Here is a 212,000-nt window from a genome sequence, read left to right as displayed (position 1 = left end):
GCCCCGCCGCGGGGCCGGGCTCCCCGCCCCCCCCGCCCCCGCCGCGGCGGGGGGGGGCCCCCCCGGGGCCCCCCCCGGGGGGGGGGGGGCCCCCCCCCCGGGCCCCCCCCCCGCCCGTCCGGATGTCCCGCTGCCCCGCTGCCCCGATCCCGGGGGTCGCCTGCGCCGGTCACAGCTCCCAGGACCGCGGGCGCTCCAGCGCCTCCCACTCGGCGCGCAGCAGGGACAGCACGGCCAGGTCGTGCCGGCGTCCCCGGTGCAGGCACGACGAGCGCCGCACGCCCTCCCGGAGGAAGCCGGACCGCTCCAGGACGCCGAGCGCGGCACCGTTGGTCGTGTGGGTGACCGCCTGCAGCCGGTGCATCGGCAGCTCGCCGAAGGCCAGGTCGGCCAGCGCGTCGACGACGTCGCCCCCGTACCCCCGGCGGCGGTGGGCCGGGTCCAGCAGCAGCTGGAGGTCGGCCGTCCCGTCGACCATGTCCTGGTCGGAGAGGACGGCGTGGCCGATCGGCGTGCCGTCGGGGAGCAGGACGAGGAAGTCGTCGCGGTCCTGGTCCTCGCCGTACCGTTCGATGCGCTCCCGCAGCGCGGACAGCGGCCGCGGCCAGAGCCCCATCTCGTGGGCGGCCACCGGGTCGGAGCGCCAGGAGTGCAGCACCTCGGCGTCGTCGACGTCGAGCGGGGCGAACCCGACCCGCCGCCCGCGCCAGCAGACCTCGCGGTCGCCCTCCTGCGGTCCGCAGCCCACCGCGTTCCCCGCACTGTCGTCCATGGCGCGGACGCTACGGGCCGGCGCCCGGCCGGACCAGTGGTTTTCCGCGGGCCGGCGGGCCTGCCGGACCGGTCAGAAGAACACCGAACGCCGCTGGACCAGCAGCTTGTACAGGGTGTGCTGGATGGTCTCCCGGACCCGGTCGGTGAGGTCGAAGACCAGCATCGGGTCGTCCGCCGCCTCCTTCGGGTAGCCGTCGGTCGGGATCGGCTCGCCGAACTGGATGGTCCACTTGGTCGGCAGCGGGACGGCACCGAGCGGGCCGAGCCAGGGGAAGGTCGGCGTGATCGGCAGGTACGGCAGGCCGAGCAGCCGGGCCAGCGTCTTGAAGTTGCCGATCATCGGGTAGGTCTCCTCCGCCCCGACGATCGAGCACGGCACGATCGGCACCTGGGCCCGCAGCGCGGAGGCCACGAACCCGCCCCGGCCGAAGCGCTGCAGCTTGTACCGGTCCGCGAACGGCTTGCCGATGCCCTTGAAGCCCTCCGGCCAGACCCCGACCACCTCGCCGCGCTCCAGCAGGGCCTGGGCGTCCTCGTTGCAGGCCAGCGTGTGCCCGGCCTTGCGGGCGAGCTCGCCGACCACCGGCAGGACGAAGACCAGGTCGGCCGCGAGCATCCGCAGGTGACGCCGGGCCGGGTGGTGGTCGTGCACGGCGACCTGGGTCATCAGCGCGTCCAGCGGCACCGTCCCCGAGTGGTTGGCGACGATCAGGACGCCGCCCTCGGCCGGGATGTTCTCGACGCCCCGGACCTCGATCCGGAAGTACTTCTCGGCCAGCGGGCGCAGCAGTGAGAGGAAGACCTCCTCGGTCAGCTCCTGGTCGAAGCCGAAGTCGTCCACCTCGTAGTCGCCGGTGATCCGGCGGCGCAGGAAGGACAGGCCGTCGGCGGCGCGCGCCTCCCAGCCCTTGCCGAGCACCCTGGTCGCGGTGTCGCCGAGCCGTCCGGCGAGCGCGCCGCCGACGGCCCCGGCGAGCCGGTCGGCGAGGTCGCCCTGCTTGCCCTGCCAGCTGGGGGCGGACTCGATCGGGATGACCTTGGCCTCGCCCACGGCATGGTCCCTGGCGGCAGTCATCGCGGCATCGGCTCCTCGGTGTGGTGACCGGTGGTGGGGTGGTGGCCGTCCGGGCCGAGCAGGCCGGCCAGCCGGTCGGTGACGGCGGTCAGCCGCTCGGGCGGGAGCAGGCCGGCGGACTGGGCGGCGGCGAAGTCGGCGAAGGCCTGGAGGGTGGTGTACCGGGGGGTGAAGCCGAACGTCTCGCGCAGCCGGGAGGTGTCGACCACCCGGCCGTGGCTGAGCAGCTGGATCTGCTCGGGCGACATGTCGGCGAGCCGGGTCTGCCGGACCAGCCCGGCCACCAGGTTGAGCGCGGGCAGCAGCAGCGGCACGGTCGGCCGGCCGAGCCGGCGGGCGCACTGGGAGAGCAGCAGCACGCCGTCGCCGGCGACGTTGAAGGTGCCGGTGTTGGTGGTGCCGGCCGCGGGCTCCTCGGAGGCCAGCCGGAGCACCTCGACCGCGTCGTCCTCGTGGACGAACTGCAGCCGGGGGTCGCGGCCGAGCACGGTGGGCAGCAGCGGCAGGGCGAAGTAGGCGCTGAGCGGGGTGTCGCCGGCCGGGCCGACGATGTTGGCGAACCGCAGCACGGTGACGGCGACGTCGGGGCGGCGCCGGGAGAAGCCGCGGACGTAGCCCTCGACCTCGGCGGCGTCCTTGGCGAAGCCGCCCGGCGGGAGCGCCTTGGGCTGCATCCGCTCGGCGAAGACGGCGGGGTCGCGGGGGGCGGAGCCGTACACGGCGGTGGTGGACTTCACCACCAGCCGGCGCAGGCCCGGAGCCTTCTGGCAGGCACCGAGCAGCTGCATGGTGCCGATGACGTTGGTCTCCTTGACGGCGCTGCGGCCGCCGGAGCCGGTGGCGCTGACGTTGAGGTGGACGACCGTGTCGACCTCGTGCTCGGCGATCACCCGGGCGACGGCCGGGCGGCGCAGGTCGACCCGGGTGAAGGAGACCTCCGGCGGGAGATCATCGGGCGGCGGCTGGACGTCGACCCCGATCACCCGGTCGATGCCGGGCCTGGCGGCGATCTCGGCGGCGAACCGGGCGCCCAGGTGGCGGGCCACCCCGGTGACGAGCACGACCTTGCCCACGTGTCCGTGTCCTCCTCAGTCCCGTCCCTGCCTGAACCGTACCGCGCGGGCATTTCCGCGACGCAAACACGCCGAGGGGTGGAAAGCCGGGGCCGGAGAGTCGCCGCGGAGCCGGGACGGAAACCCGGGTGGAAACCGGTGGACCGGGGGTGGAAACCGGGCGGGAACCGGGTGGGAACCCCGGGGTGGAAACACGACTGCCCGCCCCGGCGGAATGCCGGGACGGGCAGTGCGCACACCTGGTACGCGAGAGCGACCGTGGGCGGGCTGACTCCCGCGCGAAACGGGGCAAGCGCCAGCCGAGGTGTTACTTCTTGTTGCGACGCTGAACGCGAGTCCTCTTCAGAAGCTTGCGGTGCTTCTTCTTGGCCATACGCTTGCGACGCTTCTTGATGACAGAGCCCACGGAACAACCCTCGCTCACTCGGACCCACGCCCGTGAGAGACGGGAGTCCATACGACTGACGGAGGGCCTAGCCTACCCCCCGCTTCGCGTAAGCCGTAATCGGCCCCGACCGGGCGCTTCGCCGTGTCCGTCCTAGGCGCTCTGCAGCCGCACGTAGGACTCCTTGAGATAGTCGTGGACCTCCTTCTCGGGGACCCGGAAGGAGCGGCCGACCCTGATGGCCGGAAGTTCTCCACTGTGCACCAGGCGGTACACCGTCATCTTCGAGACCCGCATGACCGAGGCGACCTCGGCCACGGTCAGGAAGACGACATCCTGGAGGGGGCGTTCGCCGGAACTCATGACCTCACCCGACCCTTACCCGTGTGCAAGGCACCGGCTTCCCCTCCGGTGACTCCACCGGCACACGTGTATCCCCAGAGTAGTTATGGGTGGTACCAGTGGGAAGAGGGAGAAGCTCACTCCTTGTACGGTGCGAGATCCGCCCGTTGCAGTACGTAGTCGCTCAGCGGTCTGTAGCACCCGGGGGGAGAGCCGTCGTCCACCGGAACCACGACGGCGACCTCGCCCTCCGCCTCCCCGACGAACGGCGCCGGGTCGTTGGAGTCGGCGATCCCGCCGGCCGGAACGCCCAGCCGTCCGGCGCCGCAGAGCCAGCCGTGGTCGCCCAGCACCAGGCCCGGCAAGGGCTGTCCGGTCCCGGTGAGCCCGGCCAGGGCGAGGCGGACCGGCTGGGCGGAGTGCGTGTGCAGGAGGTCCCCGGAGCCGCGGTCGAGTCTGCCACCACGCGCCGCTCCCCCGTCAAGGGCCCGGACGACGGCGACCGGACCGCGGTAGTCCAGCGTGCAGTTGCGTTCTCCGTCGGGGGTGGGCTCACGGAAGCGCGTCCCGCGCGCGGGGGTGAGCAGGGTGCACCCCGCTGCTTCGAGCGCCCTGGCGAGGGAGGTGTGAAACTCCGTCAGCCGGGTCGGGTGCCCGGTGCCGGCCAGCACGGTGGCGCGCCGGCGGGCGGTGGCGCGCAGCAGGTCGGCCAGCCGGTCCAGGGCGTCCAGGGTGCGCTCGGGGTCGATGGTGTCGGTGCCCTCGGCGCGGCCGAAGTCGGGGTCGACGCCGACCCGGTCGGCCATCAGGTCGAGGACGGCGCCCGGGCCCCAGCGGCCGCGCGGGGCCAGGCCCATCAGGGCCTTCTGATCGCCCTGTCCGAACAGGCGGTAGCTGCGGAGGTTGCGCTGACGGGTGGTCGGGATGTCCGGCCCGGCCAGCCGGCGGCGGACCAGGTGCTCGCGCAGGGCGGCGCGGTCGGCGGTCACGGCAGGAGTCCGTGGTGCGGGAAGACCGCCCGGCGGGCCGCCAGGATCGCCTGGTCGAGGCGGTCCCCCGGGTCGTAGCCGTGGTCGTGGAAGTCGCGCCAGCCGGGCTCGACGCCGTCGGTCATCCGCAGCGGGGCCTGCTGTCTGGTGCGCCGGTAGACCTCGGCGCGCCACTCGGCGGGGGTCTCGGCGGTGGGGTCGACCGGGTGGCCGGCGGCGGTGGCCACCAGGTGCGTCCAGGCCCGGGGGACCACGTCGACCACCGCGTACCCGCCGCCGCCGAGCGCCAGCCAGCGGCCGTCGGCGTGCTCGTGGGCCAGTGCGTGCATCGCCTCGGTGACCGCCCGCTGGGCGTCCAGCGAGACCGCGAGGTGGGCCAGCGGGTCCTCGACGTGGGTGTCCGCGCCGTGCTGGCTGACCAGGACCTGCGGGCGGAAGGCGGCCAGCAGCTCGGGCACCAGGGCGTGGAAGGCGCGCAGCCAGCCCGCGTCACCGGTCCCGGCCGGCAGGGGGAGGTTGGCGGCGGACCCGGGGGCGTCCGGGCCGCCGGTCTCGGTGGACCAGCCGGTCTGCGGGAAGAGCGTCGCCGGGGACTCGTGCAGCGACACGGTCAGCACCCGGGGGTCGTTCCAGAAGGCCTCCTGGACACCGTCGCCGTGGTGCACGTCGACGTCCACGTACGCGACCCGCTCGGCGCCCAGCTCCAGCAGGCGCGCGATGGCGAGGGCCGGGTCGTTGTACACGCAGAACCCGGCCGCCTTGGCGGGCATCGCGTGGTGCAGGCCGCCGGCGAAGTTGACCGCGTGCCGGGCCTCGCCGCGCCACAGCGCCTCGGCGGCGGCCACCGACTGTCCGGCGATCAGCGCGGACGCCGAGTGCAGGCCCGGGAAGGCCCAGTTGTCGTCGGTGCCCAGGCCGTGCCGGGCGTCAGTGGACGCCGGGTCGGCGGCCACCCGGCGGACCGCCCGCAGGTACTCGGCGGTGTGCACCAGGCGCAGCGTGGAGTCCCCGGCGGGCGGGGCGGCGCGGACGGTGACACCCGGCGCGGAGGCCAGTCCGAAGGACTCGACCAGCCGCATGGTGAGGGCGAGGCGGGTGGGGTCCATCGGGTGTCCGGGGCCGAAGTCGTAGCCGGTCTCGGCCTCGTCCCAGTACAACTGCAGGCCGCAGGGGCGCTCGCGCTCGGCTTCGGGCATGGCTCCCACGGTAGTGGGTGCGGCTCGGGCCGCCGGACCGGGGCCACGCCGGACGGCGGCCACGCCGGACCGACCCGGGTCGGGGCCGGCCCGTGCCGGACGGCGGCCGGGACCTAGCCGGCGTGCGGCTTCAGCGGATCCGGGGCGAAGTGGCCGGAGAGCGGGATGATCAGCAGCACCAGGGCCATCGGCGCGAGCAGCGCCCAGCGGTACGAGCTGGCGTCCGCGATCGCGCCGACCAGCGGGGAGCCGATCAGGAAACCGACGTAGTTGAACAGGTTGAGCCGGGCCACCGCCGCGTCCGAGTCGTCCGGGAACAGCCGCCCGCCGGCCGCGAAGACCTGCGGAATGATCGCGCAGATGCCGAAGCCCAGCACGGTGAACCCGGCGATCGCCGCCCAGGGCCCGGGCGAGACGGCCGCCAGCAGGAAGCCGAGCGCGGCCAGCGCGGCCCCCGCCCGGACCACCGCGACGGCACCCCAGTGCTGCACGGCCCGGTCGCCCAGGGTGCGGCCGACCAGCATCGCGACCATGTAGCCGAGGTAGGAGAGCTTGGCGACGTCGTTCGGGCTGTCCAGACCGTCGGTGAGGTACTTGACGCTGTAGTTGGAGACCGAGGCGTCGGCGATGTAGGCGACGGCCATGGCCAGGCAGAGCGGCAGCAGCGGCTTCCACGGGATCGAACGGGCGGCGGCCTCGGCGGCCTCCCGGACGGCGTCGCCGAGCTCGTCCCGCCCCGCGGCACGGGTGCCGGCCAGCAGCGCGAGCGGGACCAGCACCAGCGCCGCGCCGCCGAACAGCACCGGCAGCCCCAGGTCGTCGTGCGCCCCGAGGGCCGCGACCGCGGCGCCGACGATGCCGCCGAGGCTGAACGCCGCATGGAAGCCGATCATGATGCTGCGCCCGTACCGGTGCTGGAGTCCGACGCCGAGCATGTTCATCGAGGCGTCGAGCGCACCGACCAGCAGACCGAACGCGCCGAGTGCGAGGGCGAGTTCCCACAGGCTGTCGCCGAAGCCGGTCAGACCGAGGGTCAGGCAGACGGCGGGCTGCACCACCCGCAGGACGGCCCGCGCGCTGGTCCGCTTGACCAGCCACTCCGAGGTGATCGAACCGACCCCGGCCAGGACCGGCACCGCCGCCAGGAAGACCGGCAGCAGGCTGTCGCTCAGCCCGTACCTGTCCTGGATCTCCGGGATGGAGGTCACCAGCAGGGCGAAGGTCACCCCCTGGATCAGGAAGCCGGCCGCGAGCGCCGCGCGGGCCTGCCTCAGCCGCTCGGTGACGACCGCTCCGGTGGTGCCCGCTTCCCGCATCTGCCGACCTCGCTCAGCTCCGGCGCTACCGGCCGGTACGACGGTGTTGGCGTGAGCGTAGGGGCTGTGGAGGCTTTGCGGGAGAGGGGAGGAGGGAACGGTTAGGCCAAGAGATCCAGCACCTCGTCCAGGTCGGTGAGCAGCCCGGTCGCCCCGGCGGCGGTCAGCCGGGCGGGGTCGGTGAGCGCCGCGTAGCCGTACACGTCCATGCCGGCCGCGCGGGCGGCGAGCACGCCGTTCGGGCTGTCCTCGATCACCAGGCAGCGGCCCGGGGCGACGCCGAGGGTGCGGGCGGCGTGCAGGAAGAGGTCCGGGGCGGGCTTGCCGACGCCGACGTCCTGGGCGCTGAAGATCCGCTCCTCCTCGTGCAGGCCGCGCAGGCCGGTGAGGTCGAGCGCGGTCCGGATCCAGGAGTGGTGGGCGGAGGAGGCCAGGCAGTACGGCACGCCGCGCTGCTGAAGGGACTTCAGCAGCCGCTCGGCGCCGCGGACCGGGGCCAGCTCCTCGGCGAACGCGGCGAACACCCGGGCGTGGAACAGGTCGTCGAAGCCCTCGGGCAGGGTCGCGCCGTGCCGCTCGCCGATCACGTCGTGCACCTTGTGCGCGGCGCAGCCCATGTAGTCCCGGTAGGAGTCCTCGATCGTGGTGGGGAAGCCGAGCCCGGTCAGGTACTCGGCCAGCACCCGGTTGGAGATCGGCTCGCTGTCCACGAGGACGCCGTCGTTGTCGAAGATCACCAGGTCGTAGCTCACCCGGCCGAGCCTACTTGCCGCCGCCGGCCAGCTCGCGGGAGCGGTCCCGGGCCGCCTCCAGGGCACCGAGCATGGCCGCCCTGACCCCGTGGTTCTCCAGCTCGCGGATGGCCGCGATGGTGGTGCCGGCCGGCGAGGTGACGGCCTCGCGCAGCTTCACCGGGTGCTCGCCGGAGTCCCGCAGCATGATCGAGGCGCCGATCGCGGACTGCACGATCAGGTCGTGCGCCACCGTCCGGGGCAGGCCGAGCAGGATGCCGGCGTCGATCATCGCCTCGACCAGGAAGTAGAAGTAGGCCGGCCCCGACCCGGAGAGCGCCGTCGCCGCGTCCTGCTGGGACTCCGGCACCCGCAGCGCCTTGCCGACCGAGCGGAAGATCTCCTCGGTGCGGACCAGGTGCGCCTCGGTGGCGTGCGAGCCGCCCGAGATCACGCTCATCCCCTCGTCCACCAGGACCGGCGTGTTGGGCATCACCCGGACCACCGGCGTCCCCGCGGCCAGCCGGTCCTCGAACCAGGTGGTCGGGATGCCGGCGGCCGCCGAGACGACCAGCCGGTCGGTGGCGACGTGCGGGGCCAGGTCGTGCAGCAGGACACCCATGTCCTGCGGCTTCACGGCCAGGATCAGGGTGTCGGCCAGCTTGGCGGCGTCCGCGTTGGAAACGGCGGTGACGCCGTAGCGCGAGGCCAACTCCTCGGCGCGCTCCGGCCGGCGGGCGGTCACCAGGACGTCCGCCGGGTCCTTGCCGGCCCGCAACAGGCCGGAGAGCAGAGCCTCCCCGATCTTTCCGGTGCCGAGGAAGGCGATCTTCTGTCCGGTCGCGCTGCTGGTCATGGCCGCTGCTCCTTCGTACGGTGCTGCGGCCCATCCTCGCACCGGCACGGGCGGGCCCGCGGGAGCCGTCCACGGTACGGGCGGCGTCGGACGCCGGGCAGCGTCAGACGCAGGGCGGCGGCCCGTGCCGGCGGCGGCTCATGTGGACGAAGGCGGGCTCATCGGGCTCCTCCCGGTGCACGGCCAGGTGCTCGTCCCGCCACCGCACGGCCGCCACCTCGTCCGCGGCCATCCCGGAGACCGCACCACACGCCAGGCAGCAGAACCCGTGCAGGACCAGCAGCCCGCTCACACCGCCTCCCCGGGCCGGACGTCCCACTCACACCCGCCGCCCGGCGGCCGCAACCACCACCGGCCGTCCTCCGCCCCCATGAACTCGCCCACCCGGTAGGCCGTCTCGTCCAGCACCAGCTCACCGACGGCCGGCACCCCGGGCGGCCCCGAACGCCGGATCACCTTGGCCAGCCGCCAGGCCACCCCCGGCCCCACCCCGCCCAGTTCGACCACCACCGCACCGGACTGCGCCGCGGAACGCCAGTCGACGGAGAGCGACGGCAGGAGCAGACCGACGGCGTCCAGCGCGGCGGCCAGTTCGGTCCGGGCCCGGGCGGCCACTCTGCGGCGCTCGGCCGTCAACTGCGAGAGCAGGGAAGGCGAATGGGATTCCACAGGGACCTCCGAGGATCGTCACTGGCTGCACCCAGAGCGTCGCTCACCGCCGCTACGCTGGGAAGTGGGGGCGTGTTCCACAGTTGCCTTGGGAACGGAGTACATCCAGATGGGCTTCAGGCCGCGCGATCTACGCCCCGACCGATCCGCCCGCGACTTCTACGGAGCAGAGATCCGCAGGCATCGAGAACTGGCTGATGGGATGTCACTGACGAGCCTGGCGGGGATCCTCAAGTTCTCGAAGGCGCACCTGTCCCGTATCGAGACAGCCGAGGCACCGCCACCGCCGGGCCTGTCCGAGAAGCTGGACATCGCCTTCGGAACGGACGGAACGTTCAGCCGCCTCTACCAACTGGCGCGGAACGAGGTGTTCCCGGACAGATACCGCCGGTTCATGGGCCTCGCAGATCAAGCGATCGTCTACGAGAGCTACACCGTGACCGTCCACGGCCTGCTCCAGACGCCGACTGTCGCCGAGGCGGTCCTGCGCGCCGGGGATCCCTTCGCGACGGAGGACGAGATCTCGCACAGGCTGACAGCTCGACTGGCGCGCCAGGACCGTCTCCACGGCCCCACCCCGCCACGATTCTGGTTCATCCTGGACGAATCCGCCCTGCGCCGACCGGTCGGCGGGGTACGTGCGATACGGGAGCAGATCAACGTGCTGCTGACTGTCGGCAGGCTCCCGCACGTCACGATTCAGGTGTTGCCGTACGCAGCCCAGGAGCACTCCGAAATGGGAGGGTCGCTGACGCTGCTGACCCTCCCGGGCCGGTCGGTCCTGGCCTACGAAGAAGGCAGCAGGTCAGGCTCCCTGATCGAGGGACAGGAAGACGTCAGCAGGCGCCGGGCGCTCTACGATCTCCTCAGGGCGCAGGCCCTGTCGCCCCGAGACTCTGCGGCGATGATGAACGCGACAATGGAGGGCTTCGATCATGCGACCTGACGAGCGACCCGCCGAGTGGCGGAAGAGCAGCTACAGCAACGGGGACGGCGGCGAGTGCGTCGAGGTGGACGACGCCGCGCCCGGTACCGTCCGCGACTCCAAGGACCCCGACGGCCCGCGCCTCGCCTTCACCCCCGCCGCCTGGCAGGCCTTCGTCACCGCCACCGCCCGGGGCGAGTTCGGCGACGCCTGACCTCAGGCTGCCGTCACGGTCGGCCGCAGGGCGCTGACGCCGTGGGAGTCGGCGAGCAGCACCAGGCCGTCCGGGGTGGTGTCGGCGCCGCCGAGCGGCCCGGGTGAGACGAACACGGCGGCCTGGCGGCCGTCCGCCTCCCAGATCCGCACGTAGTCGCCGCCGACACTCAGCCGCAGCGGGCAGGCCGCACGCTGCTCCTGCGACGGGCGGAGGAACTCGGCGGCCTCCGCCTCCAGCAGCGCACCGGTGCGGGCGTCGTACGCGACGAGCCGTGGATCCTCCTCCTGGATCCGGGCGACCAGCGCCGGGGTGCCGTCCGGAGCGACGGCGGCCGCGACCGAACCGACTCCGGGCAGCGGGTGCGCCCAGAGCGTCTGCCACGGCAGGTCGATGCCGAACTCCGGTGCGGGCAGAGCGTCCTGGTGGCAGGCGTGCTCCAGCAGGGCGGCCCGCAGCGCCGGGTCGGCCTCGGTGCGGGTGAACAGGGGCGCGAGGCGCAGCCAGGTCCGGGCGAGTGCCGGCAGGTCGGTGCCGGTGGCGGCCAGGTGTTCGACGGCCGCCCGCAGGGGCACCTGCTCGGCGTGCAGCAGGAAGCCCGGCTCCGCCAGCAGCTCCGGGAGCAGCCCGCCCTCCAGCGCGTGCCCGACCAGCTGGGCGCGCGTGTACGGGGAGGCGGCCGCCCAGCGGTCCGGGGCGGCCGGAAGGCCGGCCGTCAGGGCGGTGGCGATGCGACGCTGCGTCTCGCGGACGGCGCCGCCGAACCGTTCGCGCAACTCGTCGGCGATCGCCGGATGTGCGAGCCGTACGGCCGGTTCCGCACCGCTCCCGCCCGGTTCGACCACGTCGAAGAACGGAGTCAGCAGGTGTTGCGCCCGGGCGAACGTCCAGGACAGGTCCTTCCCCGCGATCGCCGAGGCGAGCGGTTCCCAGAGGGAGAACGGCAGCTCGGCGCCCTCCCCCGCGAGGGCGAGCGGCGCCAGGAGCCTGCGCAGCGTCAGCTCGTCCGCCCCGCAGCGTTCGGCGTGCAGGTCGAGGATCTCGCCGACGGTCGTCGGCGCCGGCTCCAACACGCCCTCCGGTACCGCCAGCAGCGACCGGGCGACGAGCTGCACCACCAGCGGGCTGTCCGCGTGCCGGGCCGTCTCGGCGGCCAGATCCGGATTCTCGACGGTGGCCCGGGCCTGGAGCAGCAACGCGGCCGGGTCGGCCCAGGGCTCCTGGTCGAGGTCCAGGATCAGCACGTCATCGGGGGACAGCCGCTCGGCCAGCCACCGAGCCTGCTCCTGCGGTACGTCGGCCAGCAGCCGTATGCCGGGTGCCTGGGCGAGCGGCAGCAGCACCTCGGCCGACACCCGCGCCCGCTCGTCGAGCGAGCGCAGCACGCCGGCCCGGTCCACGTCGGCAACCACGACCGGAACGGGCTGTTCCTGCGGATGCGCCAGCAGCGTGTAGACGTCCTGCGACCGGGTGGCCCCCAGCCCCAGCTCGTCGGCCACCAGCCACAGCAGCTGGGCCGCCGTCAGGCCGGCGGCACCGAACACCGGTGGGGGCGGCAGCTCGGCGGGCGGCACGGTGGCCGGGTCAAGCACGGTGAGATCGATCCGGGCGCGGTGCTCCGGGTCGCACAGCATCAGGAACCCGGTGAGCACGTGGGATCGGCCGCTGCCCGGACGACCGGTCAGGAGCACTGTTCCGGGTGCGTCCACCGCTCCCGAGCGCCAGGCGGCCAGGGCCCTGAGGACGTCTGTCCGACCGCCCAGGTAGGGGTGCGGCTGATGGGCTGGCTGGGATGTCATCTCTCAAGGCTCCTGTGAGCTGGACGGTCGGCTGCTGGATCGTGGGACCGGGCGCTACTCGTCCCAGCCTTCCCGGGCCTCGATCAGCGACGGGACGAAGAAGCGGTGTTCCCAGAAGCCGCTCTCGGTGGCCGGGGGGTCGACGGCCGCGAGCCAGCGTTCGACGTCGGCCTCCAGGTCGTCCGCGTCGTACGGCCCGAGCAGCACCGGCGCGGTCAGCGCGGCGTGGTGCAGCAGTACGATCCGCAGGAACCGCGCGAGGCTGCCCGCCATCACCGGGCCGGGCCCGCCGTCCGGGTCCGGATCGCCGTACCGGACCTCACCGGTCCGCCCGTCGAGCAGGACCGGTACGCCCCAGAGCTCGCCGAGGCCCTCCAGCAGGCCCGACCCGTCCGGTGCCGGGGAGAGCCCGTCCACCGACAGGTCGGCCGTCGAGAGCCCCTGGAGGTCCTCCGTCACCGGCCATCCGACCTGTTCCAGGAAGGCCCGGGAAGCCGGGTCCCGCAGCTCGGCGGGGAGACGCCCGGGAGCCTGCGGCCGGCACGCCCCGGCGCCGAAGGCCCAGTCCTGCTCCAGTTCCTCCCGGGTGGCCTCGCCGGTGAGCGACAGGGCCGGCGGCGGCCACGCGGCCTTCGGGGTCACGCCGTGCCCGACCCACCCGCGCGGCACCTGCGGCAGCGCCGTCACCGCGCGGTCGTCCACCACGGCGGCGAACAGACCGCAGGTGCCGAGGAGGACCCAGAGCGTGCCGTCCGGGCCTCCGGACGGCGAGCACTGCACGGCGCGTTCCACGGCCTCGACCACCCAGGGCAGTTCGGGCACCGGCCGGCTCTCGCGGCTCGAGGCGTTGGTGCTCCAGGCCCCCTGGACGTGCATGGCCGTCCGTCCGGTCAGGTCGTCGGAGGTCACCGACACCTCGTCCTGGAGCGACGTGCTCTCGGCGCTGAGCAGTTCGCCCGTGCCGAGGTCCCAGACCTGTTCCAGCAGGACGTCGTAGTCGCCCTCGTCCTCCCGGCGGGTGGCGACCGCGAGAGTGTCCTGCCACCTCACCGCGCGCAGGTCCTCACCGAGCAGTTCCCCGGCGGTCCTGGGCGCCAGACCGCTCGGCCACTGCCAGCGCGACCACACCGTCCGCCAGGGCAGCCGGACCCGGGACGCGACCGCCTCCGCCGCGTCCGTGAGCCCACGGGAGACCAACGAGTGGTGCACCCAGCTCAGCCACTCCTCGTGGCTCGCCGGCGCCGCTACGCCCTGCAGCAACAGACAGTGGAGATCACCGGCCGGTCCACCGAGCGGCACCCCGTCCGGGAAGGCCAGGGCGAGCCCGACACCGAGCCCGTACCAGTCCGACTCCACCAGGAAGTCCGGGTCCGTCAGCCAGCGCTCCAACTCGCCCGCGAGCGCGGCGTGCACCGGCCGTGCCGCCCGGCGGTAGGCCGCCACCGTCCCCTCCGGCCGCAGCTCCAGCAGCTCCCGGTGCACCGCGACCTGCTGGCCGGCCGTCAGCGGAAACCGATCCCTGACCTCCCGCCGGGCCCCGCGGCTCACGAAGCCCAGGCCTTCGGCGTCGAGCAGGAGGTCCGGCCGGGCTCCGGCGAACCGCGTCAGCTCCTCCGCCGTCACCGGCGCCGCCGTCAGGGCCTGCGCGAAGGCGCGCCACACCTCCAGCGGTGAACGCTCAAGCTCCAGCGCGCCGGCTGCGGCGAGGAACAGCGACTCGCGGGAGCCCGGGATTTCCGGGCCGCCCCGTACGTCGTCGGAAGGCCCGCCGGCACCTGCGGCCGTGCGGGTCAGCACCGGCCGGCCGACGACACCGGCGGCAGCCCGCTGCGCCCACGCGACGACCCGCCCGTGGTCCGTGGAGCTGGCGAGCGGCCCCGCCAGGTCGACCCTGTCCAGCAGCAGCGGTGCGCGTCCGGGTGCCGCCGTGGCCGCCGCCCGGACGGCCGCTCCGATCACCGCCTCCAGGCTCAGGCCCACGCAGTCGACGACGATCGAGGGCTCGCCCGGGTGCAGTTCGTCGCTGGTCACGTCGTCATCCTAAGTATCGGCCTGGCCGTCGGCGCGGATTCCCATCCGCATCCAGAGCACCTCGATGTTCCGCATGTACCAACGGGCGTCGGCCTTCTGTCCGGCCACGGCGTCCGTGCGCGGCAGCGGCCCGGAGGGCCCCTCCGCCATCTTCCCGGCCCGGAAGCCGATGCCGTAACTCACCTCGACGCCCGCGAGGGAGGGCGAGGTCCGGATGTAGTTGGAGCAGTTGTTCTGGCCCTTCACGCCGCCTCTCCGATTGCCTCCGGACGCAGGCCCGCAGGGCTCGCGCTCGGTGTAAAGGTGAACCGGTACGAGTTCGTCCAGACCCGCTTTCACCCGGGCCTTGTTGACCTCGTCGAAGTACTTGCCGACGTGCGGCTCCGAGTGGTCCTCGTGCTGCTTGGCGCTGGGAGCGGCGGAGCTGTCCACCACGTACTGGATATCGCCGGTCTTCGGGTCCTTGACCTCCAGCACCGCGAAGTTCCGGCCGCTCATGTCGAGGGCCTCGTCCGTGCCGGTGGTCGCCTTCCGTAGATGGGTCGCCCAGGACGTGCCCTGGCTCCGCTCCCCGTATCCGGCCGCCATCTCGTCGAAAATGTTCCGCACCGGCGTGCCCGCCGATCCGTTCATGTCGAACCGCTGGTGGAAGTGGACACCCCAGGATCGGCCCTCAGGCGGGCGGGGAGCGCTCGGAGGGGACCACTCGTAACCGTCCGCGCGTCCGCCGAGGGCGTAGCCGACGGAGTTGCCCCGATGGAATCCGACGTTCATCCGCGCCAGGACCGCGACGACGGCACCCCGCCGACTGGAGTCCATCTCCGCGAACCCGGGCAGGGCGAGCGACAGTTCCTTGTGCGTGAACCCCCTCGGGACATTCCCGCCCGCCAGGCTGTTCCGTTGCGCGGCGTCGTCGAACAGCCGGCGGATGTCGCCGTCGCGCTCCCACTTCTCCAAGGCGTCGAAGGCCTTGTTGGGGTTCGTCTGCAGGACGGGCTGGTCGGTCCGCAGCTCGCGCTGCGAGTCGTCCGGCAGTCTTCCGTGGTGCTGGTGCTTCTCGTCCTGGGCGTTGTCGAACTTGGTCGTGCCTTCGACCTCGTCCCGATGGGTGATCTCCGGCATCCCCGGACCGTCCGGGTCCAACGGCGCGCCCGCCGCCTCCTCGGGGGCGCGTCGGTCGTGGGCGGGGGTGCGGGTGGGGCCGGCGGACGGGGTGGGGGTGGCGGGGTTGCGGTCGGGGGTGAGGGGGATGGCGAAGACGCCGTGGTCGCCGTTGTGGAGGGGCTGGTTGCTGCGGCGGCCGGTCTGGGCGTCGATGTAGGTGATCTTGCCGTTGTGGTTGACGGCGTTCCAGGCGTGGGCGCGGCCGTCCGCGTCCCGGGTGATGATGACGGCCTGGGAGCCGTGGCCGTTCCGGCGGAGGGTGTCCTCCAGGCGGTGGTAGGCCTGCGGGCCGTCACCGAGGTCGGAGAACCTGGCGCCGAGGGCGTTCTCGATCCGGTCCCGGCCACCGCGCTCGCCCCGGTCCGAGGGGCGGCCGTCGGCGTCGTGGTCGGGGGTGCGGGAGGCGGCGGCGGTGGGGTCGCCGTTGTAGGTGTCGACGGTGGCGAGGGCCACGTCGACACAGTTGTTGTTGCGGCCCGGGGCGCCCGGGTCGTCGCCGTTGATGGCGCGCGGCCAGTCGCCGTCCTCCGGGTCGGGGTGCCGCTGCGGCTTGCCGTCGGCGTCCCGCGGCACGGCGTTCTCGACCCTCGCCCGGTCGCGCGCGGAGGGCTCGTCCAGGCCGCCGGGCGGCCCGGTCGGGCGGTCGGCGGTGGCGGGGCGGCGCTGGGTGCCGTCGGGGTCGGGGCTGTGGTCGGCGTTGGGGGTGCCGTCGGTGCCGGGGGTGCCGTCGGCGGACGGACGGTGGGTGCTGTCCGGCGGGTTGGGGTGCGTGTGGTCCTGTGCCGGGGCCGGCTTCGGGGGCTGGTGGTCCGGGGTGGGACGGGCGGTGGCGTCCGGTGTCGCGGACGCCGGCCGGGCGGTGCGCGGGTCGGTGCGCGGGGCATCGGTGCGCGGGGCGTCCGTGGTGCGGTTGGACGGCACCCGGCCGAGCGCGACCGGGGCGTCCGGACGGCCTGCGGGCGTGTCGTTGCGGACCGTCCCGTTCTGGGCGGGCACCGAGGCGCGGGCCGGGGACGAGGGGTCGACGGCGACCGGGCCCGGGCGGTGCGTGCCCGGGGTACTGCCGCCCGCACCGGGGTTTCCGGCCGCCATGCCGCCCGGCGCGGCGGGGCCGGTGGCAGCCGGGGTGGCGGCCTGCTGCTGGGCGGGTTGGGCCTGCTCCGGAGCGGGCCGCTGGTCGGGCACGTGCTGGGTGGGCGACGGCGCGAGCCCGGCGGTGTCGAGGGTGCTCGGCCGCGGGTCGGCCTCCGAGGGCCGGGCGGGCGCCGGTTCCGCGCCGACGCGAGGATCGGCCCGCGGCCCGGCCTCGGACTCGGACGGGCGGTGGCCGGTGGCGGGTGCGGACGGCTCCGGGGTCGGTCCGGCGGCGGGCGTCCGGCGGTCGGCTGCGACGGGGGTCGGCTGCGAGTCCGTCCGGTCGGCGCCGGGCGTGGTCCGGTCCCGCGGGGAGTCCGTGCCGGGCGACGGCGAGGCGTCCGGCGCGGTGGGCTCCGAACCGCGCACCGGGCCGTAGGAGGGAGCCTGGGTGCTGCCGTCCGGGGTTCTGCCGTCAGCAGTTCGTCCGTCCGGGGTCCGTCCGTCCGGGGTCGGCGACTGCGCGGTGGAGTCCGGACGGGTCCCACCGTCCCCGGCGCGGACCGGTCCGTACGTGTCGGGGCTCGGCGTCGACCGGCTGTCACCGGTGGGCTGGGCCGGGGCGGTGCCCGAGTCGTGGGCCGGCGTCGGCCGGCTGTCGGGGGCCGCCGTCGTGTGGTCGGGAGTTCGCGTCGCCGGCTGTTCGCCCCCGCGCTGGGGCGACTCCCCGTCCCGAGCCGGCGCGGGTCCCGCGTCGGGGGACGTTGACGGCCCGTCCGACCGGGCGGGAGCCGGGGTCGTCGGGGTCACGGCCGCAGCGCCATCGGGAGTGAGCCGGGTACCGAACGGGTCCAGCGGAGTGCTCTGGCGGCTGCCGTCGCCGGACGGCGCGGGCGTGGCCGCGGAGGGCCGGGCCGACCCGGACGGGCTGTCTCCCGAGGCCGACTCGGTGCCGGAGAGCGCCCCTGCGGATTCGGTGCCGGAGTGCGCCGGGTCGGTGCTGGTGGGCGAGGGTCCACGGGTGCCGCCACCGGTGGGATCCGGCGCCGAACGTGTGCTGCCGCCCCCTGGCGTGGTGCTGCCGCCCGCCGAGCCCGACGAACTCCCCGAGGAACCGGAGTCACCCGAACCGGAACCCGAGTCGGAGTCCGAACCCGAGTCCGAGTCCGAGTCCGAGTCCGCGCTTGAACCTTCTCCCCCGTTGCGGTGGTTCTCGATGGCGTTGTCCGCGTGGCGACGTGCCGCCCCGCCGGCCCGCGAGCCGGCGCCGTCGCGCAGGGCCTCGGTGAAGGTCTGGCCGGAGTTCTTGGCGGCGTCCTTGAAGTCCTCGGCGCCGCGCTTGGCGGTGCGGCCGAGGTCGTAGCCGTCCTGGGCGCCGAACCCCTGGTTGACGGTCTGCGAGATCAGGTCGCTGATCATGCCCTGGACGGCGGAGACGACCGGCTCCTTCAGCGTCTCCACGACGGCCTCGACCAGGGCCTCGCGCAGTTCCTTCAGCAGGCGCCGCACGATCAGCCGGGTCGCCTGCGTCGCGCCCAGTGCGCCCAGCTCGGAGAGGCCGAAGGTGAACGGCGCGGCGGCCTGCGCGGCGATCAGTTCTGCGGCCATGATCGCGAGTTGGGCGATCACTGCGATCTTGCCGGTGACCACGATGACGGCCGCCGCGTCGAACGCGGCGGCGATCAGGCGGGCGGCTGCGGCGGCGTCCGCCAGATAGCCGCTGCTGCCGCCGGCCGAGAACTTCTCGAAGGCCTTGCCGAACGCGTCGACCGAGTCGCCGCTGTTCGCCGACCGCACGGTGTTCGCCGCGCTCAGGGCCCGGTAGTTCAGCTCGTCGACCTGGTCCGCGAAGTCCCGCCAGACCTGCCCGCACTCGCGGAGCTTGTCCTCGTCCGCCTTGGGCCAGTCGAACCCGAGCATCTCCAGGCACCATTCGAGGGCCCCCGGCAACATGAGCGACACAGCGTCAATCCCCCTCGCGGCGAGCCGCACTCGTTCCGGCGCTCGGCGGCGCGGTGGGCTGTTCAGCCCGCCCCGACCACCGTCCGCCCTCCCCCGAACCCGAACCCGTGCCCGACCACCTGTGCCCGACCACTTGCGCCCCGGCCACCAGCCACATAAGTCGGCTGATAGTACCGATCAGACCCGACAGGATGTCGGCGCCGACCCATCACTTCGACCTGCCACCACCCGGCGACGGCGAACGCGCGAGAGCCCTCCCCCTCGCCCACAAGATTCCTACATATGATCGAACGGGCCCGGCCGGCCCACGGCCCCGGGCACGGTAGCCTCGCCCGAGTTCGACACCACCGAGGAGCCTTCGTGATCACCCAGGAGCAGGCGCTCGCCACCGCCGACGGCTGGCTGAACGGCAGCGCGTCCGCCGGGCAGCACCGCGAGGTGCGCCACCGCGAGTTCGCCCTGGGCTGGGTGGTCTGGGCCGCCCCCGCGCCACTGGAGCGCGATCCGGTCACCGGCGAGCGGCGCCCGCCCGCCGATCTCGGCGACGCGTGCGGGGTGGTCGACCGCGGCACCGGCGAGCTGACCGTGTGGCCCTCCGTCCCGGTGGACGAGGTGATCCGGCAGTACACCGGGAAGCACGCCCCCGCGTCCCCGCTCGCGACCGGTCCCGGCAACACCGCCGTCGCCACCTATCGCGACCCGGCCGGCTCCGACGAGGTGCTGGTCTACCGCAACGCCGGACCCGGCCTGCCCCCGGTCGAGCACCAGCTGGCCGAGGAGCTGGACCGGCTCGGCGTGCCCGCGGGCGACGTCGTGGCCGTGCACACCGACCTGCGCCCGGCCACCCTCCCCGGCGGCTACCCGGCCGTCCTCCTGGAGCGCTACCCCAACGCCGAACTGTCCTGCTCCCACACCTACGGGATCTTCGCCGACGAGCGCGCCGAAGGCGCCGCCGCCCTCGCCGAGCACGCGGAACGCGTCGCCCGGCTGGCCGGCCAGGCGCCACCGCCCCGCCCGCGCCGGGCGCCCGCCCCTCAGCCCGGCGACGTCACCCCGGCCGAGCCGGTCCGGGACGTCGCCCTCGGCCGCCGGCTGTCGCAGACCTTCGGCGAGCTGATCCGCCACGACGCCGACGACCTGGCCGCCTGCGCGCTCCCCGAGGCCGCGCGCTCGACGCTCACCTGGGCCGGACTCCCCGCGGACCTTCCGCTGTTCTTCTCCGCCGACCGCCCCGACTCCCCGCCCGCCGGCGGAATCCTCACCGACCTGCGCACCCACCTGCGCGCCGCCGGGACCGGGATCGAGGAGCCGGTCCTCGACGTCCTCGCGGGCTGGACCAGGATCGGCACGGACGGCTTCTGCGTGATCGCCGTCCGGTGCACCGGCGACGAGCGCGGCCTCGGCTCGGTGTGGGCCGTCCATCCGCGCACCGGCAGCGGACGGTACGTCAACGGCTCGGTCTCGGCGTTCCTGCGCAGCCTGGAGCTGCTCTCCACCAGCCGCGCGGCCATGCCCGGCATGGACCCGCTCGCCGCCGGCGCAGCCGTCGCCGCCCTGCAGAACGGGCTCGCCGAGATCGACCCCGACGCCTTCCACAAGGAATCCACCTGGTGGAACGTCATCGTCGACCAGATGTGGCACGGCCTGTTCTGACGGCTCCGGCCCACCGCCCCGCCCGCCGGACGTCCACCCCGGACGGGTCCGCCGGGGCCCATTTCCAAGTGATGCTTTCGAACATCTCACCGCTCCTTATGGCCCGATTTCACTCCTTCGAGTGAGTTTGGCGGAGCCCGCCCGCAACGCTGCGTACCGGAACCAATCGGGGACGATCGAACACGCCCACGGCGGCGCAATCCTCCCGCAACAATCTCCGTGAAGCCCCGGCCCGAGAACACATCTCGCCGTCGCGGCAGGCTATTTGACGTGTCATCAGATCTCTTGACCCATTCACGGACAAGGACGCGCCATGACCACCGAGACCGTTCCGCAGAACCAGCGGAGCCTCAGCACCTCCGCCGCCAGGAACCTGGCCACCACCACCAAGACCGCGCCGCAGATGCTCGGCATCACCCCGCGCTACCTGCTGCGGGTGCTGCCCTGGGTGGATCTGGAGGCCGGCGTCTACCGGGTCAACCGGCGGCGGGGGTTCATCCTCGGCGACGGGCTGATCGGCACCTTCACCGACGGCGGCGGCGAGGCCCGGGTGATCGCCGAGGACCTGCGCGAGATCGCCTTCCTCCGCGAGCTGGACGGCTCGATGCTGAGCACCCTCGCCAACGGCTTCGTGCAGCAGGAGGTCGAGCCCGGCGAGCTCATCGCCGGCGCCGACACCCCGCCGGGACGGCTGCACATCATCACCTTCGGCCGCGCCGAGAAGCGCGCCACCGGCCAGTACGGCGAGGACGCCCTGCTCTCCGTCCTCGGCGACGGCGACTACTTCGACGACGGCGCCTGGGTGCGCGGCGAGCCGACGCCGTACCAGGTCCGGGCCGTCACCCCGTGCACCGTGCTCTCCCTCGACCACCGGATGCTCGCCGAACTGGCCGACCGGGAACCCGCGTTGCGCGCCCGACTGGACGCGTACGCCGCCAACGGGCAGGGCGCGGGCGACCGCGAGCACCCGATCGACCTGACCTCGGGGCACAACGGCGAGCCCGAGCTGCCGCAGACCTTCGTGGACTACGAGGAGGCCCCGCGCGAGTACGAGCTGAGCATCGCCCAGACCGTGCTGAAGGTGCACACCCGGGTCTCGGACATCTACAACTCCTCGATCGACCAGGTCCAGGCACAGCTGCGGCTGACCACCGAGGCGCTGCGCGAGCGCCAGGAGTGGGAGATGCTCAACCACCCCGAGTACGGCCTGCTCAACAACGTGGTGCCGAGCCAGCGGGTGCACACCCGCAAGGGCTCGCCGACCCCGGACGACATGGACGAGCTGCTCGCCCGGGTCTGGAAGCAGCCCGCGTTCTTCCTGGCGCACCCCCGGGCGATCGCCGCGTTCGGGCGCGAGTGCACCCGGCGCGGGGTGCCGCCGCAGATCGTCGAGCTGTTCGGCAGCCCGTTCCTGACCTGGCGCGGGGTACCGCTGCTGCCCTCCGACAAGCTGGACCTCAAGGGCTCCAGCAACTCGGCGCCCGGCACCACCAACATCCTGCTGATGCGGGTCGGCGAGGCCGAGCAGGGCGTGGTGGGTCTGCGGCCGTCGAGCGTCCCGGACGAGGTGGAGCCGGGCCTGTCGGTGCGGGCCATGGGCGTCGACCGCCGGGCCATCACCTCGTACCTGGTGACCAGCTACTTCTCGACGGCCGCGCTGGTGGACGACGCCGTCGCGGTGCTCCAGAACGTCGAGGTGTCGAACTACTATGACTACTCCTGACGGCCTCGACGCCGCCGCCGTGACCGCCCAACCGCCGTGGGGATTGCCGCAGTCGGGCGCGTTCCCGGCCTTCCCGGCGTCCCCGACGCCGCCGCAGCCTCCCCCGCTGCCGACGGCGCTGGCCCACCTGGCCGGCGGCTCCCGGTACTGGCTGCCGCAACAGCCCCAACAACCGCCGCAGCCACCGCAGCCGCAGGAGGCGGCGTCCGGCTCGGCGCCGACCGTCGTCCCGCCCACGGCGCCGCCGACCTCGCCGCCGAGCGGCTTCGACGTGGAGGCCGTCCGGCGGGACTTCCCCCAGCTGCACCGGGAGGTCAACGGCCGCCCGCTGGTCTGGCTCGACAACGGCGCCACCACGCTCAAGCCCCGCCAGGTGGTCGAGGCCGTCGGCGAGCACTACGCGATGGGCACCTCCAACGTCCACCGCGGCGCGCACACCCTCGCCAAGCAGGCCACCCAGGTCTACGAGGAGGGGCGGCAGGCCGCGGCGGACCTGCTCGGCACCCCGGACCAGGGCGAGATCGTCTTCGTCCGGGGCACCACCGAGGCCGTCAACCTGGTGGCGCAGAGCTGGGGCCGGGCCAACCTGGGCGTCGGTGACGAGATCCTGGTCTCCGCCGCCGAGCACCACTCCAACCTGGTGCCCTGGCAGCTGATCGCCGCCGAGCGCCGGGCCAGGATCCGCCCGATCCCGCTGCTCCCCGACGGGCAGCTGGACCAGGACGCCTACCGGGACCTGCTCGGCTCCCGCACCAGGATGGTCGCGCTCACCCACGCCTCCAACGTGCTGGGCACCGTCCCGCCGGTGGCCGAGATGACCGCGCTCGCCCACCGGTACGGCGCGAAGGTCCTGGTGGACGGCGCCCAGGCGGTCAGCCACTTCCCGGTCGACGTCACCGAGCTGGACGCCGACTTCTACGCCTTCTCGGGGCACAAGATCTTCGCCCCGACCGGCATCGGCGTGCTCTTCGGCAAGCGCGAGCTGCTGGAGGCCATGCCCCCGTGGCAGGGCGGCGGCAACATGATCGACTCGGTCGGGTTCGAGGGGAGCACGTACGCCCCCGTCCCGCACCGGCTCGAAGCCGGCACCGGCCACATCGCCGGCGTGGCCGGGCTGCGGGCCGCCCTGCAGTACCTCGCGGCACTGGACCGCGAGGCCGCCACCGCGTACGAGGAACAGCTCACCGCGTACGCGACGGCGGCGCTGGCCACCGTCCCCGGCCTGCGGCTGATCGGCAGCGCCCCGGGGAAGATCGGCGTGCTGACCTTCCTGCTCGCCGGGGCGGACCCGATGGCCCTCGCCGGGGCCCTCGACCAGCAGGGCATCGCGGTGCGCGCCGGCCACCACTGCGCCCAGCCGGCGCTGGCCGCCTTCGGCCTGCAGGCGGCGGTGCGGGCCTCCCTGGCCCTCTACAACACCGTCGAGGACGTGGACACCCTGGTGGCGGCCCTCCAGGAGGTCCAGGCCCGCCCGGCCCCGCCCGCCGGCTAGCGGCCCGCCGACCGCCGACCGCTGACCGCCACCCGCTGACCGCCCGCCGTCCGACGCCCCCGTGCCGGACGGCGGGCGGTCGGCACGGGCCCGGCGGCGATTGTCGCTTGCCGACCCCCCGTGGCCCGCCGCCATACTCCGGCATGAGCAGAATCGCGCAGGTCATCGTGTTGGCGGCGTTCGCGGACGAGGTGATGGAGCCCCTCACCCGGCCCGACGACTCCCGCAGCTGGCGGGGCGAGTTCACCTCGCTCGGCCTGTTCTCCGGGGGCTGGGTCATCGAGTTCCACCGGGAGCGGACGCGCTCCGGCCTGCTGGCGCACCTGGGGTCGCTGGCCTGGCCGCGTCCGGAGAGCGTGCAGGTACTGATCCACGACGAGGAGGACGACTGCTTCGGCCTGTGGATGATGCGCGACGGCGCGCTGACCGAGGTCCCGCTGCCCCGCCACCAGCGGTTCCACCTTCCGGCACCGGAAACCGACGAGTACCCGCCGAGGCCGGGGTTCCTGTGGCTGGTCGACCCGGAATCCGCCGTCCAGCGGGAGCTCTCGACCGAACGTCAGGACCCCCGCCCGCCTTGGTAGACGGGCGGTCCCGGGCCGCAGGGACGCCCGGGCCGCAGGGGTCGGGGCCGTCCGGTCCCGGGCGGCGGGGCCGTGGCAGACTGGCGGGCCTTGCTCCCCGCCGTTCGGGGCGGGGGCACGTGGGGAGGACGAGACGTGGCGCTCTTCGGCAACGCGCACAAGGTGGACCCGGCGGCGGCTCAGAAGGAGTTCGCCAGGCTGTTCGGGAACGGCGAGCAGGTGCACGCGGCGTACCAGCTGATCCGCGACACGTTCATGTTCACCGACCGCCGGCTGATCCTGATCGACAAGCAGGGCATCACCGGCAAGAAGACCGAGTACCACTCGATCCCGTACAAGAGCATCACGCACTTCGCGGTCGAGACGGCCGGCAACTTCGACCTCGACGCGGAGCTGAAGATCTGGGTGTCCGGTAACCCGCTGCCGATCCAGAAGACCTTCACCAAGGGCGTCGACATCTACGAGGTGCAGGCCGTCCTGACCCAGTACGTGGCGGTACGGTAGCCCGCCGGGGTCGGTCAGCCGCGCTGCAGCGTGGTGTTGAGCGCGCCCCAGGCGAGGCCGTCGGCGAGGGCCGTGGTGGTGCCGTCGGTGAGGAGTTCGCGGGCGGCGCGGGCGACCAGGGCGTAGGCGGCCTCGGCGATCGCGGATCCGGCGCTGACCCGGGCGACGCCGAGGGCGGCCAGGGTGGCGACCGGGAGGGCGCCGGGGCCGGTCAGCAGGTTGAGCGGGACGGGCACGGCGGCGACCAGGGCGGCCACGGTCCGCTCGTCGAAGGCGCCGAGCACGAAGGCGCCGTCCGCGCCCGCCTCGGCGTAGGTGCGGGCCCGGGCCACGGTCTCGGCCAGCCGGGCGGCCGGGTCGAGGCCGGGCAGGCGGTGGGTGTCGATCCGGGCGTTGACGAACAGCGGCACCCCGGCTGCGTCCGCCGCCGCCCGTACCGCCGCGATCCGTTCGGCCTGGGCGGCGGCCGTGCGCAGGGGCTCGGGCCCGGTCCGGAGCGAGTCCTCCAGGTTGATCCCGGCGGCCCCGGCGGCGAGCACCCCGCGGACGGTGTCGGCCAGCTGCTCGGTGGTGTCGGCGTACCCGCCCTCGACGTCGGCGGTGACCGACACCCGCACGGCGGCCGCGATCCTGGCGACGGCTCCCAACGCCCGTTCACGGCCGAGGAGTTCACCGTCCGCGCAACCCAGGGACCAGGAGACGCCGGCGCTGGTGGTGGCGACCGCCGCCGCGCCGGCGTCCTCCACGAGGCGGGCGCCGGCGACGTCCCACGCGTTCGGCAGCACCAACGGGTCGCCGGGGACGTGCAGGGCCCGCAGCCGCAGGGCACGCTCGCGCAGCCGGGCCGCCGCGGCCGTCATCTCGGGCACGTCGCCTCCACGGCTCCGCCGTCCAGCAGGGGACTTGATGGTACGTCGCCGCGGTCCGGCGCCCGCCCGCACAGCCCACTACCGTGGGCGGATGACCGCGACCTGGGAGCCGACCGCCGCCGGGGTGCTGCTGCTGCCCTCCGGGCGGCTGGTGCGGGGGCGGGCGCTGCGCCGGCCGCTGCCGCCGGGCCCGGTGCCGGAGTTCACCGTGCACCTGCTGGGCCGGCCGCCGGCCGCCGTGCCCTGGGAGGCACGGTGGCTGCGCTGGCCGGACTTCCGGCTGCCCGCCGACCGGGCGGCCGCCCGGGCCGTGCTCGGCGAGGCCTGGGCGCGGGCCGGGACGGAGCGGGTCGAGGTGGCCTGCGGCGGCGGCCGGGGCCGGACGGGCACGGCACTGGCGTGCCTGGCCGTGCTGGACGGGGTGCCCGCCGCCGAGGCGGTGGCGTACGTCCGGCGGCACTACGACGCCCGGGCGGTCGAGACGCCGTGGCAGCGGCGGTACGTCCGGCGCTTCGGGGACGAGGACGGCCGGCCCGTCCCGTAGGGGGAAACTCAGGGGCCGCCCCTATGGCGTCCGGGCGGTCCCAGGAGCACCGTGGGGTCATGGGACACGAGGAATTGTCGCGGCGGGAGAGCCGCCAGGTCGCTGTAGCCTCGGCGACGCTCGGACCATGGCGGACGGCCTCGGCCGTCGGCGTGGTGGTCGCCGGTGGGGCGCTCGCGGTGGACGTGATCACCGGGAGCTGGTCGATGGACATCCTGGCCGGTCCGGTCGGGTTGGGCCTGTTCTTCTTCTTCCTGGTCGGCACCGTGGGCGGCAAGCTGCGGCGCGACACCGGCGACCGGCGGCTGCGCCGCTGGGCGGACGAGCACCCGTGGCGGTCCGCGCTGCCGGCGGCGGGTGCGCTGCTGGTGCTGAACACGCTGGCGCTGACGCTGCTGGGCAGTGCGGGCCTGTTCGGCGCGCTGTTCACCTCGCTGCTGCCGGCCGGGCTGCTGCTGGTGGTGGCGGGCGTGGTCGGGTCGGTGAAGCAGGCCCGCAAGCGCGGCTGACGCCCCGGCACCCGGCCCCGGCACCCGCGCACCCCGGGGGCCGCCGGGCCGCCGGGGCCGCCGGGGCCGCCGGGCTGCGCGAAACGGTGGAAACCGGCACCGAACGATCACCGTTCCCCCGGATCGCCCCACCCCCACGCACAAGTGTCCGAGGGCGTCGGCATACTGACCGCGTGCCGATAGCCGAAGACCCCGCTCCCCGTCCCCCCGACGACTCCCCCGACGACCCGTTCGACGGTCTGGTGCTCGACGACGACTTCGTCAGGGGAGCCACCGTGAAGGAGGCTTCGGGCCGCGCGCGGATGCTCGGCGCGAAGTGGAAGCAGGAACCGCCCGAGGCCGTCCCGTGGCGGGCCGAGGCGGACCGGGTGCCGCAGATCCGGCGCCGCAGGTTCGGCCGCCGGGCCGTCGCGGTGGACTCCCGGGGCCGACCGAACGGGCGCTCCCGCGGCTGGCAGGCACCGCTGTTCGTCGCCCTGGCCGCCGCCGTGACGCTGGCGGCGCTCAACGTCGACCGGCTGCGCGAGTGGTACCAGGACCACCGGGACGGCGCGGCGGCCGCCGCCCCGCTGCCCACCGTGCCCCCGGAGACCGCCGCGCCCACCACCGCGCCCCCGGCCGTCGACCCCGACACGCCGACCGTCGAACATCCCTGGGCGGGCTCCCCGGCCGCCCAGTGGCCGGTCGGCGCGGCGGCGTTCGTGCTGCCCGAGCCGGCCGCGGTGGGGGCCTTCAGCGCCAAGCAGGTGGGCACCCAACTGGAGCAGGTGCGCAGCTACCTGACCCTCAGCGACCTGGATCCGAAGGTACTGGCCGGTGGCCGGCCGGACGAGGCCCTCGCCATGCTGAACTCGGAGGGCCGGAGCAGGGCGGAGGAGCAGCTGGCCCACCCGACCCAGGACGAGAGCCCGGCCTGGCAGTTCCACCGCTTCGACCCGCAGAGCGCGGTACTGGCCACCGAGGAGGTGCGGGTCCAGGGCCGGATCTCCGTCGAGGGCGACGGGGAGAACGGCGTCCTGGTCCACACCGACTTCACGTTCGTGTACGCGCTGCGCCCCGGCCCGCACCCGGAGAAGGGCGTCGGCCAGCAGGTGGGCGGCACCGCCCGGCCGGTCTCCTGGCAGGCCTCGCCGGCCGACGCCCCGCCCGCCGCCGGTCCGGTAGCCCGGACGATCATCCGGAGCGCGGTCGACTTCCGGTTCCCCGACCCCAAGCGGTTCCGGGTCGAGTCGGGCAAGCTCTACCTCACCCGTTCCAGCGGCCAGGGCGGCAACAACGGCTGCGACCAGTCGGACGGCTACTTCCACCCGACGTTCCCGGTGCTGCGCAACGACGCCGGGTCGTCCCCGTCGCCGGGCGCCCCGACGGTGGACCCGTACGACCGGAGCAGGCCGCTGGACGACGGCGACGGCCGGTGCGGGCACTCCTCACGGACCTGATCCCGGTCGGGCGCCCGTCCCGGGCGGGGTCAGCGCCGCTTGCGGCCGGGCTTCGGGCCGGGGCGCCCGGCCCGGGCCTCGCGGCCGCGGGCGTACCGGGCGACGGCCCGCTCGTGGGCGGCTCGCCGGACGCCCTCGCCCGGCGCCTCGACCAGGCTGCGGAAGAAGTACGCGACCAGCGCGCCGACGCCACCGATGAACCAGACCGCGCCGAGGGACTTGTCCTCGGCCATCCAGCCGGTCAGCGAGTCGCGGCCCTCGGTCAGTACCTTCCAGGTGCGGATCGCGGCCAAGCAGGAGCAGATCGCGATCGCGCCGAGGAGCAGGACGTTCACGAAGCCGCCGGCCTCGGACATGGTCACCCCGGCGACCGCGAAGCGCAGCAGCAGGGCGCCGGCCGCGGCGGCGGCCAGCGCGCCGATCGCCACCAGGACCCGGCGGGCCCAGTAGCCGGGGCCGCGCTCGACCCAGCTGGTGCCGAACCAGCGGATCGGTTCGGGCCGGGGGCCGTCGGTGCCTGGGGTGCGCTGCTCGTCGTCCACGGATCCGATTATGGCCCGACCGCCGGCCCGGACCACGAACGGAGCCGCCCCCGGTGCGGGGGCGGCTCCGTCGCGTCGCACGGCGTGCGGGTCAGCCGAGCCGGCTGATGTCCCGGACGGCGCCCTTGTCGGCCGAGGTCGCCATCGCGGCGTACGCCTTCAGGGCGGCGCTGACCGGGCGGACCCGGCTCTTCGGGCGGTAGCCGCCGTCGGCCTCCAGCCTGAGCCGGCGCTCGTGCAGCTCCTCGAAGGAGACCTTGAGCTCGACCGAGCGGCCGGGGATGTCGATGGCGATGACGTCACCGTCCTCGACCAGCGCGATGGTGCCGCCGGAGGCCGCCTCGGGGGAGGCGTGGCCGATGGACAGGCCCGAGGTGCCGCCGGAGAACCGGCCGTCGGTGATCAGCGCGCAGGCCTTGCCCAGGCCCCGGCCCTTGAGGAAGGAGGTCGGGTAGAGCATCTCCTGCATGCCGGGGCCGCCCTTGGGGCCCTCGTAGCGGATGACGACCACGTCGCCCTCCTTGACCCGCTTGCTGAGGATCGCGTCGACCGCGTCCTCCTGCGACTCCAGCACCACGGCCGGCCCGCTGAAGGTCCAGATCGACTCGTCGACACCGGCGGTCTTCACGATGCAGCCGTCCTCGGCGAGGTTGCCGTACAGCACGGCCAGGCCGCCCTCGACCGAGTAGGCGTGCTCGACGCTGCGGATGCAGCCGCCGGCGGCGTCGGTGTCGAGGGTGTCCCAGCGCTCGGACTGCGAGAAGGCGGTGGCCGAGCGGACGCAGCCGGGGGCGGCGTGGAACAGCTCGACGGCGGTCGGGGACGGCGAGCCGCCGCGGATGTCCCAGGTCTTCAGCCAGTCGGCGAGCGAGGCGGAGTGGACGGTGTGGACGTCCTCGTTGAGCAGGCCGCCGCGGTACAGCTCGCCGAGGATGGCGGGGATGCCGCCGGCCCGGTGGACGTCCTCCATGTAGTACTTGCCGTTCGGCGCGACCTTGGACAGGCACGGCACCCGGCGCGAGATCGCGTCGATGTCCCGCATGTCGAAGTCCAGCTCGGCCTCCTGGGCGGCGGCGAGCAGGTGCAGGATCGTGTTGGTGGAGCCGCCCATCGCGATGTCCAGCGCCATCGCGTTCTCGAACGCGGGGCGGGTGGCGATGTTGCGCGGCAGGACGGAGTAGTCGTCCTCGTGGTAGTGCCGCTTGGTGATGTCGACGACGGTCCGGCCGGCGTCCTCGTACAGCGCCTTGCGGGCGGTGTGGGTGGCCAGCACCGAGCCGTTGCCGGGCAGGGCCAGGCCGATCGCCTCGGCGAGGCAGTTCATCGAGTTGGCGGTGAACATGCCGGAGCAGGACCCGCAGGTCGGGCAGGCGTTCTCCTCGATGATCGCGATGTCCTCGTCCGACACGTTCTCGTTCACGGCGTCGGAGATCGCGTTGACCAGGTCGAGCTTGCGCACCGTGCCGTCGACCAGGACGGCCTGGCCGGCCTCCATCGGGCCGCCGGAGACGAAGACCGTCGGGATGTTGAGGCGCAGCGCGGCCATCAGCATGCCGGGGGTGATCTTGTCGCAGTTGGAGATGCAGATCAGCGCGTCGGCGCAGTGCGCGCTGACCATGTACTCGACCGAGTCGGCGATCAGGTCGCGCGAGGGCAGCGAGTAGAGCATGCCGTGGTGGCCCATGGCGATGCCGTCGTCGACCGCGATGGTGTTGAACTCGCGGGGGATGCCGCCGGCCTCCTTGATCGCCTCGGAGACGATCCGGCCGACCGGCTGGAGGTGGGTGTGGCCCGGGACGAACTCGGTGAAGGAGTTGGCCACCGCGATGATCGGCTTCCCGAAGTCCTCGCGGGCTACGCCGGCCGCCCGGAGGAGCGCCCGGGCGCCTGCCATGTTGCGACCGTGGGTGACCGTACGGGACTTCAGCTCGGGCACTGTGCTCCACTCCTTCGGAGGCTGCTGGCGGCCGCTGCGCTGGTGGGAGGGTGCAGGACCGCTGTGGCTATCGAGCCTACGCCCCGGGTCCAGCCGCCGGACGGACCGTCCGCGATCCGGTCAGTCGGCGCTCACGCCCACCGAGAGGTCGAGCCGCCAGGGTTGCAGGACCGATCCGTCCGGGAACTCGGCGAGCAGCGCGGTGCGCTCGGCGGCCAGCACCCCGGCGCGGACGTCGGCCGGCAGCACCGCGAGGTGGGAGCGGGAGCCGAGCTCGGCGATCAGGCCGTCGACGGTGGTCCGGCGCTCCCAGGCCAGTTCGACGTCGGTGACCCGCAGGCCGTACCCGGCCAGCGAGTCGGCGGTGGAGTCCGACCGGACGTTCGGGTGGTACGGGGTGAGCGCGGCCACCAGCCGGTCGCGCGAGGCCGCCAGCCACGGGACGGTGCTGTCCGGGCGGTTCCACCAGACGGCCAGCGCGCCGCCGGGGCGCAGGACCCGGACCGCCTCCGGGACCGAACGGGCGGGGTCGGTCCAGTGGAACGCCTGGGCGTAGGTGACCAGGTCCACGGTGGAGTCGTGGAACGGCAGCTCCTCGCCGCCCGCCTTGACGACCGTCGTCCCCGGGCAGGACAGCAGCAGTTGCCGCGCCATCCCCTCGCTCGGTTCGACGGCCGTCACCCGGGCCCCACGGGCCCGCAGCAGCCGGGTCGCGATCCCGGTGCCGGCGCCCACGTCCAGCACCTCGGCGTCCCGCAGCGGGCGCCCGGCCAGCCGCTCCACGCTGTCCAACAGCTCCGGCGGGTACGAGGGCCGGGCGGCCTCGTACTGGGCCGCCACCGGGCCGAACGACATGGCGTAGTCGTGGTGTTGAAGATCGGTCATGGATGTCCCCCTCCGTGTGCGACCAGGCTACGCCGGTGGGCGCCGGGCCGACGGGGAACGGCGGCGGGAGCGGTGTGAACAGCGCGCGACCGGGCGGGACCGGCGGCGGTCAGGGCAGCAGCCGGGCCGGGGTCGCCAGGTGGAGGCGGGTGAAGGCGAGGGCCTCGGCGAGGTCGGCCTCGCGCTCGGCAGGGGAGGCGGAGCGGCGGGTGTTGACCTCCAGCACCACGTGGCCGTCGAAGCCGTTCCGGGCGAGCTGTTCCAGCAGCTCCGCGCAGGGCTGCTTGCCGCGTCCGGGGATGAGGTGCTCGTCCTTGCCGGATCCGGCACCGTCGGCCAGGTGGACGTGGGCGAGCCGGTCGCCCATCCGGGCCGCCATCCCGAGGGCGTCGATCCGGGAGGTCGCGGCGTGCGAGAGGTCGATGGTGAAGTGCCGGTACTCCTCCTCCGTGACGTCCCAGCCGGGGGCGTAGGCGAGCATCTCGCGGTCGCGGTAGCGCCACGGGTACATGTTCTCGACGGCGAACCGGACGTGGGTCTCGCCCGCCATCCGGTCGATGCCCGCGACGAACTCCCGGGCGTACTGCCGCTGCCAGCGGAACGGCGGGTGCACCACCACGGTGTCCGCGCCGAGCTTCTCGGCGGCCGCGCGGGCCCGCACCAGCTTGGTCCAGGGGTCGGAGGTCCACACCCGCTGGGTGATCAGCAGGCAGGGCGCGTGCACGGCCAGGATGGGCAGCCGGTGGGCGTCGGAGAGGCGGCGCAGCGCCTCGACGTCCTGGCTGATCGGGTCGTTCCAGACCATCACCTCGACCCCGTCGTAGCCGAGCTTGGCGGCCAGCTCGAAGGCGGTGGCGGTGTTGGCGGGGTAGACCGAGGCGGTGGACAGGGCCACCTTGGTGTCCGGGATGTGCAGGCCGGGGTGCGGCGGGAGGACCAGGCGGTCGGTGGTGCGCAGCAGCGGGGCCCGGCGGGCGGCCTTCGCGGCCCGGGCCGCCTTGACGGCCTTGGTGGCCTTGGCCACCTGGGCGGCCTTCGCGACCTTGACCGCCTTGACGGCCTTCGCGGCCCGGGCGGCCCTGGCCCGGGAGTCCCCGGGCCCTTCGGCGGCGCTCCCGCCGCCGGTGCGGGGGGTGCGGCGGCGTTCGGGGACCGGTTCGGCGGCGGCCCTCGCGCGGCGCGGACGGCCCGGCCCCGGCTGCCGCTCTCCGGCAGCGCGGTCCGGCCGGGCCCCGTCCTGGTCCGCTGGTTCCGCCACGGGCAACAGCGTAAGCGGCCGGGCGACGGAATGGGGGGTGCCGGCGTCCCGCCGTGGTGGGCGTCACGGTCGCGGGGCGCGGCCCCGGGGTCACGCCGTGAGTGCGGCCCTGCGGTAGCCGGAGCCGTCCATGGCGTCCAGACGGCGCAGGATGATGCCCTCCCGCAGGGCCCACGGACAGATGTCCAGCGCGTCCAGGCCGAAGAGGTCCATCGCGGCGTCGGCGACCAGGGCGCCGGCCAGCAGCTGTCTGGCCCGGCCCTCGGAGACGCCGGGGATCTGGGCCCGTTCGGCGACGGTCATGGCGGCGAGCCGGGGCAGCCAGGCCGACAGGCCGGCCCGGGTGAGCCGCCGGGGTACCCGGGCGCCGGCGTCCGCGGGGGCGGCGCCGGTCATCCGGGCGAGCTGCTTGAAGGTCTTGGAGGTGGCGACGGCGTGGTCCGGTGAGCCGATCCTGGCGAACTCGCCGACCACCCGGGCGACCTCGGTGCGGATGTGGCGGCGCAGCTCCCGCAGGTCGTCCGGGTCGGCGACGTCCCCGGGCAGCCGGGCGGTGAGCCGGCCGGCGCCGAGCGGCAGCGAGCAGGCGACGTCCGGCTGCTCGTCGATGCCGCAGGCGATCTCCAGCGAGCCGCCGCCGATGTCCAGGTTGAGCAGTCGGCCGGAGGACCAGCCGAACCAGCGGCGGACGGCCAGGAAGGTCAGCCGGGCCTCGTCCTGCCCGGACAGCACCTGCAGCTCGACGCCGGTCTCGGCGGCGACCCGGGCCAGCACGGCCTCGCCGTTGGCGGCCTCGCGGACGGCGGAGGTGGCGAACGGCAGCAGGTCCACCACGCCCTTGTCCTCGGCCACCGCGAGCGAGGAGGCGACCATCGAGGTCAGCCGCTCGACGCCGGCCTCGCTGATCGCCCCGTCCGCGTCCAGCAGCTCGGCCAGCCGCAGCTCGGCCTTGTGCGAGTAAGCGGGCAGCGGGGCAGCACCGGGGTGGGCGTCCACCACGAGGAAGTGGACGGTGTTGGAACCTACGTCGAGCACACCGAGTCGCATAACGCTCCACGCTACGCGATCCGGCCCGTTCACCTGCCCGATTGTGCGGGCCGATTGTGCGGAGCGGGCCAGGACCGGGCCCGGAAACGATGGTTGACCGGCATCCGGACGGGGATGAATTCCCATCGGACGGGGACCTCATCTCTGCTCGGAGGACGACCATATGACGATCAGTCACCGACTCATCGGCACCGGTGAACACCGGGTCGTGGTGCTGCACGACTGGTTCGGTACCACGCTCGGCTGGGGGCCGTTCCTCGACTACCTGGACGGCGACACCTTCAGCTACGCGCTGCTCGACTACCGCGGCTACGGCGAGCGGGCCGACGTGCCCGGCGACTACACCCTCGCCGAGATCGCCCAGGACGTGCTGGCCCTCGCGGACGGGCTCGGCTGGGAGCGGTTCTCGCTGGTCGGCCACTCGATGGGCGCCAAGGCCGCCCAGCGGGTCCTGGTGGAGGCCCCGCACCGGATCCGCCGGCTCGCCGGGGTCGCCCCCGTCCCGGCCTCCGCCTACCCGCTGGACGCCGACGCCCACGCCCTCTTCCACGGCGCGGCCGAACGGCCCGCCAACCGCCGCGCCATCATCGACCTGGTCACCGGGCGGCGGGCCAACGGCGCCTGGCTGGACGGGATGACCGCCCGGTCCGTCGCCCAGTCCCGCCCGGAGGCCGTCGAGGCCTACCTGACCGACTGGACCACCCAGGACTTCGCCGCCAAGATCGCCGGCAGCCGGCTCCCGGTCAGGGTCTTCATCGGCGAGCACGACCTGGCCCTCACCGAGCCGGTCATGCAGGCCACCTGGCTGAGCCACTACCCGGACTCCTCCCTGGAGGTGCTGCCCAACTCCGGCCACTACCCCATGTACGAGCTCCCGGTCGCCTTCGCCACCGCCCTGGAGGACTTCCTGCGCGACTGAACGCGAGCGGGCCGGGACGAGCGGGCCGGGACGAGCGGGCCGGGGCCGGGCCCCCGACGCCGGGCCGGGGGCGCGCCGGCCCGGCGGCGAGTGCGCTGGGACGATCGGATGACGGCCCGACCGGGTCGGCCTGTCGCGCCCGGGCCCGGCCGCGCCCGCGGCCAGGATGCGGCCATGATCCGCATTCGCCATGCCGGCGCGGTCGCCCTCGCCGCCGGAACCGCACTGCTCCTGTCCCTGGTCCCCGCCCACGCCCGGCCCCCGGGCGGGGCACCGGAGGACCGCGTCTCCGCCTACCTGGACAGCATCCGGGACCGGCCCGCCGAACTCCGCGCCTTCTTCCGGGCCCTGCCCAAGGGCGGCGACCTGCACAACCACCTGGCCGGCGCCGCCTCCACCGAACTCCTGCTGCGGATCGCCGTCGAGGACGGCCTGTGCATCGACCGCACCACCCTGGCCGCCGGCGCCCCGGCGCCCTGCCCGGACGGCAGCCGGCCGGCCGCCGACTCCACCACCGACGACGACTTCCGGCAGCAGATCATCCGGGCCTGGTCCATGCAGGACTTCGTGCCCGGCGCCGAGTCCGGCCACGACCACTTCTTCGCCACCTTCGGCAAGTTCGGGCCCACCACCTGGTACCACCAGGGCCGGCTGCTCGCCGAGGTCGCCGACACGGCCGCGGCCCAGCAGCAGTCGTACCTGGAGACCATGCTCACCCCGGCCTCGGACGCGGCCGCCGCGCTGGCCGCCGAGGTCGGCTTCGACAGCGACCTGGCCGCCCTGCGGGACAAGCTGCTCGCCGGCGGCCGGATGGCCGGGCTGGTGCGGACCGCCCGCGCCGAGGCGGACCAGGTCGAGGCCGACTTCCGCGCCACCTCGCACTGCGACGGCGCCGACCCGGCCCCCGGCTGCGCGCTGACCGTCCGCTTCATCTCCCAGGCCTCCCGGGCCTCCACGCCCGCCCGGGTGTTCACCCAGCTGGTGCTCGGCATGGAACTCGCCGAGCAGGACCCGCGGTTCCTCGCCGTCAACCTGGTCCAGCCCGAGGACGCCCCCGCCGCCCTGGAGAACTACCGCCTCCAGATGCAGATGCTGGACTACCTGCACGGCGTCTACCCCGCGGCCCACATCACCCTGCACGCGGGCGAGCTGGTGCCCGGCCTGGTCAAGCCCGAGGACCTCCGCTTCCACATCCGCGAGGCCGTCCTGACCGGCCACGCCGAGCGGATCGGCCACGGCGTCGACCTGGCGTACGAGGACGACCCCCAGGGCCTGCTGCGCACCCTCGCCGCGCGGCACGTGGCCATCGAGGTCCCGCTGACCAGCAACGCCCAGATCCTCGGCGTCAGCGGGCCGGACCACCCGTTCCCCCGCTACCGCGCCGCGGGCGTGCCGGTGGCCCTGGCCACCGACGACCCCGGTGTCTCCCGCAGCGACATCACCGCGGAGTACCAGCGGGCGGCGCTCACCTACGACCTGGACTACCGCGCGCTGCGCGACCTGGCCCGGGCCTCCCTGGAGTACGCCTTCCTCCCCGGCCGCAGCCTGTGGGCCGACCGGGACGGCTACCGGCCGGTCGCCGAGTGCGCGGGCCGGCGTCCCGGCGGCGACCACCCGTCGGCCGCCTGCGCGGCCCTGCTGGCCGCCAACCCCAAGGCGGAGCTGGAGTGGAAGCAGGAGTGCGCCTTCGACACCTTCGAGGCGGCCGTGCTGCGGCGGCACTGACGCCTGACGCCGCCCGGGCCGGCACCGCCCTGCACCGAGCCCCCTGACCGACGCGCCGCCGGGCCCCGGCGGCGCGTCAGAGCTGTCCGTACCAGAGCTGCTCGACGATGACCGCCCACCAGTTCTCGGGGTCGTTGAAGACGGTGCGGTCGAGGGTGGCCAGCGCCCACTGGAACTCGGCGACGACCGGCCCTGCGCTCTGCGGGTCGAGGCCGCGCAGCCGCGGCAGACGGTCGGCGAGCAGCGCGAGGCAGCGGGTGAAGGCCGTCAGGTCGGCGTTGCAGTACCGGCTCCCGGCGTGGTCCGGGTCAACCGCCCGGACCCGGCCCTGGGCGGTGTCGACGGTGAGCAGGGCCCAGCCGTCGGTGCCGATCAGGACCTGTCCGAGCAGGGCCTGCCGGGCCGCGGCGGTCGCCCGCCCGCCACGGCCGAGCCCGGCCAGGTGGCCGGCCAGGTCGGGGAGCACGGGACCGGCCGGGGCGCCGTCGGCGATGCCGTCCGACTCCGGGTGGTGGACGGTGAAGAAGCCCTCGACCACCCGCGGGAGGCCGACCTCCCGCAGCGGGCGGGCCACCGCCTGCGGCAGGTCGGCGTCGGCGACGGCCGCGGCGTCGAAGCGGCGCACGCCCTCCGGCCCGAACAGCGCCGCCAGCCGGGCCGCCAGGTCCGCCTCCGACTCGGGCTGAGCCGGCGGCACGGCCACCGGGAAGGGCACCCGGTTCAGCCGGGGACCGCCCGCCCGGGCGCGCTCGTCGGCCACCGCCCGCGCGGCGTCCGCCCGGTGGTCGAACCAGGGACCGTCCGCGTGGTCCCAGCCGATCGGGGTGTCCGGCAGCTGAGCCCGCAGGACGTACGCCCAGTAGCCGCCCGGGAGCATGCCGGGCCGCCGGTCGGTGTGGAGCGAGACCAGGTCAGCGGCCCGCACCCCCTGGCTCCGGAGCTGCTGCCAGCCCCGCAGCAGCGGGTGCGGCAGCCCGGGGGCGGAGTCGACGACCAGGGTGTGCCGCTCGCCCGCTTCGTCGCGGTGCACCAGCGTCGCGCGGACGCCGGGGCCGGTGACCGGCGGCAGGACCGGGTCGTAGCTGCCCGCGCCGAGCCGGTCCCGGTAGCGCCGGACCACGGTGGGCACCGGGACGGACGGCCAGACGGTCAGCTCGCCGGTCACCCGGTCGACCACCGCGCAGGCGGCCCCGACCTCCTCGGGGGCCCGGCGGGCGCCGGTCAGCGGGTCGACCTGGACGGGCGAGGGCTCCGGCCACACCACCCAGCCGAGCTCGAACTCGTGCGAGCGGACGCCGCGCGCGGCGTCCTGCGGGAGCTCGCCGTTGATCCAGCGGTGAGCCGTGTCGACGGCCTGCTCACGGGTGATCATCGGCGGCTGCTCCTCGGGCCCGCGGCGGGGCGGTGGTGGGCGGTGAGCCGCGAGCGCGGCGGCGCGGGTGCCGGTGCCGGCTCGGGCGTCGGTTCCGGGACCTGCGCGGGTGCGGGCTCCGGAGCGGGCGCGGGGACCGGCGCGGGGACGGGCGCGGGCGCGGGCTCCGGCTCGGGTACGGGGACCGGCTTGAGCTCCTGGGCGGGCGCCGGGGCGGCCTCCGGGACGGCCACCGTGGCGACCGGCTGGACCTCCGCGAGGTCGATCGGCCGGCACCGGGCGTCCAGGGCGATCGCCCACAGCCCGTGCTCGACCGGGTGCAGCGGCTCGGCGGACCGACGGGCCTCCTGGTGGTCCAGGTAGAGCACCGTGCCGCCGTGGTTGACGGCGTTCCAGGTGTGCGAGCGGCCGAAGCCGTCCAGGGTGAGCAGCACGGCCTGGGCCCCCGGCCCCGCCGCGAGCAGGGCCTGCGCCAGCCGGGCCGCCGCGTCCGGCCCGTCGCCCAGGTCGTGGAAGCGGGTGCCGAGCTCGCGCTCGGCGCGGTCCCGGCCGCCGCGTTCACCGGCCGGGCCGTCGGGCAGCCGGGGCGCGGCGCAGGTCGGCCGGCCGAGGTAGGTGTCGGCCGCGGAGAGCGCCACGTCCACGCAGTTGTTGGCCCGGCCCGGCTCGCGCGGGCCGCCGGCGTTGAGGACCTCCGTCCAGTCGCCGGCAGGGTCGAGCGAACCGTCCTCGGGCACGGCGGTGCGGCGCTCGGCCTCCGCCTGGTGGGCCGGGTCGACCGGCCCGAGCCCGCCGGTGACCCCGTACGGGCGGCTGTCCGCGATGGTCCGCTCGTGGACCGGCCGGGCCACCGGGGCCTGCGCCGCCGGGCGGCGGGCGAACTGCGAGAGCAGGTACGCGGCACCGACCTGACCGGCCAGCAGCGGCGCCGTCGAGGGCTGGGACGGCTGCCCGCCCTCCGCCGTGTCCTCGGCCCGGCGGCGCAGCTCGTAGCCGCCCTCCGGGCCGATCCGGACCGGCGCCGAGGCGCCCGGTGCGCCGGGCTGGCCCGCCGAGCCGCCGGGCACCGCGGCACCGGGGGCGGCGGACGCGCTGCCACTGCCGACGGCGGCGCCCGGGAGCGGCGCCCCGGCCGGCGGCCGGGCACCGGCCGCGCCCTGCACCGGCCCGCCGCCGACCACCGCGGCCCCCGCGCCCGGCTGTCCCGCGGCACCGGGCTGTCCTGCGGCACCGGCCTGCCCGGCCACCGGGGCGGCGCCGAGCGGGCCCGCGCCGACCGGGCCCGCGCCGACCGGGCCCGGCGCACCGGCGCCGATCGCACCGCCGACGGGAGCCGCCACCGGCCCCGCGCCGCCGACGGGTGCGGCACCCACCGGACCACCGCCCACCGGACCGCCGCCGAGCATGCCGCCGCCGGAGCCGCCACCGGCCGGGCCACCGCCGACCGGCCCGAGCTGGAAGCCGCCCGAGCCGCCGACCGGTGACGGCGCGGCCTGCGGCACCTCGGCCGCGCGCCAGCCGCCGCCGGAGACCGACGCCGAGACGTCGCCACCTGCCGGGGCGACCTGCGACGGGGCCACCGCGACCGAGTCGGTGTGCACCGAGGCCGGCCCGTGGTGCACCGGCGCCGCGGGCGTCAGGTCGTAGCTGTCGGGTTCGTCGAGGTCGACCGGCACGGCCGGCTGGTGGCGCGGCCCGGCGGAGGCACCGCGCAGCGGCACCGGGTCGTCCCCGCGGGCGGCGGCGGCCACCGCGCCGCCCGCGGAGGCCGTCCCGGCGGCGAGCGAGCCGCCGTCGGTGGCGGAGAGCGTGCTGAGCGGGTCCTGCGGAGTGCGGCCGGAGGCGGTGTCGCCCGTGAGCAGGGGCTCGCCGTCGGTGCCGAGGGCGACGCCGTGGGAGTCGACGGTGAGCAGCGGCCTGCCGTCCGGCCCGAGGCGGGCGCCGTGGGTGTCGGCGCGGGGGTCGGGGGTGCGGCCGTCCTGGTCGGCGGCCACGGTGTGGCCCTCGGCGTCGGTCAGCAGTCGGCCGTCGGTGTCGGTGGCGAGCGCACTGACGGGCTTGCCGTCGGGGCCGACGACCACGGGGTGCCCGTCGGCGTCCAGCACCGGTCGGCCGTGCGCGTCCACGGCCATGGTCAGCCCGCTGGCGCCGAGGCTGCCGTCGGCGGCGACGGTCAGCGGACGGCCCTCGGCGTCGGTCAGCGGACGCCCGTCGGCGCCGGTGACCAGACCGGTGACCGGCTTGCCGTCGGCGCCGAGCAGCACCGGCCGGCCGTCCTCGCCGAGCACCGGTCGGCCGTCCTCGCCGACGGCCACCGACACGCCCTCGACCCCGCGGACCGGTCGGCCCTCGGCGTCCACCAGCACCGGGTTGCCGGCCTTGTCGGTGAGCACCTGGCCGTCCGGGCCGACCGCCGCCTTGAGCGTGCGCACCCCGGCCACCGCCGCCGCACCGCCCACCGCACCGCCGACGGCGCCGGTGAACTGGCCCGCGTCCCGGGCCGCGCTGTGCTCGCGGCGCTCGCCGTGCAGGCCACGGCCGTCGGTCTGGGCGATCCGCTCCAGCGCCGTGACGGCGGGCTCCCGCAGCGCCGCCTGCAGCCCTTCGCGCATCTGGCGGCCGAGCTCCTCCAGCAGCCCGGCGATGCGCAGGCCCGCGCTCTCCACCGCCGCCTCCTCGCCGGCCTCGGCGATCGCGCCCCGGACCGCGCCGACCACCTTGCCGACCACGCCCACCAGGCCCGGCCCCGCCTCCGCCGCCGCCTCGGCGGCCTTGGCCTCGGCCGCGTCGGCCTGCGCGATCTGCGCGGCCAGGTCGGTCAGCACGGCGATCAGCTCGGCCTTGCAGTGCTCGGCGGCACCGGCCGCCCGGTCGAGCGCGCCGGCCAGCGCCTCGGCTGCCGCGTGCGCGTCGTCCAGGTGCCCGCGGCCGCCGCCGCTGAAGGCGCGCCAGTGCTCGGCGAAGGCGTCGACCGCGCTGCCCTCGTTCTCCCCCGTGACCCGGTGCACCGAGTCGGCGCCCCGGCGGCCGAGCCGCGCGGACTCGGTGCCGAAGTCCCGCCACAGGCCCGCCGCGCGGCGCAGCCCGTCCTCGTCGGCCTCGGGCCAGCGGTGGCCGGTCCTCGCCAGTACCGGGGCGAGTTCCTCCGGGAGCTTCCTGGACACGCGTGGTCCCCCTCTGCGGTGGTGTCTACGGTCGGCGGCCGGGCGGTCGGCAGCCGGGCGGTGCGGGCTCAGACCGCGCGCGGGCCGGCCGCGGTCGCGGGGCCGGTGAAGTCCGCCCGGACGTCGGCCTCGTTGCGGTCGGCGTTGTCCGCCATGGCGTGCAGCCCGCCGCCGATCCGGCCGAGCCGCTCCGCGAGCCCCTGGAACCCGGCCAGGACGCCCTCGCGCGCCTCGCCGTAGCAGGCGGCGAACCCGCTGCCCGGCTCGTCGGTGCCCCACGGCGTGCCGAGACCGGCCAGGCCGTTCTCCAACTCGGTGGCGGCCTGCGCGAAGTCACCCGAGATCGCCTCGAACTCCCGCCCCTCGCCGTGCACTTCCCACGGCTTGATCAACACCCTGTCCGTCATCGGACCGTCTCCCCCGTCCCCGTGCGCCGTTCCCCCGGCGGCGCCATCCTAGGCCCCGGATCGGGGGGCACCGCAGGCCCGGTGCGGCGTTTTCACACCGGTTTCACGACTCCGGGAGCGCCGGGCCGTCGCGCCCGCACGGCCGAAACGCGGCAAATGCCCTCGCCACGGCGGCCGGGCGGCCCGGCGGGAGGGCCTACCCTTGCAGCGTGGCAGCTGAGACGGTGAAGAGCGAGAAGACCGACAAGAAGGCCAAGAAGGCGAAGAAGGACAAGGCCGCGACCGGTCGGGTCCCGGTCGACCTGGCCGCACCGACGGTCCGGCCCGAGGTGCCGCTCGACTTCGCGCGCGCCTGGGTCGAGTTCGCCGATCCCGCCGACGAGGAGCAGGTCTTCCGCTGCGACCTGACCTGGCTCACCTCCCGCTGGGGCTGCATCTTCGGCAAGGGCTGCCACGGCATCCGGCCCGGGCGCGGTGCCTCGGACGGCTGCTGCACGCTCGGCGCGCACTACTCCGACGAGGACGACGAGCAGCGGGTGATCGGCCACGCCTCCCGGCTCACCCCCGAGACCTGGGAGAACTTCGAGCACGGCACCGACGAGCAGGGCCGGCTCAGGGTCGACGGCGGCATCACCATGTACGACGAGGACGGCGACCGGCAGACCCGCCGGGTCAACGGCGCCTGCCTGTTCCTCAACGGCCCCGGCTTCCCCGGCGGAGCGGGCTGCGCGCTGCACACCCTGGCCCTCAAGGAGGGCAGGGAGCCGCTGGAGACCAAGCCGGACGTCTGCTGGCAGCTGCCGGTCCGCCGCACCTACGACTGGATCGACCGCCCGGACGACACCCGCTACCTCCAGGTCACCATCAGCGAGTACGACCGCCGCGGCTGGGGGCCGGGCGGCCACGACCTGCACTGGTGGTGCACCGGCAGCCCGGAGGCCCACAACGCCCCCGACCCGGTCTACGTCAGCTACCGTCCCGAGCTCACCGAGCTGATGGGCCCCGAGGGTTACGCCGTCCTGGCCGGTCTCTGCGCCCGGCGGATCGCCGACGGCGCCGACCGCAGCCTCGCCCCGCACCCGGCGGACGAGCAGGCCTGAGCCCGCCCGCGGCCGAGGACGCGGGGCCGGGCCGGGCCGGGCTACTTGTCGATGTCGCCGACGACGAAGAACATCGAGCCCAGGATCGCCACCATGTCGGCCACCAGCGTGCCGGGCAGCAGTTCGGTGAGGGCCTGGATGTTGTTGTACGAGGCGGAGCGGAGCTTGAGCCGGTACGGCGTCTTGTCCCCGCGGGAGACCAGGTAGTAGCCGTTGATGCCGAGCGGGTTCTCGGTCCAGGCGTAGGTCTCGCCCTCGGGCGCCTTGAGCACCTTGGGCAGCCGGAGGTTGACCGGGCCGGCCGGCAGCTCGGCGAGCCGGTCGAGGCAGGCGTCGGCGAGGTCGAGCGAGTTGGCGGTCTGCTCCAGCAGGCACTCGAACCGGGCCAGGCAGTCGCCCTCCTCCCGGGTGACCACCGTCAGGACGTCCCGCAGCTCCCCGTAGGCGAGGTACGGCTCGTCGCGCCGCAGGTCGAAGTCGACCCCGCTGGCCCGCGCGATCGGGCCGCTGACCCCGTACGCGTGGACGTGCTCGGCCGACAGCACGCCGACGCCGGCGGTGCGGCCGCGGAAGATCTCGTTGCCGAGGACCAGGTCCTCGAAGACCGGCAGCTGCGAGCGGACGGCGGAGACGGCGGCCCGGACCCGGCCGAGCCAGCCGGCCGGGACGTCCTCCTTGAGGCCGCCGACCCGGTTGAACATGTAGTGCATCCGGCCGCCGGAGGCCTCCTCCAGCACGTGCTGGAGCTCCTCGCGGCTGTGGAAGGCGTGGAACACCGGGGTGATGCCGCCCAGCTCCAGCGGGTACGAGCCGAGGAACATGAGGTGGTTGAGCACCCGGTTGAGCTCGGCCAGCATGGTCCGGATCCAGACCGCGCGCTCGGGGACCTCCATGCCGAGCATCCGCTCGACGGCGAGCGCCACGCCGAGTTCGTTGGCGAAGGCGGAGAGCCAGTCGTGCCGGTTGGCCAGCATGATGATCTGCCGGTAGTCCCGGGCCTCGAAGAGCTTCTCCGCGCCCCGGTGCATGTACCCGATGACCGGCTCGGCGGCGACGATCCGCTCGCCGTCCAGGACCAGCTTCAGCCGCAGGACGCCGTGCGTGGACGGGTGCTGCGGGCCGATGTTCAGCACCATGTCGCTGGTGCCCAGCTCGCTGGTGAGCTCTTGCGCGCCTGCGCCGATGCCGACCGTGGTCTCCCTCATGGCTACAGAGTCTGCCACCCCGCCAGGGCGCCCAGGGCCGCCGGTACCGGCATGCGGACAGCCTGCAGCAGCCAGCCGAAACCGCCGAGCCCCGCCGGGTCGGTCAGCTCGGCGGCCTCGCCGGCGCCGCCGAGGGCGCGCAGGTACGCCGCCGGATCGCTGGTGGCCAGCGCGAGCGGGGGGCGCGCGCCGTGCACGCCCAGCGCGTGGAGTGCGTCCCGCTGGGTTGTCCACAGGCTGTGGACACCGGGGACCGCCACCGAGTCCAGCGCCACGTGCGCGGTCACGTCGCAGCTGCCGTCGGGCACCGGCGTCACCTCGCGGCCCCCGCGGAACCCGGCCAGCGAGCCGAACGGCGGCCGGCCGGCCGCCGTGTGCGCGTAGTCGACGGCCACCGCGAGCCCGCGCTCCAGCCCGGCGACCGCCCGCGCCCACGCCTCGTCCCGCGGCCCGCCCAGCTCCACCCGCTCGCCCCGGGGCCACCAGCGGGCCGCCCACCGCCCGTCGGCCGCCGACAGCTCGCCGCCCGGCCGTTCCTCGCCGTCCGGCGCGACCTCGACGTAGCGCAGCACGCCGTCCCCGTCGCGCTCGGCGACGTCCAGCGGGACGTTGTCCAACCACTCGTTGGCGAACAGCAGTCCCCGGACGCCCTCGGGCACCCGGTCCGTCCACACCACCCGCTCCGGCAGGCCCTGTGGACGGGCCGCCAGCTCGACCGCGTACGGGCGCAGCCGGGCGGCGAGCCCGGGGTCGACGGCGGCCAGCACCCCGGCGGTCAGCTCGCCGCGGCCGGCGCCGACGTCGACGAAGGCGAGCTCCGGCGGCCGGCCGAGCGCCTCGTCCACCCCCGCCAGCAGGCGGGCCACCGCCCCGGCGTACCGGGTCGATGCGTGCACGGAGGTCCTGAAGTGGCCCGCCGGCCCCTCGGGCCTGCGGTAGAAGCCCTCCGTCCCGTACAGGGCCTGCTCCATGGCGGTCCGCCAGCGCATCCACTCCATGGCGGTGGACATTATCGAAGTCGGGGGCGTCTCCACCCTGCGGAGTAGAGCGGATCGCCCTCCCGGCGGACCTGGAGCGCCTCCGGGACTCCCTAGGCTGGAATCGTGCATCGACTCAACGCCTGGCTCCGCAGACACCCCATGGTGGTGGACTCCGCCTGGGCGCTGCTGGTCCTCTTCTTCGGCGTGCTGGCGGCGGTCGAGCAGGACGGGCAGCGCCAGTTCCTGGGCGGGCTGGCCGTCGCGCTCGCCATCCCGGCGCTGATGGTGTTCCGCCGGCGCAACCCGAACGCCACCACGGTCACCGCGGTGGCCCTCGGGCTCGGCCAGCTCGCGCTGAACGTGGACCCGAGCCTGTCCAGCGTCGGCTACCTGGTCTTCGCGTACACCGGCGCGGCGTTCGGCGCACCCTGGGTCTCCCGGCTGGTGGTGGCGGCGGGGCTGGTGGCCGGACCGCTGACGCTCTGGCGCACCGAGTCCAACACCTCCCCGCCCGACGGCACCTCGGACGGCGACGTGGCGCGGCTGATCTTCTCGGCCGTGCTGATGACCACCCCGTTCATCCTCTGCTGGGCCTGGGGCCGGCTCACCCGGGTCCGCCGGGCCTACCTGATCGAGCTGGAGGACCGCGCCGCCCGGCTGGAGCGGGAGCGGGACGCGCAGTCCAAGGTCGCGGTCGCGGCCGAGCGGGCCCGGATCGCCCGGGAGCTGCACGACGTGGTCGCGCACAACGTCTCGGTGATGATCGTCCAGGCCGACGGCGCGGCGTACGTGCTGGACAACTCCCCCCAGCAGGCCAAGGAGGCGCTCGGCACGATCGCCTCCACCGGCCGGCAGGCCCTGGTCGAGATGCGCCGCCTGCTGGGCGTACTGCGCACCGCCGGCACCGCCGAGGAGTACGTGCCGCAGCCCGGTGTGGAGGAGCTCCCCGAGCTGCTGGAGCAGGTCCGGGTGGCCGGGCTGCCGGTGGACTTCGCCTCCACCGGGGACGTCCGGGAGCTGCCGCGCGGTCTGGAGCTGACGGTCTACCGGATCGTCCAGGAGGCGCTGACCAACGTCCGCAAGCACGGCGGCCCCGGCGTCCGGGCCAAGGTGGCGGTCGACTTCCGCGAGCGCGACCTGGAGGTGCTGGTCGAGGACGACGGCCGCGGCTCCACCAGCGAGCAGCTGGTCGGTGGTGCGGACGGCCACGGCCATGGTCTGATCGGCATGCGCGAGCGGGTCGGCATGGTCAGCGGCAGCCTCGACATCGGACCGAGGCCCGGCGGCGGTTTCCGGATCCGGGCGGTACTCCCCCTCAAGGCAGCGAAGTAGAAGGAGTCTCACGTGACCATCCGGGTGATGCTGGTCGACGATCAGGAGCTGCTGCGCACGGGCTTTCGGATGGTCCTCCAGTCGCAGGGCGACATCGAGATCGCCGCCGAGGCGGGCGACGGGGCGCAGGCCCTGGACCTGCTGCGGACGACCCAGGTGGACGTGATCCTGATGGACGTCCGGATGCCCCGCCTGGACGGCGTCCAGGCCACCCGGCGGATCTGCCTGGGCGAGGACGGCGCACCGCTCCCGGGCGCACCGCACGTGCTCATCCTGACCACCTTCGACCTGGACGAGTACGCCTTCGCGGCGCTCAAGGCGGGCGCCAGCGGTTTCCTGCTCAAGGACGTGCCGCCGACCGAGCTGGTCGCCGCGATCCGCTCGGTGCACGCGGGCGACGCCGTGGTCGCCCCGACCACCACCCGCCGCATGATCGACCGCTTCGCCGAGGTGCTGCCCACCCCGGCCTCGGCCCCCGGCCCCACCACCCTGAGCCCGCTGACCGAGCGCGAGCGCGAGGTCTTCCTGCTGGTCGCCCAGGGCCTGTCCAACGGCGAGATCGCCGCCCGCCTGGTGCTCTCCGAGGCCACCGTGAAGACGCACGTCGGCCGCATCCTCGCCAAGCTCAACCTGCGCGACCGCGTCCAGGCCGTGGTGCTCGCCTACGAGGCCGGCCTGATCCGCGCGGGCGCCGGCGACTGAGGCCCGGACGGCCGCGCCGGCCCGGACGGGCGGGACGCGGCCCGGCCGTAGAATGGCGGTTCGTCCGGTACCTGCAGAGGACCGGAACGGAAGTGAGGACGAAGGCCGAGCCGTGAGCACGTCCGACCACGCAGACTTCTCCACGCCGGCCGATCCCTTCGGCGACCCCCTGGACCCGGTGAACCGGCCCGCCCGCCTCAGCGTCGGCGTGGTCGGGGCGGGCCGGGTCGGCCCCGCGCTCGGGGCGGCGCTGCAGCTGGCGGGCCACCGGGTGGTGGCCGCCTCCGGGGTGTCCGCGACCTCCCGGCGGCGGGCCGACGCCCTGCTGCCGGGCGTCCGGCTGGTCACCCCGCCGCAGGTGCTGGCCGCCGCCGACCTGGTCCTGCTGACCGTGCCGGACGACGCGCTCGCCGACCTGGTGACGGGCCTCGCCACCACCGGTGCGGTGCGGCCCGGGCAGATCGTGGTGCACACCTCCGGCGCGCACGGCGTGGCCGTGCTGGAACCGGCCACCCGGGCCGGCGCCCTGCCGCTCGCCCTGCACCCGGCGATGACCTTCACCGGCACCTCGGTGGACGTGGCCCGGCTGGCCGGCTGCCCGTTCGGCGTGACCGCCCCCGAGGAGCTGCGGCCGGTGGCCGAGGCCCTGGTGGTGGAGATGGGCGGCGAGCCGGAGTGGGTGCCGGAGGGCGTCCGAGCGCTCTACCACACGGCCCTGGCGCACGGTGCGAACCACCTGGTCACCCTGGTCGCCCAGGCGATGGAGCTGCTGCGGACGGCCGGCGTGGCCGAGCCGGGACAACTGCTGGGCCCGCTGCTCGGCGCGGCCCTGGACAACACCCTGCGCTCCGGCGACGCCGCGCTGACCGGCCCGGTCGCCCGCGGTGACGTGGGGACGGTGCGCAGGCACCTGGACCAGCTCGCTACGGTTGCCCCGGACATCGGGCAGGCGTACCGCGCGATGGCCCGGGCCACGGCTCAACGGGCGGTCCGGGGCGGATCGCTCACGGCAGAGCCGGCCGCGGCCCTGCTCGACGTACTGAACGAGGAGAACCCCTGATGGCGGGCAAGAACCAGCGCGGCGGCAAGCAGGCGGCAGCCGAGGCCCACAAGGCCGAGCTCACCCACACCGTGGCGGACTTCGAGGCGGCCTTCTGGCCGGACGAGCAGCCCGTGGACAACGCGGTGGTGATGACCATGGGCGCCCTGCACGCCGGCCACGCCGCGCTGATCCGGGCCGCCCGCAAGCAGGTCGGCCGGGACGGCCGGGTCGCGGTGACGGTCTTCGTCAACCCGCTCCAGTTCGGCACCGGCGAGGACCTGGACCGCTACCCGCGCAACCTGGCCGCCGACCTGCGGCTGGCCGAGGAGGCCGGTGCGGACGTCGTGTTCGCGCCGACCACCGAGGAGATGTACCCGAACGGCGAGCCGCTGGTGCGCCTGAGCGCCGGCCCGATGGGCGAACGGTTCGAGGGCGCCGCCCGCCCCGGGCACTTCGACGGCATGCTGACGGTGGTCGCCAAGCTGCTCCACATCACCGACCCGGACTTCGCCTTCTTCGGCGAGAAGGACGCCCAGCAGCTGGCGATCGTCCAGCGGATGGTGGCCGACCTGGACTTCGACGTGGAGATCGTCGGCGTCGGGACCGTCCGCGAGGAGGACGGCCTGGCGCTGTCCTCCCGCAACCGCTTCCTGTCCGGGACCGAGCGCGAGCAGGCGCTGGCGTTGTCGCGCGCGCTGTTCGCCGGCCGGGACGCCGGTGCGCAGGGTCCGAAGGCCGTCCGCGAGGCCGCGGCCGCCGCCCTCGACGCCGCCGACGGCGTCACCCCCGACTACCTCGCCCTGATCGACCCGGACTCCTTCACCGAGGCGCCGGACGACTTCCGGGGCGAGGCGGTGCTGGCCGTGGCCGCGAAGGTGGGCTCCACCCGCCTGATCGACAACGTCCGCATCATCGTCCGGTAGGACCGCCGGTCCGACCACCCTCACCACTCAGCCGAAGTAGGCATGCACTCACCACAGGAGGCGTGACCAGATGCTCCGCACCATGCTCAAGTCCAAGATCCACCGGGCCACCGTGACCCAGGCCGACCTGCACTACGTCGGCTCGGTCACGGTGGACGAGGACCTGCTCGACGCGGCCGACCTGCTGCCCGGCGAGCTCGTCCACATCGTCGACATAGACAACGGCGCCCGCCTGGAGACCTACACCATCGCCGGGCCGCGCGGCACCGGCGTGATCGGGATCAACGGCGCCGCCGCCCGGCTGGTCCACCCCGGCGACCTGGTGATCCTGATCGCCTACGGACAGATGGAGACCGCCGAGGCCAAGGCCTACCTGCCGAAGGTGGTCTTCGTCGACGGTGCCAACCGGATCACCTCGATCGGCCCGGACGCCGCCGAGGCCCCGGAGGGCAGCGGCCTGCTCCGGGGCGACCGGGTGGCGGCCTCCCCGCAGGGCCGGGAAGCGTACCGTGATGCCGACGGCGCGGCCCCGACCGCCGCGCACTGAAGGAGCCACTGAAACCATGTCGTCGTACCGCCTGACCGCTCCCGCCCCCGGCTGGACCACGACCACCGACGTGGTCGTGGTCGGCTCCGGCGTGGCCGGCCTCACCGTCGCGCTCAACGCCCGCAAGGCCGGCCTGCGGGCCATGGTGGTCACCAAGGCGATGCTGGACGACGGCTCCACCCGCTGGGCCCAGGGCGGCATCGCCGCCGCCCTGGGGCCCGGCGACACCCCCGAGCAGCACCTCGCCGACACCCTGGTCGCGGGGGCCGGGCTGTGCGACGAGGAGGCCGTGCGCACCCTGGTCACCGAGGGCCCGGACGCCGTCCGGCACCTGATCGCCACCGGCGCGGCCTTCGACCAGGACGCCGACGGCGAGATCCTGCTGACCCGCGAGGGCGGCCACCACCGGCGCCGGATCGCGCACGCGGGCGGCGACGCCACCGGCGCCGAGATATCGCGGGCGCTGGTCGAGGCGGTCCGCTCCGACCCGGGCGTCGAGCTGATCGAGCACGCGCTCGTCCTCGACCTGCTGACCGACGCCGACGGCCACGCGGCCGGCCTCACCCTGCACGTGATGGGCGAGGGCCAGCGCGACGGCGTCGGCGCGATCCGCTCCCGCGCGGTGGTGCTCGCCACCGGCGGCATGGGCCAGGTCTTCTCCGCCACCACCAACCCCGCGGTCTCCACCGGCGACGGCGTGGCGCTGGCCCTGCGGGCCGGGGCCGAGGTCACGGACCTGGAGTTCGTGCAGTTCCACCCGACGGTCCTGTGGCTGGGCCCGGACGCCGAGGGCCAGCAGCCGCTGGTCTCCGAGGCCGTCCGCGGCGAGGGCGCGTACCTGGTGGACGCCGACGGCGTCCGCTTCATGGTCGGGCAGCACGAGCTGGCCGAGCTGGCGCCCCGGGACATCGTCGCCAAGGCGATCACGCGGCGGATGGAGCAGCGCGGCACCGAGCACATGTACCTGGACGGGCGGCACTTCGGCGCCGCGATGTGGGCCGAGCGCTTCCCCACCATCCTCGCCTCCTGCCGCTCGCACGGCATCGACCCGGTCACCGAACTGATCCCGGTCGCCCCGGCCGCGCACTACGCCTCCGGCGGCATCCGCACCGACCTGTCCGGCCGCACCACCGTCCCGGGCCTGTACGCCTGCGGCGAGGTGGCCTGCACCGGGGTGCACGGCGCCAACCGGCTGGCCTCCAACTCGCTGCTGGAGGGGCTGGTCTTCGCCGAGCGGATCGCCGCCGACCTGGCCGCCCGCAGCCGGGCCGGCGACCTGCCCGAACGGACCGTCGACGTGGCCGGGGCCCGCGCCGCGCACGCCGTACCGCTGCTCGCCCCCGAGTCCCGCGCCGACGTCCAGCGGCTGATGTCGCGCGGCGCCGGGGTGCTGCGTTCGGCCGCCTCGATGGCCGCCACCGCGGCCGGGCTGGCCGGCCTGGCCGCCGACGCCCGCACGCACGCCACCGAGGAGAAGCCCGCCGACCCGCGGGTGGAGACCTGGGAGGCCACCAACCTGCACCTGGTCGCCACCGCCCTGGTGGCCGCCGCCGCCCTGCGGGCGGAGACCCGCGGCTGCCACTGGCGCGAGGACTTCCCGGAGCGCGACGACGCCCACTGGCGGCGCCACGTGGTCACCACCCTGGCCGCGGACGGCACCCCGGTCGGCACCGTCGAACCCCAGTAACCCCCCGATGCCTCCCCCGGCCGCCGCCGGGGACCCCCTCGCAAGGAGCTGTGCATGAGCCACGACCACGACGAACTCCCGCTGGCCGACCAGGACGGCTGCGGCGACGGCTGCGCCTGCGGCGACGGCGAGGCGTACGAGAGCGGCCTGGACCCGGCGCTCGCCGAGCTGCTGGAGCAGGCCGGCCTGGACCCGGTCGAGGTCGAGGACATCGCCTCGCTGGCGCTGGCCGAGGACCTGGCCGGCGGCGAGGACGTCACCTCGGTCGCCACCGTCCCGGCCGACGCCGTCGCCACCGCCGACTTCACGGCCCGTCAGGCGGGCGTCGTGGCGGGCCTGCGGATCGCCGAGGCCGTGGTCTCGCTGGTCTGCGAGGAGGAGTTCGAGGTCGAGCGGCACGTCGAGGACGGCGCCCGGGTCGAGGCCGGCCAGGTGCTGCTGTCGGTGCGCAGCCGCACCCGCGACCTGCTCACCGCCGAGCGGTCCGCGCTGAACCTACTCTGCCACCTCTCCGGCATCGCCACCGCGACCCGCGCCTGGGCGGACGCCCTGGAGGGCACCTCGGCCGTCGTCCGGGACACCCGCAAGACCACCCCGGGCCTGCGCGCGCTGGAGAAGTACGCGGTGCGCTGCGGCGGCGGCGCCAACCACCGGATGGCGCTGTCCGACGCGGCCCTGGTGAAGGACAACCACGTGGTCGCGGCCGGCGGCGTCGCCGAGGCCTTCAAGGCCGTCAAGGCGCTGTACCCGGAGCTGCCGGTCGAGGTCGAGGTCGACACCGTCGAGCAGATCCAGCCGGTGCTGGACGCCGGCGCGGACCTCATCCTGCTGGACAACTTCACCGTGCCGCAGCTCGTCCGGGCCGTCGAGCTGGTGGCCGGCAGGGCCCGGCTGGAGGCCTCCGGCGGCCTGACCCTGGCCACCGCGCGCGAGGTCGCCGACACTGGTGTGGACTACCTCGCCGTCGGGGCCCTCACCCACTCCTCGCCGATCCTCGACATCGGCCTGGACCTTCGCGCCTGACCCCGCCCTCCTGACCCGCCAACCCCCAGGAGGGGCCCACCTCACCCGCAGAAAGCAGCCCATGCTCCTCACGATCGACGTCGGCAACACCCAGACCACGCTCGGCCTGTTCGACGGCGAGGAGATCGTCGAGCACTGGCGGATCTCCACCGATCCGCGCCGCACGGCGGACGAACTGGCGGTGCTGCTCCAGGGTCTGATGGGTTCCCACCCGATCGTCTCGGCCGACGACCGGGTGGCCGGGCTGGCGATCTGTTCCTCGGTGCCCGCCGTGCTCCACGAGCTCCGCGAGGTGACCCGCCGCTACTACGGCGACGTCCCCGCGGTGATCGTGGAGCCGGGGGTGAAGACCGGGGTGCACGTCCTGATGGACAACCCCAAGGAGGTCGGCGCCGACCGGATCGTGAACGCGCTGGCCGCCAACCACCTCTACGGCGGGCCGTGCATCGTGGTCGACTTCGGCACCGCCACCACCTTCGACGCGGTCAACGAGCGCGGCGACTACGTGGGCGGCGCGATCGCCCCCGGCATCGAGATCTCGGTCGAGGCGCTCGGCGTCCGCGGCGCCCAGCTGCGCAAGATCGAGCTGGCCCGCCCCCGCAACGTGATCGGCAAGAACACCGTCGAGGGCATGCAGTCGGGCATCCTCTACGGCTTCGCCGGGCAGGTCGACGGCCTGGTCAACCGGATGGCCCGGGAGCTGTCCAAGGACCCGGACGACGTCCAGGTGATCGCCACCGGCGGGCTCGCCACGCTGGTGCTCGGCGAGGCCGAGACCATCGACGTGCACGAGCCCTGGCTCACCCTGATCGGCCTGCGCCTGATCTTCGAGCGCAACCGCCCGGCCACCGCGGCCTGACCCGGCGTCACCCCCGTTCCCCCGCCCACCGATCGGATCAACCCACCATCGGCCAATCGGCACAAATACGGCGACAATCGCCATAAATCGGACGTACGCCACGTACTGTCGACCCATGCCTACGCCTCACGGATCGCGCGGCGGCATGGCTTTCAGCGCCGACGAAGTCCGCGTGCTGCGCCGCGCCCTCGCCCAAGCACTCCACCCGGCCATGCCCGACCGGCTCCGGCCGCCCGGGCCGATCCCCGAACTCTGGGCCGAGGACGTCCAGGAGTCCCTGCGGCTCACCGAGGCAATCGAGGAGGCCGTCGCGGAGGGCGGCCGGCTACGCGCCTTCCTCCTGGCCGACCTGGGCCGCTACCGGGCCGCCCTGCCCGGCGGCGCGGGCGGCTACCTGGAGCGCCTGGAGGAGGCCGTCACCGACGGCTACCTGCCGACCCCCGAGGACCTCGCCGCGCTCCGCTCGCTCATCCGCCGGCCCTGCGGCCCCGTCGAACGCTCGCGCCGCTCCCGGCTCGCCGGACGCTGCCACGCGCTCGCCGAGGCCGCGGTCCGCGAACGCCTCTCGCTCGGATCCGGAACGCGCCACCTGACGGCGGTGCCCGACCCGGCCACCGAACCCACCTTCACCGCGACCCCGAACACCGCGGCCACCCCAGTTGGAGGACGGATCCCGATGAGCAACCCCGCAGGCACCCCCAAGACGCCCGCCCCCGCCCGTCCCCAGCCGTCCCCGCAGTCCCCGCAGCAGTCCCGGCAGCCGCAGCCGCACCGGATGCCCACCCCCGCCGAGCTGTTCGGCCGCCGCACCCGCACGGCCGCCCAGGGCGCCGCGGAGGAGGGGACCGAGCTCGCCACCGGCACCGGCTGACCGGCCCACCCGCAGCGCCCCGCGGCGCGTCCGGCGGCCCCGGCAGGAGTCCGAGCGACTCCCGCCGGGGCCGCCGCCGCATCCCGCGGCGGTCCGGGCCGTTCGGCTGGCTACCCTTGTGGAGTGAGCGATCAGAGCACCGTCCCCACGACCGACGACCTTCCCGAGCAGATGCGCGTCCGGCGCGAGAAGCTGGACCGGCTCCGGGCGGCCGGCGTCGACCCGTACCCGGTCGGCTTCCCCCGGACCACCACCATCGCCGACCTGCGCGCCAAGCACCCCGACCTGGAGCCGGACACCGCCACCGGCGAGCGGGCCGGCGTGACCGGCCGGGTCATCCTGGCCCGCACCGGCGGCAAGCTCTGCTTCGCCACCCTGCGCGACGGCTCGGGCGACCTCCAGGTGATGTTCTCCCTGGACAAGCTGGGCCCCGAGCGGCTGGCGGCCTGGAAGTCCGACATCGACCTCGGCGACCAGGTGGGCGTCGAGGGCGAGGTGATCACCTCCAAGCGCGGCGAGCTGTCCGTGATGGTCGACCGCTGGGAGCTCACCGCCAAGTGCCTGCGCCCGCTGCCCGACAAGCACAAGGGCCTGACCGACCCGGAGGCCCGGGTCCGCCAGCGATACGTGGACCTGATCGTCAACCCCGAGGCCCGCGAGATCCTCTACCTGCGCAGCAAGGTGGTCCGCTCGATCCGCCGCACCTACGAGGAGCGCGGCTACATCGAGGTCGAGACCCCGATGCTGCAGCCGGTGCACGGCGGCGCCAACGCCCGCCCGTTCACCACCCACATCAACGCCTACGACATCGACCTCTTCCTGCGGATCGCCCCGGAGCTGTACCTCAAGCGCCTGGTGGTCGGCGGCGCGGAGAAGGTCTTCGAGATCAACCGCAACTTCCGCAACGAGGGCGCGGACTCGACCCACAACCCCGAGTTCACCTCGCTGGAGTCGTACGAGGCGTACGGCGACTACGACACCCAGGCCGAGCTGATCCGGGCCACCATCGTCAACGCCGCCCGGGACGCGCTGGGCACCACCGTCGTGCGCGGCATCGGCCCGGACGGCGCGGAGCACGAGATCGACCTGGCCGAGCCGTGGGCCGAGGTCAGCGTCTACCCCGGCATCTCGGCCCACCTCGGCACCGAGATCACCCCCGAGACCCCGGTCGAGGAGCTGCGCAAGCTCGCCGACGAGGCCGGCGTGCCCTACGAGAAGGAGTGGGGCCACGGCCAGATCGTCCTGGAGATGATCGAGCGGCTGCTGGAGCACAACGCGATCAAGCCGACCTTCATCCGGGACTACCCGACCGAGGTCTCCCCGCTGACCCGCCAGCACCGCTCGGTCCCGGGCGTGGCCGAGAAGTGGGACCTGGTCATCTTCGGTACCGAGATCGGCACCGCCTACTCCGAGCTGGTCGACCCGGTCGAGCAGCGGGCCCGCCTCACCGCCCAGTCGCTGCTGGCGGCCGGCGGCGACGTCGAGGCGATGCAGGTGGACGAGGACTTCCTGCGCGCCCTGGAGTACGCGATGCCCCCCACCGGCGGCCTCGGCCTCGGTGTCGACCGCCTGATCATGCTGCTCACCGGCAAGAACATCCGGGAGACGGTGCTGTTCCCGATCGTGAAGCCCGACCAGCGCGGCGCCGAGGCCAAGCCGGCCGCCGGCGCCGACGCCGACCAGACCGAGGAGTGACCTGATGGACTACGTCAGCGCGATCGTGCCGCCGCTCGTCATGGCGATCGGCTTCGGATTCCTGGTGCGGGCGATCATCCGCAGCCAGGGCGGGGCCCAGCGGGCCAAGGAGGACGCCGCCGCCGACGCGATGGCGGCCCGCACCACGGCGGGCGAATAGCGACACCGGCCGGCGCGCCGTCACCCCTGCGGGTGGCGGCGCGCCGGTGGCGTTTCCGGCACCGGCGATTCTGTCCGAAACGGCCCTATCCTGGCCGGACTATGGTGCGGCAACTCGGAGAACTCGAGAACGACATCATGACCAGGGTGTGGCAGTGGAACCGCCCGGTCACCGTTCGCGAGGTTCTGCTGGATCTGCAGTCGGAACGCGAAATCGCGTACACGACGGTGATGACCGTGCTCGACAAGCTGTACCGAAAGGGCTGGCTGCGCCGGGAGCAGGCGGGCCGGGCGTATCGATATGAGCCGGTCTCCTCACGCGAGGCATACACCGCGGCCCTGATGAACGACGCATGGGCGACCAGCGACAATCCGGCCGCCGCCCTGGTGCACTTCTTCGGCCTGATGTCGCCGGAGCAGCGGGACGCCCTTCGGGACGCCCTGCGGGTGGCCGGTCCGTTCCCGGCCGAACCCGAAACGCCTCGGTCCGATAGCGCGCGCACGTATGCTCCGCAGGGCGATACGGGGGAGACCGGGGAGCCGTCCGCACGATAACGTCCGGCCATGGAGGTCACCATCCGCCGGGCGCGGACCACCGACGTGCGGGCCGTGCGAGGGCTCATCGACGCGTACTCGCGGGACGGCATTCTGCTGGACAAGCCCACCGTCACATTGTTCGAATCGGTGCAGGAGTTCTGGGTCGCCGAGCGCGACGACACCGGTGCGGTGGTCGCCTGCGGCGCGCTGCACGTGATGTGGGAGGACCTCGCCGAAGTCCGCACCCTGGCCGTGGACCCGTCCTGCCGGGGCCACGGCCTCGGGCACCAGGTCCTGGACAAGCTGCTGCAGACCGCGCGCTGGCTGGGAGTCCGTCGGATTTTCTGCTTGACGTTCGAGGTCGACTTCTTCGAGAAACACGGTTTCGTCGAGATCGGCGAAACCGACGATCGTACGTCAGACCCGGCCGCCGTCGCCACGGAAGTCTATGAAGAACTCCTGCGCTCGTACGATGAAGGTGTCGCGGAGTTCCTTGACCTGGAGCGGGTGAAGCCGAACACCCTGGGCAACTCCCGGATGCTGCTGCGACTCTACTGAGTGCGGACCGGTCGCCGCACTGCCTTCCGGGCGCATGTCGGCACGCCTGCGGAGCGGGCGGGGGTTTGTGTTTTCCGGGAAAAGGCGGTTTCCTTTCTCCAGGCAATGAGTCGTTAACACGGAAAGGGAAGCCCGTGGCACAGAGGGTTCAGGTCATTCTGGAAGACGATCTCGACGGCGGCTCGGCGGACGAGACGGTCACGTTCGCGCTGGACGGTGTTGCCTACGAGATCGATCTGAAGAGCGACAACGCGGAGAAGCTGCGCAGCCTGCTGGCGCCGTACGTCGAGAAGGGCCGCAAGCAGAGCGGCCGGCTGAGCGCGCCCCGCCGCAGCACCGGCCGGGCCTCGGGCCGGGCCTCGACGGGCCAGCCGGACACCGCCAAGATCCGGAACTGGGCGAAGGAGAACGGCTACCAGGTCAACGACCGCGGCCGGGTGCCCAGCAACGTGCGCGAGGACTACGAGAAGGCGCACGCCTCCTGACCCCCGTGGGTCTCCAGGACGCCGGCGCCGGGCCCGTGGGGCCGCGTGCGCAGGCGTCCACCGGGCGTTCCGGGGGTGTTCGGGGGGCGTCCCGGCCGGCGTTCCGGCCCGGCGCCGGGCCGCCACGAGCGGCGGGACGGCCGGTGGCTGTGCAACGCTGTAAGGGCGAAGCGGTCACGCGCGACACCTGATCGGGTGTCGGCGCCGCCGCCCCGGGCCGTCGGCGGCTCGGGTGCGGCTCGTGGCCCGGTCGAGCCACCGTCAGCCCGGTGGCCGAGCCGGGCGGATCGACCACCGGACTTCTCGCCAGGCGAACACCGCCACCCGGGAAACTGCGCGAAACTCGTCGGAATACCGGGTATGAATGCAGGCGGGAGGGGTCGGACGGCCCCGACCGGAGCAGGACGCGAGACCGGCCGCCCCGTCCTCGGCAGTGCTTGTTCGCCGATGGCGTAGCGGTATCGGGTGCATCAGGCCCAGCTGTGGGAACACCGTCTCCCAGCATCAGGTTGGGACTGGTGTCGGCTGGTCGCGCTGCATGATTCCCCACGCGAGTGGGGTTGACTCTTCTCGTCCGGCGACGGGCGGGAGAGGCCCATGGCCGCGCCGCTGAGCGGGACTAGCATGCGGAAGGACAGGGCGGGGACGGACCCCGAACTGACCGACCGCTCTGAGGAGCGATTAACGATGTTCGAGAGGTTCACCGACCGCGCGCGGCGGGTTGTCGTCCTGGCTCAGGAAGAAGCCCGGATGCTCAACCACAACTACATCGGCACCGAGCACATTCTCCTGGGCCTGATCCACGAGGGCGAGGGTGTCGCCGCCAAGGCGCTGGAGAGCCTCGGGATCTCGCTCGAGGCGGTCCGCCAGCAGGTCGAGGAGATCATCGGCCAGGGCCAGCAGGCCCCGTCCGGTCACATCCCCTTCACCCCCCGGGCGAAGAAGGTCCTGGAGCTGTCGCTCCGCGAGGCCCTCCAGCTCGGCCACAACTACATCGGCACCGAGCACATCCTGCTCGGTCTGATCCGCGAGGGCGAGGGCGTCGCCGCCCAGGTCCTGGTGAAGCTGGGCGCCGATCTCAACCGGGTGCGCCAGCAGGTCATCCAGCTGCTCTCGGGCTACCAGGGCAGCAAGGAGTCGGCCCCGGCCGGCGGCCCCGCCGAGGGCACCCCCTCCACCTCGCTGGTCCTGGACCAGTTCGGGCGCAACCTCACCCAGGCCGCCCGCGAGGCCAAGCTCGACCCGGTCATCGGGCGCGAGAAGGAGATCGAGCGGGTCATGCAGGTGCTGTCCCGCCGCACCAAGAACAACCCCGTGCTGATCGGCGAGCCCGGCGTCGGCAAGACCGCCGTGGTCGAGGGCCTGGCCCAGGCGATCGTCAAGGGCGAGGTCCCCGAGACGCTCAAGGACAAGCAGCTCTACACGCTGGACCTGGGCGCACTGGTGGCCGGTTCCCGGTACCGCGGTGACTTCGAGGAGCGCCTGAAGAAGGTCCTCAAGGAGATCCGCACCCGCGGCGACATCATCCTGTTCATCGACGAGCTGCACACCCTGGTCGGCGCGGGCGCCGCCGAGGGTGCGATCGACGCCGCCTCGATCCTGAAGCCGATGCTGGCCCGCGGTGAGCTGCAGACCATCGGCGCCACCACGCTCGACGAGTACCGCAAGCACCTGGAGAAGGACGCCGCGCTGGAGCGCCGCTTCCAGCCGATCCAGGTCGCGGAGCCGTCGCTGCCGCACACCATCGAGATCCTCAAGGGCCTGCGGGACCGCTACGAGGCGCACCACCGGGTGTCCATCACGGACGCCGCGCTGGTCGCCGCCGCGACCCTGGCCGACCGGTACATCTCGGACCGCTTCCTCCCGGACAAGGCGATCGACCTGATCGACGAGGCCGGCTCCCGGATGCGCATCCGCCGGATGACCGCGCCGCCGGACCTCCGCGAGTTCGACGAGAAGATCGCCGACGTGCGCCGCGAGAAGGAGAGCGCGATCGACGCGCAGGACTTCGAGAAGGCCGCGTCCCTGCGCGACAACGAGAAGCAGCTCCTGCAGGCCAAGGCCAAGCGGGAGAAGGAGTGGAAGGCCGGCGACATGGACGTCGTCGCCGAGGTGGACGAGGAGCTGATCGCCGAGGTGCTGGCGACGGCCACCGGCATCCCGGTCTTCAAGCTCACCGAGGAGGAGTCCTCCCGGCTGCTGCGCATGGAGGACGAGCTGCACAAGCGCGTCATCGGCCAGAAGGACGCCATCAAGGCGCTCTCGCAGGCCATCCGGCGCACCCGTGCGGGCCTCAAGGACCCGAAGCGCCCCGGTGGCTCGTTCATCTTCGCCGGCCCGTCCGGCGTCGGTAAGACCGAGCTGTCCAAGACGCTGGCGGAGTTCCTCTTCGGCGACGAGGACGCGCTGATCGCGCTCGACATGTCCGAGTTCTCCGAGAAGCACACGGTCTCCCGGCTGTTCGGCTCCCCGCCCGGCTACGTGGGCTACGAGGAGGGCGGCCAGCTGACCGAGAAGGTCCGCCGGAAGCCGTTCTCGGTGGTCCTGTTCGACGAGGTCGAGAAGGCCCACCCGGACATCTTCAACTCGCTGCTGCAGATCCTGGAGGACGGTCGCCTGACCGACTCGCAGGGCCGCGTGGTCGACTTCAAGAACACGGTCATCATCATGACCACCAACCTCGGCACCCGGGACATCTCCAAGGGCTTCAACCTGGGCTTCGCGGCCACGGGTGACGCCGCCAGCGGGTACGAGCGGATGAAGGCCAAGGTCGGCGAGGAGCTCAAGCAGCACTTCCGCCCCGAGTTCCTGAACCGTGTCGACGACATCGTGGTCTTCCACCAGCTGTCCGAGGACGACATCATCCAGATCGTCGACCTGATGATCGACAAGGTGGACGGCCGGCTGAAGGACCGCGACATGGGCCTGGAGCTCAGCGTCGAGGCCAAGAAGCTGCTGGCCAAGCGCGGCTACGACCCGCTGCTGGGCGCCCGTCCGCTGCGTCGTACGATCCAGCGCGAGATCGAGGACCACCTCTCCGAGAAGATCCTCTTCGGCGAGCTGCGGGCCGGTCAGATCGTGGTCGTCGGCGTGGAGGGTGAGGGCAAGGACGCCAAGTTCACCTTCCGCGGCGAGGAGAAGTCCGCGGTGGCGGACACCCCGGCCGCGGTGAGCACCGCGGGTCCGGATCTCACCAAGTAACAGCCGTACCAAGAAAAGGCCGCGGTCCCGACTTCAGGTCGGGACCGCGGCCTTTTCAGTTGCAAAACTGTTTACGTTTCCAAATGCTGTGAAAATTCAGACTTACCACCCTGCGGGCGTCTCCGGGGCGGCCGTGCGGACACGACGGGCCCGCGAACCACGGTGCATTGCAGCCGATTTGACGGACTATCAGCCCATCCGCAGGGTCCGGAGGATAGCGCCGTGACCATGTCATGGTCAAGGTCTTTCTTTTTTACAAGCTCTTGGATCAAATGTCGTCCACCTGTCTTTCATTGGTTCACCGGCGGGCCAAGAGCTATGCCGGTAAGGGGAGGACGTCACCACGTTGAAGATATCCAGGAAGGCCGCCTCGGCCGCCGCTGCCGTCGCGGCCGTCGCCGCGCTCGGTGCGGGGATGCTCCCGGGGACGGCCTTCGCCGCCCCGGCCGCGGCTCCGCGTGACCCGGCGGACGCAGCTCTGACCACCAAGCTCGACGACTCGCTGCCCGGCCCGCTCTCCGGGAAGGTCGAGGCCGAGCAGAAGGCCGCGGTCGACCAGCTGGTGAACGGCACCGCGCAGATCGAGTCGCACGGTGGCGGCACCAGCATCAAGCTCGGTCGTGACAAGTACGTGGAGCTCGCACGCGAGCGCACGGACAAGATTTTCACGATTCTGGTCGACTTCAGCGACCAGGTGGACAACACCACCAAGCTGCCCGACGGCACCGTCAAGTACGGCGGCGACCCGGGCCCCGCGCACAACAAGATCGCCCAGCCGGACCGGAGCACCAACAACTCCACCGCCTGGCAGGCCGATTACAACCAGAAGCACTACCAGGACCTGTACTTCTCGAAGACCGGCGACTCGCTCAAGACCTTCTACGAGCGCCAGTCCTCGGGCCGGTACTCGGTCGACGGCCAGGTCACCGACTGGGTCAAGGTGCCGTGGAACGAGGCCCGTTACGGCTCGGACTACTGCGGCCAGCACGTCTGCAACAACGCGCAGGACCTGATCCGCGACGGCATCAACGCCTGGGTCGCCGACCAGAAGGCCAAGGGCCAGACGGACGCGCAGATCAAGGCCGTGATCGCCGGCTACGACCAGTGGGACCGGTACGACTACGACCACGACGGCAACTTCAACGAGCCCGACGGTTACATCGACCACTTCCAGATCGTGCACGCCGGTGAGGACCAGTCCGCCGGCGGCGGTGCCCAGGGCACCAACGCGCTGTGGGCCCACCGCTCCTACGCCTACGGTGCGCTGTCCGGCCAGGCCGGCCCCGACGGCAACAAGCTCGGTGGCACCCCGGTCGGCACCAGCGGCATCTGGGTCGGCGACTACACCATGCAGCCCGAGAACGGCGGCCTGGGCGTCTTCGCGCACGAGTACGGCCACGACCTCGGTCTGCCGGACCTCTACGACACCTCGGGCTCCGGCAACGACAACTCGGTCGGCTTCTGGTCGCTGATGTCGTCCGGCTCCTGGCTGGGCACCGGCAAGAACGAGATCGGCGACAAGCCGAACGACCTCGACGTCTGGAGCAAGCTGCAGCTCGGCTGGCTCAAGTTCGACAAGGCGCAGGCCGGCAAGGACTCGCTGCACTGGCTCGGCCCGGTGGAGTACAACACCAAGCGGCCGCAGGCCATCGTGGTGGACCTCCCCAAGAAGACCGTCACCACCGAGATCAACACCCCGTTCGCGGGTGCCAACGAGTGGTGGAGCGGTAGCGCGGACGACCTGAACGTCTCGCTGGCCCGCACCATCGACCTCACCGGCAAGACCTCGGCCAGCCTGTCGGCCAAGGCCTGGTACGAGCTGGAGACCGACTACGACTACGCCTACGGCGAGGTCTCGACCGACGGTGGCAAGAACTGGGCCGCCGTCGCCGGTACCTTCAACGGCGCGGCGCTGCCGGTCGACGGTGCGAACCACCCGGCGATCAACGGCACCACCAACAACACCTGGGGCGACCTGGTCTTCCCGCTCGACGCCTACGCGGGCAAGAGCATCCAGTTCCGCTTCCACAACGTCACCGACGGCGGCGTCCACCTCAAGGGCCTGGCCGTCGACGACATCAAGGTGACCGCCGACAACGCGGCCGTCTTCACCGACGGTGCCGAGAACGGCGACAACGGCTGGACCGCGACCGGCTTCTCCCGCATCTCGGGCAAGTTCTCCAAGGACTACGCCCAGCACTACCTGGTGGAGAACCGTCAGTACGTGTCCTACGACACCACGCTGAAGACCGGCCCGTACGTGTTCGGTTCGGCCGCGAAGCCGAACACCGTCGAGCACTACGCCAACCAGAACGGCGTTCTGATCTGGCTGTGGGACGAGTCGCAGTCCGACAACAACGTCACCAACCACCCGGGCCAGGGCCTGATCATCCCGATCGACGCCCACCCGGCCCCGCTGAAGTGGGCCGACGGCACCTACATGCGTCCGCGCATCCAGGGCTACGACTCCACCTTCGGCTTCGAGCGCACCGACGGTCTGAAGCTCCACAAGGCCGACGTGCTCACCCAGATCCCGTCCTCCAAGGCCGTGCGGGTCTTCAACGACCACACGACCAAGTACTGGGACGAGGCCACCAAGTACAGCAGCGTCAAGGTTCCGGACACCCACACCAGCATCGAGGTGCTGTGGGAGAGCTGGAACAACCTGGAGACCATCATCCGGGTCCACCCGGTGAAGTGACCTCGGGTCAGCTGAAGCACTGAACGACTGCGGTCCCGGCGGGTTCTCCCGCCGGGGCCGCGGCGCGTCCGGAAGTCGCGGCGCCGGGTCCCGTCCGGCCGGGGCCTAGTCCTCGACGAACTCCAGGAAGAGCGCCACCGCCTCGCTGACCTCACGGGGCGTCCAGTCCAGCGCGGCGGCGGAGGCGGTCACCTCGGTCATCGAGAACCCGGGCAGCGGGCCCGGCTCGTCCCAGGTGCCGAACAGGCCGACGCCCTGCTCCTCGGCGAGCCGCACGGTCGCCCGGTTCAGAGCCTGGGCCGGGTACGGGAGCCAGAACCGGAACTGGTGGGTGTGCGGCGGATCCGGGTTGACCCGGGCCCCGGGCACCTCGGCCAGGGCCGCGGCCACCGCCTTCGCGTTGGCCACGTACGAGTCCAGGCGCGGCAGTTCGCGCTCCAGCCCGGCCAGCGCCGTGAGGACGGCGGGCCACTGCTGGAACAGCCGGCCGCCGTACCGGTGGCGCCAGATCCGCACCCCCCGGGCGAACTCCGCGTCCCCCGCGACCAGCGCCCCGCTGGTCCCGCCGAGCGTCTTGTAGCAGGAGACGTAGACCGAGTCGGCCAGCCCCGCGATCTCGGGCAGCGACCGCCCGAAGTGCGGACCGGACTCCCAGAGCCGGGCGCCGTCCAGGTGCACGAACGCGCCCTGCCGGCGGGCCTCGTCGACCACCGCGGTCAGCTCGGCCCAGGTGGGCAGCACGAAACCGGCGTCCCGGAGCGGCAGCTCGATCATCAGCGTGGTGAACGCCTCGCCGACCGACCGCAGCTCGGCGGCGGTCGGCAGACGGGGCGCGCCGGTCGGCCAGACCGTCCGCAGGCCGCTGAGCACCGAGTAGGCCCGCTGCTCGTGCACCTCGGGGTGGGCCAGCGGATGCATGGCGACCGTCCGGCCGGCGCCGTCCGCCCAGTACTGCAGGGCGGCCTGCTGGGCCATCGTGCCGGTCGGGAAGTAGACCGCCTCCGGCAGGCCCAGCAGGCCCGCCACCCGCCGCTCCAGCGCCCGGACGATCCCGTCGCCGTAGAAGTCCGGCCCCTCGTCCAGGTCGTACAGCTCCTCCGCGCCCTCGGACAGCGCGGCGAGGCGCTCCCGGAGGGTCCGCGGACGGGCGCCGGACAGGATCCGGTCACAGCCGCGCAGCGCGGCGAACCGGCGGGCGGGGTCCGTGGGCGGGGGCACCTCGTCGGGGCGGTGTGCGGCTGCGGTCATTCCCCGATCATCGCCGATCCACCGGCCCGGGCCGGTGAGGACGCAGTTCTTCTGCCCGGGAGGACACCGCGTTCCGTCCTCCCCGGCTCGTTCCCGGGGGCCGGACTCCGCGGCGGAGAGGGAGGAGGAGGCGGGGGTTTCCGGGGGAGATCCGATGGTTTCGGGTGGTTTGCGGGGCCCCTGCCGGTGGTACTGCTCACAGGGCGTGACACCGGTACGAGGGTGGGTAGTAGTGCGGGCCCGGGAGTGAGCACCCGGTGACGCCCGGGCCGCAGCGGCCAGTCCGCGGAGCGGATCGACGCCGGATTCCCGGGCCGGGCGGAAGATCGTCGCCCCGTCCGGCCGACGCTCCGCCGGGCGCCGGACACTAGCCGCCGTAGTACGTCACACGGTTTCGGGTTGCCCACGGTGACGGTTACACCTGAGTGGTCCCCCCCAGTGCTTCGAGCCGAGCGGCTCCACGACGCACTGACCCCCGACCGCGAGGTTGTCACCGATGCTTTCTCTCCCCCGCACCGGCCGCAGGCTGCTCACCGCGGTCGGGTCCGCCCCGGCCCTGCGCGGCATCCCCGCCCTGGCACACCTCCAGGGCGCGAACGGCGGCGCCGTGCTGGGCCGACTGCAGGACCGTCGCGCCACCGTCGCCTGGGGCGGCGCGGCCGTGCTGGCCGTCAGCGCCATGCTGATCCCCGCCTCGGCCGCCCACGCGCAGACCGTGCACCCGACCACCCCGGGCAGCTCGGCGTTCACCGCCGCCGCCCCGGCCGCCCCGGCCGCCGTGGTCCAGATCGCGGCCCCGGCCGACTACAAGCTGCCGAAGTCGGTCTCCTCGCAGGACGCCGTGGCGGTGGCGAGCAACCTCGACGCCAGCCCGGCCCCGGCCCCGGCCCCGGCCGCCGAGCAGGCGCCGGCCCCCGCGGCCGAGGCCGCTCCGGCTCCCGCCCCTGCTCCGGCGCCCGCCCCCGCTCCTGCTCCGGCTCCCGCCCCGGCGCCGGCCCCGGCGCCCGAGTGGTCGACCCCGGTCGCGGGTGCGGTGCACAGCAACCCGTTCGGCAAGATCAACCACTCCTACGCGGCCGGCTACCACACCGGTGAGGACTACGCCGTCAAGGTCGGTACGCCGCTGCTCGCGGTGGGCAACGCCACCGTCGTCTCGGCCGCCCCCGACGGCGCGTACGGCAACGAGATCGTGCTGAAGCTGGCGGACGGCAAGTTCGCCCAGTACGCCCACATGTCCAAGCTCGCCGTGCACGCCGGCCAGAAGGTGTCCGCGGGCCAGCAGATCGGCCTGTCCGGCAACACCGGCAACTCGACCGGCCCGCACCTGCACTTCGAGATCCGCACCGCGAACAAGTACGGCGCCGTGATCGACCCGGTGTCGTACCTGAAGTCGCACGGCGCCACCGGGGTCTGATCCCCGCTCCGGCCCGCCGGAACCGATCCGCCCCTCCGGACCCGTTCCGCCCCCGCCGGAACCGCCTGCCCGTCGGAACCGCTCTGCCCGTCGGAACCGACCGTTCTGCCCCTGCGGCCGCCCCGCCCGGGCTCGGACCTGCCCGAGCTCAGGACCGGGCGGCCGTCGGCGTGATCCGACCGGAGATCTCCAGGGCCACTTCGAGCGCGGCCGCCATGGCCTCCTCCAGGGTGCCCGCCCGCGGTCCGCCGGCGTGCGGTCCGCAGCTCTCGCCGTCGTCGTGCTTGAGCAGGAACAGCGCCGAGTTGATCGAGAACAGCGCCATGGTGGCGCGCAGCCGGTCGTGGAAGGTGGCGTCCGGGCCGTGCACCAGCCGGATCATCGCGACCATCCGGTCCTTGAACTCCAGCCCGGCCTCCGACTCCCGGAGGGCGGGCTGGTTCTCGTGGAAGAACCGCAGCAGGGGCGCCCGCTCGGCCATCCCGGCGGCGAAGCGGCGGACCATCTCGTCCCGCAGCTCGGGCGACCAGGGCTTGCCCTCGCCGTACGCGATGGCCTCGTCGATCGGCGCCGCCATGCTGCGCACGATGCCGCGGACGATGTCGTCCTTGGTCTTGAAGTGGTAGTAGAGCGCGGCCTTGGTGACGCCGAGGCGGTCGGCGATCTCACGCAGCGAGGTCTTCTCGTACCCCTGGGCCGCAAAGAGCTCCAACGCCACGTCGAGGATCCGCGCGCGGGTGTCGCTGCGGGGGCTCTGGGTCGTGCTCATGACTGGCGGCCTGCCTCGTGACGGCGACGGTGGGCGGCGCGATCGGCTGTTCGAAGCGCGCCTCGGGGTGCATTCTCCCTGCCCACGGGGCTCACGCCGAAACTGGCTTGACGCCCGGCTAGTGGACAACTTACCGTGCGAGCCGACGATTCACTAGCCGGTCGTCAAGTAAGTGAGCCGCGGAGGACGCGGCCGAGCCGCTCTTCCGGGGAGAAGCACCATGTCACAACAGCAGGCCGAGGCCGCGGCCGACCAACCGCCGGCCGCCGGACCGACCGAGCCCGAGCCGAAGTCGCCGCGCGAGATCCGCCTGGTGATGATCGGGCTGGTCATCGCGATGCTGCTGGCGATGCTCGACAACCTGATCATCGGCACCGCGATGCCGACCATCGTCGGCGAGCTGCACGGCTCCGAACACATCGCCTGGGTCGTCACCGCGTACACCCTGGCCACCGCCGTCTCCACCCCGATCTGGGGCAAGCTCGGCGACCTGTACGGCCGCAAGGGCGTCTTCCTGATCTCCATCGTGATCTTCCTGGTCGGCTCGGCCCTGTGCGGCCTGTCCGACTCGATGACCCAGCTGATCGCCTTCCGCGCGCTCCAGGGCCTGGGCGCCGGCGGTCTGATGGTCGGCGTGATGTCGATCATGGGCGCGCTGGTCCCGCCGCGGGACCGCGCCAAGTACCAGGGCATGTTCGCCGCGGTGATGGCCCTGGCCACCGTCGGCGGGCCGCTGATCGGCGGCTTCCTCACCGACCACCTCAGCTGGCGCTGGACGTTCTACGTCAACCTGCCGCTCGGCGCGGTGGCACTGGCGTTCATCGTGATCACCCTGCACCTGCCGAAGATGCGGTCGACCGCGAAGATCGACTACCTCGGTGCGCTGCTGCTCACCTCGGGCATCACCTCGATGGTCCTGATCACCACCTGGGGCGGCCAGGAGTACGCCTGGGGCTCGAAGCAGATCCTCGGCCTGGCCGCGCTGGGCGTCGCCTCGCTGATCGGCTTCTGCTACGTCGAGCAGCGCGCCGAGGAGCCGGTGATCCCGCTCGGCCTGTTCAAGATCCGCAACTTCACGATGGTCTCGATCATCGGCTTCATCGTCGGCTTCGCGATGTTCGGCGCGGTCGCCTACCTGCCGCTGTACCAGCAGATCGTGCAGGGCGCCTCGGCCACCAACTCCGGCCTGCTGCTGATGCCGATGATGTTCGGCATGCTGGCCGTCTCGCTGGTGGTCGGCCAGATCGTCTCCAAGACCGGCAAGTACCGGATCTTCCCGATCATCGGCACCGCGGTGATGGCGGGCGGCTCGCTGCTGCTCTCCACCCTCGGCACCGACACCGGCCGCTTCGCCTCCTCCTGCTACATGGTGGTGCTCGGCGCCGGCATGGGCTTCCTGATGCAGATCACCATGCTGGTCGCCCAGAACAGCGTGGAGCTCAAGGACATGGGCGTGGCCAGCTCCTCCGCCACCCTGTTCCGGACCATCGGCGGCTCGTTCGGTGTGGCGCTGTTCGGCGCGCTGTTCAACAACCAGGTCAAGGAGACCCTCAGCGGTGGCAGCAGTGGCGGCGGTGGCGGGCAGGGCGGGCAGCAGGCCCTCGACCCGACCGGCCTGAAGAAGGCGCCCGCGGCCGTCCAGGACCTGGCCCACCACGCCGTCTCCAACGGCATGCACACCGTCTTCCTGTGGGGCGCCGTGATCAGCCTGATCGCGGTCACCGCGGCGGTCTTCCTCCGGGAGATCCCGCTGCGCGGTGCCGGGCAGAAGCCCGAGCCTGCGGTCGAGGCGGTCTGACCCACCCCCGCGGTCATACAGCACCGAAGGGCCCGTCCGGATGCGCTCCGGACGGGCCCTTCGGGCTTCGCGGGTTGCTGCGGGCTTCGCGGGTTGCTGCGGGCGGTGGGGGGTGGGCGGTGTTGCTGCGGGTGGCGTGCTGGGTGTGGCTGGTGCGGTGGGGTTGGGCGGTGCGGTGGGGGTGGCTACTGTGGGAGCCGGTAGACCCCCGGCGCCACGGGCTCGACCAGGCCGTCCGCGACCAGCCCGTCCAGCGCCCGGGCCCGCTGCACCGGCTCGGGCCAGACCTCGTCCAGCCGGGCCTGCGACACCTCGCCGTGCGCCTCGCGCAGTACGGCCAGCAACTTGCCCCGGACCTGGCGGTCGGTGCCCTCGTACGTCTGACCGCGCCGGGCCGGGCCCTCGTACGGCGGTCGGCCGGCCCGCTGCCAGGCGCACTGCCGCAGCAACGGGCAGCCGGCGCACTCCGGGCTGCGGGCGGTGCAGACCAGCGCGCCGAGTTCCATGACCGCGACGGCCCAGGTGGCGGCCGTCTCCGCGGTGGCCGGCAGCAGTTCGGCGGCCGTCCGGCGCTCGGCCGCGGTGGTCGCCTGCGCTGGGTACTCGACACCGGTCACCGCCCGCGCGAAGACCCGGCGGACGTTGGTGTCCAGCACCGCGTGCCGCTGCCGGAACGCGAACGAGGCCACCGCGGCGGCGGTGTACTCCCCCACCCCGGGCAGCGCCAGCAGGGCGGCGTGATCCTCGGGCACCCGGCCCGCGTGCTCCTCGGTGATCGCGACGGCGGCGGCGTGCAGGCGGAGCGCCCGGCGCGGGTAACCGAGCCGGCCCCACATCCGGACGGCCTCGCCCGGAGCGTCCGCGGCCAGGTCGGCGGGCGTCGGCCAGCGTTCCAGCCAGGCGGCGTACGCGGGCAGGACCCGCTTGACCGGGGTCTGCTGGAGCATGAACTCGCTGACCATGACGGCCCACGGGGAGGCGTCCGGAGTGCGCCAGGGCAGGTCGCGGGCGTTGGCCTCGTACCAGTCGATGACGGTCGTGTGGAGCAGCGGAGCCGGGGTGACGGCGGTGATGGCAACCATGGCCCTTCGATCCTCCCACGGCGGGGAGGGGCGTCGGGACGGGACCGGTGGAGCCGCCGGGTCCATCGGACGGGACGGCTCAGAGCCCGAGGTCGTCGAGCTCCTTGAGCAGCGCCGCGCGGGGGCTGGGGGTGGTGGCGGACCCGGTTGCGGCGGCGGCCCCGGGGCCTTCGCCGGTGGTGCCGGTGGTGCTGGTGACACTGGTGGTGCTGCGGGCACTGCGGTCGCGGAAGATCCACGCGCCGGCCAGGCCGCCCACCAGCCCGCCGAGATGGCCGAGCCAGCTCACGCCGGGCGTACCGGGAACGGCGCTGGTGAGCATGTACGCGAAGGACGCGCCCATCACCAGGCCGATCAGGCTGTCGACCAGGTTGCGGTCGAAGAAGCCACGCAGCACCACGTAGCCGAAGTAGCCGTAGATCAGCCCGCTGGCGCCCACGGTCACCGTGTGGTCCTGCTCGAAGAACCAGACCGCAGCGCCGTCGGTGAGCGTGATCAGCGCGGTCAGGCCGAGGAACTTCTTGACGCCCCGGTAGGCGGCGAGGAACCCGAAGATGAAGAGGGCACCCGAATTGGCCTCCAGGTGCTGCCAGTTCACATGCAGGAACTCCGAGGTGAGGACGGTGCCCAGCCGGCCGGTGTCACGGGGGACAAGGCCGTAGTCGCGCACCAGCTCGCCGTCGCCCGCCCAGTTGGCGATCTGGACCACCCAGAGCACGACCAGGAAGGCGAACATCACGAAGAAGGCGCGTCGCGCCTCGGCGATCATGCGAGCCGGGTCGAGGGCGGGGCGTGGGTCCGTGGCCATGGGCCGACTATAGGACGAGCGCCCGGCGGCCGTCCGCCCCCTCTCGCCGACGGTTGGCATTCGCTCGACCGGAGCAAATGGCGGATCATGTGAAGGAAGTGACCCCGGTGCAGTGTTGATGCATCAACGGGTGCACACAGTCTCGTAGAGTTTGCCCGTGCCCTCTCTGCGTCAACCCGTGGGACCGCTGCCGGCCTCGATCTACTGGCGGCGGCGAGTCGTCGTGTTCGCCGCACTGCTCGCCGCGCTCGTGCTGATCGTCTGGATGACGTCCGGATCGGACGGCGGCAGGAAACCCCCGCACGGCGCGCAGCCCGCGCCGGCGCAGTCGATCACCCCCGGGGCGTCCCCGACCGGCTCCGCGATCACCACCCGCCCCGGTGGCACGGGTGGTTCGGGCAACGGCGGCGGTGCGGGCACCGGCGGCTCGGGGAGCGTCTCCGGCGGCGGTGGCGGCGACGTCAGCCTGACCAGCGGCGGCACCGGCAGCGGTGACGGTACGGGCACGACGACCGGCGCGGGCGGCACGGGAACCGGAACCGGCGCCGGCGGCACGGGCGGTGGCGCCTCCGGTGCGACCGGCACGACCGGCGGCCCGCAGGTCAACACCCCCGAGATCCTCGCGCTGCCGGTCTGCACCGCCGCGCAGATCACTCTGGAACTCGCCAGCGCACAGCCCGCGTACCAGCCCAAGGACAAGCCGCGGGTGACCCTGACGGTCCGCAACACCGCCGGCCCGAACTGCAGGGTCGACCTCGGCCGGACCGCCTCGACCATCACCCTGACCGCCAGCAACGGCGAGCGGTTCTGGTCCTCCGGCGACTGCCCGACCGACCGTCAGAACACCTGGGTCCAGGTGTCCGCCGGCAGCGGGCTGACCGAGACCTTCAGCTGGGACCGCAGCCGCAGCAAGCCGCAGTGCGCGTCCGCGGACGGCAGCACGGCCGCCCCGGACACCTACCGCGTCCAGGCCGAGCTCACCGGCCCGTCCGGCGGCCCCCTGGTCGCCCGCACCTCCATCCGCCTGGACGCCTGAGGCCCGGCCGCCGGGGCCGGAGGCGTCCGGGGAGCCGGGGGCGTCCGGGGAGCCGGGGGCCGGATCCCCGGGGTCAGAGGGTCAGAGGGCCAGAGGGACAGAGGGTCAGAGGGTCAGAGGGTCAGAGGGTCAGCACGAGCTTCCCCCGGACCCGGCCCGCCGCGCTGATCCGGTGCGCCTCGGCCGCCCGGTCCAGCGGCAGCACCTGCTCGACCTCCACCCGGACCCGGCCGGCCTCGATCAGCCCGCCGATCCGGGTCAGCGCCTCCCCGTCCGGGGCGACCACGATCCGGCGGGCGTCGACGCCCGGCCGCCGGTACGCCTCGTCCAGCGGCTCAGGCAGGGTGATCAGCATGCCCCCGGGCCGCAGCAGCGCCCAGGAGTCGTGCTGCACCTGACCGCCCACCGCGTCGATCACCACGTCGACCGGTTCGCCGCGGTACGGGCCTCCGGCGCCGCGGTCGAGGGGTTCGTCCGCCCCCAGCCCGCGCAGGAAGTCCTGGTTGCGCGCCGAAGCCGTGGCGAGCACGTACGCCCCGCGGGCCTTGGCCAGTTGGACGGCGAAGTGACCGACGCCGCCGGCCCCGCCCTGCACCAGCACCCGTTCGCCGCCCTTGACCCCCGCGGCGTCGAGCGCCTGCCAGGCCGTCAGCGCGGCCAGCGGCACCGCCGCCGCCCGCTCGAAGTCCAGCCCGTCGGGCAGGGGCGCCAGGACCGCCGCGGGCACCGCCGTGAACTCCTGGTACGCGGCGCCGTACGGGAGCGGCAGCATGCCGTACACCTCGGCACCGACCGGCGGGCCGCCGGCCGCCGCGGACTCCACCACCACCCCCGCCACGTCCCAGCCCAGGCCCAGCGGGAACGGCCGGTCGGTGCCGACGTACCCCTCCCGCATCTTCCAGTCGACCGGGTTGACCCCGGCCGCCCGGACCCGCAGCAGCACCTCACCCGCCGCCGGGCGCGGCCCGGGCAGCTCGACCAGCTCCAGCACGCTCTCGTCGCCGTACCGGGAGAAGACCACCGCTCGCATCGCCAACGCTCCTGAGTTTCAGAGGAGTCCGGCCGCCGCGGCCGGACAGTTCCGCCACCCTCGTCCGAGCCGGGCCCGTCAGCCATCACCCTGCCGGTACCAGGTTCCGGACGGCCGGACCCGGCCCGGGCGACCCGCCCCGCCCCGGGGCGGCCAGAGGGGTACCCGCAGGGACAGGCGGCGAAGCGACGGCCCGGCCATACTCGGCTCCCATGGACGCCACCCGTGAACTCGGCGAGTTCCTCCGCTCCCGCCGGGCCCGCCTGACGCCGCAGGACCTCGACCTGCCCGAGTACGGACCGCGGCGGGTGCCGGGCCTGCGCCGCGAGGAGGTCGCCGCCCTGGCCGGAGTCAGCGCCGTCTACTACACCCGGCTCGAACAGGGCCGGGCCGCCAACCCGTCCACAGCCGTGCTGAACGCCCTCGCCAGGGTGCTCCGGTTGGACCCGACCGAGCGCACCCACCTGCGCGACCTGGCCCGGCTCCCGAGCCGCGGGCGGGCCCGCGCGGACGGTACGGGGACCGGCATCGTGGCGCCGGGCAGTGGGGGTGCGGGTACGGCCGGGGTCGGGGCCGAGGGTGGGGCCGGGGTCGGGGTCGGGGCCGGGGGCGCTGGAGGGGTGGCGGGCGCGGGCGCGGGCGCCGGTACGACGGTGGGGGCCGTGCGCGTACGGCCCGGGCTACGGCGGCTGCTGGACGCGGTCGGCGCCGTGCCCGCGTACGTCCTCGGCCCGGACATGACGGTCCTGGCCGCCAACCGGCTGGCGGGCGCGCTGGTCCTGGACCCGGTCGGTGCGAGTGTCGAGGGCCTCAACCTGGCCCGCCACATCCTGCTGGACCCCGCCGCCCGCGAGCTCTACCCGCAGTGGGCCGACGTGGCCCGGCAGACCGTGGGCTTCCTTCGGTTCTCCGCCGGCCGGTACGGCGGGCAGCCCGGGTTCGCCGCGCTGATCGCCGAACTGTCCGCCGGAAGCACGGAGTTCCCGGCCCTCTGGGCGGCCCACGAGGTGCGCGAGAAGACCTGGGGCAGCAAGCGGTTCCGCCACCGCGTGGTCGGCGAGTTCGAGCTGCACTACGAGACCATCGGCCTGCCCGGGGACGAGGGCTGCTCCCTCGTCATCCTCAGCCCGGACCCGGACAGTGCGGACGACACCGCACTGCGGCTGCTGGGCAGTTGGAGCGCCGAGGCACCGGCGCGGCGGCCCGCGGGGCGGTGAGGCGGCCCGGCCGTCCAGGTCGGGCCTGCGGGGTCGGTGGGGCCTGCATGGCCTGCGGGGTCGGTGGGGCCTGCAGGGCCTGCGGGGTCGGTGGGGCCTGCAGGGCCTGCGGGGTCGGTGGCCGGTGGGGCCGGGAAGCCGGGTGGGTGGGCCTACCGGCCGGGGTCAGGCCGGCCACTGCGCGGAGCGCAGGGCCCGGCTGAGGGTCGGCGGCACCAGGGCGACAGCCAGCAGGACGGCGAACAGCCGCAGGGTGGTCCCGGGTTCGAGGTGGTCCAGCAGCAGGCCCGCCCCGAACGTCCCCGCCGGTATGCCCAGCATGAAGACCGTCATGGTCGCCGCGATCACCCGGCCCCGCAGGTCCTCCGGAACCTGCTGGAAGATCAGCACGTCCACCATCACCCGCAACGCCGGCACCCCGAGCATCATCGCCGCCAGCGTCACGAAGACCGCGACCGGACCACCCGCCAGTGTCGGCACCAGGAACAGCGGCACGGTCACCCAGGCCACCGTGACCAGCAGCCGTCCCGGGAGCATCAGCCGGTGCAGCCGGCGCACCACCAGCGCACCGAGCAGGCCACCGACCGCCTCCCCCGCGAGCGCGAGCCCGATCCCGCCGCTGGAGGTGCCCCCGTCGCGCAGCAGCACCATCACCGGCAGCAGCATCGCGGACCCGGCCAGGTTGAGCAGGAACGGCACCAGCAGCGTGACCCGCAGCCGGGCGTCGGCCAGCAGGTACCGCAGCCCCGCCGTCGCCCCGCCGGAGCGGCCGCCCTCCCCGGCAGCAGCGTTCGGGCGGCTCTCGAAGCGGACGGCCCACGCCGCGAGGACGGCCAGCAACGAGGCCACGACCGTGCCCAGGAACGGGACCGCCCGGCCCATGCCGAGCAGCAACCCGGCCAGCGGCGGACCGACCAGCGACGCGCCGCTGACCCGCACCTCGTCCTGGGCCAACGCCTGGCGCAGCTGCTCGGGCGGGACGACGGAACGCAGCACCAGCATCCGGACCGGGCCCGAGTACGCCATGGTGGCGCCGAGCACCGCGCCGACCAGCAGGGTGTGCGCGACCGTCAGGCAGTGCAGGGAGAGCGCGACCGGGATGCTGAGCGCGGCCAGCAGCCGCGACGAGTCGGCGATCAACAGGATCCGGCGGCGGTCGTGTCGGTCGGCGACCGCACCACCGTGGATGCCGAGCAGCAGCGAGACGGTGAACTGGACGGCGCCGAAGGCCCCGGCCAGCGACGGCGAGCCGGTCATCGCCAGCAGCATGAGCGGGTACGCGGTGTCGGCGATGCAGGTGCCGAGCATGGCGGAGGCGGCGCCGCCCCAGAGCAGCTGGAACCGCCAGTTGCGGTGCAACGGGACGAGCGTGGGGGTCGGCGCGACGGTGAAGTCGGACGTGGGGGCTGGTGTGGGCGCGGCGGCGAGGTCGGGCGTGGGGGCGGGGCCCGGCTCGGCGTCGGGCGCCGGGTGGGTCCTACCGGTGGACGTGCCGGTGATGCCGTCATCTGCCGTGACGCCGCTGGTCTCCGTGGTGCTCGTGTCCGTCGACCGCGCCGCGTCTGCTGCCCTGGCCATGCCCCCGCCTTTCACCCGAACGTAGATGCTCACGCATCTGCAACCATTCACGATTGCGTGAATGGTTGCAGATGCGTGATTGATTGCGCAAGCGTTGACGTTCTGAGAAAGTGTCAACGTGTCTGATCAGGTGAAAGAGCGCGAGATCAAGGACGTTGCGACCCTGAAGGCCCTCGCGGACCCCGTCCGGCTGGCGATCCTCAACGCCCTCTACAAGCGCGAGCCGTCGCCGCTGTCCGTCAAGGAGATCGCGGCCGAACTCGGCGACACCCCGACCAAGCTGTACCGGCACATCAAGCAGCTGGAGCAGGTCGGTCTGATCATGGTCGCCGAGACCCGGCTGGTCTCGGGCATCGTGGAGAGCCGCTACCGCAACGCGCAGAAGTCACTGCGCCTCGCCCCAGAAGTCTTCGCCGACGACACCTCGAAGCACCCCGAGGTGCTCGGCGCCCTGCTGGCCGCGATGGACCTGGTCCGCTCCGACTTCGAGCTCAAGTACCTCACCGACCGGCTGGAGCTGCCCGCCGGGCCGGACGGCAGGCCCCGGGCGTCCTCCCAGTTCAGCCACTTCTCCATGCGGCTCCGCCCCGAGCGGGTGATCAAGCTGCGCAACCAGCTCGGCGTGATCCTCGACGAGTTGGCGGAGGAGGGCGACAGCGCGGACGAGGACGCCATCGACGTCACCCTGTTCACCCTGCTCTACGCGACGAAGTCCGCGCCCCCGCCGGCCCGGCCCGGCCACGCCGACGTCACCTGACGTCACCCCTGACGGCACCTGCCGGGGTCTGCCGGCATCCGGCGGCGTCTGACCGACTCTGACGGCACCTGTCGGCACCTGCGGCACGGTCAGCCCACGCCTCGCCCCGACCCCGCTCCGGCTCCGGCTTCGCAGGCCCGTCCGGTCGGACGGTCAGACGTAGCGCTCCAGGATGGACGATTCTGCGAGCCTCGACAGTCCCTCCCGTACCGAGCGGGCCCGGGTCTCGCCGACGCCCTCGACGGTCTGCAGGTCGTCGATGCTGGCCGCGAGGAGCTTCTGCAGCCCGCCGAAGTGCTCGACCAGCCGCTCGATGACGGTGTTCGGCAGCCGCGGCACCTTGGCCAGCAGCCGGTACCCGCGCGGTGAGACCGCGGAGTCCAGGGACTCCGGCGTGCCGGTGTACCCGAGCGCCTTCGCCACCGTCTGCAGGTCGAGCAGCTCGGCGTGGGTGAGCGCCTCCAGGTCGGCGAGCACCTCGGTGACGGTACGGCCCTTCTTGGCGGCGCGCTCCGGGAAGTAGTCGCGGGCGACGAGTTCGCGCTCCGGCTCGACGCCGGCGATCAGCTCGTCGAGCTGGAGCGAGAGCAGTCGCCCGTCGGTGCCCAGCTCCAGCACGTACCCGGCGATCTCGGCGGCGATCAGCCGGACCATCTCCAGCCGCTGGACGACGGCGGAGACGTCCCGGACGGTGACGAGGTCCTCGATCTCCAGCGCGGAGAGCGTGCCGGCGACCTCGTCCAGCCGCAGCTTGTACCGCTCCAGGGTGGCCAGCGCCTGGTTGGCGCGGGAGAGCACGGTGGTGGAGTCCTCCAGCACCCGGCGGCTGCCGTTGACGTACATGGCGATCAGCCGCATCGAGTGCGAGACGGCCACCACCGGGTACCCGGTCTGGCGGTTGACCCGCTCGGCGGTCCGGTGACGGGTGCCCGTCTCGTCGGTGGGGATGTTCGCGTCGGGCATCAGGTGCACCCCAGCCCGCACGATCTTGGTGCTGTCCTTGTCGAGGATCACCGCGCCGTCGAGCTTGCACAGCTCGCGCAGCCTGGTGGCGGTGAACTCGACGTCGAGCACGAAGCCGCCGGTACTGAGCGACTCGACGCTCTTGTCGAAGCCCAGCACGACCAGCCCGCCGGTGTTGGCGCGCAGCACCCGCTCCAGCCCGTCCCGCAGCGCCGTTCCCGGCGCGATGGCACTGAGGGAGGCCCGCAGCAGGGCCTCCTCGCGGGAGGACTTGTCCGCCCGGTCGCTGCCTGCCACGTGACTCCTCCGGTCGCCCCGGACCGTGTGGCACGGCGCCCGACGGTCTGTCGCTTGGTCTTCGCTGGTCTGTCTGTGTCGCTCGGTGATTCTGGAAATAGGCGCAGTACTGCACTTATTGCCAATTAGACAGGGCAAAGTCTAACTGCGTGCGGCATTAACGGGGCATGAGTCAGCGCAGTTCGTCGGAGTCGACCGGCTCCCAGCCCTCCATCAGCTCCTCCGGGATGGCCGGAACGGCCGCCGGGACAACGGCCGGACGGGCCGCGCGGGCGCCCGCTGCCGGGGCTCCGGCGGCCTCGCCGCGGGGCTTGGCCGGGCCGCGTCGGCGGCCCGGGATGGCGCGCAGGGCCTCCCCGATGTCGGCGACCTCGACCACCGTCATGCCCGCGGGGACCTTGCCCGGGTCCGGCGGGACGAGGGCGTGGGTGAAGCCGAGCCGGTGCGCCTCCGCGAGGCGGCGCTGCACACCGGTGACCCGCCGGACCTCGCCGGCCAGGCCGACCTCGCCGATCGCCACCAGGTTGCTGGGCAGCGGGGTGTCGGACGAGGAGCTGGCGACCGCCAGGGCGATGGCCAGGTCGGCGGACGGCTCGGTGAGCTTCACCCCGCCGACCGTCGCCGTGTAGATGTCCTGCTTGCCGAGCTTCACGCCGCCGTGCCGCTCGACCACGGCGAGGATCATCGCGATCCGGGGGGACTCCAGGCCGGAGGTGGTCCGGCGGGGCGAGGGGATCTGGGAGTCCACCATCAGCGCCTGGACCTCGGCGACCAGTGGCCGGCGGCCCTCCAGGGTGACGGTCAGGCAGGTGCCGGGCACGGGCTTGTCACGCCTGGTCAGGAACAGGCCGGACGGGTCGGCGAGGCCCGCGATGCCCTCGTCGTGCAGTTCGAAGCAGCCGACCTCGTCGGTGGCGCCGTAGCGGTTCTTGACGCCGCGGATGATCCGCAGCCGGGCGTGCCGGTCGCCCTCGAAGCTGAGCACCACGTCGACCAGGTGCTCCAGCAGCCGCGGGCCGGCGATCTGACCGTCCTTGGTGACGTGCCCGACCAGCAGGGTGGCCATGCCGCGATCCTTGGAGGCGCGGATCAGCGCGCCCGCCACCTCGCGGACCTGGGCCGGGCCGCCGGGGGCGCCGTCCAGCTCGGCGGAGGCGATGGTCTGCACCGAGTCCAGGATCAGCAGCCCGGGGTTGACCGCCTCGATGTGGCCGAGCACCGCGCCGAGGTCGGACTCGGCGGCCAGGTACAGGTGGTCGGAGAGGGCGTTGATCCGGTCGGCGCGTAGCCGGACCTGACCGGCCGACTCCTCGCCGGTGACGTAGAGGGTGCGGTGCTGCGCGCTCGCCGCCTTGGCGGCCACGTCCAGCAGCAGTGTCGACTTGCCGACACCCGGCTCGCCGGCGAGCAGCACCACGGCGCCCGGGACGATGCCGCCGCCGAGCACCCGGTCCAGCTCCGGCACGCCGGTGGTGCGGGCGGTGGCAACCTGCCCGTCCACCTGGCCGATCGGCTTGGCCGGGGAGCTGACCGGCCCGGCCGCCGTGGTCCTGATCGGGACGGCGCCGTACTCCTCGACGGTGCCCCAGGCGTTGCACTCGGGGCAGCGGCCGACCCACTTCGGCAGTTGGTTGCCGCACTCGGTGCAGCGGTACGCCGGGCGGGGCTTGGCGGTGGTCTTGGTGCGGGCAGCCATGCGGCCAACCGTAGCGGGTGGGTACGACAGCGGGGGCCGGCCGGCCGCGGCGTGAGCACGACAGCCGCCCGGACGCGGCCGCCGGCTGTCCGGAACACCACGGTGCTGTTACCCGAAAGAAGTACAAGCGCGGGGATTCCCGGGGGCGCGACGCCCCGGCTCCCTACCGTCGGAGGGTGACCACCAGGCTTGCCTCCCCCGCCTCCCCCGCCTCCGCCGGTTCCCCCGTCCTGCGGGCGTACGACCGCTGCGTCGACGGGCTCTTCACCTACTGCCTCTCCGTCCTGTGCGAGCACGACGCGGCCGTCGCGGCCCTCTGCGAGGTGCGCGACCTCGCGCTGCGGCACGGCGACCGGCCCGCCGACCCGGCGCTCGGGCGGGCCTGGCTGTACGCGCTGGCGCGGCACTGCTGCCTGGAACGGCTGGAGCGCGGCACCGGCGCGCCCGCCGAACCGCCCCCCGGCCCGGCGCAGGCCGACCGCCGCCGCGCGGAGCTGGCCTCGTTGGCCTGGCCGGAGGCCGCGGGCACCGACCCGGAGCAGCGCGAGGCGCTGGAGCTGGCGGTCCGCCACCGGCTGTCGGCCACCGAGGTGGCCGCGGTGCTCGGCCGCTCCGACGGCGATGTGCAGGAGCTGCTCTCCGCGGCCGGTGCCGAGGTGGGCCGGACCAGGTCGGCGCTGCTGGTGCTCGGGGTGGGCAGCTGTCCGGTGCTGGCCCGGCTCGGCGGGGTCGGCGCGGAGAGCTGGCGCGGCTGGGTGCTCGGCCCGGCGCTCCGGCGCGAGCTGGTGCAGCACGTGGTGGACTGCCCGACCTGCCGGGGCACCGCGGAGCGGGTCGGCGGCGAGCTGGGAACCGGCCTGGCCGGGCTGCCGGGGCTGCCGCTGCTGGCGGCGCCGGTCCCGGTCCGGCTCGGCGGCACCGCGGCGCAGCTGCCGGACGGGGCGGCCGGGGCGGCCTTCCTGGCGGGGGCGGCGGCCGGGCGCCGGGCGACCGCACCGGCCGCCTGGTCGGGCGGGGAACCGTCCGAGCCGCGGTTCGACCAGCGCGGGTTCCCCCGGCACCGGGCGCCGTCCGCCGGGCGGTCGCTGGTGGTCCGTCAGCGGGTGGTGACCACCGGGGTGCTCGCGGCGGTGCTGACCGCGCCCATGGTGGCGCTGTGGGCGGCACAGCGGGACGGCGGTGGGACGGACGCGTCGGCGGCGGTGTCCTCCGTCCGGGTGGCGCCCGGCCCGGTGAAGGGCCCTCCGAAGGTCCCGGCGCAGCCGGCCGCGGCGCCGGTCGTCCCGGTGGTCCCGCTGGTGCAGGCCGGGTCGGCGGGGTCGGGTGACGTTCGGCTGGTCGGCGCCGTGACTGCAGAAACGTCTTTCCCGGCGGTTCGCGGGGCGGTACTGCCGGTCCTGGCCGTCCCCGTCCCTCCCCGGGTACCCGTCCCCGGACCGTCCGTTCCCGGCACCGGCGACTCCGCCGCGGCCGGCTGGCTGACCGTCGAGGCGCAGGAGTACGGCAGCCGCACCGTGATCACGCTCACCAACGCGGGAGGCACGGCGATCGCCTGGCACGCCGTGGTGGACGCCGACTGGCTCCGGCTCAGCCGGGACTACGGCACGCTGGCCCCGGGCCAGCGGATCACCGTCACCGTCACGGTCGACGACACCCGGGTGCCGCCCGGAACGTGGACGGCGCGGATCGCCCTGCCGCCCTCCGAGGCGGTGGTCACCCTGGAGGGCGGCCCCCGGAACCGCGGCGGCGAGGAACCGACCGATGCGCCCACCCCCATGGACCCGTCACCGGCCACCCCGACGGACGGTCCCGCGCCGAGCTCCCCCGATCCGGCCTCCGGCACGCCGTCCACCCCGCCGTCGCCGGAGCCGTCGACCCCCTCGCCGCCCTCCTCCCCGTCCTCCCCGTCCCCCGCACCGACCGGGCAGGCGAGCGGGCAGCCGGCGGACCCGGCCCCGCAGCCGGCTCCCGCCACCGGCGCGGGCGCGGGCGGCGGGACTCCCGGCCCCTGAGCCGCATCGCCCCGCCTCCCGGGGCCCGCCGGTGGGCCGTCAGCCGGACAGGCCGGAGAGGGCGTCGCCGACGTACGTCGCGCCGAGGACGACCAGCAGCACCGTCACGATCGCGCTGTTGTGGGTGGACATCCAGGCCTTCCACTCGCCGAGCAGCTTCGCCGAGTCGCTGCCCGCGCCCGCGCCCGAGCCCGCGCTCCCGCTCCCGCTCCCGAGGAGGTGGACGCCGAGCGGGACCAGGGTGCACAGCGATCCCACCAGCACCATCAGCACGGCCGCCGCCGTCTTCCCGGCGGGCGACGCGTCACTGGTGGCGATCGACACGCCGCCGGCGACCGTCAGCAGCAGGTTCTTCGGGTTCGCCGCCACCAGCATCGTCGCCAGACCGGCCGCCCTGGCCGGGGTGAACCGGTCGACCGCCCGCATCCACGCGGGCGGCGCGATGACGTGGCCCTCGCGCGGCCGGCCCCGCCACTGCCTGGCCCCGATCAGCAGGAACAGCACGCCGACCGCCAGCTTCACCCACCAGGACCAGGTGGGCCTCGGGCCACCGGTGTCCAGCTCCGAACCGGCCACCACCACGAGGGTGGTAAGGGCCGCCAGCGCCACCACCCAGCCGACCGTGAAGGCCGTGCCGTTCACCGGACCCCGGGGAGTGGCCAGCATCAGGATCACGGCGATCAGCGCGAGCGGACTGATCGCGACGCCGACGGCGGGGGCCAGCACCTGCCCGATCGCGTCGCCCATGGAACTCCCTCCGTACGTCGGGGGCACCCCCGACCGGTCCGGCCGGTCGGGCGGGTCCGGCAGGTCCGGCGGCCGGCGCGCGCCCGCCGCTGCCCGCCCTGGCCCGCCGTCGCCCGCCACTCGCCTACCTCGGGTGGATCGGCGGCAGCCGGTACGAGCCGTCCAGCACCGCGGCACCCGGCTGGTACATCCGGATCATCGGCCGGAACTCCCCCGCCGGGGTGGGCAGCCAGTTCGCGGCCTCGTCCGGGTCGGTGGGCCGCTCGTGCTGGAGCACCAGGGTGAGCGAGCCGTCCGCGCCGCGGACCAGCCCGCCCGTACGGTCACCGACCGAGTAGCGGTCGATCGGGTTGGCGACCAGGAAGTAGTCGGGGACGTCGTACATGGTGATCGACCAGAACGCGTCCACCGGCGGCTCCTCGTCGAAGCGCAGCGTGTACGAGTGGGCGCCGGTCAGCAGCCGGCCCTCGGAGTCGTGGTAGACGCTGGAGTACGCGGCCTCGTAGGCGTGGTTGCCCCACAGGCCCACCCGGGCCGCGACGGCGCGGGTGAGGTAGGCGGCCCGCCGGTCGGGGATCCGCCACTGCGGGTCGTCGAGGGTGCCGGGGCCGAAGTGGTCGAGGTTGTAGTCGAACAGGTGCAGGTTGCCGGTCCACTCGCCGGCGTTCAGGCCCTCGGGCGGGCGACTGGCCGCCTCGATCCGTTCCCGGCCCGCCGTGAGGCCCTTGGCCAGGGCATGCGTCCAGTCCGGTGCGGCGTCCAGGTACGGGGAGCGGCCCTCGTCCAGCAGCCCGAGCGGGGCGAACCGGCGCTGGTAGCCGGCGTCCGGCGCGGCGGGAGGGAAGGCCGCCATCCACAGCCGCAGCTGTTCGAAGAAGCGCATCTCCTCCGGGACGGCCGGGTCCGGCTGCGGGATGCCCGCGTACACCCCGCCGGGCTCCAGCGGAGTCAGCGTCAGCTCCCGCTGGAGATCCCGCACCCGGGGCAGGTCCGCCGGACCGGCGCAGGCGAAGCGCCCGACGACCGTGGAGACCGTGCTCGGACAGACCACCACCCGGACGCCCTCCGGAGGGGTGCCGTGCCACCCGGGCGGGGCGATCAGCCAGCGCTGCTCGGCCGTGCCGGTGGCCCGGCGGCCCAGGTAGGCGAAGTTGTTGGTCCAGGCGTCGACGAACTGCAGCACGTAGTACGCGCCGGCGGCGTCCGGCACGTGCAGCAGCAGCGGGCCGCCGGACAGGTCCAGCTGGGCCACCGAGTAGACGGTGTCGTTGTTGACCGAGGCGAAGTCGTCCCCGGCCCGGGCGAGTTGCCGCGCGTGCCCGAACAGGTTGAAGTCGGCGGCGGGCATGGAGGCGACGCCCCCGGTCCGGAGGTCGTCGACCTTGCCGAGGTCGTACACCAGCGGATAGCCGTAGATGTAGGCGTCGGCGGCCAGGGTCTCCAGGTCGGGCTGGGACATGTCGCTCCCTCGGGTTCGGGGTGGCTCGGGATGCGGGCCGGTCGGGCCCGGGTTCAGCGCCGCACGGTCGGCTGCGGGCGCTCCCGGTGACCGTCCCGCGCCACCGGGCCGGACGGCACCGGGCCGTCCTCGCGGCTCATCGGGCACGCCCGGGCGTGGCGGCGGCGGCCCCCGAACCGGCCGGCGAGCCCCGGGCCCGCCTGCACGGTCTCCGGGTCGGCGAGCGCCGGGCTGCCCATGGTGAGGACTCCTCTGGATGACTGACCGAATCAGACAATCAAGACATACCAGTACGGACGGGATGCTGGGCGGCACCCGCCGGTCCGGCATGTCGGCACCCCGGCAGAGTCACCGGCAGGGGCGGCAGCAGCCCGGCAGGGCCGGCGGCTACCCGCCCGGCGGTCCGGGAGTTCGCTCTCCGCGTGGTCCGCCACGAGTGAACGGAAGCGTTGCCGGGCCCCGGCCCGGAGAGGCTGGGGGCATGAAGATCCTCATTCTCGGCGGCTCGCAGTTCCTCGGCCGGGCCTACGTCTCGCAGGCACTGGCCCGCGGGCACGAGGTCACCACCTTCAACCGCGGGATCAGCGGCGCCGACCTGCCCGGCGTCGAGGCCGTGCACGGCGACCGGACCGACCCGGCCGATCTGGCGCGCCTGGTGGCCGGGCGCCACTGGGACGCCGTCGTCGACACGGCCGGCCAGCAGCCCCACGACGTGGCCCGGTCGGCCCGACTGCTGCGCGACCACACCGACCACTACACCTTCGTCTCCTCCGTCCACGCCTTCGCCGACTGGCCCGCCGCGGTCGTCGACGAGTCCTCGCCCACGCACCCCTGCCCCGCCGACACCCCGCCCGACCAACCGCCGGGCAACGCGCTCAAGGCCGGCTGCGAACGCGCCCTGCTGGAGAACTTCGGCGAGCGGTCGCTGATCCTCAACTGCGGACTGCTGATCGGCCCGCACGAGCCGGTCGGCCGGCTGCCCTGGTGGCTGGAGCGGATGGCCCTCGGCGGGCGGGTGCTCGCGCCCGGCGACCCCGGCCGCACCGTGCAGCTGATCGACGCCCGCGACTTCGCCGACTTCGGCCTCGACCTCCTGGAACGCGGGGAGACCGGGCGGTACGTCACCACCGCGCCGGCCAGCCGGACCACCTACGGCGAGTTCCTGGAGCACTGCGTCCGGGCCACCGGCTCCGACGCGGAGCTGGTCTGGGCGGACGACACCGCTCTGCTCGCGGCCGGCGTCCAGCCCTGGGTCGAACTGCCGCTCTGGGCGCCCGACCTCCCGGACTGGCACGGCACCTGGCGACCCGACGCGTCACGGGCCGCCGCGGCCGGGCTCCGCAACCGGCCGCTCGCGGACACCGTCCGCGACACCTGGACCTGGCTGCAGGAACGCGGTCCGTCCACCCGGCCGTGGGCGCAGGGTGACCTTCCGCTCGGCATCGACCCGGAGAAGGAGCGCCGGATCCTCGACCGGGACGCCTCCTGAGGTGGACCGGCCGAACCCGGGCAAGGCCACCGGGCCACTGCCGGTGGGGAAGCGGCCGGCAGACGTGGGCCGGCCGGGCCCTGGCGGGACCACCCCCGCCCGGACCCGGCCGCCGGCCCGGCTCGCCCGGTTCACCCGGCTCGCCCGCCGCGTCAGTGCGTCCGGCGGGTGACCAGCTCCGCCAGTGCGAGCAGTTCGTCGGCGGCCGAGGGCGCCGACACCGCCGCCGCGAGGTGGGCGATCGCCGCCGCCATCCGCTCGCAGGACTCGCCCTGGGCCCAGCTGCGCCCGCCGGCCCGCTCCACCGCTTGGGCGGCCCGCTCCAGCTCCCGGGCGCTCAACGGCCGGTCGAGGGCGTACAGCTCCGCCAGATCGGCGCCGGCCGCCGTCCCCGAGCCGAGGGCGAAGACCACCGGCAGGGACTTCTTCCGGGCGGCCAGGTCGGCCCCGACCGGCTTGCCGGTGACCGCCGGGTCGCCCCAGATGCCGATCAGGTCGTCGATCAGCTGGAAGGCCAGGCCGATCTCCCGGCCGAAGGCGTCCATCGCCTCGACCGCGGACGGCTCGGCGCCCGCGTAGAGCGCACCCAGCGCGCAGGCGCAGCCCAGCAGCGCACCGGTCTTGGCCTCGGCCATCGTCAGGCACTCGGCCAGCGAAACGTCACTGCGCTGCTCGAAGGCGCAGTCGGCCTGCTGGCCCGCGCAGAGCTCGACCACGCAGTCTGCGAGGCGGCGGACCGCACCCGGCGCCGCCGGGTGGCCGTCCTCGGCGAGGATCCGCAGGGCCAGCGAGTGCATGGCGTCCCCGGCGAGGATGGCCTCGGTGGTGCCGAACACCCGCCAGGCGGTCGGCCGGTGACGGCGGGTCTGGTCCCGGTCGATGACGTCGTCGTGGAGCAGGGTGAAGTTGTGCACCATCTCCACCGCGGCGGCGGCCCGGACCGCCGGGTCGGGCCCGCCGCCGACGGCCTGGGTGGCCGCCAGCACCAGGGCCGGCCTGATCGCCTTGCCCGAGCCGGTGGTGGTGGCCGGTGTACCGTCCGCCTCCCACCAGCCCAAGTGGTAGCCGGCGACCAGTCGCATCGACTCCGGCAGGGTGCCGACGGCCGCCCTGAGGGCCGGGTCGACCGCGACCTTCGCCCGGGCCAGCACCTCGGCGGCCTCGTTGCCCTCCCGATGATCACGCTCCAACGCGAAGATCCCCATCTGGTCCCTCCCCCACTCTGGCCGGCCACCTGCGGCGGGGCCGGCGACTGTGCCGGACCGCCGCACCGGCCGCCGTACGGTCGGCCCGGGCACGGGCCGACTCCGCTCCGGTCGGGACGCTCGCCCGCCGGGATTCGCTTGCCGTCCGCTGCACGGTGTGGTGTCCCGGGCCGGTGCGCCGGACGGAGCGCACCGGCCCGGCCCCGGGTCGGTCGTGGGGCGGGGCCGATCACGCCCCGGTGGTCGCCGCCAGGGCCCGTACGCCTGCGGGGCCCGGGCAGGACGGCTGCTGCGCCGGCAGCGGCCCAGCCCGCGCGGGAATGCCGATATCCGTCCCGGTCGACATCGAAGGAGCCCTCCCCGTGAAAGCATTCGGAGCACGTGACGCAATGAGCATCCCGTTGCACCACTCATGCTGAGGCCATTCGAGTGAGATCCGCAATCACTCATACGAGTGATCAATAGGTCAGGATAAATAGGACGACAAGCACATTCGGCCGATTGTCATTCGGTCATTCGCTCGAATCCCGCCGCGCCCCGACTCGACGGATCGCACCCCGCCCCGGCGACCGCGCGCGACGTGTCCGCACCCCGACCGCACCCCGACCGCGCCCCGCCGGACCGCGCCCCCACGGCGCCCGCACCGACCTCCGCTCCGGCGCCGGCGCGCCACCCCCGCGCAGGCCGCCCGATGTTCACACGGCCGCAACCTTCGAGCCGCGCCGTAACACGGCCGAAGCACATCACCAACAGCCTTTCAACCGACGGGAGTTGAGGATCCGTCCGGACGCGTCCCGGCCCGGCCGCGGGCCCCGGACCCGCAGCCCGCGCCTGGCGCCCGGAACAACCGCCGACCCCCCGTTCACCGGGGCCCCGGCGACCGCTAAGGTGCCACCTCAAGGGCGTGGCAGAGGCGATGGCCGGCCGCGGCCCTGGCCCTCCCCACTGCTGTGCCCATGTCCTGGGAGACCCCCGTGAGCGCCCCCGTACGCGTCTGGCTGAACCGCACCTACTCCGAGAACGTCTTCTTCATCGATCAGCTGCGCGCCGCCCCGCGCCCGGTCGAGATCCATGCCACGCATACGGACCCGGACTCGCCGGTCCTCGCCGCCGCCGACTTCGGCTCACTCGAACCCGATCGACTGAGCCCCGAGGCCTATGTGGAATTCGCACTGGAATTCTGCGCCCGCCGACAGATCGACGTCTTCGTCCCCCGAGTCGGCCAGCTCGCCGTCGCCGTGCGCCGCCGGGACTTCGAGGCCGTCGGCACGGCCCTGGTCTGCCCCTCCGCCGCCGCCATCGCCGTGTTCGAGTCCAAGACCGACGGCTACGCGGCGATGGACACCATCGGCCTGCCCACCCCGCTCTGGCGGCACGTCCGCACCGCCGAGGAGCTGCTCGCCGCCGTCGAGGAGATCGAGGCCGACGGCGGCCGCCCCTGCCTGAAGCCCGCCACCGGTGCCGGCGGCGAGGGGTTCCGGATACTGACCCGGGAGCCCTTCGGCCTGCGCCGGCTGGCCGGCGCGCCCGACGCCACCGTCCAGCTCGATCAGGTCGCGGCCGCGCTCGCCGCCTCGGGCGGGTCCGCCGACCTGCTGGTGATGCCGTACCTCGACGGGCCCGAGGTCTCGGTCGACTGCCTCGCCACCGCGGACGGCCGCCTGCTCACCGCCGTCGGCCGGGCCAAGCGGGGCCGCCGGCGGCACTTCACCACCGACCCCGCGTACCTGGAGCCGACCCGTCGGCTGATCGAGGCCTTCGGCGTCTCGTACCTCTCCAACGTGCAGTTCCGCCACCACCGCGGCCGTCCGGTGGTGCTGGACGTCAACACCCGGCCGTCCGGCGGCCTGCACCAGCTCCGGCTGTGCGGCCTGAACCTGCCCTGGGCGGCGGTGCAGCTGGCCCTCGGCGAGGCGCCGGCGCAGCTGCCCGAGGTGGAGTTCCTCGGCGCCGACTACACGCTGGTGTCCGGCGTCCAGCCGGTGCTGCCGCGGCAGACCCTGCTGCCCCGCCAGGCACCCGCACCCGCCTGCGAGCGGACGGCCGCGCCGGTGCCCGCGTTCGAGCAGGTCGCTCCGGTGCTCGGCCTGGTCTGACCCGCGCCGGGACGGACCGGCCGGGCGTTCAGTCCCCGGTCGGCCCGTTCCAGTCGAGGGTCGGCGGCAGCACGCCCTCCAGGGTGAGCAGCCAGCGCTTGACCTCGATGCCGGCCGGCCCGCCGCCGAAACCGCCGATGCCGTCCGCCGCCACCACCCGGTGGCACGGCACGAGCAGCGGCAGCGGATTGGCGCCCATCATCTGGCCGACCGTCCTGGCCGCCAGTCCGGGCTCCACCACGTCCTCGAACACCCCGCTGCGGGCGGCGAGTTCGCCGTACGTCACGGTCCGGCCGTACCCGGTGTCGGCCAACAGCCGCTCCAGCACCCTCCGGTGCGGCCCGGAGGCGAACCGCCAGTCGATCGGCAGCCCCAACTCCCTTCGCCGACCGGCGAAGTACTCGGCCAGCCGGCCGCGCACGGCCCGGATCCTCTGCTCGTCGGTGCACCGCGGCACCCCGATCGGCAGCCCGGCCGTCGACTCGCCCACGTAGGAGGACAGGGCCACCCCGAGCGGTGTCACCGCCAGCTGCATCGGGCCGCTCGGCAGCGGTGTGTCGACCGCGACCCAGGAGATGTCCATACCGGCAAACTACCGCGCCGGTCCGACAGTCCGGGCGGAACGCCGACGGCCGGGGCAGCGGTCCCGCCGCCCCAGCCGTCCGGCCCCGCGGGCGCGCACGCGTCCAGCGGGTGCGTCCTGCCGAAGGGGTGCTACAGGTGCGTCCTGAGGTGCTCCGACAGACCGCGGCACCACTCCACGAGCTCGCCGCGGTGGTGCGGCTGCCCCTCGCAGAGCGCCCTCACCTGCGCGTCGGAGAGCTGATCCGGGCCGGGCTGCTCCAGCATCGACGACATCTGCCGCAGCACCGTCGCCAACCGCTCGGCATCCGTGTGGCTCAGCACCACCAGTGCCTCGGCGTGACCGATCGTGACAGAACCAGGCATCGCGACCTCCTCCTAGGGGCCCCCGGTCCACCGTACGACCGCCCCCGCCCGCACGCCCACCGGCGGCCGGACCGCGGCCGGACCGCAGCCGGGCGCGTGCGGTGCAGGCGGGCGCGTCCGGTTCGGGCGCGCGGGGCGTCGGGCGCCGAGGAGTCAGGCGCGCGGGCCGCGGGGCTGCTCGGCGCGCTCCGCGTTCCGCTCCTTGATCCGCACCGCTTCCTTGCGGACCTCGGCCTGGGTGGCACGCTCCCGCTGAAGCCACTCGGGGCCGTCCGCCTTCAGCGCCTCGATCTGCTCGGTGGTGAGGGCCTCCGTGACGCCGCCGCGGGCGAGGCCGGCGATGGAGACGCCGAGCTTCGCCGCGACCACGGGTCGGGGGTGCGGACCGTTGCGTCGCAGTTCGAGCAGCCACTCGGGCGGGTCGGCCTGCAGCGCACTCAGCTCGGTGCGCGAGACGACACCCTCCTGGAACTCGGCGGGGGTGGCTTCGAGGTACACACCCAGCTTCTTCGCCGCGGTGGCGGGCTTCATCGTCTGGGGGGTTTTGTGCGGCGTCATGCTGCAAGGGTATCGAGCGCGTGCGCTACCCCCGACCACGGCGGGTAACCTGGCGGAGTGACTGGCTCGGATGCATCCCCTTCGTTCCGCCTCGCGTACGTCCCCGGGGTGACGCCCACGAAGTGGGTGCGGATCTGGAACGAGCGGCTGCCCGGGATCCCGCTGAACCTCGTGGCGGTGACCGCCGCCGAGGCGTACGGCGCACTGCGCGGCGGCGACGCCGACGCGGGCTTCGTCCGGCTGCCGGTCGACGGCGCGGACCTCAGCGCCATCCCCCTGTACACCGAGACGACGGTGGTCGTCGTCCCCAAGGACCATGTGGTGGCCGCGGTCGACGAGGTGTCCACCGAGGACCTCGCCGACGAGCTCGTCCTGCACCCCCTCGACGACACCCTCGCCTGGGAACGGCTGCCGGGACGCCCCGCGAACGAGCGCCCGGCCACGACGGCCGACGCGATCGAACTGGTGGCGGCGGGCATCGGCGTCCTCGTCGTGCCGCAGTCCCTCGCCCGCCTGCACCACCGCCGGGACCTCACCTACCGGCCGGTGTCGAACGCCCCGGAGTCGCAGATCGCGCTGTCCTGGCCGCAGGACGCGACCACCGACCTGGTCGAGCAGTTCATCGGCATCGTCCGCGGGCGGACCGTCAACAGCTCCCGCACCCAGCCGACGCCGCCGGCCGATCCGAAGCAGCGCAAGCGGCCCGAGGCCGGCCGGTCCGGCGGCGCGAAGACGGGCACGGCCAAGTCCGGTGCCGCGAAGTCGGGCGGCCGGACGGGCGGGGGCAAGGCGGCCGGAGGGTCGTCCGGCCGGACCGCGCGCGGCGGCTCCGGCGGCGCCAAGCCCAAGGCCCCGGCCCGCGGCAAGCCCCGCCGCCGGGCCTAGGGCTGCCGGGCCCCCTCAGCGGCCGGGCGACAGCTGCCCGCGGCCGGCGATCTGCTCGAAGATCAGGTTGGTCCGGGTCTGCGCCACCGCCGGGTGGGTGGTGAGGTGGTCCACCACGAAGTCGCGCAGCGCGCCCGGGTGGGCCAGCGCGACGTGCAGCAGGTAGTCGTCGGAACCGGCCATGTGGAACACCGCCACCACACCGGGCATGTCGGGAGCGGAGTCGCGGAAGCTCTCGTTCTGCTCCCGGGTGTGCGCCCGCAACCGGACCGAGATCATCGCCTGCAGCGGCAGCCCGATCGCCTCCGGGGCGATCTCGGCCCGGAACGCACGGATGACCCCCGCGTCGCGCAGCGCCCGCACCCGCGCCAGACAGGTCGAGGGCGCGATGCCCACCGCCTCCGCGAGCGCGTTGTTCGGTGTGCGGGCGTTGTCGGCGAGGATGCGCAGGATCGCCCGGTCCACGTCGTCCAGGGGCGCCCGCCGGGCTTGAGGAATGTTCGGCACGGGGCTCAGGGTCCCTCCCCGTACCGATGATTCGCAAGGTCTTCCGCCAGGATTCCGAATGTTCTTCGGATTGCTTCCCCCGTGGGCGTCACACGTTCCATCCTGGCCGTCGATCGGATCGGCCCTCGCCACCCCACCGGACCTGCCGGCGGATCGTCCGACCCAGCGACCCGGGAGTGCTGCGCCATGATCCGAACCGACACCCTGACCGTGCCCGCCGGCCACGACCGGCCCGAGCGGCTCGACGTCGGCATGTCGCCGCTGGACGTGGCCGACCTGCTCGGTGGCCCGGCGGGCCCGGCCGAGGAACCGGACGCCGCCGACTTCGCGCTCCCGGCCGAGGGCCTCGGCAACGAGCGGCGGCTGCGCGCCCTCGACGTGATGGACGGGTACCTCACCCGCAAGCGCCGGTCGCTGCTGGGCTACCAGGCCACCCAGGAGATGGGCGACTGCGCCTTCGACCTCGGCCGGTTCATGCAGCACAACATCAACAACCTCGGCGACCCGTTCCAGAGCGGCGGCTACAAGCCGAACACCAAGGTCGTCGAACGCGCGGTGCTCGACTACTACGCCGCCCTGTGGAACGCCCAGCGGCCGTACGACGCGGCCGACCCGGAGTCGTACTGGGGGTACGTGCTGTCCATGGGGTCGACCGAGGGCAACATGTACGCGCTCTGGAACGCCCGGGACTACCTGAGCGGCAAGGCGCTGATCCAGCCGCCGGCCGGACCGACCGGCGCGCTGCGCTACGTCCAGGCGCCGCTCGAACCCGACAACCCCAACGCCCGCCGCCCGGTGGCGTTCTACTCCGAGGACACCCACTACTCGTTCGCCAAGGCGGTCCGCGTCCTGGGCGTCGAGACCTTCCACGCCGTGGGGACGGAGAAGTACCCGGACGAGTGCCCGCTGCCCGGCACCGGTGCGGGGCCCCACGAATGGCCCGTCGAGGTGCCCTCCCGCAGCGGCCCCTCCGGCCACTCCGGGGACGGCACCGGCGAGATCGACGTCGAGGCGCTCGCCGTCCTGGTGGAGTTCTTCGCCGCCAAGGGACACCCGATCTTCATCAGCCTCAACCTCGGCAGCACCTTCAAGGGCGCCCACGACGACGTCCGCCGGGTCTGCGAGCGCCTGCTGCCGATCTTCGAGGAGCACCGGCTGATCCAGGGCGCGGTGACGTACGGCAAGGACCCGGCCACCGGCGAACCGCTGGTCGACCTGCGGCGACGGTTCTGGATCCACGTGGACGGCGCCCTCGGTGCCGGGTACGCGCCGTTCCTGCGGATGGCCGCCGCGGAGCCGGAGCGGTTCGGCTGGACCCCCGACACGGACCTCCCCGAGTTCGACTTCGGCATCACCCTGCCCACCCGCGAGTTCGGCGACCTCGACATGGTGTCCTCGATCGCCATGAGCGGCCACAAGTGGCCCGGCGCACCGTGGCCGTGCGGCATCTACATGACCAAGGTCAAGTACCAGATCTCCCCGCCGTCCCAGCCGGAGTACATCGGCGCGCCCGACACCACGTTCGCCGGCTCGCGCAACGGCTTCTCCCCGCTGGTGCTCTGGGACCACCTCTCCCGCCACTCCTACCAGGACCAGGTCGACCGGATCCGCAAGGCCCAGGACCTGGCCGCCTACCTGGAGCAGCAACTCCACCGCCTGGAGAAGGAACGCGGCATCGACCTCTGGCCGGCCCGCACCCCGGGTGCCATCACCGTACGGTTCCGCAAGCCCAGCCCCGCACTGGTCGCCAAGTGGTCGCTCTCCAGCCAGGACGTCCTGCCCGACCCCCACGACGAGTCCACCCGCCGCAGCTACGTCCACGTCTTCCTGATGTCCTCGGTCGACCGCTTCAAGCTGGACGCCCTCCTCGCCGACCTGGCCGAGGACCCCGCCATCCTCGGCACCACCCAACAGGTGACCACCCGATGATCGGGCGTCAGACATACGTCGCCGCGACGCGCACCGGCACGGGTGTCACAGCAGCGCCGTAACCTCACGCCGTGCCCAGTGACGCCGACTCCCCCGCCCACCCCTGGCGAGAACTGCTCCAGCGCTGGAGCGTCGAGTGGCTCGACCCGGTTCTCCACGAGCAGGAGCGGCGCGAGCCCTTCCCCGCGGCCGTCCGTACTGCCCGCTGGCTGGGCGGAGCAGGCGCCACTGCCGGGGACATCGCGGCCCTGGAAGCTCGGCTGGACGCCACGCTCCCGCCGAGCTACCGCCAGTTCCTCCAGGTCAGCAACGGGTGGCTCGACACCACCAGCTGGATCGAGCGACTCCTCCGCACCACAGAGGTCGGCTGGGCCCGCGACGTGGACCCGGCCCTGATCGGCCCGTGGATCGAGTCCGGCTCCGAACTCCCGGTCCCGGACGAGGAGTACTTCGTCTACGGGGACGGGCAGGACTGCGCCTCGATCCGGACGGAGTACCTCCCCCACATGCTGAAGATCAGCCACACGCCGAACGCGACCGACGCCTACCTGCTCAACCCCTGCGTCGTCACCCCGGAAGGCGAGTGGGAAGCCTGGTACCTGGCCCACTGGCTCCCCGGAGCGACCCGCTACCGCTCCTTCTGGGACCTCATGAACGACGAGTACGAGACCTTCCGCGGAGAGGGGTAGCACCAGCTGGGGCACTGCCCGACCAACGACGAAGGGCCGGCCTCCGAGGATCATCCTCGTGGGCCGGCCCTTCTCGTATGTCCGGAAACGAGCCCCCTGTCGGGTTCGAACCGACGACCCCCGCTTTACAAGAGCGGTGCTCTGGCCAGCTGAGCTAAGGAGGCGCGGTAGCCGTCCGCGGCGGGCCACGGCGGTACCACGGGCAGTGTACCGGGACGGGGCCGGGCGGTGCCGCTGGATATCGGGTGCGGCGGGGGTTCGGGTGATCTGTCCGGGTTGTGATCGGACTGATGCCTAATTCGGCCACCTGTGGGGGCTGACAACCGGATGAACGGACGGGTACCGTCACGAGGAGCCGACTCGCACAAGTGGTACAGACCACTGCGGGCGGGCGGCGCGACAACCCAACCTTTACTCGGATCGTCCGGCACGTTCCTGCCGGTGAAGGAGACACAGTCATGGCTTCTGTCACGTTCGACAAGGCGACCCGGCTCTACCCGGGCGGCAACAAGCCCGCCGTGGACGCGCTGGACCTGCACGTCGAGGACGGCGAGTTCCTCGTCCTGGTCGGCCCCTCCGGCTGCGGCAAGTCCACCAGCCTGCGCATGCTCGCCGGCCTGGAGGACGTCAACGGCGGCGCCATCCGGATCGGTGACCGCGACGTCACGCACCTGCCGCCCAAGGACCGGGACATCGCGATGGTGTTCCAGAACTACGCGCTCTACCCGCACATGACCGTCGCGGACAACATGGGCTTCGCGCTCAAGATCGCCGGCGTCAACAAGGCCGAGATCCGCACCAAGGTCGAGGAGGCGGCGAAGATCCTCGACCTCACCGACTACCTGGACCGCAAGCCGAAGGCGCTCTCCGGCGGCCAGCGCCAGCGTGTCGCGATGGGCCGGGCGATCGTCCGCCAGCCGCAGGTCTTCCTGATGGACGAGCCGCTGTCCAACCTGGACGCCAAGCTCCGCGTGTCGACCCGCACCCAGATCGCCGGTCTGCAGCGCCGTCTCGGCATCACCACGGTCTACGTGACGCACGACCAGACCGAGGCCATGACGATGGGTGACCGCGTCGCGGTCCTCAAGGACGGTCTGCTCCAGCAGGTCGACACCCCGCGCAACATGTACGACCGCCCCGCCAACCTCTTCGTGGCCGGCTTCATCGGCTCGCCCGCGATGAACCTCATCGAGGTGCCGCTGGTCGACGGCGGCGTGAAGTTCGGCGGCTCGGTCATCAACATCTCCCGCGAGGACCTGGCCGGTGTCGGCACCGACAAGACCGTGACGGTGGGCATCCGCCCGGAGCACTTCGAGATCGTCCCCGCGGGCGGCATCGAGGGCGTCGCGGTCACCGTCAACGTGGTCGAGGAGCTCGGCGCGGACGGCTTCGTCTACGGCACCACCAAGGTCGCCGGCGAGGACAAGGACATCGTCGTGCGCGTGCACGGCCGCCAGATCCCGGCCAAGGGCGCGACCATCAACGTGGTCCCGAACGGCGGCGAGCCGCACGTCTTCTCGACCAGCACGGGTGCCCGCCTCAGCTCCTGACCCGTCCGCACCACCAGCGCAACGGCCCACCAGCGCAACGGCGCAACAGCCCGCCGGCCCACCGCCCGAGCCCCGACCGGATCCCCTTCCGGCCGGGGCTCGGACGTTCTCCCCGCCCCCGCCCACCCCCGCACCGCCAACCGGCGTCCACCCGCGCCCCCTTGCGTCAACACAACGGTGGAACGAATCGGGACACGTGTCACTCATTGGGGTAACGGGCTGCGTATGTACCACCACCCACCGCTACGCTCCTGTGCGTGAAACAGCTCGTTCGCCGCATCGGCCAGACCGTCGCCCTCACGCTCCCGGTGGTCCTGGTGACCACCGGCACTCTCGCCGTCACCCGGGTTCCGTGGGCACCACCGACCGCGCTCGACCAGCAGGTGGTCGCGGCGTCCAGCGGCGACGGCACCATCGGCCGCGCCGCCACCTCCCCCAGCACCCAGGGCATGGCCCCCCAGGACGCGCTGCGCGCCGACCTGATGGAGGAGCTCCGCAGCCACAACCCGGGCACCGCGCTCGACCTGCTGGAGCGCACCATGCGGGAGAAGCCCTCCCTCACCCCGTTCTGCAGCACGCTGTCGGCCGAGCTCGGCCGGGCGGCCGTCCGCAAGTACCAGGGCGACGTCCAGCGGGCGCGTTCCTTCGCCCGCCCGGTCTGCGACGGCTCGTTCGCCTCCGGCGTGGTGGGCTGACCGAGCGGGGCTGACCGAGCGGGGCTGACCGAACGGGCCGACCGAACGGGCCGACCGATCACCACCCGCAGTCCGCTCCGGCGGACCGCGACGGGCAGTGGGGTCCGCGCCGCGCGGACCCTATTGTGTCCGCTATGACCGCAGAACCAACCCGCCCCAGCCCGCACGCCCCCGCCGTCACCCAGGCCGTGATCCTGGCCGGCGGTCAGGGCTCCCGGCTCCGCCCGTACACCGACGACCGCCCGAAGCCGCTGGTCGAGATCCCCGGCACGGGCACCCCGATCGTCGGCCACCAGCTCGCCTGGCTGGCCTCGGAGGGCGTGACGGACGCGGTGATCTCCTGCGGCCACCTCGCCGAGGTGCTGCAGGAGTGGCTGGACAACGCCGACCTGCCGCTCAACGTCACCACCGTGGTCGAGACCGAACCGCTGGGCCGCGGCGGCGGGTTGAAGTACGCCTCGCAGGCGCTCCCCCGCCCCGACCAGCCCTGGTTCGCCACCAACGGCGACATCTGGACCCGCTTCAGCCTGCGCGAGATGGCCGCCTTCCACCACGAGCGGGACGCCATGGCGACCCTGGCCCTCGCCCGCCCGCGGATCCCCTGGGGCGCGGTGGAGACCGACCAGTTCGGCAACGTGCTGGACTTCATCGAGGCGCCGCCCTCCCCGTTCCTGATCAACGCGGGCCTGTACGTCTTCGCGCCCGGCTTCCGCGAGCTGCTGCCGGACATCGGTGACCACGAGCGCACCACCTTCCCGCAGCTGGCCCGCAGCAAGCAGCTTGCCGGCTATCAGCTCCCGCAGGGCTGCTACTGGCGGGCCATCGACACCGCCAAGGACCTCACCGAGGCCGCCAAGGAGCTGGCCGCGGCCCGCAGCCACGCGTAGGGCCCGTCGGCCGGCTCCCCACGGCAGGAGGCCCCCTCCGGACCACGTCCCGGAGGGGGCCTTCCGCCTGTCGGCCGGTCAGGGCCGGTCCGTCAGGGCCGGCCGGTCAGCGCCGGTCGGTCAGACCACCTGCTGCTCCGTCTGCCGTTCCAGCCCGAGCTTGGGCAGCTCCACCGGCCCGCTGCCGAGGACGCCGCCGATCAGGCCGGGCGCGGTCGGCGAGGTGCTCCTGGGCGAGGAGCCGCCCGAGCCGCTGCCGGAGGTGCCGCGGCCGTTACCGCTGCCGCTGCCGCCGGCCGCGCCGGTGGGCGCGTGGCCGGTGCCGCCGGTGCTCGGCGAGGGCTTGGCCTTGCCGCTGCTCTTGCCCGGGGAGGGCGAGGCGGGCGGCGGGGAGCTCGCCGGCCGCGAGGGGGTGGGGGACGGGGTGGGGCTGGGCGAGGGCTTGGCCGGCGCGCTGTTGCCGGGCCACATCGGCGAGCCGAAGTCGGTCGGCGGCCTGACCGGGGTCTGCTGCCTGCCGGTGCGGACGGCCGCGCCGAGCATCGAGCCGATCAGCAGGGTGAGGCCGACGACCACCGCGGTGACGACCGCGCCGCGCCGCAGCACCCGGCGGCGCAGCGCCTCGGGTGCCGCGGTGCCGTAGCGGCGCCAGGCGTTCAGGGCGATCCGGCCGTCGAGTGAGCCGAACGGGGCGCCGGCGATCAGCAGCGGGCTCCATGCGGCGAGGAAGATCAGGTCGGGGGCGTCGTAGACCGGGACCGCCCGCCAGCTGACGGTGAACAGCAGCGCCGCGGAGAGCAGCATCCCCAGGCCGGCCGCGAGCCGCTGCCACAGGCCGAGGATGGTCAGCACGCCGACCACGATCTCGGTGAACGCCACCGCGAGGCCCGAGCCGACCGGGTGCGCCATCGCGAAGTCCAGCAGCGGGGAGGCGGCCTTCCACGGGTGCAGGGCGGAGAGCCAGCGCATCATCGAGCCGCGGTCGCCGCCGTCGAAGTACACCGGGTCGCAGAGCTTGCTGAAGCCGGCGTAGACGGACAGCGAGCCGAGTACCGCGCGCAGCGGCAGCAGGACCAGCCCGAGGTCGACCCGGCGGCCGGGCTCCCTCAGGTGCCTGGCCTCGGCGGCCGTGGTGGCGGACACGTCCGGCAGCTCGCCGTGCGGGGTCCAGGAGGCGTTGCCGGGCCGGCGAGCGGCCGCGGTGCCGGGGTGCCCGGTGGTGCCGGGTGCTCCGGACTGACGGGGCACCGCGTGCCCGTACGGCGGGATCGGCGGCAGCTGCTGGGTGTCGTCGACGGCGAGCTCCCCGGCGGGTGCCGGGACGGTGCTGAGCCGGACGGCGTCGAGCAGCTGAGTGGCCGCCAGGTCGCCGGGGGCGGCCTGGCCGCTCCAGGTGACGGCGGTGACCCGTCCCTTGCGCCGGGGGGTGCCGCCGATGCCGGCCATCGCCGGCACCTCGGTGCTCGGCAGGACGACCTGGGGGGTGACCATGGGCCGGGTGCCGAGGCCGGCCGCCCGGTACGGGTTGGCGTACGGGTTGCCGCCGCTGCGCATGCCGTACGGGTCGCCGAAGGCCGCGCCGGCGGGGGCGTCGATGAGCGGATCCACCGGGGTGACCAGCCTGACCCGGAAGCTGGCCTGGGTGCTGCTGAGCTTCGCCGGGTCGGACGGCACCTTGACCGTGTTGAGGGCGGGCCCGGAGTCTATTCCTGCCGTGCCGCCCTGCCCGGGGCGCCGAGGTGTTCTGGTGTCCACACCCCTCTAACCGGGTGACGGCCCCTAAGGACACTCTCCCGGGTGGATTCCGGGCCGGGATTTGAAGTGATCATGAGAAAACCGACCGGGCCCGAAAGGACCCGGTCGGTTCCGTTCCGAACAGCCGTCAGAGACGGTCAGCGGAGGCGATCGGCGCGGTCGGCCGGACCCGGCCGGGCGAGCCGGTCAGGCGTTCTTGGCCCGCAGCCGGGCGGCCTCGTAGAGCACGATGCCCGCCGCGACACCGGCGTTCAGCGACTCGGTGGCACCCGGCATCGGGATCCGCACCCGGATGTCGCAGGTCTCCGCGACCAGGCGGGACAGGCCCTTGCCCTCGGAGCCGGCGACGACCACCACGGGACCGGTCAGCAGCTCCAGGTCGCCGATCTCGGCCTCGCCGTCGGCGGCCAGGCCGACCACCATCAGGCCGGCCTTCTGGTAGGCCTCCAGCGCGCGGGTCAGGTTGGTCGCGCGGGCGACGGGCAGCCGGGCGGCGGCGCCGGAGGAGGTCTTCCAGGCGCCGGCCGTCATGCCGGCCGCGCGGCGCTCGGGGATGACCACGCCGTGGGCGCCGAAGGCGGCGGCGGAGCGGACCACGGCGCCGAGGTTGCGCGAGTCGGTGACGCCGTCCAGGGCCATGATCAGCGCCGGCTCGGCGTTGTCCGCGGCGTCCGCGAGCAGGTCGTCCGGGTGCGCGTACTCGTACGGCGGGACCTGGAGCACCAGGCCCTGGTGGTTGAGGCCACCGGTCATCTGGTCCAGCTGCGGGCGCGGGGCCTCCATCAGCGGGACGCCGCGGTCGTTGGCGGCCTGGAAGGCCTCGCGGACCCGGTCGTCGGTCTCGATGAACTGCATCACGTAGAGCGCGGTGGCGGGCACCCCGCCCTTGAGCGCCTCGACCACCGAGTTGCGGCCGACCACCAGCTCCGCCGCGCCGGCGCCGCCGCGCCCGCCGCGGGCACCGGCACCGGCCCGGCGCATGCCGGCCCGGGACTTGGCGTCGCGCTCGCGCTTGAGGGCCGCGTTGGCGGCACGCTGCTTCGGGTGACCCTTGCGGGCCTCACCGGGCGGCGTCGGGCCCTTGCCCTGGAGTGCCTTCCGGCTGTGGCCGCCGGTACCGACACTCGCGCCCTTCTTGGAAGTGGGGTTGCGGCGGTTCCTGCGCTGGCTGTTGCCGGCCATGGCTGTACTTCCTGTCTCTTCTGCGTCATACGGCGGGCCGCACCGGCGCCGGTGCGGCCCACCCTCACCCCGACGAGTACGGGGTTACTGGTTGTTGATGGTCCAGCGCGAGCCGGACGGAGTGTCCTCGATCACCAGACCGGCCTTGCCGAGCTGGTCCCGGATGGCGTCCGAGGTGGCGAAGTCCTTACGGGCGCGGGCCGCCTGGCGCTGTTCCAGCACCAGCTGGACCAGCGAGTCGACCACCCCGCGGAGGTCGTCGCCGTGGTCCGCACCGGCCCACTGCTCGTCGAGCGGGTCCAGACCCAGTACTCCGAGCATCGCACGGACCTCGGCGAGCCGCGCCACCGCGCTCTCCTTGTCCCCCGCGGTGAGCGCGCTGTTGCCCTGCCGGACGGCGGTGTGCACCACGGCCAGGGCCTGCGGGACGCCCAGGTCGTCGTCCATCGCCTCGGCGAAGGAGAGCGGCACCTCCGGCGCGGCGTCGACCGGGCCGCAGCCCTCGATCACCCGCTGGATGAAGCCCTCGATCCGGGCGAAGCCGGTCTCGGCCTCGCGGACCGACTCCTCGCTGTACTCGATCATCGAGCGGTAGTGCGGTCCCGCCAGGTAGTAGCGGAGCACGATCGGCCGCCAGCGCTGCACCATCTCGGAGATCAGCACCGAGTTGCCGAGCGACTTGCTCATCTTCTCGCCGGCCATGGTGACCCAGGCGTTGTGCACCCAGAAGTTGGCGAAGTCGTCGCCGAACGCCTTGGACTGGGCGATCTCGTTCTCGTGGTGCGGGAAGATCAGGTCCAGCCCGCCGCCGTGGATGTCGAAGGCCCGGCCCAGGTACTTGTGCGCCATCGCCGAGCACTCCAGGTGCCAGCCCGGCCGGCCCCGGCCCCAGGGGGTGGCCCAGCTGGGCTCGCCCTCCTTGGCCCGCTTCCACATGGCGAAGTCGCGCGGGTCGCGCTTGCCGGTCTCGCCCGCGCTCTCCGGCTGGCGGAGGTGCTCCAGCTCCTGGTTGGAGAGCGCCAGGTAGTCCGGGTAGGTGGTGACGGCGAAGTAGACGTTGCCGCCGGACTCGTAGGCGTGGCCCCGGGCGATGAGCTCCTGCATCATCTCGATCATCTCGGGGACGTGCCCGGTGGCCCGCGGCTCCACCGACGGCGGCAGGCAGCCGAGCGCCGAGTAACCGTCGTTGAAGGCGCGCTCGTTGGTGTAGGCGATCTCCCACCAGGGAGTGCCGAGCTGGCGCTCCTTCTCGATCACCTTGTCGTCGATGTCGGTGACGTTGCGCACGAACGTGACCTGGTAGCCGCGGTAACCGAACCAACGGCGCATCACGTCGAAGTTGAGGTTGGACCGGATGTGTCCGATGTGCGGGGCAGCCTGGACGGTCGCGCCGCACAGGTACATGGAGACACAGCCCGGTACAAGCGGGACGAAGTCGCGTACCTGGCGGGTGCTGGTGTCGTACAGGCGAAGGCTCACAGCGTCAAGCGTAGTGGGCCGCGGGGGGTGCCCCGCCACCTTTCCGGCGCGCTGGGGACGGCTCCGCACCGGATCGCGGTGCCCGCACTGCGGGACGTGGCGCAGCTGTGTGTAGCGATACGGACACAAACCGGTTTGTCGACCTTCTGGCATCCCCGACGAATCCGCAGGTCAGTGCGGGTGAACCGGGTCACCGGCGCCCCGCCGGCCACCGCGGACGCGCCCGGGGACGCCGCTGCCGGGAGATCCCGGCGACGGCGCCCCCGGGGGACGGGTACGCGTCAGATGTTGCCGACGACCTTCCGGGGGACCAGCCGGACGACCACCCGGACGTCGTCGGGACCGTCGAAGCCGTAGTCCTCGCCCCGGTACTTGCGGGAGAGCTCGTCGATCAGCTCCCGGCCGCCCTCGGCCGTCATCACGACCTCGCCGCGCACCTCGGCGTAGGTGTAGGGGCTGTCCGGCGGGTTGACCACCAGGCTGATCCGCGGGTCCCTGACCATGTTGAGGTGCTTGCGGCGGCCCTGGACGGTGGAGAACAGGACGTCGTCGCCGTCCCGCCGGACCCAGACCACCGACGACTGCGGACTGCCGTCGGGCTGGGTGGTGGCGACCACGGCGAAGGTCTTGCCGTCGAGCAGTTCCTTGAGCCGGTCGGGCAGTGCGGCAGCCATCTGGACCTCTTCTCGGGACGGACGGTCCGGCACCCGGACCGGTGCGCGGACTGGTACGGGCCCAAGCTACCCACCCCGCACCGGACCGCACCGCCGGACACCCGACCGGGACCGGATCCGGTCAACCCACCCGGTACACCAGGGCGGTGGCCAGCGCCGCGAGCCCCTCGGCCCGGCCGGTCAGGCCCAGCCCGTCGGTGGTGGTGCCGGAGACCGACACCGGCGCGCCGACCGCGGCCGAGAGCACGGCCTGCGCCTCGGCGCGCCGCTTGCCGATCTTCGGACGGACGCCGACCACCTGGATCGCCACGTTCCCGATCTCGAAGCCGGCCGCCCGGACGATCCGCGCCGCCTCGGCCAGCAGGGTCACCCCGGCCGCTCCGGCCCACTCGGGCCGGTCGGTGCCGAAGTGCGCGCCCAGGTCCCCCAGGCCCGCGGCGGAGAACAGCGCGTCGCAGGCGGCGTGCGCGGCGACGTCGGCGTCCGAGTGCCCGGCCAGGCCGTACTCGGAGTCCGGCCAGTCCAGGCCGGCCACCCGCAGCGGGCGGCCCGCCTCGAAGGCGTGCACGTCGGTGCCGATGCCGACCAGCGGGATGACGGGGGCGGTCGGCTCAGAAGCCATCGGAGGCCCTCCTGCGGGCGAGTACGGCCTCGGCCAGGACGAGGTCCAGCGGACGGGTCACCTTGAAGGCCTCCTCGTGCCCGGGCACCACGACGACCCGGCCGCCGAAGCGCTCGACCAGCCCGGCGTCGTCGGTGACCGGCGGCAGGCCGCCCCCGGCCTCCTCGGCCAGGGCCTTCTCGTGCACGCGGTGCAGGGTCGTGCGCAGGAAGCCCTGCGGAGTCTGCACCGCGCGCAGGGCGGCCCGGTCCGGGGTCTCCAGCACCGGTTCCGGCCCGCCGTCGGCCCGCGGGTCCACCCGTTTCACGGTGTCGGCCAGCGGGACGGCCGGCACCACGGCCTCGGCCCCGGCCCGGACGGCCGCGGCCACCGCGTCCACCACCTCGACCGGCACCAGCGGACGGGCGGCGTCGTGCACCAGCACGATCCCGACCTCCGCCGGGATGGCCGCCAGGCCGAGCCGGACCGACTCCTGCCGGGTCGCGCCGCCGGCGACCACCCGGACGTCCTTGCCGTCCAGGCCGTGGCTGTCCAGCAGCGCGACCACCTCGGCGACGCCGTCGGGCGGAGCGGCGACCACCACCAGGCCGACCGCCCGGCTGCGCGCCAGCGCCCGTACGGCGTGGACCAGCAGCGGCACTCCGCCGAGTTCCCGCAGGGCCTTCGGGGCCCCCGGGCCGAGCCGTTCGCCCCGGCCCGCGGCGGGGACGACCGCCGCCGCCGCGAGTTGTGCTGTGGCGTTCAGGTTTCGCTCCTCAGTCGCAGTGGGTATGGCCCTGCCGTGCGCATCGGGCGCCCGGCACGACCCCCTTCCGGCTGCACGTTAGTGGATGGCCCCCGCAGTGGTGGCCGTCCGCGGACATGCCGAAGCGCCCGAGGTGCTGTTGCACCACCGGGGACGACTGCGCGTCCTGGGTGGCACACCGGCATCGGGCGCCGTGGCATGCAGAGTGCTGCGACTACGAGGCGAGGACCTCGTCGAGCAGCGTCTCCGCCTTGTCCTCGTTGGTGTTCTCGGCCAGCGCGAGCTCGCTGACCAGGATCTGGCGCGCCTTGGCGAGCATCCGCTTCTCGCCGGCCGACAGGCCGCGCTCGCGCTCGCGGCGCCACAGGTCGCGCACGACCTCGGCGACCTTGATGACATCGCCCGAGGCGAGCTTCTCGAGGTTCGCCTTGTAGCGGCGGGACCAGTTCGTGGGCTCCTCGGTGTACGGTGCACGAAGCACCTCGAAGACCCGGTCGAGACCTTCCTGACCGACTACGTCACGCACACCGACGAACTCTGCGTTCTCGGCGGGCACGCGCAGCGTCAGATCTCCCTGCTGCACCTTCAGCACCAGGTAGGTCTTGTCCACACCTTTGATCTGGCGAGTTTCGATGGCCTCGATCAGCGCAGCCCCGTGATGGGGGTAGACCACCGTGTCGCCAACCTTGAACGTCATGTGACAGGACCCCTTCCGTGGCTTTCCAGAATAACACGCTTTTCTGCCGACCCGAAGGGCGTTTTCGCAGGTCAGGGCGGGTCTCGGGGCTTGACAATCACCCCCATCACATGCTGCGACCGGTGTTCGAGGAGAGCTTCCCGCAGGTCGGAGGCGGTCCGAGAGCTCGACGAAACCCTTGGCAACACTCCCGAAACCGTGGTTTGATCTTGAGTTTTTGCCGCGACTCGCGCGGCGCCCCGGCAGTGACCTGCGCCACGTCCCCGGTCGACGGCGGGGACGGCCCCGCGGGCTCGGCCCGGAACCGGCCCGCCGACCCGACGGAGAACCGCCCGCGGAGCCCGCGCCGGAGCCGGCCCCGACCGGGGCCTCCCGGTGACCGGCCCGCGACACGGGGCCACCCCGTGAGAACCGGATAACTGCGGTGGGTAGTCTGAGCGCTGACCACAGACCGTGATCCACATCCGTGATCACATCCACCGTGATCCCACCCAAGGAGAAGTCGCCGCCGTGAGCCGGAGCCTTCGACGCGGCGCCATCGCCGCCCTCGTCCTCGCCGCGATCGTCCCGCTGTCGGCCTGTGCCGCCGGGAACACGCCGGACACCCTGGAGGTCAAGCCGGACAACGCGGCGACCTCGCTCGGTAACAACCTGCGGCTGAACAACATCGTCGTGGTGACCCCGGCGCGGTCCGCCGCCGGTGCGGGCGAGTCCACCACCGGTCCCGCCAACGTCACGGTGAACATCAGCAACACCGGCCAGGCGCCGACGCTGCTGAAGTCGGTCACCGTCGGCGGCGTCGCCGCCACCTTCACCGACGCCAAGGGCGCCCCGGTCGACGCGATCGACATCCCGGCCGGCGGGGCCGTGCTGATCGGCGGCCCGGACCAGCCCGGCGCCCACGTGGCCGCGGCCAAGCTGGCCACCGGCGGGTTCGTCACCACCAACTTCGCCTTCGCGGGCCCCGGCGAGGTCAGCGCCGAGGCCGCGGTCCAGCCGGCCGTCGGCCTTTACGCGGGCTTCGGCCCCAAGGCGGAGGCCCTGCCGTCCGCCTCCGCCGTGGCGCCGGCCCCCTCCCCCAGCGGGTCCGCCTCGGCCTCCGCGTCGGCCACCGCCCCGGTCCCGCCGTCCGGCTCGGCCTCCGCATCGGCCACCGGCTCCGCGACCGCGACCGGTACGCCGGCCGGTACCGCGTCGAGCAGCGCCGCCGCCGGTCACTGACCCGTGTGACGCCCGAGAGGGCCCCCGCTGCTGAGCGGGGGCCCTCTCGGCGTGCGCGCGGCCGGGGCGGCCGCCGGCCCGGCTACGGCTCGAACTTGTAGCCCAGGCCGCGGACGGTGACCAGGTAGCGGGGTGCGCCCGGGTCGGGCTCGATCTTCGCCCGCAGGCGCTTCACGTGGACGTCCAGGGTCTTGGTGTCACCGACGTAGTCGGCGCCCCAGACCCGGTCGATCAGCTGCATCCGGGTGAGCACCCGGCCGGCGTTGCGGAGCAGCATCTCCAGCAGGTCGAACTCCTTCAGCGGGAGGTCGACCTTGGCGCCGTCGACCGTCACCACGTGCCGGTCGACGTCCATCCGGACCGGACCGGCCTCCAGCGCCCCGGGCGTGGCGCCGCCGCCGTCGCCGTTGCCGTCCTCCCCGCGGCGGCGCAGCACGGCGCGGATCCGGGCGACCAGCTCGCGGGTGGAGTAGGGCTTGGTCACGTAGTCGTCGGCCCCTATCTCCAGGCCGACCACCTTGTCGATCTCGCTGTCCTTGGCGGTGACCATGATCACCGGGACGTTGGAGCGAACCCTCAGCTGACGGCAGACCTCGGTGCCGGGCAGGCCGGGGAGCATCAGGTCGAGCAGCACCAGGTCGGCGCCGTTGCGCTCGAACTGCTCCAGCGCGTCCGGGCCGGTGGCGGCCACGGCCACCTCGAAGCCCTCCTTGCGGAGCATGTACGAGAGGGCGTCGCTGAACGACTCCTCGTCCTCGACCACCAGTACTCGGGTCACGATCGGGCCTCCGGGGCAGGAAGGGGGTTCGACGCGGTCGCGTCGGAACGGGTGATGGGTGAGGTCGGGCGGTCCGGGGCCTGGCCGGCCGGGAGCCGCAGGGTGAAGGTCGAACCCTGGCCCTCGACGCTCCAGACCGACACGGTGCCGCGGTGCGAGGCGGCCACGTGTTTGACGATCGAGAGGCCTAGACCGGTTCCCCCGGTCGCCCGGGAGCGGGCGGGGTCGACCCGGTAGAAGCGTTCGAAGATCCGCTCGCGGTCCTTCTCCGAGATGCCGATGCCCTGGTCGGTCACCGAGATCTCGATCAGCTCGCCGTCCGCCTCGCCCAGCGCGGCGGCGCTGGAGATCCGGCGGGTGGCGATCGCGACGCGGGTGCGCGGCGGACTGTAGTTGACGGCGTTCTCGACCAGGTTGCCGAGGGCCGCGGCCAGCTGGCCGCGGTTGCCGTCCAGGTAGAGGTCGCCGATGCCGCCGGCCGCGATCAGGATCTGCTTGGCGGCGGCGGGCTGCCGGCAGCGGTCGATCGCCTCGGCGATCAGCTCGTCCACCGGCACCGGCTCGGGGTCGGGGAGCAGCCGGTCGTCCTGGACCCGGGAGAGGTCGATGATCTCCTGGACCAGGCTGGCCAGCCGGGTCGCCTCGATCTGCATCCGGCCGGCGAACCGCTGGACGGCCTCGGGGTCGTCGGAGGCGTCCGCGACCGCCTCGGAGAGCAGCGAGAGCGCGCCCACCGGGGTCTTCAGCTCGTGCGAGACGTTGGCGACGAAGTCCCGGCGGATCGCCTCGATCCGCCGGCGCTCGGTGAGGTCCTCGACCAGGACGAGGACCAGCCGGGAGCCGAGCGGGGCGACCCGGACGGAGACCGCCAGCGCCTCGGCCGCGCGGGCCGCGCCGGGGCGGGGCACCTCCAGCTCCACCTGGCGGATCTCACCGTCCCGGCGGGTGGCGCGGGCCAGCGAGAGCATCTGGTCGACGGCCATCGCTCCGCCCCTGACCAGTCCCATCGCGTAGGCGGCGGAGCTGGCCTTGACCACCTCGTCGCCTTCGCCGAGCACGATGGCGCAGGAGCGGAGCACCGAGAGCACGGTGTCCACGCCCGGGGGTAGTGCGGGTTCCTGGGCCGGCGGCCCGGTGGTGCCCGTCCTGCTGCTGGTCCTGCCGCTCCTGCTGCCCTTCGCCTGCTCGCGCTCACTCCAACGGAAGGCGATGGCGGCCGTGAGGCCGACGCCGAGCCCGGCTATGGCGCAGGCTGCGGCGGCGGCCACATTCACGTCCATACGGCCAGCGTAAGCGCATGCCGGCCGGGTCCCGTACGGGTGCGATCAAGGCATCGGCCTCACGTTGCCGAGAATTCACCTTCAAGCTGCCGCCGATTCACCGGACCGGCCGTGGGAGGTCGCCCGAACGGATCAGTCTGGGTGATGCAAGCCCGTGTGGGCGGTGACGCGGCTACCATTCGCGCCACCAGCAGCGGCCGTTCCGGGCCGATCCGAGGGTACGGGTGATCCGGAACGTCCGGTCGGCACCGCCACCGACACAGCTACTGATGGACCGATCGACCCCCGCGTCGGCGTCCAGGAGGAGAGAGCATGCGCGACGCGTACCACGAGGAACTCGACTCGATCAGCGACGGCCTGGTCGAGATGGCCCGGCTGGTCGGCTCGGCCATGGGCCGGGCCACCACGGCGCTGCTCGACGCGGACCTGGCCCTGGCGGAGAGCGTGATCGCCGCGGACGACAAGGTCAACGGTCTGCACCACGAACTGGAGAACCGGGCCATCGACCTGCTGGCCCGCCAGCAGCCGGTCGCCACCGACCTGCGGATCGTGGTCACCTCGCTGCGGATGAGCGCCGACCTGGAGCGCTGCGGCGACCTCGCCCGTCACGTCGCCAAGGTCGCCCGGCTGCGCTACCCCGAGACCGCGGTACCGGCCGACCTGCACCCGATCGTGCTGGAGATGGGTCAGCTGGCGCAGCGCCTGGTCGCCAAGGCCGGCCAGGTCATCGCCACCAAGGACGTCGACAAGGCGCTGGAGCTGGAGCGGGACGACGACGCGATCGACGCCCTGCACCGCGAGCTCTTCTCGCACCTGCTGGACGACCGCTGGCAGCACGGCATCGAGACGGCCGTGGACGTCACCCTGGTCGGCCGGTACTACGAGCGGTTCGCCGACCACGCGGTGTCGGTGGCCAAGCGCGTGGTGTTCCTGGTGACCGGTGAGCACGTCACCGAGTTCGTCGCGGCTTCCGAGGCGGCCGCCCAGGCCGACTGACCGGCCGACGGGCGAGGCTCGGCCGGGACTCGGGCGGGACTCGGGTGGGGGCGCACATGATGGGTGCGCCCCCACTTCCATGCGCCCGTTGACGCTCCGACCCGCCGCGGGTTCACTCGGAGGGCAGGCACGTGCCACGTGCCCTGACGAGGAGGGCTCCAGCGCCATGAAGGCAACCGCCACCCCGACCACTCCGCCCAAGAGCGCCACCGAGCCGCCCGTCGCCGGTCTGCTGCCCGTCCTCGCGGCCGGCTGCGGCTGCGGCCCGGGCTGCGGCTGCGGCTGCCAGTCCGGCGCCCCCTGCCAGTGCGGCGGCGTCAGCGGCGGGTGCTGCGGCCACTGATCCCGGCCGGGCCGACGGCGGCCCGGGCACGAGCAGCCGACCGACGTGGGCCCGAGGACGAGCCGGCCCGGCGTCGGCGTCGGCCCGAGCACGACGAAGCCCCCCACCGGCGGGATGCGCGCCGGTGGGGGGCCTGATCGTTTCTTCGCCTGCCAGCGGACCTGTTCCGAGGGCTACTTCTTGCCCTACTTCTTGCCCTGGTTCTTGACCGCCTCGATGGCGGCCGCGGCGGCCTCCGGGTCGAGGTAGCGGCCGCCGGGGGTGACCGGCTTGAAGTCGGCGTCCAGCTCGTAGGCGAGCGGGATGCCGGTCGGGATGTTCAGGCCGGCGATGGCCTCGTCCGAGACGCCGTCCAGGTGCTTGACCAGCGCGCGCATGCTGTTGCCGTGCGCGGTGACCAGGACGGTCTTGCCCGCGGCCAGGTCCGGCACGATCGCGTCGTACCAGTAGGGCAGCATCCGCTCGACGACGTCCTTGAGGCACTCGGTGCGCGGGCGCAGCTCGCTCGGGATGTCGGCGTAGCGGGCGTCACCGGCCTGCGAGTACTCGTTGTCGTCGGCGAGCACCGGCGGCGGGGTGTCGTACGAGCGGCGCCAGAGCTGGAACTGCTCCTCGCCGAACTCGGCCAGGGTCTGGGCCTTGTCCTTGCCCTGCAGCGCGCCGTAGTGGCGCTCGTTCAGGCGCCAGCTGCGGCGGACCGGGATCCAGTGCCGGTCGGCCTTGTCCAGGGCGATCTGCGAGGTGCGGATGGCACGCCGGAGCAGGGACGTGTGGACCACGTCCGGGAAGTAGCCCTCGGCGGTGAGCAGCTCGCCGCCGCGCGCGGCCTCCTTCTCACCCTTCTCGTTGAGGTCGACGTCGACCCAGCCGGTGAAGAGGTTCTTCTGGTTCCACTGGCTCTCGCCGTGGCGGAGCAGGATCAGTCGGTAGGTCGTGTCAGCCATGGCCCACAGCTTAGTGGAGGCCGAAAACGGCTGGTCGGCCCGGAGGGCCTCTGGGTAATGTGTGCCTGCCATCAGAGCCACTTACTGAACGTCCTCTGCCCGCTGAGCGGTTCACCGTGTTCCGCCAGGTCGGCAGCCTGCCGACCTGGAGTACCCGTTGCCCGCACCCCGCCGCCTGCGCGCCACCCTCGCGGAAGCCGTGGGCGGTCTGCCCCCCGCCTTCTGGTGGTTGTGGGTCTCCACTCTGGTGAACCGGCTCGGCGGGTTCGTGGTCACCTACCTGGCGCTCTACCTGACCGTCGAGTGCGGCTACCCCGCCTCGTACGCGGGCCTGGTGGCGGGCCTGTTCGGGCTCGGCTCGGCGATCTCCTCGCTCGGCGGCGGCGTCCTCGCGGACCGGCTCGGGCGGCGCCCGACCCTGGTCGCGGCGCAGGTCACGACCGCGGCCTGCACGGCGGCGCTCGGCTTCGCCGACGGGCCGGTGACCATCGCCGTGGTCGCGTTCCTGGTCGGCCTGGCCGCAAACGCCTCACGGCCCGCCATCGCGGCGATGATCGCCGACCTGGTGCCGCCCGGGGACCGGGTGCGGGCGTACGCGCTGAACTACTGGGCGATCAACATCGGCTTCGGCGTCTCCGCGGCGGTCGCCGGGCTGATCGCCACCCACGGCTACCTCACGCTCTTCCTGCTGGACGCGCTCTCCACGCTGCTGTGCGCCGCGGTGGTGTTCGTCCGCGTTCCCGAGACCCGGCCGGAGACCGGCGACGGGAGCGGGGCCGGGCACACCGACCGGGCCGAACCGCGGGTGGGGCTGGGCACGGTGTTCCGGGACGGCCGGTTCATGGCGCTGGTCGGGGTCAACCTGCTGCTCGCCCTGGTCGTCCAGCAGGGCTCCACCACCCTGGCCGTCGACATGGGCCGGGCCGGCATCTCGACCACCCAGTACGGACTGGTCATCGGCCTGAACGGGCTGCTGATCGTGCTGCTCCAGCTGCCGGTGGGGCGGCTGATGGAGGGCCGCGACCGGACGGCGCTACTGGTCGTGAGCGCGCTGCTGACCGGCTGGGGCTTCGGACTGACCGCCCTGGCCGGCTCGTCCGCGGGCTTCTTCGCCTTCACCGTGGCGGTCTGGACGATCGGCGAGATCGTGGCCGCGCCGACCATGATGGGTCTGGTCTCCGAGCTCTCGCCGGCCCGGGCCCGCGGGCGCTACCAGGGCGTCCACTCGCTGTCCTGGTCGCTGGCCTCCTTCCTGGGGCCGGCGGCCGGCGGCTACCTGCTCGACCACGCGGGCAGCACGGTGGTCTGGACGGCCTGCGGCGTGTGCGGGACGGTCGCGGCGGCCGCGTTCCTGCTGGTCGGACGGCCGCCCGCGGCGGAGGCGGAGCCGGCGGCGACGACGGTGCCGGCTGTGACGGCTGTGACGGCTGTGACGGCGACGGTCGTGGAGAGCACGGACGCGGTGGCGCCGGCCGCGCCCTGATCGCGGCCGGCGGCACGGCCCGGGTCACTCCGAGGCGGCGTCGGCGGCCCGCGGCGGGGCCGCCAGGTGCGCGAAGGCCTCCAGGTTGCGGGTGGACTCGCCGCGCTTGGTGCGCCACTCCCACTCGCGCCGGATCGCCGTCGCGAAGCCGAGTTCCAGCAGCGTGTTGAAGGGCTCGTCGGCGTTCTGCAGGACGGTGCCGAGCAGGCGGTCCACCGCGTCCGGCGTCAGCGCCTCCAGCGGCAGCCGGCCGGTCAGGTAGACGTCGCCGAGCGCGTCGACCCCGTACGCCACGCCGTACAGCCGGGCGTTGCGCTCCAGCAGCCACCGGTAGACGGCCTCGTGGTTCTCGTCGGGTCGGCGGACCACGAAGGCGTTGACCGACAGCGTGTGGTCACCGACCCGCAGCGCACAGGTGGTGGACAGCTTCCGGTTGCCCGGGAGGGTGGCCACCAGCGTGTACGGGTCGGTGACGGCCGGTTCCCAGGCCACGCCGGCCTCGTCGAGCGCGGTGCGCAGGAGGGTGAGCGACTCGTCCTTGGTGCGGATTGCCATGGGACTGACGTTACTCGGCGGTAGAGGTGGTGCGCAGCCGGACCCGGCGCGGGCCCGGCTCACGGCTCCCGGCTCCTGGCTCCCGGCTCCCGGCTCCTGGCTCACAGCTCACGGTGTGGGGCTCACGGTGTGGGGCTCACGGCTAGGCGAAACGCAGCCGCCCACCGGTGCGGACGTCCGGACGGGCCAGCGCGCCCGCGTACACCTCGGCCGTGCCCGCGGCGGCCGCACCCCAGCCGAAGCCGGCCGCGTGACGGGCCGCGGCCTGCCCCTGCCGGGCCGTCAGCTCGGGCTCCGTGACGTACGGACGCAGGGCCCGGGCCCAGTCCTGCGGGTCGTGGCCGTCCACCAGCGTGCCGGTGACACCATCCCGGACGGCGACCGGGAGGCCGCCGACGGCCGCCGCCACCACCGGGGTGCCGCAGGCCTGCGCCTCCAGCGCGACCAGGCCGAAGGACTCGCTGTAGGAGGGCATCACCAGCGCGGTGGCCGCGCGGTACCAGTCCGCGAGCTGCGCCTGGCCGACCGGCGGACAGAACCGGACCACGTCCGAGATGCCGAGCTGGGCGGCGAGCTTGTGCAGGCTCTCCGGACGCGCCAGACCCGTGCCCGAGGGGCCGCCGACGACCGGCACCACCAGCCGCTCGCGCAGCTGCGGCTCGCGCTCCAGCAGGACGCCGACCGCGCGCAGCAGCACGTCGGGCGCCTTCAGCGGCTGTATCCGGCCGGCGAACAGCAGCACCGAGGCGTCCTGCGGCAGTCCCAGGGCCGCCCTGGCCTCGGCCCGGCCCCGGACGCCGGGCGCCGGGCCGGAGCCGGCGGGCCGGAACACGTCCAGGTTGACGCCGGGGTGGACGACGGCGAGCTGGGACGGGCGGGCACCGTAGTGGTGGGACAGCTCGGCGGCCTCCTCGGCCGTGTTGGCGATCAGCCGGTCGGCGGCCTCGACCACCTGCGTCTCGCCGATCACCCGGGCCGGTGGCTCCGGGGTGTCGCCCTCGGCGAGCGCCGCGTTCTTCACCTTCGCCATGGTGTGCATGGTGTGCACCAGCGGCACGCCCCAGCGCTCGGCGGCCAGCCAGCCGACCTGCCCGGACAACCAGTAGTGCGAGTGGACCAGGTCGTAGTGCCCCGGGCGGTGGCCGGCCTCGGTGCGCAGCACGCCGTGGGTGAAGGCGCACAGCTGCGCGGGCAGGTCCTCCTTGATCAGGCCCTCATACGGGCCCGCCGTGACGTGCCGGACCAGCACGCCGGGAGCGAGCTGGACGGTGGGCGCGTCATCGGAGCTGACCGCCCGGGTGAACACCTCGACCTCGATGTTCAGCTCGGCGAGGCGCTTGGCGAGCTCGACGATGTAGACGTTCATACCGCCCGCGTCGCCGGTGCCGGGCTGGTGCAGCGGGGAGGTGTGCACGCTGAGCATCGCGATCCGCCGGGGGCGGCGGCCTCGGCCGCCCACCAGCGACTGGAGCCGGCCTCGGGTCGACGGCAGCGTGAGCCTGTCGCGTCGGGCCGCGGCCCGTGCGGGGTGCTGGGTCACCTGGCTGATGCCTCCTCGTGCTCCCCGGTCGGTACTGGCTGGTGCGCATGCCGGTGAGCGGCGGCCGCGCTCCGTTGCACGGTCCGTCGCACGCGAACGCCCGGGGCCGGTGGCTCCGGGCGGGCACACGTCGAGGGTGACAACCGTGGCGTCGGTGACGGCTATTCCCGTTCGGGGCGCCGAGATCGCTCGGGCCTTCACAGGGCACCGCGGGGCTGTGCGGGGGATTGGCAGGCCGAGGCGGGGCGCGGCCATGGATCCGGGGGCGGGTGGGTGTCCGGCGGGGTGCCGCCGGACGGCCGGTGACTCGCGGGGGCGCGGTCGACGCCTGCGGGGCGCGGAGGCGGGCGGAAGGGGTGTCCGGGCGGGGCACGGGGGCAGGCGGGCGCCGCGTAGGCTGCGGGGATGGCCGCCTCGTCCGACTCGCCCGCCGCCCGCGGGGCACGCTCCGCCCGCCCGGTCGGGACGGTCACCCGCGGCACCACCAACACCAACCGGCTCCGCCGCATGGACCGCTGGATCGCCCACACCCTCGGCCGGACGCTCCGCGCGGCCGACCGGCCGCCGGTCGCCGTCGACCTCGGCTACGGCGCCGCCCCCTGGACGGCCGTCGAACTGTCCGCACGGCTCCGGGCGGTCCGCCCCGACGCCCGCGTGGTCGGCATCGAGATCGAGCCCGAACGCGTGGCCGCGGCGCTCCCGTACGCCGCGCCCCCGCTGCTCACCTTCCAGCGCGGCGGCTTCGAGGTGCCGCTGGACGGCGGCTCCGCGGAGCTGATCAGGGCCGCCAACGTGCTGCGGCAGTACGAGGAGCGCGAGGTGGCCGCCGTGTGGGAACGGCTGTGCGGGCGGCTCACGCCGGACGGGCTTCTGGTCGAGGGCACCTGCGACGAGATCGGGCGGCGGCACGTCTGGGTGGCGCTCGGCCCCGAAGGCCCCAGGACGGTGACCTTCGCGGCCCGGCTGGCCACCCTGGAGCACCCGTCCGACCTCGCCGAACGGCTCCCCAAGGCGCTGATCCACCACAACGTGCCGGGGCGGCCCGTGCACGCCTTCCTCACGGACTTCGACCGGGCCTGGGCGGCCGCGGCACCGTACGGCGCGTTCGGCGCGCGGCAGCGGTGGGTGGCGGCGTGCCGGTCGCTGGCCGGCAACTGGCCGCTGGTCGACGCCCGGGGACGCTGGCGGCAGGGCGAGGTCACGGTGGAGTGGTCGGCGCTGGCGCCGTAGCGCGGGGCGCCGCAGTGCCTGGGCGCCGCAGTGCCGGGGCCTCGATTCACTCGAACGAGTTATCGAATTCCTCTGGCGTGTTGACGGTCCGTCACGCCACCATGGGGGCAGTCGCAAGAGCCCGCCGCACCGGAGGTCGAGTCACCGTCGGCCGCGTCCGGCTCCTCTGCTGCTACCGACTCATGCCGCACTCACGCTGCTCCGCTTCCGCACGACCCCCCGCGCCGCATCCCGCCGCTCACCACCACATCCCGCCGCTTCACAGCGATTCCCGCCGCACCCGCTCGAAGACCTCGTACGCCTCCGCACCGAAGAGCACGAACCGCACCTCGGCCGGCCCGGCCTCCCCCGCAGCCTCCGCACACTCGGTCACCGCTGCGAGGGCGATCCGCGCCGCGTCCTCCATCGGCCACCGGTACACCCCGGTCGAGATCGCCGGGAAGGCCACCGTCCGCGCGCCCAGTTCCGCTGCCAGCCGCAGCGACTCCCGATAGCAGGAGGCCAGCAGCTCGGCCCGCTGCTCGTACGCAGCCGGGTAGTAGACCGGTCCCACCGTGTGCACCACCCAGCGGGCAGGCAGTCGGCCCGCGGCGGTCACCACGGCCCTGCCGGCGTCGAGGCCCCGACCGTAGTGCGAGTCACGCAGCTTGCGGCACTCGGCCAGGATCTCCGGTCCGCCCTTGCGGTGGATCGCCCCGTCCACTCCCCCGCCGCCCAGCAGGGAGGAGTTGGCCGCGTTGACGACCACGTCCACCTGCTGCTCCGTGATGTCACCCTGCACCAGCGTGATGCGCACCACCCGACCAGACCTTCCCTCAGCCCCGGCCCCCGGGCCCACACGGTATCCCCCGACACCACTCCAGAGCGTGGCAATAACCACAGCGTCGGCGCTCGGTCAGAGAAATCCCCGGAGATCACGTTATGGTCGCGAGAAGCTCCCCGACCGGCGGTGCCAGGCGGGCACTGCGCACGGACCTCAGCCGTTGGCCAGTCGGGGAAAGGGAGGACCGACCAATGCCCGCAACGGGAGACGGGCGGGCGTCCGCCGCCGGCGGCGCCGCCGGTACTGCCGAGGATGCCGCCACCACCGCACACCGGCCGGGCTCCGCAGCCACCACCGCACCCGCGCTCGACCGCTCCGGGAAGCGGACGACAGCCGTGCACGCGTACCGCGACCACGTCCCCGAGCCTGGCACCGGCACGCCGATACCGCACCCCCGGGCCCGCGCGGACTCCTCCCGTCCGCCCGGCGTCCCCACCCCCTCCCCCGCGGCGAACCGTCGCGCGGAGGCTAACGCCGAGGCACCGGCCCACCTGCTGGTGATCGAGGACGGCCCCTCCGACATCGAACTGATCAGGACGCTGGTGGCCGAGAGCGGGGCCAACGTCCAACTGCACTGGGCCCGCGGGGTCGAGCAGGCCGCGGCCATGCTCTCCTCGACGCCCACGGCAGCCCGACGCGGCGCCCAGCGCCAGGGCGAGCGACTGCCCCTCGGCGGGTTCACCTGCGTCCTGCTCGACCTGGCCGCACCGGGCTGCCCCGGCCCCGGTCACCGCGGCACCCCCGGTCACCCGACGACCGTCGAGCGGGCCGACGGCTCCGAGGCCGGCTCCGCGCCCGGTCCAGCAGGCGACTCCGCGAACGGCTCCGCGAACGGCTCCGCGGACGGCTCCGACGGCTTGGACGGGCTGCGCGAACTGCTGCGCCGCGCCCCGCACACCGCCGTGGTGGTGCTGACCGACGCGGCCGGCGCCGAACTGGGCGCCGCCGCGGTGGCCGCGGGCGCCCAGGACTTCCTGATCAAGCACGAGACGGACGGTCCGCTGCTGGCCCGTGCCCTGCGCTACGCCGTCGAACGCAAGCGGGCCGACGAATCGCAGCGCCGCCTGGTGGAGGCCGAACTCCGCGGCCAGGAGAACGCCCGCCTCCAGCGCCACCTGCTCCCCACCCCGCTGCTCGACGGGGCCGGGCTGGCCTTCACCCGCCGCTACCGGCCCGGCCGCCGCCGCGCCCTGCTCGGTGGGGACTTCTACGACGCGGTCCGGACGGACGACGGCACCGTGCACGTGGTGATCGGCGACGTCTGCGGGCACGGTCCGGACGAAGCCGCCCTGGGCGTCGCCCTGCGGATAGCGTGGCGGACGCTGGTCTTCGCCGGCCTCACCGGGCAGGCCCTGCTCACCACCCTGCAGCACGTCCTCGAACACGAGCGGCGCAGCGACGAGATCTTCGCGACCCTCTGCATGCTGGTGCTGTCTCCCCCGGCGCACACCGAGACCGATCCGGACCGGCCCGAGCGGCCCGAGCCCGGCGATCGCGCCCGGCTGTTCCTGGCCGGGCACCCGGCGCCGCTGCTGCTCGGCCCGGGGCAGCGTCCCGCGCTCCTCCCGGCGGACCAGGCCGGCCCGGCGCTCGGCCTCCTGCCCTGCACCGACGGCGAGTCGGTGTGGCCCGCTCAGGAGCTGGAGCTGCACGCCGGGTGGCGACTGCTGCTCTACACCGACGGGCTGGTCGAGGGGCGGGTCGGCGCCGGCTCGCGCAGGCTCGGCCAGGACGGCCTGATCGATCTGATCGCCGACCACCAGGCGGCCGGTCTGAGCCGGGGCCGCCTGGTCGACAGCGCCATCGCCGAGGTCGAGGAGCTCAACGGCGGGGCCCTCACCGACGACGTCGCGGTGCTGCTGCTGGAGCGCAACCCGATCCCGGTGATCATGGGCTGAACGCACCGCCGCCGCAAGCGCAACGACCCGCAACGACAAGGAGGGCGGCAGCCCGTCGGCTGCCACCCTCCTCACGTCCCACGTCCCACGTCCCACGTCCCGCAGCCCGCGTCCGACCACCCGCGTCGTCCGGTGCGCCGCTCCCCGCGCCGGTTACCAGGGGCCGTACGGGCCGGTGTTCCGCCGGCCGCCACCCCGGCCGTCGGTCAGCTCCTTGATCGCGGGGCGGACGTCGACCATGTAGACGATCGAGGCCACCAGGCCGATCAGGGTGATGAAGCCGGTGATCACGTTGGCGCCGAGCAGCAGGTCGAGACCGAGCGACAGACCGAGCACGACCAGCCAGAACGGCTTGGTCTTCTTGTCCGCGGCCCGGTAGGCGTCCTCACGCCTGATCGCGGCGTCGACCAGCGCGTACAGCTTGAAGCCGATGATCACGACGGCAAGCCACCAGAACGGGTTCAGGACGTCGAAGAGCAGAATCTGCTGCACTGCGGGTCTCCTCACTGCCAGATCGGCTCGGGCCTCGCCCGGGTACGGCCGACACCGGCGGCCCTCTCCATCGTGGCACGACGGCCCGGCTCATCGATGTCAACGGACCGGGACGGCCGGATGTGCCCACCCGGTCCGGCGGCACCCGCCCGCTCGCACCCGTCCGGTCCCGACGGCCGGGCCACGACGGTCGGGCCACCACGACCTGGCCACCACGACCCGGTCGCGGTTACTTGTCGGTGCCGGCCTTCCGGGCGCGGCCCGGCTTCTTCGACGGGGTGGTGTTCAGCTCGGCGGCCGTCTCGTCCACCAGCTCGCCGTCGACGGTCTCCTCGGCCGTGGCACCGGCCGCGACGTCCACCACGACCTCGGTCACCTCGGCCGGACGGCCGTTCTCCTCGCCCCCGCCGGAGCGGCCCTTCTCCACGACCGACTTGCCGCGGACGGCCAGCTCCTCGTACGCCTCCATGGCCTTGACCGCGAGCTCGGCGGCCCGGCCGACCTGCTGGAGTGCGAAGGTCTGCGCCTTCTCCTGGAGACCCTTGAGGTCGGTCGGCAGGGTGTTGACCGTCTCGGTCACCTTCGCCTGGGCGCCCGCCAGCGCGGCCTGCGCCTCCTGGAGCCGCGCGGCGGCCTTCTCCTGCGTGGCCTTGCGGTCGGCGGTCAGCTCCTCGACCCGGCCGGGCACTTCGCGCAGCTTCTCGTAGGCGAGGTCACCGGCGCCGGCCAGCGCGTAGAGCGGGGTCGGGTCGGTGAGGGTCTTCTTGATCTCGTCGGTGATGGGCATGTCCGGTCCTCCTGTGTGCGTGGACGGCCCGGCGGGGCCGGTGAAAGGTCTGTGGCGAGGGGGTGCGGTCAGCCGCCGGTCTCGGCGGCGGTGTCCGCGGCCGGCTCGGCAGTCTCGCGGTTCTCCTTGAGGAAGGCCTCGTAGACCGCCAGCAGCGCCTGCTTCTGCCGCTCGTTGATCAGCGGGTCCGCCAGGATCGCGACCCGCAGCCCGGGGGCGTCCCCGTGCCGCTCCTCCAGGATCCCGGCCTGCACGTACAGCGTCTCGGCCGAGATCCGCAGCGCCTTCGCGATCTGCTGCAGGATCTCCGCGCTCGGCTTGCGCAGCCCGCGCTCGATCTGGCTGAGGTACGGGTTGGACACCCCGGCGGCATCGGCGAGCTGGCGCAGCGAGTACTGCGCGTTGCGCCGCTGCTCCCGGATGTACTCGCCGAGCGAGCCGACGTTGAGTGAGGCCATGTCCGCAGTCTGCACCCGAGCGCTTGCAATTGCAAGCAAGGTGCTAGCAACAGCAATCGGGCGGGCCGCACCGGCCGCCTGTCACATCGGTGCGCCGGCGCGCGTCAAAGGGGTGCGGGAACGTCCAGACCGCGGCCGGGGCGGGGTGCCCCGGCGAACGTCCGACAGGAGTGCTGCCGATGTCCGTCACCCATGTTGTCGTCACCGTCCTGGCCGCTGCCATGGCGGGGTTCTCGGCCGGGTCCGTCTTCGCGCGGGCGCCGTGGGTCGTCCAGCCGATGGCCGAGTACGGCGTGCCCGGGTCGTGGCTGCCGGGGCTCGGCACGGCGAAGGCCTCGGGGGCGGTGGGCCTGCTGGTGGGCCTGTTCGTGCCGGCCGTCGGGGTCGCGGCGGGGATCGGGCTGGTGCTGTACTTCGCCGGCGCCGTCGTGACCGTGGCCCGGGCCCGCCGGTACGCCCACATTCCGTTCCCGCTGCTGTACGCGGCTCCGGTGGTGGGGGCGCTGGCGCTCGGCGCCGCCTGACGCGGGACGCGGGACGCCTGACCCGGCCGCCCGGGCCCCGCTCCGAACTCCGCCCCCGGAGACGCGCCGCGTCGGGCGTCCTGCGTCGGACGTGCTGCGTCAGACGTACTGGGTCAGACGTACTGGGTGAGGTCGATGGCGTGGACGCGGAGCGCGAGGCCGTACTCGGGGTGGGTGGTCTCGCGCTCCAGCTCCATGCCGAGCTTGCGGCAGACGTTCTCGGAGGCGGTGTCGCCCGCCCGGGTGATGCTGACGACCCGGTCGAGGCCGCGGTCCTCCAGGGCGAACTCCAGGGCGGCATGGGCGGCCTCGGAGGCGTACCCCTGGCCCCAGAACTGCCGGCCGAGGCACCAGCCGATCGCCACGGCGGGCATGATCTCCGGCAGGTACTCGGGGACGGTCAGGCCCGCGAAGCCGATCAGCTCACCGGAGCCCAGCAGCTCGACGGCGAACAGGCCGAAGCCCTCCTCGTCCCACTCCTCCTCCCAGCGTTCGATGGCCTCGGCCGTCCGGTCGAGGTCGTCCACCGAGCCGTCGCCGACCCAGCGCATGACCTCAGGGTCCGCGTTGATCTCCGCCATGGGGGCGAGGTCGTAGTCGTTCCAGCGGCGGAGGAGCAGGCGGGGCGTGTGGATTTCGGTCATACGGCCATCCTGGTCGAACGCGCGGCTCCGGCGGTAATCAGCGCGTGGTGGCCTCGCCGGCGGGCGGGCCGAAGCGGCGCCGGTAGTCGCTGGGGCCGAGGCCGGTGCGGCGGCGCAGCTGGGCGCGCAGGTTGGCGGTGCTGCCCAGGCCGCTGAGCCGAGCCACCCGTTCCAGCCGCAGTTCGCCCTGCTCGATCATCCGGCAGGCGAGGGCGACCCGTTCGGCGGTCAGCCAGGCCAGCGGTGTGGTGCCGAGCTCGCTGCGGAACCGGCGGTGCAGGGTGGCCGCGCTGACGGCGGCCCGGTCCGCGAGGTCGGCGACGGTGAGGGGCCGGTCGATCCGTTGCCGGGCCCAGTCGAGCAGGGGGCCGAGCGAGGCGTCCGGCACCGGCGGGACGGGGTGTTCGACGAACTGCCGCTGCCCGCCGTCCCGGTGGGCGGCGAACACCAGCCGGCGGCTCACCGTGTTCGCCACCTCGGCGCCGTGGTCGCGCCGGATCAGGTGGAGTCCGAGGTCGAGGGCGGCCGCGCTGCCCGCGGCGGTGAGGACGTCGCCGTCGTCGACGAAGAGCACATCGGGCTCCAGACGGACCTGCGGGTGCATCTCGGCGAACAGCGGAGCCCAGCGCCAGTGGGTGGTGGCGCGGCGGCCGTCCAGCACGCCGGCGGCGGCCAGGGTGAACGTGCCGGTGCAGAAACTCACCAGCCGGGCACCCCGGTCGGCCGCTCGACGGACCGCCTCGACCACGGCCCCGGACGGCGGCACCTGCGGGTCCGGCCGGTTGGGGACGATCACGGTGTCGGCGGCGTCGACGGCGGAGAGGTCCGCCACTGCCGACAGGGTGAAGAACCCGCCGTGCATCACCACGTCGGGCCGGGCCGCGCAGAGGGTGAACCCGTACCAGGGCCGGTCGAGTTCGGGTCGGCGCAGGCCGAACAGCTCGGTGGCGACGCCCAGCTCGAAGGGGTTCGAGCCCTCGTCGACGACGACCGCCACCCGGTGCGAGGATTCGTGCGTCATGTGCGATTCCTAGCACTCGCCACCACCGGCGGGCACCAGCAGGATGGCGGCATGAGCGAACCGATCGACCTGCGCACCGCACTCGCCTCCTTCGACGCGCTGTGGAGCCCGCGCATCGCCGCCCGGGTGAACGACTACGACGTCCGGATCGCGAAGGTGGCGGGCGAGCACGTCTGGCACGTCCACGCCGACACCGACGAGTTCTTCCTCGTCCTGGACGGCGAACTGCGGATCGCCCTGCGGGAGGCGGCGGGCGAGCGGGAGGTGGTGCTGCCGACGGGGTCGGTCTTCGTGGTCCCGCGGGGGGTGGAGCACCGGCCGTCGTCGGACGGCGGCGCCTCGATCCTGATGTTCGAGCCGACCGGCACCCCGACGGTCGGGGACCGCCACGACCCCGTCCCCGGCCACGTCGACGCGACCACCGGCCACCCCCTGGGCTGAGCCCCGCGCGCCCGCCGTCCGCGCGCCCGCCGCGCAGGGCCGCTCCGTCCACAGGCTGGGGACAACCTTCCGGTTGATCGCACCGAGCGGCCCGGCGAATACTGCTGAGCCATGGCGTTCTTCAGCTCCCACGACGGCACCCGGCTCTGGTACGACACCCTGGGCGGCGGTCCCGCCGTGGTCGCCCTGCCCGGCGGGCCCGGCCTGGACGCCGGGTACCTCGGGGACCTCGGCGGGCTGGACGCGCACCACACCCTGGTCCTGCTCCACCCCCGCGCCACCGGGCGGTCCGGAACGCCCACCGACCGCACCGGCTGTTCGTTCGCCGATCAGGCCCGGGACGTGGAGGCGCTGCGGAGGCACCTCGGGCTCGACGCACTGGACCTGCTGGGGCACTCGGCGGGCTCGCTGACCGCGCAGCGGTACGCCGCGGAGCACCCGGACCGGGTCGGGCGGCTGGTCCTGGTCACCCCGGTCGGGCGCGCCGCGCGGGAGCCGGACGAGGTGGAGCTCGCGGCCCTGCGGGCGGCCCGGGCGGACGAGCCCTGGTACCCGGACGCGGCGGCCGCCGAGGCCGAACTCCGGCTCGGTGTCGGCGATCCGGCCGAGCTGACCAGGCGGATCACCCCGTTCTTCTGGGGCCGGTGGACCGAGCGGACCAGGCGGGCCGCGTTCGCGCCCGCCCTCGCGCCCGCACCGCCCTGGCTGCGCGGGGCGTTCTACGCGAGCACCGGCGCCGCGCGTCCGGTCGGGGTGCCGGTGCTGGCCGTGGCGGGCGGCCGGGACGGGCTGATCGGCACGACGCCGGCCCGGCTGGTCGCGGCGTGCCATCCGCGGGCCCGGCTGGTGGTGATGGCGGAGGCGGGCCACCGCCCGTGGGTGGAGGAGCCGGAGGAGTTCCGGTCGATCGTCGCGGGTTTCCTCACCGAACCGTCGTGACGGTTCGTCAGTCGCCGGTGAAGCGGCGGTAGGCGGGCGCCAGCAGGTCGGCGAGGTCCCGACCGCGCAGGGTGATGCCGGACGGACCGAGGCCGTCCAGCACCGGGCCGTCCAGCGCCGGGCCACCCGGGGACGCGCCGCCCCGGGACGCGCCCGGCCGCACCCCGGTCCCGTCGTCCGGCGCCCGCAGAGTGAACCCGCTCCGCCAGAAGTCGTCCAGGCAGTCGGCCAGCGGCCGTTCCCCGGGCGGGGTTGCGCTCATGGTCGTTCTCCGATCGCGTCGGCCGACAGGGTCAGCAGGTCGCGCAGCTGCTCGGCGGGGAGTTCGGTCAGCCACTGCTCGCCCTCGCCGACCACCGTGCGGGCCAGGGTCCGCTTGGTCTCGACGAGTTCGGCGATGCGCTCCTCGACCGTGCCCACGCAGACCAGCCGGCGGACCTGGACGTCGCGGTGCTGGCCGATCCGGAAGGCCCGGTCGGTGGCCTGGTCCTCGACGGCGGGGTTCCACCAGCGGTCCAGGTGGATCACCTGGTTGGCGGCGGTGAGGTTGAGGCCGGTCCCGCCCGCCTTGAGCGAGAGCAGGAACACCGGCGGCCCGCCGGGCGATTGGAAGCGGGCGACCAGCTCGTCGCGCCGCCGCTTGGGGACGCCCCCGTGCAGGTACAGCACCTCCCGGCCGAGCCGGCCCGCCAGGTACGGCTGGAGGCGGGTGCCGAACTCGGCGTACTGGGTGAAGACCAGCGCCCGGTCCCCCTCGGCGAGGGCCTCGGTGAGCAGCGCCTCCAGCCGCTCCAGCTTGCCCGAGCGGCCGGGCAGCGCCGAGCCGTCGCGCAGCAGCTGGGCGGGGTGGTTGCAGACCTGCTTCAGCCGGCCGATCGCGGCCAGGACCGCGCCCTTGCGCTCGACGCCGCGGACGCCCGCGAGGCGGGCCAGCAGGTCGGCCACCACCGCCTGGTAGAGGCCGGCCTGTTCGGCGGTGAGGCTGCACCGCACGGTGAACTCCTGCTTGGCGGGCAGGTCCACGGCCACCACCGGGTCGCTCTTGTGCCGGCGGAGCACGAAGGGGCCGGTGAGGCGCTGGAGCCGGGCGGCGGCGTCGAGGTTCCCGGACTGCTCGACCGGGATGGCGAACCGCTCCTTGAACGACTCGGTGCTGCCGAACAGGCCCGGGTTGGCGAAGTCCAGGACGGCGTGCAGCTCGGCCAGCCGGTTCTCCACCGGGGTGCCGGTCAGCGCGATCCGCGGCCCGGAGCGCAGCGAGCGGATCGCCCGGGACTGGCCGGCACCGCTGTTCTTGATGTGCTGGGCCTCGTCGGCGACGATCCGCCGCCAGTGGGTGGTGCGCAGGGCGGCCAGGTCGCGCTGGACCAGTCCGTAGGTGGTGATGACCAGGTCGGCGGTGGTGTCGGGCCGTTCGCGGTCCGCTCCGTGGTGGACGTGCACCCGCAGCGCGGGGGCGAACCGGGCGGTCTCCCGCTGCCAGTTGCCGACCAGCGACATCGGGCAGACCAGCAGGGTCGGACCGGTCGCACCGCGGGCCTTCTCGACGGCGAGCAGGGCGAGGGTCTGCACGGTCTTGCCGAGCCCCATGTCGTCGGCGAGCACGGCGCCGAGGCCGAGTCGGCCGAGGGCGTCCAGCCAGGCGAGTCCGCGTTCCTGGTACGGGCGCAGGACGGCCGTGAACCCGTCGGGCGGCTCCGGCGCGGGGGCGTCGACGACGGCCCGCCCGGCCAGCAGGTCGCCGATCGGGCCGTCGGCGTGCACGGCGGTCACCGGCAGTCCGGGCACCGGGGTGGTGTCGGCGAGGGCGAGGCGCAGCAGTTCGGCGGTGTCGAGGACGCCCGCGCCGTGGCGGGTGAGGAAGTCCAGGGCGGCGGCGATCTGGCCGGCGTCGACCTCCACCCACTGGCCGCGCAGGCGGACCAGGCCCTGCTGGGCGGCCGCGAGTTCGGTGAGTTCCTGCTGGGTGAGGGCGAGTTCGCCGACGGCGAGCTGCCACCGGAAGTCCAGGACGTCGTCCCGGTCGATCCTGCCGCGGTGCTGGACGGCTCCCGGTGTCGGGGTGCGGGCGGTCAGCAGGAGGCCGAGCCGCGGACGGCGCCGCCACCAGGCGGGGAGCAGCACGCCGAAACCGGCGTCGGCGAGCACCGGGGCGGCCTCGCGCAGGAAGTCGAGGGCCCCGGCGCGGTCGAGGCCGAGCCCGGTGGGCCGGGAGGAGCGCAGGGCGGGGCGCAGTTCGGGGCGGTGCAGGGCGGCGCGTTCGAGTTCGGCGCGGTACAGCTCCGCGGGGTCGGGCGCGACGGGGGCACCGGCGTCGGAGGCGGTGGGCCCGTCCGGCGCGGCGACCGCGACGGTGAGCGCCGCGGTGAGTGCGGCGGCGGCCGGGCCGTCGGCCCACAGGTCGGCGGCGGTGACCAGCAGGGACGGGCGGTCGACGGGCTGGAGCAGGAAGTCGAGGCGCCAGTCGTCGACCACGGGCAGGCCGTCGGGGTCGTCGTCGGCCGGGCCGAGCGGTTCGGACAGGCGCAGGCACAGCCGCAGCGGCCGGTGCTCGGGACGCTCGCCGTACCAGGCGGCGAGCCGTTCGCGCAGTCCGGCGGGGGCGGGGGCGAGGCGCCCGTCGGCGGTGACCAGACGCCCGTCGGCGGTGGCGAGGGCGGCCAGCCAGCGTTCCGCGGGCCCGTCGCCCGCGGGCCGGCCGGTGTCCGCGAGGGCGGCCCTGGCCTCCTGGTCGACCAGGGCGTCGAGCAGGGCGTCCAGCAGGCCGCGGCCGCCGGGTTCGCCGCCGGGGAGGTCCTCGGCGCGGCAGATCGGCGGGCAACCGGCCGCGAGAGCGGCGGCCTCCTCACGGCCGGCGTCGTCCGGGGCGGCCTGCCAGCGGGCGTACGCGGCGCCGTCCTCCTCCCGGAGCACGGGGAGCACCCGACCCCGGCCGAGCAGGCGCCAGGCGAGGTCGTGGACGGCGGTCAGCCAGCGCAGCGAGGCGCCGTAGGCGACCTCGACCGGGCCGGTGCCGGGGAGTTCGGCGGTGGCGCCGGCCCAGTGCGGGTCGTACAGGCCGCCGAGCAGCTGGGCGGCCTCGGCGGGGTCGAAGAGCAGGCCGGGGACGCGCCAGGAGGCCAGTTCGACGCCGCCGGTGGTGGCGCCGACGGGCAGGTCCGGGGAGGGTGCGGGGCGGCCGCCGAGGGTGGGCAGGCGCAGGCCGGTCCAACGTTCGGCGCCCTGCTCGGCGAGCCAGCCGAGGCCCGGACCGATGCCGCCGAGCAGCCGGGCCACCGTGGCGGCGGGACAGGCGTAGGGGTGGGCGCGGCTGCCGGGCTCGGCCCGTGCGGTGCGGAAGGCGTGCGCGTCCTCGGCCCACAGCGCGAGGCGGCCGTCTGAGCGCCAGATCGCGTGCAGGGCGTACATCCGGGGCCTTCCGTCGGGGGCGGTCCGTTTCACCTTAGGGCGTCGGTCGCCGCGCTATCGAGGACCGGACCTGTCCGCATTCGTCGATAGCGTCGGTACCACCGGAAGCGTGGGGCGGCCGACCGGGCCGCCTGCCGACCGGTCATCCCGGAGCCGACGAGAGGCGATCGAACATGCCCACCCTGGTGAACGCCGAGACCGACGAGCGCGAGGCCCTGCTCTCCTTCCTGGCCGCCCAGCGCGGCGGGCTGCGCCGCGCGGTGCACGGCCTGACCGAGGAGCAGGCGGCGGGCACCCCGTCCGTCAGCGCCCTCTCGCTGACCGTGCTGATCAAGCACGCGGCGCGCTGCGAGCGGTTCTGGATCGCCGACAACCTGATGGGGCGGGGAGCCGACAACGGCCGCGACGGGAACGACTGGGCGGACGAGTACCGGCTGACCGAGGGCGACACGCTGGCGGCCTGGCTGGAGACGTACGAGCAGGTCGCGGCGGAGACCGAGAAGGCCGTCCGGTCGCTGCCCGACCTGGAGGTGGACTTCCCGCTGCCGGTGGCGCCGTGGTTCCCGCCGAACAGCCGCCGGTCGGCCCGCTGGGTGCTGCTGCACCTGATCCAGGAGGGCGCCCGGCACGCCGGCCACGCGGACATCATCCGCGAGTCGATCGACGGGAAGACCGCCTTCGAGCTGGTCGACGAGGTCGCCGCGGCCGAGGCCCCCGCCGCCTGACCGGACCGCCCGCCCACCCGGACCGACCGGACCGACCGGACAGTCCGTCCGACCGGACCCTCCGGTCGGGCGGGGCGGGGGCCGCCGGACGGCGCGCGCGGGGAAGCGGTCCGGAACTTCCCCGCACGAGTGGTTGAACATTGAACGAATCGGGTCTATGGTGGAGCCATCAAGTTGAAGCCTAAACAAAAAGGCTTCCGACCCGAGGAGCAACCATGGGCATCTTCAACCGCCGCAACGACACCGCCGTCGCCGAGGCCCCGGCCGGCCCGGACCTCGCCCACCTGACCGGCGACTACACCATCGACACCACGCACAGCCGGATCGGCTTCGCCGTCCGCCACGCGATGGTCACCAACGTCCGCGGCGAGTTCACCGAGTACGAGGGCAAGCTGCACCTCGACGGCGCCGACCCGGCCAACTCGACCGCCGAGCTGGTGATCAAGGTCGCCTCGGTCAACACCAACCAGGCCCAGCGCGACGAGCACCTGCGCACCGGCGACTTCTTCGCCGCCGAGACCTACCCGGAGATCACCTTCCGTTCCACGGGCGCCGAGGTGGTCGACGCCGACACGTACCGCATGCACGGTGACCTGACCATCAAGGACACCACCCGCCCGGTCGTGCTCGACCTCGACTTCACCGGCTCCGCGACCGACGTCTACGGCGCCGAGCGGGTCGGCTTCGAGGGCGGCACCACCGTGGACCGCACCTCCTGGGGCCTGACCTACAACGCGGCCCTGGAGACCGGCGGCGTGCTGATCGGCGAGAAGGTCAAGCTGACCCTGGACATCTCCGCCGTGAAGGCGGCCTGATCCGGCCACCTCGGCCCGGTGTCCCGGCACCGCCCCCGCCGCCCCCCTGTCGGCGGGGGCGCCGCCGTACCCGGACGGAACGCGCACCCACCCAGCGCCGACGCCCGTCTCCCCGGCCCCACCGCCGACGCCCAGGCCCGAGGGTCCGTAGGCCCGCAGGCCCACATGTTCAGCCCGGCAGCAGGGCGGCGTCCTCGGCCGGCAGCCAGCTGCCCGGCGGGCGGCGCAACCAGCCTTCCCCCGAACCGATTTCGACGGCCGCGGCGCACAGCGCGGCCAGCCCCGGGTGCCGCAGGTCCGGCCGGTGCACCAGGCCCAGCAGGCTGAGCGGCACCGGATCGACCAGCGGACGGGTGACCCCGCCCGGGATCTGCGGGCCGCCGGTGGTGGAGAGCACCGGTTCGCGGTGCCGGGCCAGGTAGCGGCCGAACTCCCCCAGACCGACCGCGGGCGCCCGCCCGGGTGCGGCCCGCAGCCCGTGCGCGTCCAGGAGCCGGCGGCCGAGGTCCGTCCACTCGCTGGTCGCCGGATTTCCCGCGCAGATGTCCACCGGGTGTCCTGCCAGCGCGCGCAGCGGCACCTCCGCCCGCCCGGCGAGCGGATGATCCTCCGGCAGGATCACCGCCATCCGCTCCAACCGCACCGGGACGTGGGAGAGTTGGGCACGCAGCGCGGCCGGCAGCCCCGCGAAGCGGCCGAAGGAGACGTCGAGCCGGTGCTCGACCAGTTCCCGCGCCGCGGCCGCCAGACCGCCGTGGAACCGGGCCAGCAGCTCCTGCTCGGGCAGCGCCCGGCGGGCCGCTTCGAGCACCCGCCCCTCGGCCGGATCGGAGCCGCCCGGCTCGCTGTTGACGTCGACCAGCAGCGGCCGGTTGTCGGCGGCCGTCAGGATCTCGTCGTGCAGGGCCAGCAGCCGCCGGGCCTTGGGCAGCAGCGCCCGGCCGGCCGCGGTCAGCTCGACGCTGCGGGTGGAGCGGTGGAACAGCGAGTCCCCGAGGGCCCGTTCGAGACTCCGGATATCCCGGCTGAGCGCTTGCTGGGCGAGGTGCAGCCGCTCGGCGGCCCGGCCGAAGTGCAGCGTCTCGGCGGTCGCCACGAAGCCGCGCAGCAGGCGGGGGTGCAGGTCACGGGGCATGCCGCAGAGATTAACAACAGAGGTGCGTCAATCGGTCCGAACAGGTGTTGGACCGCCCGCGGACGCCCCCGCCAGGCTGGGATCCCGCCCCGCACCGATCAGGAGCCCAGCCCCGTGTTCGCGCCGTACCGCCGTGTCCTGTCCGCCCCCGGCAGCCTCGCCTTCACCCTGGCCGGGCTGCTCGCCCGGCTCGCGGGCGGGATGACCGGCGTCGCCACCCTGGTGCTGATCGCCGACCGCCGCGGCTCGTACGCGCTGGCCGGCGCCGTCTCCGCCACCGGGGTGATCGCCTCCGCCGTGGGCATGCCGCTGCTCGGCCGGCTGGTCGACCGGCACGGCCAGGCCCGGGTCGCGGTCCCGGCCGCGCTGGCCGGCGTCGCGCCGCTGCTCGGACTGGTGCTCTGCGCCCGTACCGGCGCACCGGACTGGACGCTCTTCGTCTGCTGGGCGGCCGCCGCGACGGCGCCCAACGTCGGCGGTATGGCCCGCGCCCGCTGGGCCCACCTGTACCGGGACGACGAGACCGCCCGGCACCGCGCCAACTCCCTCGAACAGGCCCTGGACGAGCTGTGCTTCATGACGGGCCCGGTCCTGGCGATGCTGCTGAGCACCGGGATCGCCCCCGAGGCCGGCCTGCTGACCGCGGGGGCCCTGGGCACCGGCGGCGTCCTGCTGTTCGCCGCCCAGCGTTCCACCGAGCCGCCGGTCCGGCCGGCCCCAGCCGGCGGCCGGACCCCGCTGCGCTCGGCCGGGCTCCGGGTGCTCGTCCTGACCTTCCTGGCGACCGGCGTGGTCTTCGGCTCGCTGGAGGTCACCACCGTCGCGTACACCGACGCGCTCGGTCGCAAGCCGCTGGCGGGGGTGCTGCTGGCGCTGGTCGCTGCCGGGTCCTGCGCCTGCGGGCTGGCGTTCGGGCTGGTCCGGCCGCGGCGTCCGGCGGCGGCCCGGCTGCTGGCCGGGGTGGCCGCGATGGCCGGCCTGCTGCTCCTGCCGGCCGCCGCCGCCCTGACCGGGGCCGGTCTCGCCGTGCTCGCGGTGGCCCTGCTGGCGGCCGGCTGCGGGACGGCACCGACCATGGTGAGCGGCATGACGCTGGTTCAGGAGCTGCTGCCGCGACGCCGGATCAACGAGGGCATGGCGGTCGCCGTGTCCGGGATCCTGGTCGGGATCTCCCTCGGCGCGGCCCTCGGCGGCGCGGTCGCCGAGCGGACCGCCCCCGGCACCGGTTACTGGGTGCCGGTCACCGGCGCCGCACTGGCCCTGCTGACCGCCACGGCCGGACGCCGCCGGCTGCACCGCCCCGCCTGACCCGCGGTCGCCCGGGCATCCGGCCACCCCCGGGGAGGCCCACACCGGCCGAAAACCCTCGGCGGCCTGTCGGTGGCGTCCGTTAGCGTCCCCCCATGGACCCGGTGATCACGTACCTGCGCGGCGACGCCACCGCGCCGCAGGCGAAGGGCCCCAAGGTGATCGCGCACGTGTGCAACGACCTCGGCGGCTGGGGCAAGGGTTTCGTGCTCGCGCTGTCCCGGCGCTGGCCGGAGCCGGAGGCGGCGTACCGGCGCTGGCACCGCGGCCGCGCCGGGAACGACTTCGGCCTGGGCGCGGTGCAGCTGGTCCAGGTCGGCCCCGCCCTGTGGGTGGCGAACATGATCGGCCAGCGCGGCATCAGGACCGGGCGCTCCACCGGGGTGCCGGTCCGCTACGAGGCGATCGACGCGGCCCTGGCCCGTCTCGGCCCGCAGGCCGTGGACCTGGGCGCGTCCGTGCACATGCCGCGGATCGGCTGCGGGCTGGCCGGCGGGCGCTGGGAGCGGGTGGAGCCGCTGGTCCGGGCCCGGCTGACCGAGCGGGGCGTGCCGGTCACGGTGTACGACCACTGACGCGGGCGGCGGGCCAGCCGTACTCGTACTCGGGCAGCGTGTGGCCGCCCGGGAGGACGGCCGTTCCCTCCGCCGTCCGCACGCCGCCCTCGCGCTCGTAGAAGGCGAGGGCCCGGACGTTGGCGCGCAGCACCTCCAGCCGGACCGGCGCCGGGGTGCTGTCCAGGGCGGCCCGCAGCAGCCGGCGGCCGATGCCGCCACCGGTGCGGCCGGGCCGGACGTGCAGGTTGTCGATCAGGGCCCGGCCGTCCTCCTCCGGCACCAGGTAGGCGAAGCCGAGCAGGTCGCCGCCACCGTCCTCGGCGATCAGCAGGGTCGGGGTGTTGGCCGGCTCCCCGTAGTCGGCGCCGAGCCGGATCCGCCAGAGCTCACGCCGCTCCGCCGGCATCCCCTCGCCGAGCACCTCGTCCGGGACCAGACCCGCGTAGGCCGTCCGCCAGCTCTCCGCGTGCAGGGCCGCGACGGCGTCCGCGTCGGCCTCGCCGCCCACCCTGATGACGATCTCCGATTCCATCGCCCCACCCTCCCACACGGGCCACTTGAACATGTTCAAAAGAACCCCTACAGTCATGCCCAGAAGGTTTTGAACACGTTCGAAACGGAGTGGTCCCGATGGACTACGCAGTTGTCAGCTACGCCGCCTACCTCCCGATCGCCACCGGCGTCACGGTCTGGGTGGCCCGCACCCTCAGCCGGAACGGCCGGATCTTCCTGGCCGACGTGTTCTCCGGGGACGACCGCCTCGCCGACGCCGTCAACCAGCTGCTGGTGGTCGGCTTCTACCTGATCAACCTCGGCTTCGTCGCGCTCTGGATGCGCAACAACGAGGTGGTGACCGACCTCAAGGACGTCTTCAACGCCCTCTCCTACAAGCTCGGCACCGTCCTGCTGCTGCTCGGGGTGATGCACCTCGGCAACGTCTACGTGCTCAACCGGATCCGCCGCCGCGGCAGCCTCGACAAGCAGCAGCGGCCGCCGGTCCCGCCGCAGGCCTGGCTGCAGCCCGGCCAGGCCTGAGCGGCCGGCCATGACCAGCCCGGCCACGAACGGTCCGGCCGCCGGCGGCCCGATGCCGGCCCACCCGGCGGCGACGTACCCGGTCACGGCACTGCCGCCGGTACGACGGCTGACCGTCCTGCACGACCCGAACTGCGGGCTCTGCCGGCACCTGACCCGGTGGCTGCGCACCCAGCGCCAGCTGGTGCCGCTGGAGTTCGTCCGGGTCGCCACCGAGGAGGCCCGGGCGCGCTACCCCGGGCTCGACCACGACGCCGCGCTCGGCGAGATCACCGTGGTCGGCGACACCGGGGAGATCTGGCGCGGGGCACCCGCCTTCGTCGCCTGCCTCTGGGCGCTCGCCGGGCACCGGGCACTCGCCCAGCGCCTCAGCACCCCGGCCGGCCTCCCGCTGGCCAGGGCCGCGGCCTACGCCGCCAGCCAGTACCGCGCGGCCACCGGCGCCGGCCGGTCCGTACCGGGTGCACAGGGGTCACCCGGTACGGACCGGCCCGGCGGGTCGGGCGTCGATTGCGACTCGGGGACCTGCGCCCTGCCGGGCTAGGCTCAGGGACCGTGGACGACGTGGCATCGACTCAGGGTGAGCAGGGCGGGAGCGGCGGACCCGGCACCGCCGGGCGGACCGCCGGGGACCTCGCCGCCGGTACGGGCAGCACGCCCGTACCGGCCGGCGAGGTGCGCGGCGGCCGGGCCCTGCCCAAGACCGACAAGAGCGAGCAGACCAGGGCCCTGATCCTGGAGACCGCCATGCGGCTGTTCCAGGAACGCGGCTACGACAAGACGACGATGCGCGCGATCGCCCAGGAAGCCGGCGTGTCGGTCGGCAACGCCTACTACTACTTCGCCTCGAAAGAATTGCAGGTCAGGTCTAGTACGGGTTCCACCTGCGTGGCCGCCAGCAGTCGGCGCCCGAGGTCCGTCCAGTCCTGCGGCGCCGCCGGGTTCGGCCCCCCGAAGATCCACCACACCCCATCCGCTGCTGCCGGGTCGCGCGGCCCCGCCTTGCACGGGATTCCCTGGCCAGCCAGTAGGGCAACAGCGGCTTCCGCATCCATCTTGATCATGGGGGCAGGCTACCGCCCGGGGACTACGCGGGGCGGGGTTTCGCAGACCCCGGCCCGGTAGGGTCGGCCAGCGTGGACAAGCCGAACGAGACTGGCGCCCCCGAGCTGCCCGGCGGGCGGGCGCTACCCAAGACCGATAAGAGCGAGCAGACCCGCGCGCTGATCCTCGAAACGGCCATGCGCCTGTTCCAGGAGCGCGGCTACGAGAAGACCACCATGCGCGCTATTGCCACCGAGGCGGGAATCTCGGTCGGGAATGCTTATTACTATTTCGCCGGAAAAGAGTTCCTAATTCAGGGATTCTATGACCGGATGACGTACGACCATGCCGCGGACGCAAGAAATCGAATGGCGGAAACCAGCGATTTCGCGGAGCGCATGGAAATTGCCATTACGTCGTGGATCGACACAGCCGCGCCCTACCATGAGTTTGCCGCCCAGTTTTTCCGCACGGCAGCGGACCCGACTAGCTCTCTAAGTCCGTTCTCCAACGAGTCTCATCCGGCGCGGGCCACGGCCGTGGAGCTGTTCCGCGACGTGCTCGCCGGCTCGGAGCTGGCACCCAAGCTGGACGCCGAATTGGTGGAGCTGCTGCCTGATGTTTTGTGGCTGCATCTCATGGTCGTGGTCCTGTATTGGGTATTCGATCGGACCGAGGACACCGAGCGTACGCGGGAATTCGTTCGGCGCTCCACCCCGATGGCCGCACGGATTATCAACCTGTCCCGCTACCGGGTGTTCCGCCCGATCGTCCGCGACGCCAAGGGACTGATCCAGGATTTCATCCTGCCCACCATCGGCAAGGCGGCGATCAAGTAGCAGATAGCCCCGCCCGTGCGCCGGGGGATGCGCACGGACGGGGCGGTCGGTGGGGTCAGCGCCCAGCGGAAGCCACCAGCGCGACCAGGACGGCCAGCACGCCCGCCACGGACACGGCGTAGGCGACCAGGGTTCGGCGGGGGTCTGTGAGGCCCTGCTGTGCCCTCTCTGCGGCCTCTCGGTAGTCGGCCTGACCGTCGTCCAAGGGGAAGGTCACGCCGATGCTCCAGCAGGGCCGGACGCGAGTGCTTGCCGGGGGAATCGCTCCATGGCGCGGAAGAATCCCAGCGACTCGGAGTTCTCGGCCTTGAGCACCGCGAGGAACGCCCGGAAGTCCCAGGGGTCGAACCCCTCCACGCTCCGCAACGGTCCGATTTGAGGGTCACGCTCAAGCGCGCTCAGCAGCGCGTCCAGGTCGGCCCCTGTCTCGTTGCAGAACGTTTCCATGGCGATGATGAACGCCGCCTTCATCCCCAGGTACGCCGCTGTTGCAAACTGCGCCAGTTCGTCCGGTTGCTGCTGCTCGCTCTCGCCCACGTGCGGGTCCTTCCGGGTGGTGCCCGGCTACCCCCGGGCCGCGCGGGCTCCGGGAGTAGCCGGGGGTGTGGGGGTGGGGTGGTGGTGTCAGGCCGCGTAGAACAACCGGGTGGCCTCTTGGATGTCGTGGACGGCCCGCGCGAAGTCCTCGGGGGTGCCGCCCCACGGGTCAGCGATTCCCGTTCCCAGCATCCGGACCGTTCGTCCGGGGGCCAGCGTCTCGACGGCCTTCGCCGTCTCGCCGTCGACGGCCACCAGGTCGTCCGCCCAGTTGATCAGCTCGGTGTCCAGCAGCGCCCCCCGATGCCCCGTCAGGTCGTAGCCGAATGCGGCGGCAGCCTCGATCATCAGGGGGTGGGCGGGTTTGCCCACGTGCCAGTCGCGGGTGCCGGCCGACCGAACGTCCAGTGTTCCGCCGGACCGCTCGGCGATGATCAGCGCGGCGATCGGGGAACGGCAGATGTTGCCCTTGCAGACCACCAGGACGCGGCGCCTGGTCCCGGCCGGGCTCACCGGTCCGTCACCCTCTCCAACTCGAACGTCAGGACGCCCAACGCTTCCTTGTGGGGCGGGAAGATGGCGTAGATCGCTTCAAGCTGCTCGGCCTCGGTCGCCTTCGGGTTCACAGCCTCGACCTTCTCCGTCCCGAACATCTCCTTGAACGTGGCGTACTTACCGATGCGGGTCACCCGGGTCAGGGCCGACTCATCGCGGCAGGTGAAGTTCAGGAGGTCGCCGACCTTGATGCGCCGCATGGAGTCGTAGGCCACCCGGACCTCAACCGTCTTGCTGCCGTCGGCGATCATGTCGAAATACTGCTTGTAGATCTGGATGTTGCGCGGTCGGCCATGCGCCTGAGACTGGTTCTTGGCAGGCTGGCGACTGGTCATGAGTCGTTCCAATTCGGTGGTGGTGTAGGGCCGGTAGAAGTGCCTCGGGTCGGAGAGCAGCAGCTCTCCCAGGTCCGAGAGCGCGTCTACGTAGTCCTCTGGAGTTCCGGGCCAGAGCGCGGGATTGAGCATCCATCGGAAGCCCTCCCCGGATGCCGGACGCCCGGACTCGGCCAGCTCACGGAGCAGGCTCTTGGAGAGCTTCGCGCCGTCGGGGCCGAGAATCTGCGGGGTGAAGATGCGGACCGGCGCGGTAGCCATGGCGCCGATGGCGGCGTGTGCGCCGTCAACGAGCTGGCAGCCGAACGCCCAGTCCCCGCCCTTCACCATGACGTGCAAGGTCCCGTCCAGGCGGTAGGACCGTTCCTTGACGACGTTTCGGTACAGCGTCGCCAGGTCCAGGTAGCCACCGCCCAAGGGCGTGATGTCGGCCTCGTAACGGCCGTGTTCGAAACACACCGACTCGAACAGAGCGCCCGAGCCATCGAGTTCGAGCAACCGGGTTCGCTCGGCGTACTTCTCCGCCCAGCCACACACCGGGCACGGGATACGGATGTGTGCCGACCCGGAGTGCGGGTCCAGCCAGTAGCGGATGCTGTCCAGTTCTTCCAGCGTCCGCAGGAACTCCGCGCGGAACGTGGGGCCAGCCTGCTGCGCCGTGTAGGTCGTCAGGTGGTAGTCCACGCCGGTCCGGAGGGACAGGGAGTCAAACAACGGCGTGTAGTGGGTTCGCACCAACTCACCGACGGAGGCCGGTCCCAACTCGTCGTAGTACGTGCGCTGGTACGTGTGTCCGCTGGCCGGGTCCTTGGTCGTCACCGCCGGGGCGTTGTCCAGGGCGTAGAACTCCACGTCGGCATCAATGCCGTAGGCGTCGCGGGCGGCCTCGGCCACCAGGAACGACAGGCTCTGCACCATGTGCGTGCCGATGTGCGGCGCTCCGTTGATCTGCGTTCCGACCGTGAAGCGGATGCGGTCCGTTCCCTCGGCCATGATGCGCGGCCGGAGCACGTCCAACACGTCCTCAACTGCGTTCGCCAGCACGGTGTTCGGGGACTGAAGTTCAACAGTCACACTCATCGTGCGCCCTCCCTCTGGTTGATGCTCGGATGAGGTAGTGCTGTGCTGTGCCTTGCAGGTTGCGGCAGTTGCGGAGTCTGCCGCGCGGTGGTGCGGACCGAACGGGCCTCTCTGACCCCGGCGAAGAACAGGCCCAGCCCCGAGGGACGTATGGCGTGTGCGGCCACTAGTCCCCCGTGTTGCGGTGCCGCCGGGGTCGGTTCTGGCCTCCCTGCCTGGGGGGTCGGCCAAACGAGCCGGCCGACGGCTTACGGCAGACCGGGCGGTCCTCGGGGTCCGGCTCGACCGGGGGTTCCCGACGGCTGGCGCGAGCCAGGAACGCCCAACTTGCCTCGGTCTCCTGGTCGCCCTGGTCGTCGTCGCCCGGAGGCTCGCGGAGCGCTGCGGCGCTCACCCGGCGGTCCGGAGTTCCGGCGTGGTGAGGCCCCGACGGCATCCGGGGCAGGTGCACCCGATCACGGTGTGCGGGACCACGGCGAGGGCCGTGGACGGGTCGTAGTCGTCCAGGGGCGACCAGCCATCGGGGAGCGCGTACGGCTCCTTGGCGGGGCGAACCTGCTCGGGGTCCGCATACGTCCTTCTGGTCTTTCTCCTGCTCGCGCCGGACATCGCTGGTCATCTCCTAGCACACCGGGGAAATGTGGTAGCGCAAAGCTACCGGTGTGCTACAGCACGGGAGTATGGTTGTCGGTGACCTAGCGCACTGACTCTCCGTCACACCCCAGGGGGCACCCCTATGCCAGGCACCAGCCACCCGTTCACCCGCATCGCCGACCACTACCGGACGGCCATACTGTCCGGCGAGCTGGAACCCGGCACCAAGCTGCCCAGTCAACGGGAGCTCTGCCAGCGCTGGAACGTGGCCAGCGCCACGGTCAGCCGAGCGCTCCAGTCACTCCAGGTTGAGGGCTACATCCGAACGAGCCAGCGCGGCACGTTCGTCGCCGACGAACCGGCGGTCGCGGCGTCCGGCCGTGACCGTCTACTCCAGGTCCACCGCATCCGTACGAGCCTGATGATGGGTGAGACGAGCGTGGTCACGCGGGCCGAGCTTTGCCAACCCCCGCTGTACGTCCAGGACTTGTTTAACCTCGACCCCGGGGACCAGTTGGTCCGCCGGGACTTCGTGGTGGGCAAGGGTCGGCAGCGGCTCATGTTTCAGGGGGTGTACTACCCGGCAGAGTTCGCCGCCTTGGTCCCCGAGCTGCTGAGCACTGCGCCCGGGAAGAACGCGGGGCTTCTGGCGAAGATCCTCGACGCCACCAACCGGACCATCAACCATGCCCGTGATGACATGCACGGCAGGGCGGCGAACGCCCGGGAAGCGAGCGCGCTGGGCATTCAGATCGGTGCCCCCATCCTGGCCGGGGTCCATCGCTGGTCCGACAACGACGGGATCATTGAGTACGGCGAGTGGTGCATCCCCACCCGCTTCACGATCGGGTACGAGTACAACCCGCAGGCACTCAGCTGAGACAGCAGGACGCGCAAGAGAACCCCCGGCCGGTCTGGTCGGGGGTTCTGTCGTCAGGGCCGCTACTCGGGCTCGGACTCGTCCTCGGCCTGGCCCTCGGCCGGCTCCAGGAACGGGAACGGGTCGATGGGCTTCCCGGCCGCCTGCATGGCGGCCTGCCAGTCGCTCACGGCGGCCTGGCCGCAGCGTCGTGCCATGTCCTCGACTAGCCAGTCCTCAAGGGTCGCGGACGGCGCTATCTGCCCGTCCAGCCACTCGGTACACAGTTCCCGTAGGGAGAGGCTGGCGATCATCGCCCGTGCCCTCTCGAAGTCTCTCCGGCCGGGCGCTACCCCGTCGGCCCCCCGCCGCTTTCGCTGAGTCATGGCCGCAAACGTAACAGCGTGCTAGCACGCCAGCAACGGCCGGGTGGCAGTCGGACTAGGCCCCAAACGAAAAATGAGCCCCCGACCGGTTAGGCCGAGGGCTCATTTTGAATTGGTAACACTTTACGCATTCATTGCCCTACCTTTCACATTCGCATTACCGCTTCGGCGAATAGCTTCGGCACGGCCGCGGGGACTCAGGAGTAGTCGGGTGGTCCGCATTCCATTTTGGTCCGGTTCGGTGTCGATTATCGCCAGCCTTTTGCATACGAGTGAGAGCATGACCGGGTAATCCGGCCCTATCTCCAGAATGTCCGGCGTTTCTGCGTACGCCGTAAGGAGAACCGAAACTTCTTCGGTCGTCAGCGCAACCACGGGTGTCCCCCTTGCCTCAGTGACGCGACGACCGAAAGCTAACATGCAGGTGGTTCGAACTTGAAACCGATCATTCAGGCGGCGTCGCGGATGGTCCCGACAGGCTCAGAAATGGGCGCGCTCCCACACATAGAACACCTGGTCAGGGGCGTACGGGTGCCATCCTGGGGTGCTGTCGAATCGGAGCAGGACCACCCGTTTGTCATCTCGGCGCTCGAATTGGACGGCCAGCACGACGGGCCGCGCCGTGGTGCCGACCACGTCCCCGATTGCAAGACTTGCGGCAGGCTTGGCAGTTCTCATGGTCACCTCTCGGGCAGTGTGAGATCTCACTCTGGAACGACGAAACGGCCCCCGACCCTCACGCGGAGAGACGGGGGCCGGCTGTGCCGGGCACTAGGTCCAGCGGCTTTGTCCGAGTAGGTATCGGGCCATTTCCATTCGGCTTTCTGCCGAGGTGGACGGGCCGAGCATTTCGGTTGCGCGGATAAAGGCGCGCTCTCGGTCCTCGGTGCCCGGGGCGGGCATCATGGACTCGGCGAAGGTCGCGCGGCGGGCCGCTTTGTCCGCCCATTCTTCGGCCTCGACCATTTCCGGTGTACGGGGGTCGACAGGTGGGGGTATATCGGTGGGGCCAGGCAGGGCGGTGGCTGCTGCCCGGTGGGCGGCGCCGGTCCGACCGAGGCGGCGGACGGCCACGGCCAGGGTGTCCACGTCCTCGGGCCGCAGGTAGAACCCGCCGACCGCTTCCCCGCCCTCGTGCGTGGTGATCAGTACGTCCCCGTCCTTGTCGACCTTGAGGACCAGGGCGTCCCCGTCGACGTGGTGGTCCTCGAATCGGTACTCGGTGCGTTCGGGCAGGTTCACGGCCGTTCCTCTCAGAAGCGCCAGGACGTACCGGTCCGGCCCTCAAGACTGCGGATGATGTCGGCACGCGCACGCCGGGCCGCCTCCGTGCGCTGGCGCTCGGTCTCGGCACGCTTGCGCTCGGCCTCGGCCTTCGCGTCCTCCTCGGCCTCAAGGCGCTTGCGCATCGCCTCGGAGGTGATCCGGTTCGCCTCGGCGGTCAGCCACGCGGCGAGTGCCTGCATGTGCTCCGGCTCAAGGCGGGTGTTCGCGGCGGCGGCCAGCAGTACGCCGCCGATGTCCCCCTCCGGGGCAACCAGGGTGATGCGGCCCGACTTGGCGTTCATGGTGGTGACGGTGCGGGTGTTGAGCTTGACGGACATGCGGTTCTCTCCTGGTGCAGTGTTAGATCTAGCGCTGGTCGTCGTCATCGGTGGGGTCGAGTAGGTCGGCGGCCCATGTCGGGCCGGTCGGGTCCTCGGCCAGGTCGAGCACGCTCGCGCCGGCTAGGGCGGCGTCCTCGGGGGTCATGTAGCGGGGCACGGTTCAACTCCCGTGTGCGGAGGGGCGGTTTAGGCGGCGATGGATTCCGCGGTGGCAAGGGCGTCCTCGAAGTCCCCGTAGCTGCGCCGGAGTTTGGCCAGGCCAGCCGACTTGTGGGCCTTCACGGCGGCCGTGGTGGTGCCGATCTCCCCCGCTATCGCCTCAAGGTCGGGGGTCACGTCCGCCCCGCGCATGCCGATGGCGGACACCTTGACCAGCCACGCGGCGCCCGAGGTGCCATACGTGTGGTCGATCACCTGGCGCTGGGTGGGCGACAGCTTGGGCAGTAGCACCCGGTTCACCAGGGCGGTGCGGGTGTGCTGGTCGTGGGCTACGTCGTCGCGGACCAGGCCGAGGGAGGCGTCAGCCTTGCCCTGGCGCTCGGCCCATCGGTCCTGCGGCGACTTCACCCGGTCGCCCCGGAACTTGAACTCTCGCTGCGCGGCCTCGGCGTCGTCGTGGGTCATGGTGTCGAGTGCGACCGGCGGGGCGAACGCCAGGCGGGCCGCGCGGGCGGACTCCCGCGAGAGGCGGTGCTTGGTGTCCGGCAGCGTCCTGACAAGGGCCTCGGCGGCGTCGTGGTCGCCGTCGGCCTCCCGCAGGGCAGCGAGGTAGGTCCGGGCGTCGCGCTGGTCGACGCCGGGCGTCGTCTCCTGCCAGGCGGCCTGAGAGATGGCGTTCTTGATGCGGGTCATGGCGTACGTGGTGAAGGTGGCGGCCGGCTGCGGAGAGTAGTCCTTGAGGGCCCCCAGGATGGCCATCCGTCCTTCCTGCGCCATGTCGTCGCGGTGTGCCATCCCGTTGGCGGTGCGCTCGGCACGCTGGTGGGCCAGGGCGATGACGGCGCCCTCAAGGCGGGCAAGGACGGCCTCGACGGCGCGGGGGTCGCCAGCCTGTGCGGCGGCCACGGTGGCGGCCAGGTCGTCGGCGTCGGCGGGGATGTTCGGGCAGGTCAGGGCGTGCGTCATCGCGGCTTGGCTCCGTGGTGCGGTGGCTGAGTCGCGGGGGTTGATGGGGGCCGGTAAAGGGCCCCGAAAGGGCATGGACATGCCAGGGCTTGGGGTGCAGAACGGCAGTCGGGGGCCGTGCACGCGCCGAGCTAAGTCCCCCGCGCGAAAGGGAAGTTAAGGAATTTGGGCAGGCCAGATAGCGGCGCGGCGCGCGCTACGGCTGCGCCGACCGGTGCCTAGATATGCGAAAGCCCCCGCCCGTCCGGGATCGCCGGACGAACGGGGGCCAGGAGAGGCGCTAGAACGCCGTTGTGCCCGCCGTCGACCGACCGGAGGGCAGGGAACCGCGCTGGCTCAGCGCGTGGGCGAGGATCGCCACACAGGCCCGCAGCAGGCGGGCGGTCGCGCGGGCCACGGCCACGGTGCGGGCGGCGACACGGAAGGGCAGGACGGCCAGGACGTGAAGGAAGGCCAGAGCGCCGGTCAGCCGGCGAACCCGGACCAGCTCGGCGGCGGCGTGTACCTCCCCCGAGCGGGCAGCGCTGACGATGGCCTCGGCCACCAGGACGCGGGCCGCCATGGGGTAGTTGGACAGTGTGAACCGCAGGTACACCCGGACGGCAGCGAACATCACGTCCCGGCCGATGCGGGCCCGGCCAGCGTCACGCCGGACGGTCTCCAGAACGCGAGTGGCGGCGTCAAGGAAGAACGCGCCGAGGCGCCGCAGCAGCGTGGCGCGGGTAGCGCGCACAGCCATACGGCCCCAAGGCATGACGCGGCCAAGCTCGGACACAGAGAGTCACCCCCCAAATTCGTTCGTTCGTTCGAGAGAGAACGTAAACACGTGGTTCAGATCTGAACAAGCGTTATTTAGACCCGACCAACCACCGACAACTACGCCGAGTGACGATCCGATGGCACCTTAAGAGATCCTAAAACCCGCTGGTGACAGCCTCGGTCCGGGGCCCATCCTGTGGACGATCAAGTCCGAGGGTCGGTCCGAGCAGCGTTAGATCTGACAGTGCCCGCAGCGAACGCCGAGCACGTCCGCCCGCAGCCACTCCCACGGGTCACGGTCCGACTTGGACAAGTTGCAGGGGGAGCACAGCGGCAGCAGGTTGTAGACGCTGTGCTCACCCCCTCGGGCCAGGGGTTGGATGTGGTCCGCGTGCTCGGGCGGTCCCCAGCAGGCGACACAGGCGTACGCGCCGAGGTCGTCCCACCATCGGGCCAGGGCCTCGGGGGTCACGGTCGGGGGAACCCGGGTGCGGCGCCGGGCCAGGGTGCGGTAGTCCTCGGGCTCGGTCACGCCGCCGCGCCATACAGCGTTCCCCAACTCCGGCCGCCGACCTTGCCCTTGGCGTCGATGCGCACCCCGAACAGGTCCATGGTCATGGCCTTCTCGACAGTACGGCGTACTTCCTCGGCCTCGGCCTTGGGAGCGGACAGGACCACCTCATCGTGGATCGGCAAGCGCAACAGGTCCAGTGCGCCCGCGTCCTGAATGTTGATCAGCGCTTGGCCCAAGAGATCCCGCGCCGTGCTTTGGCACATGTAGTTCACGGCGGCATAGCTTCTATCCCGGTCCAGTGGAACCCTGCGTCCAACCGGGGTCACCAACACCATGTTGTTGGCGAACGCTTCGCGCTGCCAGGCGTTGGACATGCGCTTGATCTCGGGGTAGACGCGCCCGTACGTCTTGCGGGCGTACTGGATTTCGTCCAGCGGGGCGCCGGTCTGGCGGGCGATCGTCTCGGCGCCACCGCCGTAGATGGTGGCCAGGCCCACGCCCTTGGCGAGCCTGCGGTGATCCTGGGTGAACCCGGGGCCGTAGACCAACTGGGCGGTGTAGTCGTGGAGATCCTGGCCGGTGCTGATGGCCAGCTTCATGGCCTTGATGTCCGCGAGGGCGGCCAGGACGCGCATTTCCACGGCGGTGAAGTCCACGGCAACGACCACTTCGCCGGGGTCGGCGAGCAGCGCGCGGCGGATCGTCCAGTCCCCGGACGGGAGCGTTTGGAGCGCCGGCCGAGAGATGGACATACGTCCTGTCCTGGCCTGCTGGTGCCGGATGTCCGGGTGCACCCTTCCTCGAACGTCCATCGTTTCCAGGAAGGTTGAGGCGTAGGCCGTCCTCCACTTGGACGCCCTCTTGGCCCTGACGACGGCCTCGGCCAGGGCGTTGGGCTTGCGCAGGTGCAGCCGGTCCCACGACAGGTCCCGGTCGGCCAGGGCCAGGAGGACGCCCTTGTCGACGCGGAGCTGTCCCCCGGCGGTGCGGTCGGTCAGCTTCTCGCCCATGGCCACCAGGGCGTCCGCCACCTGCGTGGGGGCGTTGATGTTGTCGACGCCGAACCGGGCGGCCTGTAGGGCGAACTGCTCGGCCTCGACCAGGAGTTGTTCGTCAAGGTGGCGGACGTACTCCACGTCCAGGACCATTCCGCGGCGCTGCATCACGGCGCAGATGAACGCAAGGCGGTGCTCGTACTCCACCAGCTTGGGCCGGATGCCCAGGTCCTGGTGCACCCGGCGCATCACCTCCAGCAGCCAGGACCCGAGGATGACGTCAAGTCCCGCGTACAGCTCGTACGTTGGATGCGTCAGTGGGATGCGGCCCCATCCGTTCGCCTTGGTGAGCTTGAGGGCCCGGAACGTGGCGGTGAGGTCCCCTTGGGTGTCCGGGGCGCCCGGGTCGATCCAGTGCGCGGACAAGGGCTTGAGGCCGGTCCCGATGCCACCTTCTTGGGGCTGGCGGGGGTCCACCAGCGTGGCCAGGATCTTGGTGTCCACGGTGCGCGGGTACAGATCCTCAAGGCTCACCCCGAGGTGCGCGTCACAGACCAGCCAGTCGAACGCAGCGTTATGGATGGTGAGTTGCGGCAGGCGGAGCAGCCACTTGCGGGCGGCTGCGGCGAACGGGCCGCCGTACTCGACCGGCAGGACCCACGCCGTGGTGAGGTCACCGAACTGACAGAGCCTCAAGCGGTAGCCGGGCGAGAACACGTCCAGGCCCGAGGTCTCTGTGTCGAACCCGACGACGGCCCCGGACTCGGCCTTGGCCGTGCACCAGGCATCGAACTGCGCCAGGTCCTCCGCCGTCTCGACAACACGGATTTCTACCGGCTGACCGGCGATCCGGTACGGGTGGACCCGCAATGTGGTTCTCCTTGCTATTCGCCCCCGAAGATGCCGGGGCCGGCTGGCGTGGATTCGGCGAGTTTCACGCCGACCAGTGCCATTCCGAAACTGAGTCGCTTACGGGGCACGCCGCGTTCTTCCATGGCGGTGTAGAAAGCACGCCGGGTCCAGCGCTCGCGGTGTTGGAGGTTTTCAGCTTCACACCACTGGAGATAAGCGCTGAATGCGTCGCTGCCCCGAATGTGGTCGTTTTCCGTGGCGGGCACGAGAGTTCCCGGGTAGAACCCGAACAGGGCATCCGATGTTTCCCGGTAGTTCCGGGTGGAGTCCTGCACGACGGGCGGGTCCTGCAATCCGTTGGCGTACCATTCGACGGCCCCGCGGACTGCCCAGGAAATGATTCCCTCGGCCTCGGCGAGCAGGTCTGAGGACAGCTTGTAATCACGCTCGTGCGGCGCGAAGAAGCGGGCGAAAGGAATCATTTTCACGCGGCGCCAAAGGCCGTCGTCCTGGCCCTTTACCTGCGGCTTATGGTTGGTCGCAAGCAAGATCAGGAACGTCGGCTTGTATTCGAAGAATTCCTGTCGAAGGAATCGCGCTGCGACCATGTCCTTTCCGGTCACGCGCTTGATGGTCGCCTCGCTCAGCGGGCGGCCGGCCTCACCTTCCGAGGCCAGGACCAGGCGTGATCCCTTCAGGGCGGCGATGTCGTTGGGGATGCCGCCCCCTCCGGCCCGCTCCTCGAACGTTGCGAAAGGCGTCGTCTTGGAGATCCCGGAAAAGATGCCGGACAGCGTGTCGGTGAAAACGGATTTGCCGTTCGCGCCCTTTCCGTAAAGCACGGCGAAACACTGCTCGTCAACGGAGCCGGTGATCCCGTATCCGACCAGGCGGCGAATGTAGTCCGTGAGTTCCGGATAGGTCGGGAAGATCTCGGAGAGGAATCGGAGCCAGCGCTTGCATTCCGCTTCCGGGCGGTATTCGTAGGGCAGGCAGACGGTCAGCAGGTCGGTTTTCCGGTGCTGTCGCAGGACGCCGGTTCGCAGGTTCACGACGCCGTTCCGGAAGGTCAGCAGTTCGGGCCGGTTGTCGAATTCCCCGGCGTCGACGTAGACCGAGGGGACGGACCGGAGTTCCCGAATGAGATCTTCGATCCGCCGGCTCATGGTGAAGCCTTTCGCGGCACGGGCTATCGGGCAGTCCTTTTCGGGTTCCTGGCCGGTCGCCTTTCGGTCCTCGCGGCGCTTTGCTGCGGCCACGGTCAGCGCGGCGCCCATGGAATGGATGAGCTGGCGGACTTTCACGTCGTCGCGCTCCCACACGCGCCCGTTCCAGACGTGGAATCCGAGGCCGGGGGCGTAGCGGATTCGGCCGTCCGACCACGCCACCAATGCGTGGGCGTTGAGAACGTCGCTGGCGCCGTAGCGTTCCATGGTCCGTTCCAGGACGGACAGGGCGTGTGCGGCGTCGTCCGCCGAGGGCATGGCGGTGCCAAGGTGGGCGTCCAGCTCGGCGTGTCCCTCTCCGGTCGACACCGGTAGGGCCGAGTCGACGGCGGCGCCGAGCTGCTGGACGAACTGGTCGGCGGCGACGCCGCGCCAGTCGGTCAGGTCCATGCCTGTGGCGGGCGGGACCAGGTGGTGAACGTCGAATCCGTACGGGCGCAGGGCCAGGGCAATGGCGGCGGCGAAGCGGTACCCGGCGGCGTCCCGGTCGGACGACACCAGGACCCGCCGACCGGCCAGGCCCTCGGCCAGCTCGGCGGCCAGCTCGGGACTGGCGGCCAGGGACGCGCCCCGGATGACGACGGCCCCGTACCCGGCCGCACGGGCGGTGAGGCCGTCCCCGGGGCCCTCGGTGATGATCACCACGCCCGAGGGCGCGGGAAGGGCGCCGTAGGCCGTCCAGCGCATCCCTGCGGGGTTGGCCAGGGAGAGCCAGCGCTTGGGGCAGCGGCCTGTCAGGTCCCGGCCTTGCAGGCCCTTGGGCAGGCCGTGGAAGTTGCGCAGGGGGACGACCAGGCGCGGGTAGCGGGTGTACGCGGCGGGCAGGTAGGCGAACGCGGGGATGGCGTCCGAGGCGTCGTCCACGCCGAGTTCCAGTTCGGCGGCCAGCTCGTCCCCCACCCCGAACCGGTCGGCCAGGTAGGCGCGCGCGGCGGCGGCCCACTCGGCGGAGTAGTCGAACAGGCGGGCCGAGGCGGCGTCCACGTAGTGGGCCAGCGCGGCGACCGGTGCACCGGACACCAGGTCGGGGCGCTCGGCCGGAGCGGAGTCGACCACGGTTCCCGCCGTGACGTTGAACAGGTCGGACATGGACAGCCCAGCGGCGTTCACCACGGCCGGAGTTGGGCAGCCGGCGCGGCAGTGGACGCCGACCTTGCCGCCCTCGTGGTGGACCAGCAGCAGGGACGGGCGGCTGTCGTCGTGGGCCGGGCAGCGCACGACCACGCCGTCCGGCACGGTCTCGAAGTCGCCCCCGCCGAGGCGGGTGACCAGGCTGTCCATGTCCATGGGGGTGTCTCTCCTAGGGGTTGGGTGGGGCCTCCCGCAGGGCGCGGAGGATGCGAACGAAGGTGGCCAGGTCGGTGACGACGTATCCGTCCTTGACGTTCTTGCGCGGCGCCTTGACCACGGCGACGCCGAACGGCATGCCCGCGTTCACGGCCTCGGCGTTGGCCTGGCGGACGTACTCGGGCAAGGTGATGCGCTTCTCCGCCTTGCACTCGATCACGACGGGCCAGGCGTGCAAGTCGCCTACGTCGTACCGGCCTTGCTGTGTCTGGCGCTTGCAGTTGTGGGGGTCCGCGGAATCGGCGAACTGGCGCGGCTCGCCCTCAACTAGCGGCAGGTACTTGCCAGTTGCTTCGTTGATGAAGTCGCGGACCGACGTTTCCCACGCGGTGCCCTTGCGCTTGGACTCATTGGCCACGCGACCGCCAGGTGTCACGGACGGCCGCCAGGCCCTCGGCCAGCAGCAGGCAGAGCACGCCGAGTGCCACCATGGCGCAGCCGGCCAGGGCGAGCAGGGCCAGCAGGTTGGCGGCCAAGTCGGGCCAACTCATGGTCACGGACGCCCCTTTCGGTTCCGCCACCGGTCCACCAGGGCGTGGATGCCGAGGGCGAGCAGCAGGGCGAGTAGGGCGGCCTCGGCGCCGAGCAGGCACCGCAGTACGGTGCCGAACGTTTCACGGTCCATCGGGGATGACCCCCTCGACCAGCAGCAGGGCGCCCCGGGTGGTGCCGACCATAGCAGCGTCCAGGACGCGGGAGAAGTCGGCTCGGCTGCGCGCGTCGTCGTAGATCACGATGTTGTCGCCCACTCCGGCCGTGCGGATCAGGCCGAGGGGCGGGCACTGTTCGGGGGTGACTCGAAAGATCACGCGGTCACCGGCCCGGGGGGACAGTGACGGCTACGTGCTCGGTCGTGATGTTCACTTCGCGCATGCACCGGCGCTTGACGAACCCACTCTCGTTGCCGGTCGGGCGCACTCGCAGGAACGGCACGACGCGACCGCCGACCAGGGCGCTGGACACGCGGGTGACGACGCCCTCGGCCAGGCGGACCCGGTTGTTGAGGCGGGCGGCGTAGACGATCACGGCGCCGGGGGTGATCGGGACTCCGGCTATGTCGGTGGCTGGACTCTTGGCCAAGTGCTCTCTCCGTCGGGCGCATGGGGTGCGGACATGGGAAAGGGGGCGGGCCGTGGTGACCCGCCCCCTTGGGCAGCGTGAGATCTCACACTGGTGGCGCGTTAGAACCCGACGCGGGACAGGTCCGGGTTCTTGGTGTCGCCGTCGTACGGCTTGATGACCTTGAGGACGGGCTTGCGGAACTTCACGTCCTGACCGGCGGCGGTGGTGAACTCGACCAGTTCCAGGGTGAGGCGGACGACGGCCGGGCCGCCGACCTTGTCCAGGGCCTCGGCGTACTCGTGGGCGACCTTGGCCAGCTCCCAAGAGCTGGACGTGAACTTGAACTTGCCGAGGTCCACGTCACTGGCCAGGCGGAAGGTCAGCGAGATGGACGGGGCCGGGCCTCGGCCGGTCTTGGCCCATGCCTTGCGGTCGGCGAGCAGCGGCGGGCAGCCGCACGGCTGGCCCTGGTCCTCCTCGGGGCCGAGGAACACGGCGCCGTTGCACTCGTGGATGGGACCGGAGCGGCCCCACAGGATCAGGCGGCTGTCGATGGCGTCGCCGTTCTCCACGATGATGTCCACCGAGGCGGACTCGGTGAGTACCTGGTAGATGTCCTCACCGGAGGTGTCCCACGTCTCGGACTCGCCGCCGAGGGCGGACGCCACGGCGTCGGCAACGTCCGGGTCGCCGGTCGTGACGCGCCAGTTGGGCAGCGACACCGGCCGGTTGAGGCTGTTGAGCATGCCGGACCGGAACTTGCCCACGATGTCGCTGGTGTACTTCGGCTTGGGTCGGGCGTCGGGGTCGGTGTCGAAAATGGCCAGGGTCGACAAGCGGTGGTGCTCCTAAGTGGTGCTTGGGGGTGCGGAGTTGGTCACCGAGGGGCGGCGCGTGTCCACGGGGCCGGCTGGCCCTCTGCCGCGCCGCTCCCCCGGCTCACTGGGATGGATGGGGGCCGGTAAAGGCGCTGCGGGGCGGGCTACTTGGCGCGTCGCTCGGTGCCGGTCACCAGGGCGCCGCCGGACGCCACGGGCTTGCCGAGCACTTCCTTGCTGATCTCGCGGTCCCAGTTGAACGTCTGGCGCAGGGCAAGGAAGTGGTCGAATACCCGGTCCGAGATCTCCACGGGCTTGAGGGCCCACGCCTCGGGGGTGACGTGCAGGACGGCCCCGGCGTTGATCTCGGGCATGGGGTGCTCGGTGCCCTCGGCGTCCACGATCTTGTCCGCCCTGGCGTAGGCGGTGAGCTGCAACGCGACGGTCGGGTACGTCGCCTTGCTGGTCTTCCAGTCCAGGACGCACAGTTCGCCGTCCACCTTGGCGATGGCGTCGAACGATCCGGCGTAGGCGTGCTGGTCGCTCCACGCGATGTCTTCCAGCCGCAGGAACTCGGGCTGCACCCGGTCCAGGAACTCGGAGAAGTGACGGCGGTACGGCTCGATGTCCGGGCCGACGCGGCGCACGTCCTCACCCCTGGCCAGCCGCTCGAACACGTCGTGAGCGGCCGAGCCGATGTCCGCGCGCTGGCGGGTGTACCGGCGGGCGGCGCCCTTGAGGTAGTCGACGGCCCCGGCCTGGTCGTTGAGGACCAGGCCCACCAGGGAACCGATGTTGTTGACGGCGGCCTCGGCCACCATCTTGGCTTCCCAGTAGCGCAGGAAGTCCTGCGGCAGCATCGAGAGAATCGACGTGACGCCCGGGACCTTGACGCGCGTTTCGGGGTTCACGTACAGGCGGGAACCCCCGCGCATGATGGTCGAGATGGTGGCCAAGAACTCTCCCGTGGTTGGCGCTGTTGTGCCTTGCACGGGGATGGATGGGGGCCGGTCAAGGGCCAGCCGGCGCGGGGAGCCAGATCACGGAGTGTGTTCACGTGATCGCCCGCGGAACGGTGGCGGCCAGCAGCTCGGGCACGTGAAAGCCCCCGCCCGCCCAGGAAGGGGCGCGACGGGGGCTAGAACGGCCGTACGGGGCCTACGGGACCGGGAACCCCTCGGCCCACGCTCGGCGCAGCCTCTCGGCCAGCTCACGGGCACTGTCGGCCATCACCTCGGCCAGCTCTCGGCGGTACTCCGGGACGGCCGGATCGTGGGCCAAGTCGTCCCACTGCTCGGCGCCGAGGCGAACGCAGTGCAGTGCGCCGGTCAGGTCATCCCGCGTCAGGTCCAGCATCACGCGGCGCCGCTCGGTCACCAGGGGTCCTCTCGTAAATCAACAGGCCCCCACCTACCGTCATGGTAGATGGGGGCCTGTTGGTGTCCGGACTACTCGGCGTCGCCCTCGGGCGGGGCGACCTGGCCGATCAGCTCGGCTACCCGGTCACGAATCGCCCACAGCTCCACCAGCGGGTCCGTGCCCTCGGTCGCCGTGGTCAGGTCGACCGAGGCGAGGGCCGCCCGGATGCTGGCGAGCATCGCCGCGCCGTCCTGGGGCTTCTCGGCGGGGGTGGACTGCTCTCCCCCGTCCTCGGCGCCCTCGGCGTCGCTGGTGTCCTCGGCCGGGGCCTGTGCCCTGCCCGCCTTCTCGGCGGCCTGGCGCTCCCGCTTCTCGGCGGTCGTCTCGTCCACGATGCCGTACCCCTTGAACAGGGCTTCCGTCGTCTCGGCGCCGGGGAACTTCGCGCGCTGCTCCTCGTCGTCCATCACGCCACGCAGGTACAGGACCCGCACGTCGTTGCCGTGCGCGCGGGTCGCGCCCCGCACCTTGTGAGCGGCCTTGGACGCCGGGTCCATCTCCTCACCGGCGGCGGGCTTGACGACCTTGAGACCGGCCTCGGTCCACATGTCGGCCAGCGCGTCCCGGGTGCGCTGCTGCTGGACCAGCAGGTCCGGCCAGCCGTCGCCGTCCCGCGCGATTTCGAGCTTGATCTTGTGCTGCATGATGGCGAGCTGCTTCGGTCCGGCCTCGGCCTTCTTGGACGCACTGACCACCTTCTTGGCCAGGGCCGCGCCGTCGGCCACCAGGTCGACCACGGCCTGAATGCTGCGGTAGCTCTCGACGTGGGCCGTCACCTTGCCCTCAAGGGGGGTCTCGGTGCTGCTCGGGTCGGGGTCCGAGACGCTGGCCAGGATCACAGTCGGGATGTTCTCGGCGGTGCGCTCGACCGGAAGGTTGTCCGAGTCCATCGGCGTGCCGGACTTGTCCGCGCCCGCTTCACCGGCGGTGTTGACCAGCTCGGCCAGCTGGTCCCACACATGCTCGGCCGGGTCGCCGTCGGCGTCGTACTCAAGGTCCATCACGTCGGCCAGCATCTCAGTGATGTCGGCGCGGGTGATGGCCACCCCCGGGTTCTCGTAGCCGTACCAGGCGTTCCGCAGGGCGTTGGGGGTGATGCGCTCGGCCGGGGCGTCCTCGGCCGGCTGCTCGGCCACGGCGGCGTCCTCGGCCGGGAACAGGCCCTCGGACTCGGCCGGGGTCTGCTCGGTGACCACGGGGGCGGCCTCGGCCTTCTTGGCGGCCCGGCGACGCTTCGGCTTGGCCTCGGGCTGCGCCGCCTCGGCGGGCGCCTCGGCCGGGGCCTGCTCGGCGGTGGCCTCCGCAGCGAGGGCGGCCAGCTTCTTGCCGCAGTTAACGCACAGCGCGTCACCGAGCTTGGCCGCCCGCAGCGGGGACGCTGCCTTGCCGTTGCACAGCGTCTCGATCTCGGAACGCTCGCTGTTGAAGATGATCGCGTGCGGCGTCGCGCCCTTGCCCACGGTCCCGACCTGGTGGCCAGCATCCTTGGCAGTGCGGACAGTTGCCTTGTCGGCGCCCTTGGTGGACATGGTCCCTCCCTTTCGTTGCCCCGGTCCGTCCGGCGGCGTGCTCTGATCTTGGACCATCAGAGCAGTGTTAGTCAAATAACTCTGCTCGGTCATCTGTGCGGACCGGTGTCGCCATGGTGGCAGCGTGAGATCTAACGCTGGGCCGGAACGCGAAAAAGCCCCCGCAGCACACCCGGTCGGGGTGCGCCACGGGGGCGGGGTTCAAGGCATGCGGCTGGCGATGTCGTCGGTCTTGGCGTGCAGCTCGGCAACGGTGCCGTCGTTGACGATGGCCACCTGCGCGTCCTGGGGGCCAAGGGCGCCCTCGGATTCGTGGGACAGGCGGGTGACGCCGGGCCGGTCGACGTGGACCAGGACGAACCCGGCCGCGTGAAGGGCGGTCGCCTCGTTCCTGTACCGCACGTCCGTGATGACCACGGGTCGCCGCCCGGACTTCCCGACGCTGCGGGCCTGGCGCATGGCGGCGCGAATCCAGAATCCCGAGTCGATGTCCCGGATGCTCTGGCCGAACGCCTGCAAGGTGCGCCGCACTTCGGGGCTGGACTTGGCGCGCTCCCACCCGATCTCGTCCACCAGGTCGGCGATGCGGGCCCGGCCGTACTTGCCGTCCAGGGAGTACAGAGGGTTGGCCTTGAGGACGGCCGCCTTGAGTGGGTCGGCGAACGCCACCCTGGCGAACCCGTGCTTGCTCACCAGCCGTTCGCCGATGGTGTCCTTACCGGTCCGGGCCCTGCCGATGATACCGATTCCGCGCATGCCGCTACCTCCCGTGGTCGTGTTCCACGGGAGGTAATGGGGGGTGGTTAGGGCGCGGACTCGGGGTCACCGAGGGCATCCCGGCGCGCCGCCATACCGGCGACAAGGGCGGCCTCCTCGCGGGCGTCGGCCACGTGGACGGGGGTCACCCGGTTGTGGGCGCCTCGGCCAAGGACCAGGGCCACGGCGGCGACGGCCAGGCCGATGACGGTTTCGTTGCCCTCGACGCCGGCCAGCTCGGGCACGAACGCGCCGAGGGCGGACAGGACGGCCACGATGACGGACCGGACCATGACCGGGTTGGCCTTGATGGTGTCGGTGAACTTCATTGTGGTGCTCCCTACTTGGATGCGATGCGGATTGCTTCGGCCACGGCGGCGCCGAGGCCCATGACGACGGTGGCCGGAACCGCGTAGCGCCAGCGTTCGATCTGGCGTAGGCGGTCCTCGTGGTCGGCCAGTTCGGCGCGGACGGATTCGCTGGTCTGCGTGAGGCCGCGTACGTCCTCGCGCATGCCGACGATCTGGTCGTAGATCTCCCTCGGGGAGATGTGGACGCCGAGGGAGTCGGGCTGGTCGGTCAGGGGGTCACGTCCTTAACTGCCGTACGCCTGGCGGAACAGGGCGGCCCAGCCCTTGGGTCCGATGGACGGGTCGTAGCGCTTGCCGCGCTCCTTGTAGGCCGGGTGTGCGTCCAGCCACTTGGCCACCGCGGACTGTGTCTTGGGGCCGTAGTTGTCCGCCGCTGCAACGGACTTGGGCATGTAGCCGGTCGCCTTGAGGGCGGCCTGTAGCTGTCGGGCCGAGGGCCGGGCCTTGTTCGGCGCGATGCCGTTCGGGTAGGCCGGGGGCACGTAGCGGCCCGTGCTCGGCTTGGGCGGCTTGGGGGCCGGGCCGGGCGCCGGCTGCGGGTTCGGCGCCGGGGCCGGTGCGGAAGTGCCCCCGCCCGAGGCCGAGTTGCCACCACCCGGAGCGGTCGGCTTGGCCGGAACGTTGATCTCCTGGCCTTCCCGGACGACGTTGGGGTCCTTGATGTCCGGGTTGAGGCCGAGCAGCACGGCGACCGAGACGCCGAGGGCGGCGGCGATCCCGCCGAGGGTCTGGCCCTTGGTGATCCGGTGACGGCCGGTGGTCGACGGGGCGCCGCCGGAGTAGGCCGGACGACCGAACCCGAGGATGTAGGCCCGACTGCGGGTGCGCGCGTACACGCCATCCCCGTTGGACTGTGAACCCACCTGCCCGCTGGACGTGTTGGCCTCGACGGTCAGCACGTCGGCGGTACCGGTGGACGCGGCACGCACCACGCCCACGTGGTCGGCGGTGGGGCCGCCGTCCCACGAGAAGAACACGATGTCCCCGGGGACGACCGAGGCGTTGCGGCCGAGCCACTGGCCGCGCTGCTTGAACCACGCCACGTGGCTGGGGCAGTAGGCGAACCAGCCGACGGCGCTTCGCTCGCCGATGGCCTGGCCCCACAGGCTCACGGCCATGTCGCAGTAGGGATTGAAGTTGAGGCCGTAGGCGCGGCCGTACTTGGAATCGTTGTTCGGGCCCTCGCGGTAGCCGATATCGGCGGACGCGACGCGCACAAGGTCGTTGCCAGTAGCCAGGGTTCTGGTCCTTTCGGGCATGCGAAAGGGGCCAGCGTGAGATCTCACACTGGCCCCTCGGCGGGGTGGGTCAGGAAGGGTCGGCCGGTCCGGTGAGCGGCACCACGGGGTTGGGGTCGGTGGTGGGGTTCTGCACGGTCACCGAGGCGGCCAGGGGCCGGTAGTCGGCGACGCGCCGCAGCAGTGCCGTAACGGCTTGCTCGGCGGCGCGCAGGGCTTCCGCTCCGGCGCGGGACACGGCCAAGTCGTCGGCCACGCCGGAGTCAACGCCGGTGAAATAGGCAGTGATCGCGCGTACGTCGGCGTCCGGGAGAACGATGGTCAGGGTGAAGGAATGGCCGTCGGCCACGGGGCCCCCTTACGGGTCGATGGTGTAGAACCCGGCGGCGGTGGCGTTGGCGGCCACGGAGAGTTGTGTGCCGACGGTGATGCTGGGCCAGACGTAGAGGGTCGGGGAGCCACTGGCAACCCGCGCTTGAACCTCCACACGGCGCCACGTGGTCGGCTGGCGGGCGAACCCGTCGCCCATCGGATACAGCCAGTCGCAGCGCAAGCGGTGGTTCCCGCCGATGCCTGCCGCGTAGGCCGTGGTCGTCGCGTTGGAACTGAAGTCGCGTAGGCGAAACTCGACCACGCCCGTACCGCCGAGCTGGTAGTAGAACTCACAGCGGATGACCGGGTTGTTGACGCCACCGATCGGGAACTCAAGTACCCGGTTGAAGGTGGACCCGCCGGGCCACCACGGGTACGAGTTGACCGGGCAGTGTTCATCCCGGGCGCCTCGGCCAGGGGTGCGTTCCAGCCGGTCCAGGCGGGCCCGCAGGGCGGCCAGGTCGGCGCCGAGGTTAGGGCCGTGCATAGCTGCCGACACGATCGAACACCCCCTTGGGAGCGAGCGTCAGCGCGGTGTCCTCTCCGCTGCTGTCGACCCGGGTCGTGATCTCGGTGACCTTGTACGTGCCGTTCACGGCGGGCCACCCGGCGACGCTTGCGCGGACTTGGACCAGCTGGCCCACGGACAGGTCACCGACGCCCGGGTACTGCCCGGGGTAGAGGCGAACGGACGGAACCACCAAGGGCGTTGAGCCCTCGCTGATGGCCTGCTGGGCGTACCCGGCCAGGGTGCCCGCGTCGGTCACGTCGGTACGGGACTGGACGGTTGCCAGGCGCGGGATTCGCCGGCTGGCGTCCGTCTCGTGCTCAAGGTCGTACCACCACGTCACCAACTGGGCCTCGGCGTCCCCGGCCCCGGTGGCGGTGGCCTCGGTGGCGACGTTGGACCCGTCCACGGTGAACGCGGTGACATCGCAGGTGGCGCCGTGGTCCAGGACCACGGACGTGGGCTCACCCGTGGTCGGGTAGCTCATGACGAACCGGTTGATCAGCCGACCGGCTGACCAGGCGGGGTCAATGCGGAAGTCGAACCCGTCGCGCACGGCGGCCATGTCCTCGACGGCCTGGCCGAGGTTCTTCCACTCGTGGCGCCAGTACGTCCGGTCCCGCAGGACGCCCGTGGTGAACGTGTCGTCCAGCGTCAGGGCATTGGGGCCGGTGTTCCACGGGTAGGCGCCCGTCCCGTCCCCGAAGTCCCGCAGCAGGGTCCGCACGATCAGTGCTTGGTCCCGCTGGGTGTGCGTGGACGTGTAGTTGATGACCCGTCGGCGGTAGTAGGCCCATAGGCCGAGGCACGACAGGGTGACCTCTTCGGCACCGAGGTCGACGCCGTACGACACCAGCGGCCCGCCCCACAGGACTTGGCCGCCGCGCTGGATGTAGACCAGGACCCGCCAGGGCTGGAGGGCCTGAAAGTCGAGCGGGCCGGCTGCGAGGGGGACCTTGATGCTGGCGGCGCCCGGGGCGTTGAGCGTGCGCGTGAACTGGAGATCTGAGACTGCCAGTTCGCCCCAGACCTGCCCGGACAGAAACTCGGCGAAGATGACGCGGTAGTGCAAGAGCCTCCTACTCGGCGGGGATCACGGTCATCTGGCCGTTGCTCTGCCACTCGTCGAACTGATGCGAACCACCCTGTGAGTACAGGTAGATGTAGACGGCCAGGGCGGTGTTCTTGGGGATCTGCACCTGGGCGGTACCGGCGTGGACACCACCGGCGTTCATGTAGCTGCGCATGCTCTCCCACTGGAACACGCCGTTGGACAGGGTCCACGCCGAGGTCCAGCCTTCGCGGCCGGGCGGGCACGAGTAGCGCATCTGGTAGGACAGGATGCCGATCCGGTCGTACGGGGTGGCCGGGCCGTCGAACATGATCATGCGGCCGTTGCCACCGCCGGGGGCGTCGGCGCCCCACCAGCCGGTTGCACCCTTGCCGGTACAGCTCATGAACACGGTGGGCCGGTAGGTCACCGGCCGTGCGTCCGTGGCGCCCTTGACGTACAGGCGGTCCTCATCGGTGGAGTAGATCAGTCCGCCTCGGGCCTGGCTGGTGGCGACCGCCGCGACGCCCTGTCCGGCGGCCGTGCGGATCGGGGCCAGGACGGTGGGGTCGCTCTGTCCGGCAGTGGTGTACCGCACGTCCTCGATGTCGGCGGCCGACAGGGACGTTGAGCCCTTGCGGACCTTGATCTTGGCCAGGATCAGGTAGCTGTCGAACGGGACCGAGGGAACGGCGCCGCCGTCCGTGCCCTTGACAACGTCCAGCGTCCATCCGGCCGTCAGGTCGCCGGGCACGAAGGTGGCAAGGGGCACCTCGGCGAAGGTGGTTGCGTCGGTGTCGGTGGACACCCGGGCAACGATCAGGTCCCAGCGGTCGGCGCTGGCGCTCGGGGTGGCCAGGTTGAACGCGACGCCGGGGGCGGGGAGTTCGACGTAGAAGCTCTCACGCGGGTTGCGCACTCCGGCCGAGGTGGCGGGAATCCAGGCCCGGCCGCCGGCTACCGCGACGCGTGCGGAACTGCCGGTCACAGCCGATACCTTGAGGCCGTCGGCGGTGGTACCGGGGACTACTCCCACGGTGGTGCCGCGTACGTCGGTGAGCAGGGCCCGGAAGTCGGACGGGCTGTACTCCCCCTTGTTGAGGTAGAGCGGGGCGCGGAGTCCGCCAGGCATGCGGGTACCTCTCTCAGAGCCAGGCAGAGCGCCAGCGCGCCACTGCGGTACGGGACTTGTCGCCCAACAGGTCGTCAAGGACCAGGTCGTTGACGCCGGGGCGGAGTGGGAACCAGACCGATTCCGCGGTGAGGTTCCCGTAGCGGGACGCGCCGTTGAGCAGGACGGCGCGGCTGCGGGTGTCGATGGTCAGCACCTCGCGCGGCGGTACGTCGATCTGCACCGTGATGCGCTCGGACGTGGACCGGTTGGTGATGCTCGGGGACGACACGGGGCCGGTGATGGTGTACGTGGGCCAGGTCGTGGTGTTGCCCGCCACGGTGATGGGGACCGGGGCCGCCATGCCGACGGCGCCCGCCTTCATGAACCCGAACGGGAACTTGAGAGGGAAGATCTTCACGGACCCGCGCGGAGTGATCGGCAACACCTTGGTTGTGGCCTCGGTGTCCGCGTACAACAGCGGGTCCGGGCAGAACAGTTCGACGGCCACCCGGACCGCCCCGTAGGCGTACGACTGGTCCAGGCGAACGTCTCGCTTGCGGACCTTGGCCAGCAGCCGGCCAGCGCCTCCGGCCACCCCGGGGAAGGAGAAGCGGAACGGCCGTAGGGGGCCGCCGGGCTGGAACGCTGCAAGGGTGTCCTCGACGTTCTTGGGGCCGTCCAGGACGACGAACGCCAGGTGGACGATGCGCCCGCCGAGGTAGTCCGTTCCGGTGGCCAGGCCGTCGCGCTGCAACAGGGCCTTGTCGGCGGCGCGCACCTCGGGTGCGTCCAGCAGGCCGGTGACCTCTTGCAGCACGATGGCCGAGGGGCCGCCGAGCAGGACGCCACCGTAGTGGGCCGTCCAGGACTCGGCGGCGAACGACATCGTGACGCCGGTCTCGGGCATGGGTAGGACCGGCGGCGGGGGTGGGTTGCCGGTCGTGGTGAACTCGACCTGCGCGGACCACGGGCCCCACGTGGTGGCGTCCCCGGCCTTGCACTCGACCCGGTAGGCGGTGCCCGCATTCAGCGGGTAGTCCGCAGCGTTGCCCGCCGAGTCGTTGCCGAGCGTCAGCGCCTTGGTGCCGGTGAACTGGCTTGTGATGCTGTCGTGGGCCACGGGGCCACCCGAGAGGGTGACCACCCGGGCCGCGTAGCGGGTCGCGCCCGCCACGGGGGCCGTGATGGTGATGGTGACGGTGGACTCAGTGACTCCGGTCAAGGTGATGACCGGGGCGGCCACTGCCAAGCGGTTACCTCCCTCCGTATCGGGTGTCCCACGCGATGGCCCGGCCGATCTCGTAGGGGTCCGCGTCGGTGCGGACGTTGACCGTGACCCCGGCCCCGGCAGCGTTAGATCTGACGCTGGCCCCCTCGGTGGGGGTGATGGCGTCACGCGCCAGGGCGGGGGCGGTGCCGACCGCCAGGGCCGGAACGGCGCGGGGGCCGGTAGTGAGGGCGTCGGCCAGGCCGAGGGCGTATCCCTCGGCGGTGCGGCGCATCTCGGGGGCGGTGGCCTCAAGGCCGACCGCCAGGCCCCGGCCTGCCCACATGCCGAGTTCGGCCGTGACGCGGGACGGGGAATGGATGCCGAGGGCGTCCCGAATGGGTCCGGGGATCACGTTGGAGACGAACCCGGACACCTTGTCCTTGATCCAGCCACCGGCGTTCTGGATGCCCTGCCACAGTCCCTCGACCACGTGGCGGCCCTCGCCGACCAGCAGCGTTCCCAGGTTGCCGATGCCCGTAGCGACCTTGCCGGGCAGGGCCTTGGCTTCCTCAACAACCTTGCCAGCGCCGTCCGTTACGGCGCCCTTCATGTCGTTGAAGCCGTCGCGTCCGGCGCGTGCCAGGTAGCTGCCGAGGCTGGACAGGCCGCTGACGAACCGTCCGGGCAGGCCGGTCACGTAGGACACTGCCTCGGAACAGCCGTTCGAGACGGCCGACTTGAAGCTGTTGAAGTGGTCGGACACTGAGCCGGCGAACCGGCCGACAGCGCCCGCCGCATCGGCGATTCCACGGCCGAAGCGGACCACCCAGTCGATGACGTTGCCGACCCAACTGATGGCAGTACCAAGGGCGTTGAACAGGCTGCCGAGCACTTCCCCGGCGAACCGCAGGACGGGCGGGATGACCTCGCCGAGCAGTCGGGCGGCGAACTTGGCCACGGCCTCCGTGACGGTCACAACGACCGAGATCACGGGCTGCGCCTTGACGTAGACCTCGGTCAGCTTCTCGCCGAGCATCTGGACGCCGGGGGCGACGTACTGGCGGATCACGTCGGCGGCAGCCGACACGATCGGCGTCAAGTTCTCGTAGACGGCGCCGTACACCCGCATCACGGCGGGGAACACGGTGTCCGTCAGAATGCTGCCGACCGTGCGGAAGAGCGGCAGAAAACCCGAGCCCACCGCCGAGGCGACGGACTGGTACGCGGGTAGCAACTTGCCGACCACCACGTCCCCGAGGCCCTGCACAGCCGGCAGGACGTAGACCTTGGCCGTGTCCGCCAGGGACGACAGCTTGCCGCCGACCTCGGAGACGATCCCGGAGCCGGAACCGATGCCGCTGAACAGCTCGGTGGCGACCTCCCGGCCCTTGGTGAAGGCCGGGCCGAGAACGGACCCGACAACCGAGGCGCCACGCTCAACCCACGGGATCAGGTAGCCACCGACGGCGTTCGTGACGCCCTCGGAAATGCTGCGCTTGAAAACCTCGATCTTGCTTTGGGCATTGTCCCGAAGGGTGTTGCCCATCTTCTCGGCGGCGCCGCCGACTTCCCCGAGTGCCGCAACGGCATTGCTCGGGTCCATCGCGTAGAGCGCGGCGCCGAGGTCTTCGCTCTGAGTTCCGAAAAGTGCTACGGCGGCCTGCGACCGGGCGACCGGATCGGGTATTTCCTTGAGCTTTTGGAGCGTCAGGGAAAGGCCGTCGCTGGCCGTCTTTCCGCCCTGGCCGATCTTCGCGGCCATGTCCTCGGCGTCCAGGCCGAGCGCCTTGAATCCATCGGCGGTCGTCTTGCTTCCGTCGATGGCCCGGATAGAGAATTCCTTGAGGGCGTCCGCCGCTACGTCGGAATCCCGCGCGCCTGCCTGTACGGCCTGCGATATCAGGCCGAGGGCGGCCGGTCCGTCAAGGCCGAGCTTTTGGAACTGGACGCCGTATTCGTTGAACGTGTCAACGAGATCGTCGGCTTTGTTCGTGCCGTTCTGAAATCCCTTGGTCAGAACATCAAGGGCAGCCTCGGCATTCGGCGCCAGGCCGGTCCGCAGCATCTGCGAAACCGCGTTCGTGACCCCGCCAAGGTCCTGGTCGAAGACTCCAGCGACATCGGCCACCTTCGTGGAGATGGCCTGTAGCTGGTCGTTCGTCGCGCCCGGCGGTGCAATGCCGGACTGCATGACGGCCTTGATGGTGTCGGCGGCCGTCTGGAAATCCTCGGTGACGCCCTTTGAGTAGAGCTTTCCGGCGAGCTTTCCGGCCGAGGCCGCGGCCTCGTTTGTGGTGCCTAGCTGGGCCTGGAGTCGGCTCTTTATCGCGCCGTGTTCCAGTGCGTCCCCGATGCCCTGTGCGAGCAGGGCGCCGGCTGCCAGGGCGGCCCCGGCTATTCCGGCCTTGAGCTTTCCGCCGAAACCGGCGGCGAACCCCTGACCGGACTTTCCTCCGGGAGCCTCGCCCATCGTGGACTCAAGCTCATTGCTGGCCCGGTTTCCAGCCTCTCGCGCGGCATCGGTGACACCGCTCACCAAATGCGATGTGTCACCCGCGCGGATATCAACGTAAGCGGACCCGGCCCGAATTGCATTACCCCGACCGGGCACGCGCACCACCTATCGAATTAGCGGACGCTGGCCCATTCGGGCAGCCAGCGCCATGAATCCCCTACTTTCGTTCGGCTTCTTCGCCTCCACCCCGGGGCGGGGAACAGGAGACGGTTCGGGAACGGGATTCTTCCTCGCCCCTCCGAGCGCCACCAGAAGGGCGCCGATAAGCCAATTGGTCGACCGCATGTGGTCGATTTGAGATGCCAACAGGTGGCGGTCAAGGGTCCACTCGCCCACGTCCTCACCTGAGAGCGCCCGCACGTGGCAGGAGTCGGCGGGAAGCCGTGCCAGCAGGTCCCGGAAGCGGCCCCACGTCAGGGCGTGGGTGCCCACGTCCGCGTGAAGGTCGAGCCGGTACAGGCGCCGAAAGTCGGCGTCCAGGTCCGGGTAGTGCTCGGTGAGGTAGTCGGCGAGCGCCGTTATTCCCCCACGGTGGAGTCCTGGCCCTCGGCGTAGGCGCGGAACAGTAGGCCGAGGTCGTCCGCGCGGCCACCGGCCTGGCGGAACTCCTCGTAGCGGTCGGCGAGTAGGGCGCGGGCCATGCCCACGTCGTCACCGGCCTTGATGCACAGCTTCACGTCGTCGTCCCAGAATCCGGGGGCGGGGATGGCGAACTCGGCGCCGTCCGGGGCCTCGAACTCGATGGTGTCGCCACCGAGGCGGGCGGCGGCGTTCTGCCGCAGGGTGGCCAGGCGGTAGCGGGCGCCGTTGGGCTTGCTCAAGTAGGTATCTCCTGTGGTGCTGCGGGTCGTTGCGGGTCGGCAGCGTGAGATCTCACACTGACCCCGAGGGGCCCCGGACCCGCATCACGGGGCCGCCTCGGGGAGTTGGAGTCACCCCTGTTACGGGGTGACGGTGATCCCGGCCGCAGTGAGGACCGGGGCGTCGGTGATCTGCCACTGAGCGAGGGAACCGGCGTTGCCGAGGGCGGAGAGGGTGAACCCCCACGTGACGGCCTCGGTGTTCTTGAAGCTGGGCGATTCCACGTCGCTGACCTGGCCGACGGCGATGTACAGGCGCCACATCTGGCCTACGGCGTCCTGCCACTCGAACAGGTACGTCTCACGGGGCCGGCTGACGGTCGCCTTGATGTCCAGGACGCCGGACTTGGAGTCGCCACCGGCCGTCAGGGCGGAGCCGTAGAACGTCTCCAGGACGGCCTTACTGGACTCCAGCGCACTGACCTTGAGGGTGAGCTTGCGGCCCTTGACCAGGGTCCGCACTACGCCGTTCTGCCAGGACGTGATCTCGTCGGTGTCCTCGGAGAACTCATGGGACACGCCGTCGTCGGTGAAGGTGCCGAGGCTGGTCCACTTGGTCAGGTCGGTGGCCACACCTGCGGCGGGGAGAGGGGTGCCGAGCGGTGCCTTGTAGAGGGCGCCCCCGGTAGCGACACGGGTTAGCTCGGGCTGGAACATCGGGGTGGTGCTGGTGGGCAGGGGGTTACTCCGATCGGGTCGCCCGCGTGGCCAGGTCAATGGACGCCAGCCAGCGCGGTTCGCCGGTGATGGCGTCGGGGGCGTATTGCGGGGCGGAAGTCACCCGCACGGAGGCGATGGGGCCGGGCTGGCTGTCGAGTGCCAGCAGGGCGCCGAGGACGGCCTGTAGGGCGTCGTGGGCGTCGGCCCGGTCGGGGCCCCACACCTCAAGGTCAAGGGCGGCGGTGTCGAGTACGGGCCAGGTCATGGACCCGCCCGTCCGGCCGACCACCAGAAACAGGTGCCCGTCCGCGACGGCGGGCAGCTCGGTGCCGCTGCGCAGGTTGGGAAGTGCGGCCCGCAGGTGGGCCAGCGCCAGGGCCTCGGCGTCGGGGAAGACGATCAACTAGTCCTCCCGGATGGACTGCAAGGCCCGGCCGAGCACGCGGTGTTTGGGGTTCTTGCCGCCTCGGGCGCCGAGTTCGATGACGTTCGCGGCGGGGTCGGTGTTGGCGACCTGCGCGAACGCCTTGCCGTTCTTCACTCCGGAGCGGAGTTTGAACTTGCCTGCGTAGTCGCCGGATTGGCGCGGGGCGATGGCCTCGGCCTTGGCCTTGACCTCCTGGGCCTTGCGGACCAGCACGGCCAGGATCTCGGGGTCCTGGGCGATGGCGTCCAGGGATGCGGCGTCGATCTCCACGCGCACGTCAGACACGCTTGACCCCCTCGTAGTTGGTCAGCTCGGCCTCGACGTGGTGGGGCCCCGCGGCCGTCCGCACAAGCCGTACGGGGCGGGCGAGTTGGTACGTCTGGCCGTCGACCGTGATGCGGTCGGACAGGGACAGGTCGGCGTCCGGGGGAAGGATCAGCAGGCTGGTACGGACCCCGCCGGGGGCCGGGCGGCCGAACAGCTCGGCGCCCTGGTCCTCGACCCACGCGGGGTACTCGGCGCGGGTCGACGTGGACCAGTCGTCCACGGACGCGCCGTACCGGTCCGTCCTGCGGCCCGGTCTCTCGACCAGCGCGCGGTGCACCAGCAGGGCGGGCGGTATCAGTCCGGCCACCCCACATCCGTGACGGTGCGTCGGTCGCACCGGTCGTAGCCGAGACCGACCTTGGGGCTGGCCGTCTGCGGCAGGCCCACCAGGCGCCGCAGTTGGGCGCGTTCGTCCTCGGTCAGGCCGAGGCCGGCTGACGCCGAGGCGTCGCGCTGGTAGCTGTAACTGCCGATGGTCTCGGCGGTGAACCCGCCGGGGTTGTCCAGCGCCCGGCCGACCATGCGCACGACCAGGACCTTGGCGACCGGTAGGGCGGCCTCGGGCAGGGGCGTCCCGGCCTCGGCCAGGATCAGGGCGGACGCGTCCTCACAGAGGATCGCCACCCGGGCCCGCTCGGCGTCCCCGAGGGGAACGGGACGGCGGGCGGATACGTCGTCAGCGGTTGCGTACAGGGGCCCTCCGCCCAACTCGGCGGGGGCCAGCGTGAGATCTCACACTGACCCCCGGGGGTGTTACGCGGCGGGCTTGAGCTTCAGGCCGATGGCGCGGTTGGCGTCCAGGGTGCTGACGCCCATGAGGGTGGACACGACGGAGCGGTCCGTCAGGGTGTCGCTGTTGTAGTCCCGCAGGTACCGCAGCGCGTAGCCCTGGCCGTCGGCCGAGGCGGCGAAGGTCGCGCCCTCGGGCTTGCGCGGCGCGCGGACGACCAGCGCGAACGCCTCCTTGGTGAAGCCGATCGCGCCGTTGATCTGGTTGGACAGGAACAGGTTCCAGCCGGACAGGCGGCCGATGTTGGCGTCCCGCAGGGCGCCGCCCTCACCCGCAGCGTCCAGGCGGATGATCTTGTCGTCCTCCAGGAGAACGGACAGGATGTCCGGCGAGACGACCAGGATGCGGCCGGTGCGGTTGATCTTCCGCTTGTCGAACGCGATACCGGCGTCCTTGATCGCCTTGTAGGCGCTGGACGGGTTCGCGGCATCGATCAGCAGGGAACCGGCGCCCGCCGGAACCTTGTTCATCTCGGTGGCAAGGTTCGCCTCGACCTTGTCGGCGACGGCCTGAACCTGCGGGTCAAGGATCTGACTCGCGTAGTCCTCGACGTTGAGGTTGGCGTCCTCCTCGGTGAGGTCGACGGCCGAGTAGACGTGGCGGTCGATGGTGACCGGGGTGGTGCCCTCGGTCACGGTGTCCGTGGTGATGGACGCCTTGTTCTTGAGCGTGGTCTCTCGCGCGACCAGGGCGCCGGGCTTCTTGATGTTCACGACGGTGCCGACACCGCCGACGAAATCGCGCTCGGCGTCGCGGAAGACGAGACGGCCTAGGACGAGCTGTTCCTTGAGCAGCGGGATAGCTGCCTTGGAATAGACCTTGGCCAGGTTGAAAGCGTGGTCAGCCAAAGGGAGTTAGGGCCTTTCTTAGCCGAGGCGGCGGGCCAGCACGGTGGCCGCCAGCTTCATGGGGTCGATGTCGCCCGTGGTGCCGTTGTCGACGGCGCCGCCGGTCGGAACGGTCGGGGTGGGACGGGTCCGCAGGTTCGGGGTCGCGGCCCCCTTGAGCAGGTCGGCCAGGGCCTTGGCGTCGGCGGCCAGCTCCTCGGCGGTGGCGCCCTTGAGGCGGTCCGCCAGGGCGGCCGGTAGGCCGTGCTCGGTGGCGACCTTGGCGCGTGTCTGTGCGGCCCGCAGGTCGGCAAGCTCGGCCTCTGCTGCGGCGGCCCGGTCGGCGGCGTCCTTGGCGGCCTGCTGGGCGCGCTCCTGCTCGCTGAGCTGAGCGTCCTTGAGGGCCTTGAGCTCGGCGACGGCCGACTTGTAGGTCTCCAGCTCGGCGGCCGTCAGGGCCGGGGCCGAGGGGACAGCCGGCGTGGGCGCCGGGGTGGGCTCCGGGGCGGTCGCCTCGGGGGCCGGGGTGGTCTCAGTCGTCGGCGCTTCCGCCACTCGGTTTCTCCGTCTCTGCCTTGGTGGTCCGGCCGTCCAGGTGGCGGCGGACCTCGTTCATGTCGCCGTGGTCGGCGTAGAGCTTGTGGAATCGCTGGCCCGCGTCGGACAGTGGCGTACCGGCCCGGAACACGGGCTGCGGCTGGCACCGACAGTGGTCGTGGTAGCGCTTGCCGTTCTTGGCGGTGATGGCGGCGCCACGGGCCTTGTAGACGGCGCCTCGGCTGGCCAGGACGCCGCAGAACGCGCAGCAATTCCGGTCGAACGGGGCGCGCTGGTATCCGATAGCGCGGTCGTCGCGTTCGATGCGGTGGGCGATGGTGTCGCGGGAGCCGCCGAGGATGCTGTGTGACATCTGGCCGGACTGTTTGACCCACGCGGCGCGGGCGGCCTGCTCGAAGGTCATGCCCCCGTCCAGGGCCTTGCGGATGTAGGCCGGGCCGATCGGCCCAAGGCTCAACTCCATCTCGCCCGAGGTCACCAGGTCGGCCAGGAAGCGCCCGGCCGGGCTGGTCCCGGGAACGCCCTCGGCGGCCCGCAGCATGTCGTAGTAACCGGCCGCTGCTCTGGCCGAGTTGTGTTTGGCCTCGGCCAACACCGGTTCCGCAAGGCGCAGATACTCGGCGAACGAGTCGTCCAGGTTCTCGATGTCCAGGACGCCCCACAGCGTGAGCACACGCCGTAGGGCGCCCGAGACGATCCCGCCCTGTGCGGCGCCGTGCGCCCGCGTGAGGGCCTGTGCCAGCTCGGTGGCGGCCGTCATGCGGCCAGGCCCTGCGCGGCCGGGACAGGGCCGTCCACGCCCGGGGACCCGGTGAAGAACTGGGCCATGGCCCCGGCGACGGCGGCGTTGTCCTTGAGGGTCCGCCAGTACGCGATGTCCGCAGCGGTGACGCCGGGGATGCGCGACCACAGGCCCTCGGGCGGAATGCCGAGCATCTGCGCGGCCTTGCCGAGGCCGTCCACGGTGGCGGGCAGGGACCGGGACTCGGTGTCGCGCCAGACGATGCGGGCGGACGTGTCCTCGGCGGTGGCCAGGTCGCCGGCTGCTGCTGCGGCCAGGCGGAGGACCTGAGCCCACGACTCACCGAACAGGGTCCGGCGTTCGTCCACCTTGTGGCGTAGGCCGTCCTGCGCGGCTGTCAGGGCCTCGGCGGAGAGGTTCACCAGGGAGCCCAGCAGCGTGTGCACGGGCACCTGGGCGATGGCGGCCATGCCCCGGACTCCGGCCTCAATCGAGTTGAGGAACCCGGACAGGTCGGTCTGGCCGAACTCGCCGAACTGCGCGGTGGGACTGTCGGTCATCCACAGCCGGTTCACGGCGGCGGAAAACGGTTCGACGGCCTGGCCGGTGGTCGGGTCGCGCGGGATCGCCAGGCCGGTGGCCCAACGCTGTCGGAACGCCGAGTAGTTCTGTGCCATCAACAGGCCGAGGGTGGTTTCGTTGAGCCGTTCCTGAATGGGGATCAGCGGTTCGACTTCGCCGACCGGGACGGCGCCGTCGTCCATCGGCAGCCGGTTGACGAACCGGACGACCGGGCAGACGCCGAGGCCGTGCGGGACGGGCTGTTCGTGGATCTCGACGGCCGAGGGGTCGTCCAGGCTGGACCCGTCGCCGGGCACCCGGACGAACGTCACCGTATCGGCGTCCCACAGCTCAAACAGCGTGCCGTCCGAGTCGTCGGACATCGGCACCGAGCGCATCCGGCGCAGGGCCCACACGGGCCACTCGTCGCCGGGTTCGGCGTAGTGCACGGTCCAACTGGTCGACGGGGCCGACTGGATGACCGGGAACGGGTCGCCGGGGCGGACGGTGACGTAGCTGACGCCGTAGGCCAGCGCAGAGCGGTGAACAACGGTCTGGTGCATCTGCAAGCGGTTGGCCTGCCAGATGTCCCAGACGGACAGGTCGTCGCCCGAGTCGGGACGGCGGAAGCCCTCCACGAACAGGTTCTCGGCGGTCACGTCGACCACCAGGGGAAGCCAGTTCGCGATTGCCCGTTCCCGCATTACCTTGTATTCGCGGTCGTACGTCTTGGGCATGTACGACTCGCGGAATTCGCCACGCAGGGCGCTTGCTATTCGCTGGACCCGGGCAGACTCCGCCGATCGAATGGCGAGAGCACCGGGCAGCACGTCAAGTGCTCCCGCCAAAAGGTGAAACTCCCTAGAAACTCACGAACGTGCCGGGCGCCTTTCGGGCCCTCTTTTCAATGACTCCGGCCTCAAGGGCCGTGCGTCGGGCTTCTCGGGCCAGGACAAAAGCAGCCGCGGCGTCCACCTTGTGGGGTGATTCACGGGACTGCTTGCCGAATCCGATGCCGTAGTTGTTCGGCCGGCGCCGGGCATTCTTGAGATGCCGGATCAGCGACGGGTGGTCCTCAATGGAAAGAGCGCCCTCGACAATGGCGGCGTGGGTCGCCTCGGCGGCGCGGGTGAAATCCCGCAGCCGGTTGCGCATGTCGAATGCGACCGAGTGCTTGGGGCTGGCCTTGGTGAAAAGGTGTTCCCGGAAGTCCTCGGCCCACTGGTCGACGTAGCTTTCCCAGAACGCGACATCGGCGTTGAACGCCACCACGTCGAAGTTCTCGAAGGTGTCGCGGACGGCCTTGTCCACGTCGGGCCGGGGAACCTCCCAGCCGATCGCGTCGGGCCCGTCCGGGCGTTCCCAGACGCCCACAACCCACGCGTGGCCGGTCTCCACGTCGACGCCCACCAGGGCGGTAGCGTCGTCGCTCTTGCTCCCGTCGAACCCGAGCGCCACCAGGGCGCCAGGCTCCGGGGCACCACCGAGGCCGGCCAGGACCACGGCGTCCACCTCGGCCGGGTCCAACCACGAATCGCTACTTGCGACCACGTGGTTGCAGTAGAAGCGCCGCATCTCCGAGGGGTCGGACGTGGGGTCGTAGATCTCGGCCATGACTCGGCCGAGGTCGACCCACGTCGAATCCCCGTACGCGACCCGCAGCGCTTCCCGGAGCTGGTCCGGGTCGGCCAGGTCGACATCCGGCGGCGCCTCGCGGCAGTCGTACAGAACGTCATTGGTCCGACGGGCCTTGCCCATCTTGATGTCAATGAACGCGTCGTATTCCTGCTCGCCCACCGAGTTTTCACCCGGGGCATGGGCATTGGTCGTCATGACCATGCGCGCCATACCGCCGGGCCGCTTGCCAAGATTTCTTGCAAGCACTCGGGCCATGGCAAACCCACCAGTGGATTTTGACCAATGATGGATTTCGTCCGCGACGACAAATGTCGGTCGGGCGCCTTCCAAAGATGCGGAGCTGGCAGTTACCGGCTCAATCTTTCCGGGCCTGCCATCCGCAAATTGAATGACGGTCTTCCCGACATCCAAGTTGTAGTCTCGGACGGCAGGAGATTCGACCAACATTCCACGAACCGCGTCCATCGTGTTATATGCCTGCTGTACGGAAACAGCGGCCATCTGGACATGCGGCGCATTCTCGGAGCGTCCAGCAGGGTGGAGATTCCCGAACGGGTCACGGACGAATTGCCCGGGACTCGGTCGGCATGGACCGATGAATTCCACAATGGCCAGCGCAGCGAGCAAGGGCGACTTTCCCCAGCCCTTGGAACGGCGCAGGATCGCGCGGCGGTACGAGAACTTCCCGGCGTCGTCCAGGGCGTAGAACCACAGGACGAACAGGGCCTGCTCTTTCGTGAACCGCCAGGGCTGGCCCGCGTGTTCGCCGTCCGGCTGGCGGATGTACCGGGAGCACCAGGCGATGACGTGCCAGCCAAGGGTGCGCTCGGGCAGGCCGGAAGGAAGGTTGCCGGTCTGCACTAGGCGCCCCCGAACATGGCGGCGTAGTCCGCCAGGTCGATGACCTCGGCGCCCTGGCCCACGGCTTCGCCGGGGCCCTCGGCCGAGCCGGCGACCTTGATGCGGGCGCGGAGTCGATCCAAGTGCGTGGCGCCGAGGGACTGTTCGTTCTGCCGGATCTCGGCCAGCAGCTTGGCGGCGCGGAGTGGGTCCTTCTCGCGGTGGTAGCCGTCGACCAGCGGCAGCAGCATGACCAGCCGTTGCCAGTCCGTCCCGACGAACACGGCGGCCTGCGGGGCGGTGGACCAGGTGGTCCACCACGTCCGGGTGGCCGACAACCAGCGCTTGGGCGTGGGGAGTTCGGGAGCGGCGACGGATTCCGCGGTGACCTCGGCAACGTCCTGGTCGAACGTGTCGGCATTGGTCCTGCGGGCGTTGGTCTTGGGCGGGGGCCCGAAGCCAGCCAAGCGGCCCCCTTCCTTGGGTGCGGGCGGAGTCCTGTACGGCCGTCTGCGGCCCGTTGAGGGGCCCGGCCGAGGAATCCCGCCCGGGGGCGCTGTGCGCCCGCCAGGGGCCCGCTCACGTGCGCGCGTTACGTGCACGCGCGCGTAGGCCACCCGGGTCAACCGGCCGAAAGGCCAGGTCACAGCGGGTGACCGAAAGATCAGATCGGAAGTCCCAGACCCGTAGCCAGGCCGATTCCTGCTATGGCGTAGCGATAGGGGAGGAAGGGAGGGGAGTCCTCCCCCACTACCCTGAGTAACCGGGATGCCTCGGAAGCTCACGCATCCGTGACCATCGGCCACCAGGGGCCCGGTCCGCGTCACTGCCCGCGCGACCCTCGCGCCCCGACTTCACCGAGTGGTGATAGCCGCACAGCGCTTGCAAGTTGGCCACGTCGTGGTTGTCGCCAGGGGTGATGTGGTCGCAGTCCGTTGCCAGCTCGGGGCAGCGTCCGCCCGTGTCGGTGCGTATCCACTGACAGCGCCAACCGGCCCGGTCCATCACGAACCTGCGGCGGGTGGCCCAGTCACGGGGCAGCCTGCTGGCCCGGTCACTGCCCTGCCAGCCGGGCACTCAGTCCCACCACCGACGGGCGACCAGCCCCAGCACAGTGACCACCAGGGCCATGGCCAGGACCATGCCGAACACGTCCCACCCCGACAGGCGGCCAGGCCCGTGGTGGTGCACCACAGGGGCGCTGACCACGGGGACCACCACGGGGTGAGGCACGACCACGACGGGCGGTGCAGCGACCCGAGGCGGGGCAGGCTTGGGCTGTACGGGCTTGGGGGCCGAAGGCTTCACCACGGACACACCAGGGCGTCCGGACGTACCGGGCAAGGGGTTCCTCCTGTGGGTGTCCCGAGAGGGATTCGAACCCCCATCGCACGGCGTCTAAGGCCGTCGTCTCTGCCGGGTTGGACTACCGGGACAGGGCAGGGTGAGATCTCACACTGCGATGCGGTGCCCGGGGGATTCGAACCCCCACTACCCGCGTGAGAGGCGGGCGGCCTAACCGTTAGCCGAGGGCACCAAAACCCCCGCCCTGGCGAGCGCTCAACCTGCGTGCGCCGGAGAGACGCGACTTACCGCAGGGAGCGCCCGAGAAAACGGGCGGGGGCCGATCGGGAAAGGGTGCCGCATGCGTTACTGCGCGCACGCGCGTTTCCCGCTTACAGAGAGATTAATGGGGGGTGGTAAAGGCCCGGCGCGGGCGGGCCGCGTGCACGAATGCTGTTCTGCAAGGGGTTCCGGGTTTACTCCACAGAGGAGAGAGGCCGGAGGCTCTTAGGGTGGTTGCTAGATGTTGTTCATAGCTACATAACTACATCTCTACAGCCCCTATTCTCACCTCCTGTGACCTCTGGTGGCTCTGCGCTTGGGGGCCGCTCGCGCCGTCCGCCTCGGCCCCCGGCCGGGCCCGGACATGGAAGTGGCCCGAATCACAGATGTTGGTCTGCGATCCGGGCCACCGGCCTGCTCTGCTACTGCTCAGCTCATGCCATGACTTCCGTGTCGTCCGTTGCTTCCGCGTCCTCGTCTTCGCAGGTTCCTGCCCAGAAAACTTCGAGGCGATCCTTGACAGGCATGTGGTTGCCCTTTCGTCCGACGGGTGCGACCTCCACCTTGTCCAGCATCATGGCCACGAAGTCCCGCCGGTCATCCAGGCTCCAGCGATCCCAAATCGTGCCCTTGCCGATTGGGTCGCTCTCCCGCTCTGGCGAGAACCACTCTGTGGGAAGCTCCACCGGTCCATTCAGTTCCGCCTCAAGGTGATCAATCTTGCTGATCAGTCGAGCCTCTGAATTCGTGAGTCGCTTCACGGACGCCCTGTACTGCTTTTCCATGGTCGGGCCCACATACACGTTCGCCTCTCGGTCCGCAGAAAGGTTGGTCAGGGCGCCTTGGACGTGTTCAAGTTCCTTCCGTGCGGCCTTGAGTTCGGCGGTCCGCCTACCGCCGTCGGCCTGGGCTGCGAAACGGCGCGCTACGGCCGAGATGAAAGCCTGGTCCTCCGGGTCGGTGGCGTCCATGCCGGCCAGGCGCTGGAAGGCCATCCGAGGCAGGTGATCCTCAATCTGTCGGGCTGTGACGCCCTGGCTGTGCTTGCCCGCGCCCTTGGGGCCACCAGGGCCCGTGTTGCACGTGTAGAACGGGTACTTGTTCTTGCCGCTTCCCGGGTTGCTCTGCATTGGGCGCCCGCAGGTCTGGCAGGTGAGGATGCGCTGCCGCGTGAAGATGCCCACCCAGTCTTCGCCGTCCCGCTCCTTACGCCGCCGGACGCTCTTGGCGTCCCGCCCCATAAACTCCTGCAACTCCCACCATTCTTCGGGGGTGATGATCCCCTCATGCAGCATTACCGGTTCCCCATCCGGCCCATACATGATTTCCCGGTAAAACGTAGTGACGCGCCGCTTCTTATTTCCCTCGTCATCCGTTTCCACTCGGGTAGTCGGCTCAATGGAGTAACCCGCATATCGGGGGTCGCGGAGAATCTTGTAAACGGCCTGCCGGTTCCAGTCCGCATTACCCCGCGCGGTCTTAATTCCGCGCTCCTTGAGCTTTAGGCATATTTCATCCTCGTTCATGCCTTTGAATCGGCGGTAATTGATGATATCCAGCACGTGGTCACTGGGCAGTGAATTTTCATCGACGCCGAATTTCGGCTTGAGCTTTCCAACCTTCACACCATCGACAAGGACGCGCTCGATTTCAAGGCCATACGGCGCCAGGCCGGAGACGTGGCCGCCGCGCTGGCGGATTTGGTCAAGCGCAGCCGTAATGTAAACGGACTTCTGGTTTGACTCCTGCGCGGCCAGCGCAGCCGTCAGGCCCAAGATTGCTTGCCCGACCGGGTTGTTCGGGTCGGTGTCAAGCCACGGTTCGGTGACCGAGATCAACCGGACGCCATGCTTTGCCAGTACGTCAACAACCGACAGAACGTCGAGTGCGCCCTTGCGGGAGAGGCGGGACAGGGACCAGACGATTACGACGTCCAGAAGATTGTTCGTAACGGCGTGCATCATGCCGTCGTATCCGGGCCTCTTCACTCCGGGGGCCCACCCGGAAACACCGATGTCTGCAAACACGTGCTCGGGGTTCACATGCCACCCGGCGTGGGTCGGCGCCTTGACCAGGTGCAGAGCCCCGTCAAGCTGCGCCCGGGGGCTTCCGTGGCTCTGCGTCTTGGTAGTGGTGCCGTCCTCGGCTTCCTCGCTCTCCTCGCGCGCCTTGGACTGGCGGATCAGCAGCCCCACGCGCACGCTGTCCGGCCCAGCTATTCGCGGAGCCGGCAGGGCCTCGGCCATGGCCCGTTCGATGAGCTCCACCCACTCAACGGGGCAGTGCAACGGCTTGGTATCGGTGTTTCCCATGGTCAGGACCGTACTAGACCTCAGTTGCAGTAGTAAGGAGTTCCTGATCCAGGGCTTCTACGACCGGATGACGTACGAACACGCGGCCGACGCCCGGGCCCGGATGGCCCACACCAGGGACTTCGCCGAACGGCTGGAGATCACCCTGACCTCCTGGCTGGACTGCGCGGCGGGCTACCACGAGTTCGCCGCCCAGTTCTTCCGCACGGCGGCCGACCCGGACAGCCCGCTCAGCCCGTTCTCCAACGAGTCGCACCCGGCCCGGGCGACGGCGGTCGAACTGTTCCGCGAGACGCTCAGCGGCTCCGACCTCGCACCGAAGCTGGACGCCGAACTGGTCGAGCTGATGCCCGACCTGCTCTGGCTGCACCTGATGGTCGTGGTGCTGTACTGGGTCTTCGACCGCACCCCGGACACCGAGCGCACCCGTGCCTTCGTCAAGCGCTGCACCCCGCTGGTGGCGAAGGTGGTCAACCTCTCCCGGTACCGGGTCTTCCGCCCGCTGGTGCGCGACGCCAAGGGGCTGATCCAGGACTTCGTGCTGCCGACCGTCGGCCGCACCGTCCGCCCGTGACCGGCACCGCGCCGGACACCACCACCGACAACACCACCGCCACCAAGGCCGGTACGGCCGATGCCACCGGCGCCCGCCTGGTCACCGACGTCCTGCAACCGCGCAACACCCTGCTGGCCGGGATGCCCGGCATCGGCCTCGCGGCGGCCGGCGACTGGACGGGCCTCCCGTGGGGCCTGCTCGGCGCGGTGTGCGCGGGGATCGTCCCCGCGTCGTACATCGAGTGGGAGCGGCGGCGCGGCACCTGGGGCGACCGCCACGTGGTGGACCGCCGGCAGCGCGCCCCGATCTTCCTGGTCATCCTCGGCTCGATCGGCGCCGGGGCGGCGGTGATGCTCCTCGGCCACGCGCCCACCGGCATCCTGGTGGCGATGCTCGCGCTGTGGGCGATGACCGTCGTCCTGCTGGCCGTCAACACGGTCTGGAAGATCAGCGTGGACTCCGCGGTCGCCTCGGCCGTCGTGGCGATGCTCGCCGCCGTCCACTCGCCGTGGTGGCTCGCCGGCCACCTCGTGGTCGTGGCGGTCTGCTGGTCACGCGTGGCACTGGCGTACCACTCCGTCGCGCAGACCGTCGCCGGCGCGGGCCTGGGAGCGGCCACCGCGGCGGTGTTCGCCCTGAGGTGATCGGCGGTCGGCGGGTGCTGGCCGGCGGGCTCCGGTCGACGGGAGCAGCCCGGCCGTCGACCGGGCGCCCCGCCGACCGTCCGTCAGAAGCCGTCCGGGTTCCAGGCCTGCTGCGGGGTGCGCAGCAGGAGGTCCGCGGCCGCGGCGCCGCCGGGGCGGACCTCGGTGAGCAGGCCGGCGGCGGCCAGCCTGGTGGCGTTGCCGGTACCGAGGTAGAGCTCGGCCAGCCGGGCCGCGGTCAGGGCGAGGTCCGGGGCGTCGTCCGTCGGGGCGCAGCGGCCGGTGCCGTCGTCGGCGGTCTCCAGCGCCCACCGGCCCGCGGCGTAGCCGGCCGGGTCGGTGACGTCCAGGACGATCCGGCCGGCTGCGGCGTACGTCCGGACGGCGAAGGCGGCGGGGACGTCCAGCAGGCGCAGCCAGGTGAAGTCCCCGGTCTCGCCGGCCGGGCCGGCGCCGCGCGGGTCGTGCAGCAGGAGCCGCAGCGGGTCGTCCGCGCCGAGGCCCTCGACCACCACGGTGCGGACCCAGTCGACCGAGAAGACCAGCTGCCAGAGCGCGTTGGCGGTCGGCCGGTCGAGCGCGAGGTGGTCCAGGACGGTGAGGGTGCAGTCGGGGACGTTGCCGTCCCACTTGTCGTCCACGGTGTAGGTGATCAGTCCGGTGACCTGGCCGTCGGAGTCACGGTGGAGGGCCGCGAACGGCTCCTTCCAGTCGAAGCCGGGCAGCGTGATGTCGCCGGTGGTGAGCCGCCACCAGGGTTCGGGGCGGCTGATCGCGCCGGGCTGCGTACGGCGCCAGCGCTCGTGCAGGTCGCTGCCCAGCTTGCGGAGGTCGGCCATGTCGACGAAGTCGATCCGGCCGCCGTCCGGGAGGGGCAGGTCGGTGCGCAGGCCGCGGGAGCGGGCCAGGTCGATCCGCAGGCCCTGGTTCTGGGTGGCCGGGCCGAAACCGTACCGGCCGTAGATGTTGTACTCGGCGGCGATCAGGATGGCGGCGGCGCTGCCGCGCTCGCGGGCGGCGGCCAGGTCACGGCCCATCATGGCGGTGAGCAGGCCGCGGCGGCGGTGGGTCGCCGTGACCGTGACGGCGGTGATGGCGTCCACCGGCAGGGCGGCGCCGCCGGGCACCGTCAGCTCGCTGTCGAAACTGCGGAAGGTGGCGACGCAGCGGTCGCCGCCGTCCGAGGTGTCGAACGCGCCGAGGCAGCGGCCCGGCTCGAACAGCAGCCGGCGCCAGTCCAGACCGGGGTCCACGTGTGGCCGCAGGAAGCCGCGCGCGATGGCGCGGTCCCAGTTCGGCAGCTCCTCCTCGGTCACCGCGCGGATCTCGATCTCGTGGCCGAGGCGGCCCGGTACGACGTTGCCCATCCGGCCACCGTACGGCGCGGCGCGCAGGGCGGCACCTGCTTTTCCGCCCGCCCCGGCGGGCGGCTCCCGGCCTGTCCACGGCGGTGCGCCCCACCCCACCGCCGCGTCGGGCTACGGGCGGGCGTAGAAGTCGGGGATCCCCATGATCCAGAGGCTGGCCTGCTTGATCTCGGTGCCCGGGCGGGGGGCTTCGATCATCTGGTCGCCGCCGAGGTAGATGCCGACGTGGTAGATGTCCTCCGGGCGGCCGGTCCTGGTCCAGAAGACCAGGTCGCCGGGGCGGAGTTGGCGGTACGTGACGGGGGTGGACTCGGCGTACTGGTCGGCCGCGAAGTGGGTGAGGCGTCTGCCGCCGGCGCGCCAGGCCATCATGGTCAGGCCCGAGCAGTCGTAGCCGGTCGGGCCCTCGCCGCCCCAGACGTAGGGCAGGCCGATCAGCGAGCGGGCGAAGGCGACCGCGGCCTGGGCTCCGCCCGCGGACCAGGCGTTGTCGGCGGCGGGCCGGGAGGGCGGGGTGGGGCCGGTCGGGACGGCGGCGGCGGCCGCGGCTGCGGCCAGGGCGGCCGCTCTGGCCTCCTCCTCGGCCTGCCGGGCGGCGATCGCCTCCAAAGCCTCCTGGCGGCGGCGTTCGAGGTCGAGGGTGGTGTTGCGGGCGGTCGCGAGCTCGGTGAGGAGCTGTTCCCCGCGCCGGGCGGTGTCGGCTGCCTGTTCCTGGATGGCGGCGAGCCGGGCTTCGGCCTGTTCCCTGGTGGTCCGGACGGCGTCGGCGGCCCGGGCGGCCTCGGTCTCGGCCGTGCGGGCGGCCTCCGCGGCGCGGTCGGCCTCGGCGGCGGTGGCGGTGGCCTCGTCCAGGATCTGCCTGGTCCGGCTGCCGGCCATGCCGACGGCGGCGGCCTGCTCGGTGGCGGCGCGCGGGCCGCGGGCGCCGAGCAGGGCGTCGATCGCGGATAGTTCGGCGGAGGCGCCCTGCCGGTAGGTCTCGGCGGCGAGCTGGGCGGCCCGTTCGGCGGCGGCGGCGTGGGCGGTCCGGGCCTCGGCGGAGCGCCGTTCGGCGGCGGCGGCCGCCGTCCGGGCGCGTTCCAACCGGACCTGGGCGCCGTTGTGGGCCTCGACGGCCTGCTCGGCGGTCCGGCCGGCTTCGGTCAGGGCGCTCCGGGCGGCGGCGAGCCGGGCCTCGACGGTGCTCGTCGCGGCGGCCTTGGCGTCGGCCTGGGCCTTGGCGCGGGCGATCTCCTCGGCGGACGGGTAAGCGTCCTCGGCGGGCGCCACCGTCGTGGCCGGCACGGGCGCGGCGGTGGCTGCGGGCAGCAGCCCGACCACACCGGCGAGGGTGAGCAGGAGCGTCGGCAGCAGTCTGCGGGCCACGGCGACAGCCTTTCGTCCGGTGCGGCTGATGGGCGGTCCCGACGCCCCACCAGGTGACACATCGGTCACTCACGGTGATTTTCCCAGAGCAGGCGGCCTGTCGGTGAGACCGCCATGCGGCCGTCCGGGTGATCTGTCCGATTGTCTGCGCGGGGGGCGCTCAGCGCCTGGGCTGCGGGTGCGGCAGCCGCGGGTGCCGGTAGGGCGTGCGGGCGCCCGGCCCCGTCGCGGAGGTCGGGCGGTCGGTGCCGGGCCGGACGGCGTAGGTGCGCATCCGTCCGGCGTGCACCGTCCGGCGGCGGCGGCGGGCGCCGTCCTCCCGCTCCGGGTCGGGCCCGGTGGACGCCTGCGCCCGCTGGGCGACCGGCGACGCGGAGCGCCGGTCGGCGAGCCGGGCCGAGCGCCGGGCGAGCGAGCGGGCCGCGTGGGCGTCCAGGTGGGCGGTGGCCCGGGCGGCCATCCGCTCGGCGACCCGGTGGGTGGCGGTGTGGTGGGCGGCCACCTTGTCGGGCGCGCCGGCGATCAGGTCGAAGAGCCAGGTACGGGCGCGGTCGGCCCGGACGTGCAGCCGCCGTTCGCGGCGGGCCGCGCGGCGCCGGCGGCGCGGCCGGCCGGCGTACCGCCAGCGGGCCCACGGGCTGGTGGGCCGGGCCAGCCGGACGGCGCCGACGGCGGACAGGCCGGGCACCATGATGCCGAGCAGGCCGGTCCACATCTTCCCCTTGAGCAGGGCGACCACCGACAGCAGCGCGTTGACGGAGATCACCGCGACCAGGCCCCAGCGGCCCCAGCCGGTGGGCGAGCTCTGGCCGGGCACCGCGCCGAGCGGCACGTAGCCGGTCAGCAGCAACGCGGTGACCAGGATGCCGAGGATCACCGCGTCCACCGACTTGCGGCCCTGCGCGCTCCAGTACACGTCGTCGAGGTGCAGGATCAGCGCGAACTCGTCCAGCACCAGGCCGCAGCCGATGCCGAAGCTGAGCCCGAACCAGTTGATCCAGGGGTGGGCGCCGTTGGTGGCGATCACCCCGATGCCGCCGAGCAGCAGGAAGCCCAGGCCGAAGACCATGTGGTGGATGTGCAGGCCGCCCGGGGTGATGTTGCCGGGCCACCAGCGCACCTTGGCCCGGATCATCCGGACGCTGAAGCGGATGCAGACGAAGGAGGTGATGAAGCCGGCGAGCAGCAGGAAGAGCGGTTGCTTGTGGGTCGCGACGATGTGCTCGCGGTAGCCGTCCAGCAGGGTGCCGATCATCGTGGTGCTTGCCTTCGTTCGGTGGTGCTCTCGGTCCTTCCGGCTAACGGCCGGTCAGAACCCCCGGGTGCGCTTCGCCGCCCTGCGGGGCACCAGCAGGTACGGCGCGATGCGGTCGGTGGCACCGGGTGCCTTCAGGAACAGACGTGCGACCTCGCCTCCCAGGTTCACCCCGATGGCGAGGGCCATCGCGATCGCCGCGGCCCGGGTGATCGAGACCAGCCCCGCGCTGGAGTGCCCCTGGGCGAGGGCGAGCATGCCGAGGTACAGCGCGGAACCGGGCATCAGCGGGCCGATCGCGGCGGTCACGTAGGGCAGCGCGGAGGCGTAGCGGTAGCGGGCCATCAGCTGGCCGAAGAGGCCGACCAGGCCGGCCGCGAGCCCGGTCGAGACGATCGGGGAGATCTCGGCGTTGTAGGCGAGCACCCCGTACGTGGACCAGCCGATGGCGCTGTTGAGCACCACCATCGGCAGGGTGCGGCGGTCGGTCTGCAGCAGCATCGCGAAGGCGACGGTGAGCACCATCGCGGCGGCCAGTTGCAGCGGCGGGTCGGCCGAGCCGGCCAGGCTCTCGTCCGGTCGCAGGTTGGCGTTGAAGTTGACGCCGACGTAGAGCACCAGCATCACGCCGATCACGATGCCGGCCACCAGGTAGACGACTTCGAGCAGGCGGGCGGCGGCGGTGATGTAGAAGCCGGTCAGGCCGTCCTGGACGGCGGCGACCATGGCCCGGCCGGGGAGCAGCGCGAAGAGCCCACCGGTGATGACCACGGAGCCGCGCAGGTGCAGGTCGTTGAAGGAGAGCGCGATGCCGAAGGCGGCGGCCGGCATCGCGCCGATCACGAACTGGTAGAACTCCGGCAGCCCGCGCCCGGCGATCAGCGCGGCGAGCCGGTCGCCGAGGACGGCGGCGACGAAGGCGCTGCCGAACACCAGCCAGGCCTTGCCGTCGACCCGGCCGCCGACCAGGAAGGTGGCCGCACCCGCCAGCAGGCCGGTGGCCAGGGCCAGCAGCCAGATCGGGTACGGGTGCCGGTTGCGGCGGATCCGGGCGAGCCGGCGGTAGGCGTCGTTGATGCCGGCCTGCTCGGCCGTGATGTCGGCGACCAGCCGGTAGACGGCGGCGAGGCGGGTGTAGTCGGAGGTGCGGCGGCGCACCACCCGATCCGCGGTGACGGGGGCGTCGGTGAGCGAGGGCTGGTGCGAGATGGAGATCAGGGTGAAGGTGACCTGCGGTTCGCAGTGGTCCAGCCGGTAGGCGTGGGCGATGCCGAGCATCGCGGCCTCGACGTCCTCGGCGGCCTCACCGCTGGCCAGCAGCAGTTCGCCGATCCGCAGGGTCAGGTCGAGGATGCGCGGCACGTTGCGGCCCGCGGCGGAGGGGTGCAGTTCGCGGGAGGTCCGCTCGAAGGCGGGCCGCTCCGCCATCGGGGTGCGCAGCAGGGTCCGCATCCGGTCCGGCCAGGGGGCGTCGCCGGGGGCGCCGGGCTGGAGGGTGGATATCGCGGTGCCGGCGGCCGGCGTGTACCCGGCGGCTCGCCAGTCCTCCGGGGTGAGGGTGTCCTCGGCGACGCTGCGGGGCTGGTCCGCGGGAGCGGGGGCGAGCAGGCCGTCGGTGGGCATCGGGGCCGGGGCGAGCGGGATGGCGGTCTGCGCCCCGATCGGCGGCGTGTCCGGGCCGAGCAGGCCTTCGGTGGGCGGCGGCGCGTCCGGTGCCGTGGTGTCACTGCCGCCGCCCTGCCGGCCCTGCTTCGGCACGTCCGCTCCTCGCCGCCCCTGGTGGCCGCGCCGGCCACGGTGTGCTCCCGTCTGCCCCCACCTTGCCCGATCGAACGGTCCGGTGCATATGTACGGTGCGGTGGACCTGCGGTTAAGACTCTCCTGCGGCGGTCCGGGCGCTCCGGCCGACCGGTTCGGACGGGGCGGGTGCGGGGGCGGGTGCGGCCGGCTCAGGCGCGGGTGGCGGCGGCGGACGAGCGCCGGGCGCGGAGCAGTTCGAACACCACCGGCAGCACGGAGAGCAGCACGATGCCGAGGCAGATGAACTCGATGTTGTCCCGGACGAAGGCGATCCGGCCGAGGAAGTAGCCGAGCACGGTGACGCCCGCACCCCACAGCACGCCACCGAGCACGTTGTAGAGGACGAAGGTGCGGTAGTCCATCCGGCCGACGCCGGCGACGATCGGGGTGAAGGTGCGGATCACCGGGACGAAGCGGGCCAGCACGATGGCCTTGGGGCCGTGCCGTTCGAAGAAGGCACCGGCCTTCTCCACGTTCTCCTGCTGGAACAGCCGGGAGTCGGGCCTGCGGAACAGGCCCGGCCCGACCTTGCGGCCGAAGAGGTAGCCGACCTGGTCGCCGGCGACCGCGGCGGCCACCACCAGCAGGCAGACCAGCCAGAGCGGCTGGCTGAGGAAGCGCCCGCCGGAGGCCACCAGCAGGCCGGTGGTGAAGAGCAGCGAGTCCCCCGGCAGGAAGAACCCGATCAGCAGACCGGACTCGGCGAAGACCACGGCGAGGATGCCGATCAGGCCGAACGTCGAGATCAGCTGGGTCGGGTCGAGCCAGGACGGGCCGAGGGCGAGGCTGGTCACGGTGTGCGCGCTCCTGAAGGTCGACTCTTGGCAATGGAATAGTAAAGCAATTGCCAAGAGTCTCCCCGGCCGGCCCTGCCGCCCGTCAGCGAGTGAACCAGGACCCGCTCTCCCCCGAGGCATAGGTCTTGATGATCACCAACGCCAGCACGATGCCGCCGACGGCCGCGAACGCGCCGGAGAACAGCGCGACGGCCGAGCTGAGCACGGACACCGCCTCGACCATGATCACCACAGCCCGGACCCAGCCGTAGCGGCGCGGGGTCAGTGCCGCGCAGACCACCAGCAGCACCGCGACGGCGATCGTGACCACCCCGATCAGCTGGAGCACGCCGGTGCCGTCGTCGTTGCCGTGGTCGGCCTCGTCGCTCGCGTACGCGTAGAGCACCACGCCCGCGAAGACGTTGATCAGCGCCTGGAAGGCGATGCCCCCGATGGCGAACTTCAGCGCCCTCGGCATCGGACCGACGGCGGCTGCCTGATAGCTCGTCATATTCCTTCTCCCCCTTGCCTCGTGCCGTACCGTGAGGTTCCAGCGACGCCAGACGCCTGTCAACGGGCGTGACAGGGCGGACCGGCGCACATGAGCTCAGATCAAGCGCCCCCTGTGCGCCCCTGCAACCGTGACGCCACCGCGCCCGGCTACCGGTAGTCCTGTTCCCGCACCGGCCGCCCGGGCGGCACCGGCCGGAGCCCGAACGCCCCGAACGCGATGGCCGCACCCCGGCCGAGACCGCCCGCCGACCTGCGCCGCGAGGCCCGCCGGCCCGCCCCCGCCCCCGCCCCCACCGTCCGATGCATCCCGCCCATGGCCCGTACCCCCGCTCGACGACACCGGTGCTCCCTCCTCCTGTCGTACCGGCAGCGACCCGGGTTCATCCGCCTGCACGGGCAAACTCACCCGTCCCGGCGAAACCGTGGACACCGGTTCGTCCGGGCGCTCCCAGGGCGTACCGCCGCGCGACGACGGCGATACGCGGCTCACCAAGACTTGACCGGCCGGCGGGGACCTCGTGCACAACCGGCCTCCGCGCGGGCCGCGGCCCCGAGCTGCCCTTCTTCCTCCCCCAAGGAGAACGGTGAAGCTCAAGCAGTTGACTCGACGGATATCCGGCGCCGTCGTCCTCATGGTCGCCCTCGCGCTGCCGGCCGTCACCGGAGCCCAGAGCGCCTCGGCCGCGACCGGCGCGGACGCCGCGGCCCTCGCCGCCGCGAACGTCGGCAAGAGCGCCGGCACCTGCGCCGACAACCCCACCCACAACAGCCTCGGCGGCGACCAGTTCATCACCAGTTGCTCCGGCGGGTTCAGCGGCGGCCCCGAGTACTGGTGCGCCGACTTCGCCAAGTGGGTGTGGCAGAAGGCCGGGTTCGCCGTCACCGGACTCGACGCCTCCGCGGCGAGCTTCCAGGCCTACGGCCTGAGCCACGGCACCCAGCACACCGCGGCCGGATACGTCCCGCAGCCCGGTGACGCCGTCGAGTACGGCAGCACCCACGACTCCGAGATCCACCACGTGGGACTGGTCACCGCGGTCAACGCCGACGGCTCCGTCGTCACGGCCGACGGCGACTGGAACGGCAGGTCGCAGGCCGGCTCGATGGCGGAGTTCGCGAAGAGCTCCAGCGTCGCCTCGATCACCATCCCGGCCGCGCAGCGGGCCGTGGGGAGCGTCCAAAGCACCGTCGACCCCACCGACGGCTACTACATCGTCGGCTACACCTCGCCGTCGACGGTGAGCGGCAACCCGTACACGCCGACCGCCGTCTGCGGCACCGGCTTCTCCGTCGTGGACTCGCACAGCCTGACGGGGGCCCAGGTCTACCTGCTCTACAACGGCGCCACCGGCCAGAACTGCGTGACCACCCTCGTGGACCAGCCCGCCGGAGCCGTCACGCTCGACGCCACCCTGAGCGTCCAGGGCGGCGCCTCGGCGAGCGACCCGGGCAGCTTCGCCTCGTACGCCGGACCGGTCAAGCTGGCCGCGCCCGGCGCCTGCGTGAAGTGGGGCGGAACCTTCAAGTCCACCACCTGGACGAGCGACTGGACCCACTGCGGCTGACCCGCCGACCGGCCGGGGCGGGGTGCCCGCACCCACCCCCGGCCTCAGACCTCGCCGAACGCCCCCGCAGCGGCAGCCCGCACGAAGGAAGCCCACGCCTCCCGGGGAAACATCAGCGCGGCGCCCTCGGGGCTCTTGGAGTCACGCACCGGGACGACGGCGTCGAGGTTGTAGGCCACCTCGATGCAGTTGCCGCCGTTGTTGTCGCTATGGCTGCTCTTGAACCAGCTCGAATTGGCGAGATCGACCTTCGGGGCCATGTTCAACAGTCCTTCCATGACTCGGCGGATCAACCGGGCCGATTCGGGCGCGGACAACGCGTCAGCCCGCAGGCGATCATAGGCCTTTGCCCGCCTGGCCACCTGGTGCGGCTCACTGATGAAGTGGCCTCTGTCGAGGCTCTCCGAGTAGACCCAGTCGGTGCCGTCCGGAAGCGCCAGCAGGGTGAGTGAGACGCCGGACGGCGCCCGCGCACCGAGCCGGAAGGGCGCGACCTGGACCACAATGTTGGGCCGCCTGGCCAACTCCAACAGGTGGCCGAGCTGCTCGTGCATCACCTGTGCACCGCCCACCACCTTCCAGAGCACCGACTCGTCGAGCACCACCACCAGCAGGGGCCCGTCCTCGGCCATGAACCGCGTCTGCCTGCTCAGCCGCGCCGCCACGCGTTCGGAGATCATCTCCTCGTCACCTGCGGCGTCGCCCTCCGAGAACAGCGCCCGCGCGTAGGCAGGTGTCTGCAGGAGCCCCGAAACCCAAGCAACTTCGTAGTTGCGGACCGTCTTCGCCTGGGCTTCCATCTCGACGAACCGCCGGAACCAGTCCGGGTGCTCGACCTCCCGGTGCCAGTCGACCTTGGCCCACGCCGTGGCCAACAGGTCCCCCGTGCCGAGCAGTTCGTCGCAGTGCTGGATCAGCCTCGCCTGGGGCACCCGGTCGCCCGACTCGATGCGGGAGACCAGGGAGCGGTCGCAGTGCAGCTTCGCCGCGAGGTCGGTGATGGTCATCCCGGCCCGTTCGCGGGCGGTCGTGAGGAGCCAGGCGAGGAACTGGGGTGAGCACTGCTCCCCCTTCGGCGCGGTCGCCGCACGTCGGACCATGTTTCCAACTCCCCCGTGACGCTCCCGGATGGCACGCGTGATCCCTCGCCACGCTACTACCGTGCGGTCATGCTTGGTTGCGGAGAGCAAGGGAACCGGGGGCGCGCGAGAGCGCACCCGACGAAGGGAGCGACCATGCACGCCGTGACCGAGCGGCCCGCGCCGCCGAAGGCCGGGTGAGCGCCGTGGGTTCCGTGATCGACCGGCACACGGCCGACGCCCGGCGGGAAGCCGCCCATGCGCTGCGGGAGTTGACCAGGTCCCTGGAGGCCGCGCACGTCCGGCTCCCCTCGCTGGGCGTCGACTGGCGCTCCGCGCGGGTGTCCGGCACCGTGCTGGTGGAGCTCGGCGCGGTCCGGCCGGACGTCGCGCTGCGGCTGGCGGCCGTGGTCTGGACGGGGTCGACGGCGCCCTGGTGCCCGGCCGTCGGCGAACCGGTGGTCGACCTGGTCTCGGGCCGGGTGGGCGAGTTCCGGGGCGAGGCGGACGGCCGGTGGTGGCTGCGTCCGCACGGCGGCGGGCGGGAGTGGGACGCCGACCCGCGGATGGTCCGGGCGGCCGGGGGGCGGGTGTGAACGAGACCGCGCTGCACGGTTTCCGCTGTCTGGAGCCGGACGCCTCGGGTACGCCCTGCGGCGCCGCGTCGGGGCTGTCCGACGGCGAGGAGGCCGCCCGGCGGTGGCTGGACGAGCACCGGGCGGCGCACCCGCACCACCTGGCCTTCGTGCACATCTGCCACCGCGGCGGGGTGCGTTCCCCCGCCGCGACGGCGGCCGGCCCGGATCAGAGGCCGTAGCGCTCCACGATGTCCCGGTGCCGGGCGGTGTCCAGACCGCCGGCCTCGGCGAGGTCGAGCCAGCTGGCCGGGTGCGGCCAGGCGGCCGTCAGCCGCAGCAGCAGGGCGTCCGCGTCCGCCGCCGTGGCGGTGGGCGGGACACCGAGCGCGGCGTAGATGCCGGGCAGGCCGTCGCCGTCCTCCCCGGTGGGGTCGGTGACGCGGTACTGGTCGCCGCTGTACGCCCAGATGCCGTAGCCGGCCTCCTGGAGGGCGCCGCGCAGGGCGACCCAGTGTTCGTCGCCGGGCCAGGCGCCGTCCAGCCAGTGGGTGGTGTAGCCGGCCGGGTCGAGCAGGGTGAGCATCTCGAAGGTGGGGCGCCAGTGCTCGCGCGCCTCGTCGGTCTCGGGCGGGTCGTTCAGCACGGCCGGGCCGAAGACCACGGTGTCGCGGTGGTTGAGCGGGAGTTCGTCGCCGAGCACGGGCAGCACCCGGGCGGTGGCCGGGCCGGTGCGGATCGCCGGGAACTCGGCGGTGGAGCCGTTGGTCCGGGTGGCCCGCAGGGTGACGATCTGCCACTCCTCGTCGACCGGGCCCGCGTCCTGGTCGAACTCGATGTCCAGCCGGGCGCCGACCGCGCGGACGGTGTCCCAGTCCCGGTTGGCGGAGGCGGCGGTGATCAGGTGCCAGAGGTCGGGCTCCTGGACGGTGCGGTGGTGGTCCTCGGGACCGGCCTTGGCCTCGTCCAGGGCGTGCTCCAGCAGGTCCTGGTAGTGCCGCTGGGCCGCCGCGTGGTCGCCGGTCCTGGTGGCGGCGGTGGCGGCCAGCCGACGGGTGTTGATGGCGTCCGGCTCGTGGGCGAGCACGCCCGCGCAGTGCTCGCCGACCTCGGTCCAGCGGCCCTCGGCGGCGGCCCAGCGGGCGCGCAGCCAGTGCGCGTCCGAGGGGTCGGTGGCCAGCAGGCGGTCGGCGAGGCGGCGGACGCCGTCGCCGTCGCGGGCGTCGATCAGCATCGAGCCGAGCATCCCGGCCAGGTAGTCCTGGTCGCGGCCGCCGTCCAGCTCGGCCCAGAGCAGGTCGGCGGCGGCGCGGGTGTGGCCGAGCAGGCCGAGCACGCCGGCCAGGTTGGCGACCAGTGCGGGGGTGTCGGCGGCGGGGTCGGTCCGCGCGGCGGAGAGCAGGTCGGCGCCGGTCTCCGGGGCGGGGGTGTGCTGGGCCAGCCAGTCGACAAGGTCGGTGGCCGGCACCGGGAGTTCGGGGGTGGGCAGGGCCTCGGCGGCGGCCTTCAGCTCGGCCAGCCGGTCGGCGACGCCGTCGGTGCGGCGCAGCACCGCGAGCTTGCGCTCACCGGTGGCGACCAGGGTGAGGGCGACCGTCCGGGCGCCGCGGGCGACGGCGAGGCGGCCCGCGACCAGCAGCAGGTCGAGGCAGGGGCGGTGGGAGCCGGCGGTGTCGAGGTGGCCGACCCAGCGGGCGAGCAGCGCGCCGAGTTCGGCGTCGTTGGCGAGGGCGCCGTGCGGCAGCGCGCCTGCCTCGGAGAGGAGTTCGACGGCGCGGGCCCAGCGGTGCCGGATGTCGGCGTACTGGTCGGCCTCCTCGGCGGGGGGCAGTACGTCGAGGGCGGTGTCGGTGCGGCCGAGGGCTGCGAGGTTGAGGGCGCGGCCGGCGGCGAGCTTGCGGCGGTCGTCGTCGTCGAGCCGGTTGCGGCCGGCGACGTAGGCGCGTTCGGCGGTGTCGTACGCGGCCAGGGCGTCCTGGTAGCGGCCGAGCCGGTGCAGGGCGGAGGCGCGGCTGTGGCCGAAGGCGAGCGAGACCTGTTCGCCGGCGGCCTGGATCCGGGCCTGGGCGCGGTCGAGGTGGCCGAGTGCCTCCTCGCCGCGGTCGTCGTCCTCCAGGGTGTCGGCGTACTCGCGGGAGAGGCAGTCGAAGCAGGCCCGGGCGGGTTCGACCCGCTTCAGGGTCTCCTCCAGGACGGCGAGGCGCTCGGTGACGTAGCCGGGGCCGTCGATGTTGGCGTGGCAGATGGTGAAGTCCTGGACGGCGCAGACCGACTGCGGGCAGTTCGCGGTCTCCTCGCGGTGGGCGAAGTCGAGGAGGGAGACCGCCTCGGCCATCGCGGCCTCGCCCTGGTGCCGCTTGTTCAGCAGGTTCTGCAGCCGCCAGTGACGCAGGAAGACCTCGACCCAGGGCAGGTCGAGGGCCCGGGCGGAGGCCAGCGCCTCCGGGTACATGGCGTCCAGCTGCTCGTTGCGGCCCTCGACGGCGTGGCCGGCGATCTCGGCGAGCGCGGTGGCCAGCCGGTGCTGGCCGGACTCGGCGAGCTGGCGGTGGGTGTCGTGCACCCAGCCCCAGATGTCGGTGGTCATGCGGTGTTCCCCCCGTGGTGCGGTGCGGTCGCGGGGTGCGCGGCCGACTCGGTGGTTCCGGTGGTGCGGGTGGTGCTCGCCGTGCGGGTCATGCCTTCTGCGGTGGTCATCCGGGCCGGCCCGGCGGCTCGTCCGTACTCGGGCCGCCGGCCGGGCCGCCGGCCGAGGAACCGTGCGGTCCCGACAGCCGGTCGGGCACCGCGACCGTCTCGGGCATCGCGGCCGTGAGCGCGGAGACCGCGGTGGAGACGCCGGCCAGGGCCGCCGTGAGGTCGCCCGTCGCGGAGCCGGCTGCGGAGGCCATGATCACCTTGAGCGAGCGGAGCAGCGCGGCCGCCGTGGTGCTGCCGGTGTGCCCGGTGCGGTAGGCCGTCAGCAGGTCCTGGACGGCGGGGGCGGCGAGGTTGAGGTAGAGCCGGGCCCGGACGGTGCCGTCGGTCCTGGCGGTGAAGGCGCGGGCGAGCCGCAGCGCGGCGGAGGGGATCCGGGCGTCGGCCTGGTCGTCCTCGATCCGGGCCTTGAGCTCGGCCTCCCGGTCGGGCACCAGCACCAGCGGCAGGCCGGGCGGGTCGAACCGGGCGGGGACGAGCTGTTCGCCCTCGTCGGCCAGGGCGGCGCCGAGCCAGGCCCGCTCCTCGGCGGGCAGCGGGCGCTCCGGGTCGCGGAACAGCTCCCGGTTGCCGCTCTCGCTGCCGAGTTCGACGATCCGGCAGTCCCGCAGCTGGGCGTAGCGGCGCAGGAACGGCAGCACCGCGTACCGGTCGCCGCGGGCGATCGGCACCTGCATCGCGCGGTAGAGCATCTCCTCGAAGCCGCCGCCGCTGCCGAGCGCGACGTGCACGGCGCCCGAGCCGGCCGCCCGCAGCGCCCCGGCCGTCAGGTCGCCCTGCGAGGTGGGCACCGGGACGTCGTCGGCGAGCAGGGTGAACAGCCGGTCGTCGCAGAGCGCGGCGCCGAGCAGGTCCTGCCCGTGCCGGGCGAGGATGCGCCGCCAGGCCGCGGGGTGCAGCCGGGCGGTCTCGTACAGGCCGTCCACGATGGCGTCGGTGAGGGCCTGTTGGAGGGCGCGGTAGTGGTCGTCGCGCTGGAGGTCCTCGCGGCTGGCGGTGGGGGTGAGCCGGCTCGACTCGATCACGCCGCCGATGAACCCGGCCCAGCTGGGCAGCAGGTCGCGGGCGTCCTCGGAGAGCAGCATGCCGCGCAGGTAGACCGAGAGGTCGCGGTTGTCGCTGGAGCCGTAGGTGCCGCCGTCCTGCACCCAGAGCAGGCCGACGGCGTCGGTCCGCCCCTCGACCGGTTCGACCGGGAAGGCGGTGAGCGGCTCGAACCGGCGGCCGAAGGCGGTGGCGAAGCGCATCCGCGCGGGGTGCGGGTCGCCGTTCCGCTGCGGGGTGCGCCAGGGCACCGGGACGTCGTTGACCGGGGTCTCGTCGTCGCCGACGTAGACCGGGATCGGCAGCAGCACGCAGTACCGGCCGAGCACCTCGCGCAGCGCGTACTCGTCGGCCAGGTGGGCGTGTTCGGGCTTGAGCCGCAGTTCGACCTCGGTGCCGGGGGCGGGTCTGGCGGCGACGGGCTCGACGCTGTACTGCTCGCCGCCGCGGCTGCGGTAGCGGTGGCCGAGGTGGGGTTCGCGGTGCGAGGTGGTGGTGACGGTGACCTCGTCGGCGACCGAGAAGGCGGACAGGAAGCCGAGGCCGAAGGCGCCGATCAGCTCCTGGTTCCCGGTGAGTTCGCGCAGCATCCGGGTGTAGCCGGTGCCGACGGTCGCCAGGTAGGAGTGGATCTCCGGCTCGGTGAGGCCGGCGCCGGTGTCCTCGATGGCGACGGTGCGGCGTTCGGCGTCGCCGCGCACCCTGATCAGCGGCGCGGCGGTGGAGTCCGGGTCCTCCAGCCTGCGCCGGGTGTGCGAGTCGTGGGCGTTCTGCACGAGTTCGCGCAGGGCGACCAGCGGGGTGGAGTAGAGGTGGGTGGCGAGGACGCTCACCAGGCCGCCGAGATCGACCTCGGTCGTGCGCAGATTGTCGGCGGCGGAGAAATCCCCGGCGGGCCCTTGGCCGGGCGGCTGACCTTGAGACATGAGGCCCCAGTCTGCCAGTACGACAATCTGTCGACCAGCACTTTCTGTCACCCCCGATCCGATGAGATACCCGGTCAACCGGAAGTTGACGTGAACGCCGCCGGTCACCCGGCCACCGGGTGGGGGAAATCACCGCTGTTCGGGGGGATTCCCGCAGGCTTGCACACCTATGGGCCCGATGACGCTTTCCGGGGCACCCGATATCCGTGACACCTTCGAGCGAACCGTCCGATCACCGCTGGTGACCAATGGGCCGTCTCGGCAATCCTGATGAGGCGACGCCAGAACCTTCGCGAACGGGGCGGCCGACCCCGTGCGCCCTCTTTTCGCACCCCATCAGGGAGACCTCCGTGTCCCGTGTTCGCGCGGGCGACGCGGGCCTGGCGCACCACGTCCACGGCCCGTCCGTCCTCTACTAGCCCGGTACCGATTCCGGCAGGACCGGTGAGGGGGCGGACCCGCGCGGGGTCCGCCCCCTCACCCCTGCCGCCCTGCCGCCCTGCCGCCCTGCCGCCCTGCCGCCCTGCCGCCCTGCCGCCCTGCCGCCCTGCCGCCTACAGCCCCAGCACGGCCCGGCTCAGCGCGTCCAGCCCGGGCACCGGTTCGCCGCCGCCCGGCCGGTGCCGCACCCCGTCGTTCACCAGCGCGAACATCGCGTGCACCCGGATCCGCGCCTCGGCCCGGTCGTACTCCGGCCGCAGCTGCCGCAGCAGGTCGACCCAGGTGCGCAGGAAGTCCCGCCGGAAGTCCAGCGCGGCCTTCCGGTCCGGCGGCGCCAGCCGCTCCGTCTCGCGCAGCATCGCGCCCAGGTAGTGGCTGTTGCGCCGGGCGAAGTCCAGGTAGGCGTCCAGGCCCGCGGCGAGAGCGTCCGCGGGCGAGGACGCGTCGGCCAGGGCACCGCCGACCTCGTGCCACAGCCGCTCCCGGCTGCGCGACAGGGCCGCCGCCAACAGGTCGGCCTTGGTGGCGAAGTGCTTGTAGACGCTCGGGCCGGCGATGCCGACGGCCGCGCCCAGCCGGTCGGTGCTGACGTTGTCGAAGCCCCGGGTGTCGAACAGCCGGACGGCGGCGGCCAGCAGCTCCTCCCGCCGCGAACCCGCCGGCACCGTGCCGGGACCGGCCGCCCGGGGGGCGTCCCGGCCGGGCAGCTCCCGGGCCGTCAGCAGCGCCGCGCCGAGCCTGCGCAGCAGCCGCTCGAACTGCCGCCGCGGCGGCGCGAAGGTGTGGTGCGACAGGCTGCCGTACATCGCGAGCATCGACCAGCAGCGGAACTCAGCGGCCGCCGCCCCGGCGCCCGCCGTCTCCGGGCCGTCGACGATCCGGGCCATCACCGCCACCTGGCCGCGCAACTCCCGGCGCAGCCGCGCCTGTTGGGCGGGCGGCAGCAGCCGCGCCTCGCGCTGCCACAGTGTCCCGAGCGCCCGGTGCTCGATCGCCGCGCCGGCCAGGGCCGCGCACAGCGCGTCGGGCCCGTCGGCCCCGCGCCGGACCGCCTCGCCCAGGACGGCCAGCTCCGCCTCGACGGCGCACCGCAGCAGTTCGGGCTTCCCGCGGAAGTGCCGGTACAGCGCGGGTGCGGTGATGCCCACCTCGGCGGCGACCTCCGCCATCGACACCTGGTGGTAGCCGTGCCGGTGGAACTGCCCGACCGCGGCCGCGAGGATCTGCGCCCGACGCCCGGGCGGACGCCGGACGACCTCCCGCTCCGCCACCGCGCCCACCCCCCGCAGGCCGTTCGCACCCTGCCCGCACACCGCTCGCACACCGTTCACCGAATCGGCGCTCAGGGTAGCAAGGATTCACTTGAGCCCTGCTCGACCCGTGCGCCACCGACCCCGACCGCTCCGCCGACCGGTGCATCGATGCTGGACAGCCGTGGCTACCGGCGATTAACTTGTCCCGCGATCAGCCGCTGTCCGAAGGGAGCGCCGCCGTGCGCCGTACCGTCTTCACCGAGGACCACGAGGCCTTCCGGGAGACCATCCGGGACTTCATCGCCAAGGAGGTCGTCCCGGTCTACGAGAGCTGGGAGACGGCCGGCCACCCGCCGCGCGACTTCTACCGCAAGCTCGGCGCGCTCGGCGTCTACGGCATCGAGGTGCCCGAGGAGTACGGCGGCGCGGGCGAGAGCGGCTTCAAGTACCAGGCCGTGGTCACCGAGGAGTGCGCCCGCGCGGGCGTCACCTTCGGCTCCTCGGGGGTGCACACCGGTCTGGTGCTGCCCTACCTGATGGAGTACGCGAACGAGGAGCAGAAGCGCCGCTGGCTGCCGGGGTTCGTCTCCGGTGACATCATGACCGCCATCGCGATGACCGAGCCCGGCGCCGGCTCCGACCTGGCGGGCATCACCACCACCGCGAAGCTGTCCGAGGACGGCACCCACTACGTCCTCAACGGCGCCAAGACCTTCATCACCGGCGGCGTCCTCGCCGACCTGGTCCTGGTGGTCTGCCGGACCTCCCCGCCCGACCCGCAGGACCGCCGGGCCGGCCTGTCCATCCTGTGCGTGGACACCACCTCCGAGGGCTACACGGTGGGCCGCAAGCTGCAGAAGATCGGCCTGCGCACCTCCGACACCGCCGAACTCGCCTTCAGCGACGTCAAGGTGCCCGTCGCGGACCGGCTCGGCGAGGAGGGCGCGGCCTTCGGCTACCTCACCCACAACCTGGTGCAGGAGCGCCTCGCCATCGCCGTCGGCGCGTACGCCTCCGCCGCGGCGGCCGTGCGCTTCGCGGTGCGGTACGTGAAGGACCGCGAGGTGTTCGGCAAGACGGTCGCCGAGTTCCAGAACACCAAGTTCACCCTGGCCGACTGCGAGGCCCAGGTGGTCGCCCAGCAGTCCATGGTGGACCGCGCCCTGGAGCTCTACCAGCACGGCGAACTGACGGTCGCGGACGCCGCGGCCGCCAAGCTGTTCTGCACCGAGTCGGCCTCCCAGGTGATCGACAAGTGCCTCCAGCTGCACGGCGGCTACGGCTACATCCTGGAGTACCCGATCGCCCGCCTCTACACCGACAACCGGGTGTTCCGGATCTACGGCGGCACCAGCGAGGTCATGCGCAGCATCGTCGCCAAGTCGCTCGGCCTGTAGCCGCTCGGCCCGTGGTCGCCCGGCCCGTGGAGGCCACCGCCCGGGCGCACCCGCTGCCGCCCCCGGACCGCTCCGGGGGCGGCAGTCGTGGTGCGGCCCGGGTCAGTTCATCGAACTGCTCTGACCGGCCTCGCTGCGCCACGCCTCCAGACCGGCCATCGAGGCCGCCCGGGCCTGCTGCATCGCCCTTGCCGCCCGCTCGGACGGGGAGGTGTCCATCCGCCGGACGTAATCGCGCCCGGCCGAAGCGAGTGAGACGCCGACGATGACCGCGCCCGCCATGGTGAGCAGGGCGCCCACGCCGCCGAGCAGCGCACCGGTGGTGAGCACCGTGCGGTTGACGTTGAATCCGTCGCTGAACCTGTTATTGGTCGCCATACCCTCCACCATCGGCCCGAGCGGGCCGTCGCGCACGCCGGGAGGGCCGACCTACCCCCTGGTGGCGGTCCAGCGCGCGCGGAGGGCGGGCCCGGGCCTAGGGTCGCGGCGGGGGTCCCGCCCACGCAGGAGGCCGCGATGTCCGAGCCCGCACCCGTCGATCTGAACGCCCTGGCCGACGAGCACAGCGCCAGGGCCGCCACCTCGCCGCACGGCCGCAGCGCCCACCTGCTGCTGCACGACAGCGTGCTGCGGCAGACCGTGATCGCGCTGCGGGCGGACGCCGCGCTGGACGAGCACAACGCCCCGGTGGCGGCCAGCCTGCTGGTGCTGCGCGGCCGGGTCTCGCTGACCGTCGCGGGCCGCCGCCGGGAGCTGACGGCCGGACAGCTCCACCCGATCCCGCAGGAGCGGCACGGGCTGCTCGCGCACGAGGACTCGGTGGTGCTGCTGACGGCCGTGACCAACTGACCCGGCGCAGCCCGGCCCGCCGGCTCACCTCGGTCCGAGGACGCCCTCACTGACCAGTTCCAGCCCGCGCAGCAGTTCGGCGCCGCTCGGCGTCTGCTCGGGCGAGATCAGCCACTGCGCCGCCAGCCCCGCCAGCAGGGCCTGGTAGAAGGCGCCGCGGGCCATCTCGTCCGGGGTGTCGGGGACCTGCTCCAGCCCCTGGAAGATCGCGGCCAGCCCGAGCCGGCCGTCCCGCTGGGCCTCGTCGAAGGCCTGGCGCAGCCCCTTGGCGTCGTCGGTGCGGGCCAGCACCTCGAACTGCGCCGTCCACAGGCCGCGGTTCTCGACGAACGTGCGCTGGACCTGGTCCCAGGCGGCGGCGAACCGCTCCTTCGGGTCGGTCACCCCGGCGGCCTCGGAGAGCGCGGCGCCGACGGCCGCACCCCAGTCCTCCAGCGCGGCGATCATCGCCTGGGCCAGCAGTTCGTCCTTGGAGCCGTAGTGGTAGCCGATCGCGGCCAGGCTGACCCCGGCGGCGGTGGCGATGTCGCGGGCCGTGGTGCGCCCGTAGCCCTTGTCGAGCAGGCAGCGCTTGGCGCCCGCCAGCAGATCCTCGCGGTTTCCCATGCGGTCGATGCTACGCCAGGTATGGGACAAACGTCTCGAACGATCGAGTTAGACGTTTGTACTAGACATATGTGTCACACGCTCGTACAGTCATCCCCATGACCGCAACCAACGGCCTCGCCGGCCGCCGCGAATGGACGGGCCTCGCCGTCCTCCTGCTCCCGACCCTCGTCCTCGCGATGGACATGGGGGTGCTGTTCTTCGCCGTCCCGTACATCGCCACCGACATGCGGCCCAGCGGCACCCAGCAGCTGTGGATCATGGACATGTACTCGTTCCTGCTGGCCGGCCTGCTGATCCCGATGGGCGCGCTCGGCGACCGGATCGGCCGCCGCCGGCTGCTGACGGCGGGCGCCGCGGGCTTCGCCGCCGCCTCGCTGGTCGCGGCCTACGCCGACGGCGCCGCCCAGCTGATCGCCGCCCGGGCCCTGCTCGGCATCACCGGGGCCACCCTGATGCCGTCCACGCTGGCGCTGATCCGCAACATGTTCCACGACGCCAAGCAGCGGCAGGCCGCGATCGGCATCTGGAGCGCGGCGATGATGGGCGGCGCCACGCTCGGCCCGGTGGTCGGCGGGCTGCTGCTCGACCACTTCTGGTGGGGCTCGGCCTTCCTCGCCGCCGTCCCGGTGATGCTGCTGGTGCTGCTCGCCGCGCCCGTCCTGCTGCCCGAGTACCGGGCCACCCCCACCGGCCGCTTCGACCTGCTCGGCGCCGCGCTGTCGATCGCCACCGTGCTGCCCGTGGTCTACGGGATCAAGACCCTGGCCGTGGACGGCTGGAGCCTGCCGCCGCTGCTCGTCCTGGCGGCCGGCCTGCTGACCGGCGCCGGCCTGGTGGCCCGGCTGCGGACCGCCGCCCACCCGCTGATCGACCTGAGCCTGTTCCGGATCCGCACCTACAGCGGCGCGATCACCGTCAACACCATCGCCATGTTCGCCATGATGGGCTTCACCCTCTTCACCTCCCAGTACCTCCAGCTGGTCAAGGGCCTGAGCCCGCTGGCCGCCTCGCTCTGGGCGCTGCTGCCGAGCGTCGGCGTCGGCGCGGCGGTCGGCGGGATCGGCGCGCTGGCCGGCAAGGTCCGCCCGGCGACCCTGATGACCTGTGGGTTCGTGCTCGGCGCGGCCGGCTTCGGCCTGATGACCCTGGTCGGCCCGGACACCCCGCTGGCCGTGATCCTGACCGCCGCCGCCGTGATCGCGGCCGGCTCGGTCGGCACCATGACCCTCACCGCCGAGATGGTGGTCTCCGCCGCCCCCGCCGAGCGGGCCGGCGCCGCCTCCGCCACCTCGGAGACCGCGAGCGAGCTCGGCAGCTCGCTGGGCATCGCCCTGCTCGGCGCGGCCGGCGCCGCGATCTACCGGACCCGGCTGGACGGCGGGGTGACGGCCGGGCTGCCCGCCGACGCGGCCCGGGCGGCGCAGGACACCCTCGGCGGGGCCGTCACGGTGGCCGGAAGGCTCTCCGGCCGGGCCGGCACCGAACTGCTGACCGCCGGTCGGGCGGCCTTCACCGACGGGATGCACGTGGCGGCCGTGGTCGGCCTGCTGGTCATGCTCGGCGCGGCGCTCGCCGCCAACCGCATGATGCGGCACCTGCCGGCCGCCCCCGCGGGCACGGCCGCCGAGAGCCGGCCGGCCACCGTCTGACCCGGCGGGGCCCCGCCGGGCACGCCGTCCGCGGATCATCAGGGCCCCGGCCGACACCAGTCGGCCGGGGCCCTCGCCGTGCCGCGCGCCTTTCCGGCCGGGCCGCCCTAGCGTGGTCCGCGACCCGGCGGACCGACCCGCGCGGCACCGGCCCGGCGGCACCGCACCGCAGCACCGCACCGCGCCGCAGCACCGCAGCACCCCCGACCGCAGCACCGCAGCACCCCCGACCGCAGGAGGCCAGCCACCGATGCCGGAACCAGCCTGGCGCCGCGAGCACGAGGACCCGGACTACCGCTTCACCCTCGCCAACGAGCGCACCTTCCTGGCCTGGATCCGCACGGCACTGGCCCTATTGGCCGGCGCGGTCGCGATCGACCAGCTCACCCCCGGCCTCGCACCCGCCCCCGTCCGGGCGGCCCTCGCGGTGGTCCTGGCGCTCGGCGGCGCCGGGCTCGGCGCGGCCGCGTACCGCCGCTGGGTGCGGGTCGAACGGGCCATCCGGGAGGGCGGCCGGCTGCCGTACACCCGGATCATGCTGGTGCTGACGGTCTGCGTGGTGGTGGCCGCCGTGGTGTTGAGCGCCCTGGTCATCGGCTCCGTCCGGTGACCGCGCCCCCGACCGGCCGCGACCCGGGCCTGCAGCCGGAGCGGACCCTGCTCGCCTGGGGGCGCACCGCCCTGCTCCTGACCGTTGACGCGCTGCTGATCCTGCGCACCGGCCTGATCTCCCGACAGCCCGGGCTGACCGCGCTCGGCGGTCTGCTGGCAGCCGCCGCCTGCGGGTTCCTCGGGTACGGGGTGCACCGCCGGCGCCGCCTCGAACGCCCGGGGGCGGACCCGGAAGCCGTCCGGGTGACGCCGCTGCGGATGCTGGCCCTGACGGTGGCGGTGGCCGCGCTGGGCAGCGCGTGGTGCGTGCTGACCGCCCCCGGAGCAGGCCCCGTCACCGAATAGTGGTCCAGACCACCAGGCGGCCCGGCACCTGTTTTTCCACCAGCGTTTGCCGGCGGGTGTATACGTTCGCGGACCGGGCCAGGCATACTGGCCAGGTCGGGCACGTCCGCCCGGCTGGCATTTCGGCGAGAACTTCCGCGAAAGGACCGGTGGTCAGGGATGTTCCGTAACGGTTTTGAGCCCTGGCACCTCATCATCATGGTGGTCGTGCTCGTCCTGCTGTTCGGCTCCAAGAAGCTGCCCGAGATGGCGCGCGGCCTCGGCAAGTCGATGCGCATCCTCAAGGCCGAGACCAAGGCCCTGCGCGAGGACGACGCCCCGGCCGAGGCCCAGAACGGCACCGCGCAGAGCGCGGCCGAGCAGCCCCGCCCGGCGGTCGCGCCGACCACCGTCACCAAGTCCGCCGACACCACCAAGTCGGCCACCGGCGCCTGAGCCCCCGGCTCCCGAGCCCCCGTTCCGTCGCCGACGGAACGGGGGCTCTGTCGTCGCCGGACGGCGGGACGGTCGAGTAGCCGTCCGATTTGTTCTGTTATCTCCTAGTACTCGACGATCGCGCCGAGTGCTCGGAGGACTCCCATGGCAACCCCAGGAGCACCGGAACCGGAACAGCCTGCGCACTCGGACAAGCCCCCGGCCCCGGAACCGCCCTCGCCACCGGCCACACCGGCCCCGTCAGAACCCGAGTCCCCGACGCCACCGCCCACCCCGGCCGCGCCGCCGGCCCAGGAGCCGTCCGAGGCCCAGGAGCCGTCCGACGGCCGGAAACAACCCGCGGCCCAGGAGCCGTCCGCCGGCCAGGAGCCCGACGAGCTCACCGAACTCCGGCAGCGGGTCGCCGTCCTGGAGAAGAAGACCCCGGCCCCGCCCCGGCACCGGCTCCGGTCCCTGCTCGCCGCCGTCCTGATCACCCTCGCGGCCGTGCTGACCCCGCTGTCGGCCATCGCCACCTGGACCAACTCGCAGATCTCCGACACCGATCGGTACGTCGCCACGGTCGCCCCGCTGGCCAAGGACCCGGCGGTGCAGAGCGCCGTCACCAACCGGGTGACCGACCTGATCATGCAACAGCTGCCGATCGACAGCCTCCTGGCGGACATCGCCCCCGCCGACCGGCCACTCCTGGACACCGCGCTCAAGAAGATCGGCCCCGCCCTGACGAGCGGTCTGACCGGCTTCGTGCACGACCAGGTGCAGCGGCTGGTCGAGAGCGACGCCTTCGCCACCGTCTGGGTCAACGCCAACCGCAACATCCACGCGGCCGTGGACAAGGCGCTGACCGGCAAGGGCGGCGGCGCCGTCGAGATCAAGGGCGACACCGTCACCCTCGACCTCGCGCCGCTGATCGACGAGGTGAAGACCCGCCTGGTGGACCGGGGCGTGGGCATCGCCGCCAAGATCCCGGAGGTGCACACCGACATCACGCTGATCCGCTCCGACAGCGTGCAGAGCGTCCAGACCGGCTTCCGCCTGCTGGAGCTGGTCGGCTTCTGGCTTCCCGTGGTGACCCTGCTGTGCGCCGTCGGCGGCGTCCTGCTGGCCGCCCGGCGCCGGCGCGCGGTGGTCACCACGGCGATCGCGATGGCCGTCGGCGCGGGGGTGCTCGGGATCGGACTGACGGTCTTCCGGGTGATCTACCTGGACAAGCTTCCGGCCGGCGTCAACCAGGACGCCGCGGCGGCGGTCTACGACGCGCTGGTCCGGTACCTGCGCGCCGCCGTCCGGATGCTGCTGGCGCTGGGCATCGTGGTCGCGCTGGGCGCCTGGCTGTCCGGCGGCGGCCGCCGGGCGGGCGCGGTACGGGGCCTGTGGCAGGCCGGCCTCGGCGCCGTCCGGGATGCGGCGGAGCGGCTGGGGATGCGGCTCGGCCCGGTCGGCCGCTTCGTCCACCGCTGGAAGGCGTGGCTGGGCTGGGGCGTGACCTGCGTACTCGCGCTGGTCCTGCTGCTGTGGAGCTACCCGACCGTGGCGGTGGTGATCTGGCTGGCCCTGCTGCTGCTGCTGGTGCTGGCGATCCTGGAGTTCCTGGACCAGCCGGACGAGCCCGACCGGCCCGACCGGCCCGCCGGGCCCGGCGACCCCGCCACGGCCGCCGGCGGCTGAACGGCGACGGGCCGGGCCGGTCGTCCTCCGCGGCATATTGGGAAGGTAGGCTATCCATTCAGCGGAGACCAGGGAGCGGACAGCCATGCGAATCGGCGAGTTGAGCAGCCGGACCGGCGTGCCGGTACCCACGATCAAGTACTACCTGCGCGAGGGGCTCCTCCCCGCCGGTGAGCTGACCAGCCCGAACCAGGCCCAGTACGGCGACACCCACGTCCACCGGCTGAAGCTGGTGCGCGCCATGATCGACGTCGGCCGACTCTCGATCGCCTCGGCCCGCGAGGTGCTGGCCGCCCTCGACACCCCGGGCCGTTCCCTGCACGACACCCTCGGCGTCGCCCTCGGCGCGGTCACCGCGCCCACCCCCGCCACCGGCGTCGAGAGCGCCGGCGAGAGCACCGCCCGGGAGCAGGCCGACCGGGCGGTCGAGAAGCTGGTCGACCGGCTCGGCTGGCAGGTCACCGCCGACAGCCCCGCCCGGCAGGCGCTGGCGCAGGTGATCGTCGCCTTCCACACCCTCGGCCAGGACGAGCTGATCGGGCTGCTGGACGACTACGCCGCCGCGGCCGAACGGCTCGCCGCCGCCGAGGTCGCCGCCGTCGCCACCCATCCGGACCCGGACGGCCTGGTGGAGAGCGCCGTCATCGGCACCGTCCTGGGGGACGCGGCGCTCGCCGCGCTGCGCCGGCTCGCCCAGGAGAACGCCTCGCACCGGCTGTTCGCCGCCCGGCCACCGGCCCCCGCCCACCTCGGCTGACCGGGCCCGGCCGGCCGCACCGCCCGAACGGCGCAGGCCGGCCCGGCGTTGCGCGGTCCCGTCCCGCAGGCTGGACGGGACCGACGTGGCCCGACCCCGGGGGAGCCGATGATGAGCAGAGCCCCCCGGCCGGTGGCGTGGGTGGTCTCGCTCGGCCTCCCGGTGCTGCTGTTCGCCCTCTGGTTCGTGATCCCGATGGGCGTCTTCGGGCCGCAGCACCCGGTGGCCTCCTGGATCTCGTTCGGCCTGGCGCTGGTCGGGGTGGCGATCACCCTGCTCCGGCAGATCCAGCAGGAGCTGCTCGGCGAGCGCGGCCACCCGGTACTGGTGATCGTCATGCTGCTCTGCTTCTCGATCCTGCTGTTCTCCACCGCGTACCTCGCGATGGCCCGCACGCCCGGGGAGTTCCAGGGGATCAGCACCAAGGTGGACGCGCTCTACTTCACGGTGATCACCATGGCCACCGTCGGCTACGGCGACATCGTGCCGTCCGGGCAGGTCGCCCGGGTGGTGGTGATGCTCCAGATCCTCTACACCCTGGTCTTCCTGACCGCGGGCGCCACCGCGATCAACCGCCGGCTGCGCAGCAGCCTGGAACAGCGGGTGGACCGGCGGCGGCACCGCGGCTGAGACGGCCGGGCGGGCGACGCCGCGGGTGCTCCCGCGTCAGCCGTTCGGGTCCTGCTGCTGGGCGTGCACGGAGGCGATCAGCGAGGCCAGCCGGGACTGCCAGGCCTGCGCGGTGTCGCCGTCGACCGCGCGCCGCTTGGCGAGGTCGCGGACGAGTTTCTGGGCATCCTTCAGCTGGTCCTCGGCGGCGTCCGGGCGACGGGCGACCACCGACCTGGCGGCCTCGTCCAGGACCTGCAGCAGCTCCTCCTGACGGTCCCGGTCGCGATTGATCCTGGTCTGCGCGACGACCGCCCTGAGCTGCGCGATCCCGACCGCCGGGTTGGCCTTCCCGGACGGCGACGCGGAGGGGGACGGCGACGTGCCGCGGTCGGGCGAGGCGGAGGGCGCCGTCGAGGGCGCGGCCGTCGACGCGGACGGGACCGTCACCGGGGCGGCGGAGGGGGACACCGGCGCGGCGACCGCTCCCCCCGAGGAGTCGCCGAGGCTGAGCGCCGCGACCACGACGGCGACGGCCACGGCCGCGACCCCCGCACCGGCGATGACCAGCGGTCGGCGGCTCGGGGCCGGCGGCTCCCCGCCGCGGTCGTCCCGGTGCCCGCCGCCGTCCCCGTACCCGCCCCCGCGCTCACCGGGCGAATCGAACGGGACCGGCGGCAGCACCGAGGTGTGCCGCTCACCCGGATGCCGGGGCGCGGGCGCGGCGGACTGCGGGGCCCGGGCCATCAGCGGCGGACCGGTCGGCGACTGGGCGAGCAGCCCCGCCGGGACGGGCGGCAGCACCTGGGTGGCCGCGCCGGCCCCGAGCAACTCCCCGGTGCGGTCGGGCTGGTACGTACCGGGAACGGCGGCGAGCAGCTCGGCCCGGGCCTGGCCCGCGCCGGCCGGCCGGCCGTCGGGGCTCTTGGCGAGCAGCCGCAGCACCGCGGCGTCCAGGGCCGCCGGCACCTCCGGGCGGTGCACGGAGACCGGCACCGGATACTCCGTGACGTGCTTGTAGGCGATCGCGACGGGGGTGTCGGCGTCGAACGGCGGGGCGCCGGTGAGCATCTCGACCAGGACGCAGCCGACCGCGTAGAGGTCCGCGCGGGCGTCCACGGCGCCGGCGGTTGCCTGCTCCGGCGAGAGGTAGGCGGCGGTGCCCAGCACGGTCGCACTCTGGGTGAGCCGCCCGGCGGCGGAGGATCCGGCCCGGGCGATGCCGAAGTCGACCACCTTCACCCCGCCGTCAGCGGTGATCATGATGTTGCCCGGCTTGATGTCCCGGTGCACCAGCCCCTGGCCGTGCGCGGCCTCCAGCGCCTCGCAGACCGCGGCCGCCACCCCGACCGCCTGCTCCAGCGGCAGCGTCCCGGCGTCGGCGATCACGTGGCTGAGCGGCCGGCCCTGCACCAGCTCCATGACGATGTACGGCGACCCCTGGTCCACCCCGGAGTCGAAGACCATCACCACCCGGGGGTGCACCAGCATCGCGGCGAGCCGGGCCTCGCGGCCGAAGCGTTCGGCGAACCGGGGGTCGTCGGCGAGGCCGCCGTTCAGCACCTTGACCGCCACCTGGCGGCCGAGCTGACGGTCGATCCCGCGCCAGACCGTGGCCATGCCGCCGACGCCGAGTATCTCGACGAGCTCGTAGCGCCCGTTCATCGCGCGTCCGATCACCGGGAACCGCTCCCCTCACTCCGACGGCCCAAGGACTGGGATCGCCTCGTGCACCTGTGCACGATAGCGGCCGGACGTTCGGGCGGGGGGCCGGAAGCCCGGGGCGGCGGACCGGCGGGCAGCCGGGCGGGCGGTGGACACGGGGGAGCCCACCGACCGCCCGGAGTCCTTCGGGTCCTGCCGTACCGCGCGGAACGCGGCCACCGGTCGGGCAGCGGGCCCGGGGGGTTCGCCCGCCGCCCGACCGGAGTTTTTGGGTCACCCCCGGCGGCTGCCGGAGGGTGCGGGGGTGGTCGTCGCCCGGCCGCTGCCGGGCTGCTGGCCGTCCTTGGTCAGGGACCGCGGATCGGGCTGCTGGCCGCCCGGCTGGTCGGAGGGCGCGCCGGGCAGCTGCTCGTGCAGCACCTCGGCGCAGTACGCGACGGTGCGCAGCGGGCCGCCGGAGGCGCGGTTGAGCTGTTGGAGGGCGGGGTCCTTCAGCAGCTCGGAGACGGCCGCGCCGGCGCGCAGCCGGTCCCGCAGCGAACGGCAGGGCGGGGCGGGGTCGGCCGGTCCGCCCGTGCCCGGACCGGTCGCGGCCGGCCCGGTGGTGTCCGCGCCGGTGTTCCGGGAGCCGTCCTCCGCCCCCGCGGACGCGCTGCCGCCGGGCGCGGGCACGCCGCCCGGGACGGCGGTGCCGGTCCGGCGGGCCGGGGCGGCCGATCCGTCGGGTGCCGGGGAGCCGGACGCGCGGCCGGGGGCGGAGCGCGGCCCCGGGACGGTGCCCGCCGGGTCGGCCGGGGCGGCGGTGCCGCGGTGGCCGGGGGCGGGGGTGCCGCCCAGGGCCGGCGGGAGCGTGCCGGTGCCCGCGGCGAAGGCGACACCGCCGAGCGCCGTGGCGGCGAACGCGGCAGCGACGGCCTTCGCGCTGAAGGCCCGCGCGAGCGCGGTGTCCGCCATGGTTCGTCTCCGGGGCTTGGCAGTCGGGTCGGGCTGTGCGGCAGTGCTGGGCTGTGCGGCCGTGCTGAGACGTGCCTCCCGGAACGCCGCCAGGGCGCGCTGCTCCCCGGCCGGCTCGGCGTCGGCTGCCCGGACGGCGGCGGCGGCGAGCAGCCCGGCGAGTGCCGGGTGACCGGTGAGGGCGGCCTGACCGGCCTCCGGGTCGGCCCCGGCACCGGCGAGCAGCTGCTCGGCGGTCTCGCGGTCGATCCGGCGGGATCGGTTGGTGCTCATCTCATGTCCTTCAGCGTCGCGGCTCTTCGCGGTGTCACACCTTGCGCAGAAATTTTTTTCGCGGCCTGTGCGGCCTGTCCGGTCTGCGCAGCCTGTCCGGCCTGCGCGACGTGCACGGCCGGCCCGGCTTCCGCCGACCCGGGCCCGGCGGGCTGTTCGGGGACCCGTGCGGGCGGCACGGACCGGGCCCGGCCGGGTACGCCGGCCGCGGCCCCGCCGGTCTGCTCCAGCAGCCCGGCCAGTCTGCGCAGCCCCCGGTGGGCGGCCATCCGGACGCTGCCGGACCGTTTGCCCAGCACCCGGGCGGCGCTCTCGGCGTCCAGCTCCAGCACCACGCGCAGCAGCACCGCCTCGGCCTGGTCCCGGGGCAGCCGGGCGATCAGCGCGAGCGCGTCGGCGGTGGTGACGGTGGCCAGCGCGGCGCCGGCGGTGTCCTCGGCGGCGGCGAGCTCGGCCAGGTACTCCTCGGGGAGGTCGGCGACCGGGCGGCGGCGCTGGCGCCTGAGGTGGTCCATGGCCCGGTTGCGGGCGATGGTGGCGACCCAGGCGCGGAAGCCGTCGGAGTCGCCGGTGAACCGGTCGAGGTCCCGGGCCACCTGCAGCCAGGCCTCGGAGGCGATGTCCTCGGCGTCCTCGGCCCGGCCGCCGACCAGGACCCGCAGGTAGCGCAGCAGGCCCGGCTGGACGGCCCGGAACAGCAGCCGGAAGGCGTCCTCGTCCCCCGTCCGGGCGGCCAGGACGGCCGCCGCCAGGTCGGCCCTGCGGTCGGGCGACCGCCCCTGGCCGATCGGGTGGCCGACCCCGTTGCCGGCGTCCGCCCCGTGGTGTTCTGCACTGTGCACCCGCCCCATCATGGGCCATCCGGGCGGGTGGTCCGACGGGCGGGTCCCGTCCCGGTCCGGGCCCGACGGGCGGGACGAAGGTCCTGCCCGCTGCTGCCGTTGGCCCGCAGCCCGCCGGGGCGTCCACGACATACGTTCGTGGACGGACGGTGCTCCCGCCCGGCCACCCCCTCCCCCACGGACCGGTGATGACGACTGCCCCCGAGCTCTTCGCGAAGGGCCTGCGCGAGCACTTCGCGCCCGCCCTGCGCGCCATGGGCTTCACCGGCGAGGGGCGGACCTTCACGCTCCCGGACGGGGCGCACCGGGCGCGGCTGACCGTCGAGGTGGTCGCGGCCGACGAGCGGTCCGTCCGCTACACGCTGCACCTCGCGGTCACCCCCCGCTCCCCTCGACCGGACCCCGCCGATCCCGGAAGCCCCGCGCCGGCGGCCGGGTGGCGGGCCCGGATCGGCGACCTGCTGCCGGTCGGCGACGAGGTCCGGTGGGAGGTGGCGCCGGGGCCGCGCTGGCTGGTCGCCGTCGAGGACTCGGTGGCCGCCGTCCGGCACTACGCGCTGCCGGAGCTGCGCTGCCGGCTGGCGGACCCGGGCGCCGTCCCGTACCTGTCGGCCGGCGAGCTGGCGGCGGTCAACGCCGCCCTGGCGCAGGCCGCCCTCCCCCGGATCAAGCGCGCCGAGCTGGACGGCGGCGAGCTGCGGCTGCAGGGTGCGTGGAGCCGGTTCGACCCGGTCGCCCGGGAGGTGCTGGAGGCCACCGCGGAGGGTTTCCTGTCGGCCGGCGACGAGCGCTTCGACCGGGTCCGCTGCCTGGACACGCTGGGCCGGGAGCTCTGGGTGTTCGGCGCGCCGGAAGCCCCCCGGACGGAACCGCCGACGGCCCGCGGCCCGTCCTGATCAACAGCCGGGGGGCACGAGGCCTTCGGGCGGGGACAGGACGCGGGGGACGCAGCGGCATGCGCAGCAGCGAGACGACGGACGACCGACAGCTGGCCTGGGACGGCTGCCTCAACGTGCGCGATCTCGGCGGTCTGCCCACCGTCGACGGCCGCCGCACCCGCCGGGGAGCCGTCGTGCGCGCCGACAACCTCGACTCGCTGACCGACGAGGGCTGGGCGGCCCTGCGGGCGTACGGCGTGCGGACCGTGGTCGACCTGCGCGACGAGGCGGACTTCCGGCCGCGGCTGGCCCACCCGGCCGACGTCGAGCTGGTCCGGGTGCCGCTGGACGAGCTGGCCGGCCCCGACTGGTGGGCCCGCTTCGGCGCGCTGGACGGCACGCCGCTGTCCTTCCGCCCTTACCTGGACGACTGCCCGCACGCCGTCGCCGCGCTGGTCCGCGCCGTCGCCACGGCCCGTCCCGGCGGCGTGGTGGTGCACTGCGGGGCGGGCCGGGACCGCACCGGGCTGGCCACGCTCGTGCTGCTCGCGGTCGCGGGGGTGCGGGCCGAGGCGATCGCCGCCGACTACCTGCTCAGCACCGAGAACCTGCGTCCGCTGTGGGGCATGCTCGGGCGGCCCGACGAGGCGGCGGTGACCGAGGAGATCCTGCGGGAGGCGGGCACCACCGCCGAGGCGGCGCTGCGCGAGGTGCTCGCCGAGTTCGAGCCGGAGTCCTACCTGCCCGCCGCCGAGCTGGCCGCCGTCCGGGCCAGGCTGCTCGGCTGAGCCGCGCCGCGCGCCGGTCCCGGAACGCCGTGGGCGCCGCTCACCAGAGACGGTCGATCGCCCCGGGGTACAGCGCGATCCGGGCGCCCGGGAAGGACGCCCGGTGGGCGCGGGCGTGCGGGGTGACGAAGTCCGCCAGCACCACCTTGTCGAAGCCGGGCCGGTCGCTCGGGAAGGGCTCCTGCGGGGTGCCGCCGACCAGGACCGTCCCGGGCAGCGGCTGCCAGCCGGCCCCGCGGTAGAACGGCTCCAGCGGCCGGTCGCAGCTGAACACCCCGAGGTCGGCGCCGAGTTCGGGCAGGTACGTGCGGGCCGCGGCGACCAGCCGGCCGCCGTGGCCGCGGCCCCGGCGGGCCCGGTCGGTGACCACCGCGGACAGCCCGCAGGCCCGGAACACCTGCCCGGCGTGGCTGATCTCCTTGCTGAGCAGGTCGAGCGCGGCCACCACCCGGTCGCCGTCCAGCAGCAGCATCGAGCGGGGCAGCAGCGCCGGATCGTGGCCGACTCCCGGGTCCGGCTGCCCGGTCGGCCAGGCCTGTTCCTGCAACTCCCACACCTGGCGCCGCAGTTCGGCCGGCACCTCGGCCTCGGGGTGGACCACCAGCTCCATCTGCCAGACTCCCGTCATGATCTTCCGGACCGCCACCCGCCGGGACCTGCCGGCCGTCCTCGCCCTGCTCGCCGACGAGGACACCGTGGTCGACCCCGGCTCGATCGTCGTCGGAGCAGCGTACGAGGCCGCGTTCGCCGCGATCGACGCGGACCCGCGCAACGAACTCCTGGTGCTGGACGGCGGCGACGGCACCGTGCTCGGCAGCCTCCAGCTGACCTACGTCCCGGGGCTGGGCCGCGGCGGCGCCGAACGGGCGCTGATCGAGGCCGTCCGGGTGCGCGCCGACCGGCGCGGCGAGGGGCTCGGCCGGCAGCTGCTGACCGCGGCCCTCGAACGGGCCCGGGCGCGCGGCTGCGCACTGGTCCAGCTCACCAGCAACAAGGACCGCGACCGGGCGCACCGCTTCTACGGCTCGCTCGGCTTCGTCGGCAGCCACGACGGCTTCAAGCTGACCCTGGACCCGCCCGCCGGCCCGGCCCGGCGACCGCGGTGAACCGGTGCCGCGCGCGGTAATCCGGTGGCCGCGAACGGCCCTTCGTGGCAAGACTGACGGCATGGTTGACTTCGCCGACTTCGACACCCGCAACTACCCGGTGGTGGACGTCCGCACCGGCTACGCCGGCTGGGCCGGGACGTACGAGCAGACCGTGCAGGACGCCATGGACCTCGCGGTGCTGGCCGAACTCGCCGTCCCCCGCTGGGCCGCGGCCGCCCGGGTGGCCGACCTGGGGTGCGGCACCGGCCGCACCGGCGCCTGGCTGCGCGCGCAGGGCGTGGGCGCCGTCGACGGCGTGGACATCACCCCCGAGATGCTGGCCCTGGCCCGTGCCAAGGGCGTTCACGACCGGCTGGTCGAGGCGGACCTGGCCGCCACCGGCCTGCCGTCGGACGGCTACGACCTGGCGGTCTCGTCCCTGGTCGACGAGCACCTGGCCGACCTCGGCCCGCTCTACCGCGAGGCCCGGCGGCTGACCCGCCCGGGCGGGCTGTTCGTCCTGGTCGGCCTGCACCCGTACTTCATCATGGCCGCCGGCATGCCCACCCACTACGACGCCGCCGACGGCTCCTCGACCGCCATCGCCACCCACGTCCACCTGGTCAGCGACCATCTCTCGGCGGGCCTGGCGGCCGGCTGGGAGCTGGCCGAGATGCGCGAGGCGGTGGTGGACGACGAGTGGATCGCGCTCAAGCCGAAGTGGGAGCGCCTGCGCAGCCACCCGGTCTCCGCCGCCTACGTCTGGCGCAACCCCGTCTGAGACCGCCTCAGAGCCCCGAGCTCGGGCTGGTCAGCACCCGGGTGCGGCCGTCGGCGCGGGCCGCCAGCCCGGCCGTCAGGCGCAGCGAGCGGGCCGGGCCGAGCAGGGTGAGCGCCTCCTCGGGGGTGGCCCAGCGGTGGTCGTCGAGCTCTCCGGCCGGCAGGGAGACGGGAGTGTCGGCCGCCATCGTGCCCAGGTCGAACAGGAAGTGGCTCGCCGGGTGGTCGAGCCCGCCGGAGGGGTTGGTCCAGGCGACCACCAGCAGCTCGCCGGCCTCGCGGACGATGCCGGTCTCCTCCGCCAGCTCCCGGGTGGCGCACTGCCGGGGGTTCTCGCCGAGGTCGACGGTGCCGCCGACGAACTGCCAGTACTCGCGGTAACCGGCCTTCACGATCAGCACCCGGCCGGCCGGGTCGGTGATCAGGCAGCCGGCGGCGGCGTACACCCGGTGCAGCGAGGCGAGCCACTCCTCGCGGGTCTGGAGCAGCGGGCTGTCCGACATGGCACTCCTCGGGGACGGGACGGTGTCGCGACCCACTCTCGCACCACGGGCCCGCGCCGGGCGGGCGAACGGGGCGGTGCCCGCCGTGCGGACACCGCCCCGTCGGGGCGCTCAGTGCGCGGAGTGCTTCTCGGCACCGCGGTGCCGGTGGCCCGGGAGCTCGGCGTGACGGGCCTGGCCGGGCGGCGGGGCGGTGGCCGCGAAGGCCCGGCGCCCGCCGTGGCTGAAGGTGTCGTCGCCGAAGTAGGGACCCTCCCGGGCGGCGGTCGGGTTGTCGGTGTGGAGCTGCGGGGCGAGCGGGCTGGTGCTGGTCGCCATCGAGCGGCGTTCCAGGATGTCCTGGGTGCCCCGGCGGAGCTTCGTCATCTTGGCCGTCGATCGTTTGGTCATCATCGACCTCCCTCCGGCGGCCGCCGGTCTCCGCGGGCTGCGGGTCGGGCGGCTGCACTGCTGCGGCATCCGTTCGGGTATGCCCGCATATCAGCTGGTATACACCCCTGATTGATCCCTGGCATTCCGTCGAGCACCGGCCGCCGTTCGGACCCGTGTGCAACGATGCCGCGTGGCTACGGTGATACAAGATGAGCAGTCCCCGACCTCATCCGCCGAACGCCCGGCGCAGGAGGCACCGGGCGGCGGCGCCCTGCGGGTGCGGCATCCCGCGGCACTGCTGCGCCTGCTGGTCGGCCTCGCCGCCGTCGGTCTCACCCTGCTGATCGCCGACTACGCCCAGCGCACCGCCCTCGGCCTGGACCGCGACATATCCGACGGCGCCGGCCTGCTGCCCGACACCCCGGTCCGGGTGGTCGGCGCGCTGTGCACCGCCGCCCTGCTGCTCGTCCCGCCGGCGTTCGCCACCGCCCGCCTGCTGCGCGGCGACCGGCGCCGGGTCACCGACGGCGTCCTCGCCGCCGTGATCGCGTACGCGCTGGCGCTCGCCCTCGACCTCGGCGTCGACGGCCTGGCCACCCTGACCCACCCCGCCCCGGGCGGCGGGGGCCGCACCGACCCGGTCTACGGGCACCTGGCCCCCGTCCTGGCCTTCATGACCACCGTCGGCACCGTCGGGCTGACCCGCTGGCGCACCGCCCTCGCCGTCGCACTCACCCTCGCGGGCCTGTCCGGGCTGCTCACCGGCTACGCCACCCCGCTCTCCCTGCTGCTCGGACTGCTGGTCGGCTGGACCGCCGCGCACGGCACCCGGTACGCGCTCGGCGAGCCCACCAGCCTGCCCACCGAGCGCCGGCTGCGCAGCACCCTCGGCAAGGCGGGCGTGCGGCCGGACACCATCCGCCGGACCGGTCCCAGCCGCTACCTGGTCACCCAGCGGGACGGCCGCCCGGAGCTGGAGGTCCGGCTGCTCGACCGGCAGGCGCAGGCCAGCGGCCTGCTGCACCGGATCTGGCAGCTGCTGCGCCTGCGGACCGCACCGCCCGCGCTCGGCCTGCGCCCGCTGCGCGCCGGCCTGGAGCGCCAGGCGCTGCTCGCGTACGCCGCGACCGCCGCCGGCGTCCGCACCCCCGAACCCGTCGCGGTCACCGAGCTCGGACCGGGCGCCGCCCTGGTCGCCTACCCCCGGCTGTCGGCCCGGCCGCTGCACGAGCTCACCGACGCCGAGCTCACCGACGAGGTGCTGGCCGACGCCTGGGGACAGCTGCGCCTGCTCCAGCGCCGGCAGCTGGCGCACCGCACCATCGGCCCGGACAGCCTGCTGGTGGACGGGACCGGCGCCGTCCACCTGGTCGACCTGGCCGACGGCGAGATCGCGGCCGGCGAACTGCTGCTCAAGCTGGACCTCGCCGGGCTGCTCACGGTACTCGCCCTGCGGATCGGGCCGGAGCGCGCGGTGCTGAGCGGGATGGCCGTGCTAGGCCCGGCCGCCGTCGGCGCGGCGCTGCCCCTGCTGCAACCGATCGCCCTCGCCCGGGACACCCGGGCGGCGCTGCGCGAGCACCCCGCGCTGGTCGCCGAGGTCCGCGCGGAGGTGCTGCGCAGCCTGCCGCAGGCGCCGGCCGAGCCGGTCCGGCTGGAGCGGCTGAGGCCGCGCACCCTGATCACCGTGGTGGCCGGGATGCTGGCCGGCTTCCTGCTGCTGAAGGAGCTCTTCAGCGGCAGCAACCCGATCACCGTGCTGGCCGGGGCCGACCCGCTGTGGCTGGCGGCGGCCGCGCTGGCCTCCGCCGCCAGCTATCCGGCCGCCACCCTCGGCTTCATCGGCTTCGTCCCGGAGCGGCTGAAGTTCGGCCGGGCCCTGATGACGCAGGTGGCCGGGTCGTTCGTGAAGCTGGTGTCGCCCGGCGCGGTCGGCGGGGTGGCGCTGAACACACGCTTCCTGCAGCGCAGCGGCATCCCGACCGCCCAGGCGCTGTCCAGCGTCGGCGCCGCCCACCTGCTCGGCCTGATGTTGCACCTGCTCCAGGTCGCCTGCTTCGCCTGGCTGCTGGGGCGCGGCACGCAGACCGAGATGCCCGACCCGGCCGTGATGGCGGTGATCCTGTCCGGTCTCGGCCTGCTGCTGCTCTGGGTGGTGGCGGTGCCCCGGCTGCGCCGCCGGCTCCAGGCCCTGCTGCGGCCGCTGCGTGCCGAGGTGCTGCCGCGGCTGCTCGACCTGCTCCAGCAGCCGGGCAAGCTGGCGGCCGGGCTGGCCGGGCAGCTGCTGGTCTCGGTGATGTTCGTGACCTGCCTGTACTGCTGCGCGCGGGCGATCGGGCAGAGCCCGCAGTTCGCGGCGGCCGGTTTCTCCTTCATGGCCGGCAACGCGGTCGGCTCGGCCGTGCCGACCCCGGGCGGGGTCGGCGGGGTCGAGGCCCTCCTGCAGCAGCTGCTGGTCGGCACCACCGGCATGGACATGGGCACGGCGCTGGCCGTCGTGGTGCTGTACCGGCTGCTCACCTTCCTGCTGCCGGTGCTGCCCGGCTGGGCCGCGTTCGCGTGGCTGCAGCGGCGCAAGGCGCTCTGAGCACCGGCGGGTCGCGGCGGCGGGGCGGTCAGACCCGGTACTCGTCCTCGTCCAGGTCGACCTCGCGGACCTGCTCGACGGCGTCGCCGTCGTCGGAGTCCCCGGCCCCCAGCGCGCGGCGCTCACTCAGCAGTTCGAGGTCGTCGCCGAGGTGGTCGGCCACCTCGCGCTCCTCGTCGTCCGCCTCGACGACCACCGGCGATTCCTCGTCGAAGTCCTCCGGGAATTCGGGGCTCTCAGGATTCTGGGGCATGTCGCCAGTATCCGCCGCCGGCCGGCGCTTGGCACGGTGCACAGCGGCGGTCGGCGTGTTGCCCGCCCGCCCGCCGGCGCCCGGTGGCACCCGCCCTCACGCCGCCGGTTCGAGCACCTTGCGGGTGATCCGTTCGGCCACGGCGGCGACCAGGTTCCGCGAACGGCGCGGCGCCAGGTGGGCGGCGAGCAGGTTGCTCAGGCCGGGCGTGACGTACGGGCGGTCACGGTCCAGGGCCCGCAGCGCGGCGCGGACCACCGTCGCGGGGGTGGCCATCCGGCCGGCGACGGCCGCCCTGCGGGTGCCGATCGCCTCGAAGAAGCCGGTCTCCACCGGGCCGGGGCACAGGGCCAGCACCCGCACCCCGCGCCGCCGGTACTCGTGCCGCAGGGCGAGGCTGAAGTTCAGCACGAAGCTCTTGGTCGACGCGTAGACGGCGAAGTAGGGCGAGGGCTGGAAGGCCGCCACCGAGGCCACGTTGACCACCGCGCCGGAGCCGCGGGCGAGCATCCCGGGCAGCAGGGCGTGCGCGAGGTCGACCGGGGCCACCACGTTGACCATCAGCTGCTCGTGGTCGCGGGCGGCGGCCGTCTCCTCGAAGCGTCCGCAGGTGCCGAACCCGGCGTTGTTGACCAGCAGGTCCACGGTGCGGCCCAGGGCGTCCAGCTCCGCGGCGATCAGCCGGGCCGCGCCGGGCTCGGCGAGGTCCTGGACCACCACGTCGACCCGGACACCGTGGGCGAGACGCAGGTCGGCGGCGAGCGCCCGCAGGCGGTCGGCGGAGCGCGCGGTGAGGACCAGGTCGTGACCGCGGGCGGCGAGCTGGGCGGCGAACTCCGCGCCGAGGCCGGACGAGGCACCGGTGACGAGGGCGGTGGGCATGGCGGGGCTCCTTGGGGTCGGTCGGGCCGACAGCGACAGCAACTGATACAGAACAGTAGCTTTTTCTCGGGAAACCGCAACAGCACTGTCGCAGTTATTGGGCGAACCGATGCTCAGCTGTATCGTCTGTCCGAGAGCGGACCGGGAGGCACGGATGAGCGGCACGACGGCGGGGCGACCGCTGCGCGCGGACGCGGAACGCAGCGTGCGGGCCATCCTGGCGGCCGCCGAACGCGTCCTGGCGGCCAATCCGGCCGCCTCCGTGGAGCAGATCGCCGAGGCCTCCGGCGTCGCCCGGACCACCGTGCACCGCCGCTTCGCCAACCGGCAGGCCCTGGTCGACGCGCTCGCCGCCTCCGCCGTGCGGCAACTGGCCACCGCCATCGAGGAGAGCCGCCCGGACTCCTCACCGGCCCTGGTCGTGATGCACCGGGCCACCGCCAACGTGATCCGGGTGAAGGGCGCCTGGAGCTTCGCGCTCAACCTGCCCGCCCGGGAAGGCGGCGAGGCCGCCGCCGGCTGGGCCGAGATCGACCGGCGATGCCTCGAACTGCTCGCCAAGGCGCAGGCGGAGGGCGTGATCGACCCCGCGGCCGACCTCCCCTGGGTGGCCCGGGTCTACTACGCGCTGCTCGGCGAGGCCGTCCACGGACGGCCCGAGGGCGAGGAGGTCGACCCGGAGGCGCTCGCCGCACGGATCGTCGACACCCTGCTGCACGGCGCCGGGCCGCGCCGGTAGCCCCCCGACCGCCCTCAGTCGCTGTTCTGCTGCCGCTCCGCGCCGGTGTCGAAGTAGGAGTCCAGGTAGTCGTCGGGCTCCAGCGGGCTCTCCCGCAGGAGCGAGAACACCTCCGCCCCGGAGCCGGGCCGGTCGAACATCCGGTACGCCTGCGCGATGGCCAGGTACTCGAAACCGCCCCCGGCCGCGTACTCCCCGGCCTCGGCCTCGGCCAGCTCGATCGCCCGGTCGATCGAATCGGCGTACCAGAGCGTGATCCGCTCCTCGTACGCCTGCGGCCGGCTGTCCCAGCGGAACACGCACCGCACCCCGTACCAGCCGAACCCGTCCTCGTCCGCCATGCCGCCGCCCTCCCGCGCAGATCGGCGAAGCCTAGCCGGAACGGATCCGGGGCCGCCCGTCAGCGCTGCGTCCCGATCGGGGGCCGCCGCTGCTCACCGAGCCTGGCCAGCAGGGCGACGAACCTCCGGAACGCGCTCTGGCAGGTCGCGTAGCGCTCGTACGCGCGATGCGAGCGCACCAGCACGGCGCCCCGCGGCCCGTGCACCGTCCACACCCAGCCGAGCCCCTCGCGGACGTGGGTGATCCGGGCCGCCAGGACGGGCCCCGCCGCGACCAGGGCGGCGAAGGCCCGCTCGGAGTCGGCCGCCGACTCGTACACCGGCGGGGAGGCCGCGACCATCCGCCCGTTGGGGGCCTTCAACTGCCACCGGAAGCGGCCCCCGACGGCGTGGTCCGACTGCAGGCCCTCCCAGCGCGCCGGCCCCGCGCCGCCGTGCCGATCGAACGCCGGACCATCCACTGCCGCCCCCGGAGGTCGAGGCCCCACGGGCCGCTCGGCGCGGGACCGCTCCCGAACGGCCGTGGCGCAGGCGAGGACCAGGTGTGAAGTCATGACCGAACGCGTCAAAGCTACGTGTGCACACCTGGCACCGGAAGCGTGATCGGGCCGTCGGCGCGCATCTTCCCCGGGAAGTTCCCCCGCGTTAATCCGTCCGACCACCGGCCTCCTCCCGATCCGCCCACCGCCAGTCAACTCGCCGACGGCGACACGGCTTTGGCCACATCGAGTGACCTCCCGGCGGACACGCCGAGCGGGCCCGGGGGCCGCTGCCAGGATCGTGGCCGCACCCCCGCTCCCCCTCCCGTTCCCCTCTCCCGTTCCCCCTCCCCCGGTCCGCGCGACCACCCGCGCGGCCGCCCCCACCCGAGGAGCTCCGTGACCGAAGAGACCGACCGGACGGTCCC

The 212,000-nt window shown here is 73.1% G+C and carries 213 protein-coding genes, 3 tRNA genes and 1 pseudogene (1 of these 217 only partly in view); 82 read left to right on the top strand and 135 right to left on the bottom strand.

The window, feature by feature from the left end; translation table 11 throughout:
* Nucleotides 1-169: 169 nt before the first annotated feature.
* The 12 genes from ACIOFR_RS14595 to ACIOFR_RS14540 all read right to left on the bottom strand — a co-directional run bounded on the left by ACIOFR_RS14595 (nucleotide 170) and on the right by ACIOFR_RS14540 (nucleotide 9,406).
* Nucleotides 170-772, bottom strand: a complete 603-nt coding sequence (locus ACIOFR_RS14595; RefSeq protein ID WP_400996402.1) for a GNAT family N-acetyltransferase — start codon at nucleotides 770-772, stop codon at nucleotides 170-172.
* A 72-nt stretch (nucleotides 773-844) separates the two neighbouring features.
* Complete coding sequence (locus ACIOFR_RS14590) at nucleotides 845-1,849, bottom strand: lysophospholipid acyltransferase family protein (RefSeq protein ID WP_400996399.1); 1,005 nt, start codon at nucleotides 1,847-1,849, stop codon at nucleotides 845-847.
* Complete coding sequence (locus ACIOFR_RS14585; RefSeq protein ID WP_400996397.1) at nucleotides 1,846-2,922, bottom strand: NAD-dependent epimerase/dehydratase family protein; 1,077 nt, start codon at nucleotides 2,920-2,922, stop codon at nucleotides 1,846-1,848. Before ACIOFR_RS14585 ends, ACIOFR_RS14590 begins: the two co-directional genes overlap by 4 nt.
* Nucleotides 2,923-3,229: 307 nt before the next feature.
* Nucleotides 3,230-3,328 (bottom strand): 30S ribosomal protein bS22, encoded by a 99-nt coding sequence (locus tag ACIOFR_RS14580; protein WP_003948845.1) that lies wholly within the window; start codon nucleotides 3,326-3,328, stop codon nucleotides 3,230-3,232.
* A gap of 132 nt (nucleotides 3,329-3,460) precedes the next feature.
* The gene (locus tag ACIOFR_RS14575; RefSeq protein WP_371497754.1) at nucleotides 3,461-3,670 is read right to left on the bottom strand and encodes a helix-turn-helix domain-containing protein; all 210 of its coding nucleotides are present in this window, start codon (nucleotides 3,668-3,670) and stop codon (nucleotides 3,461-3,463) included.
* 116 nt (nucleotides 3,671-3,786) lie between these two features.
* Nucleotides 3,787-4,638 carry a phosphatase gene (locus ACIOFR_RS14570; protein ID WP_400996394.1) on the bottom strand — a complete coding sequence of 284 codons (852 nt, stop codon included), beginning with the start codon at nucleotides 4,636-4,638 and terminating at the stop codon, nucleotides 3,787-3,789.
* A complete protein-coding gene (locus tag ACIOFR_RS14565; protein ID WP_400996391.1) occupies nucleotides 4,635-5,834 on the bottom strand; it encodes an acetoin utilization protein AcuC in 1,200 nt (399 codons plus the stop codon). The genes ACIOFR_RS14570 and ACIOFR_RS14565 overlap by 4 nt, the downstream gene beginning before the upstream one ends.
* 113 nt (nucleotides 5,835-5,947) lie before the next feature.
* Nucleotides 5,948-7,150 (bottom strand): MFS transporter, encoded by a 1,203-nt coding sequence (locus ACIOFR_RS14560; protein ID WP_400996388.1) that lies wholly within the window; start codon nucleotides 7,148-7,150, stop codon nucleotides 5,948-5,950.
* Nucleotides 7,151-7,251: 101 nt separating this feature from the next.
* Nucleotides 7,252-7,902 carry an HAD family hydrolase gene (locus ACIOFR_RS14555; protein ID WP_400996386.1) on the bottom strand — a complete coding sequence of 217 codons (651 nt, stop codon included), beginning with the start codon at nucleotides 7,900-7,902 and terminating at the stop codon, nucleotides 7,252-7,254.
* Nucleotides 7,903-7,912: 10 nt separating this feature from the next.
* The gene (proC, locus tag ACIOFR_RS14550; RefSeq protein ID WP_400996384.1) at nucleotides 7,913-8,737 is read right to left on the bottom strand and encodes a pyrroline-5-carboxylate reductase; all 825 of its coding nucleotides are present in this window, start codon (nucleotides 8,735-8,737) and stop codon (nucleotides 7,913-7,915) included.
* A 103-nt stretch (nucleotides 8,738-8,840) separates the two neighbouring features.
* Nucleotides 8,841-9,029, bottom strand: coding sequence for a hypothetical protein (locus tag ACIOFR_RS14545; RefSeq protein ID WP_400996381.1), 189 nt, complete (start codon nucleotides 9,027-9,029; stop codon nucleotides 8,841-8,843).
* Nucleotides 9,026-9,406, bottom strand: a complete 381-nt coding sequence (locus ACIOFR_RS14540) for a hypothetical protein (protein WP_400996378.1) — start codon at nucleotides 9,404-9,406, stop codon at nucleotides 9,026-9,028. The genes ACIOFR_RS14545 and ACIOFR_RS14540 overlap by 4 nt, the downstream gene beginning before the upstream one ends.
* 88 nt (nucleotides 9,407-9,494) lie before the next feature.
* Between ACIOFR_RS14540 and ACIOFR_RS14535 the strand changes: the two genes are divergently transcribed.
* Complete coding sequence (locus ACIOFR_RS14535) at nucleotides 9,495-10,352, top strand: Scr1 family TA system antitoxin-like transcriptional regulator (RefSeq protein WP_400996375.1); 858 nt, start codon at nucleotides 9,495-9,497, stop codon at nucleotides 10,350-10,352.
* A complete protein-coding gene (locus ACIOFR_RS14530) occupies nucleotides 10,342-10,545 on the top strand; it encodes a DUF397 domain-containing protein (RefSeq protein WP_400996372.1) in 204 nt (67 codons plus the stop codon). The genes ACIOFR_RS14535 and ACIOFR_RS14530 overlap by 11 nt, the downstream gene beginning before the upstream one ends.
* Before the next feature lie 2 nt (nucleotides 10,546-10,547).
* On the opposite strand, the gene ACIOFR_RS14525 is transcribed toward ACIOFR_RS14530, so the two are convergent.
* The 3 genes from ACIOFR_RS14525 to ACIOFR_RS14515 are packed head-to-tail and all read right to left on the bottom strand — an operon-like array spanning nucleotide 10,548 to nucleotide 18,566.
* Nucleotides 10,548-12,344 (bottom strand): ATP-binding protein, encoded by a 1,797-nt coding sequence (locus ACIOFR_RS14525; protein ID WP_400996370.1) that lies wholly within the window; start codon nucleotides 12,342-12,344, stop codon nucleotides 10,548-10,550.
* Between the two features lie 54 nt (nucleotides 12,345-12,398).
* Nucleotides 12,399-14,375: a hypothetical protein gene (locus ACIOFR_RS14520; RefSeq protein ID WP_400996368.1), complete on the bottom strand. Its 1,977-nt coding sequence runs from the start codon at nucleotides 14,373-14,375 to the stop codon at nucleotides 12,399-12,401.
* A gap of 9 nt (nucleotides 14,376-14,384) precedes the next feature.
* The gene (locus ACIOFR_RS14515) at nucleotides 14,385-18,566 is read right to left on the bottom strand and encodes a toxin glutamine deamidase domain-containing protein (RefSeq protein ID WP_400996431.1); all 4,182 of its coding nucleotides are present in this window, start codon (nucleotides 18,564-18,566) and stop codon (nucleotides 14,385-14,387) included.
* A gap of 369 nt (nucleotides 18,567-18,935) precedes the next feature.
* Between ACIOFR_RS14515 and ACIOFR_RS14510 the strand changes: the two genes are divergently transcribed.
* The 5 genes from ACIOFR_RS14510 to ACIOFR_RS14490 all read left to right on the top strand — a co-directional run bounded on the left by ACIOFR_RS14510 (nucleotide 18,936) and on the right by ACIOFR_RS14490 (nucleotide 24,531).
* The gene (locus ACIOFR_RS14510) at nucleotides 18,936-20,228 is read left to right on the top strand and encodes an SUKH-4 family immunity protein (protein WP_400996365.1); all 1,293 of its coding nucleotides are present in this window, start codon (nucleotides 18,936-18,938) and stop codon (nucleotides 20,226-20,228) included.
* Between the two features lie 313 nt (nucleotides 20,229-20,541).
* Nucleotides 20,542-21,951, top strand: coding sequence for a family 2B encapsulin nanocompartment shell protein (locus ACIOFR_RS14505; protein ID WP_400996363.1), 1,410 nt, complete (start codon nucleotides 20,542-20,544; stop codon nucleotides 21,949-21,951).
* On the top strand, nucleotides 21,938-23,443 hold the full coding sequence (locus ACIOFR_RS14500) for a SufS family cysteine desulfurase (protein WP_400996359.1): 1,506 nt from the start codon (nucleotides 21,938-21,940) through the stop codon (nucleotides 23,441-23,443). The genes ACIOFR_RS14505 and ACIOFR_RS14500 overlap by 14 nt, the downstream gene beginning before the upstream one ends.
* Nucleotides 23,444-23,586: 143 nt before the next feature.
* The gene (locus ACIOFR_RS14495) at nucleotides 23,587-24,027 is read left to right on the top strand and encodes a hypothetical protein (RefSeq protein WP_400996357.1); all 441 of its coding nucleotides are present in this window, start codon (nucleotides 23,587-23,589) and stop codon (nucleotides 24,025-24,027) included.
* 135 nt (nucleotides 24,028-24,162) lie between these two features.
* On the top strand, nucleotides 24,163-24,531 hold the full coding sequence (locus ACIOFR_RS14490) for a PH domain-containing protein (RefSeq protein ID WP_400996354.1): 369 nt from the start codon (nucleotides 24,163-24,165) through the stop codon (nucleotides 24,529-24,531).
* A 14-nt stretch (nucleotides 24,532-24,545) separates the two neighbouring features.
* Here ACIOFR_RS14490 and ACIOFR_RS14485 read toward each other — a convergent pair whose 3' ends face one another.
* A complete protein-coding gene (locus ACIOFR_RS14485; protein WP_400996428.1) occupies nucleotides 24,546-25,391 on the bottom strand; it encodes an isocitrate lyase/phosphoenolpyruvate mutase family protein in 846 nt (281 codons plus the stop codon).
* 100 nt (nucleotides 25,392-25,491) lie between these two features.
* Here ACIOFR_RS14485 and ACIOFR_RS14480 point away from each other — a divergent pair, with 100 nt between their 5' ends.
* From ACIOFR_RS14480 to ACIOFR_RS14470, 3 genes are all read left to right on the top strand, one after another.
* On the top strand, nucleotides 25,492-25,944 hold the full coding sequence (locus tag ACIOFR_RS14480; RefSeq protein WP_400996351.1) for a protein phosphatase: 453 nt from the start codon (nucleotides 25,492-25,494) through the stop codon (nucleotides 25,942-25,944).
* 59 nt (nucleotides 25,945-26,003) lie between these two features.
* Nucleotides 26,004-26,453 carry a hypothetical protein gene (locus tag ACIOFR_RS14475; protein ID WP_400996349.1) on the top strand — a complete coding sequence of 150 codons (450 nt, stop codon included), beginning with the start codon at nucleotides 26,004-26,006 and terminating at the stop codon, nucleotides 26,451-26,453.
* A gap of 173 nt (nucleotides 26,454-26,626) precedes the next feature.
* Nucleotides 26,627-27,892 carry a hypothetical protein gene (locus ACIOFR_RS14470; protein WP_400996347.1) on the top strand — a complete coding sequence of 422 codons (1,266 nt, stop codon included), beginning with the start codon at nucleotides 26,627-26,629 and terminating at the stop codon, nucleotides 27,890-27,892.
* A 29-nt stretch (nucleotides 27,893-27,921) separates the two neighbouring features.
* On the opposite strand, the gene ACIOFR_RS14465 is transcribed toward ACIOFR_RS14470, so the two are convergent.
* The 5 genes from ACIOFR_RS14465 to ACIOFR_RS14445 form a co-directional block, all read right to left on the bottom strand.
* Entirely contained in the window at nucleotides 27,922-28,434 is a 513-nt protein-coding gene (locus ACIOFR_RS14465) for a hypothetical protein (RefSeq protein ID WP_400996345.1), read from the bottom strand.
* 91 nt (nucleotides 28,435-28,525) lie between these two features.
* Nucleotides 28,526-30,370, bottom strand: coding sequence for a dihydroxy-acid dehydratase (gene ilvD / locus ACIOFR_RS14460; protein WP_400996343.1), 1,845 nt, complete (start codon nucleotides 30,368-30,370; stop codon nucleotides 28,526-28,528).
* A 120-nt stretch (nucleotides 30,371-30,490) separates the two neighbouring features.
* Complete coding sequence (locus tag ACIOFR_RS14455) at nucleotides 30,491-31,255, bottom strand: class I SAM-dependent methyltransferase (protein WP_400996340.1); 765 nt, start codon at nucleotides 31,253-31,255, stop codon at nucleotides 30,491-30,493.
* Between the two features lie 109 nt (nucleotides 31,256-31,364).
* Nucleotides 31,365-32,195: a sugar phosphate isomerase/epimerase family protein gene (locus ACIOFR_RS14450; RefSeq protein WP_400996425.1), complete on the bottom strand. Its 831-nt coding sequence runs from the start codon at nucleotides 32,193-32,195 to the stop codon at nucleotides 31,365-31,367.
* 408 nt (nucleotides 32,196-32,603) lie between these two features.
* On the bottom strand, nucleotides 32,604-33,560 hold the full coding sequence (locus ACIOFR_RS14445) for a Ppx/GppA family phosphatase (RefSeq protein ID WP_400996338.1): 957 nt from the start codon (nucleotides 33,558-33,560) through the stop codon (nucleotides 32,604-32,606).
* Nucleotides 33,561-33,723: 163 nt separating this feature from the next.
* Here ACIOFR_RS14445 and ACIOFR_RS14440 point away from each other — a divergent pair, with 163 nt between their 5' ends.
* Both ACIOFR_RS14440 and ACIOFR_RS14435 read left to right on the top strand, forming a co-directional pair.
* Nucleotides 33,724-34,479, top strand: coding sequence for an alpha/beta fold hydrolase (locus ACIOFR_RS14440; protein ID WP_400996335.1), 756 nt, complete (start codon nucleotides 33,724-33,726; stop codon nucleotides 34,477-34,479).
* Nucleotides 34,480-34,653: 174 nt separating this feature from the next.
* Nucleotides 34,654-36,204 carry an adenosine deaminase gene (locus ACIOFR_RS14435; RefSeq protein WP_400996333.1) on the top strand — a complete coding sequence of 517 codons (1,551 nt, stop codon included), beginning with the start codon at nucleotides 34,654-34,656 and terminating at the stop codon, nucleotides 36,202-36,204.
* Between the two features lie 76 nt (nucleotides 36,205-36,280).
* Here the strand turns inward: ACIOFR_RS14435 and ACIOFR_RS14430 are convergent, their stop codons facing one another.
* The 3 genes from ACIOFR_RS14430 to ACIOFR_RS14420 all read right to left on the bottom strand — a co-directional run bounded on the left by ACIOFR_RS14430 (nucleotide 36,281) and on the right by ACIOFR_RS14420 (nucleotide 41,147).
* The gene (locus tag ACIOFR_RS14430; protein ID WP_400996331.1) at nucleotides 36,281-37,576 is read right to left on the bottom strand and encodes an SUKH-4 family immunity protein; all 1,296 of its coding nucleotides are present in this window, start codon (nucleotides 37,574-37,576) and stop codon (nucleotides 36,281-36,283) included.
* On the bottom strand, nucleotides 37,573-40,740 hold the full coding sequence (locus tag ACIOFR_RS14425) for a toxin glutamine deamidase domain-containing protein (RefSeq protein ID WP_400996329.1): 3,168 nt from the start codon (nucleotides 40,738-40,740) through the stop codon (nucleotides 37,573-37,575). The genes ACIOFR_RS14430 and ACIOFR_RS14425 overlap by 4 nt, the downstream gene beginning before the upstream one ends.
* 68 nt (nucleotides 40,741-40,808) lie before the next feature.
* Nucleotides 40,809-41,147: a hypothetical protein gene (locus ACIOFR_RS14420; RefSeq protein WP_400996326.1), complete on the bottom strand. Its 339-nt coding sequence runs from the start codon at nucleotides 41,145-41,147 to the stop codon at nucleotides 40,809-40,811.
* A gap of 209 nt (nucleotides 41,148-41,356) precedes the next feature.
* On the opposite strand from ACIOFR_RS14420, the gene ACIOFR_RS14415 reads away from it, so the two are divergent.
* The gene (locus ACIOFR_RS14415; protein WP_400996324.1) at nucleotides 41,357-42,247 is read left to right on the top strand and encodes a hypothetical protein; all 891 of its coding nucleotides are present in this window, start codon (nucleotides 41,357-41,359) and stop codon (nucleotides 42,245-42,247) included.
* 41 nt (nucleotides 42,248-42,288) lie between these two features.
* On the opposite strand, the gene ACIOFR_RS14410 is transcribed toward ACIOFR_RS14415, so the two are convergent.
* Nucleotides 42,289-43,452: an NADH-quinone oxidoreductase subunit D gene (locus ACIOFR_RS14410; protein ID WP_400996322.1), complete on the bottom strand. Its 1,164-nt coding sequence runs from the start codon at nucleotides 43,450-43,452 to the stop codon at nucleotides 42,289-42,291.
* 2 nt (nucleotides 43,453-43,454) lie between these two features.
* Complete coding sequence (locus ACIOFR_RS14405) at nucleotides 43,455-44,462, bottom strand: SAM-dependent methyltransferase (protein ID WP_400996320.1); 1,008 nt, start codon at nucleotides 44,460-44,462, stop codon at nucleotides 43,455-43,457.
* Between the two features lie 93 nt (nucleotides 44,463-44,555).
* Here ACIOFR_RS14405 and ACIOFR_RS14400 point away from each other — a divergent pair, with 93 nt between their 5' ends.
* The 16 genes from ACIOFR_RS14400 to ACIOFR_RS14325 all read left to right on the top strand — a co-directional run bounded on the left by ACIOFR_RS14400 (nucleotide 44,556) and on the right by ACIOFR_RS14325 (nucleotide 62,754).
* Nucleotides 44,556-45,764: a sensor histidine kinase gene (locus tag ACIOFR_RS14400; protein ID WP_400996318.1), complete on the top strand. Its 1,209-nt coding sequence runs from the start codon at nucleotides 44,556-44,558 to the stop codon at nucleotides 45,762-45,764.
* 12 nt (nucleotides 45,765-45,776) lie between these two features.
* The gene (locus tag ACIOFR_RS14395) at nucleotides 45,777-46,466 is read left to right on the top strand and encodes a response regulator (RefSeq protein WP_400996315.1); all 690 of its coding nucleotides are present in this window, start codon (nucleotides 45,777-45,779) and stop codon (nucleotides 46,464-46,466) included.
* 112 nt (nucleotides 46,467-46,578) lie between these two features.
* Entirely contained in the window at nucleotides 46,579-47,526 is a 948-nt protein-coding gene (locus ACIOFR_RS14390) for a Rossmann-like and DUF2520 domain-containing protein (protein WP_400996313.1), read from the top strand.
* A complete protein-coding gene (gene panC / locus ACIOFR_RS14385) occupies nucleotides 47,526-48,431 on the top strand; it encodes a pantoate--beta-alanine ligase (protein WP_400996311.1) in 906 nt (301 codons plus the stop codon). Before ACIOFR_RS14390 ends, panC begins: the two co-directional genes overlap by 1 nt.
* A gap of 70 nt (nucleotides 48,432-48,501) precedes the next feature.
* Nucleotides 48,502-48,978 carry an aspartate 1-decarboxylase gene (panD, locus tag ACIOFR_RS14380; protein ID WP_400996308.1) on the top strand — a complete coding sequence of 159 codons (477 nt, stop codon included), beginning with the start codon at nucleotides 48,502-48,504 and terminating at the stop codon, nucleotides 48,976-48,978.
* A gap of 16 nt (nucleotides 48,979-48,994) precedes the next feature.
* Nucleotides 48,995-50,665: an L-aspartate oxidase gene (locus ACIOFR_RS14375; protein WP_400996307.1), complete on the top strand. Its 1,671-nt coding sequence runs from the start codon at nucleotides 48,995-48,997 to the stop codon at nucleotides 50,663-50,665.
* A gap of 54 nt (nucleotides 50,666-50,719) precedes the next feature.
* Entirely contained in the window at nucleotides 50,720-51,688 is a 969-nt protein-coding gene (gene nadC / locus ACIOFR_RS14370) for a carboxylating nicotinate-nucleotide diphosphorylase (RefSeq protein ID WP_400996306.1), read from the top strand.
* A 61-nt stretch (nucleotides 51,689-51,749) separates the two neighbouring features.
* A complete protein-coding gene (locus ACIOFR_RS14365; RefSeq protein WP_371497794.1) occupies nucleotides 51,750-52,547 on the top strand; it encodes a type III pantothenate kinase in 798 nt (265 codons plus the stop codon).
* 115 nt (nucleotides 52,548-52,662) lie between these two features.
* Nucleotides 52,663-53,418: a hypothetical protein gene (locus tag ACIOFR_RS14360; RefSeq protein WP_400996304.1), complete on the top strand. Its 756-nt coding sequence runs from the start codon at nucleotides 52,663-52,665 to the stop codon at nucleotides 53,416-53,418.
* A gap of 123 nt (nucleotides 53,419-53,541) precedes the next feature.
* On the top strand, nucleotides 53,542-55,113 hold the full coding sequence (gene lysX / locus ACIOFR_RS14355; protein WP_400996302.1) for a bifunctional lysylphosphatidylglycerol synthetase/lysine--tRNA ligase LysX: 1,572 nt from the start codon (nucleotides 53,542-53,544) through the stop codon (nucleotides 55,111-55,113).
* A 4-nt stretch (nucleotides 55,114-55,117) separates the two neighbouring features.
* Entirely contained in the window at nucleotides 55,118-55,273 is a 156-nt protein-coding gene (locus ACIOFR_RS14350) for a hypothetical protein (protein ID WP_400996300.1), read from the top strand.
* Nucleotides 55,274-55,374: 101 nt separating this feature from the next.
* A complete protein-coding gene (locus tag ACIOFR_RS14345; protein WP_400996298.1) occupies nucleotides 55,375-55,827 on the top strand; it encodes a BlaI/MecI/CopY family transcriptional regulator in 453 nt (150 codons plus the stop codon).
* Between the two features lie 9 nt (nucleotides 55,828-55,836).
* Nucleotides 55,837-56,367 (top strand): amino-acid N-acetyltransferase, encoded by a 531-nt coding sequence (locus ACIOFR_RS14340; protein ID WP_400996296.1) that lies wholly within the window; start codon nucleotides 55,837-55,839, stop codon nucleotides 56,365-56,367.
* Nucleotides 56,368-56,501: 134 nt separating this feature from the next.
* A complete protein-coding gene (locus ACIOFR_RS14335) occupies nucleotides 56,502-56,852 on the top strand; it encodes an Lsr2 family protein (protein WP_400996294.1) in 351 nt (116 codons plus the stop codon).
* A gap of 687 nt (nucleotides 56,853-57,539) precedes the next feature.
* Nucleotides 57,540-60,053 (top strand): ATP-dependent Clp protease ATP-binding subunit, encoded by a 2,514-nt coding sequence (locus ACIOFR_RS14330; protein WP_400996292.1) that lies wholly within the window; start codon nucleotides 57,540-57,542, stop codon nucleotides 60,051-60,053.
* 415 nt (nucleotides 60,054-60,468) lie between these two features.
* The gene (locus tag ACIOFR_RS14325; RefSeq protein ID WP_400996422.1) at nucleotides 60,469-62,754 is read left to right on the top strand and encodes an immune inhibitor A domain-containing protein; all 2,286 of its coding nucleotides are present in this window, start codon (nucleotides 60,469-60,471) and stop codon (nucleotides 62,752-62,754) included.
* Between the two features lie 105 nt (nucleotides 62,755-62,859).
* On the opposite strand, the gene ACIOFR_RS14320 is transcribed toward ACIOFR_RS14325, so the two are convergent.
* Entirely contained in the window at nucleotides 62,860-64,002 is a 1,143-nt protein-coding gene (locus tag ACIOFR_RS14320; protein ID WP_400996289.1) for a threonine aldolase family protein, read from the bottom strand.
* Nucleotides 64,003-64,498: 496 nt separating this feature from the next.
* Here ACIOFR_RS14320 and ACIOFR_RS14315 point away from each other — a divergent pair, with 496 nt between their 5' ends.
* A complete protein-coding gene (locus ACIOFR_RS14315; protein ID WP_400996287.1) occupies nucleotides 64,499-65,416 on the top strand; it encodes a M23 family metallopeptidase in 918 nt (305 codons plus the stop codon).
* 148 nt (nucleotides 65,417-65,564) lie between these two features.
* On the opposite strand, the gene ACIOFR_RS14310 is transcribed toward ACIOFR_RS14315, so the two are convergent.
* Complete coding sequence (locus tag ACIOFR_RS14310) at nucleotides 65,565-66,185, bottom strand: TetR/AcrR family transcriptional regulator (RefSeq protein WP_400996284.1); 621 nt, start codon at nucleotides 66,183-66,185, stop codon at nucleotides 65,565-65,567.
* Nucleotides 66,186-66,405: 220 nt separating this feature from the next.
* On the opposite strand from ACIOFR_RS14310, the gene ACIOFR_RS14305 reads away from it, so the two are divergent.
* Complete coding sequence (locus tag ACIOFR_RS14305; protein WP_400996281.1) at nucleotides 66,406-67,983, top strand: MDR family MFS transporter; 1,578 nt, start codon at nucleotides 66,406-66,408, stop codon at nucleotides 67,981-67,983.
* Between the two features lie 185 nt (nucleotides 67,984-68,168).
* Here the strand turns inward: ACIOFR_RS14305 and ACIOFR_RS14300 are convergent, their stop codons facing one another.
* Nucleotides 68,169-69,065 carry an A/G-specific adenine glycosylase gene (locus ACIOFR_RS14300; RefSeq protein WP_400996279.1) on the bottom strand — a complete coding sequence of 299 codons (897 nt, stop codon included), beginning with the start codon at nucleotides 69,063-69,065 and terminating at the stop codon, nucleotides 68,169-68,171.
* A gap of 79 nt (nucleotides 69,066-69,144) precedes the next feature.
* Nucleotides 69,145-69,873, bottom strand: a complete 729-nt coding sequence (locus ACIOFR_RS14295) for a rhomboid family intramembrane serine protease (protein ID WP_400996277.1) — start codon at nucleotides 69,871-69,873, stop codon at nucleotides 69,145-69,147.
* 157 nt (nucleotides 69,874-70,030) lie between these two features.
* Between ACIOFR_RS14295 and ACIOFR_RS14290 the strand changes: the two genes are divergently transcribed.
* Complete coding sequence (locus ACIOFR_RS14290; RefSeq protein WP_400996274.1) at nucleotides 70,031-70,909, top strand: hypothetical protein; 879 nt, start codon at nucleotides 70,031-70,033, stop codon at nucleotides 70,907-70,909.
* A 121-nt stretch (nucleotides 70,910-71,030) separates the two neighbouring features.
* Here ACIOFR_RS14290 and ACIOFR_RS14285 read toward each other — a convergent pair whose 3' ends face one another.
* On the bottom strand, nucleotides 71,031-71,939 hold the full coding sequence (locus tag ACIOFR_RS14285; protein ID WP_400996272.1) for an NADP-dependent oxidoreductase: 909 nt from the start codon (nucleotides 71,937-71,939) through the stop codon (nucleotides 71,031-71,033).
* Between the two features lie 212 nt (nucleotides 71,940-72,151).
* Here ACIOFR_RS14285 and ACIOFR_RS14280 point away from each other — a divergent pair, with 212 nt between their 5' ends.
* Nucleotides 72,152-73,156 (top strand): helix-turn-helix transcriptional regulator, encoded by a 1,005-nt coding sequence (locus ACIOFR_RS14280; protein ID WP_400996270.1) that lies wholly within the window; start codon nucleotides 72,152-72,154, stop codon nucleotides 73,154-73,156.
* A gap of 165 nt (nucleotides 73,157-73,321) precedes the next feature.
* Here the strand turns inward: ACIOFR_RS14280 and ACIOFR_RS14275 are convergent, their stop codons facing one another.
* The gene (locus tag ACIOFR_RS14275; protein WP_400996268.1) at nucleotides 73,322-74,734 is read right to left on the bottom strand and encodes an MFS transporter; all 1,413 of its coding nucleotides are present in this window, start codon (nucleotides 74,732-74,734) and stop codon (nucleotides 73,322-73,324) included.
* A gap of 118 nt (nucleotides 74,735-74,852) precedes the next feature.
* Between ACIOFR_RS14275 and ACIOFR_RS14270 the strand changes: the two genes are divergently transcribed.
* Nucleotides 74,853-75,491, top strand: a complete 639-nt coding sequence (locus ACIOFR_RS14270) for an ArsR/SmtB family transcription factor (protein ID WP_400996266.1) — start codon at nucleotides 74,853-74,855, stop codon at nucleotides 75,489-75,491.
* Between the two features lie 153 nt (nucleotides 75,492-75,644).
* On the opposite strand, the gene disA is transcribed toward ACIOFR_RS14270, so the two are convergent.
* A complete protein-coding gene (gene disA, locus ACIOFR_RS14265; protein WP_400996419.1) occupies nucleotides 75,645-76,703 on the bottom strand; it encodes a DNA integrity scanning diadenylate cyclase DisA in 1,059 nt (352 codons plus the stop codon).
* Nucleotides 76,704-76,923: 220 nt separating this feature from the next.
* Nucleotides 76,924-78,447, bottom strand: a complete 1,524-nt coding sequence (radA, locus tag ACIOFR_RS14260; RefSeq protein WP_400996263.1) for a DNA repair protein RadA — start codon at nucleotides 78,445-78,447, stop codon at nucleotides 76,924-76,926.
* 176 nt (nucleotides 78,448-78,623) lie between these two features.
* On the opposite strand from radA, the gene ACIOFR_RS14255 reads away from it, so the two are divergent.
* A complete protein-coding gene (locus ACIOFR_RS14255) occupies nucleotides 78,624-80,459 on the top strand; it encodes a sigma-70 family RNA polymerase sigma factor (protein WP_400996260.1) in 1,836 nt (611 codons plus the stop codon).
* A gap of 39 nt (nucleotides 80,460-80,498) precedes the next feature.
* Here ACIOFR_RS14255 and ACIOFR_RS14250 read toward each other — a convergent pair whose 3' ends face one another.
* The 3 genes from ACIOFR_RS14250 to ACIOFR_RS14240 all read right to left on the bottom strand — a co-directional run bounded on the left by ACIOFR_RS14250 (nucleotide 80,499) and on the right by ACIOFR_RS14240 (nucleotide 82,904).
* Nucleotides 80,499-81,206, bottom strand: a complete 708-nt coding sequence (locus tag ACIOFR_RS14250; protein ID WP_400996258.1) for a GAP family protein — start codon at nucleotides 81,204-81,206, stop codon at nucleotides 80,499-80,501.
* A 124-nt stretch (nucleotides 81,207-81,330) separates the two neighbouring features.
* Nucleotides 81,331-82,665 (bottom strand): DUF1254 domain-containing protein, encoded by a 1,335-nt coding sequence (locus tag ACIOFR_RS14245; RefSeq protein WP_400996256.1) that lies wholly within the window; start codon nucleotides 82,663-82,665, stop codon nucleotides 81,331-81,333.
* Nucleotides 82,666-82,718: 53 nt separating this feature from the next.
* Nucleotides 82,719-82,904, bottom strand: a complete 186-nt coding sequence (locus ACIOFR_RS14240) for a hypothetical protein (RefSeq protein ID WP_400996254.1) — start codon at nucleotides 82,902-82,904, stop codon at nucleotides 82,719-82,721.
* A 242-nt stretch (nucleotides 82,905-83,146) separates the two neighbouring features.
* Here ACIOFR_RS14240 and ACIOFR_RS14235 point away from each other — a divergent pair, with 242 nt between their 5' ends.
* On the top strand, nucleotides 83,147-84,154 hold the full coding sequence (locus ACIOFR_RS14235) for an NAD-dependent epimerase/dehydratase family protein (protein ID WP_400996252.1): 1,008 nt from the start codon (nucleotides 83,147-83,149) through the stop codon (nucleotides 84,152-84,154).
* A 152-nt stretch (nucleotides 84,155-84,306) separates the two neighbouring features.
* Here ACIOFR_RS14235 and ACIOFR_RS14230 read toward each other — a convergent pair whose 3' ends face one another.
* Nucleotides 84,307-85,359, bottom strand: coding sequence for a family 2 encapsulin nanocompartment cargo protein polyprenyl transferase (locus ACIOFR_RS14230; protein WP_400996250.1), 1,053 nt, complete (start codon nucleotides 85,357-85,359; stop codon nucleotides 84,307-84,309).
* Nucleotides 85,360-86,333: 974 nt separating this feature from the next.
* Between ACIOFR_RS14230 and ACIOFR_RS14225 the strand changes: the two genes are divergently transcribed.
* A complete protein-coding gene (locus tag ACIOFR_RS14225) occupies nucleotides 86,334-87,455 on the top strand; it encodes an ATP-grasp domain-containing protein (RefSeq protein WP_400996247.1) in 1,122 nt (373 codons plus the stop codon).
* A gap of 28 nt (nucleotides 87,456-87,483) precedes the next feature.
* Here the strand turns inward: ACIOFR_RS14225 and ACIOFR_RS14220 are convergent, their stop codons facing one another.
* The 3 genes from ACIOFR_RS14220 to ACIOFR_RS14210 form a co-directional block, all read right to left on the bottom strand.
* Nucleotides 87,484-88,038 (bottom strand): methylated-DNA--[protein]-cysteine S-methyltransferase, encoded by a 555-nt coding sequence (locus tag ACIOFR_RS14220; protein WP_400996245.1) that lies wholly within the window; start codon nucleotides 88,036-88,038, stop codon nucleotides 87,484-87,486.
* A gap of 131 nt (nucleotides 88,039-88,169) precedes the next feature.
* Nucleotides 88,170-88,403: a hypothetical protein gene (locus ACIOFR_RS14215; RefSeq protein ID WP_400996243.1), complete on the bottom strand. Its 234-nt coding sequence runs from the start codon at nucleotides 88,401-88,403 to the stop codon at nucleotides 88,170-88,172.
* Between the two features lie 153 nt (nucleotides 88,404-88,556).
* The gene (locus ACIOFR_RS14210; RefSeq protein ID WP_400996241.1) at nucleotides 88,557-88,961 is read right to left on the bottom strand and encodes a DUF5997 family protein; all 405 of its coding nucleotides are present in this window, start codon (nucleotides 88,959-88,961) and stop codon (nucleotides 88,557-88,559) included.
* A gap of 57 nt (nucleotides 88,962-89,018) precedes the next feature.
* On the opposite strand from ACIOFR_RS14210, the gene ACIOFR_RS14205 reads away from it, so the two are divergent.
* Nucleotides 89,019-89,846: a LysR substrate-binding domain-containing protein gene (locus tag ACIOFR_RS14205; protein WP_400996238.1), complete on the top strand. Its 828-nt coding sequence runs from the start codon at nucleotides 89,019-89,021 to the stop codon at nucleotides 89,844-89,846.
* Nucleotides 89,847-89,861: 15 nt separating this feature from the next.
* Here the strand turns inward: ACIOFR_RS14205 and ACIOFR_RS14200 are convergent, their stop codons facing one another.
* On the bottom strand, nucleotides 89,862-90,353 hold the full coding sequence (locus tag ACIOFR_RS14200; protein ID WP_400996236.1) for an Lrp/AsnC family transcriptional regulator: 492 nt from the start codon (nucleotides 90,351-90,353) through the stop codon (nucleotides 89,862-89,864).
* A 186-nt stretch (nucleotides 90,354-90,539) separates the two neighbouring features.
* On the opposite strand from ACIOFR_RS14200, the gene ACIOFR_RS14195 reads away from it, so the two are divergent.
* On the top strand, nucleotides 90,540-92,282 hold the full coding sequence (locus ACIOFR_RS14195) for a histidine decarboxylase (protein ID WP_400996233.1): 1,743 nt from the start codon (nucleotides 90,540-90,542) through the stop codon (nucleotides 92,280-92,282).
* A gap of 71 nt (nucleotides 92,283-92,353) precedes the next feature.
* Entirely contained in the window at nucleotides 92,354-92,971 is a 618-nt protein-coding gene (locus ACIOFR_RS14190; RefSeq protein WP_400996230.1) for an SMI1/KNR4 family protein, read from the top strand.
* Nucleotides 92,972-93,061: 90 nt separating this feature from the next.
* Here ACIOFR_RS14190 and ACIOFR_RS14185 read toward each other — a convergent pair.
* A tRNA-Thr gene (locus ACIOFR_RS14185) sits at nucleotides 93,062-93,135 on the bottom strand.
* A gap of 294 nt (nucleotides 93,136-93,429) precedes the next feature.
* Here ACIOFR_RS14185 and ACIOFR_RS14180 point away from each other — a divergent pair.
* From ACIOFR_RS14180 to ACIOFR_RS14170, 3 genes are all read left to right on the top strand, one after another.
* The gene (locus tag ACIOFR_RS14180; protein ID WP_400996228.1) at nucleotides 93,430-94,521 is read left to right on the top strand and encodes an ABC transporter ATP-binding protein; all 1,092 of its coding nucleotides are present in this window, start codon (nucleotides 93,430-93,432) and stop codon (nucleotides 94,519-94,521) included.
* 257 nt (nucleotides 94,522-94,778) lie between these two features.
* The gene (locus ACIOFR_RS14175) at nucleotides 94,779-95,216 is read left to right on the top strand and encodes a hypothetical protein (RefSeq protein ID WP_400996226.1); all 438 of its coding nucleotides are present in this window, start codon (nucleotides 94,779-94,781) and stop codon (nucleotides 95,214-95,216) included.
* 134 nt (nucleotides 95,217-95,350) lie between these two features.
* On the top strand, nucleotides 95,351-96,103 hold the full coding sequence (locus tag ACIOFR_RS14170) for an NDP-sugar synthase (protein WP_400996224.1): 753 nt from the start codon (nucleotides 95,351-95,353) through the stop codon (nucleotides 96,101-96,103).
* A 120-nt stretch (nucleotides 96,104-96,223) separates the two neighbouring features.
* Here ACIOFR_RS14170 and ACIOFR_RS14165 read toward each other — a convergent pair whose 3' ends face one another.
* From ACIOFR_RS14165 to ACIOFR_RS14135, 7 genes are all read right to left on the bottom strand, one after another.
* Nucleotides 96,224-97,858, bottom strand: coding sequence for a DoxX family protein (locus tag ACIOFR_RS14165; protein ID WP_400996222.1), 1,635 nt, complete (start codon nucleotides 97,856-97,858; stop codon nucleotides 96,224-96,226).
* A gap of 186 nt (nucleotides 97,859-98,044) precedes the next feature.
* On the bottom strand, nucleotides 98,045-99,040 hold the full coding sequence (rlmB, locus tag ACIOFR_RS14160) for a 23S rRNA (guanosine(2251)-2'-O)-methyltransferase RlmB (protein ID WP_400996220.1): 996 nt from the start codon (nucleotides 99,038-99,040) through the stop codon (nucleotides 98,045-98,047).
* Between the two features lie 84 nt (nucleotides 99,041-99,124).
* Nucleotides 99,125-100,519 (bottom strand): cysteine--tRNA ligase, encoded by a 1,395-nt coding sequence (cysS, locus tag ACIOFR_RS14155; protein ID WP_400996218.1) that lies wholly within the window; start codon nucleotides 100,517-100,519, stop codon nucleotides 99,125-99,127.
* Between the two features lie 281 nt (nucleotides 100,520-100,800).
* Entirely contained in the window at nucleotides 100,801-101,193 is a 393-nt protein-coding gene (locus ACIOFR_RS14150; protein WP_400996215.1) for a PPOX class F420-dependent oxidoreductase, read from the bottom strand.
* 121 nt (nucleotides 101,194-101,314) lie between these two features.
* A complete protein-coding gene (ispF, locus tag ACIOFR_RS14145) occupies nucleotides 101,315-101,815 on the bottom strand; it encodes a 2-C-methyl-D-erythritol 2,4-cyclodiphosphate synthase (protein ID WP_400996213.1) in 501 nt (166 codons plus the stop codon).
* Nucleotides 101,805-102,587 carry a 2-C-methyl-D-erythritol 4-phosphate cytidylyltransferase gene (gene ispD, locus ACIOFR_RS14140; RefSeq protein WP_400996417.1) on the bottom strand — a complete coding sequence of 261 codons (783 nt, stop codon included), beginning with the start codon at nucleotides 102,585-102,587 and terminating at the stop codon, nucleotides 101,805-101,807. The genes ispF and ispD overlap by 11 nt, the downstream gene beginning before the upstream one ends.
* 187 nt (nucleotides 102,588-102,774) lie before the next feature.
* The gene (locus ACIOFR_RS14135) at nucleotides 102,775-103,257 is read right to left on the bottom strand and encodes a CarD family transcriptional regulator (protein ID WP_014136563.1); all 483 of its coding nucleotides are present in this window, start codon (nucleotides 103,255-103,257) and stop codon (nucleotides 102,775-102,777) included.
* A gap of 510 nt (nucleotides 103,258-103,767) precedes the next feature.
* Between ACIOFR_RS14135 and ACIOFR_RS14130 the strand changes: the two genes are divergently transcribed.
* The gene (locus ACIOFR_RS14130; RefSeq protein WP_400996211.1) at nucleotides 103,768-104,478 is read left to right on the top strand and encodes a DUF461 domain-containing protein; all 711 of its coding nucleotides are present in this window, start codon (nucleotides 103,768-103,770) and stop codon (nucleotides 104,476-104,478) included.
* Nucleotides 104,479-104,560: 82 nt separating this feature from the next.
* Here the strand turns inward: ACIOFR_RS14130 and ACIOFR_RS14125 are convergent, their stop codons facing one another.
* Together ACIOFR_RS14125 and ACIOFR_RS14120 are read right to left on the bottom strand one after the other, a co-directional pair.
* The gene (locus tag ACIOFR_RS14125) at nucleotides 104,561-105,256 is read right to left on the bottom strand and encodes a response regulator transcription factor (protein ID WP_033825386.1); all 696 of its coding nucleotides are present in this window, start codon (nucleotides 105,254-105,256) and stop codon (nucleotides 104,561-104,563) included.
* Nucleotides 105,253-106,536 carry a sensor histidine kinase gene (locus ACIOFR_RS14120; RefSeq protein WP_400996210.1) on the bottom strand — a complete coding sequence of 428 codons (1,284 nt, stop codon included), beginning with the start codon at nucleotides 106,534-106,536 and terminating at the stop codon, nucleotides 105,253-105,255. The genes ACIOFR_RS14125 and ACIOFR_RS14120 overlap by 4 nt, the downstream gene beginning before the upstream one ends.
* A 312-nt stretch (nucleotides 106,537-106,848) precedes the next feature.
* Between ACIOFR_RS14120 and phoU the strand changes: the two genes are divergently transcribed.
* On the top strand, nucleotides 106,849-107,532 hold the full coding sequence (gene phoU, locus ACIOFR_RS14115) for a phosphate signaling complex protein PhoU (RefSeq protein WP_400996208.1): 684 nt from the start codon (nucleotides 106,849-106,851) through the stop codon (nucleotides 107,530-107,532).
* Nucleotides 107,533-107,698: 166 nt separating this feature from the next.
* Complete coding sequence (locus ACIOFR_RS14110; protein ID WP_400996207.1) at nucleotides 107,699-107,875, top strand: hypothetical protein; 177 nt, start codon at nucleotides 107,699-107,701, stop codon at nucleotides 107,873-107,875.
* A gap of 185 nt (nucleotides 107,876-108,060) precedes the next feature.
* Here ACIOFR_RS14110 and ACIOFR_RS14105 read toward each other — a convergent pair whose 3' ends face one another.
* Nucleotides 108,061-108,819 carry a phosphoglyceromutase gene (locus ACIOFR_RS14105; protein WP_400996204.1) on the bottom strand — a complete coding sequence of 253 codons (759 nt, stop codon included), beginning with the start codon at nucleotides 108,817-108,819 and terminating at the stop codon, nucleotides 108,061-108,063.
* A 157-nt stretch (nucleotides 108,820-108,976) separates the two neighbouring features.
* Between ACIOFR_RS14105 and ACIOFR_RS14100 the strand changes: the two genes are divergently transcribed.
* On the top strand, nucleotides 108,977-110,302 hold the full coding sequence (locus ACIOFR_RS14100; protein WP_400996202.1) for an MDR family MFS transporter: 1,326 nt from the start codon (nucleotides 108,977-108,979) through the stop codon (nucleotides 110,300-110,302).
* Nucleotides 110,303-110,326: 24 nt separating this feature from the next.
* Here the strand turns inward: ACIOFR_RS14100 and ACIOFR_RS14095 are convergent, their stop codons facing one another.
* Together ACIOFR_RS14095 and mshA are read right to left on the bottom strand one after the other, a co-directional pair.
* Entirely contained in the window at nucleotides 110,327-110,857 is a 531-nt protein-coding gene (locus tag ACIOFR_RS14095; RefSeq protein ID WP_400996199.1) for a YbjN domain-containing protein, read from the bottom strand.
* 142 nt (nucleotides 110,858-110,999) lie between these two features.
* The gene (gene mshA / locus ACIOFR_RS14090) at nucleotides 111,000-112,397 is read right to left on the bottom strand and encodes a D-inositol-3-phosphate glycosyltransferase (RefSeq protein ID WP_400996196.1); all 1,398 of its coding nucleotides are present in this window, start codon (nucleotides 112,395-112,397) and stop codon (nucleotides 111,000-111,002) included.
* A 405-nt stretch (nucleotides 112,398-112,802) separates the two neighbouring features.
* On the opposite strand from mshA, the gene ACIOFR_RS14085 reads away from it, so the two are divergent.
* Nucleotides 112,803-113,627: a class I SAM-dependent methyltransferase gene (locus ACIOFR_RS14085; RefSeq protein ID WP_400996195.1), complete on the top strand. Its 825-nt coding sequence runs from the start codon at nucleotides 112,803-112,805 to the stop codon at nucleotides 113,625-113,627.
* A 259-nt stretch (nucleotides 113,628-113,886) separates the two neighbouring features.
* On the opposite strand, the gene ACIOFR_RS14080 is transcribed toward ACIOFR_RS14085, so the two are convergent.
* Nucleotides 113,887-114,426, bottom strand: coding sequence for an O-acetyl-ADP-ribose deacetylase (locus ACIOFR_RS14080; RefSeq protein ID WP_400996192.1), 540 nt, complete (start codon nucleotides 114,424-114,426; stop codon nucleotides 113,887-113,889).
* Nucleotides 114,427-114,641: 215 nt separating this feature from the next.
* Here ACIOFR_RS14080 and ACIOFR_RS14075 point away from each other — a divergent pair, with 215 nt between their 5' ends.
* Nucleotides 114,642-116,348, top strand: coding sequence for a SpoIIE family protein phosphatase (locus ACIOFR_RS14075; protein WP_400996189.1), 1,707 nt, complete (start codon nucleotides 114,642-114,644; stop codon nucleotides 116,346-116,348).
* Between the two features lie 153 nt (nucleotides 116,349-116,501).
* Here ACIOFR_RS14075 and ACIOFR_RS14070 read toward each other — a convergent pair whose 3' ends face one another.
* The 3 genes from ACIOFR_RS14070 to ACIOFR_RS14060 form a co-directional block, all read right to left on the bottom strand.
* The gene (locus ACIOFR_RS14070) at nucleotides 116,502-116,831 is read right to left on the bottom strand and encodes a DUF2516 family protein (RefSeq protein ID WP_400996414.1); all 330 of its coding nucleotides are present in this window, start codon (nucleotides 116,829-116,831) and stop codon (nucleotides 116,502-116,504) included.
* A 238-nt stretch (nucleotides 116,832-117,069) separates the two neighbouring features.
* The gene (locus ACIOFR_RS14065) at nucleotides 117,070-117,627 is read right to left on the bottom strand and encodes a hypothetical protein (protein WP_400996187.1); all 558 of its coding nucleotides are present in this window, start codon (nucleotides 117,625-117,627) and stop codon (nucleotides 117,070-117,072) included.
* Between the two features lie 68 nt (nucleotides 117,628-117,695).
* On the bottom strand, nucleotides 117,696-118,085 hold the full coding sequence (locus ACIOFR_RS14060) for a helix-turn-helix domain-containing protein (protein WP_400996185.1): 390 nt from the start codon (nucleotides 118,083-118,085) through the stop codon (nucleotides 117,696-117,698).
* A 179-nt stretch (nucleotides 118,086-118,264) separates the two neighbouring features.
* Here ACIOFR_RS14060 and ACIOFR_RS14055 point away from each other — a divergent pair, with 179 nt between their 5' ends.
* Nucleotides 118,265-118,609: a DoxX family protein gene (locus ACIOFR_RS14055; RefSeq protein WP_400996182.1), complete on the top strand. Its 345-nt coding sequence runs from the start codon at nucleotides 118,265-118,267 to the stop codon at nucleotides 118,607-118,609.
* 113 nt (nucleotides 118,610-118,722) lie between these two features.
* Here the strand turns inward: ACIOFR_RS14055 and ACIOFR_RS14050 are convergent, their stop codons facing one another.
* Both ACIOFR_RS14050 and ACIOFR_RS14045 read right to left on the bottom strand, forming a co-directional pair.
* A complete protein-coding gene (locus ACIOFR_RS14050) occupies nucleotides 118,723-119,253 on the bottom strand; it encodes a GNAT family N-acetyltransferase (protein WP_400996180.1) in 531 nt (176 codons plus the stop codon).
* A 37-nt stretch (nucleotides 119,254-119,290) separates the two neighbouring features.
* Entirely contained in the window at nucleotides 119,291-120,274 is a 984-nt protein-coding gene (locus ACIOFR_RS14045) for a helix-turn-helix domain-containing protein (RefSeq protein WP_400996177.1), read from the bottom strand.
* Between the two features lie 51 nt (nucleotides 120,275-120,325).
* Between ACIOFR_RS14045 and ACIOFR_RS14040 the strand changes: the two genes are divergently transcribed.
* Both ACIOFR_RS14040 and ACIOFR_RS14035 read left to right on the top strand, forming a co-directional pair.
* Nucleotides 120,326-120,715 (top strand): cupin domain-containing protein, encoded by a 390-nt coding sequence (locus ACIOFR_RS14040; protein WP_400996174.1) that lies wholly within the window; start codon nucleotides 120,326-120,328, stop codon nucleotides 120,713-120,715.
* 111 nt (nucleotides 120,716-120,826) lie between these two features.
* Complete coding sequence (locus tag ACIOFR_RS14035) at nucleotides 120,827-121,654, top strand: alpha/beta fold hydrolase (protein WP_400996171.1); 828 nt, start codon at nucleotides 120,827-120,829, stop codon at nucleotides 121,652-121,654.
* Between the two features lie 7 nt (nucleotides 121,655-121,661).
* Here the strand turns inward: ACIOFR_RS14035 and ACIOFR_RS14030 are convergent, their stop codons facing one another.
* Together ACIOFR_RS14030 and ACIOFR_RS14025 are read right to left on the bottom strand one after the other, a co-directional pair.
* Nucleotides 121,662-121,916 carry a hypothetical protein gene (locus ACIOFR_RS14030; protein ID WP_400996169.1) on the bottom strand — a complete coding sequence of 85 codons (255 nt, stop codon included), beginning with the start codon at nucleotides 121,914-121,916 and terminating at the stop codon, nucleotides 121,662-121,664.
* A complete protein-coding gene (locus ACIOFR_RS14025; RefSeq protein WP_400996168.1) occupies nucleotides 121,913-125,062 on the bottom strand; it encodes a DEAD/DEAH box helicase in 3,150 nt (1,049 codons plus the stop codon). Before ACIOFR_RS14025 ends, ACIOFR_RS14030 begins: the two co-directional genes overlap by 4 nt.
* 173 nt (nucleotides 125,063-125,235) lie before the next feature.
* On the opposite strand from ACIOFR_RS14025, the gene ACIOFR_RS14020 reads away from it, so the two are divergent.
* Both ACIOFR_RS14020 and ACIOFR_RS14015 read left to right on the top strand, forming a co-directional pair.
* Nucleotides 125,236-125,787, top strand: a complete 552-nt coding sequence (locus tag ACIOFR_RS14020) for a DinB family protein (protein ID WP_400996167.1) — start codon at nucleotides 125,236-125,238, stop codon at nucleotides 125,785-125,787.
* 215 nt (nucleotides 125,788-126,002) lie between these two features.
* Nucleotides 126,003-126,602, top strand: a complete 600-nt coding sequence (locus ACIOFR_RS14015) for a YceI family protein (RefSeq protein ID WP_400996165.1) — start codon at nucleotides 126,003-126,005, stop codon at nucleotides 126,600-126,602.
* 169 nt (nucleotides 126,603-126,771) lie between these two features.
* On the opposite strand, the gene ACIOFR_RS14010 is transcribed toward ACIOFR_RS14015, so the two are convergent.
* Nucleotides 126,772-127,737 (bottom strand): LysR family transcriptional regulator, encoded by a 966-nt coding sequence (locus ACIOFR_RS14010; RefSeq protein ID WP_400996163.1) that lies wholly within the window; start codon nucleotides 127,735-127,737, stop codon nucleotides 126,772-126,774.
* A gap of 114 nt (nucleotides 127,738-127,851) precedes the next feature.
* Here ACIOFR_RS14010 and ACIOFR_RS14005 point away from each other — a divergent pair, with 114 nt between their 5' ends.
* Together ACIOFR_RS14005 and ACIOFR_RS14000 are read left to right on the top strand one after the other, a co-directional pair.
* Complete coding sequence (locus ACIOFR_RS14005; RefSeq protein WP_400996161.1) at nucleotides 127,852-129,045, top strand: MFS transporter; 1,194 nt, start codon at nucleotides 127,852-127,854, stop codon at nucleotides 129,043-129,045.
* Nucleotides 129,046-129,140: 95 nt separating this feature from the next.
* Nucleotides 129,141-129,620, top strand: a complete 480-nt coding sequence (locus tag ACIOFR_RS14000; RefSeq protein WP_400996159.1) for a macro domain-containing protein — start codon at nucleotides 129,141-129,143, stop codon at nucleotides 129,618-129,620.
* Here the strand turns inward: ACIOFR_RS14000 and ACIOFR_RS13995 are convergent.
* Complete coding sequence (locus ACIOFR_RS13995; RefSeq protein ID WP_400996157.1) at nucleotides 129,601-130,134, bottom strand: GNAT family N-acetyltransferase; 534 nt, start codon at nucleotides 130,132-130,134, stop codon at nucleotides 129,601-129,603. The genes ACIOFR_RS14000 and ACIOFR_RS13995 overlap by 20 nt on opposite strands.
* Nucleotides 130,135-130,232: 98 nt before the next feature.
* Between ACIOFR_RS13995 and ACIOFR_RS13990 the strand changes: the two genes are divergently transcribed.
* The 4 genes and pseudogenes from ACIOFR_RS13990 to ACIOFR_RS13975 all read left to right on the top strand — a co-directional run bounded on the left by ACIOFR_RS13990 (nucleotide 130,233) and on the right by ACIOFR_RS13975 (nucleotide 132,520).
* Nucleotides 130,233-130,637 carry a hypothetical protein gene (locus ACIOFR_RS13990; protein WP_400996155.1) on the top strand — a complete coding sequence of 135 codons (405 nt, stop codon included), beginning with the start codon at nucleotides 130,233-130,235 and terminating at the stop codon, nucleotides 130,635-130,637.
* 10 nt (nucleotides 130,638-130,647) lie between these two features.
* Nucleotides 130,648-131,181 (top strand): thiol-disulfide oxidoreductase DCC family protein, encoded by a 534-nt coding sequence (locus ACIOFR_RS13985; RefSeq protein WP_400996152.1) that lies wholly within the window; start codon nucleotides 130,648-130,650, stop codon nucleotides 131,179-131,181.
* Nucleotides 131,182-131,312: 131 nt separating this feature from the next.
* Nucleotides 131,313-131,492, top strand: a pseudogene (locus ACIOFR_RS13980) (TetR/AcrR family transcriptional regulator); the annotation flags it as partial.
* A gap of 281 nt (nucleotides 131,493-131,773) precedes the next feature.
* On the top strand, nucleotides 131,774-132,520 hold the full coding sequence (locus ACIOFR_RS13975) for a TetR family transcriptional regulator (protein ID WP_400996149.1): 747 nt from the start codon (nucleotides 131,774-131,776) through the stop codon (nucleotides 132,518-132,520).
* A 55-nt stretch (nucleotides 132,521-132,575) separates the two neighbouring features.
* Here the strand turns inward: ACIOFR_RS13975 and ACIOFR_RS13970 are convergent, their stop codons facing one another.
* The 4 genes from ACIOFR_RS13970 to ACIOFR_RS13955 form a co-directional block, all read right to left on the bottom strand.
* Nucleotides 132,576-132,737: a hypothetical protein gene (locus ACIOFR_RS13970; RefSeq protein WP_199881511.1), complete on the bottom strand. Its 162-nt coding sequence runs from the start codon at nucleotides 132,735-132,737 to the stop codon at nucleotides 132,576-132,578.
* Entirely contained in the window at nucleotides 132,734-133,057 is a 324-nt protein-coding gene (locus ACIOFR_RS13965; protein WP_073924527.1) for a hypothetical protein, read from the bottom strand. The genes ACIOFR_RS13970 and ACIOFR_RS13965 overlap by 4 nt, the downstream gene beginning before the upstream one ends.
* 87 nt (nucleotides 133,058-133,144) lie before the next feature.
* A complete protein-coding gene (locus ACIOFR_RS13960; protein ID WP_073924528.1) occupies nucleotides 133,145-133,570 on the bottom strand; it encodes a hypothetical protein in 426 nt (141 codons plus the stop codon).
* Nucleotides 133,567-135,027 carry an ASCH domain-containing protein gene (locus ACIOFR_RS13955; protein WP_073924529.1) on the bottom strand — a complete coding sequence of 487 codons (1,461 nt, stop codon included), beginning with the start codon at nucleotides 135,025-135,027 and terminating at the stop codon, nucleotides 133,567-133,569. The genes ACIOFR_RS13960 and ACIOFR_RS13955 overlap by 4 nt, the downstream gene beginning before the upstream one ends.
* Nucleotides 135,028-135,763: 736 nt before the next feature.
* On the opposite strand from ACIOFR_RS13955, the gene ACIOFR_RS13950 reads away from it, so the two are divergent.
* Nucleotides 135,764-136,501 carry a GntR family transcriptional regulator gene (locus ACIOFR_RS13950; protein ID WP_073924531.1) on the top strand — a complete coding sequence of 246 codons (738 nt, stop codon included), beginning with the start codon at nucleotides 135,764-135,766 and terminating at the stop codon, nucleotides 136,499-136,501.
* 62 nt (nucleotides 136,502-136,563) lie between these two features.
* On the opposite strand, the gene ACIOFR_RS13945 is transcribed toward ACIOFR_RS13950, so the two are convergent.
* The 44 genes from ACIOFR_RS13945 to ACIOFR_RS13730 form a co-directional block, all read right to left on the bottom strand.
* On the bottom strand, nucleotides 136,564-136,794 hold the full coding sequence (locus ACIOFR_RS13945) for a hypothetical protein (protein WP_073924532.1): 231 nt from the start codon (nucleotides 136,792-136,794) through the stop codon (nucleotides 136,564-136,566).
* Nucleotides 136,795-137,637: 843 nt separating this feature from the next.
* Nucleotides 137,638-138,108 (bottom strand): hypothetical protein, encoded by a 471-nt coding sequence (locus tag ACIOFR_RS13940; protein ID WP_400996142.1) that lies wholly within the window; start codon nucleotides 138,106-138,108, stop codon nucleotides 137,638-137,640.
* 11 nt (nucleotides 138,109-138,119) lie between these two features.
* Entirely contained in the window at nucleotides 138,120-138,470 is a 351-nt protein-coding gene (locus ACIOFR_RS13935) for a hypothetical protein (RefSeq protein WP_400996140.1), read from the bottom strand.
* 28 nt (nucleotides 138,471-138,498) lie between these two features.
* Complete coding sequence (locus ACIOFR_RS13930) at nucleotides 138,499-138,630, bottom strand: hypothetical protein (RefSeq protein WP_400996138.1); 132 nt, start codon at nucleotides 138,628-138,630, stop codon at nucleotides 138,499-138,501.
* Nucleotides 138,631-138,659: 29 nt separating this feature from the next.
* Entirely contained in the window at nucleotides 138,660-139,598 is a 939-nt protein-coding gene (locus ACIOFR_RS13925; RefSeq protein ID WP_400996135.1) for a sigma-70 family RNA polymerase sigma factor, read from the bottom strand.
* Nucleotides 139,599-139,878: 280 nt separating this feature from the next.
* A complete protein-coding gene (locus ACIOFR_RS13920; RefSeq protein WP_400996133.1) occupies nucleotides 139,879-140,337 on the bottom strand; it encodes a hypothetical protein in 459 nt (152 codons plus the stop codon).
* 252 nt (nucleotides 140,338-140,589) lie between these two features.
* Complete coding sequence (locus ACIOFR_RS13915; protein WP_400996130.1) at nucleotides 140,590-140,889, bottom strand: HNH endonuclease; 300 nt, start codon at nucleotides 140,887-140,889, stop codon at nucleotides 140,590-140,592.
* On the bottom strand, nucleotides 140,886-142,736 hold the full coding sequence (locus ACIOFR_RS13910) for a DNA polymerase (protein ID WP_400996127.1): 1,851 nt from the start codon (nucleotides 142,734-142,736) through the stop codon (nucleotides 140,886-140,888). The genes ACIOFR_RS13915 and ACIOFR_RS13910 overlap by 4 nt, the downstream gene beginning before the upstream one ends.
* A 14-nt stretch (nucleotides 142,737-142,750) precedes the next feature.
* The gene (locus ACIOFR_RS13905) at nucleotides 142,751-145,231 is read right to left on the bottom strand and encodes a phage/plasmid primase, P4 family (protein WP_400996125.1); all 2,481 of its coding nucleotides are present in this window, start codon (nucleotides 145,229-145,231) and stop codon (nucleotides 142,751-142,753) included.
* 13 nt (nucleotides 145,232-145,244) lie between these two features.
* The gene (locus ACIOFR_RS13900; protein ID WP_400996123.1) at nucleotides 145,245-145,649 is read right to left on the bottom strand and encodes a hypothetical protein; all 405 of its coding nucleotides are present in this window, start codon (nucleotides 145,647-145,649) and stop codon (nucleotides 145,245-145,247) included.
* Nucleotides 145,639-145,782 (bottom strand): hypothetical protein, encoded by a 144-nt coding sequence (locus tag ACIOFR_RS13895; protein ID WP_400996121.1) that lies wholly within the window; start codon nucleotides 145,780-145,782, stop codon nucleotides 145,639-145,641. Before ACIOFR_RS13895 ends, ACIOFR_RS13900 begins: the two co-directional genes overlap by 11 nt.
* A 2-nt stretch (nucleotides 145,783-145,784) precedes the next feature.
* A complete protein-coding gene (locus ACIOFR_RS13890; protein WP_255360243.1) occupies nucleotides 145,785-145,916 on the bottom strand; it encodes a hypothetical protein in 132 nt (43 codons plus the stop codon).
* A complete protein-coding gene (locus ACIOFR_RS13885) occupies nucleotides 145,906-146,100 on the bottom strand; it encodes a hypothetical protein (RefSeq protein ID WP_400996117.1) in 195 nt (64 codons plus the stop codon). The genes ACIOFR_RS13890 and ACIOFR_RS13885 overlap by 11 nt, the downstream gene beginning before the upstream one ends.
* Before the next feature lie 4 nt (nucleotides 146,101-146,104).
* Nucleotides 146,105-146,371, bottom strand: coding sequence for a hypothetical protein (locus tag ACIOFR_RS13880; protein ID WP_043471110.1), 267 nt, complete (start codon nucleotides 146,369-146,371; stop codon nucleotides 146,105-146,107).
* A gap of 101 nt (nucleotides 146,372-146,472) precedes the next feature.
* Nucleotides 146,473-147,189: a hypothetical protein gene (locus ACIOFR_RS13875; RefSeq protein WP_400996115.1), complete on the bottom strand. Its 717-nt coding sequence runs from the start codon at nucleotides 147,187-147,189 to the stop codon at nucleotides 146,473-146,475.
* Between the two features lie 146 nt (nucleotides 147,190-147,335).
* Nucleotides 147,336-148,127, bottom strand: a complete 792-nt coding sequence (locus ACIOFR_RS13870) for a hypothetical protein (protein ID WP_043471116.1) — start codon at nucleotides 148,125-148,127, stop codon at nucleotides 147,336-147,338.
* A gap of 202 nt (nucleotides 148,128-148,329) precedes the next feature.
* Nucleotides 148,330-148,548, bottom strand: a complete 219-nt coding sequence (locus ACIOFR_RS13865; RefSeq protein ID WP_395295563.1) for a hypothetical protein — start codon at nucleotides 148,546-148,548, stop codon at nucleotides 148,330-148,332.
* A gap of 71 nt (nucleotides 148,549-148,619) precedes the next feature.
* Nucleotides 148,620-150,119, bottom strand: a complete 1,500-nt coding sequence (locus tag ACIOFR_RS13860; protein WP_400996111.1) for a hypothetical protein — start codon at nucleotides 150,117-150,119, stop codon at nucleotides 148,620-148,622.
* A gap of 201 nt (nucleotides 150,120-150,320) precedes the next feature.
* Nucleotides 150,321-150,875 carry a hypothetical protein gene (locus tag ACIOFR_RS13855; protein WP_400996108.1) on the bottom strand — a complete coding sequence of 185 codons (555 nt, stop codon included), beginning with the start codon at nucleotides 150,873-150,875 and terminating at the stop codon, nucleotides 150,321-150,323.
* Between the two features lie 47 nt (nucleotides 150,876-150,922).
* On the bottom strand, nucleotides 150,923-151,204 hold the full coding sequence (locus tag ACIOFR_RS13850) for a hypothetical protein (protein WP_400996104.1): 282 nt from the start codon (nucleotides 151,202-151,204) through the stop codon (nucleotides 150,923-150,925).
* Between the two features lie 11 nt (nucleotides 151,205-151,215).
* Nucleotides 151,216-151,389, bottom strand: coding sequence for a hypothetical protein (locus ACIOFR_RS13845; RefSeq protein WP_400996102.1), 174 nt, complete (start codon nucleotides 151,387-151,389; stop codon nucleotides 151,216-151,218).
* A gap of 81 nt (nucleotides 151,390-151,470) precedes the next feature.
* Nucleotides 151,471-152,463: a LysM peptidoglycan-binding domain-containing protein gene (locus tag ACIOFR_RS13840; protein ID WP_400996100.1), complete on the bottom strand. Its 993-nt coding sequence runs from the start codon at nucleotides 152,461-152,463 to the stop codon at nucleotides 151,471-151,473.
* A 91-nt stretch (nucleotides 152,464-152,554) separates the two neighbouring features.
* A complete protein-coding gene (locus ACIOFR_RS13835) occupies nucleotides 152,555-152,833 on the bottom strand; it encodes a hypothetical protein (protein WP_400996097.1) in 279 nt (92 codons plus the stop codon).
* A gap of 9 nt (nucleotides 152,834-152,842) precedes the next feature.
* Complete coding sequence (locus ACIOFR_RS13830; RefSeq protein WP_400996095.1) at nucleotides 152,843-153,343, bottom strand: hypothetical protein; 501 nt, start codon at nucleotides 153,341-153,343, stop codon at nucleotides 152,843-152,845.
* Entirely contained in the window at nucleotides 153,330-154,436 is a 1,107-nt protein-coding gene (locus tag ACIOFR_RS13825; protein ID WP_400996093.1) for a hypothetical protein, read from the bottom strand. Before ACIOFR_RS13825 ends, ACIOFR_RS13830 begins: the two co-directional genes overlap by 14 nt.
* 7 nt (nucleotides 154,437-154,443) lie before the next feature.
* Nucleotides 154,444-155,547: a hypothetical protein gene (locus tag ACIOFR_RS13820; protein ID WP_400996091.1), complete on the bottom strand. Its 1,104-nt coding sequence runs from the start codon at nucleotides 155,545-155,547 to the stop codon at nucleotides 154,444-154,446.
* A gap of 13 nt (nucleotides 155,548-155,560) precedes the next feature.
* Nucleotides 155,561-156,751, bottom strand: coding sequence for a phage distal tail protein (locus tag ACIOFR_RS13815; RefSeq protein ID WP_400996088.1), 1,191 nt, complete (start codon nucleotides 156,749-156,751; stop codon nucleotides 155,561-155,563).
* A gap of 31 nt (nucleotides 156,752-156,782) precedes the next feature.
* Nucleotides 156,783-159,275: a phage tail tape measure protein gene (locus ACIOFR_RS13810; protein WP_400996086.1), complete on the bottom strand. Its 2,493-nt coding sequence runs from the start codon at nucleotides 159,273-159,275 to the stop codon at nucleotides 156,783-156,785.
* A 497-nt stretch (nucleotides 159,276-159,772) separates the two neighbouring features.
* Nucleotides 159,773-160,075 (bottom strand): hypothetical protein, encoded by a 303-nt coding sequence (locus ACIOFR_RS13805; protein ID WP_043471147.1) that lies wholly within the window; start codon nucleotides 160,073-160,075, stop codon nucleotides 159,773-159,775.
* A 120-nt stretch (nucleotides 160,076-160,195) separates the two neighbouring features.
* Complete coding sequence (locus ACIOFR_RS13800) at nucleotides 160,196-160,771, bottom strand: hypothetical protein (protein ID WP_073924556.1); 576 nt, start codon at nucleotides 160,769-160,771, stop codon at nucleotides 160,196-160,198.
* A 25-nt stretch (nucleotides 160,772-160,796) separates the two neighbouring features.
* The gene (locus ACIOFR_RS13795; protein WP_400996082.1) at nucleotides 160,797-161,177 is read right to left on the bottom strand and encodes a hypothetical protein; all 381 of its coding nucleotides are present in this window, start codon (nucleotides 161,175-161,177) and stop codon (nucleotides 160,797-160,799) included.
* Complete coding sequence (locus tag ACIOFR_RS13790) at nucleotides 161,178-161,486, bottom strand: hypothetical protein (RefSeq protein ID WP_400996080.1); 309 nt, start codon at nucleotides 161,484-161,486, stop codon at nucleotides 161,178-161,180.
* Nucleotides 161,479-161,835 carry a hypothetical protein gene (locus ACIOFR_RS13785; RefSeq protein ID WP_400996078.1) on the bottom strand — a complete coding sequence of 119 codons (357 nt, stop codon included), beginning with the start codon at nucleotides 161,833-161,835 and terminating at the stop codon, nucleotides 161,479-161,481. Before ACIOFR_RS13785 ends, ACIOFR_RS13790 begins: the two co-directional genes overlap by 8 nt.
* A complete protein-coding gene (locus ACIOFR_RS13780; protein ID WP_400996075.1) occupies nucleotides 161,823-162,152 on the bottom strand; it encodes a hypothetical protein in 330 nt (109 codons plus the stop codon). Before ACIOFR_RS13780 ends, ACIOFR_RS13785 begins: the two co-directional genes overlap by 13 nt.
* Nucleotides 162,153-162,281: 129 nt before the next feature.
* Nucleotides 162,282-163,166 carry a P22 phage major capsid protein family protein gene (locus ACIOFR_RS13775; RefSeq protein WP_400996073.1) on the bottom strand — a complete coding sequence of 295 codons (885 nt, stop codon included), beginning with the start codon at nucleotides 163,164-163,166 and terminating at the stop codon, nucleotides 162,282-162,284.
* Nucleotides 163,167-163,184: 18 nt separating this feature from the next.
* On the bottom strand, nucleotides 163,185-163,700 hold the full coding sequence (locus ACIOFR_RS13770) for a DUF4355 domain-containing protein (RefSeq protein ID WP_051741650.1): 516 nt from the start codon (nucleotides 163,698-163,700) through the stop codon (nucleotides 163,185-163,187).
* A complete protein-coding gene (locus ACIOFR_RS13765; RefSeq protein ID WP_043471164.1) occupies nucleotides 163,678-164,463 on the bottom strand; it encodes a hypothetical protein in 786 nt (261 codons plus the stop codon). The genes ACIOFR_RS13770 and ACIOFR_RS13765 overlap by 23 nt, the downstream gene beginning before the upstream one ends.
* Nucleotides 164,460-165,836, bottom strand: a complete 1,377-nt coding sequence (locus ACIOFR_RS13760) for a phage portal protein (RefSeq protein ID WP_255360247.1) — start codon at nucleotides 165,834-165,836, stop codon at nucleotides 164,460-164,462. The genes ACIOFR_RS13765 and ACIOFR_RS13760 overlap by 4 nt, the downstream gene beginning before the upstream one ends.
* A 31-nt stretch (nucleotides 165,837-165,867) precedes the next feature.
* On the bottom strand, nucleotides 165,868-167,505 hold the full coding sequence (locus ACIOFR_RS13755; RefSeq protein WP_400996070.1) for a terminase: 1,638 nt from the start codon (nucleotides 167,503-167,505) through the stop codon (nucleotides 165,868-165,870).
* On the bottom strand, nucleotides 167,505-167,951 hold the full coding sequence (locus ACIOFR_RS13750) for a hypothetical protein (RefSeq protein ID WP_051741654.1): 447 nt from the start codon (nucleotides 167,949-167,951) through the stop codon (nucleotides 167,505-167,507). The genes ACIOFR_RS13755 and ACIOFR_RS13750 overlap by 1 nt, the downstream gene beginning before the upstream one ends.
* A gap of 610 nt (nucleotides 167,952-168,561) precedes the next feature.
* On the bottom strand, nucleotides 168,562-168,693 hold the full coding sequence (locus ACIOFR_RS13745; protein WP_400996066.1) for a hypothetical protein: 132 nt from the start codon (nucleotides 168,691-168,693) through the stop codon (nucleotides 168,562-168,564).
* 152 nt (nucleotides 168,694-168,845) lie between these two features.
* Nucleotides 168,846-168,920: transfer RNA gene (locus ACIOFR_RS13740), tRNA-Leu, on the bottom strand.
* 29 nt (nucleotides 168,921-168,949) lie between these two features.
* Nucleotides 168,950-169,021: transfer RNA gene (locus tag ACIOFR_RS13735), tRNA-Glu, on the bottom strand.
* Nucleotides 169,022-169,484: 463 nt separating this feature from the next.
* Nucleotides 169,485-171,362 carry a recombinase family protein gene (locus ACIOFR_RS13730; protein ID WP_400996064.1) on the bottom strand — a complete coding sequence of 626 codons (1,878 nt, stop codon included), beginning with the start codon at nucleotides 171,360-171,362 and terminating at the stop codon, nucleotides 169,485-169,487.
* Between ACIOFR_RS13730 and ACIOFR_RS13725 the strand changes: the two genes are divergently transcribed.
* The gene (locus ACIOFR_RS13725) at nucleotides 171,361-171,936 is read left to right on the top strand and encodes a TetR family transcriptional regulator C-terminal domain-containing protein (protein WP_400996062.1); all 576 of its coding nucleotides are present in this window, start codon (nucleotides 171,361-171,363) and stop codon (nucleotides 171,934-171,936) included. The genes ACIOFR_RS13730 and ACIOFR_RS13725 overlap by 2 nt on opposite strands.
* A complete protein-coding gene (locus ACIOFR_RS13720; protein WP_400996060.1) occupies nucleotides 171,933-172,562 on the top strand; it encodes a hypothetical protein in 630 nt (209 codons plus the stop codon). The genes ACIOFR_RS13725 and ACIOFR_RS13720 overlap by 4 nt, the downstream gene beginning before the upstream one ends.
* Nucleotides 172,563-172,645: 83 nt before the next feature.
* On the opposite strand, the gene ACIOFR_RS13715 is transcribed toward ACIOFR_RS13720, so the two are convergent.
* From ACIOFR_RS13715 to ACIOFR_RS13690, 6 genes are all read right to left on the bottom strand, one after another.
* Nucleotides 172,646-173,929 carry a GNAT family N-acetyltransferase gene (locus ACIOFR_RS13715; RefSeq protein WP_400996057.1) on the bottom strand — a complete coding sequence of 428 codons (1,284 nt, stop codon included), beginning with the start codon at nucleotides 173,927-173,929 and terminating at the stop codon, nucleotides 172,646-172,648.
* Nucleotides 173,930-174,040: 111 nt separating this feature from the next.
* Complete coding sequence (locus tag ACIOFR_RS13710; protein ID WP_400996054.1) at nucleotides 174,041-175,294, bottom strand: C40 family peptidase; 1,254 nt, start codon at nucleotides 175,292-175,294, stop codon at nucleotides 174,041-174,043.
* Between the two features lie 160 nt (nucleotides 175,295-175,454).
* Nucleotides 175,455-176,549 carry a hypothetical protein gene (locus tag ACIOFR_RS13705; RefSeq protein ID WP_400996052.1) on the bottom strand — a complete coding sequence of 365 codons (1,095 nt, stop codon included), beginning with the start codon at nucleotides 176,547-176,549 and terminating at the stop codon, nucleotides 175,455-175,457.
* A 54-nt stretch (nucleotides 176,550-176,603) separates the two neighbouring features.
* Complete coding sequence (locus ACIOFR_RS13700; protein ID WP_400996050.1) at nucleotides 176,604-178,307, bottom strand: threonine/serine exporter family protein; 1,704 nt, start codon at nucleotides 178,305-178,307, stop codon at nucleotides 176,604-176,606.
* A gap of 191 nt (nucleotides 178,308-178,498) precedes the next feature.
* The gene (locus tag ACIOFR_RS13695) at nucleotides 178,499-179,143 is read right to left on the bottom strand and encodes a DedA family protein (RefSeq protein WP_400996048.1); all 645 of its coding nucleotides are present in this window, start codon (nucleotides 179,141-179,143) and stop codon (nucleotides 178,499-178,501) included.
* Between the two features lie 85 nt (nucleotides 179,144-179,228).
* Nucleotides 179,229-179,636 (bottom strand): hypothetical protein, encoded by a 408-nt coding sequence (locus ACIOFR_RS13690; RefSeq protein ID WP_400996045.1) that lies wholly within the window; start codon nucleotides 179,634-179,636, stop codon nucleotides 179,229-179,231.
* A gap of 586 nt (nucleotides 179,637-180,222) precedes the next feature.
* Here ACIOFR_RS13690 and ACIOFR_RS13685 point away from each other — a divergent pair.
* Nucleotides 180,223-181,203 (top strand): CHAP domain-containing protein, encoded by a 981-nt coding sequence (locus tag ACIOFR_RS13685; protein ID WP_400996043.1) that lies wholly within the window; start codon nucleotides 180,223-180,225, stop codon nucleotides 181,201-181,203.
* A 44-nt stretch (nucleotides 181,204-181,247) separates the two neighbouring features.
* Here the strand turns inward: ACIOFR_RS13685 and ACIOFR_RS13680 are convergent, their stop codons facing one another.
* Nucleotides 181,248-182,210, bottom strand: coding sequence for a Scr1 family TA system antitoxin-like transcriptional regulator (locus ACIOFR_RS13680; RefSeq protein ID WP_400996040.1), 963 nt, complete (start codon nucleotides 182,208-182,210; stop codon nucleotides 181,248-181,250).
* 278 nt (nucleotides 182,211-182,488) lie between these two features.
* Here ACIOFR_RS13680 and ACIOFR_RS13675 point away from each other — a divergent pair, with 278 nt between their 5' ends.
* Together ACIOFR_RS13675 and ACIOFR_RS13670 are read left to right on the top strand one after the other, a co-directional pair.
* Nucleotides 182,489-182,878 carry a hypothetical protein gene (locus ACIOFR_RS13675; RefSeq protein ID WP_400996037.1) on the top strand — a complete coding sequence of 130 codons (390 nt, stop codon included), beginning with the start codon at nucleotides 182,489-182,491 and terminating at the stop codon, nucleotides 182,876-182,878.
* Entirely contained in the window at nucleotides 182,875-183,099 is a 225-nt protein-coding gene (locus ACIOFR_RS13670; protein ID WP_400996035.1) for a hypothetical protein, read from the top strand. The genes ACIOFR_RS13675 and ACIOFR_RS13670 overlap by 4 nt, the downstream gene beginning before the upstream one ends.
* Here the strand turns inward: ACIOFR_RS13670 and ACIOFR_RS13665 are convergent.
* From ACIOFR_RS13665 to ACIOFR_RS13655, 3 genes are all read right to left on the bottom strand, one after another.
* Nucleotides 183,087-185,444, bottom strand: a complete 2,358-nt coding sequence (locus ACIOFR_RS13665; RefSeq protein ID WP_400996033.1) for a hypothetical protein — start codon at nucleotides 185,442-185,444, stop codon at nucleotides 183,087-183,089. The two genes, ACIOFR_RS13670 and ACIOFR_RS13665, sit on opposite strands and share 13 nt — an antisense overlap.
* A 106-nt stretch (nucleotides 185,445-185,550) precedes the next feature.
* Nucleotides 185,551-187,524 (bottom strand): ATP-binding protein, encoded by a 1,974-nt coding sequence (locus ACIOFR_RS13660; protein WP_400996030.1) that lies wholly within the window; start codon nucleotides 187,522-187,524, stop codon nucleotides 185,551-185,553.
* A 554-nt stretch (nucleotides 187,525-188,078) separates the two neighbouring features.
* Nucleotides 188,079-189,296: a TetR/AcrR family transcriptional regulator gene (locus ACIOFR_RS13655; RefSeq protein WP_400996028.1), complete on the bottom strand. Its 1,218-nt coding sequence runs from the start codon at nucleotides 189,294-189,296 to the stop codon at nucleotides 188,079-188,081.
* 161 nt (nucleotides 189,297-189,457) lie between these two features.
* Here ACIOFR_RS13655 and ACIOFR_RS13650 point away from each other — a divergent pair, with 161 nt between their 5' ends.
* Nucleotides 189,458-190,615 carry an acyl-CoA dehydrogenase family protein gene (locus ACIOFR_RS13650; protein WP_400996026.1) on the top strand — a complete coding sequence of 386 codons (1,158 nt, stop codon included), beginning with the start codon at nucleotides 189,458-189,460 and terminating at the stop codon, nucleotides 190,613-190,615.
* Between the two features lie 102 nt (nucleotides 190,616-190,717).
* Here ACIOFR_RS13650 and ACIOFR_RS13645 read toward each other — a convergent pair whose 3' ends face one another.
* Nucleotides 190,718-190,993 (bottom strand): hypothetical protein, encoded by a 276-nt coding sequence (locus ACIOFR_RS13645; RefSeq protein WP_400996023.1) that lies wholly within the window; start codon nucleotides 190,991-190,993, stop codon nucleotides 190,718-190,720.
* A gap of 138 nt (nucleotides 190,994-191,131) precedes the next feature.
* Between ACIOFR_RS13645 and ACIOFR_RS13640 the strand changes: the two genes are divergently transcribed.
* Entirely contained in the window at nucleotides 191,132-191,464 is a 333-nt protein-coding gene (locus ACIOFR_RS13640; protein ID WP_400996020.1) for a cupin, read from the top strand.
* A gap of 24 nt (nucleotides 191,465-191,488) precedes the next feature.
* On the opposite strand, the gene ACIOFR_RS13635 is transcribed toward ACIOFR_RS13640, so the two are convergent.
* Nucleotides 191,489-192,070, bottom strand: coding sequence for a TetR/AcrR family transcriptional regulator (locus ACIOFR_RS13635; RefSeq protein WP_400996018.1), 582 nt, complete (start codon nucleotides 192,068-192,070; stop codon nucleotides 191,489-191,491).
* 98 nt (nucleotides 192,071-192,168) lie between these two features.
* Between ACIOFR_RS13635 and ACIOFR_RS13630 the strand changes: the two genes are divergently transcribed.
* The 7 genes from ACIOFR_RS13630 (at nucleotide 192,169) to ACIOFR_RS13600 (ending at nucleotide 198,169) form a co-directional block, all read left to right on the top strand.
* Nucleotides 192,169-193,722 (top strand): MFS transporter, encoded by a 1,554-nt coding sequence (locus ACIOFR_RS13630; RefSeq protein WP_400996016.1) that lies wholly within the window; start codon nucleotides 192,169-192,171, stop codon nucleotides 193,720-193,722.
* A gap of 250 nt (nucleotides 193,723-193,972) precedes the next feature.
* Nucleotides 193,973-194,332 (top strand): YidH family protein, encoded by a 360-nt coding sequence (locus tag ACIOFR_RS13625; RefSeq protein WP_400996013.1) that lies wholly within the window; start codon nucleotides 193,973-193,975, stop codon nucleotides 194,330-194,332.
* The gene (locus tag ACIOFR_RS13620) at nucleotides 194,329-194,679 is read left to right on the top strand and encodes a DUF202 domain-containing protein (RefSeq protein WP_400996011.1); all 351 of its coding nucleotides are present in this window, start codon (nucleotides 194,329-194,331) and stop codon (nucleotides 194,677-194,679) included. The genes ACIOFR_RS13625 and ACIOFR_RS13620 overlap by 4 nt, the downstream gene beginning before the upstream one ends.
* 159 nt (nucleotides 194,680-194,838) lie before the next feature.
* Nucleotides 194,839-195,114 carry a Sec-independent protein translocase subunit TatA gene (gene tatA, locus ACIOFR_RS13615; RefSeq protein ID WP_400996008.1) on the top strand — a complete coding sequence of 92 codons (276 nt, stop codon included), beginning with the start codon at nucleotides 194,839-194,841 and terminating at the stop codon, nucleotides 195,112-195,114.
* Nucleotides 195,115-195,258: 144 nt separating this feature from the next.
* Nucleotides 195,259-196,782: a hypothetical protein gene (locus tag ACIOFR_RS13610; RefSeq protein WP_400996006.1), complete on the top strand. Its 1,524-nt coding sequence runs from the start codon at nucleotides 195,259-195,261 to the stop codon at nucleotides 196,780-196,782.
* A gap of 85 nt (nucleotides 196,783-196,867) precedes the next feature.
* Nucleotides 196,868-197,539 carry a MerR family transcriptional regulator gene (locus ACIOFR_RS13605; protein ID WP_400996003.1) on the top strand — a complete coding sequence of 224 codons (672 nt, stop codon included), beginning with the start codon at nucleotides 196,868-196,870 and terminating at the stop codon, nucleotides 197,537-197,539.
* A 111-nt stretch (nucleotides 197,540-197,650) separates the two neighbouring features.
* Nucleotides 197,651-198,169: a potassium channel family protein gene (locus ACIOFR_RS13600; protein ID WP_400996001.1), complete on the top strand. Its 519-nt coding sequence runs from the start codon at nucleotides 197,651-197,653 to the stop codon at nucleotides 198,167-198,169.
* Nucleotides 198,170-198,205: 36 nt separating this feature from the next.
* Here ACIOFR_RS13600 and ACIOFR_RS13595 read toward each other — a convergent pair whose 3' ends face one another.
* The 3 genes from ACIOFR_RS13595 to ACIOFR_RS13585 form a co-directional block, all read right to left on the bottom strand.
* Nucleotides 198,206-199,828 (bottom strand): protein kinase, encoded by a 1,623-nt coding sequence (locus ACIOFR_RS13595; RefSeq protein ID WP_400995999.1) that lies wholly within the window; start codon nucleotides 199,826-199,828, stop codon nucleotides 198,206-198,208.
* Nucleotides 199,829-200,086: 258 nt separating this feature from the next.
* A complete protein-coding gene (locus ACIOFR_RS13590) occupies nucleotides 200,087-201,040 on the bottom strand; it encodes a hypothetical protein (protein WP_400995996.1) in 954 nt (317 codons plus the stop codon).
* Complete coding sequence (locus ACIOFR_RS13585; protein WP_400995993.1) at nucleotides 201,037-201,882, bottom strand: RNA polymerase sigma factor; 846 nt, start codon at nucleotides 201,880-201,882, stop codon at nucleotides 201,037-201,039. Before ACIOFR_RS13585 ends, ACIOFR_RS13590 begins: the two co-directional genes overlap by 4 nt.
* A 188-nt stretch (nucleotides 201,883-202,070) precedes the next feature.
* On the opposite strand from ACIOFR_RS13585, the gene ACIOFR_RS13580 reads away from it, so the two are divergent.
* Together ACIOFR_RS13580 and ACIOFR_RS13575 are read left to right on the top strand one after the other, a co-directional pair.
* Nucleotides 202,071-202,778, top strand: coding sequence for a hypothetical protein (locus ACIOFR_RS13580; RefSeq protein WP_400995991.1), 708 nt, complete (start codon nucleotides 202,071-202,073; stop codon nucleotides 202,776-202,778).
* 59 nt (nucleotides 202,779-202,837) lie between these two features.
* Complete coding sequence (locus ACIOFR_RS13575; protein WP_400995988.1) at nucleotides 202,838-203,548, top strand: tyrosine-protein phosphatase; 711 nt, start codon at nucleotides 202,838-202,840, stop codon at nucleotides 203,546-203,548.
* A 40-nt stretch (nucleotides 203,549-203,588) separates the two neighbouring features.
* Here the strand turns inward: ACIOFR_RS13575 and ACIOFR_RS13570 are convergent, their stop codons facing one another.
* Nucleotides 203,589-204,176, bottom strand: a complete 588-nt coding sequence (locus ACIOFR_RS13570; RefSeq protein ID WP_400995986.1) for a GNAT family N-acetyltransferase — start codon at nucleotides 204,174-204,176, stop codon at nucleotides 203,589-203,591.
* On the opposite strand from ACIOFR_RS13570, the gene ACIOFR_RS13565 reads away from it, so the two are divergent.
* Nucleotides 204,175-204,654: a GNAT family N-acetyltransferase gene (locus ACIOFR_RS13565; RefSeq protein WP_400995983.1), complete on the top strand. Its 480-nt coding sequence runs from the start codon at nucleotides 204,175-204,177 to the stop codon at nucleotides 204,652-204,654. The genes ACIOFR_RS13570 and ACIOFR_RS13565 overlap by 2 nt on opposite strands.
* Before the next feature lie 61 nt (nucleotides 204,655-204,715).
* Nucleotides 204,716-205,417, top strand: a complete 702-nt coding sequence (locus ACIOFR_RS13560; protein WP_400995980.1) for a class I SAM-dependent DNA methyltransferase — start codon at nucleotides 204,716-204,718, stop codon at nucleotides 205,415-205,417.
* 7 nt (nucleotides 205,418-205,424) lie between these two features.
* Here ACIOFR_RS13560 and ACIOFR_RS13555 read toward each other — a convergent pair whose 3' ends face one another.
* Both ACIOFR_RS13555 and ACIOFR_RS13550 read right to left on the bottom strand, forming a co-directional pair.
* Nucleotides 205,425-205,919, bottom strand: a complete 495-nt coding sequence (locus ACIOFR_RS13555; protein WP_400995978.1) for an NUDIX domain-containing protein — start codon at nucleotides 205,917-205,919, stop codon at nucleotides 205,425-205,427.
* Between the two features lie 111 nt (nucleotides 205,920-206,030).
* Nucleotides 206,031-206,309, bottom strand: a complete 279-nt coding sequence (locus ACIOFR_RS13550) for a hypothetical protein (protein WP_400995976.1) — start codon at nucleotides 206,307-206,309, stop codon at nucleotides 206,031-206,033.
* Between the two features lie 172 nt (nucleotides 206,310-206,481).
* On the opposite strand from ACIOFR_RS13550, the gene ACIOFR_RS13545 reads away from it, so the two are divergent.
* Nucleotides 206,482-208,878, top strand: a complete 2,397-nt coding sequence (locus tag ACIOFR_RS13545) for a lysylphosphatidylglycerol synthase domain-containing protein (RefSeq protein ID WP_400995974.1) — start codon at nucleotides 206,482-206,484, stop codon at nucleotides 208,876-208,878.
* 28 nt (nucleotides 208,879-208,906) lie between these two features.
* Here the strand turns inward: ACIOFR_RS13545 and ACIOFR_RS13540 are convergent, their stop codons facing one another.
* Together ACIOFR_RS13540 and ACIOFR_RS13535 are read right to left on the bottom strand one after the other, a co-directional pair.
* Nucleotides 208,907-209,131, bottom strand: a complete 225-nt coding sequence (locus ACIOFR_RS13540; protein WP_400995971.1) for a hypothetical protein — start codon at nucleotides 209,129-209,131, stop codon at nucleotides 208,907-208,909.
* 96 nt (nucleotides 209,132-209,227) lie between these two features.
* Nucleotides 209,228-210,013, bottom strand: a complete 786-nt coding sequence (locus ACIOFR_RS13535; RefSeq protein WP_400995968.1) for an SDR family NAD(P)-dependent oxidoreductase — start codon at nucleotides 210,011-210,013, stop codon at nucleotides 209,228-209,230.
* 154 nt (nucleotides 210,014-210,167) lie between these two features.
* Between ACIOFR_RS13535 and ACIOFR_RS13530 the strand changes: the two genes are divergently transcribed.
* Complete coding sequence (locus ACIOFR_RS13530; RefSeq protein ID WP_400995966.1) at nucleotides 210,168-210,752, top strand: TetR/AcrR family transcriptional regulator; 585 nt, start codon at nucleotides 210,168-210,170, stop codon at nucleotides 210,750-210,752.
* A gap of 14 nt (nucleotides 210,753-210,766) precedes the next feature.
* Here ACIOFR_RS13530 and ACIOFR_RS13525 read toward each other — a convergent pair whose 3' ends face one another.
* On the bottom strand, nucleotides 210,767-211,093 hold the full coding sequence (locus tag ACIOFR_RS13525; protein WP_400995964.1) for a hypothetical protein: 327 nt from the start codon (nucleotides 211,091-211,093) through the stop codon (nucleotides 210,767-210,769).
* 59 nt (nucleotides 211,094-211,152) lie between these two features.
* Entirely contained in the window at nucleotides 211,153-211,455 is a 303-nt protein-coding gene (locus ACIOFR_RS13520) for a hypothetical protein (protein ID WP_400995962.1), read from the bottom strand.
* Nucleotides 211,456-211,971: 516 nt separating this feature from the next.
* Here ACIOFR_RS13520 and ACIOFR_RS13515 point away from each other — a divergent pair.
* Nucleotides 211,972-212,000, top strand: partial view of an ATP-binding cassette domain-containing protein gene (locus tag ACIOFR_RS13515; protein WP_400995960.1) — the 5' end (the start) only. It continues 1,972 nt past the right edge of the window; the window shows 29 of its 2,001 coding nt (coding positions 1-29); it begins with the start codon at nucleotides 211,972-211,974; its stop codon lies off the right edge, out of view.

This window comes from Kitasatospora sp. NPDC088346 (assembly GCF_044740765.1).
Taxonomy (GTDB): Bacteria; Actinomycetota; Actinomycetes; order Streptomycetales; family Streptomycetaceae; genus Kitasatospora.
Note: the sequence above shows the minus strand (reverse complement) of the source record. Positions and strands in the feature narration are given on the sequence as shown.

Excerpts from the sequence above, each read along its gene's own strand:
- ACIOFR_RS14595 (WP_400996402.1), bottom strand. The coding sequence starts at position 772 with ATGGACGACAGTGCGGGGAACGCGGTGGGCTGCGGACCGCAGGAGGGC.
- ACIOFR_RS14590 (WP_400996399.1), bottom strand. The coding sequence starts at position 1,849 with ATGACTGCCGCCAGGGACCATGCCGTGGGCGAGGCCAAGGTCATCCCG.
- ACIOFR_RS14575 (WP_371497754.1), bottom strand. The coding sequence starts at position 3,670 with ATGAGTTCCGGCGAACGCCCCCTCCAGGATGTCGTCTTCCTGACCGTG.
- ACIOFR_RS14565 (WP_400996391.1), bottom strand. The coding sequence starts at position 5,834 with ATGCCCGAAGCCGAGCGCGAGCGCCCCTGCGGCCTGCAGTTGTACTGG.
- ACIOFR_RS14560 (WP_400996388.1), bottom strand. The coding sequence starts at position 7,150 with ATGCGGGAAGCGGGCACCACCGGAGCGGTCGTCACCGAGCGGCTGAGG.
- proC (WP_400996384.1), bottom strand. The coding sequence starts at position 8,737 with ATGACCAGCAGCGCGACCGGACAGAAGATCGCCTTCCTCGGCACCGGA.
- ACIOFR_RS14530 (WP_400996372.1), top strand. The coding sequence starts at position 10,342 with ATGCGACCTGACGAGCGACCCGCCGAGTGGCGGAAGAGCAGCTACAGC.
- ACIOFR_RS14525 (WP_400996370.1), bottom strand. The coding sequence starts at position 12,344 with ATGACATCCCAGCCAGCCCATCAGCCGCACCCCTACCTGGGCGGTCGG.
- ACIOFR_RS14515 (WP_400996431.1), bottom strand. The coding sequence starts at position 18,566 with ATGTTGCCGGGGGCCCTCGAATGGTGCCTGGAGATGCTCGGGTTCGAC.
- ACIOFR_RS14505 (WP_400996363.1), top strand. The coding sequence starts at position 20,542 with ATGACCACCGAGACCGTTCCGCAGAACCAGCGGAGCCTCAGCACCTCC.
- ACIOFR_RS14500 (WP_400996359.1), top strand. The coding sequence starts at position 21,938 with ATGACTACTCCTGACGGCCTCGACGCCGCCGCCGTGACCGCCCAACCG.
- ACIOFR_RS14495 (WP_400996357.1), top strand. The coding sequence starts at position 23,587 with ATGAGCAGAATCGCGCAGGTCATCGTGTTGGCGGCGTTCGCGGACGAG.
- ACIOFR_RS14485 (WP_400996428.1), bottom strand. The coding sequence starts at position 25,391 with ATGACGGCCGCGGCGGCCCGGCTGCGCGAGCGTGCCCTGCGGCTGCGG.
- ACIOFR_RS14480 (WP_400996351.1), top strand. The coding sequence starts at position 25,492 with ATGACCGCGACCTGGGAGCCGACCGCCGCCGGGGTGCTGCTGCTGCCC.
- ACIOFR_RS14475 (WP_400996349.1), top strand. The coding sequence starts at position 26,004 with ATGGGACACGAGGAATTGTCGCGGCGGGAGAGCCGCCAGGTCGCTGTA.
- ACIOFR_RS14455 (WP_400996340.1), bottom strand. The coding sequence starts at position 31,255 with ATGACCGATCTTCAACACCACGACTACGCCATGTCGTTCGGCCCGGTG.
- ACIOFR_RS14445 (WP_400996338.1), bottom strand. The coding sequence starts at position 33,560 with ATGCGACTCGGTGTGCTCGACGTAGGTTCCAACACCGTCCACTTCCTC.
- ACIOFR_RS14440 (WP_400996335.1), top strand. The coding sequence starts at position 33,724 with ATGACGATCAGTCACCGACTCATCGGCACCGGTGAACACCGGGTCGTG.
- ACIOFR_RS14435 (WP_400996333.1), top strand. The coding sequence starts at position 34,654 with ATGATCCGCATTCGCCATGCCGGCGCGGTCGCCCTCGCCGCCGGAACC.
- ACIOFR_RS14430 (WP_400996331.1), bottom strand. The coding sequence starts at position 37,576 with ATGATCACCCGTGAGCAGGCCGTCGACACGGCTCACCGCTGGATCAAC.
- ACIOFR_RS14420 (WP_400996326.1), bottom strand. The coding sequence starts at position 41,147 with ATGACGGACAGGGTGTTGATCAAGCCGTGGGAAGTGCACGGCGAGGGG.
- ACIOFR_RS14410 (WP_400996322.1), bottom strand. The coding sequence starts at position 43,452 with ATGAGGGAGACCACGGTCGGCATCGGCGCAGGCGCGCAAGAGCTCACC.
- ACIOFR_RS14405 (WP_400996320.1), bottom strand. The coding sequence starts at position 44,462 with ATGTCCACCGCCATGGAGTGGATGCGCTGGCGGACCGCCATGGAGCAG.
- panC (WP_400996311.1), top strand. The coding sequence starts at position 47,526 with ATGGCGGGCAAGAACCAGCGCGGCGGCAAGCAGGCGGCAGCCGAGGCC.
- panD (WP_400996308.1), top strand. The coding sequence starts at position 48,502 with ATGCTCCGCACCATGCTCAAGTCCAAGATCCACCGGGCCACCGTGACC.
- ACIOFR_RS14375 (WP_400996307.1), top strand. The coding sequence starts at position 48,995 with ATGTCGTCGTACCGCCTGACCGCTCCCGCCCCCGGCTGGACCACGACC.
- nadC (WP_400996306.1), top strand. The coding sequence starts at position 50,720 with ATGAGCCACGACCACGACGAACTCCCGCTGGCCGACCAGGACGGCTGC.
- ACIOFR_RS14365 (WP_371497794.1), top strand. The coding sequence starts at position 51,750 with ATGCTCCTCACGATCGACGTCGGCAACACCCAGACCACGCTCGGCCTG.
- ACIOFR_RS14360 (WP_400996304.1), top strand. The coding sequence starts at position 52,663 with ATGCCTACGCCTCACGGATCGCGCGGCGGCATGGCTTTCAGCGCCGAC.
- ACIOFR_RS14350 (WP_400996300.1), top strand. The coding sequence starts at position 55,118 with ATGGACTACGTCAGCGCGATCGTGCCGCCGCTCGTCATGGCGATCGGC.
- ACIOFR_RS14345 (WP_400996298.1), top strand. The coding sequence starts at position 55,375 with ATGGTGCGGCAACTCGGAGAACTCGAGAACGACATCATGACCAGGGTG.
- ACIOFR_RS14340 (WP_400996296.1), top strand. The coding sequence starts at position 55,837 with ATGGAGGTCACCATCCGCCGGGCGCGGACCACCGACGTGCGGGCCGTG.
- ACIOFR_RS14330 (WP_400996292.1), top strand. The coding sequence starts at position 57,540 with ATGTTCGAGAGGTTCACCGACCGCGCGCGGCGGGTTGTCGTCCTGGCT.
- ACIOFR_RS14325 (WP_400996422.1), top strand. The coding sequence starts at position 60,469 with ATGCTCCCGGGGACGGCCTTCGCCGCCCCGGCCGCGGCTCCGCGTGAC.
- ACIOFR_RS14320 (WP_400996289.1), bottom strand. The coding sequence starts at position 64,002 with ATGACCGCAGCCGCACACCGCCCCGACGAGGTGCCCCCGCCCACGGAC.
- ACIOFR_RS14315 (WP_400996287.1), top strand. The coding sequence starts at position 64,499 with ATGCTTTCTCTCCCCCGCACCGGCCGCAGGCTGCTCACCGCGGTCGGG.
- ACIOFR_RS14310 (WP_400996284.1), bottom strand. The coding sequence starts at position 66,185 with ATGAGCACGACCCAGAGCCCCCGCAGCGACACCCGCGCGCGGATCCTC.
- ACIOFR_RS14305 (WP_400996281.1), top strand. The coding sequence starts at position 66,406 with ATGTCACAACAGCAGGCCGAGGCCGCGGCCGACCAACCGCCGGCCGCC.
- ACIOFR_RS14300 (WP_400996279.1), bottom strand. The coding sequence starts at position 69,065 with ATGGTTGCCATCACCGCCGTCACCCCGGCTCCGCTGCTCCACACGACC.
- ACIOFR_RS14295 (WP_400996277.1), bottom strand. The coding sequence starts at position 69,873 with ATGGCCACGGACCCACGCCCCGCCCTCGACCCGGCTCGCATGATCGCC.
- ACIOFR_RS14285 (WP_400996272.1), bottom strand. The coding sequence starts at position 71,939 with ATGCGAGCGGTGGTCTTCTCCCGGTACGGCGACGAGAGCGTGCTGGAG.
- ACIOFR_RS14280 (WP_400996270.1), top strand. The coding sequence starts at position 72,152 with ATGGACGCCACCCGTGAACTCGGCGAGTTCCTCCGCTCCCGCCGGGCC.
- ACIOFR_RS14275 (WP_400996268.1), bottom strand. The coding sequence starts at position 74,734 with ATGGCCAGGGCAGCAGACGCGGCGCGGTCGACGGACACGAGCACCACG.
- radA (WP_400996263.1), bottom strand. The coding sequence starts at position 78,447 with ATGGCTGCCCGCACCAAGACCACCGCCAAGCCCCGCCCGGCGTACCGC.
- ACIOFR_RS14250 (WP_400996258.1), bottom strand. The coding sequence starts at position 81,206 with ATGGGCGACGCGATCGGGCAGGTGCTGGCCCCCGCCGTCGGCGTCGCG.
- ACIOFR_RS14245 (WP_400996256.1), bottom strand. The coding sequence starts at position 82,665 with ATGTCCCAGCCCGACCTGGAGACCCTGGCCGCCGACGCCTACATCTAC.
- ACIOFR_RS14240 (WP_400996254.1), bottom strand. The coding sequence starts at position 82,904 with ATGGGCAGCCCGGCGCTCGCCGACCCGGAGACCGTGCAGGCGGGCCCG.
- ACIOFR_RS14235 (WP_400996252.1), top strand. The coding sequence starts at position 83,147 with ATGAAGATCCTCATTCTCGGCGGCTCGCAGTTCCTCGGCCGGGCCTAC.
- ACIOFR_RS14230 (WP_400996250.1), bottom strand. The coding sequence starts at position 85,359 with ATGGGGATCTTCGCGTTGGAGCGTGATCATCGGGAGGGCAACGAGGCC.
- ACIOFR_RS14220 (WP_400996245.1), bottom strand. The coding sequence starts at position 88,038 with ATGGACATCTCCTGGGTCGCGGTCGACACACCGCTGCCGAGCGGCCCG.
- ACIOFR_RS14215 (WP_400996243.1), bottom strand. The coding sequence starts at position 88,403 with ATGCCTGGTTCTGTCACGATCGGTCACGCCGAGGCACTGGTGGTGCTG.
- ACIOFR_RS14210 (WP_400996241.1), bottom strand. The coding sequence starts at position 88,961 with ATGACGCCGCACAAAACCCCCCAGACGATGAAGCCCGCCACCGCGGCG.
- ACIOFR_RS14195 (WP_400996233.1), top strand. The coding sequence starts at position 90,540 with ATGATCCGAACCGACACCCTGACCGTGCCCGCCGGCCACGACCGGCCC.
- ACIOFR_RS14180 (WP_400996228.1), top strand. The coding sequence starts at position 93,430 with ATGGCTTCTGTCACGTTCGACAAGGCGACCCGGCTCTACCCGGGCGGC.
- ACIOFR_RS14170 (WP_400996224.1), top strand. The coding sequence starts at position 95,351 with ATGACCGCAGAACCAACCCGCCCCAGCCCGCACGCCCCCGCCGTCACC.
- rlmB (WP_400996220.1), bottom strand. The coding sequence starts at position 99,040 with ATGGCCGGCAACAGCCAGCGCAGGAACCGCCGCAACCCCACTTCCAAG.
- ACIOFR_RS14150 (WP_400996215.1), bottom strand. The coding sequence starts at position 101,193 with ATGGCTGCCGCACTGCCCGACCGGCTCAAGGAACTGCTCGACGGCAAG.
- ispF (WP_400996213.1), bottom strand. The coding sequence starts at position 101,815 with ATGGCTTCTGAGCCGACCGCCCCCGTCATCCCGCTGGTCGGCATCGGC.
- ACIOFR_RS14135 (WP_014136563.1), bottom strand. The coding sequence starts at position 103,257 with ATGACGTTCAAGGTTGGCGACACGGTGGTCTACCCCCATCACGGGGCT.
- ACIOFR_RS14120 (WP_400996210.1), bottom strand. The coding sequence starts at position 106,536 with ATGGACGTGAATGTGGCCGCCGCCGCAGCCTGCGCCATAGCCGGGCTC.
- phoU (WP_400996208.1), top strand. The coding sequence starts at position 106,849 with ATGCGCGACGCGTACCACGAGGAACTCGACTCGATCAGCGACGGCCTG.
- ACIOFR_RS14110 (WP_400996207.1), top strand. The coding sequence starts at position 107,699 with ATGAAGGCAACCGCCACCCCGACCACTCCGCCCAAGAGCGCCACCGAG.
- ACIOFR_RS14105 (WP_400996204.1), bottom strand. The coding sequence starts at position 108,819 with ATGGCTGACACGACCTACCGACTGATCCTGCTCCGCCACGGCGAGAGC.
- ACIOFR_RS14095 (WP_400996199.1), bottom strand. The coding sequence starts at position 110,857 with ATGGCAATCCGCACCAAGGACGAGTCGCTCACCCTCCTGCGCACCGCG.
- ACIOFR_RS14085 (WP_400996195.1), top strand. The coding sequence starts at position 112,803 with ATGGCCGCCTCGTCCGACTCGCCCGCCGCCCGCGGGGCACGCTCCGCC.
- ACIOFR_RS14075 (WP_400996189.1), top strand. The coding sequence starts at position 114,642 with ATGCCCGCAACGGGAGACGGGCGGGCGTCCGCCGCCGGCGGCGCCGCC.
- ACIOFR_RS14065 (WP_400996187.1), bottom strand. The coding sequence starts at position 117,627 with ATGCCCATCACCGACGAGATCAAGAAGACCCTCACCGACCCGACCCCG.
- ACIOFR_RS14060 (WP_400996185.1), bottom strand. The coding sequence starts at position 118,085 with ATGGCCTCACTCAACGTCGGCTCGCTCGGCGAGTACATCCGGGAGCAG.
- ACIOFR_RS14055 (WP_400996182.1), top strand. The coding sequence starts at position 118,265 with ATGTCCGTCACCCATGTTGTCGTCACCGTCCTGGCCGCTGCCATGGCG.
- ACIOFR_RS14050 (WP_400996180.1), bottom strand. The coding sequence starts at position 119,253 with ATGACCGAAATCCACACGCCCCGCCTGCTCCTCCGCCGCTGGAACGAC.
- ACIOFR_RS14045 (WP_400996177.1), bottom strand. The coding sequence starts at position 120,274 with ATGACGCACGAATCCTCGCACCGGGTGGCGGTCGTCGTCGACGAGGGC.
- ACIOFR_RS14040 (WP_400996174.1), top strand. The coding sequence starts at position 120,326 with ATGAGCGAACCGATCGACCTGCGCACCGCACTCGCCTCCTTCGACGCG.
- ACIOFR_RS14035 (WP_400996171.1), top strand. The coding sequence starts at position 120,827 with ATGGCGTTCTTCAGCTCCCACGACGGCACCCGGCTCTGGTACGACACC.
- ACIOFR_RS14030 (WP_400996169.1), bottom strand. The coding sequence starts at position 121,916 with ATGAGCGCAACCCCGCCCGGGGAACGGCCGCTGGCCGACTGCCTGGAC.
- ACIOFR_RS14025 (WP_400996168.1), bottom strand. The coding sequence starts at position 125,062 with ATGTACGCCCTGCACGCGATCTGGCGCTCAGACGGCCGCCTCGCGCTG.
- ACIOFR_RS14020 (WP_400996167.1), top strand. The coding sequence starts at position 125,236 with ATGCCCACCCTGGTGAACGCCGAGACCGACGAGCGCGAGGCCCTGCTC.
- ACIOFR_RS14015 (WP_400996165.1), top strand. The coding sequence starts at position 126,003 with ATGGGCATCTTCAACCGCCGCAACGACACCGCCGTCGCCGAGGCCCCG.
- ACIOFR_RS14010 (WP_400996163.1), bottom strand. The coding sequence starts at position 127,737 with ATGCCCCGTGACCTGCACCCCCGCCTGCTGCGCGGCTTCGTGGCGACC.
- ACIOFR_RS14000 (WP_400996159.1), top strand. The coding sequence starts at position 129,141 with ATGGACCCGGTGATCACGTACCTGCGCGGCGACGCCACCGCGCCGCAG.
- ACIOFR_RS13995 (WP_400996157.1), bottom strand. The coding sequence starts at position 130,134 with ATGGAATCGGAGATCGTCATCAGGGTGGGCGGCGAGGCCGACGCGGAC.
- ACIOFR_RS13990 (WP_400996155.1), top strand. The coding sequence starts at position 130,233 with ATGGACTACGCAGTTGTCAGCTACGCCGCCTACCTCCCGATCGCCACC.
- ACIOFR_RS13985 (WP_400996152.1), top strand. The coding sequence starts at position 130,648 with ATGACCAGCCCGGCCACGAACGGTCCGGCCGCCGGCGGCCCGATGCCG.
- ACIOFR_RS13955 (WP_073924529.1), bottom strand. The coding sequence starts at position 135,027 with ATGAGTGTGACTGTTGAACTTCAGTCCCCGAACACCGTGCTGGCGAAC.
- ACIOFR_RS13950 (WP_073924531.1), top strand. The coding sequence starts at position 135,764 with ATGCCAGGCACCAGCCACCCGTTCACCCGCATCGCCGACCACTACCGG.
- ACIOFR_RS13945 (WP_073924532.1), bottom strand. The coding sequence starts at position 136,794 with ATGATCGCCAGCCTCTCCCTACGGGAACTGTGTACCGAGTGGCTGGAC.
- ACIOFR_RS13935 (WP_400996140.1), bottom strand. The coding sequence starts at position 138,470 with ATGTCCGTCAAGCTCAACACCCGCACCGTCACCACCATGAACGCCAAG.
- ACIOFR_RS13925 (WP_400996135.1), bottom strand. The coding sequence starts at position 139,598 with ATGACGCACGCCCTGACCTGCCCGAACATCCCCGCCGACGCCGACGAC.
- ACIOFR_RS13920 (WP_400996133.1), bottom strand. The coding sequence starts at position 140,337 with ATGGCTGTGCGCGCTACCCGCGCCACGCTGCTGCGGCGCCTCGGCGCG.
- ACIOFR_RS13905 (WP_400996125.1), bottom strand. The coding sequence starts at position 145,231 with ATGGACATGGACAGCCTGGTCACCCGCCTCGGCGGGGGCGACTTCGAG.
- ACIOFR_RS13895 (WP_400996121.1), bottom strand. The coding sequence starts at position 145,782 with ATGAGTTGGCCCGACTTGGCCGCCAACCTGCTGGCCCTGCTCGCCCTG.
- ACIOFR_RS13890 (WP_255360243.1), bottom strand. The coding sequence starts at position 145,916 with ATGGACCGTGAAACGTTCGGCACCGTACTGCGGTGCCTGCTCGGCGCC.
- ACIOFR_RS13860 (WP_400996111.1), bottom strand. The coding sequence starts at position 150,119 with ATGTCCACCAAGGGCGCCGACAAGGCAACTGTCCGCACTGCCAAGGAT.
- ACIOFR_RS13855 (WP_400996108.1), bottom strand. The coding sequence starts at position 150,875 with ATGCGCGGAATCGGTATCATCGGCAGGGCCCGGACCGGTAAGGACACC.
- ACIOFR_RS13850 (WP_400996104.1), bottom strand. The coding sequence starts at position 151,204 with ATGAAGTTCACCGACACCATCAAGGCCAACCCGGTCATGGTCCGGTCC.
- ACIOFR_RS13845 (WP_400996102.1), bottom strand. The coding sequence starts at position 151,389 with ATGCGCGAGGACGTACGCGGCCTCACGCAGACCAGCGAATCCGTCCGC.
- ACIOFR_RS13830 (WP_400996095.1), bottom strand. The coding sequence starts at position 153,343 with ATGCACGGCCCTAACCTCGGCGCCGACCTGGCCGCCCTGCGGGCCCGC.
- ACIOFR_RS13820 (WP_400996091.1), bottom strand. The coding sequence starts at position 155,547 with ATGCCTGGCGGACTCCGCGCCCCGCTCTACCTCAACAAGGGGGAGTAC.
- ACIOFR_RS13800 (WP_073924556.1), bottom strand. The coding sequence starts at position 160,771 with ATGTTCCAGCCCGAGCTAACCCGTGTCGCTACCGGGGGCGCCCTCTAC.
- ACIOFR_RS13765 (WP_043471164.1), bottom strand. The coding sequence starts at position 164,463 with ATGACGGCCGCCACCGAGCTGGCACAGGCCCTCACGCGGGCGCACGGC.
- ACIOFR_RS13725 (WP_400996062.1), top strand. The coding sequence starts at position 171,361 with ATGGTCAGGACCGTACTAGACCTCAGTTGCAGTAGTAAGGAGTTCCTG.
- ACIOFR_RS13730 (WP_400996064.1), bottom strand. The coding sequence starts at position 171,362 with ATGGGAAACACCGATACCAAGCCGTTGCACTGCCCCGTTGAGTGGGTG.
- ACIOFR_RS13715 (WP_400996057.1), bottom strand. The coding sequence starts at position 173,929 with ATGGGCAACGTCGTACCGGGCCGCCTCGGCCACGAGATCGAGATCCGC.
- ACIOFR_RS13705 (WP_400996052.1), bottom strand. The coding sequence starts at position 176,549 with ATGATCGGCACCCTGCTGGACGGCTACCGCGAGCACATCGTCGCGACC.
- ACIOFR_RS13690 (WP_400996045.1), bottom strand. The coding sequence starts at position 179,636 with ATGACGAGCTATCAGGCAGCCGCCGTCGGTCCGATGCCGAGGGCGCTG.
- ACIOFR_RS13680 (WP_400996040.1), bottom strand. The coding sequence starts at position 182,210 with ATGACCATCACCGACCTCGCGGCGAAGCTGCACTGCGACCGCTCCCTG.
- ACIOFR_RS13665 (WP_400996033.1), bottom strand. The coding sequence starts at position 185,444 with ATGACCACCGACATCTGGGGCTGGGTGCACGACACCCACCGCCAGCTC.
- ACIOFR_RS13660 (WP_400996030.1), bottom strand. The coding sequence starts at position 187,524 with ATGTCTCAAGGTCAGCCGCCCGGCCAAGGGCCCGCCGGGGATTTCTCC.
- ACIOFR_RS13645 (WP_400996023.1), bottom strand. The coding sequence starts at position 190,993 with ATGGCGACCAATAACAGGTTCAGCGACGGATTCAACGTCAACCGCACG.
- ACIOFR_RS13640 (WP_400996020.1), top strand. The coding sequence starts at position 191,132 with ATGTCCGAGCCCGCACCCGTCGATCTGAACGCCCTGGCCGACGAGCAC.
- ACIOFR_RS13635 (WP_400996018.1), bottom strand. The coding sequence starts at position 192,070 with ATGGGAAACCGCGAGGATCTGCTGGCGGGCGCCAAGCGCTGCCTGCTC.
- ACIOFR_RS13630 (WP_400996016.1), top strand. The coding sequence starts at position 192,169 with ATGACCGCAACCAACGGCCTCGCCGGCCGCCGCGAATGGACGGGCCTC.
- ACIOFR_RS13625 (WP_400996013.1), top strand. The coding sequence starts at position 193,973 with ATGCCGGAACCAGCCTGGCGCCGCGAGCACGAGGACCCGGACTACCGC.
- tatA (WP_400996008.1), top strand. The coding sequence starts at position 194,839 with ATGTTCCGTAACGGTTTTGAGCCCTGGCACCTCATCATCATGGTGGTC.
- ACIOFR_RS13610 (WP_400996006.1), top strand. The coding sequence starts at position 195,259 with ATGGCAACCCCAGGAGCACCGGAACCGGAACAGCCTGCGCACTCGGAC.
- ACIOFR_RS13605 (WP_400996003.1), top strand. The coding sequence starts at position 196,868 with ATGCGAATCGGCGAGTTGAGCAGCCGGACCGGCGTGCCGGTACCCACG.
- ACIOFR_RS13600 (WP_400996001.1), top strand. The coding sequence starts at position 197,651 with ATGAGCAGAGCCCCCCGGCCGGTGGCGTGGGTGGTCTCGCTCGGCCTC.
- ACIOFR_RS13590 (WP_400995996.1), bottom strand. The coding sequence starts at position 201,040 with ATGAGCACCAACCGATCCCGCCGGATCGACCGCGAGACCGCCGAGCAG.
- ACIOFR_RS13580 (WP_400995991.1), top strand. The coding sequence starts at position 202,071 with ATGACGACTGCCCCCGAGCTCTTCGCGAAGGGCCTGCGCGAGCACTTC.
- ACIOFR_RS13575 (WP_400995988.1), top strand. The coding sequence starts at position 202,838 with ATGCGCAGCAGCGAGACGACGGACGACCGACAGCTGGCCTGGGACGGC.
- ACIOFR_RS13565 (WP_400995983.1), top strand. The coding sequence starts at position 204,175 with ATGATCTTCCGGACCGCCACCCGCCGGGACCTGCCGGCCGTCCTCGCC.
- ACIOFR_RS13570 (WP_400995986.1), bottom strand. The coding sequence starts at position 204,176 with ATGACGGGAGTCTGGCAGATGGAGCTGGTGGTCCACCCCGAGGCCGAG.
- ACIOFR_RS13560 (WP_400995980.1), top strand. The coding sequence starts at position 204,716 with ATGGTTGACTTCGCCGACTTCGACACCCGCAACTACCCGGTGGTGGAC.
- ACIOFR_RS13555 (WP_400995978.1), bottom strand. The coding sequence starts at position 205,919 with ATGTCGGACAGCCCGCTGCTCCAGACCCGCGAGGAGTGGCTCGCCTCG.
- ACIOFR_RS13550 (WP_400995976.1), bottom strand. The coding sequence starts at position 206,309 with ATGACCAAACGATCGACGGCCAAGATGACGAAGCTCCGCCGGGGCACC.
- ACIOFR_RS13540 (WP_400995971.1), bottom strand. The coding sequence starts at position 209,131 with ATGCCCCAGAATCCTGAGAGCCCCGAATTCCCGGAGGACTTCGACGAG.
- ACIOFR_RS13535 (WP_400995968.1), bottom strand. The coding sequence starts at position 210,013 with ATGCCCACCGCCCTCGTCACCGGTGCCTCGTCCGGCCTCGGCGCGGAG.
- ACIOFR_RS13530 (WP_400995966.1), top strand. The coding sequence starts at position 210,168 with ATGAGCGGCACGACGGCGGGGCGACCGCTGCGCGCGGACGCGGAACGC.
- ACIOFR_RS13525 (WP_400995964.1), bottom strand. The coding sequence starts at position 211,093 with ATGGCGGACGAGGACGGGTTCGGCTGGTACGGGGTGCGGTGCGTGTTC.